Source organism: Ralstonia soli (assembly GCF_023955655.1).
Taxonomy (GTDB): Bacteria; Pseudomonadota; Gammaproteobacteria; order Burkholderiales; family Burkholderiaceae; genus Ralstonia; species Ralstonia soli.
In genome coordinates, this window is sequence record NZ_JAMXHT010000005.1 from 354,789 (window position 1) to 585,474 (window position 230,686).

The following is a 230,686-nucleotide window of genomic DNA, read 5'->3' on the forward strand; positions in this document are numbered from 1 at the left end:
GCGGCTCTTCACCAGGCCATACGGGTCGGGGATCTCGTGCACGGTGCCGCCACTCATGCCGAAGATGGTGCGGTAGAACAACACGAAGCTATCGAGACGGTGTGCGGGCAATGCCTGTGCAATGTGGTCGATCGACGTCAACCCCGTGGCTTCGCTGCCGATATCGGCAGCGGCATGCGGGTGCAGGACGAAATCGCTTTCGTAGATGCTGCGGTCGGCGTCGCGATCGTCGATCAGATAGAACAGCATGCCGTCGGGGGCGCGCAGCGCCGGAATGGTGCGCTCACGCGGGCCCACCGGGCTGCGCCACTCGTGGCAGTGCAGTGCGCGGGCGCGCTCCATTGCGCGGCTGGCGTCGTCCACCTTCAGCCCGATCGCGCACACCGATGGCCCGTGCAGCTGGAAATGCTCTGACGCGGCACTGTCCTGCTCCATGTTCAGGATCACGTTGACGTGGCCCTGCCGATAAAGATCGACGGCCTTGGAGCGGTGGTGCCCAGCGTAAGTAAAGCCGAGTGCACGCAGGCGCGTCTGCAACTCCTGCCCGGCCGCGGCATCCACGGCAAATTCCAGGAAGTCGACGCCTTCCAGGCTTGCGGGGGCGGGCAGTGCGGCGCCGCCGGCTTCGGATTCCAGCCAGATCAGCGAGCGGATGCCGTCCTGCGCCGTGAGGCGGGCCGGCGCCGAGCGGAATTCGTCATTGAAGACCTCGAGGGACAGCGGCCCGGTATAGCCCGCAGCCAGCAGGTCGCGCGCAAAGTCCACCACCGGCAGGTCGCCCTGGCCGGGGAAGTTGCGGTGGTGGCGGCTCCACGACAGCACGTCCATTGACAGCTTGGGTGCATCCGCGAACTGGACGAAGAAGAGTTTTTCTGCCGGGACCTCGCCGAGGCCTTCCAACGAGTCGCCCAGCGACAGCGTGTGAAAGCTGTCAAGGATCAGCCCGAGCGCGGGATGGTCCGCCTGCTTGACGATCTGCCAGGCCTGGCGCCAGTACCGCGTGTGCCGGGCCCAGGCAAGCGCCTCGTACCCCACGCGCAGGCCGCGCTGCCCCGCGGCCTCGGCCATCAACCGAAGATCGGCGGCCGCAAGCGACGGATCATCGATGGCGATGTCCTGCACGTTGCTGCAGACCAGGACGTTTTCCACGCCCAGTTCCGCCATGACGTCGAACTTGCGCTCAGCGCGGGCCAGGTTGCGGGCCAGCTGCTCGCGCGGCATCGCCTCGAAATCACGGAACGGCTGGTACAGCATGATCGCGAGCCCGAGGTCGGCCGCCATGCGGCGCACGCTGGCCGGCGAGCCGTCGAAATTCAGCAGGTCGTTCTCGAAGATCTCGATGCCGTCAAAGCCCGCCGCAGCGGCCGCTTCCAGCTTTTCCGGAAGCGTGCCGGACAGGCACACGGTGGCGATGCAGGTGGGGTGGCGTCGCAGGTTTGGCGAACTCATGATGGGGCGGCGGTCGGGAGATGGCCGAAGCGTAGGCGGACGCCCCTCACCCATACAAGCACCATTCGCGCACCTGCGTGCGATCAGCGTACAATCACGCGCACATATCGCTCGTACTTAGGGTTATCGCCATGACCGTGAAGAAGGAACCGTTGAGCCGGCGCGACTGGATTGCCGGTCTGGAAAAGGGGCTGGCCATCCTCGAGGCGTTCGACCATGAGCACCCGAGACTGACGCCCACGCAAGCCGCCGAGCTGACCGGCCTGACGCGCACGGCGGCGCGCCGCTACCTGCTGACGCTGGAGCACCTGGGGTACACCACGAGCGAAGGCACGCTGTTCAGCCTGACGCCGCGCGTGCTGAAGGTGGGCTGGTCGTATTTCGACTCCGCCCGCCTGCCGCGGACCGTGCAGCCGTTCCTGCAGCAGATCACGGCGGCAGTGGGCGAGGTGGCCTACCTGAGCGTGCTCGACGACTGGGAGTTGGTTTTCATCTCGCGCACCAGCACGAGCCGCGTCATGAGTACGGGCTTCGTGCTCGGCGCGCGCGTGCCGGCGCCGCTGGCCGCGGCCGGAGTGATGATGCTGGCCGCGGAGCCCGAGGAGAAAGTCCAGGCGTGGCTGGAAACCTGCGTGCTGACACCGTACACGCCGTACACGATCCTGCAGCGTGAGCGCCTGCTCGACGAGATTCGCAAGGCGGGCCGGCAGGACTACGCGGTGGTCGAGCAGCAGTTGCAGATCGGCGTGCGGGGTGTGGCGGTGCCGCTGCGCGATCGGCATGGCAACGTCGTCGCGGCGCTGAGCGTGAACATGCAGATCGGCGAGGAAAGCGCTGAACACGCCGTGCAGCGGGTGCTGCAGGCGCTGCAGGACACAGCGCTTTCAATCATGCGTGTGCTGTAGCCTGATGCGCACTTTCGCCAATCCCCCAGGAGCGCACCGACAGCGTGCCTGACTCGGAAAAACCCTTGGGTCGTGCGTTATTCGCACAATGCCGTGCGATGATCGTTCGTCGGCAGGCGTTGTTCGCTTGTGCCGGCTATCCCACCGGACTACGCTGCGTTCCGTGTTGAAGACGGCCAGCCGCCGCCACGCACAAAAAAATATTTGGAGACAACCATGACCGCAGCCAGTGCCCGCGAACCCCAGGGCAGTCACCAGTCGAAAAAAGCCGCTGCCAGCGGCTGGATCGGCTCGGCGCTCGAGTACTACGACTTTTTCATCTACGCCACCGCGGCGGCGCTGATCTTTCCGCAGATCTTCTTCCCGAAGGGCGATCCGAAGACAGCCATCATCGCGTCGCTCGCCACTTATGGCGTGGGTTACGTGGCCCGTCCCATCGGCGCGTTCGTGCTCGGCCACCTGGGCGACACGCACGGGCGCAAGAGCGTACTGCTGTGGTGCATGTTCCTGATGGGGTTTTCGACCATCGGCGTCGGCCTGCTGCCGACGTATGACCAGGTCGGGCTGCTGGCGCCGGCGCTGCTGGTCATCATGCGCCTGATCCAGGGCTTTGCCGTGGCCGGTGAGATCTCGGGCGCCAGCTCGATGATCCTGGAGCACGCGCCGTTTGGCCGACGCGGTTTCTTTGCCAGCTTTACGCTGCAGGGCGTGCAGGCCGGGCAGATCCTGGCGGCCGCCGTGTTCCTGCCGCTGGCGCACTACATGCCGGCCGAGCAGTTCAATAGCTGGGGCTGGCGCATTCCGTTCCTGGCGAGCTTCGTGGTCATCATCGCGGGCTACATCATCCGCAAGGAAGTGCACGAAACGCCGGCTTTCACGGAAGAAAAGCAAACCGAGCGTCCCCGCTCGCCGGTCGTTGACGCCTTCAAGTACAGCACGCCCGACATGCTGCGCGTGGTTTGCATGGCGCTGATGAACGTGATTCCCGTCGTGGCCACCATCTTCGGCGCGGCTTATGCCGTGCAGCCGGCCTATGGCATCGGTTTTGCCAAGGACGTGTATCTGTGGATCCCGGTGGTGGGCAACATCGTCGCCGTGCTGGTGATCCCGTATGTCGGTGACTTGTCCGACCGCATCGGCCGCAAGCCCCCCATCGTGATCGGCTCGCTGCTGGCCGGCTTGCTTGCCTTTGCCTATCTCTACGCCATCAGCATCAAGAACGTGCCGCTTGCGTTCGGTATGTCGGTGCTGATGTGGGGTGTGGTCTACCAGGGCTACAACGCGGTGTTCCCGAGCTTCTATCCGGAACTGTTCCCGACCCGCACGCGTGTTTCGGCCATGGCGATCTCGCAGAACGTCGGCACGGCCATCACGGCGATGCTGCCGGCCCTGTTCACGGCCGTGGCGCCCCCGGGTGCCGCCAACATCTGGCTGATCGTCGGTGCCATCGCCTTTGGTGTGACCGTGATTGCCGCCATCGCCGCACTCAGCGCCCGTGAGACGTATCGCATCCACATGGATGATCTGGGCCAGCCGAGTGCGCAACCGGTGGATAAGGCCGAGTACGCTCGCCAGCGCGCCGGCGCCCTGACCGCTTGACCCGAGTGACTGTTTGCAACGCACGCACCGTCTGACCATGATTTCAGGAAAGAGCACCCTCATCGCCCACATCGGCTACCCGACCGAGACGTTCAAGTCGCCGATGATCTACAACCCGTGGTTTGAGCAGAAGGGCATCGACGCCGTGGTGGTACCCATGGGCGTGAAGGCGGAAGACTACCTGCAGAGCTTCGCGTCGATCATGCGCTTCACCAATCTGCGCGGCGCCCTGATCACCATGCCGCATAAGGTGACGACGGTGGGCCTGGTCGACGAGGTGACGCCGGCCGTGCACATTGCCGGCGCGTGCAATGCGGTGCTCAAGCGCCCTGACGGTACGCTGCTGGGCGATCAGTTTGACGGTGCGGGCTTTGTGCGCGGCGTGCTGCGCAGGGGCCGGCAACTGAAAGGCGCGCGGGTGTTGATCTCCGGCGCGGGCGGCGTGGGCTCTGCGATTGCCGCCTCGCTGGCCGCAGCTGGCGTGGGCGAACTGGCGCTGTACGACACGCGTGCCGAATCGGCTGAATCCCTGGGCCGGCGTCTGCGCGAGCACTATCCGGCGCTGGTGGTGCGTACCGGTTCGAATGATCCGGACGGCTTCGATGTGGTTGTCAACGCAACGCCCATGGGCATGAAGGAAGACGACCCGCTACCGTTCGATGTGGCGCGCATCGCGCCCAGCTGCTTCGTCGGCGAGGTGGTCATGAAATCGGAATACACGCCCCTGCTACGCGCGGTGCGCGACAAGGGCTGTGAAGTCCAGGTGGGCACCGACATGCTGTTCGAGATGATTCCGGCTTACCTGGAGTTTTTCGGCTTCGGCCACGCCACGCCGGAAGAACTGCGGCTCACCGCTAAACTCGCGTATTGAGCTCGCTCACACGTATTTGATGCCGCCTCGAGCGGCTTTTTTTCGTTATCCACATGCTCCGTCGCCCTCTGAGTTTTGGCCTGCTGCTTCCGCTACTGCTGGCGGCACAACCGGTGGCGACCGACAGCTATCTCGCGGCGCTGCCCGCGATTGCCAAGGCGCTGGGGTCGGCCAGTACCAGCCTCACCGTATTTGCGCTGGCATTCGGCATCGGGCAGTTGCCGATGGGCAGCCTGGCCGACCGCTTCGGCCGCCGGCATGTGCTGCTCGCCGGGCTGGCCGGCTATGTCATTGCCGCGCTGGCGGGCGCCCTGGCGGTCAGCACGCTCATGCTCACCGCCGCGCGTGCCATGCAGGGTTTTTCGATGGCGGCGATCCTGGTTTGCGCGCGGGCAGCGGTGCGGGACTTGCACCCGGCCCGCGACGGCCCGCACGTGATGGCGCGCGGGCTCACGGGGCTTGGCATGGTCGCGCTGGTCTTGCCGATTCTGGGCGCCTTCATCACGCAGCACGCGGGATGGCGCTGGGTGTTGGTCGGAATGAGCCTGTACGCGCTGGTGCTGTGGGTCATGTGTTGGCGTGGTTTTGCCGAGACGAGGCAGGAAGCTCACCAACAGGCAGGCGGCGTGCGAGAGATCTTTGCAGACGCGGAGTTCCGCGGCTGGGCGATGCTGGCCGCCGCAACCTACGGCGGGATGTTCTGCTTCCTGCTGCTCTCGCCGATGGTCTATATCGCCTACATCGGGTTGTCGCCCGGGCTGTATGGCTGGATTCCCTCCGGCGGCACGCTGATCTACATCCTGAGCACCATCGGTTGCCGGCACCTGCTGCGTCGCCAGAGCATGGTGCGCACGGTGCAGCAAGGCGCGACGCTGAGCCTGGTCGGCGCCGGCATTCAAGGCCTGGGCTGCTGGCTGCTGCCCGGCCATGCGTGGCCGCTGCTGCTGGGGCACGGCATCTATTGCATGGGGCACGGCATTCACCAGCCGTGCGGCCAGGCGGGTGCGGTCGGCAATCTTCCGCATCTTGCGGGGCGCGCGGTGTCATGGTCCGGTTTCATCATGATGTTTGTCGCGTTCTGCCTGGGGCAGACCGCTGCGGCGTTCGACGACCCGTCTCATAGCCTGGGCGCGTGGCCCATGGTCGTGCCGATGATGCTTGCCGGGACCGTGTTGGCGTTGCTCGCGTTCATCTGGCTGCCCAGGTTGCGAACCGCGTCCTAGGTGCGGGCAGGGCGATGGTTGCTTTCGTTGCTTTCGTCAATTTCGCCGCTGTTGTCGCCTTCCGCGCGCGCCGTCCCCATTGTTCTGTCGCGCAACGCACCTTAAGCTGCACGGTTGAAGGGCGGCGCACCTGGCGAGACGCAAACGTATCGCCCCGCGCCGCTGATGGGTACGCTGCAGTGCCACGTTTTCTTGTCTAAGCCATAGGAGTTTGCTCATGGGCCGCGATGCCGACCTGCCATTCAAGACCGCCGGCCTGGAGTTCATCGAGTTCGCCACCCAAGATCCGGCCGCGCTCGGCCAGGTGTTCAACTCGCTGGGCTTCAAGGCCATTGCCCGGCATGTGAGCAAGGACGTCACGCTCTATCGGCAGGGCGACATGAACTTCCTCGTCAACGCAGAAGCCGATTCCTTTGCGCACCGCTGGGCCGAAGAGTACGGCGTGGGTATCTGCGCGATCGGCATCCGCGTGAACGATGCACAGCGGGCCTTCGATCGCGCTGTCGAGCTGGGCGCCTGGCCTGCCGAGGGCGAGCCGATCGGCCCGGCCGAACTGGTGATCCCGGCCATCCAGGGCGTGGGCGACACGCACCTGTACTTTGTTGACCGCTGGCGCGGCAAGCACGGCGCTCGGGGTGGGCTGGGCGATATCTCCATCTACGACATCGACTTCCGGCCGCTGGACCCGGCCACCGCGCATGATGACTGGCACCACGCGGGCGTTGGCCTGGCACGGGTTGACCACCTGACCCAGACCGTCGGACCCGGCCGCCTGCAGGATTGGATCGACTTTTACCGCAATCAGCTCGGCTTTCGGGAGATCCATGAACTGCATGCCAACTGGCATGTGGCGACGGACTCCCGTGTCATGGTGTCGTCATGCGGCACGATCCGGATTCCGCTGTATGAAGAAGGCACGCACCGTGCGCACCTGATGCACGCGTACCTGCCCGACCACCCCGGCGAAGGTGTGCAGCACATTGCGCTGTCCACCGATGACATCCTGCAAACGGCAGCGGCATTGGCTGCCAATGGCATCCGCTTCGTCGAACCGCCGCCGCACTATTACGACACCGTCGATGCGCGCTTGCCGGGCCACGGGCTGGATCTAGAGGCGCTGCGCCGCTACGGCATCCTGGTGGATGGAGAGGTCATCGACGGTGTGCCGAAGCTGTTCCTGCAGACGTTCATCAAGCGCCAGCCGGGGGAGATCTTCTTCGAGATCGTGCAGCGGCGTGGCCATCACGGGTTTGGCGAGGGCAACCTGCCAGTTCTGACAGCGCTGAAAACGGCGCCGTAGACGCACTATTGCCGCCCTTTGCCGATTACGCCGCGGCCGCAAGCCTCACGCGGTTGCGCCCGGCCTGCTTGGCTTCGTACATCAGCACATCGACGCGGCGCAGGATGCTTTCCTGGGATTCCCCGGCGAGCGCGTCCGTCACGCCAAAGCTCGCCGTAAGCCCAATGTTGATGTCGCCATGCCGCAGCGGCGAGCCTTCCAACGCCAGGCGGATGCGTTCGGCCACCTGCTCGGCGGTCGCGATGGTCGTGTTGGGCATCAGGATGACGAATTCTTCGCCGCCGTATCGGCCGAACTCATCTGTTTCGCGGATGCACGATCGCACCACGGAAGCCACGTGCGTCAGGGCAGCGTCGCCTACGTCGTGTCCGTATCGATCATTGATCTGCTTGAAATGGTCGAGATCGAACAAGGTGCACGACAGGCGCACCCGGTGGCGCTGAAGGTTGGCCAGGTGACCGCCCAATCTTTCTGCGATGACGCGCCGGTTCAGCCCGCCGGTCAGGTAATCGTTGGCCGCCAGGCCTCTCAAGCGATTGACGAGCCTGCCGACCACCACCCCGATGGCCGACATGTTGGCGATTACCAGAAACACCATGAAGCCCCACAGATAGGGGACGAAACTCAGGTGGAAGTCGCCGATGGGTTGGCTGCCCTGCACCAGCGCCACCAGGATCTGCGCCAGCCGCACGAAGAAGAGTGCCCCGACACACAGGAACGGCACCGCCAGCAGCGCCCGGCTGTAGTGTTTTGCCAGCCCCTTGAGGCACAGCACGCCGGTGAAAAGCGTGAGGAAGCCGTTGGCGGCGTTGAAGACGAGCGACCGGACCGGATAGGAGTTGTTGTCCGAAGGCAGGAATGCGGTGGCCACCATTTCCAGCAGCAGGGGCGCGAGCCAGACGGGGAGAAAGAGCCGGCCTGAGCGGCCGAAGGCGGCAACACCCCTGCAAAAGATCATCAGGCCGCCCACCACCAGCCAGTCCGCCACCTGAACGGTGAGGAAGTTCGACTGGAGCATGCGCTCTGAAGTCAGTGCCACGCCAACCCCGGTCGAGATGTTGGCGACAAAGAGCAGATTCCCCTGTCTGATCTCTTCGCGGAAGATCTGGCTCAGAACGGCCCACATCATCCCGCAAACCGCAAACAGGATCAGCATCACAACCCGCAGGATGCTTTCGCTCTGATCCATGATCTACGCTCCCCATTCACCGGATTCTTTCTTGATCCGGTTATTCGATAGCTAACGGCCAAGTTGAAGCGCGGTGAACCCCACTTTGGTCGGGGGCGATAAAAATTTATCGACCGTGTGTTTCACTAGCTAAACAAAGGCCAAAACGAGGCGCGGTGTCTCGTTGGAACGGTTCAGTTCCTGAGCTTGGCGAGCGCTGCGTCATGAAGATGCGGGCATGATCGAGTCAGGTTGAGCAGGATCCTCGGGCCCGGCTTTGTTCCCGTGGCAAGAGCACTTTTCCTCGGGCCGCAACACCCCATGCGCACGAATACGCAACCAAATTGCATCGGCATTGGCGCAAAATAGCGGTTTGGGCGTTTTTGCGCCCCCTCGCACCCCATGGAGACGGTATGAACAACGTTGTCGAATCGGCCCTTTCGATCGAGAAGAACCCGAACTGTGTTTCGGCGGACGCGCGCGCCAGCCTGCTGGAAAACCCCGCTTTCGGCCGCGTTTTCACCGACCACATGGCCACCATCCGCTACACCGAGGGCAAGGGCTGGCACGACGCCAAGATCGGTGCGCGCGGTGTTCTCCAGACGGATCCGGCCACGCAGGTGCTGCACTACGCGCAGGAAATTTTTGAGGGGATGAAGGCGTACCGCCTGCCGGATGGCGGCGGCGCACTGTTCCGCCCCGATGCCAACGCGCGCCGCTTCCAGAACTCCGCCAAGCGCCTGGCCATGCCCGCGCTGCCTGAAGACCTGTTCCTGCAATCCGTGCGCGAACTCGTGAAGCTCGACCGCGAATGGATTCCGTCGGGCGAGGGCTCAGCGCTGTATCTGCGTCCGTTCATGATTGCCACCGAGGTTGCGTTGGGCGTCAAGCCTGCGGCGGAATATCTGTATTGCGTGATCGCCTGCCCGGTTGGCGCGTACTTCAAGGGCGGCGCAACGGCTGCCGTCACGATCTGGGTGTCCGACACCTACACGCGCGCCGCGCCCGGCGGCACGGGCGATGCCAAGTGCGGCGGCAACTATGCGGCCAGCCTGATCGCCCAGGCCGAAGCCTCGCGCGAGGGCTGCGATCAGGTGGTGTTCCTGGATGCGGTGGAGCGCAAGTGGATTGAAGAACTCGGCGGCATGAACGTCTTCTTCGTCTTCGAAGACGGCTCGCTGCAGACGCCGCCGCTGACTGGCACGATCCTGCCGGGCATCACGCGCGATTCGCTGATCACCCTGGCGCGCGGCATGGGCCTGACCGTGCGGGAAGAGCCATACTCCATCGACCAGTGGCAAGCCGATGCCCAAAGCGGCCGCCTGCGCGAAGCCTTTGCCTGCGGCACGGCCGCCGTGGTCACGCCCATCGGCAAGGTCAAGGGCCACAAGCACAACTTCACCATCGGCAACGGCGGGGCAGGCGAGCTGACGACCAAGCTGAAGGCAGCGCTGGTCGAGTTGCAGAATGGCCGCGCGCCGGACCCGCACGGCTGGCTCGATCGCGTGTTCTGAGCACGGGATGGCCGAGTCGCTCTCCCAGCCGTCCGTTGAGGCCGCCGAGGCGTGGATCACCACGCCCGATGGCCGTCTCTATGCCAGGCAATGGGGCGGCCCTGTCAACGACGCCGCCCGGCCACCCATCGTGCTGCTGCACGATTCGCTCGGCTGCGTTGAGCTGTGGCGCGATTTTCCACAGCGCCTGGCGCAGTCGACTGGGCATGCGGTCATCGCCTACGACCGGCTCGGCTTCGGCAAGTCCGATGCCTACCCCGGCCAGTTGGGCCCGGACTTCATCCAGCAGGAGGCGCATGGCGGTTTTGCCGCACTGACCGATCAGCTTGGTGTCGACCGCTTCATCGTCTTCGGCCACAGCGTGGGCGGGGGCATGGCGGTGTCGATTGCGGCGGCGTATCCGGACCGCTGCGCGGGCTTGATCACGGAATCGGCACAGGCGTTTGTGGAAGAGCAGACGCGCGAGGGCATCCGCATGGCCAAGGCGCAGTTCGCCGCGCCTGATCAGATGGGCCGTCTGGAGCGGTACCACGGCAACAAGGCGCAATGGGTGCTGGACGCGTGGGTCAACACGTGGCTGTCGCCGGCCTTCGCGCAGTGGTGCCTGGATGATGCATTGCTGGCCGTGCGCTGCCCCGTCCTGGCGCTACATGGCACGGAAGACGAGTACGGCTCGAGCGCGCAGCCCGAGCGCATCGTCACGCTGGCCGGGGCGCCCGCCACGCTCAAACTGGTGCAGCGTTGTGGTCATGTGCCGCACCGGGAGCAGGAGACGGCTGTGCTCGACGCAGTCAACGCGTTCCTGGCCGCATCGGTGTGACCCTGCCTCTCTCCGTCGGCGTTGCCCTGACGCGGGCGCATGTGCTCTTCTCCGGGCCCGCGCTCAGTTGCGGCGCATCAAAACCGAACGACCGTTTTTAAATCGGCAGTTTCAATCACCATCGTTTTTCCCATCCACAGAGGGCTGCGCAGCGGCCGCTTTGTTTGGAAGTTCGCCCCTAGTTTCTGGTGTTGGACTCTTGTCCTGACGCGCCTATAAAGCAGGCGTCGGGCACGACCCCGGCGGCGTACGCATGTGCGCATACAAGCCAAGCCACCCAGCAGGGCAAACAGGAGGAAGACAATGGCAACACCCGGCATGGTCGCGTCCGTGGAGTGGACCGACGGCAAGCGCTATTTGTGGATGCTCGGCGCGCTGACCATCACGCTGCCCATCGTGGCGGCGGTTTCGGCGCTGGCCACAGGCTGGCATCCGTTGTGGTGGGCGGGGCCGTTCATCGTGTTCACCATCATCCCGCTGCTCGATTTCCTGATTGGTGACGACCCGGACAACCCCCCCGAGGAAGTCGTCCCGACGCTGGAGAAACAGCGCTACTACCGCCGCATCGTCTATCTGGCCACCACGGTGCTCTACGTGAGCTTTGCTGTGGCGATGTGGGTGCTGCGCACGTACGAGCTCGCCTGGTACGACTATGTGGCGTTTGCGTTTTCGGTGGGCGTGGTGACCGGTATCTCGATCAACACCGCGCACGAGCTGGGGCACAAGACCGACGGCTTCGAGCGCTGGCTGGCGAAGATCACGCTCGCGCCGGTGGCCTATGGTCACTTCTTTGTGGAGCACAACCGCGGCCACCACGTGCGTGTGGCCACCCCGGCCGACCCGGCTAGCGCGCGTTATGGCGAATCGTTCTGGGCGTTTCTGCCGCGTACGGTAATGGGCAGCATCAAGTCGGCGTGGGCGCTGGAGAAGCGGCGGCTGGAGCTGCACGGCCACTCGGTCTGGTCTTGGCGCAACGATGTGCTCAACGCCTGGGCGATGACAGTGGTGCTGTGGGGCGCGTGCATTGCGTTTGTCGGGCTCAAGGCGGTGCCGTTCCTGATCATCCAGGCCATCTATGGTGCCTCGCTGCTGGAGGTGGTGAACTATCTGGAGCACTACGGCCTGTGCCGCCAGCAACTGCCCAGCGGCCGCTACGAGCGCTGCACGCCGCAGCATTCGTGGAACAGCAACCACGTGGTGACGAACCTGTTCCTGTATCAGCTGCAGCGGCATGCCGATCATCACGCCAACCCGACGCGCTCGTTCCAGGCGTTGCGGCATTTCGAGCATTCTCCGCAGTTGCCCGCCGGGTATGCCGCGATGATCCTGGTGGCCTACGTGCCGCCGCTGTGGTTTCGCGTGATGAATCCGCGTGTGGTCGCGCACTACAAGGGCGACATGTCGCTGGCGAACATCAAGCCGTCGATTCGGGAAAAAGTGCTGGCGCAGTATCCGGCGCGCGCCTGAGGCGCGAACGCTATCGGCGGCCAACCAGGTACTGCACGCCCTGCGGGCCGTAGCGCTCGGTGTGCGGTGCGTTGGCAGCCAGGTGGAAGACGTCGCCGGGGCGGTATACGTGCTCGACGCCGCCCGTGCGAATGTGGATTTCCCCCGTCAGGATCAATGCCTTGGCTTCGAACGGGTGGGCGTGCTCTTCCAGCTCACCCGCGTCGCGCCTGACGAGGACGAATTCGGCAAAGCCCTCGGCGGTAAGCGCGCTGACAAATGCGTCGCGATCCATGGCGGGTCTCCCTCGTGGCGGCGCCAGAGCTTTACCTTAGACGCTGGGCGCCGGAAGACAAAGACGGCCGGAAGGTCTACGACTTCACCGTGCAGAGTCGCTGGCGAACGCCCATGAAAAAAGGGGCCGTAGCCCCTTTCTCCTTGCACTTGCTGACGCGTTAGCCGTTCAGGGCAGCGTCCTTGACCTTCTTCAGGGCGCGGACTTTCACGCGCACCGTTGCGGGCTTCGCTTCGAACCACTGGTCTACGCCGGTGAACGGGTTCTTGCCAAAGCGGCGCTTGGTTGCTGGCACCTTGACCGACGTCACCTTGAACAGGCCCGGCAGCGTGAATTCGCCGGCGCCCTTCTTGTGCAGGGCGGCCGTGATCGTGTTCTCCAGGTGGAGCAGCACGGCCTTCACTGCCTTGGCGTCAACCTGCGCCTGTTCGGCCAGATGGCTCACCAGGCTGGATTTGGTGAACGTGTCCTTCAACGGTTTGACCGACACCGTGGTGGCGGCAGGCTTTTTTGCCGGCGCGGCCTTCTTCGGGGTCGCCTTCTTTGCTGCTGTCTTAGCTTTGGTCGCCATGGGAGAAATCAGAGTTAGGTGAATGGGCCATCCAGGTTTGGCGCGCCGCCTGGGCAACGCGCTTCGCGCAAGAATAGCAAATCTGGCGCCAGCCCAACACCCGCGCCGACTTCCCTACCTCATCTTTCATTCTATTTGGTGTCCGGCGGCCGCAATTTCGTCGGCTGATCGACGCAAATCGTGCTTCAGCTCGCTCAACACCATGTGTCGGGCGGCATCGTCAAAGTCTTGCCCCCATTCCAGAAGCTGGCGATGGCCTTGGCTGAGCTGATCGGAGGGTAACGGGCGATTGCCGTTGCACGCGTCACCCAGCAGCGCTCGATATTGCTCCAGCACGTGCACGCCATGCGCCGTCAACGCGTACTCCGTTTCTTTTCCGACCCTGTGCTTCGAGAGGAGGGCCAGCTTTTCCAGCTTCTTGAGTGCGTAGGTCGCTAAGTGCGGGTCTGTCACGCACAGCTCAAAGCACAAGCGGGAGAACCGGACCGGCACCTCGTGCAGGCCGACCCTGACCAGCGCCTTTCTTTCGAGAGGCGACAGATGGCCGATGCCGGCCATCTGGGCACACCGGTGCATCCACTGGTCGACGGACCGCCTCAGCCTGTCGACGGCACTGATGAAGTCGAACACGTTATTCAAAGGCATGGCCGTCAGACCTCGCATCACGGGAGCGGGACGGGCACAGCGAAGCTCTCCATGAAGGACAGCGCCGGCTGTGCAGCCACCAGGCTTTCGATGCCCTGTTTCAAGGTGTCGACCGCGAGCCAGGGATAGTCCAGCGCCCCCTGAAGTGTGCCCAGCGATGCCGCACCCGCATCGGCCACCGAATCCATGCGCTCGATATGGATGTGCAGCGCCGCAACGCGGTACGTGCCGTCACCGCCCTTGGAAAAACGCCAGCGGTAGAAACCCTTGCCGGCGCGCATGGTGTGGGCGGCCGTCTCCCGCATGGCCACGAACCACGCGATCTCCAGCGTGTCGCCCGTGAATGCAAGCGCATCGACGAGGTAGTAAGTCCGGCAACGATCGAACACCTTGGCAAACTCCGAGACCAGGGTGGTGGCGATGCCGGCCGCACCCTCGGCCCGCAACGGGAAGTTGATGGTGTCGGTGTTGATCGAGAACGTCAGCAGGGCGTCCGGTGCAAATGCTTTGTGGATCAGTTCGGGGCGGTTGCCGTCCTTGGCTTGCACGTACTTTTCAAGCAGGGATCTGGCCGCTTGGAGCGGGATCGATTTCATGACGTTGAAGGGGAGATGGAGTTGTCGATTGCAAACGCGCTTCCGTGATGCAATGGCGCTGTCGGATGGCTCATTTGCTAAAATTTCATGCAAAGCTTGCTGAAAAAGCTAAGTGGAGCAGATCGCCAATGGCAACGAGTACTGAAAACAAAACCCTGACGGTCACCCACGCCGCATGCCTGGTCGACGGCTCGGACCGCGAATTCCGTCATCTGGTCAACGGGCTTCTGCCGTTTGCCGCACGGTTGCTTTCGGTGCGGGATGGTTTCGGCAACCTCGTTGGTTTGACGGGGGTGCAGTACTCGCTGATCCGCTCGATCGCGCACCTGTCGAAGCAGGATGAAGTGACGGTGAACCAGCTGGCGGACCACCTGCACCTGAGCGGGCCGTTCATCACCATCGAGACCAACAAGCTGAAGAAGCTCGGCCTGATCGACAAGAAGGCGAACCCCGAAGACAAGCGCAAGATGCGCCTGACGGTGACAGCCGCGGGCACCCGGCTCCTGAACGAACTGCTGCCGGTGCAGCAGCGCATCAACGACGTGCTGTTCGAGGGGATCACTCGCACCGAATTCAAGGTGCTGTGCTCCGTGGTCGACCGCCTTGTCGCCAATGGCGACCGTGCCGCGCTTGACCTGGGCCACCTGCTGGCGCGCCGGCAGGCCGACAAGCCCACGTCGGCACGCTAGCCTCGGCGCCGTCAGTGCGCAGCCCATTGGATGGTGCTGAGGTCGACGCCGTCCTGATGCATCTCCCATAGCGGACTGAGCGTTCGCAGGCGGGATACGGTGCCGCTCACTTGCCGGATGACTTCATCGACTTCGGCTTCGGTTGTGTAGCGGCCCAGCGTGAAACGGATGGAGCTGTGGGCCAACTCATCGCTGCGGCCCAGAGCGCGCAGTACGAATGAAGGCTCCAGCGAGGCCGACGTGCAGGCCGAACCAGACGACACGGCCACACCCTTGATCCCCATGATGAGCGACTCGCCTTCGACATAGTTGAAGCTGATGTTGAGGTTGTGCGGCACACGGTGTTCCAGGCTGCCGTTGACATACACCTCGTCCAGTTGCGCCAGTCCGGCCAGTAGCCTGTCTCGCAGGGCGCCGACGCGGCGCGCCTCACTCTCCAGCTCCAGCCTGGCCAGCCTGAACGCTTCGCCCATGCCGACGATCTGGTGCGTGGGCAGCGTTCCCGAGCGCATTCCGCGTTCATGACCGCCGCCGTGGATCTGCGCCTCCAGGCGGATCCGCGGCTTGCGGCGCACATACAGCGCGCCGATGCCCTTCGGGCCATAGACCTTGTGCGCAGTCACGGTCAGCAGGTCGATCTTGAGCGCTTCCAGATCGATGGGGATCTTGCCGGCAGCCTGCACGGCATCGCAGTGGAAGACGATGCCCGCCGCGCGGCACAGCTCGCCGATTTCGGCCACGGGCTGGATCACGCCAATCTCGTTGTTGACCATCATGACCGACACGAGAATGGTGTCCGGGCGTAAGGCGTTGCGCAGCGTGTCCAGCGCGATCAGCCCATCCTCGCCGACATCGAGATACGTGACATCGAACCCCTGGCGCTCCAACTCGCGACACGTATCGAGCACCGCCTTGTGCTCGGTCTTGACGGTAATGATGTGCTTGCCCTTGCCGCGATAGAAATGCGCGGCGCCCTTGATCGCAAGGTTGTTGCCTTCCGTCGCGCCGGACGTCCACACGATCTCTCGCGGGTCGGCGTTCAGGAGCGCGGCGACCTCAGCCCGCGCAGTTTCAACCGCTTGCTCGGCATCCCATCCATAGGCGTGACTGCGGGAAGCCGGGTTGCCGAAGCGCGTGTACAGGAACGGCACCATCTTCTCGACGACGCGAGGATCGACAGGCGTCGTCGCGCTGTAGTCCATGTAGATGGGGAAGGTGTTCGGTTCGATTTCCATGGGGGTTCCTTCTGTGCTGCGCAGGCGTTGAAGCGCGTCGGAATCGACGGCTTCGATGATCAAAAAGTGGGCCGAGTCTAGCACCGGGTACGCGCAATCTGTGCTCGCCCCATGCCGCCGGCAGGGTTGATTGACGATCTTCTGCGAGCTTCCTTTGCGTCTTTTCGCACCGGTTCCGGTGTGAATAAATCCTTAAATATCAATTAGTTAGGTTGGTTCTGGCCGCTCGCGTTGCTACGCGCAAGGATTGGCTTCAGGGTTTTCACTAGCTTGAATAGCGTTGTTTGCTAGCATTGAATAATACCTAAGTTATAAAGCTAAACGACAAAACAAAAACCCGACAACGTGCGTAGGAGTGGTGATGGCTGAGTCTTCTGTTGCTTGTGGTGCCGACGTGGATGCGCAGCGCCAATTCAGAAACACCCTGGCGATGTTCGCGACCGGCGTCGCCGTCATTACGGCGCCGCGGGAAGGTGGTGTGCCGGTGGGGATCACGGTTGCCTCGTTCAACGCGGTGTCGCTCGACCCGCCGCTGATCCTGTTCTCGGTGGACAAGCGCTGCCAGAGCCTGGGCGATCTCAGTGCAACACGCAGGTATGCCGTGAACGTGCTGGCCGAGGCGCAACAGGACGTCTCCAATCGGTTCGCCAAGGCGAATTCCGGCAAGTGGGACGGCATCCATTGCAGCCCGCAAGGCGAAGCGGGGCACGTGCTGCTGCCCGAAGCGCTCGCCACGTTCGAGTGCGAACCCTATGCGCAGCACGACGGCGGCGATCACGTGATCTTCATCGGACGGGTCACCCGTCACCAGGCACGCCCCGAAGGGCGGCCTCTGATTTTCTTTGGCGGTAAATACCGGGCGCTCGAAGACACGCCGGTCGCCGCCTGAACCAACAACACGCCGACAACACACCGACATGCAGGAGAGCAACATGATCAAGAACGGCAGCCAGCACATCGCCATGCTGCGCGATGGTCGCGAGGTCTATCTGGACGGCAAGCGCGTGACCGACGTCACGACGCACCCCGCGTTCCGCAACTCGATTCGCAGTTACGCCAATCTGTACGACTTCCAGGCGCGCCCGGAGAACGTGGACAAGATGACGTTCCAGCCAGCCGGCACCGACAAGCGCGTCAGCCGCATCTGGCAACTGCCGACCAGCTATGACGAACTGGTCGAGCGCCGCCACGCATTGGAAGCCTGGACCGAACTGCACTACGGCTTCATGGGGCGTTCTCCGGACCACGTGGCGTCGTGCATCTCCGGCATGGTCATGGGGATCGACGTGTTCGAGCAGTACGACCCGGCACGCGCCGGTGCGCTGCGCGACTACTACAAGTACGCCCGCGACAACGACCTGTTCCTGACCTACGTGATCGTCAACCCGCAGGCCAACCAGTCGAAGTCTGCGCATGAGCAGGAAGACAAGTATCTGGCGGTCGGCATTGTTGACCAGGATGCTGAGGGCATCACCGTGCGCGGCGCAAAGATGCTGGCCACCAGCGGCATCATGGCCAACGAAGTCTTCTGCAGCTGCATCCAGCCGCTGCGCGAAGGCGACGAGATGTATGCACTGTCGTTCGCGATCCCGATGAACACGAAGGGGCTGAAGGTGCTGTCGCGCAAGTCGTACGAGGCGAATGCCACGTCGATCTTCGACAACCCGCTCGCGAGCCGCTACGACGAGAACGACGCGGTGCTCTACTTCGACGACGTGAAGGTGCCCTGGGACCGCATCTTCGTGGCCGGCAACACGGCCATGTGCGCCAAGCAGTTCCACGCCACGCCGGCGCACAGCTATCAGAACTACCAGTGCCAGGTGCGGCTGATGGTGAAGCTGCGCTTCCTGATCGGCATCGCGCTCAAGATCACCGAGGTCAACGGCACGAACAGCTTCCCGCAAGTGCGCGAGATGCTCGGTCAGCTTGCCGCGGAGGCCGGCATGGTGGAGGCATGGGTGTACGGCATGGAAGCCAAGGGCCAGATGGTCAACGGCTACTACGTGCCCGACCGCAGCATGCTGTACGGCTCGCAGGTGGTGACCCAGCAGCTCTACGTGAAGGTGCTGAACACGCTGCGCGAACTGGCCGGTGGCGGAATGATCATGCTGCCCTCCAGCATCGAGGACTTTGCCAACCCCATGCTGGCCGAGATCATCGGGAAGACGCAGAAATCCCCGACCTGCAGCCCGGAAGAGCGCGTCAAGTTCTTCAAGCTCGCGTGGGATGCCGTCGGCTCCGAATTCGCATCGCGCCACAACCAGTACGAGATGTTCTACGCCGGCGCGTCGTTCGTCACGAAGGGCCATGCCTACCGCACCTACGACTGGAAGCGCGCCACCCAGCTGGTCGACAACATGCTCGGCGGCTATTCCCTGGAAGGCGAACTGGCGAGGGTCGCGCACGCTGCGTGAGCCTTCATCCATCCATCTCGTTCATCAAACTGGAGAAAGGAGAATCGTATGGCGATCAACAAGATCCACGACGAGTTTCACACGCTCGATATGCAAGAGGGCTGGCAACTGCCCGAAGGCTACGCGCCGGATTCCGGCGCACAGGAGTTGATCCTGTCCGGCGCGCTCGACACGGTCAACAAGAAGGGCAGCCGCACGCGCCTGCTGCGCCTGCCAGCCGGCATGTACACGACCAAGCCGTTCGTGCACGACTACTGGGAGGAGGTCTTCCTCGTTGAAGGCGACCTGACGGTCGGCAACGATGATCGTGGCCAAGGCGGTACGCCGTTCAAGGGCTACACCTACGCGGTGCGTCCGCCCGGCGCGTGGCACGGGCCGTTCAAATCGAACGACGGCTGCGTTCTGCTGGAAACCCACTACTACGACCCGGCCTGATCATGGTCCAGACCGTAGAAGCCGCACTGCGTGCGCTGTCGGGCGGCAGCGCAACGGCGGCCTCCCTGCTGGCAGCCTGCGTCGAGCGCATCTGCAATCGCGGTGGGGAGGGTGCCCGTGCCTTTCCGCATGGCGTGAGCATGGCCGCGCAGAAGCAGGCCGCCGCCGTCGACATGCTGCGTGATCAGGGCGTGGCGGGCCCGCTGGCTGGCCTGCCGATCTCGGTCAAGGATCTGTTTGACGTGCAAGGGGATGTGACGCGTGCCGGTGCCTCCTTTGTCCTGCCGGAGGTGCCGGCGCGCGCGGACGCCGTGGCCATCGCACGCCTGCGGGCTGCGGGGGCCGTCTTCGTCGGCCGCACCAACATGACGGAGTTCGCCTACTCGGGCGTCGGCATCAACCCGCACTACGGAACGCCCCGCAACCCGTATGACCGCGCGGTTGGCCGTATTCCTGGCGGGTCGTCGTCCGGCGCGGCAGTCAGCGTGACGGATGGCATGGCACTGGCTGCCATCGGTTCGGATACCGGTGGCTCGTGCCGGATTCCGGCCGCGCTGTGCGGCATCACCGGTTTCAAGCCGACTGCGAGCCGCATCCCTTTGCAGGGCGCAGTGCCGCTGTCGGCCAGTTACGACTCGGTCGGATGCCTGGCCAATACCGTGGCGTGCTGTGCCGCCATCGATGCCGTGATGGCTGGGGACGCGGCTAGCCCGGTCAAGCCGTTGCCGCTGGCTGGCGTGCGGCTGGCCGTGCCGACGCAACTCGTGCTCGACGGGATGGAAGACGTTGTCGCACGGGCTTATCAGCAAGCGCTCGGCGCGCTGTCGGCTGCGGGTGCGTTGCTGCAGGAAGTTTGCTTCGGCAGTTGGGAGCGCCTTGCTGACATCACAGCCCACGGTGGCCTGGTGGCGGCAGAGGCCAGCGCCTGGCATGGCGAGTTGCTCGCAGTGCATGCCGATCGCTACGACCCGCGCGTGCTGTCACGCATTCGCCTGGCCGACCAGCAACGCGCTGCCGATTACCTGCGCATGCATGCCCATCGCGCTGCCCTGTGCCGGCAGGCCGACGAAGAGTTGGCGCAATTCGATGCCGTCGTCCTGCCCACCGTTCCCATCATCGCGCCTCGCATCCAAGACCTGGAAGGCGACGAAGCTTTCTTCAACGCGAACCGGTTGCTGCTGCGCAACCCAGCCATCGCCAACATGCTCGATCTGTGCGCGCTGTCCGTCCCGTGCCACCAGCCGGGCGACGCGCCGGTCGGCTTGATGCTGTTCGGCCGTCACCAGACGGACCGCCATCTGCTTGCCCTGGGGCTGAGTGTGGAAGCCGCCCTGCAACGGTCAACACGCTGACCGATTCCACGCCGTCAGTGCCCCCCTGATTCCAATTACAACGGAGGAAACACATCATGTTTGGAATGCGTATCAACGCAGCTGTACTTGTAGGCGCCAGCCTCTGTGCGACGTCTGTCGCAGTTGCGCAGCCGGCGCGTATCAGCGACGGCGTCGTCAAGATCGGGGTGCTGACCGACATGTCGTCGATCTTTTCGGACATCGGCGGCAAGGGCTCGGTCGTGGCCGCACAGATGGCCGTGGATGACTTTGGGGGCAAGGTGCTGGGCGCGCCGATCCAGATCGTCAGCGCCGACCACCAGAACAAGACCGACGTGGCGGGCACCATCGCGCGCGGCTGGTTCGACAACCAGAAGGTCGACATCATCCAAGATGCACTGCCTTCCTCGGTGGCGCTGGCTGTTTCCAACCTGGGCAAGCTTAAGCACAAGATCGTGATCGCCAGCGGCGCCGGCACCACGCGCCTGAGCAACGAAGACTGCTCGCCCTATACGGTGCAGTACTCGTACGACACGTATGCGTTTGCAGCCAACACCGTCAAGGCGATGACAAATGGTGGTGAGAACAGCTGGTACTTCCTGACCGTTGACTACGCGCTCGGCGCCTCGCTCGAGAAGGATGCCACGGAGGCGTTGGCCGCTGTTGGTGGCAAGCTGGTTGGAAAAGCCAAGCATCCCATCAACTCCCCCGATCTCTCCTCGTACCTACTGCAAGCCCAATCGTCGGGGGCCAAGGTCATCGGCCTTGCCAATGCCGGTGCCGACACTGTCAACGCAATCAAGACGGCGCGGGACTTCGGCATCAATGCGCCAGGCAAACAGAAGCTCGCCGCGCTGCATATGTTCATCAGCGACATTCATAGCCTGGGGCTTCCGGCAGCGCAGGGGATGACGTTGACAACGGCGTTCTACTGGGACCGCGATGAAGAGACCCGCAAGTGGTCGAAACGCTTCTTTGAGAAGACCAAGCATATGCCGACACTGGTACATGCCGGTGTGTACTCGTCGACCGTGCATTACCTCAAGGCCGTCCAGGCCGCGCAGACCGATGACAGCGATGCGGTCATGGCCAAGATGCGCGAGATGCCGGTCAACGACTTCTTCGCCAAGAACGGCAAGATCCGCCCGGATGGCCTGATGGCACATGACATGTACCTCGTTGAGGTCAAGCGCCCGCAGGAATCCAAACAGCCGTGGGACTACTACAAGATCAAGAGCGTGATTCCGGCCAGCGAAGCGTTCCGCCCGCTGGGCGCCAGCACGTGTCCGCTGGTCAAGAAGTAAGCGCGTCCCTGATCCTCTCTGGAGACTGTTTGACCATGAAAACGATGACGTTTGAAGTGGATGGCGCACGCGGCAAGGCTTCGCGCGCGATCGCATTGCACCAACTGGTGGTGGCTGGTTGGACGGGGCGCGATGTTGCGGCCATGGAAGCCCATATCCGCGAGCTTGAAGAACTGGGCGTCAAGCGGCCGGCCTACACGCCGGTGTTCTATCGCGTCGCTGCGCAACGGCTGGATGCGCAGCCGGAGATTCAGGTGAGCGGCACGGCCAGCAGCGGCGAGGTGGAGTTCCTGCTGGTCAAGAATGCGGGCGAGATCCTGGTCGGCATCGCCTCCGATCACACCGACCGCGAAGTGGAAACCTATGGCATCACCGTGTCCAAGCAGATGTGCGAGAAGCCATGCGGTTCGGTGCTGTGGCGCCTGGCGGATGTGCAGGACCACTGGGACCGCCTCATCCTGCGCTCGTACGCCACGATCGGCGGCGAGCGCGTTCTATACCAGGAGGGCAATACCACCGCCATGCGCGCACCGGCCGACCTGCTTGCCAAATTTGCCGAACGCGGGGGCGAATTCACCGATGGCAGCGCGATGCTGTGCGGAACCTTGGCCGCCATCGGCGGAATCCGGCCGGCCCAGCGCTTCGAGATCGAACTGGAAGACCCGGTGCTCGGGCGCACCCTGCGGCATGCGTACTCGATCGAGACGTTGCCCATTCACGGGTGAGCGCAGCCATGCATCGAGATGAACTGATACTGGAAACCCGCAAGCTGGCGAAGTCGTTCCGCGGGTTCACCGCGGTCAATGACGTTGACCTGCGCGTGCGGCGCGGCTCCATCCACGCGCTGATCGGCCCCAACGGCGCGGGCAAGACAACCTGCTTCAACCTGCTGACCAAGTTCCTCGTGCCCACGGCGGGCACCATCCTCTTCAACGGTATCGACATCACGCACGAGCGGCCGGCGCAGATTGCGCGCCGTGGCGTGATCCGCTCGTTCCAGATTTCTGCTGTGTTTCCGCATCTGACCGTGCTGGAGAACGTGCGGATCGGGCTGCAGCGCCAGATGGGCAGCGCGTTCCGGTTCTGGCGCAGCGAGCGTTCGCTCGATGCGCTCAACGCGCGCGCGCTGGAACTGCTCGACCAGGTGGGGGTGGCGGATTTTGCCGACACCGTGACGGTCAACCTGTCCTACGGCCGTAAGCGTGCGCTGGAGATTGCCACCACGCTGGCCATGGAGCCCGAGCTGATGCTGCTCGACGAACCGACGCAAGGCATGGGCCACGAAGACGTGGACCGTGTCACACAACTGATCAAGAAGGTCTCGGCCGGACGCACCATCCTGATGGTCGAGCACAACATGAGCGTGGTGTCGTCCATTGCCGACAGGATCACCGTCTTGCAGCGCGGCGCGATTCTCTCGGAAGGCCCTTACGCGGAGGTCTCCACCGACCCGCGCGTGATGGAAGCCTACATGGGCACGACCGACGCCGAATTGCACGGCGCGCATTGAAGGAGCCGGCATATGCATTCCAAACAGCAGAGCGCTCCCGCGCTCGAGATCCAGGATCTGCACGTCTGGTACGGCGAGTCGCACATCCTTCATGGCGTCAACCTGACGGTCAACCGGGGCGAGGTGGTCACCCTGCTGGGCCGCAATGGCGCTGGCCGCACCACCACGCTGCGCGCCATCATGGGGTTGACCGGGGCACGCAAGGGCTCGATCCGTATTGACGGACACGAAACCATTGGCTTGCCGACGCACAAGATCGCCCATTTTGGCGTGGGCTATTGCCCGGAAGAACGCGGCATCTTCGCCAGCCTCTCATGCGAAGAAAACCTGATGCTGCCGCCGCACCTGAAAGGCCAGGGCGCGGGCATGAGCGTGGCCGAAATCTACGAAATGTTTCCCAACCTGCAAGAGCGCCGGCACAGCCAGGGCACCCGCATGTCGGGGGGCGAGCAACAGATGCTGGCAGTCGGGCGCATCTTGCGCACCGGCGCCAACCTGCTGCTGCTCGACGAGATCTCGGAAGGGCTGGCCCCGGTGATCGTGCAGGCGCTGGCACGCATGATCCTGACCCTCAAGAAGAAGGGCTACACGGTGGTGATGGTGGAACAGAACTTCCGCTTTGCCGCGCCGCTGGCCGATCGCTTCTACGTGATGGAGCACGGCCACATTGTCGAGACCTTCGCGTCGGCCGAGCTGGAGCACAAGATGCCGGTGCTGCACGAACTGCTGGGCGTATGAGGAACCTGTCATGACTGTATTCGCTATCCCGTTCCCAGCGCTGCTATCGCAGTTGATGCTGGGGCTCGTCAATGGCGCGTTCTACGCGATGCTGAGCTTGGGGCTGGCCGTGATCTTCGGCCTGCTCAATGTCATCAACTTCGCACACGGTGCGCTGTTCATGCTGGGCGCGCTGCTGGCCTGGGCCGGCATGGAGTACGCGGGCCTCAACTACTGGGTGATGCTGGCGCTGTCGCCGCTGATGGTGGCGGTGCTCGGTGTGGTCATCGAGAAGACGATGCTGCGCTGGATCTACAAGCTCGACCACATCTACGGTTTGCTGCTGACGCTGGGCATTACGCTGGTAATTGAAGGGGTGTTTCGCTCGGTCTATGGCGTGTCGGGTCTGCCGTACTCGCCGCCGGAAGCCCTTCAGGGGGCGGCCGATTTCGGCTTCATGCGCTTGCCCAACTATCGCATCTGGGTGGTGGCGGTATCGCTCGGCGTGTGCTTTGCCACGTGGTACGTCATCGAGAAGACCAAACTCGGCGCCTATCTGCGCGCTGGGACGGAGAACCCGAAAGTTGTCGAGGCGTTCGGCATCAACGTGCCACTGATGGTGACGCTCACCTACGGCTTTGGCGTGGCGCTGGCCGCCTTCGCGGGCGTGCTGGCGGCACCGGTCATGCAGGTCTCGCCGCTGATGGGGCAGAACCTGATCATCGTCGTGTTTGCCGTGGTGGTGATCGGCGGCATGGGGTCGATTACCGGCTCGATCTTCACCGGGCTCGCGCTCGGCGTGATCGAGGGGCTGACCAAGGTGTTCTATCCGGAGGCATCGTCGACCGTGGTGTTCGTCATCATGGTGATCGTGCTGCTACTGCGCCCGGCAGGGCTGTTCGGCAAGGAGAAGTGATGAACGGACAATCAATCGCTGTCACCAAGGTGCAGCAAGGCCCACTGAGCCGGAGCCTGTCGAAACGCGCCGTGGCCGGCCTGGTGCTGCTGGGCCTGCTGGCTGCGCCGGCACTGGGCGCCTACCCCGTTTTCATATTGAAGGTGCTGTGCTTCGCGCTGTTTGCGTGCGCCTTCAACCTGTTGATCGGCTACGCGGGCCTGCTGTCGTTCGGGCATGCGGCGTTCTTCGGCGGCGCCGGTTATGTTGCCGGCGAGGCCATGAAGGTCTGGGGTGTCACGCCGGAGGTCGGGCTCGTCATCGGTACGGCCAGCGGCGCGCTGCTCGGTTACGTGATGGGCGCGCTGGCCATCCGGCGGCAGGGCATCTACTTCTCGATGATCACGCTCGCGCTGGCGCAGATGCTCTACTTCTTCTGCCTGCAGGCGCCGTTCACGGGCGGCGAGGATGGCCTGCAGGGCATTCCGCGCGGCAGCCTGTTCGGCGTGTTGCCGCTGGATGCAGATACCACGCTGTACTACGTGGCGCTGGTCGTCATCGTGGCGGCATTCGCGCTGATTGTGCGGATCGTGCATTCTCCGTTCGGGCAGATCCTCAAGGCGATCAAGGAGAACGAGCCGCGCGCCATCTCCCTGGGCTATGACGTCGACCGCTTCAAGCTGATGGCGTTCGTGCTATCGGCGGCGCTGGCGGGGCTGGCCGGTTCGCTCAAGGCGCTGGTGCTGGGGTTCGAGACGCTGTCCGATGTGCACTGGTCGCTGTCGGGCATGGTCATCCTGATGACCCTCGTGGGTGGACTGGGCACGCTGTCCGGCCCCATCGTCGGTGCGCTGGTGGTGGTGGCGCTCGAGAACAAGCTCGGCGATCTGGGCAGCTACCTGAATGCCGTCACCGGCATCGAATGGTTCAACGTGCTGGGTGAATCCGTGCCGATGGTGATGGGGGCGATCTTCATCCTGTGCGTGCTGCTGTTCCGCAAGGGGATCGTCGGGCAGTTCGGCCGCCGACCTGAGCGATAGACGAACACGCTGCTGCGGTGGCAGGCGCGCAGCACTAGCGCGCCTGCACTGCCTCGGGTTGTGTGCGCTCAAGTGGCTTGGCATCCAGTCGGCGGAAGATGAAACCCGACAGCACCGTCACCAGGCCCATGGTGAGAAAGGCGAGCCGGTAAGCGGGCGCGGCCACACCGAGCTTGACCGAGAAGAGGCTGACCAGCCCACCGCCAATCGTGACGCCCAGGCCGATGGCCAGCATCTGCACCATCGAGAACAGGCTGTTGCCGCTGCCGGCATCCTCGTGCGACAGGCCCTTCAACGTGATGCTGTTCATGGCCGCGAACTGCATCGAGTTCGCCCATCCAAACACCGACAGCTGCACGATCGACAGCGCCAGCGGCCAGCCCGGCGACATGACCGCAAACGATGCAATCGACACGCCGACAATCCACGTGTTGATTTGCAGGAAGCCGTCGTATCCCAACCGGTTGACCAGCGGCACGACCCAGCGCTTGGCGAGCATGCCGGCAATGGCGATTGGCAACAGCAGCAAGCCCGAGTGAAACGGCGAATAGCCGAGCTGCAGCTGGAACAGCAGCGGAAGCAGGAAGGGCACGGCGCCCGAACCGATGCGGCAGAAGAGGTTGCCGGCCAGGCCCACGCTGAAGTTCGGTTCGCGGAACAGCGCCAGCCGGAACAACGGCGTCGCACGCCGCCTGGCATGCGGAATGTAGAGCAGCGCGCTGGCGACGCTTACGGCGACCAGCAACGCAGTCCACGGACTACTGACGCCATTTTCGAGCGCGAGCGAGAACGTCACCATGCACAGCGACAGCAGGCCGCATCCGACCCAGTCGAACGGAGCCACCACGCTCGCCGCGTCGTGCGGCAGATAGCGCCGGACCGCGAACAGGCCCACAGCACCCACCGGTACGTTGATCAGGAAGATCCAGTGCCACGAGGCGTTCTGCACAAGCCATCCGCCCAACGCCGGCCCCAACAGCGGGCCGACCTGGCCAGCCACCGACACGAAGGCCAGCGCCGCGATGTATTGCTCGCCTGGGATGTTGCGCAACACCGCCAATCGGCCGACCGGCAGCAGCATGGAGCCACCAATGCCTTGCAGCACGCGCGCGATGACGAGCTGCGGCAGCGTATGGGCCGTGGCGCAGAACATCGAGCCGAGCGTGAAGATCAGGATCGCGCTGAAATAGACGCGCCGTGTGCCGAACTTATCGGCCAGCCAGCCCGATGCCGGCGTCAGAAGCGCCATGGTCAGCGTGTAGGCCACCACCACCGATTTGAGGTCGAGCGGCTTTTCGCCGAGGCTGAGCGCCACCGACGGCAGCGCGGTGTTGACGATCGTCGTGTCCAGCGCCTGCATGAAGAAGCCGGCAAAGACGATCCAGAGCATGGCCTTCCGGCCGGCGCCCTGTTCAGCGGGGAAGGGGGAAGCGGTATGCATGGGCAATCCTGGTGATGCCTGTCCGGAGAGGGCCGGACATCCAGCCGTAATGTTACGCAGGCTTACCTAATCGGGAACCCCTCTGAGGTCGTTGACTGTTATCGGAAAATCCGATGACAATGCGGCATGCTCAATCCTGTTTGGATCCAGACTTTCGCCACCGTGGCCGCCGCGCATAGCTTTACCGAGGCGGGGCGCCAGCTTGGCCTGTCGCAGTCGTCGGTCAGCGATCACATTCGCCGCCTGGAGCAGAGCGTGAACCGCCGGCTGTTCGTGCGCGATACCCATTCGCTGTCGTTGACGCCCGATGGCGAGGCACTGCTTGTTCACGCAAAGCTGATCCTCGAATCGCTGGCGCGCGCGGAACTGCAGTTCAGCGCGCCGCGGCTGCAGGGGCGGGTGCGGCTGGGGTCTTCCGAGGACTTGGCGCAGGGGCCGCTGCCCAATCTGCTGGCGGCGTTTCGCGCCACGCACCCCGACGTTGAACTCGAGATCAAGCTGGGGATGACGCACAAGCTCTACGAGGGGATCGAAGACGGCACGCTCGACCTCATCGTCGGCAAGCGCCGCGAAGGCGAACGCCGGGGGGTGCCGCTGTTTCGCGGGCAGCTCGAATGGCTGGCGCGGCCCGGCACCGTGGTGAACGTGGGTCAGCCGCTGCCGCTCATCCTGGTCAACGAGCCGAGCGTGACGCGCTCGGTGGTGCTGGATGCGTTGGCTGCCGCGGGCTGGCTCTGGCGCGTGGTCTGCACCAGCAGCAGCCATTCCGGCTGCATTGCCGCGGCGCGTGGCGGGCTGGGCATTACCGTGCGCGCGCAGAACCTGGCCGGTGGCGGACTGGTGCCACCCATCAATGTCGATGCGTTGCCGCCCTTGCCGGCCATCGAATTCATCACGCTGTCGGCTCGCCGCTTGAGCCGCCCTGCAGAGACGCTCCTGCAACTCATCCGCAAGAGCGATCTGCGCGCCGGGCGCACCGACTGAGCGCAACGAGCTGCGCCGTCCATGCTCGCGGCGCACATGAAGTCGAGATAGCCGGCAACTGGTTGGCCCGCCGCTTTGCGCCTATCCTTCGCTGCATCGCTCTAGCCGGTGCCCCGTTTGGGCGAGGAGGCCTCTGTGACAATCTTCCCGCGTTGTCTTGTTCTGGTGCTGCTGCTGGCAGTGCCCGCCGCCCACGCCGAAGACGACCTGCAGAACCGCGGTCACGATCCCTTTTTCCAGATTTCGTCGGGCGTGGCCAACTGCCCGGAACCCGCCGGCCCGCGCATCACCGAAGCCGAATGGAAGCGCGACTCCCACCACCGCATCGAACACGGCAACCACTGCTGGGTCGAGGGTCGCTGTCGCCTGCCCAATGCGTTTGCCTACGACGACGAGATCGCCGAGACGGCGAAGCGGCGCCTGCAATGGATGGCCATCCACGTGCCCGGCTGGCGGCAGAACACCACGCTGTGGGTGACGGTGTGGCAGCGCTGGATGCTCGTGCAGGGCTGCGTGGCACCGGGCTATGCGTTTGCGCCGTTCATGACGGCGCTGCACGAGGTGCCCGATGTGGAGCGCTTCATCAACGAGACGACGGCGCACCCGGAGCAGGGTGTGCCGTATGCGCTGTTTCGCAAGGGGACGATTGCCAAGCCTTGAGGCGGCTGCGGCGCAGTCCAGTCTCTAGGGCTTGTGCTTCTGGTAGGTGCCGATGAGTTCGGCTTCCGCCAGCACATGGCCGCGCATGGCGCGTTCGAGTTCGGCCTTGGTGGGCGCACCCAGCTCGGGCAGTTCGACGTTCAGCGCGTAGAGCTTGTGGTAGTAGCGATGGCGCCCGGTGGGCGGGCACGGGCCGCCGTAAGCGGTGCGCTCCAGTCGTTGTTGCCGGGGCGTGCGCCGGGCGGCAGCCCCTTGCGGGCGGCATCTTCAGCCAGCGCCGTTGTGTTTGGCGGGATGTTGTAGAGCACCCAGTGGACCCACGTCATCTGCGGCGCCGCCGGGTCGGGGGCGTCCGGGTCGTCGACGATCAGCGCCAGGCTGCGTGTGCCGGCCGGAGCACCGGTCCATGCAAGCGGTGGCGATGTATCCGAGCCTTCGCATGTGAGCCGGGTGGGGATTTCGGCGCCAGCGACAAAGGCGGGGGAGGTCAAGGTGAGCGTCATGGCGTTCTTTACTTGAGCGGAGGCGGGAAGGCCGTCCAGAGCTGCCAGCAACAGCGTCAAAACACACGTTCGGCGGCGTATGGAGAGCACGTAAAGTCCTGTTCGGTGGGTTCGCACCCGGTGGATGCGGCCCTTCTGACTCCTTCAAGCTAGTGCGCGATGGCGGCGCAGACAAGCTTCGTCGCCATCGCCCGAACGGCTACCGCCACGTCGCGCCTTCAGGCGAACCACCCGAGCGCCAGCGCCACGACTGCCGGCACTGCCTGTACAAAGAGAATCCGCTTGCTGACCGTGATGGCCCCCCAGATGCCGGCCACCGCCACGCAGAGCAGCCCGAACAGCGCAAATGCAGCATTGATGGCCGGGTCCGGCGCCACCAGCCCGATCACCAGCGCCGCCACCAGGAAGCCGTTGTACAAGCCCTGGTTGGACGCCATGGCTGCGGTCTCGGCTGCCTTTTCGGGCGTGATCCGGAATACCTTGGGGCCGCGCGTTTTCCACAGCGCCATTTCAAGCACCACGATATAGACGTGGATCAACAGCACCAGCAGGTAGACGAGCAGGGCAAGGGTCTTGATCATGGCGGTTTGGCGGTCCAAACGAGAATGAAGGTGCGCACATGATAGAGCGTTCACATCGCGAACTTGTGCTGTGTAAATGGCGTTTGCCTGAAAACTTCATCGGCACGGGCTATGCTGTGCGCTTTCGTCTCACGTCGTGTCATAGAGGAGCCATCACATGACTGCAACCCACGGATCCATGATTTCGTTCAAACGCCCCGACGGGCAGGAACTCCAGGGCTACCTGGCCAAGCCGGCCAAGGCGGAGGGCGCGCCCGGGGTGGTGGTCATCCAGGAGTGGTGGGGCCTGAATGACCAGATCAAGGGCGTGGCCGACCGCCTCGCGCGCGCCGGCTATGTGGCACTGGTGCCCGACCTCTACCGCGGCACCATGACGGTGGAAGAGGAAGAGGCCCACCACCTGATGAGCAACCTGAACTTTGGCGATGCCGCCACGCAGGACATTCGCGGCGCCGTGCAATACCTCAAGCAGAATTGCGACCGCGTGGGGGTGACGGGCTACTGCATGGGCGGCGCGCTCACGCTGCTCGCCCTGTGTAACGTGCCGGAAGCGGCGGCCGGCGTGGTGTGGTACGGCTTCCCCCCGCTGGAATACATCGATGCCTCCAAGATCAAGGTGCCGGTGCAGGGCCACTGGGGCACGCAGGACACGGCCTTCAAGATCGAAACGGTAGATGCGCTCGAGAAGAAGCTGGTCGATGCCGGGGTCGATGTCGACTTCCACCGCTACCTCGCGTATCACGCCTTCGCCAACGAAACCGCCGTCGGCGAGAACCGCATCGCCATCACGCAGTACGACCCGGTGTGGGCCGAGCATGCGTGGGACCGCGCGCTGACGTTCTTCGGCCGCACGCTGTGGGCCAAGGCTTAACTCGACAGAATCGTCCGCGCCGCGCGGTCACCCCACCACGCGGCTTCTTCAAAGACCGAGTAGCCGGACAGGTCCGCATGCGCATGGTGGATCGGCCCGGCGCTCTCACGCAGGCAGGCAATGGCAGGCCGCGAGAGAAAGCCCGGCGTGGGAATCGACATGGCATGGCCGCGTAGTGTGAGATCGGCGCGCCGGACTTGCGTGCGCAGGCGGATGCCATACACCGTATCGAGATCGGCCAGCGCGCGATCGAGCAATGCTTGTGGCGATGCCCTCAACAGCCATTCGCGTGCTGCATGGGGCGTCATGTCTGACAGCGCCACATAGGCCGTAAACACGCTCTGTGCTGGCGGTCCGACGCGGATGTCCTGATGATTGGCCACTACATAGCCCAGTCCCGTGCCGCGATAGACCACGTTGTCCCACGCCAGCGGCGTGTCGTCGTGCTCCGGCGGAAAGCCCTCGATTAGCAGGTTGGCGAGCAACCACGGCGCGGCTTCGGGCAACTCGGCGGCGGGCACGTCAAAACCTTCGACGACGTGTTTGGCAACGTGCAGCGGCATCGCGCTGACCACGTGGTCGGCCAGCAATCGCACGACGCGGCCATCGGCCTGCAGCACATCGGCATAGACGCGGGCGCCGGCTTCGTTCGTGGTGCCGATGCGCGCGGCGCTGCCGGGCAGCAGACGGCCGGCCTCGTTCAATCCGGCGGCTTCGAACAGCCGCTCGGCCATCCAGTCCAGCCCTTCGGGCCACGTGAGCACGGTGCCCTGTTCGGCGTTGCTGGCCATGCCGCCGCGGCTGGCGAAGTAGGCGATGCCGGCCCAGGCGGAGACGCGGTCGGCGGTGGCGCCGTAATCGTCGCGGCAGCAGTAGTCGGCATACCAGTGCAGCGTGGCGGCGTGGTAGCCCTCGCGGTGCAGCCAGTCGCGGAAGGTGAGCGCATCGAGCGCGCGCCAGGTTGGGTCGTTGGAGGCAAGCGCGGTCGGGACGACGAAGATGCGCCGGCCATCGCGGCCGGTGGTCTGGCGCAGGCGTTCGATGTAGGCGAAGAAGCGGGTGTGCTCGGCGCGTTGTTCGGGCGTGATGCCTTCGTGTGGCACGAACCCGTCTTGCCAGCGGTTGCCGAGCCACAGGCGTTCATCCGGCGCATGCACGAGCACGCGTTCGTCGTAGGTGGGGCGCTGTGCAAACGGGTTGCGTTCGATCACGCCAAAGTCGGCCAGCATCTCGCGCACGTGCGTCGATTCCATCGACGGCAGCGGCAGGTAGTGCGCGCCGGTCGGAAAGCGTTGGCTGCCAAATGCACCGCCGGCGGCATTGCCGTAGCGCTCGGATCCTTCTACGACCACCACATCGCGCCGGCCGCCTTTTGCCAGCCGCCATGCGCAGCTCAATCCGCCGATGCCGCTGCCGCAGATCGCCACGTCCACGCGTCGCGTTTCCGATGGCGCGGGCAGCGCGCGCGGATCGCGCAGTTGATGGCCGGCGGCCTGGCCGGGCATGCGCACGTTGGGGGTGATCTCCGTGAAGGCACGAAAGCCCGCCCACGAAGCAGCACCTGCCGCGGCCACACCGGCTGCAGCGGTACCCACCAGGAAGCTGCGTCGCGTCGTCATCAGCGCAGCACGCCGTGCCAGTCTTCTTCGAAATACCGCACCAGCGATTGATTGTTCAGCCGGTTGGGCTCCACCTGCGGGCGGGGCATGTCGGGCGCGAAGCTGAACATCTGATGCGTGGTGTCGGCATCCAGGAAACGTGTTGGCACGCGGTATGACGTGGGCGGCTGGAAGTCAGCCCGGCCCGGTGCAGCCAGGATGAAACCCCATTCCCCAAAAGACGGCACCAGCGCGTGATACGGCCACGTGCGGTAGCCGGCTTCGTTCAGGGTCGCATCCACGCACCAGTACGAGCGCGGCGCGAAATACGGCGACGTGGCCTGAATGACCACCAGCCCGGTATCCGCCACATGCCGCGATAGCAGCCGATAGAACGGTACCGAATACAGCTTGCCGATGCTGAAGTTGGATGGGTCCGGAAAATCCACGATGGCCACGTCGAACATGTCGGTGGCAGTCTGTAGCCATTGCCCCGCATCGGCGTTGACCACCGTCACGCGCGGGTCGCTGAAGGCGTGCTGGTTGAGCGCGACCAGCGCTTCCGCATGTGAGAACAGGTTCGTCATGCGCGGGTCCAGATCGACCAGCGTGACGTGTTCAATCTGTGGGTACTTCAGGATCTGCCGCAGCGCGAGGCCGTCACCTCCGCCAAGCACCAGTACGCGGCGCGCACCGCGCACGGATTCCAGCGCGGGCAGCACCAATGCCTCGTGATAGCGGTATTCGTCGCGCGAGGAGAACTGCAGGTTGCCATTGATGTAGAGGCGCAGGTCATCCTTCCAGCGCGTGACCACCAGGCGCTGATACGGCGATGAAATCGCGTGGATGATCTCGTCGCCAAAGAGCGCACGCTCCGACCAATGCGTGAGCTTGTCCGATGCGCCAAAGCCCGCCAGCAGGGCTGCGGCCACCGCACCGGCGCGCCACGCCATGGCCGTGCGCATGCGGGCCGAGAGCGCCAATTCCGCACGGAAGTGCCACAGCGTCCACACCGCAATCGCCGTATTGAACAGGCCGAACAGGAAGCCGGTGCGCACCAGCCCCAGGCGCGGCGCCAGCACCAGCGGAAACAGCAGCGACACCGCCAGCGCGCCCAGGTAATCGAACGTCAGCACGCGGCTGACCAGATCCGAGAACTTGGCCTGCCGGCGATGCAGCATGCGCATCACCAGCGGAATCTCCATGCCCACCAGCACGCCGATCACCGTCACCAGCGCATACAGCACCAGCCGGAACGGTGCGGATTCCACCGCAAACAGCACAAACAGCGCCGCCGCCGACACGCCGCCAAACAGTCCCACCAGTAGCTCCAGATCGACAAAGCGCGCGAGCAACGCGTCGTCCGCCACGTAGCGCGAGAGCCACGAGCCGATGCCCATCGCAAACAGGTAGGCGCCGATGATGGAGGAGAACTGCAGGATGGAATCGCCCAGCAGGTACGAGGCCAATGCCCCGGCAATCAATTCGTACGCCAGCCCGCACGAGGCAACGACAAAGACAGCGAGGACCAGCAGGGCATTGCTGCGGCCTGCCGGCTGCGCGGGTTCGTACGTAGCGTCGGATTGCGGCGTCGGCATGCGGCGGAACAGGGAAAATAGTGCGGAAGATGAAGGCGCGTTAACACACGCCTTGCGCAAATGGCGAGCGCGATTGTGCCGCCTTTTTTCGCCGTCTGCGAGCCGGCTGTGCACGGCAGCATCGGGGGGTACGCAAGCGGCGCATCAGCCGCTATAGTGGCGCCACCTGTGCCCTGTCCAGCCTGTCTACGCTGCCATCCGCCATGCCCGACATGACCGCTTCCCTGATCGCCTACGTCTCCCACCTGCTGGCGGGTGCCGTGGTGTTCTCCGGCTTCTTCTTCGTCTACCTGCGCCTGACGCCGTATGACGAGTTCAAGCTGATCCGCGAGGGCAACATCGCGGCGGCGCTGTCGCTGGCCGGCGCACTGCTCGGTTTCGTGCTGACCATCGCGTCGAGCATCACGCACGCCGACGGCTTGGTACCGTTTCTGTTCTGGGCGGTGATGGCATCGGTCGTGCAACTGATCGTCTTTGTGGTGCTCACGCGGCTGATGCCCGACTACCGTCTGCAGATCGAGCACAACAACATCGCCGCCGGTATGCTGTTCGGCGTGAGCGCGCTGGCCGTGGGCGTGATCAACGCGGCCTGCCTGTCCTGACGTTCTGATTGTTCTGCCCCGCGAGCTTTCGCGAAGGAGTGTGCTGTGAGCCTGTCCAGTTTCATCAAGAAGCAGTTCATCGACATCCTGCAATGGACGGAGAGCGAAGACGGCGTGCTCGCCTGGCGCTACCCCATGCAGGACATGGAAATCCAGAACGGCGGCACCCTGGTCGTGCGCGACTCGCAGATGGCGATGTTCGTCAACGAAGGGCAGATCGCCGATGTGTTCAGCGCCGGCACCTTCAAGCTGACCACGCAGACGCTGCCGGTTCTCACGTACCTGAAGAACTGGGACAAGCTGTTCGAATCCCCCTTCAAGTCCGACGTTTACTTCTTCAGCACGCGCCAGCAGCTCGGCCGCCGCTGGGGCACGCCGCAGCCGGTGACGGTGCGCGACAAGGATTTCGGCATGGTGCGCCTGCGCGCCTTTGGCGTGTACGCCTACCACGTGGCCGACCCCAAGCTGTTCTACCAGCAGGTGAGCGGCACGCGCGATATCTACACCGTCGATGAGGTCGAGGCGCAACTCGCACCCGTCATCATGGGCGCGATGGCCACGGCGTTTGGCGAATCTGGCGTGCCGTTCCTGGACTTGGCTGCCAACCAGATGCTGATGTCAAACAAGGTGCGCGAAGCCTTGCTGCCGCAGTTCACGCAGTACGGTCTGGCGCTCGACAGCTTCCAGGTCTCCAGCGTCACGCTGCCGGATGAACTGCAGGCCGCGCTGGACCGCCGCATCAGCATGGACATGACCGGCGACATGCAGCGCTTCACGCAATACCAGACGGCCGAATCGCTGCCGCTGGCCGCGCGCAATGAAGGCGGCATTGCCGGCACGGGCGCAGGGCTGGCCGCCGGTTTGGCGATGGGCCAGGCGATGGCCGAGAGCCTGCGCACGACCGTGCAGGGTGCAGCCGCAGCGCAACCTGCCGCCGCGGCACCGGTTGCTCCGGCCGCTGACGACCCGACCGCACGCCTGGCCAAGCTCAAGGAACTGCTCGACAAGGGCCTCATCACGCAGGCCGACTTTGATGCCGGCAAGGCAGCCGTGCTCAAGGCGCTGACCGGGGGCTGAACCGTAGCCGCAGCTATCGGAGGATCGGGCGGTACGCACCGCCCGTTTTTTCTGCGCAATCGAACGACCTGACCATGTTTCATGCCAACTGCCCGGCGTGTGGCGCGCCGGTGGAACTGAAGTCTGCCGCGGCGGTGATGACGGTGTGCAGCTTCTGCAAAAGCACGCTGCTGCGCGACGGCCAGACGCTGTCCGACATCGGCAAGATGTCTGCCGTGCTGGAGGACTACGCACGCGTGCAGATCGGCACCACCGGGCGCTACAAAGCCAAGGCCTTCACCGTGGTCGGCCGCATCCAGTTGCGTTATGACGCGGGCTTCTGGAACGAGTGGTACGTGCTGTTCGATGACGGCACCGACGGCTGGCTGGCGGAAGCGTCCGGGCAAGTAACGATGACCCTGGCACATGGCACGCCGGCCAACGCGGTCGCATTCGAGACACTGCGCCCCGGCCAGCTGTACAACGCCGACGGCAAGCCGTTCACGCTGTCGGACGTGCGCGAGGCAGATTGCACCGGAGGCCAGGGTGAATTGCCCTTCCGCGTGGGCGCGGGCTGGCACGCACGCGTGGCCGACGGCCGCTGCGAAGACGCCTTCATGACGCTGGATTATTCGGACGGCACGGCGCCCACGCTCTACCTTGGCGAAGCCACCACGCTTGATGCGCTCAAGTGCCAGCTCCTGCGCACCGACGCCGAGATCATGGAAGCCGCCGGCCGTGTTCCCGGCAAGCTCACCAACCTTGATTGCCCACAGTGCGGCACATCGGTGCCGTTCAGCCCCGGCGTGACGGGCCACGTGCTGTGCCCCGGCTGCGGCGCCGCCATTGACGCGTCCACGCCGCGCGGTGACATCATCGCGCGCGCACGCTCGGTGCCGAAAGTCGTCACCACGCTGGAGCTTGGCGACAAGGCGCTCATCGACGGCCTGCAGTGGCAGGTGATCGGCGTGATGCGTCGTGCGGTGGTCAACGGCGAGGGTGAATGGTTCGAATACCTGCTGTACACGCCCAAGCGCGGTTTCATGTGGATGGTCGAAACCGATGACGGCTGGTTTCGCGCGAATGTGCTTGCGCTCTGGCCCACGCAGCCCGACAGCCGCAAGGCCCTGCATGGCGGCACGCAATTCATTCGCGATGAGGATTACGACGCGCGTGTCACCTACGCGGCCGGTGCGTTCAACTGGCGCGTGCAGACCGGCGACCAGACGCACGTGGTCGAATACAAAGCCGGTCAGGAAAGCCTCGCCGCCGAGAGCGATGCGCATGAGCTGACGTGGTCGAAGAGCACGCCGGTGAGCGCCGCACAGATCAAGGCGTGGTTCGGCAAGGTGGTGGCGGAGCCGGCCAAGGCATCGTCCTCAAACATCATGACGGTGGCGGTGGTGGCCTGCGTGCTGCTCGGCCTGCTGAACCTGGTGCCGTTCTTCATGGCGCCTGGCGCGGTGTTCAGCATCACGTTCTTCGCGGCGCTGTTGTTGATCGTGCCGGCCTGGCTGGTCGCCAAGATCGGGGGTGGAGAGTGAAGGGCTGGTTCGTTCTCTATGCCGTGGCCGTGGTGATCGGCGCGACGTACATGGATTGGAAGGCGGGCTTTGCCGCGCCACGCACGCCGTCGTACGGCAGCGGCACGGGGGGCTCGTCGTATTGGGGCGGGTCGTCGGGCGGCAGCGGTTATGGCGGCGGCTTCAGCGGGGGCCACAAGTGACGCGCACCGATGCGGGCCTGCCCCTGGCGGACGCGACCGTCGCCGTAGGCGAGCATCTGCTGCTCGACCTGTATGGCGTGGCGCCTGCATTGCTGCGCGATGCGCGCGCCCTGGAGACCGCATTGCGCGCGGCAGCCGATGCGCTTGGTGCGACCATTCTCCATGCGCATTTGCATCGCTTCGATACCGTGCGTACGGGCACCCCGGGCGGGGAGCAAGGCGGCGTGACCGGCGTGCTGCTGCTGGCTGAGTCGCACCTGTCGATTCATACCTGGCCCGAACATGGATTTGCCGCCATCGATGCCTTCATGTGCGGCACAGGCACGACGCATGCCGCGCGTGCGGTGTTCGAGCGAGCCCTGGCGCCGCAGCGCGTCGACCTGCGCATCGAACGGCGCGGCGGCGCGGGGCTCTAGTGCATTCGATTTAATCCGAAATCCTCGGGCGCCCGTCGCACACACCCCGGGGTCGCGCAAAAGCGGTGCGTGCGTTGCCATAGCGGTTGCCCGGCTGCGTCAACGCCAAGACTCGCGTGCACGCGCGTGCCATGATGGCGCCTTGGATTTGCATCCACGGTGGCTGATGCAAGGCCACCGGCGTTTGGTCTCTCCGCCACCGACCTGACGATGAGGCCTTCATGACCACCCTGCCCACGCACGTTCCCGCTTCTTTTATCCCCAGTCAGCCTTCGCCCGCCGCCCCGCCGCTGCCGGAATGGATTCTTGCCCGCATGCGGACGCATTTCGATGAGCGCATGGCCAAGCTCTGGGGAGGCGACCATCTTCTGCATGGCCGTATTCCGGGGCCGGATGCTCTATTCCTGAACAGTAACGACTACCTTTGCCTGCTTGGCGAGCGGCCTCTCGTGCGCGCGCAGGCCCGTTCGCTGCTGGGCCACTCGCCTGAGTTGCTCATGTCGGCCGTGTTTCAGCATGGCGATACGCCACAGCACCGTGTTGAGCATCGCCTGGCCACGCTCATGCGGGCGGAATCCGGGTTGATCACGCAATCGGGATGGGCAGCCAATGTCGGCTTGATCCAGTGCATCGCAGGCCCGGGCGTGCCGGTCTTCATCGACATGAACGCCCACGCCTCCTTGTGGGAGGGCATCAGCGCGGCCGGAGCGCAACCGGTTCCGTTCCGTCACAACGACGTCGATCACCTTGGGCGCCAGATCGAGCGCGCGGGGCCGGGCATCATCGTGGTGGATTCGGTATACAGCACCACCGGCAGCGTCGCGCCGCTGCGGGAACTCGTCGAACTGGCTGAGTCGAGCGGTTCCGGCATCGTCGTGGACGAGTCGCACTCGCTGGGGACGCATGGGCCGGGCGGGGCGGGTCTGGTGGTGCAGTTCGGACTGGAGCGGCGCGTGCATTTCCGGACCGCCTCCCTGGCGAAGGCCTTTGCCGGGCGTGCCGGGTTGATTGCCTGCGGTGGCCAGTTCAAGGAGTTTTTTGCGGTGGAGGCGCGTCCGGCCATTTTCAGTTCGGGCTTGTTGCGGCATGAGCTTGCCTGGTTCGAGGCCGCCGCCGACTTCATTGCTGCCGCCAACGAGCGGCGTGCGCGCCTGCATGCATTGACCCGCACCGTGCGTGCCGGCATTGCGGCGCTGGGCTACAACATCGGCGGCGGCACGGAGCAGATCATTGCGTTGGAGGCCGGCACGGAACCCCAGGTCAAGGTGCTTCGCGATGCCTTACAGAAGCGGGGCATTTTTGGGGCAGTATTTTGTGCCCCCGCCACGCCCAAGAATCGGGCGTTGATGCGGCTGACGCTGCATGCCAAACTTATCCCCGCGCAAATCGACCGCCTGCTGTGCACGCTGGCCGATATCCGCGATGAGGTGGGGCTGGAGAACTGGCCGTCTACGCGGCGCATGCGCCGTCCCGCGGCGGCCGATCAACACAATGCATGTCTGGCAGACTCATGACCGACACAGAGGGTGGAGTATTTGAAGGCAGCTTCGGCCGCTGGCCGCTGGGCGTGTGGCAGCGCGTCGTGGCGTCTTTGACGAGCGCGGCGCTGCTCGATGATGAAAGCGCAGCGCGGCTTCGACGCATCCGCTTTGTCGGCGCGCTTGGCGTGATCGGGCACCCGCTTTACTACGCAATCTGGTCTTACGTTTTTCCTCAGCCGTACGAAAACGTTTGGTTGCGGGCGCTCTGCACGCTGCTGTTCCTCCCCTTGCTGTTTGCCAACCGGTTGTCGCAGTACAAGTGGCTGCCGGCCTATGCGCTCTTCGCGATCACCGCGGGGTTGCCCTTCGCCTTTATCTTTTTCTACCTGGAAAACGCCGGCACCATGGTGTGGGCCGAATCCGTGGTGATTGCAGTGGTCATCCTCTTTCACTTCAGCACGGCGTTCGCGATGATTTCGCTGATCAGCGGCGCCGTGGTGGCCACCATGCTGTTTCTGGCGGTGGGGCATGCGGCTACCGCATTCCCATGGTATGCGCTGCTGGAACAGCTGCCCGTGCTCGGGTTTGTCGTTGCGGTGCTGGTCGTCATCAAGATCGACCGGCAGATCCTGGTCGAACAGAAGCAGCGAGGTGTGGCGCTGGCCCTTGGCACCGTCGCCCACGAACTGCGCACGCCACTGGCAAGCCTTGCGCTGACAGCACAAGGCATTCAACGACGCCTGCAGGGCGGGGTGCCGGCGGACTCGCCCGACTTGCCTGCCTTGCACCAAGCCATCGAGCGCATGCGCACCGACGTTGCTCGGGCCAACACCAGCATCGAATTGCTCCTGGCCAACTCAAAAGACCCGCAAACCGTGAGCACCGGATGGTTTGATCCGCACGACGCCATCTGTTCGGCCATTGCGGCGTTCCCGTTCGAGCCCGGCGGCCGTGAGCTCGTGCAGATTGCACCCAGCGCCGGTGTGCGGGTTCTGGGCAACGCCAAGCTCTTTGAGCATGTCATCACCAATCTGACGAAGAACGCGCTGGAGGCAATCCAGCGTGTCGGGAAGGGCGACATCCAGATTGGCTACGCACTGGCTCCGCAGACGGTGGAGGTGGTCGTGCGCGACACCGGCGCCGGCGTGTCGCCCACCGTGCTCAAGCGGATGTTTCAGCCATTTTTTTCCTACCCGGCGCATCGCGGTACGGGTATCGGGTTGATGTTCTGCAGCAAGGTCCTGCGCAGCTGGGGCGCGAGCATTTCGTGCCGATCGGTCGAGCACGAATACACCGAGTTCCGCATCCGTTTCCCACAGGCGCGCTGAATTGTCGGCCTATTTGCCGACCATGTTTTCCGGCTGCACCCACGCATCGAACTGCTCGGGCGTGACATAGCCCAGGGCCAGCGCGGCCTCGCGCAGGCTCGTGCCTTCCTTGTGCGCCTTCTTGGCGATCTGCGCCGATTTGTCGTAGCCGATGTGCGGGTTGAGCGCCGTCACCAGCATCAGCGAGCGCTGCACCAGCTCTTCGATACGCGCGCGGTTGGGCTCGATGCCCACGGCGCAGTGGTCGTTGAAGCTGCGCATGCCGTCGGCCAGCAGGCGCACGCTGTGCAGGAAGTTGTAGGCAATCATCGGTCGGAACACGTTCAGCTCGAAGTTGCCCGATGCGCCGCCCACGTTGACGGCGACATCGTTGCCGAACACCTGCGCACACAGCATCGTCACGGCCTCGCTCTGCGTGGGATTGACCTTGCCCGGCATGATGGAAGAGCCCGGCTCGTTTTCTGGGATGGAGATTTCACCCAGCCCGCTGCGCGGGCCGCTTGCCAGCCAGCGGATGTCGTTGGCGATTTTGGTGAGGCTGGCGGCCAGTGTCTTCAATGCACCATGCGCAAACACGAGGCCATCGGCCGATGCCATGGTCTCGAACTTGTTGGGTGAGGTGACGAAGGGCAGGCCGGTCAACTGCGCCAGCTCTGCTGCCACCTGCTCCGCATAGCCGGCCGGCGCGTTCAGACCGGTGCCGACGGCTGTGCCACCCAGCGCGAGCTCGCACAGGTGCGGCAGCACGGCGTTCAGGTGCGTCTCGTTGTGCTGCAGCTGGGCGACGTAGCCGGAGAACTCCTGGCCGAGCGTGAGCGGCGTGGCGTCCTGCAGATGCGTGCGACCGATCTTGATGATGTCGTCAAACTCGGCAGATTTTTTGGCGAGCGTGTTACGCAGGGCGCGCAGCGAGGGCAGCAAGTGGTGCGTGATGGCTGTCACGGCGGCCACGTGCATCGCCGTGGGGAACACGTCGTTGGATGACTGGCTGCGGTTGACGTCGTCGTTCGGGTGCACGAGGCGCGCTTCGCCGCGCTCGCCGCCGAGCAGTTCGCTGGCGCGGTTGGCCAGCACCTCGTTCATGTTCATGTTGGTCTGCGTGCCCGAGCCCGTTTGCCAGACCACCAGCGGGAATTCGTTCGGGTGCTTGCCGGCGATGACTTCGTCGGCGGCGGCGATGATGGCGTTGGCCTTGTCCGCAGGCAGCAGGCCGAGCCGCTCGTTGACGGCGGCACTGGCACGTTTGATGCGAGCGAGCGCGTCAATCAGCTCGCGCGGCATGCGGTCGCCGGCAATGTCGAAGTTCTGCAGCGAGCGTTGCGTCTGCGCGCCCCACAGATGGTCGGCAGGGACTTCAATGGGGCCAAAGGTGTCGCGTTCAAGGCGAGTGGCGGTGGGGGTGGTCATGGCGAGAGCGAGGGCACGAGGTGACGGGGACGAACGCTCCAGTATAGGCAGAGCCCAGTGCCCTTGTTGGGGGTAGGGCGGATGGCCAGTAGGGCCAGGCGGCGCCGTTTTGCCGGGTACACCGTTTGCGAGCCCGGGCGTGGCACGCCACAATGGCGGCTCCGCCGCACGCCCCACTGCCTCGCCATGTCTTCTTCCGCTTCTGTCGACAAATCTCTCAAACCGTTACTCTGGCTGGTGGCCATGGGTCTGTTCATGCAGACGCTGGATTCCACCATCGTCAACACGGCCTTGCCGGCCATGGCGCGCAGCCTGTCGGAAAGCCCGCTGAAGATGCAGTCGGTCATCATCGCGTACACGCTGACGACCGCCATGCTGATGCCGGCCTCCGGCTGGCTGGCCGATCGCTTTGGCACACGCAAAATGTTCTTCGCGGCCATCTTCCTGTTCACGCTCGGCTCGTTGCTGTGCGCCGAATCGCGCAGCCTGACCATGCTGATTGCCTCGCGCGTGGTGCAGGGCGTAGGTGGTGCACTGCTGATGCCCGTGGGGCGCCTGACCGTGCTGCGCGTGGTGCCGCGCGAGCAGTTCCTGCCGGCCATGAGCTTCGTCACCATTCCGGGGCTGATCGGCCCGCTGATCGGCCCGACGCTGGGCGGCTGGCTGGTGCAGGCGGTGTCGTGGCACTGGATCTTCCTCATCAACATTCCGGTGGGCGTGATCGGCGCGCTGGTCACGCTCAAGGTGATGCCCGATGTGCGTGCGGACGATGACACCCGCTTCGACTGGTCGGGCTATCTGATGCTGGCCTTCGGGATGGCGGCGGTGTCGTTCTCGCTCGATGGACTGTCCGAGCTGGGCTTCCAGCACGCCACAGTGCTGGTGCTGCTGATCCTCGGGCTGGCTGCGCTCACGGCGTATTGGCTGCATGCGGGGCGTGTGCCGGGGCCGCTGTTTCCGCGCACGCTGTTCGGCATTCCGAGTTTTTCCATCGGCGTGCTGGGCAACCTGTTTGCGCGTATCGGTAGCGGCGGCATGCCGTTCCTGATTCCGCTGCTGCTGCAGGTGAGCCTGGGGTACTCGCCCTTGCAGGCAGGGCTGATGATGGTGCCCGTGGCTGCTGCCGGCATGGCCGCCAAGCCGCTGGGCACCTGGGCCATCAAGCACTTCGGTTATCGCCGCATGCTGTTTGTGAACACGCTGATGGTCGGGCTGATGATGGCCAGCTTTGCGGTGATGACGCCCAACGTGCCGGTGTGGCTGCGCATCGTGCAACTGGCGGTGTTCGGCACGTTCAATTCGATGCAATTCACCGCGATGAACACGCTCACGCTCAAAGACCTGACCGGTCCGCTGGCCAGCGCGGGCAACAGCATGCTCTCCATGGTGATGATGCTGTCGATGAGTCTGGGCGTGGCCGCCGCCGGTGCGTTGCTCACGGGCTTTACCGATTTCACCGCCGGGCCGGAAGGGCGCGACACGCTGGCCGCGTTCCACAAGACCTTCGTCTGCGTGGGCATCATGACGGCGGCAGCGGCGTGGATCTTCGCGCAGCTCTCGCGCTACGAGTCAACCCAGGTGGTCAAGCGGCCCGAGATGGAAGTGCATTGACTGCGCGAACACGTTACTTCTTCCAATAGCCGCGCATCGTCTTGGTGAGGTCTACCTTGGCGGCGGCGCGCGCTTCCGCTGCCGGGTCCGCACCGGGCTCGGGTGCAGGCCATGCGCAGGCCTCGAACAGCGGCAGCAGCGCGGGCGGAATGAAGCGCGTGCGCGAGGCGTAGATGTGGCGGTCGCCGTTGGGCGTCTGCTGCGTGACATAGAAGCGCTGCGGCACCAGGATGTCGAGGTGCTCACGCGCGCGCGTCATCGCCACGTACAGCAGGCGGCGCTCCTCTTCCAGTTCCTCATGCGAACCGGCGCCCAGGTCGGCCGGCATGCAGCCGTCCACGGCGTTGAGCACGTACACCGCCTTCCACTCCTGGCCCTTCGATGAATGGATGGTCGAGAGGATCAGGTAATCCTCGTCGCGGTACGGGTCGCCGGATTCATCGCTGGTCAGCTCCGGCGGGTCGAGCGTCATCTCGGTGAGGAAGCGTTCGCGCGTGGCATAGGTGGCGGCCATGCGGGCGAGCTGGTCCAGATCGCCCTGCCGCACGGCGGCATCGTCGTGCAGGCGCTCCATGTGCGGCGTGTACCAGGCACCCACGGCTTCCAGTTCGCTGGCCCATGCGAGGCTGTCTTTCGGCGTGCGCAGGGTTTGCATCAGCGCCATCAGCGCGGCCCAGTCGCCGGCCAGGCGTGCGGGCGGTTCGTAGGCGAGCAGCGCAGCAATCGGGTCCACGGCCTCGGCCATGGCGTCGAGCACGCGTGCGGCCGTGGCAGGGCCGGCACCCGGCAGCAACTGGATCACACGAAACCCGGCGATGCGGTTGCGCGGGTTCTCGGCCCAGCGCAGTACCGAGAGCACGTCTTTCACATGCGCCGCTTCCAGAAACTTCAGGCCCCCGTATTTCACGAACGGGATGTTGCGGCGCGTGAGTTCGATTTCCAGCGGCGCGCTGTGGCTTGCGGTGCGGAACAGCACTGCCTGCGATTTCAGCGCGAGGCCGCCTTCACGCTGATGCAGCACCTGTTCGGCCACGCAGCGCGCCTGATCGGCCTCGTCGCGCACCGAGATCAGCCGCGGGCGATGTGTCGACGCGCGGTCCGTCCACAACGTCTTGGCGAAACGCTCGGTGGCAAAGCGCATGACGCCGTTGGAGGCATCGAGGATGGGCTGCGTCGAGCGGTAATTGCGCTCCAGCAGCACGGTGTGCGCCGGCCGCGAGAAGTGCCGCGGGAAGTCGAGGATGTTGCGCACCGTTGCCGCACGAAACGCATAGATCGATTGCGCATCGTCGCCCACCACCGTCACGCCGCGGCCATCGGGGCGCAGCGCACGCAGGATGGACGACTGCAGCCGGTTCGTATCTTGGTATTCGTCGACGAGGATGTGGTCGAAGCGCGCGCCGATTTCCGCCGCCAGTTCGGCATCGGACACCATCGCGTGCCAGTAGAGCAGCAGGTCGTCGTAGTCGAGCACGTGCTGGGCCTGCTTGGCCTCGACATACGCATCGAACAGCGTACGCAACTGTGCTTCCCACATCGTGCACCACGGGAAGTGGTGCTTGAGCACGGCGTTGAGCGGGCTCTCGGCGTTGATGGCGCGCGAGTAGATGGCCAGGCACGTCTGCTTGAGCGGGAAGCGGCGTTCCTTGGTCGACAGGTTCAGTTCGTGGCGCACGACGTTGAGCAGGTCTGCCGAGTCGCTGCGGTCGTGGATGGTGAAATCGGGCGCGAGGCCGACGCGATCAGCGTACTCGCGCAGCAGGCGCGCGCCAATGCCGTGGAAGGTGCCGGCCCAGGGGAGGGTGGTCTTGTACGACGTGCCGGCGGCGTTCAGTGCATTGTTTGTGCGTTCGCCCTGCATGGCGCGCGCCAGCAGGTGGCCAGCGCGGTTGGACAGCTCGCTCGCCGCGCGACGGGAGAATGTCAGCAGCAAGACGCGCTGCGGATCGGCCCCGTTGGCCACGAGGTGCGCCACACGCCAGCCCAGCGTGTGAGTCTTGCCCGAGCCGGCGCCCGCGAGCACCAGCAGCGGGCCGGTTTCCGCTGCATCTGCCCCCGAAATGCCGAACTCGACTGCCTTGCGCTGCTGGTCGTTCAGTTGGGCCAGGTAACCCGGGGTGACCGGGGTATGGGCAGTGTCAGGGGTGGGGGAGGCGGCAAGCACGGCGGGCGTCACAGAAAATAACTGTACAAATATACAGCACTGTGATGCCGGCGACGGCGGAAAACGGGTGGGGTCAGATACCGTCCCGCAGCTTCTTCGCAACGTCCTGGGGCGAGGTTCGCTGATTGACGGCGTCCACCAGGTCCGCCAGGAACCAGGGCAGGACGAGTTGCGTGTTCGGATCGCTCAGGCCGACGTGCAGCCTCTGCCGGGTTACCGGTTCGGTGCGTTTGGCGGATTGCGCGGGCTTGCTGTGCGCAAGCATGGCCTGCAGCTCCTGATCGCTGAAGGCGGCGGGCGACGTGGTCAGGGCGGAGGCCGCCGTAGTGACGAACATGAGCGTCGACGTTACGAGCAGATGTTTGAGGGTGGTGGCAGGCATCGGGGCCTCCAAAACGGTTGGATGAACGGGGCGGCAGGCAGCGATGATCCCGCATCGGCGCGTGGCCGCGCCTTACGGTTCCGTTGCAATCAGCAAAGCATCAGCCGGCCTGCGGCTGCAGGGCGATCACCGCCATCCCCACCAGTGCAATTGCTGCGCCGCCGATATCCCAGCGTGTGAGGGTGACGCCGTCGACCACGCGCAGCCACACCAGCGCCACGGCGATGTACACGCCGCCATATGCAGCATAGGTGCGGCCGGCAGCGATGGGGTGCAGCGTGAGCAGCCACGCGAACAGCGCGAGGGAGGCGGCTGCGGGCAGCAGCAACCAGAGGGACTTGCCCTGCCGCAATATCAGCCACGGCAGGTAGCAGCCGACGATTTCCGCCACGGCGGTGACGGCAAACAGCAAGGCAATCCGAAGCAGTTCCAACAGCGTGACTCCAGTTCAGTGTCAGTGCGAGGCGGGCAACACCGGTGTGACCGTAAAGCCGCGCGCTGCCAGCAGTGCTGGAATGCCCTTGGGCCCGATCATGTGCAGCGCGCCCACCGCGCCAAACACGCGCTGGCCGTTGGTATGCACACGCGCGATGTTCTCGGCCATGGCGCGGTTGCGATTCGTCACCAGGCGCTCGAAGGCGCGCTTGTCCGACGGTGTCTTCAGGCAATCGCACCATTGCGGATAGTGTTCGAGCGTGCTGAGGTCGCTCTCGGCCCAGGCGTTTGCGAGCGTGAGCGTCTGCGTGCGGGCCTCGCCCGATTCGATCGCGTCGAGCACGGTATCGAACTGCTGCGCGACTTCGTTTTTCGGCACGATTTCATTGAGCACGCGCACCTGCTCGGCCAGCGTTTCGAGCGGCACGATGGGCAGGTTCTGCCGCTTGGCGTAAGTGGTCAGGAACAGGTCGATGCCGAAATCGGGGTAGAGCCCGTCGGTGCGCGCGCCCAGCACCGCCAGCGAAGCGAGCTGCATGGTCGGTTCGAACTTGCGGATCTGCGTGAGCGCGGCGTCGGGCAGGCACGCCGCCGCGAGCAGCTTGTTGAAACGTGCACCGCGCTTGCCGGTCAGGAGCCGGCGGTCGTCGCGAGTGGGCAGCGGGGTGAGCGATGCGCGGTCGGCGTTTTTGTCGAGCAGGTCGAGTTCGAGCGCAATGGCGTCAACGTGCTGGAGTGCGTCGCGCACAGCGGGCCCGGGCAGCATCCAGTCGGCGCGCGCAACGTGGATCGTGCCGTAGAGCCATGAGATGCGGCCGTTTCTTTCAATGCGCCAGAGCACGCCGTGGTCTGTCGCGCGCTGGGCAGCGGCAGCCCAGCCGTCCTTGGGGGCAAAGCTTGCGGCAGGCGGCGGGCAGTTGGCGGGGGCTTGCACAGGTGCGTCTTGCGCGGCGGCCGCGCCGATGCCCGCCAGCAGGCACAGCGCCGCCGTCAATGTGCGCCACGTGGTGCGGTGGTGTGCCATGTGCCTCATCCCTCGGCAGTCCTGTGAATGCAATGCGCGCAGTGTAACGGCCGCCGGTGATGGCGCCATTACGTGCTCAGGCGCGGCGGTACGGCATGCGTGCCCCGCGTCTCACGAAACCACAGCGCCAGGCTTTCGTCTTCGAGCGCATAGGCGCCGCGCGATTCCTTCCAGATCAGGTTCTTGTCGCGCAGCGCATCGAGCGCAGCCTGCACCGTGGCCGTGGAGAACTCGCTGTGGCCGAGTTTTGCCGCATACGCCTTCATCGAGTCTTCCGAGAACGGCGAGTAGCCTTGCCCGCGCTCGATCAGCACCGCCAGCACGGCGCGCTGGATTTCGGTCAGCGCGGCGTAGTCGCTTTCGATTTCGCCCCAGATGCGGTCGCGGAAACCCTGCGCGCCGCGCTTGAGCAGTTCGCCCAGGCTGGCGGCTTCGCCGAGTTCCAGTGCGATCTCGCTGACGATCCCTTTGAGCATCTCTGGCCGGTGGCCGACCAACTGGAAGGCGGCGAACATGTCGTCTTCCTTGAACTGGTTGTTGGGCGCCAGGTGCTGGTTGACCCACGCCGTATACGCCGACACATACGGCCGCCCCAGCAGCGGAAAGTTGGTCACGCGCGAGCCGAAGAACGGTTGCGTGCGGTTGAGCAGCAGGTTGGCGAGCTTGTCGCGGTTCGACCCCGTGAAGACCAGGAACAGGCGGGGCTCTTCCACGCCCTGGTTCATCTGGTCGCGTGCGGCCTTGAGGGCGAACATGGCGTTCGTCCCCGCCTCGGTGGACAGCGCGTGCTGTGCCTCGTCGATGATCAGCACGACCGGCCGCTGGACGGCCTTGTAGAGCACATCCAGCGCATCGGCCAGCGTGATGCCCGGCGGCAGACCGATCTTGCCGAGGTTGAAGGTGAATGTGCGCAATACGTCCACTTTTTCCATGCCGGCCTGTTTGGCCAGCTTGGCGATCGGCCCGTCGAACTGGGCGAGCTTGGACTTGATGGCGTCGGCGATGAGGTGGCCGGGGTCGCGGGCGCGGTCGGCCCACAAATCCACGTAGATGGCGACCCATTTGCGGCGCTCGACCTCGGGCACCAGGTCTTCGCGCAGGAAGGTGCTTTTGCCGGTGCGCCGGGGTGCTGCCAGGAACAGGCCGGAGCGCGCGTCGGCCAAGCCCTTGCCCTCCAGGCTGTCGCACAGCGTGTTGGCGAGGTCCTGGCGGTGGAAGTTGAAGCGGCCGGTATCTGTATCGGAATCCATGAAAGCTCCGTTTTAGACCTGATTATTGGAATCGGTATAAATTATAGCCAATCCAATAATTAAGGCTAATTCTGCCCGAATCCGGCTTCACGCGGCACTGTGCCGCAGGCAAATCGAGGAACTGTGTGCAGCGCTATACTCCACACATTCTGACGTTGCACCCCTCATGCTCCATCGCCGCTGGCTCTTCCTCGTCTGGCTCGCGATCGTACTGAACGTACTGTCGCCGGTGCTCGCGTCTGCGCGCGCAGCGCAGACGGGCACGCTCGCCGTCGAGCTGTGCAGTGCCACGGCACGGCATGACGGAACAGCGGGCAGCACCGTCCAGATTGCCGTCGATCTGCAGGGCGATGGCTCCGCCGACGATTCGGCAGCCCACCACAGCGTGGCGCATTGCCTGTACTGCCCGGGGTTTGCCGCCGGGTTTGCGCTGGCATCCCCGCCGGCGCTGGATGTGCCCATCGCCCATTTCGCCTATCGCGTGCGGCAGCCGGCCAGCCCGGCACCGGTGTACGCGCGCAGCGCGCTGCGCGTGGCCGAGTCGCGCGCGCCTCCGGTTTCTCCGTCGTTGTCGATCTGACGCGCCTGCGGGGATTGAACTCCGTGGCGCCTTTGCGTTTGGCCTCCTGTTCGGCCAGCGCCATCGCAATCCGGAGACCATCCCGATGTCATCCCACAAGCGCACTGCGGCCGCCGGCCCCAGGCGCACGCTGGTGTGCCGAGCCGCGCTCGCGCTGAGCGCTGCGGCACCGCTGTCCGCCTTTGCTGCAGACGACGCGGCCCCCGCGCCCGTCACCCAGGAACTCGCGCCCACCGTGGTGCGTGCCAACACCACCCCCGCGCCGTTCGCCCGCAACACGCCGGCCGTCGTGCAGACCGTGACGGCTGACCAACTGGCCGACCGCAACGTCGTCACCACCGAAGATGCGGTCAAGTACCAGCCCAACGTGATGGTGCGCCGCCGCTTCATCGGCGACCGCAACTCCATCTTCGCCGGCCGCGATTTCAACGAGATTCAGAGCGCACGCGGCCTGCTGTACGCAGACGGCATCCTGCTCTCGAACCTGCTGGGTTCCAGCTACAGCTTTCCGCCGCGCTGGTCGATGGTCGGGCCGGATGATCTGGCGCGCGTCGACATCCTGTACGGGCCGTTCTCGGCACTGCTGCCGGGCAACTCGATGGGAACGACCATTTCGATGACGCTGCGCCGCCCCGAGACCTTCGAGGCCGCCGCGCAGACGCAGGTGATGAGCCAGCATTACAACGATGCGTACGGCTTCTCGCGCAACGTCACCGGCAATCATGAGAGCGCCTCGCTGGGCGATCGCATCGGCAAGTTCTGGTATGCGCTGTCGGTCGATCGGCTGGAGAACGACAGCCAGCCGATGCAGTACGCCACGCCCAACTCTAGGTTGACGGCGGGTGGCACGCCGGTGCCGGTGACGGGCGCCAGGCAAGACCTCGGCCCCAACGGTCAACCCCGCGTGATCCTGGGGCCGCAACTGTTGGAGCGCACGCAGCAACTGCAGGAAACGCTGCGATTGGGCTACGTTTTCAGCGATAGCTTGGAGGCATCGCTCACGCTGGGCCACTGGGAGAACCACTTCAACGATCAAGCCGTCAGCTTCCTCCGCGACGCTGCTGGCAACGTAGTCACTGGCGGCAATGTGCTGATCAACGGTACGCCGTACACGATTGCCCAGAACACCTTCGCCCCGCAGAACGGCGATCAGGAAAACTGGCTCTACGGCCTGGGCGTGAAGGGCAAACTCGGCGGCTGGAAGATCGACACCAACGCGTCCGCCTACAACGTGTCGCGCGACATCCTGCGTGCGTCCAACACGGCGGCCGGCAATGGCCCCGGCACGGTGTTTTACGGCGACGGCACGGGCTGGTCCAACTTCGACATCAAGGCGACGTCGCCCACGGTGTCGGGCCACACCTTCACGACGGGCTACCACGTCGACCAGTACCACCTGCGCAACCAGACCTTCAACGCAACCAACTGGTCGGCGGAAACGCTGTCCACGTTGAAATCCAGCTACCAGGGCGATACGCAAACGCAGGCCGTCTTCCTGCAGGATGCGTGGGCCTTTTCGCCGCGCTGGCTGGCCACGCTGGGTTTGCGCTATGAGAATTGGCGCGCCTACAACGGTCAGTTGGGTAACGGCGGTACGACGCTGGGCTACGCCAGCCGCACCGAAGATGCGTTCTCGCCCAAGGCGGCCATCCAATGGCAGGCCACGCAAGACACGCTGCTGCGGCTGTCGTATGGCCGTGCGGTGCGCTTCCCGACGGTGGCGGAACTGTTCCAGGGCACGATCAGTGGCAACACCATCGTCAATAACGACCCGAATCTCAAGCCCGAGCGCGCGAACGACTTTGACTTCACCGTCGAGCAGGCTGTGCCTTACGGTGTGCTGCGCACCAGCCTGTTCCAGAGCGACGTGCGCGACAGCATCTACACGCAGACCAACATCACCGTTACGCCCAACGTGACGAACGTGCAGAACGTCGATCGCGTGCGCACGCGCGGCATCGAGCTGGCGTACTCCGGGCATGACGTTTTGCAAGGCGCGGGCGTGCGCGGTGTGGATGTCGAGGCCAACGTCGCCTTCACGCAATCGAAGACGCTGGCCGATGCGGCCAACCCGACCTACGTCGACAAGACCTGGCCACGCATGCCGCGCATGCGCGCCAACCTGTTTGCCAGCTGGCACGCCACGGCGGATTGGACGGTGGGCGCAGGCGTGCGCTATTCCGGCCGCCAATACGGCACGCTCGACAACACCGACGTGCTGCCCAACGTCTACGGTGGCACCAGCAGCTTCTTTACGGTGGACCTCAAGGCCAGCTATCGCGTCGACAAGCATTTCACGCTGGCGCTGGGCGTCGACAACCTGACCGATCGGCGGTATTTCGTGTACCACCCGTATCCGTCTCGCACCTTCTATGGGCAACTGAAATGGCGTCTGTAATGAATTCGACTTCCCGGTGGATGGCAGGCCTGCTGCTGGCTTTGGCAACGACGGTTGCCTTTGCGCACGAAGGCCACGATCACGGCGCCATGGCCAGCACGGCTGCAGCCCAGCCACAACGCGCGCAGCTCGCCACCACGGCTGCGTTCGACAAGGCGGGCCGCCTGTGGGTGACGTGGGCGGAAGGGCCGCACGTCGTGGTGGCCTCGTCCGATGACTTCGGCAAGACGCTCTCCAGACCGCAGCGCGTGAACCCGCAGCCCGAGCCGATCTACACCGACGGCGAGAATCGCCCGAAAGTCATCGCCAGCCCGGACGGCGCGCTGTACGTGAGCTGGTCGCGTCCGCTCGATGAACCGTACACGGGCTTCGTGCGCTTCTCACGCTCGCTCGACGGCGGCAAGACATGGAGCGCGCCGGTGACGGTCCACCACGATCGTCAGCCGATCACGCACCGCTTCGATTCGATTGCCGTGGACAGCGCCGGCCGCATCTTCGTCACGTGGATCGACAAGCGCGACCTGCTGCGCGCGCAAGCCGCCAAACAACCGTACGACGGTGCGGCGGCGTACTACACCGTATCGACCGACCGTGGCGCCACCTTCGCCCCCGAGCGCAAGGTCATCGACCAGACGTGCGAGTGCTGCCGTATCGCGCTCGCGCCCGATGCCGACGGCCACATGGTCGCGCTGTGGCGCAACGTGTTTGCCGGGCAGATCCGCGATCACGCGTTGACCACGTTGCCGGTCGCGCTGTCAGCCGATCGCGCGCCGCTCGCCATCGCGCGCGCGACGTTTTCGGAATGGCGGGTCGATGCATGTCCGCACCACGGCCCGGCGCTCGCCATCACGGCCGATGGCGTACGGCACATGGCATGGTTCTCGGTCATGAACGACAAGCCTGGGCTGTTCTACAGCCGGCTCTCGGCCGACGGCAAGCCGATCGGCGGCGCATGGGCGTTTGCTGGTTCGGCGCAGGCGGGCGCGCAGGCATCGCACCCCGCACTGCTTGCGACGGACAGTGCGCTGTGGCTGGCGTGGAAGCAGTTTTCCGACGACCGCATGCAGATACTGCTGCGCAAATCGACGGACGGCGGCGCGCACTGGACGGCCCCCGCGAGCGTGGCGAACACCAATGGCGGCAATGACCATCCGCAACTGCTCGCGCGCGATGGCCATGTCTTTCTGTCATGGCGCACGCAGAGTGAGGGCTACCGCCTGATCGACGTGACCAGCGCCGTTACGGCCAACGCAACACTGGAGGCATCGCAATGAACATTCGATGGAAATCGCTGGCGATGGGCGTGGCGTTGTCTGCCGCTGCGTTTGCTGTGCACGCGGCCGGTGCGCTGCAATTTCAGCCGCTGCATGCACGCGATGTGCCTGCGTTGCTGCAGACGCCGCAGGCGCGCCCGCTCATCGTCGAGATCTGGTCGCTCGAATGCAGCTACTGCCGCGACAACATCGCGCGCATCGCGCAATGGCGGCGCACCGCCAAGCGGAACGTGGACGTGGTGATGGTGGCGATGGACGGCCCGGACCAGGCCGAGATGCTGAACCGCGCTCTGGCGCCGCTGGCCCGCGACAACAAGATCGGTCTTGCACGCGTGCCCCAGTACGCCAATGCCGAAGACATGCCGGAGCGCCTGCGTGCCGCGCTCGACCCCGGCTGGCAGGGCGAGATGCCGCGCACGATCATCCTGCGCCCCGATGGCAAGCGCCATGCGTCGAGCGGTTTGCTGACACCGCAGGCATTGGATGCCGCGCTCAGGGATTAGTCAGAAAGCGGCACAGACCCCCCTCGTTGTTGGGGTATGGCGGCGTACGTGCCCTTTTTTATAATGGCCCCGCTTTGTGAATTCCGGCGCATTGCTCGTTCACAAAGCACACCCGACCATCTTTCGTCGTCAAAGGCTAAAGGTGTTAAGCCCGCCCGCCCCCCGGCCCGCGGGCTTTTTCTTTGGTGATGTTCGCCAAAAGAAAACCCCGGAAGACGGGGATCTTCCGGGGTTGTTCCACCGTGGTGGGCGGATGCTATAAGCGCTCAGCGCCCATCCCACGCCGTGCGGGTCGCCGCCTTTTTGAACAGGCGGCGGTTGTCATCGGTGGGCGGCGGTTCGGAGTCGCCGAAGATCGCGGCCAGCCAGTGGCCATCGGTCGGGTTGGGGAACAGCACGAACTTGCGGCCGAACTGGTCGCGCTCGCTCTCCATCACCTTCATCCGCTCGTCGACATTCTTGACGTAGAACTTGCGGCGGAAATCGTTGAGGTTGTCGCCCAGGTACACCACGACGTCGAACTTCTTGGCGATCTCGTCCTGGCGCGGCTGCTTGTTGCTGGTGTCTCGCAGCACGGTCAGGTGATCCGTGTCGGCGTAGGGCGCGCCCAGCACCTTGAGGTGCTTCATGGCGTAGTCGTAGGTGTGCTCGTCCTGATCGCGGCTCGTTACGTAGAAGACCTCCACGCCGTTGTCCTTGCAGAACTGCAGGAAGGCCCGGGAGCCCGGCGACGGCACGATCTGGTCGCGCGGGATCCACTTGTCCCATTCAGGATCGTTGAAGAAATCCTGGTTCTGGTTGATCAGGTAACCCCAATAGGCCAGCGGCAGCAGGATCGTGTCATCCATGTCGGTAATGACCGCCAGCGGCTTGTCGCCCGGCTTGCGGTTCTTGACTGCCGCCTCGACGTGCATGCGCGCAATGTTGAATCCCTGGTAGTACAGCGCGCGGTATTCCGCCGCCGTTTGTTTCCACGCTACCGCGCCAATCAGCTGGTTGTTCAGCCCTTCGCCGGACGGCCCGAGCGTGTTGGGCTTGGCCGCGGCGGTCGGCACTGCAGCGGCGGGCTGGCTGGGCAAGTTGCCGGTCTGCGCGCAGGCGGTACTGAGTAGCCCTGCAACCACCAGGCTGGTCAGCGTCCGGATGCGATGGCCGCCGCGAACGGTTGAAAACATAGGCTGTCCCCTGTGAATGTTCGAAAAATAATGGTGAGAAAAACACGATCGCAAACTGCGCGACGGCAAAGTATTTCACAGGCGAACGGCAGTTCACACTGCAACATTCTTTGCGTATTGCACAGTCTTCTAGCGAAATGGCAGCGTGTGTGAGCAATCTGCAAGGTCTGCCCGTGACCGCCGGCTTTTAGGCAGACGCCAGCTTTTCTCCCTTCCCCAGCGGCGTGCGATAGGTCTCCAGGTGGATGCTGGTCTCGGTGTTGTGAATGCCCTTGATCAGGCGGACACGCTCAAGCACGTGGGCCAGTTCGGCAAGGCTGGTGACCTGCAACTCGGCCAGCAAGTCCCATTGTCCGTTGGTGCTGTGCAAGGACGACACGCCGGGCTCGCCCAGCAGCGAAGCAATGACGCGGCGGGCGTCGTTGCCCTCGATCGAGATGCTCATCCAGGCCATCAGGCCCGCGCTTTCGGCTTCGGGACGCAGACGCACGGTGTAGCCGACGATGAGGCCGCTGTCTTCGAGCTTGCGGATGCGGTTGGTTACGGTGCCGCGCGACACCCCCAGCCGCTTGGCCAGGGTGGCCACGCTGGCACGGGCGTTGTGCCGCAGTTGGGCAATGAGCTGCTGATCGATGTTGTCCATTTGCAAGATTCAACCATTCAATATGGCAACATATTGCCAATATGACTGCAGTTTTGTCGATATGATTTGAATCTTCGTTATGGGAAGCTCCTTGCCGATGCCTCAACTCCGATTTGCCAGACCCAGGAGCTGAGGCCAACAAGGAACTTGCCATGTCCCATACAACACCTACATCCCCCGTCATTTCCGCAGGCGTCCACACGGATTTCCTCAGCCATCGCAAGGCCGCAGAACTGGTTGCCCGCGTCGGCGTGATCGAGTGCCTGCGCGGCATGTCGCTCGCCATCGAGGCCGATTTCATGCGCTGGCAAGACTTCGACAAGTCGGCCCGCGTTGCCAACCACTCGCAGGATGGCGTGATCGAGCTGATGCCCGTGTCGGACCAGCAGGACTACGCCTTCAAATACGTCAACGGCCACCCCGTCAACACGCGTCATGGCTTGCCGACGGTGATGGCGTTTGGCGCGCTGGCCAGTGTTGCGACCGGCATGCCGGTCTTCCTGAGCGAGCTCACGCTGACCACCGCGCTGCGCACCGCGGCAACCTCGGCCATGGTGGCGCGCCGGCTCATGCGTCCCGGCAGCCGCACGATGGCGCTGATCGGCAACGGCTCGCAAAGCGAGTTTCAGGCGCTGGCCTTCCATGGGCTGCTGGGCATTCGCGAACTGCGGCTGTTCGACATTGACGCCGCCGCCACGCGCAAGCTGCAAGCCAATCTCGCACCGTACGACCTCGATGTCGTCTGCTGCGGCAGCGCCGCTGAGGCTGTGGAGGGCGCGGACATCGTGACCACCGTGACGGCCGACAAGGCCTACGCCACGATCCTGCACGCCGACATGGTCCGCCCCGGCATGCACATCAATGCGGTGGGGGGCGACTGCCCGGGCAAGACCGAACTGGCCGCCGAAGTGCTGCGGCGCGCCGACGTGTTCGTTGAGTTCGAGCCGCAGACACGCATCGAAGGCGACCTGCAGCAGATGCCCGCCGATTTTGCCGTTACCGAGTTCTGGCGCGTGCTCAGCGCAGACGCGCCCGGACGCACGTCGGATGCGCAGATCACCGTGTTTGATTCGGTCGGTTTTGCGCTGGAGGATTACTCGGCGCTACGGCACATGCGTGCGTTGGCCGCGTCTGCGGACATGCTGGAGCCGCTGGAGCTGATCCCGGCACTGGACGATCCCAAGAACCTGTTCGCGTTGCTCGGAGCGACCCAACACGGCAGCCGCGCTGCGGCGTCTTCCGCGCGCGCTGTCACCCCTCAGCCGGAGGTGGCTGCGCTGTGAATACGCGACTCTCACTCGACGTACCGCCGGTGCACACGCAGGTGCCGTTGCCCGTCACGTTGATCGGCGTACCAAGCGACGCTGGCGCCAGCAGGGTCGGCGCGTGCATGGGGCCCGATGCGCTGCGGGTGGCGCAGCTTGGGCCCGCGCTTGCGGCCCTCGGGTCAGACGTGCATGACTTGGGCAACCTCGCGGGTCCGCCCAACCCGCGCGGACCGCGCGACGACCGGTCCGGCTTGCGCAACCTGGAGGAGTGCGTGCAATGGAACCGCTCCGTCCATGACGCGGTGTTCGCGGAGCTGAGCCAGGGGCGCCTGCCCATCATGCTGGGCGGTGACCATCACTTGGCGATCGGCTCGATCAGTGCCGTCGCGCGCCACTGCCAGACACAGGGCAAGCGCCTGCGCGTGCTGTGGTTCGACGCGCATGCCGATTGCAATACCCCGGACATTTCGCCCACGGGAAACGTGCATGGCATTCCGGTCGCCAGCCTGTATGGCTTCGGGCCTGCCATCCTCGCAACACTGGGCGGGCTGCGCCCGGCGTTGCAACCGGGCGAGCTTCGGCAGATCGGCCTGCGCAGCGTTGACGACTCCGAAAAGCACATGATCCAGACCCTCGACATCGAGGCCTACGACATGCGCCGGATTGACGAGCTGGGCATGCGCGAGGTGATGCAGCGCGCCCTGCGCGATGTGTCTGACCCCGATGTGCATCTGCATGTGAGTTTCGATGTCGATTTCCTTGACCCGGAAATCGCTCCCGGCACGGGCACCACGGTGCGTGGGGGGCCGAACTACCGCGAAGCGCAGTTGTGCATGGAGATGATTGCCGACACCGGCAAGCTGCGCTCGCTCGATGTGGTCGAACTCAACCCCGCGCTCGACATGCGCAATCAGACGGCCGAACTGGTCGTCGATCTCATGGAAAGCCTCTTCGGCAAAAGCACGCTGATCCGGCCGGCACATGCGGAACTGACTTCAACCCATCTCGCTTCACCCTTGGCCTGAACCTCGCGCCGCCGGTAATCGATGCCGGTGGCGCGAGGCGTTTTGCACAACACATACCAATAAACGGAGACCCACGGCCATGCCCCAACAGCCGTCCACGCCGGCGCATCCTGCGCCCGATGCATCCCCACACCTGCAACGCAGGCTCGAAGCGCGGCACCTGACCATGATCGCCATTGGCGGTGCCATCGGCACGGGGCTGTTCGTCGCCTCCGGCTCGGCCATCGCCCAGGCGGGTCCAGGCGGCGCGGTACTGACCTACCTGACCATCGGCATCATGGTGTACTACCTGATGACCAGCCTGGGCGAGCTCGCCGCGTTCATGCCGGTGGCCGGGTCGTTCTCGACCTACGCGTCACGCTATGTCGATAAGGGTTTCGGTTTCGCGCTGGGGTGGAATTTCTGGTTCAGCTGGGCGGTGGTGGTTGCCGTCGATCTGGTGGCTTCTCAGTTGGTGATGGCGTACTGGTTTCCGAATGTGCCCGGCATTCTCTGGAGCGGCCTGTTCCTGCTGGTGATGGTGGGGCTCAATGCCTTTTCCGTGAAAGGCTTCGGCGAGGCCGAATACTGGTTCGCGTTGATCAAGGTGATTGCCGTCATTGGCTTCCTGGGGACAGGCGTCGCCATCCTGTTCGGCATCATCCACACCGGGCACGCTCCGGGCTTCTCGAACTGGACCGTGGGCGATGCGCCGTTCGTCGGCAACTTCGCCACACTGGTGGGCGTTGCCATGATCGTGGCGTATTCGTTTCAGGGCACGGAACTCGTCGGCATTGCGGCCGGTGAATCGGTGGACCCACGGCGCAATGTCCCGCGCGCGATCCGCCAGGTCTTCTGGCGCATCCTGCTGTTCTACGTCCTGTCGATCGTGGTGATCGGCTTCCTGATCCCGTACACCGATCCGCAGTTGCTGCGCAGCGAAGTCAGTGACATTGCGGTCAGCCCGTTCACGCTGGTGTTCAAGCATGCGGGGCTGCTGTCCGCCGCCACCGTCATGAACGCGGTGATCCTCACTTCCGTGCTTTCTGCCGGTAACTCGGGCATGTATGCCGCAACGCGCATGCTGTTCAACATGGCCACCGAAGGCCAGGCGCCGCGCGTCTTTGCACGGCTGACTCGCGCTGGCGTGCCGCTCATCGCTCTGCTGGGCACGACCGCGCTGGCGAGCCTGTGCCTGTTGAGTTCAATCTACAGCCCGCAAGCCGTTTATATCTGGTTGCTCAATCTGGCCGGTATGACGGAGTTCATCGTCTGGCTGAGCATTGCCGTCAGTCATTACCGCTTTCGCAAGGGCTATGTCATGCATGGGCATGATGTGAACGATCTGCCCTACAAGGCAGGCATGTTCCCGTTCGGCCCTGTGTTCGCATTCGTGCTGTGCCTGCTGATTACGCTCGGCCAGAACTACGAGGCCTTCCTGGCGGATCGGATCGACTGGATCGGTGCCATCGCCACCTATCTGGGCATCCCGCTGTTTCTGGCCACGTGGGCGGGTTACCGGCTGGTGTGCAAGTCGCGCTGGGTGCGCTATGAGGACATGCGCTTCGACGCCATCCCCATCGCCGATGTGCCCGAGGCGATCATCGAAGCGGAACCCAAGCCCACTGGCGTGGCGGGATACGGAGCCGCCTCCAACGGCTAGGCAGGCCCTTCAGCGGGCTGTTGCCTGCGAAGACGCGGGAGGCGGGTTCGGGGCGTTTGCGGTGTCGTCCGACATGGCGCCCATGCCAACCGCCACCGCAGCCAGCAAGACCGCCACGCCGCGCGCGACGTAGAAGACCGTTTGCGCGCAGACCATCTCCGGCTCGCGCGATGTGCTGCCGGCGGGGTACGCGTGCCACTTGCCGCGGCTGGCGTGGTACGACATGGGCGTCGGCATCGCATCGCGATGCGCGCGCGGGGGGCGTGTGTGGTGTGTCGGATGAGGCTGCATGTTCGGCATGGCGATTGTCCTCATACTCAAGCGTGAGCCCAGGCGCGCCAGAACAGCAGCGCCGTCATCGAAAACCCGAAGGTGGAAACCAGCGCCCGCACTACCGGCACCGGCAGGCGCTTGGCCGTGTGCGCGCCCAGATAACCGCCCAGTGCGGCGGCCACCAGCATCACCAGCGTCTGCGGCCACCACACCATCCTGGCCAGCGCAAAGCACAGCACGGCGACGAGGTTGGTAGCCCCCACCAGCAGCGTGCGCGAGGCATTCAGGGCTTTGATGTCGTCGTGGCCGAACAGTGCCCACACCGCCATCATCATGATCCCGACCGCGCCGCCAAAGTAGCCGCCATAGATGGCCAGCCCGCCTTGCGCGACCAGCAGCGTCGTCCGGCCGATGTGCACGCGCTGGCGCAGCCACGCCCCGGCCTGCCTGCCGAACGTGAACGCCAGGGAGCCGATCAGCAGCAGCCACGGCACGATGAAATCGAACGCGCGCGATGACGTGTTCATCAGCAGCAGCGCGCCGAGCAATCCACCCGCCAGGCTGATCCCTACCATGGCGCGCATCGAGACCTGCTCGAAGCCGCGGTAGTCGGATCGATACGCCCATGCGGACGTCGCCGCGCCCGGCAGCAGCGCCACCGTGCTCGACGCATTGGCAAACACCGACGGCACACCCGCAAACATGAGCGCGGGCAGGGTGACGAACGAGCCGCCGCCGGCCAGCGCATTCATCATGCCGGCGAGCAGGCCCGCGCCAAAAAGCAGCAGCGTGGCGGATTCCATTGGGGGCGAGAGTGGGATGTTGCGTTGGGAGGTGCCTCAGTTTCTGCCACTGGCCGCAACACCGCAATCTGCGATACATTGACCAAGCCTCAGGATGACACTGAGGCTGATGCCTTATTTGAGAGTCTTCGTGCGCTTTGACCTGACTGATCTGCGACTCTTCCTGTACACCGCCGAGGCCGGCAGCATCACTGCCGGGGCGGAGCGCTCGCACTTGACGCTGGCGTCGGCCAGCGCGCGCATCCGCGGCATGGAAGACACGCTGGGCGTGCCGCTGCTCACGCGCAATCGCCGGGGCGTGGAAACCACCGCCGCCGGCCGCACGCTTGTCCACCACGCACGCGTGGTGCTGCAGCAGATGGACCGCATGCGCGGTGAGCTGGGCGAATACGCGCGCGGCCTCAAGGGCTACGTGCGGTTGCTGTCCAACACCGCCGCCATGACGGAGTTCCTGCCCGAAACGCTCAGCGCCTTCCTGGCCGCGCATCCCGAAGTCGACATCGATCTGGAAGAGCTGGTCAGCCACGAGATTGTCGAAGCGATTGTGCAGGGGCGGGCGGACATCGGCATCGTCAACGACGCGGTGGATCTGTCGGGGCTGGAGACCTTCCCGTTCCGCCACGACCGCTTGGTGCTGGTGACCGCGCGCGACCACCCGTTGGCCGAGCGCCGCGAGCTGGCTTTTGTCGACACGCTGCAGGAAGACTTCGTCGGCCTGACGGGTGACAACGCCTTGCAGGCCTACCTGGCCGGGCATGCCGCGCGCGCCGGTTATCGGCTCAAGTACCGCGTGCGGCTGCGCAGCTTTGATGCGGTGTGCCGCATGGTGGAGCGCAACGTGGGCGTGGGGGTGATCCCCGAGCATGCGGCGATCCGCCTGCAGCGCTCCATGGCCATTCGCCGTGTGCGGCTGACCGATGCCTGGGCGACGCGCCTGCTGCGCATCTGTGTGCGCCGCTTTGACGACCTGCCGGTCTTCGCGCGCCAACTGATCGAGCATTTGCGCGAGGCCTGAGCGCTGCGCGCGTCCGTCATTCGGCGGAGAGAGGCTGTTTGAACTCGCTTGGGGGATATCGCATCGGTACACTGCAAGCAGTTGCGCTCCACCGCATGCCTCACCTGGTCGTTGTGGCGGCGCAGCAAAGCAGCATCGTCTGGCCGCATTCCGACCGCAGTCGTTCTGATGGAGCGCACGATGGCTTCCGCCGGTGTTCCCCCCGATGTTCCTCCGATCGGCTTGCTGCACGCCGCGCGTGCACTGCGCATCTATCGTCGCCACGAGATCAACGCGCTGGCGTGGATCGCGCTGGGTGTGTGCCTTCGCACGCCCGCGGCCATGGCGGCCATCAGTGTGGCGCTGCTCATCGTGTGCGCGTGGTCGCTCACGCGGCATATCCAATATCTCAAGCCGTTGTACGAACTGCCGGCGTTCAGCCGGCTGCTCACGCACAGCGGCATGGCCTTCGCGGCTGTCAATGCCGCGCTGCTGGCGGTGGAGCTGGCCACCGGCGCCGGACGCGGCGGATGGTTCGATGCCGACGGCTGGCTCGCGCCGGCGTGGCCGCAAATCCTGCCCGATATGGCAGGCACGATCGAGCTGATGCTGGTGTGCGCGCAGTGGATTGTCGTGCTGGGCGTTGTGGTTGCCGCAACGGCCTGGGCATGGCTGAGCCTGGGCGGCGGCCGGTCGCTGCGCTTTCCGCCGCGCTCGCAATGAGCGCATGCCCGGGGTGATTCCGGGCTGTTCCGGCGGCAGTTTTCCTTCTATAAGTGGGTGAGTCGGTTGCAGGTGCGTTTCCGTCGCGCCAGGACGAGGCGCGTGCAGTCCAACCCCAGGAGACAGGCATGACATCGCTGGACGCCTTCCTGCGGTGCCGCGACTTTCTGCTCGCGCATCGTGAAGACTACGACACCGCCGTGCGCGATTTTGCGTGGCCCGAGCTGGATCGCTTCAACTGGGCGCTCGATTATTTCGACACCATGGCGCGCGGCAACGACGCCATCGCGCTGTGGGTGCTCGACGACCAGGGCAACGAGACGCGCCTGTCCTTCGCGCAGATGGCCGAACGCTCGGCGCGCGTGGCCAACCACATGCGCGCGCTCGGCGTGCAGCGCGGGGACCGTATCCTGCTCATGCTCGGCAACGTGCCGGGGCTCTGGGATGTGATGCTCGCCAGCATCAAGATCGGCGCGGTCATCATTCCTGCCACCACGCTGCTTACGGCCGAAGACCTGCGCGAGCGCATTGCCATGGGCGAGGTGCGCCACGTGGTGGTGGGCGCGGCGGATTGCGCCAAGCTCGATGCCGTCTCAGGCACATTCACACGCATCGTGATTGGCGCGGACAAGGCGCCCGCCGGCTGGCACCGCTTTGAAGATGCGTATGCGGCATCCCCCGAATTCACACCCGATGGGCCCACGCAGGCCAGCGATCCGCTGCTGCTGTATTTCACCTCCGGCACCACGTCCAAGCCCAAGCTCGTGATGCACACGCATGCGAGCTACCCCGCCGGGCATCTGTCCACGCTGTACTGGATCGGCCTGGCGCCCGGCGATGTGCACTGGAACATCAGTTCGCCCGGCTGGGCCAAGCACGCGTGGAGCTGCTTCTTTGCGCCCTGGAATGCCGGCGCCACCATCTTCATCTACAACTACGCGCGCTTCGAACCCAAGGCCGCGCTCGACGTACTTTGCCGGGCCAAGGTGACCACGCTCTGCGCGCCGCCTACGGTGTGGCGCATGCTCATTCAGGAAGACCTGGCCGCCTGGAAGCCCGCCCTGCGCGAACTGGTGGGCGCCGGCGAGCCGCTCAACCCGGAAGTGATCGAACGCGTCCGCATCGCCTGGGGCATCACCATCCGCGACGGCTATGGCCAGACTGAAACCACCTGCCAGATCGGCAACAGCCCGGGGCAGCCGGTCAAGCCGGGTTCGATGGGCCGGCCGCTGCCGGGCTACCGCATCACGCTGCGCGACCCGGATGGCAACGAAGCCGAGGAAGGCGAGATCTGCATCGAATTGAATTCACGCCCCACGGGGCTGATGGAAGGCTACGCTGGCAACGCCAGCAAAACCGCCGAAGCGATGCGCGGCGGCGTGTACCACACCTCCGACATTGCCGCGCGCGACGCGAGCGGCTACCTGACCTACGTCGGCCGCGCCGATGACGTGTTCAAGGCGTCGGACTATCGCGTCAGCCCGTTCGAGCTGGAGAGCGTGCTGATCGAACACCCCGCCATTGCCGAAGCCGCAGTCGTGCCGAGCCCCGACCCCGTGCGCCTGGCCGTGCCGAAGGCCTTCCTGGTACTGCGCGCGGGGCACGAAGCCGGCCCCGAACTGGCGCGCGACATCCTGGCGTTCTGCCGCAACCGGCTGGCGTCGTACAAGCGCGTGCGCCGCATCGAGTTTGCCGATCTGCCCAAGACCATCTCGGGCAAGATCCGGCGTGTCGAATTGCGCATGCGTGAAGCGGCGCGCAGCGAAAGCGCCGCGGGCGTTCGCAACGTGCAGGAATACTGGGAAGAGGATTTCCCGGCCGATTGACCTCGTGCCGCGCTTGGGCACCGAACGGAACGCGCGGCCCCCGACCGCACGTTCCGCTGCGCCCGCGCCGATGCGATATCAGCGCGATGAACGCGGGACCAGGCGCAACTGGCGCGCGCGGTCCAGATCGTAGGCCGGCACACCGCCATGCGGCAGCGAGGCACGGGAAGCGGCCAGGTCACGGCCGCGCACGATCACCGGGGCGAGCGTGCCTGCGCGGATCAGGTCCGACGCAGCCAGCTCGATCCAATCGCGGTAGTTGCGATAGACCTCTTCGGCCGTGGCTTTCTGATGCGCGCAGTCGCAGAGCGACAGGGCTTCGGACGTGACGAAACAACTCACAACCTTGCCGTCGACGATGGCTTGGAAGAACAGGTCGCCTACGGACCTGAAAGTCTTGCCGGTGAACGAGATGTTCATGATGCTCCCCCATTGATCGGGCGCGCCGCGTTTACGGCGTGCCCCACATGCCGCTTTCGCGGCGCTGCGATCACATGCGGGAGCGCAGGTTCCGAATGGAGGGATGACGATGCTCCGGATGTGAAATCCATCCGGATGCGGTTGACCCAGTGAAGCGGGTCGGACTATCCCTCGGTGCCGTTATACGGTCTGTCAATTCGGTAGTTGACTGCGGGTTCACTCTCGCGCTGCGACCTTCCCCGTACAAATCATGTTCGATATCGTTTTCGTTACCACAAGCGGTTCAACACCCCGACGCCTACGGCAATCGAGATGGCCAGCAGCCAGAACACAACGGTTGGAACGCGCGTCGCCGGAAGACGTGTTTGAAACAGGCGCCGCCGCGTCGGAATGAACTGCCAATCGGCAGTGTGACGTTCCCACCCCAAGCGAGCCGTCAAGCCCGCAGTTCCCCGTTTGGTGATTCCCATGGCTTGCTCCCGAAAGCCCACTGCTGCGTATTTAATATTATTTAATTCTGCTGTTCTTCGGTTGCATTCTAGGACACTCCACGCGGAGCGCTAGTGCGCCTTGGCATGATTCTTCTCGTCCATTTGGTTCATAAACGGGAGGTCTAGGACATATTGGGGGGGAAATATGAACTGGTTTTCCAATCACATTGAGCCAATTCACCGATACGCAAACGCTTACGTTTCAAACGGGTGCTTTAGAGGCTGCAAAAGGTCCTGCAAGGTTGCGCAGCTACAGTCACGGGTTTCTTGCGGGGCGCGGTCTGCAGCGGCGCTCAGAGGGCAAAACGCCGAACTGGCGCGCGTCCTGAGGTACAGTGCGACCGGCAGCACGGTAGGGCAACAATGAGCGGGACATCAACATGACGCAGGCAAGGCGCGCCCCAAAAGCGTGGGCGTTCGCGGGGTTCGGAATACGGCTGGCGGCCGTATTCGGGGTATGTGGGGCGGGAATGGCAATGGCGCACGCCGAGGCGCCGAGTCTGGCGGTGCGTCGCGCGGCCGTGGAGTCGACGTTGGCCCATGCTGGCAGTTGCCAGCGCCTGGGCGACTATTACTGGGAAATCGGCGATGCCAAGGGCGTGCTGATGCGTGGTCAGCATGGCCAGCGCATCAGTGCCAACAAAACGGTGCGGCTGGCGTCGGCTTCCAAATGGGTCTTTGGCGCCTATGTGGCGGAACGCACGCACGGCAAGCCCACACCCGCCGAGATTGATGCGCTGACCATGCGCTCCGGCTACGACGGACTCAACCCGCTGCTGTGCAATCGCAACGACACCGTGCAGAGCTGCTTCGAGCGTGGCCGCAACAGCACCTTCACTCCGGGCCATGTCGGGCGATTCAGTTACAACGGCGGCCACGACCAGAAGCTGCTGATCAATCTTGGTTTTGGCGGCGCCGATGCCGACACGCTCAGCAACGAGCTCGATCGCCAGCTTGCCAACACGCCCGGCCTGCGCGACGCCGACAAGCCGCTCGGCATCCGTTACCTGGCCCCCGAGCCCGGCGGCGGGATGATCGCTACGCCCAGCACCTACGGTCAGTTCTTGCGCCGCCTGATGCGCGGTGAATACGAGCTCGGCAAGATGCTCGGCCAGCATGCCGTCTGCACTGAGCCCGGCACGTGCGCGAATGCTGTCAGCACGCCGGCCGCGCTGCCGTGGCACTACGCGCTCAACTATTGGATTGAAGACCACCCTGGCGGTGACGGCGCTTTCAGCTCGCCGGGCGCGTTCGGCTTCTATCCGTGGATCACTGCCGACAAACGCTACTACGGCATGCTCGTGCGCGAGACGCTTGCGCCGCGCGCGTACGTGCGCAGCGCAGCGTGCGGGGCCCTGATCCGCCGCGCCTTTGCCGAAGGGCTGGCGCAGCACCCTGCGGAATCCGCCGGTACGCCCGATTTTGCGGACTGACTTAACCGAGCCAACCGGCGCTCAGGAATTGAGCGGCGGGCATGCCGGCCCCGCCGCTGATCAATAACCGCGGTAATACGGGTGATAGTGCGGACGGTCGTAGTAGCCGCCCGCCGGCACCACCACACATGCGCTCAGCGCGGAAGCGGCGGCAGCGGCCAGGATGAGCAGGGCGAGGGTGCGTTTCATGGTGAGGCTCCGTGGTTGTCGTTGGACTTGGCCTCACTGTATGGAAACGTCTCGCAACCGCGCTTTACCGTTTGTAAGCAAAACTGCGGCGTCCGGACCGGTCATCCACGGCTGTTGCCGCGTTGGCAGCCGGTGCGCCACTGCGGCCGTAATTTGCCGTTACCTTTGCGGTCAGACTGTGGAGACGCTGGGCGTGCACGCTCTTGTCGGTGTCGCGCCACAATGTTCCACAAACTTATCGCCACACTATTGACAGTTCGTCGAGATAAGCGGGAAATAGAACAAACGGCAAACGTTGGGCTTCAAGTTTGAGCGCCCGGCGCCGATAGCCGTTCATAGAGACGTCAGGGCGTTTCGGCTAACCGCCGGAACAACAATGCCCTGCGGGGACTAGACGATGCGCAATGCCCAACCGTGCGCATCGGCAACATGTGTCGGGGGGAACGCATCATGACGAATTTTCTGGAGTCCACCATTGCCTGGGCCGTGCCGTGCCTGATTGCCACCGCGATTGTGGCGCCGGTCATGTGGCGCAAGCTGCGTACGCGCCGTCTGCTCGAAGCCATGCATGAGGCGCGCGAATACCGCGATGAATGAACTGGGGATCGGCGAGCCGCGCTGATCTCTCCAGGCTGTTACGCCAATCAGAAACGGGCGCCGCATTGCTGCAGGCGCCCGTTTTGCATTTTGCGATGCCGATTGCGGCGCGCATCCTGCCGCGCCGCTTCCTGTGCGCTCAGGCAGCCACGGCTTGGCTGACGACGTCGCGCATGGCGGCGTGTGCGGCTTCCAGGGCTTGCGTGCGGGCGTCCGGGCCCATCGCCAGGCGTTCAGCGCGCACGAACTGCACGTCGGTGATGCCGAAGAAACCGAACACCGTCTTCAGGTAGGCCTCCTGGAAGTCCATGGCGGCTGCCGGGCCGGCCGAATACATGCCGCCACGCGTGGAGGCAACGATCACCTTCTTGCCGCCAGCCAGGCCGACCGGGCCGTTTTCCGTGTACTTGAACGTGCGGCCGGCTTGCGCCACGCGGTCGATCCAGGCCTTGAGCTGGCTCGGCACCGAGAAGTTGTACATCGGTGCGCCGACCACGATGACATCGCTGGCGAGCAGTTCGCCCACGAGTGCATCCGAGCGGGCATGCTCGGCGCGGGTGGCGTCATCGAAATCATCGGTGCCCGTGGCGCGGAAGCCGGCGGCAATGGCGCCGTCCAGGTGGGGAATGGCTTCCACGGCCAGGTCGCGGTGGACGACGGTGGCGCTGGGGTTTTCGCGGCGCAGTTCCTCGACGATGGCGGCGGTCAGCAGGCGCGAGGCCGACGCGTCACCGAGGATGCTGGAATCAATGTGAAGGACTTGCATGATGTCTCTCCAAGAAAAGGTGGGTTGACGTAACGATAGTGCGGTGCAGCGAGTTCCAGTAGTGGGTCGAATCGACACACATCGTTCTATGAGTGAGACAATCCTCGCGACCCTCGGAGAACGGCCATGCAAGACCTGAACGACCTCGTCCTGTTTGCCAGTGTGGTGACGCACGGCAGTTTTTCCGGCGCCGCGCGGGCGCTGGGGATCCCCAAGTCGCGTGTAAGCCGTCGGGTGGCCGAACTGGAGGCGCGCCTCGGTGTACGGCTGCTGCAGCGATCCACGCGGGCGGTGCACGTGACGGACGTCGGCTCGGCGTTCTACACGCATTGCGAATCGATGACGCGGGCCGCCCGCGCCGCCTTCGAGGTGGCCGAGCATGCCGGCGAGAAGCCCGCCGGCCGCCTGCGCGTGAGCTGCCCGGTGGGCGTGGCGCACGTGTTCCTGGGGCCGGTGGTGCCGCGCTTCCTGCGCGAGCACCCCGACGTGCGCCTGGAGCTGGATGTCACCAACCGCCGCGTCGACGTCATCGGTGAGGGTTACGACGTGGCGCTGCGCGTGCGTTCGACGCTGGATGATTCCAACCTCGTGGTGCGCACCTTCGGCGTGAGCAATCAGGTCATGGTGGCGAGCCCGGAATTCGTGGCCGCGCACGGGCCGTTCGATACGCCGGCATCGTTGCAGGGCGTGGCGGCGCTCTGGCTCGGTTCCTCCGCGGGCGAGCGCACGCGCTGGCGCCTGACCGGGCCGGATGGGGCCGCGGTCGACATCGAGTGCCAGCCGGTGTTGGCCACCGATGACCTTTATCTGCTGGTGTTGAGCGCCATTGCCGGCGTGGGGGTGGGGCAACTGCCAGTCAACCTGTGCGAGGAGGGGCTGCGTGATGGCCGGCTCGTCCCCTTGTTGATCGACCACAAGCTGCCGACGCACCAGTTCCACGCGGTGTTTCCGTCCCGGCGGGGGCTGGTGCCGGCGGTACGCGCCTTCATTGAATTTCTGGCCGCCGAACTGCCAGCCATGACGCTGAAGACAGCGAAAGGCTGTTACGAAGACATCCTGCAGCCGCCAGATCGTTGACTCTGCAACGAATGTCAATCGGCAGTATCATCGAGAGCTTCGCTTCAGCCATTGGTGTGAGTGGTTTTTTACGGCACTTGCGCACATTCCCATGTCCTCCCGCCCCAGCATTGAATCGCCACAGTCAGACTCGCCCGTCGCAGCATTGACAGACCCATTGGGTAAGCCGCCGGTGGCCGACATCCCGGTGATGGTGGTCATGGGCGGGCTGATGCTCGCCATTCTGCTGGGCGCGCTGGAGCAAACGATCGTGGCGGTGGCGCTACCCGTCATCGCGGGGGAGTTCAACGGCTTTGCGTTGATGGCCTGGCTGGTGTCGGCCTATCTGGTGGCCTCCACCGTCGTCACGCCCATCTACGGAAAACTGAGCGACCTGTACGGCCGGCGCGCCATGCTGACGACGGCGATCACACTGTTTGTGCTGGCGTCGGTGGTCTGTGCGCTGGCGACCAGCATGCCGATGCTGCTGTTTGCACGTGTGCTGCAGGGGCTGGGCGGGGGCGGGCTGATCTCGGTGGCGCAGGCCACGATTGCTGACGTGGTGCCGCTGCGCGAGCGCGGCCGCTACCAGGGTTATGTGAGCGGCATGTGGGCCATGGCCAGCCTGGCCGGCCCGGTGATCGGCGGTTACCTGACGCACTACCTGTCGTGGCGCTGGATCTTCTGGATCAACCTGCCGCTGGGCATTGTCGCGTTGGTGGTGGTGCGGCGCGCGCTACGGCATTTGCCGGTGGCGCATCAGCGTCGCCCGATCGACGTGCCGGGGGTGGTGCTCTTTGCGCTGGGGCTGACAGCGCTGCTGGTCATGATTACCCGTGTGGGCCAGGGGGTGCCGCTCATGCAGCCCGACAACCTTGGTTTGCTGGTCGGGGCTGTGGTGGTGCTGGGCGCCTTCGTGTGGCAGGAGAACCGCGCGGCTGAGCCGATCATTCCCCTGTCGATGTTCCGTGTGCGCACGGTCACGATCTGCTGTCTGGCGTTGTTCCTGTGCTTCTTCCAGTTGATTGCCACGTCGGTGCTGATGCCGTTGCGCTTCCAGATGGTCGCGGGTGCCAGCCCCGATGCCGCCGCGCTGCGCCTGGTGCCGCTCACCCTGTCGATTCCGCTTGGGGCCTTCCTTGCCGGCAAGTGGATGACACACAGCGGCCGCTACAAGCCGCTCATGCTGAGCGGCGCGTGCGTAGTGCCGTTTGCGGTGGCTTCGCTGGGTCTGCTGGATCCGCACAACGTCCTGGCGCTCACGCTGGCGATGGTGGTGCTGGGCCTGGCGATTGGCGTGCAGTTTCCGACGGGCCTGGTGGCCACGCAGAACGCAGTGCCGCCGCAGACGGTGGGCCTGGCGACGGCGCTCACGGCCTTCTCGCGTCTGCTGGGTGGCGCGGTGGGCGTGGCCGTGCTGACGTCGGTGCTGATTGCGCTGCTGCGCCAGGCTGCGCCGCAAGCGCAGGTGGCCGCGGGCGGCGACGTGCTGATGGACCTCTTCCATGCGGCGCTCGCCAGCAGCGGTGCCGATGCACAAGCTCTGCAGCGTGCAGGCGAGACCGCGTTCCGCCATCTGTTCTTCTTTGCTGCTGCGGTGTCGGTGGTCTCGCCGCTGCTGATTGTGCGGCTGGAAGAAAAGGCGCTGCGCGGCAAGGTGTCGATCGCAGAAGCCATCGAGTAAGCAGGACAGCGCTAGCTCGGGGCGGGCGCCAGCGCGCGCCGTCGAGCGCGGCGTGCGACGCTGCCTTCGTATAGCGCCCAGCGCAGCGTCGGGGCCACGGTGCGCATGGCAGCCGATGCAAACGCGGCCTGCAACGGCGGCCGCTTGAGATCGAGCATCTGGATGGCCCACGGCGGCAGCAACTGGATGCCGGCATCCAGAAACAAGCGCACCGCTGGCCGCAACCCGGGGCGCGGTGCCTGCCACGTCATCAACACCTCCACCACCGTGCGTGTGCGATCGCTGGCCACCAGTTCAGCGCGCATGCCATGCAGATACGCCTGGATGGCTGCGCGCGATTTCGGCACATCCCGCGCGCCAAGCAACTCGGCAATGAGTGCCGTCTCTTCAAAATAACGATCCTGCTGGGCGCCGCTCAGGCCGCCATCCACGTAGCGCAGATAGCCGGCCAGGAAGCTCGACATCTCGGCGACGTGCACCCAGGTGAGCAGGTCCGGATCGTTGGCTGAATAGGGCCGGCCATCGGGGGCGATGCCCTGCACGCGGTTGTGGATCGTCTTGACGCGTTCGATGAGCGCCAGCGCATCGTGCCGGCTTCCGTAGGTGGTGCCCGCCACGAACTGCGCGGTGCGGCCCAGGCGACCCTGCAGGTCTTCGCGAAAGTTGGAGTGGTCCCACACGCCGGCCAGGGCGCGCGGGTGCAGCGCTTGCAGCAGCAACGCGCTGACGCCGCCGGCCATCATCGCCGGGAAATCCGCGTGGACCTTCCAGCAGACCGCATCGGGGCCGAACAGGCCGGGGTCGCCGGGCGGCGAGGCGATATCGAGCGTGAGGCTGCCGGTGGCACGCGTGAGGCCGCGGACCTGGTTGGCAATGCGCTCGCGAAGCGCAACGAGTGGTGAGGGCATGGTGCCGAAGGTGCGGTGCGGGCACGAGGCGGGGAAGCCTCCATTTTACCGAGCCGCTTCCGCCGTGCCGTGATGACGCAACGCCGCATGGCGTATGCATTGGCAGGCCCATTTGTTGCGAGCCTGTGGGCGATAGCGCCTCCTAGAATGAAGAACAATTCCATGAGAACGCCACATGCCTATGCTTCCCCACCGATATGTTGCCCGGTTCGGCCTGATTGTCCTGATGGCGGGCCTCTGCCTGAGCCCTGCGTTGCGCGCTGCCGACAACGCACAAGCCTTGCGCGATAAATACCAGAGCGTTGCGCAGCAATTGGCCGACAACCCATTCCACCGCCCGTTGGTGCTGGAATCCAACGAGACGCCCGACCGGCTCAAGAGTGATATCTACAGCGTGCTCGATTACCCGTTCGCCACCGTCAAGGGCGCGCTGAACGACCCGGCGCACGGCGCTGCCAACTGGTGTGACGTGCTGATCCTGCATCTGAACATCAAGTACTGCCACGCAACGCAGGGGGCGGGCGGCAGCGTGCTCAACGTCAACCTGGGGCGCAAGGTGGAAGACTCGCTGTCCACGACCTATCCGCTCGAATTCAGTTATCACCCGGCCGCCAGCAGCGCCGACTACTTCCGGGTAGAGCTCAACGCGGCTTCGGGGCCGCTCAGCACGCGTGATTACCACATCATGCTGGAGGCCGTTCCCGCGCCGGGCAGCGGTAACCATACGTTCCTGCATCTCACCTATGCCTACGGTTACGGCACCGCCGGCCGCCTGGCGATGCGCACGTATCTCGCCACCGTGGGCAGCGGCAAGGTGGGCTTCACCAGGGAGGCGGAGTCATCGAGCGCGGAGCCGGGATACGTGGGCGGTGTGCGCGGCTTGCTGGAGCGCAACACGATGCGCTACTACCTTGCCATCGACGCCTACTTGAAATCGCTTGCCGCGCCGCCGGACAAGCGCCTGCAGCAGCGCCTGATCACGTGGTTCAACGCGACCGAGCAGTACCCGCGCCAACTGCACGAAGTGGAGCGGCAGGACTACCTCGAGATGAAGCGCCACGAAATCGAGCGCCAGCAGACGCCTCAGTGATGGCGCTTGCGCTTCAAGCGTGGGTGTAAGGCCGATAGACCTTGGCGAAGCGCTGCGCCTGCACGACGCCATAGTCGCCGGGGGCGTATTGCAGGACCCAGTCGCCGGCTTGGCCGTGCAGCACGTCGCCGGCTTCGGAACGCGCCATCGAGAATGCTTCGCCCATCTGCTTGGCAAGCACCACGCTCGGGCGGTTGCGATAGGCGCCCGCCTGACCGTGCGCGACCGATGCATCCGCGCTGACGTACTTCGCATCGAAGCGCTCACGCGAGACCACCCAGCGGTCGCCCGTCGAACCGGTGATGAGTGCATCGCCGGGGGCGTAGCGGTTCGGGCCTTCCAGGCTCATCAACTCACCGGGGGCGGTGGCAAAGTCGACGTGGACGGTCTCGTCCTTGACGAAGGGGCGGGCGGCAGGGTCCGTGCGCAGATCGACGTGTTGCAGGGTCGGCATAGGGTGACGCAAAGGCGATGAAGGCGATGAAGGCGAGACGAGGCGGAAGGCCGTAAGCGTAGCGCAAACGGCGTGCCGAAGGTTCGTTAGAGTGGGGGCGGAATTATTGATATCTCAACCCGAGGATTCCACCGTGAACGCACGTGAACCCCATTCGCCATCCCCGCTGACCGAACGCGACATGGCGCTGTTGCGCCAGGCGATTGCGCTGGCCGACGATGCGCGCAAGCGCGGCCGCCACCCGTTCGGCGCACTGGTGGCCGACGAACACGGCAACGTGATTGCCACGGCCGGCAACAACTCGATGCCGCCTGAAGGCGACCCCACTCAGCATGCGGAACTGGCGGCCGCTGCGGCGGCAGCCAAGGTGCTGTCCCCCGAGCAGCTTGAGCGCTGCACGCTGTACACCAGCGCCGAGCCCTGCTGCATGTGCTCGGGCGCCATCTACTGGTGCAACATCGGTCGCGTGGTCTATGCGCTTTCGGAGCACCACCTGCTGACGCTCACGGGCGACCACCCCGAGAACCCCACGTTCTCATTGCCGTGCCGCGAGGTGTTCGTACGCGGGCAGCGCCGCATCGAGGTGCACGGCCCGTTGATCGAAGAGGAAGCCGCGCACTCGCACGTCGGCTTCTGGGGGTGAGCGCCATGCCGGGGATCTCGATCCACGTGGTGGATGTGTCGCGCGGCGTGGTCGCACAGGGGCTGGCGGTGCGCATCGAACGGCTGGTGGGCGGCGAGCGTTTGCTGCTGGCGGCGGGGCGCATCGGCTCCACCGGTACGCTGCGCGAGTTGGATGCACTGGCGGCGCACTGTGTGGCCGGCGTGTACGAGGCCACCTTCGAGGTGGGCGAGTACTACCGGCAGGCCGGCATCGCGTTGCCTGCCACGCCGTTCCTCGAAACGGTGCCCTACCGGTTCGGGCTGGATGATGTAGCGCAGCACTATCACCTGCCGTTCAAGATGACGCCGTGGGGGTACTCCTGCTTTCGGGGTGGGGCGTAGTGTGTTGCGTTCGTCCTCTGCCAGTCGTGATCCGGAGAAGCTGCGCCGCCTCCGGGGGTCTCGGCACCGGCTTGAGAGGGGCGGTACCGACGCATTTGTAAGCCCCCCGCCCCCATGCCAGGCATCATTCATTTGGATGACGCCCGCATCAAACGAACGATGCCGTAGCGCAAATGCCCGTGCTACGTTATGCGCACATAACAAGCCCGCCACCACCATCGGGGTGAGTCCGGCGGGCACCAGCGCAGACAGCCATCCTTCGGGGGAGGGAAGCTTGCTCAAAGATCAGTTGATTGGCGATCTGTACGAAGCGGCAGTGACGCAGGATGGTTTCCTGGAGGCCTTCCAGCAGGTGACCGAATCGCTCGGCGCTGACATGTTTCACATGTTCAGCTGGGACGCCGTGCGCAATGCCCCGCAACTCTCCGTCTACTCACCAAAGAGAGAGATCGACGACACCATCCGCCTGTATGACCAATACTACGGTGCGCTGGACCCGCGCCGCGGTTTTGTCGAGCGAGCCAACGTGCGCGAGTTCGCCTTCTGCCAGGACCACCTTTCCGACGTCTATGTCGAGCGCAGCGAATTCTTCCAGGACTATCAGATTCCGGCGGGCTTCCGCTACTTGATGGGTGTACGCCTGGAGCGTCCGGGCAGCAGCGACATCCTGCTCGGCATGCTTCGAGCGCACGGCCGAACACCGTATTCCGAAGAGAATCGCTTCAACGCCGCAGGCATGGCCGGCCACCTGCAGCGCACGATCAACCTATGGCGTGATACACGCGTGCTCCACCGCGATGCGGCCATTGGCGCAGAACTGATGGAGCAGCTTGGCCTGGCCGTGTTCGCCCTCGGACGCGATCAGCGCGTGCTGTTTGCCAACGCCCAGGCCGAGGCGCTGCTGCGTGCTTCGACGTGTCTGCGTCTCGAACACGGGCGCCTGTGCGCCACGTTTGCGGCCGACAACGACGGTCTCCAGGCTGCGTTGGCGCGCGTGGCAAAAACCCGCAAGGGCGAGAGCGTTACGGTGCGGCCGAGGCTGGGCGCGCCGCACGAAATCTTCCTCGGGATATCACAGTTGCCCGCTCACGCTGCGCATGCTGCGTTTGGCGATGCCGCCATGCTGATCACGGCGCGCCGCCGCGGTGATGCAGCGCCCGTCACGGCGATGCAGTTGCGTCAGGCCTTCGGCCTGTCGGCCGCAGAAGCCGCGGTGGGCGAGGCGCTGATTGCCGGCAAGACCCCCGACGAATACGCCGCCAGCGCTGGCGTGGCCATGTCGACGGTGCGCTCGCAATTGCGCGCCATCTATGAGAAGACCTGCACGCGCTCGCAGACGGAAGCCGTCGGGACGATGCTGTGGGTGCTGTCGCAGCGCAAGCCGCAGGGCTAGTACCGCGCTTGCCGCTTGCCGGATAGCAATCCGGTCGATCATCACGCACGAAAACATCCGGGCTACCGCCTGCGTCCATGGTTGTGAAAAATTCTCATGAGCAAACGTGTGCTGATGCGCAACAAAGGTAGGGTGTGTCTTCGAAACGCCGGGAATTAACGCAAATGAGTAATTATCAAGCGTGGGCTATTTAGATAATCCGATTTTCCCGCATATGGCCTATGCGCCAGTGTCCAGATATGCCGCCTGCTATCAGGCGTTCACGTGAATGGGCGCCGCTTCCATTTAGGTCTTTCCTTTCTATGAGGTTGGCGGCCACGGCAATGATTTTCCTGCGAAGGTGGGGTTATTGGGGACTCAATAAATCCCGAATCGTGCCGAAAAGCTTCTTGCAAATCGAATCAACAAAGGAGAAGCCCCCGCCATGCGTGTCAACGAACCGGTTACCCAGCGTGAATATGAGTTCCCCGACAACGCGACGCTGATGTCGACCACCGATACACAGAGCTATATCGCCTATGCGAATGCCGCGTTTATCGAAGTCAGCGGTTTTACTCGGGAGGAGATCGAGGGCCAGCCGCATAACCTCGTGCGCCATCCCGACATGCCGCCCGAAGCGTTTGGCGACATGTGGGCCACGCTCAAGGCCGGGCAGCCCTGGACGGCGCTGGTGAAGAACCGTCGGAAGAACGGCGACCACTACTGGGTGCGCGCCAACGCCACGCCGGTGGTGCGCAATGGCCAGGCCACCGGCTACATGTCGGTGCGCACCAAGCCCTCGCGCGAAGAGATCGCCGCGGCCGAGGCGCTGTACAAGGATTTCCGCAGCGGTCACGCGGGCAGCCGCAAATTCCACAAGGGCTTGATCGTGCGGACGGGCTTGATGGCCTGGCGCTCGGTGTTCCAGGTGATGCCGGTGCGCTGGCGCATCCGCCTGACGTTCCTGTCGCTGCTTCCGCCCCTGATTGCCGTGGCATGGGCCTTCGGTCTGTCCGGCGCGGCGCTCGGCGGCTTTGCGGCTTCGATGTTGGTGGCGCTGGCGCTCGCGTCGTGGTCATTGAAGGTGCAGATCGCCACGCCGCTCGAAAAGCTCCAGGAACTGGCCCTGAACGTGGCTTCGGGCGAGAGCCGCAAAGTCGCCATCGCAGACCGCGTGGATGAGATCGGCATGACGCTGCGCTCCATCAGCCAGCTTGGATTGATGTTCCGCTGGCTGATCGACGACGTGGCCGAGCAGGTGGTCAACGTGCAGTCGGCCAGCCATGAAATCGCCAAGGGCAATGGCGACATCAACATCCGCACCGAACAGGCCGCCGCCAGCCTGGAGCAAACCTCCAGCTCGATGACGGAGATGACCGCCACGGTGGCCAGCAACGCAGAAACGGCCGGGCAGGCCAATACGCTGTCTGGCTCCGCCACGCAGGCCGCGCTCAACGGTGGTCGCGCCATGGAAGAGGTGGTGAGCACGATGAGTGCCATCTCGCAGAGTGCCAAGCAGATCGCCGACATCATCGGCGTGATCGACAGCATTGCGTTCCAGACCAACATCCTGGCGCTCAATGCCGCCGTGGAGGCCGCGCGCGCCGGTGAGCAGGGCCGTGGCTTTGCCGTGGTGGCGGGCGAGGTGCGTGCGCTCGCGCAGCGCAGCGCCGGGGCGGCCAAGGAGATCAAGGAGCTGATCGGCACCAGCGTGGACAAGGTGGAGTCGGGTTCGCGGCTGGTCGACCAGGCCGGCAAGACCATGGACGACATCGTCGATCAGGTCAAAAAGGTCTCCTCCATGATCGCGGACATCAGCCTGGCCACCGCGCAGCAGACGGAGGGCATCACGCAGGTGAGTCAGGCGGTCAATCACCTGGATCAGGTCACGCAGGAAAACGCCACGCTGATCGGGCAAAGTGCGGCCGCAGCGGAGGGGCTGCGTCATCAGGCCACGCGCCTGGTGGAGGCGGTGAACGTGTTCCGCTAAGCGGCTCGCGCGTGCGTGCGAGGGATGTGGCTGGCCATCGGCAATTGCAAAAACCACGAAGCCGCCACATGGCGGTGGTGTGGTCTTCGCCTACTATGCCTATGCAACAACATCCCTCACTACGCACATTCTTTGGAGCGCAAAAAACATGGCCTCACACGGTTTGATTGCTTGGCTGATCATCGGTGCAGTGGCGGGTTGGCTGGCCGGCATTCTGGTCAAGGGCGGCGGTTTCGGCATCTTCGTCGACATCGTGGTCGGCATCGTGGGCGCGTTCATTGGCGGGTGGCTGGCTGGTGTGCTGCACATCTCGCTGGGCAGCGGCTGGATCGGTTCGATCATCACGGCGGTGATCGGTGCGGTGATCCTGCTGTTCATCATCCGGCTGATCAAACGCGGATAGCGCGCCATCGCGGCGGTGGGTGACGATGTCGTCCACCGCCAGATTCCACTCTTCAATGCATCACCTAGACTGGTTGGTACAAGGACGACCACGCCGCGCCACAAGCGTCGGTGCGGCAGGTACACGCTATACCCATGCGAGGCCACCATGTCTGATCAGCTCACCGCGCCCCTCGAGCTCTACGAAGGGTTCGAGATCCACGTCGTGCCGGCTCCCACGCGCACCAACTCCGCCCGCTACACCTACACCGGCTACGTGTGCCACCCTGGCGCCGATCCGCACCTGACGGGCCACGTCGTCCCCTTTCATGCAGACGGCGACGATAGCTTCCGCAGCCCCGAAGAGGCCATCGAGGAAGCCGTGCACGTGGCGCGTAGCATCGTCGACGGCACCCACCCGGATCTGTCCGTGCTGTCGATCGTGACGCACGGCTACTGACCGCTCAACGCGGGCATCACACACCGGCACGCGCACCACGTGCCGACGTCTTCCGTTTGGCCGCAGCAGCATTTGCTGTGCCGCACCATACCGAACCGAACCTGCACCGAAACCGTGCGGCGCAGCGCCCATGCTTGAGGCACGTTGCGGGTGCGTGGGCGTCGCTTTGCACGGCAAACCGCGATAGATCAAGGCTTTGCGGCCTTGGCATACCTGTTGCGTAGCACCAGTGCGCGAGTCAACGGCGATTCGCGCTCTTCGTGGTGACGGCCCTGGTGCTCAGGGCTCTTGGACAACGGCGTCCCAGAACCTGGCCTAGTGCCCGGTTCTCGGACGCCTTTCTTTTTTTTGGAAGCGGGACTCGACATGAACGGCAAAGCCACCCGAATCGACTTGTTCAGCCTGCGCACGCCGCAGATGCGCGCCTTCCACCTGACGTGGCTGGCGTTCTTTGTGTGCTTTTATGCGTGGTTCGCCTGCGCGCCGCTCATGCCGGTGCTCAAGGGCGAGTTCCACCTCACGCCAGGGCAGATCGCCAACATCAACATCGCTGCGGTGGCGGTGACGATCCTGGTGCGGCTGCTGGTCGGCCCGCTGTGCGACCGCTTCGGTCCGCGCAAGACGTACACCGGCCTGCTGGTGTTGGGTGCCATTCCTGTGCTGGGGGTGGCGCTGGCGCAGAGCTATGAGGCGTTCCTCTTCTTCCGCCTGGCGATTGGCGCGATTGGCGCGAGCTTCGTCATCACGCAGTACCACACGTCGGTCATGTTCGCGCCCAACGTAGTCGGTACGGCCAACGCAGCGGCCGCCGGCTGGGGTAACGCGGGCGGTGGCGTAGCGCAAGGCACGATGCCGCTGCTGCTGACCGCCATTGTGATGATGGGCGTGACGCAGAGCCTGGGGTGGCGCCTGGCCATGGTGGTGCCGGGTGTGGCGATGTTGATCGTCGCGGCGCTCTACTGGCGCTATACGCAGGACTGCCCGGAAGGCAACTACGCAGAACTGCGCGCCGCCGGCAAGACCATCGAAGGCGGCAAGAAAGGCGGCTGGGGCAGCTTTGTGGCCGCGGCCGGCAACTACCGCGTGTGGCTGCTGTTCATCACCTACGGCGCGTGCTTTGGCGTGGAGATCTTCATCCACAACATCGCAGCCACGTATTACGTTGATCACTTCGGCCTGTCGCTGTCCGCGGCCGGCATGGCTGCGGCGAGCTTCGGCCTGTTGGCGCTGTTTGCGCGTGCGCTGGGCGGCATCGTGTCGGACCGCGTGGCGGCCAAGCGCGGGTTGGACGCCCGTACTCAACTGCTGTGCGTGCTGATGCTGGGCGAGGGCCTGGGCCTGTTCGGTTTTGCCCATGCCGGCAGCGTGACGGTGGCGGTGGTGGCCATGCTCGGTTTCGGCCTGTTCACCCACATGGCTTGCGGCGCCACGTATGCGCTGGTGCCCTTCATTGATCGCCGCGCGCTGGGCGGTGTGGCCGGCATCATCGGCGCGGGCGGCAACGCTGGTGCGGTGGCTGCGGGTTTCCTGCTCAAGGGCATGGCCGATACGCAGGCCACGCTGTCCATCCTCGGCGTGCTGGTGGCGCTGTCGGCCGTCTGCGCCATCGCGGTGCGCTTCTCGGCAGAACACAAGGCGCGTGAACAAGCGCTGTACGACAACACGCTGGCCGCTGCCGGCGGCGCCTGAGGAGAACATCACCATGACCATGAAGATCGTCGTCATCGGCCACGGAATGGTGGGCCACAAGTTTCTGGAAAGCCTGCTGCATGCGCCGGGCCATCACCTGCAAGTGACGGTGCTGTGCGAAGAGCCGCGCCCCGCGTACGACCGCGTGCACCTGTCGGAATTCTTCACGGGCAAGACGGCGGAAGACCTCTCGCTCGTTACGCCAGGTTTCTTCGACCGTGACGACGTGGTGCTCAAGCTCAATGCCCGCGCCACTGCCATCGACACCACCGCCAAGACGGTGACGGCCTCCACCGGGGAGGTGCTGCCGTACGACAAGCTCGTGATCGCCTCCGGCTCGTCGCCCTTTGTGCCGCCCGTGCCGGGCAAGGACCGCAAGGACTGCTTCGTCTACCGCACCATCGAAGACCTGGAGGCGATGGCCGAATGCGGCCAGCGCGCCAAGACCGGCGTGGTGATCGGCGGCGGCCTGCTGGGCCTGGAGTGCGCCAAGGCCCTGCGCGATATGCACCTGCAAACGCACGTGGTTGAATTTGCCGGCCGTCTGATGGCGATGCAGGTGGACGACGGCGGCGGCCGCATGCTGCGCCGGAAGATCGAAGACCTGGGCGTGACGGTGCACACGCAAAAGAACACGGTGGAGATCGTCGATGGGGTGGACGGTACCCACCGCCTGAACTTTGCCGACGGCACGCATCTGGATGCTGACATGGTCGTCTTCTCCGCCGGCATCCGCCCGCGTGATGAGCTGGCGCGTGCCTGCGGCCTGCAAGTGGGCGAGCGCGGCGGCATCGTGATCGACTCCGAATGCCGCACCTCTGCGCCGGACGTGTACGCCATTGGCGAGTGCGCACTATGGGGCGGCAAGGTGTACGGCCTAGTGGCGCCCGGCTACGAAATGGCGCGCATCACCGCCAAGCAGATCCTGGCCGACGACGACGCTACCGAGTTCAGCGGTGCCGACATGAGCACCAAGCTCAAGCTGATGGGCGTGGACGTTGCCAGCCTGGGCGATGCGCAAGGCACCACGCCGGGCAGCCGCAGCGTGCAGTTCACCGATGAGCGCAAGCAGATCTACAAGAAGCTGGTGGTGTCGGAAGACGGCAAGTACCTGCTGGGCGGCGTGCTGGTGGGCGATGCGGCTGAATACGGCACGCTGCTGCAGATGATGCTCAACCGCATCGAACTGCCCGAGGCGCCGGAATTCCTGATCCTGCCGCAGGCCGATGGCAATGCGCGCCCAGCGCTGGGTGTGGATGCGCTGCCCGACAGCGCACAGATCTGCTCGTGCAACGATGTGTCGAAGGGCGCGTTGTGCCAGGCCGTGTGCGCCGGTGCCACCGCCGTGGGTGCGTTGAAGGATGCAACGAAGGCCGGCACCTCGTGCGGCGGCTGCGTGCCGCTCATGACGCAGGTGATGAAGGCCGAGATGAAGAAGCAGGGCCTGGCCGTCAACAACCACCTCTGCGAACACTTCCCGTATTCGCGTCAGGAGCTGTATCACCTGGTGCGCGTGGGCCGTATCCAGTCATTCGACGCGCTGCTGCAAGCGCATGGCCACGGCATGGGTTGCGACATCTGCAAGCCGGTGGTGGCAAGCATCCTCGCTTCGTGCTGGAACGACTTCGTGCTCAAGAAAGAGCACGCCAGCCTGCAGGATTCCAACGACTACTTCCTTGCCAACATCCAGAAGGACGGCACGTATTCGGTCGTGCCGCGCATGCCGGGCGGCGAGGTGACGGCGGACGGCCTGATTGCCGTCGGCCAGGTCGCCAAGAAGTACGGCCTGTACACCAAGATCACCGGCGGCCAGCGCGTGGACCTGTTTGGCGCCCGCCTGGAGCAACTGCCGCTGATCTGGGAAGAGCTGATCGCGGCAGGCTTTGAGTCGGGCCACGCGTATGGCAAGTCGCTGCGTACGGTGAAGTCGTGCGTGGGCTCCACGTGGTGCCGTTATGGCGTGGGTGATTCGGTAGGCTTTGCGATTGCGCTGGAGAACCGCTACAAGGGCCTGCGCTCGCCGCACAAGCTGAAGTTTGGCGTGTCGGGCTGCACGCGCGAATGCGCGGAAGCGCAAGGCAAGGATGTTGGCATCATCGCCACGGAGAAGGGCTGGAACCTGTACGTGTGCGGCAACGGCGGCATGAAACCCCGCCATGCCGAACTGCTGGCTGCGGACCTCGACCAGGACACGCTCATCAAGTACGTCGACCGCTTCCTGATGTTCTACGTGCGCACCGCCGACCGCCTGCAACGCACCAGCACGTGGCGCGACAACCTCGAAGGCGGCCTCGACTACCTGAAGGACGTGGTCATCAACGACAAGCTGGGCATCGTGGCTGAACTGGAAGCCGAGATGCAGCACGTGGTCGATACCTACCAGGACGAGTGGAAGACCGCCGTGACCAACCCCGAGGTGCGCAAGCGTTTCCGCCACTTCGTGAACAGCGACGCGAAGGACGCCAACGTCGTCTTCGTGGCAGAGCGCGGGCAGATCCGCCCGGCTACGGCGGAGGAGCGCGCAAAGACACGCCCGGTGCGCATTCCCGTTGTTGCTGAAGCCGCTTGAGAGAGGAACCCATCATGCAAGCATCCCGCTGGACCCCTGTTTGCTCGCTGGACGACATCGTGCCCAACACCGGCGTGTGCGCGCTGGTGGATGGCGAGCAAGTCGCCGTGTTCCACGTCGCCGGCAGTGCACCGCAGCCGGTCTATGCCATCGGCAACTACGACCCGAACGCCGATGCGGCTGTGCTCTCGCGCGGGCTGGTCGGCAACCTGGGAGATCGCATCGTCGTGGCATCGCCGATCTACAAGCAGCACTTTGACCTGGCGACGGGGGAGTGCCTGGAGGCGCCGGCCAACTCGGTGCACGCGTACGCGACGAAGGTGGAAGACGGACGTATCTGGGTGGCCGTATGAATGCCCGGACCGTGCGCCCCAAGCTGGTCGTCATCGGCAACGGCATGGCCGGTATGCGCACGGTCGAAGAGTTGCTCAAGCTGGCGCCGGACCTGTACGACATCACCGTGTTCGGCGAAGAGCCGCATGGCAACTACAACCGCATCCTGCTATCGCCCGTGCTGGCGGGCGAGAAGCAGGTGGACGACATCATGCTCAACACGCGTGAGTGGTACGCGCAAAACCACATCACGCTGCACGCGGGCGACCCGGTGGTGAGTATCGATCGCCCGCGCCGCACGCTCCGCTCGCGCGACGGCGTGGAAATGCAGTACGACCGCTTGCTCATCGCCACCGGCTCGCGGCCGTTCATCCTGCCGGTGCCGGGGCATCTGCTGCCGGGCGTAATCGCCTTCCGCGACATTCAGGACGTGGAGACGATGCTGGAGGCCGCGCGCAACCATCGGCATGCGGTCGTCATCGGCGGCGGCTTGCTCGGATTGGAAGCCGCCAACGGCCTGATGCGCCAAGGCATGGACGTGACCGTCGTGCACCTGCCCGACACGTTGATGGAGCGCCAGCTCGACAAGCCCGCCGCGCAGTTGCTGCAGAAAGCGCTGGAAGCCAAGGGCCTGCGCTTCCTGCTCGGCGCGCATACGGCGGAACTGCTCGCTAATTTTCCACCCCATGATCGCGTGACCGCCGTGCGCTTCAAGGACGGCACGCAAATCCCCGCGGACCTCGTCGTCATGACCGCCGGCGTGCGCCCGAACATTGAGCTGGCCAAGGCCGCCGGCCTGCATTGCGAACGCGCCATCATCGTCGACGACACGCTGCAAACGTACGACCCCCGCATCTACGCCGTGGGCGAATGCGTGCAGCACCGCAGCGCCACCTTCGGCCTCGTTGCACCCATCTGGGACCAGGCCCGCGTCTGCGCCGCACACCTGGCCTGCGCCGGCCACCGCCGCTACATCCAGCAGGCCACAGCGACCAAGCTGAAGGTGACGGGCGTCGACCTGTATTCCGCCGGCGATTTCATCGGCGGTGACGGCACCGAAGACATCGTGCTGCGCGACCCGCGCCGCGGCGTCTACAAGCGCCTCGTGCTGAAGGACGATCGCGTCGTAGGCGCAGTGCTATACGGCGACGTGGCCGACGGCCCCTGGTACTTCGACCTGATCCAGCGCCACACCCCCATCACGTCCATCCGCCAGCGCCTGCTATTCGGCCGCGCGCTATGCGAAGCGGAGGCCGCGTGATGGACCAGCATGCAACTCGGCGCCAACACACGCGTCCAGATGGTGTGGCCGTGCCTGCCCTAGATGGCGCCTTGAGTTTGTGTAAGCGGGCGGAAAAAGGAAGGAGGCTTGTCTGAGCGCAGCGAGTTTGCCTCCTTCCCCGCCCGGTTACAGAAATTCAAGGGGAAGTCGCCATCTCGGGCGCGCCTTTCTTTGCTTACTTTCTTTGGCAAGACAAAGAAAGTGAGTCAGCCCCGGCAGGGGATGAAACAAGGGATGCACCAACAACGCATAGCAATGCACGAGACCGCGAGCAAGTCATGACGATGACAACCATCCCCATCCTTCCGGCCACCAACGCGGTGCGCACCACCTGCCCATACTGCGGCGTAGGCTGCGGCGTACTAGCGACCCCGCAGGCGGATGGCACCGTCGACATCAAAGGCGATCCCACGCATCCCGCCAACGCAGGCCGCCTGTGCGTAAAGGGCTCCGCGCTGGGGGAAACCGTCAGCCTGGAAGGCCGCCTGCTCCACCCAGCCATGCGCGAGCGCTCGCACGACGTGGATGCACCCATTGCGCCACTGCAGCGCACATCGTGGGACACCGCACTCGACACCGTCGCGCAAGGCTTCCGCCGCATCATCGACGAACACGGCCCCGATGCAGTCGCGCTCTACGTCTCCGGCCAGTTGCTGACCGAGGACTACTACGTCGCCAACAAGCTGATGAAGGGTTTCATCGGCACCGCCAACATCGACACCAACTCGCGCCTGTGCATGTCGTCCGCCGTGGCGGGGCACAAGCGTGCGTTTGGCGAAGACCTCGTGCCCGTCTGCTACGACGATCTGGAAGCGGCAGACCTGATCGTGCTGGTCGGCTCCAACACCGCGTGGTGCCACCCGATCCTGTTCCAGCGCATCGTGCGCGCCAAGGAAGCGCGACCGGAGATGAAGGTGGTGGTGGTCGATCCGCGCCACACTGCCACGTGCGAACTGGCTGACCTGCATCTGCCCATCAAGCCCGGTACCGATGTATGGCTGTTCAACGGACTGCTGTCGTTCCTCTTGCGGCGCGGCGTGGTGGACCGCAACTTCGTCACGCTGCATACCAACGGCCCCGACGCCGCACTGCAAGCCGCCGGCACCGAGAGCGAAGACGTTGAGACCGTCGCCAAGGCCTGCAAACTGAAGCTCGACGACCTCCTCACGTTCTACAACTGGTTTGCCGAGACCGAGCGCACCATCACCGCGTTCTCGATGGGCGTCAACCAATCGACGGCGGGTACCGACAAGGTCAACAGCATCATCAACTGCCACCTGCTCACGGGCCGTATCGGGCGCGCGGGCATGGGGCCGTTTTCCATCACCGGCCAACCGAATGCGATGGGCGGACGCGAAGTGGGCGGCCTTGCCAACATGCTGGCCGCGCACATGGAGCTGACCGAGCCTGCGCATCGTGACTTGGTGCAGACGTTCTGGAACGCGCCCCGCATGGCCGACAAGGTGGGGCTGAAGGCGGTGGACCTGTTCAACGCCATTGAAGACGGGCGCGTGAAGGCCGTGTGGATCATCGGTACCAACCCCGTGGTGAGCCTGCCCGACGCCGACCAGGCGCGGCGGGCGCTGGCCAAGTGCGAGCTGGTCGTTGCCAGCGATATTGTGGAGGCCACCGACACCACGGTGTTGGCCGACATCGTGCTGCCCGCGCTCGGGTGGGGCGAGAAAGACGGCACGGTGACGAACTCCGAGCGCCGCATCTCGCGCCAGCGCGCGTTTCTGCCCGCACCCGGCGAGGCCCGGCCCGACTGGGACATCATCGCCGACGTGGCCCGCCGCATGGGCTACGACGGTTTCGATTTCAAGAGCCCGCGCGATGTGTTTGACGAACACGCACGCCTGTCCGCCTACGCCAACGATGCGCACGGCGTGCCCAGGGCCTTCCACCTTGGCGGGCTGACGGGGATGGGTGCCGACGCGTATGACGGCATGTCGCCCGTGCAATGGCCTGTCACGCTGGCCAGCAACAGCGAGGCGCGTCTCTTTAGCGACGGCCGTTTCGCTTACGCCGATGGCCGCGCGCGCTTCGTGCCCACGTCGGCGCGCGCCCCCGCGCATGCGGCCGATGGCGAGTATCCGCTCATCCTCAACACCGGCCGCGTGCGCGACCAATGGCACACCATGACGCGCACCGGCCGTGCGCCCAAGCTGGCGGATCACGTGCCCGAACCGTTTGTCGATCTGCACCCGCACGATGCGCTGCTGGCCGGCGTGCGTGAAGGCAACCTGGCGCGCGTGTCGTCGCGCTGGGGCAGTGTGGTGGCGCGCGTGCGCATGACGGGTGGCATCGCGCGCGGCAGCGTGTTTGTGCCGATCCACTGGAACGGGCAGTTTGCTTCGGATGCGCGTGTCGGCGCGGTGGTCAATCCAGTGGTCGACCCCGTCTCTGGCGAGCCCGAGTTCAAGCACACGCCGGTGATGGTCGAGCCGTTTGATGTGGCGTGGCACGGCTTCGTACTCGCGCGCCGCGCGCTGGATACGGACGACGCAACGTGGTGGACGCGTATCCAGGGCAAGCAGTTCTTGCGCTATGAACTGGCCGGGCGGCAACAGCCCTGTTCGGTACACGACTGGGCGCGCAAGCTGCTTGGCGTGACCGACCCGCATGCCGACTGGCTCGAATACGAAGACACCACCGCGCGCGTCTACCGCGCCGTGCACGTGGTGGACGACCGCATCGAGGCTTGCGTGTTTCTCTCGCCGCGCCCGGACCTGCCGTCGCGCAACTGGCTGGCGGGCCTGTTCGCGCAGGATCGGCTGGAAGACCTCGACCGCGCGGGTGTGCTGCTTGGCCAGCCGATCGAGGCGGGGGCGGATGTGGGCCCGACCGTATGCTCGTGCTTCGGCGTCGGCCGCAACACCATTTGCGACGCCATCCGCACGAAGGGGCTGCAATCCACCGGCGAGATCACGGCCTGCCTGAAGGCCGGCGGCAATTGCGGCTCGTGCGTGCCGGAACTCAAGCGGCTGCTGGTGGAGGCGCGGGTGCAGCAGGCTGCATGATCTTCTTCCTCTTGTTGCTGCGACGCCCCTCGCAACCTATTTTTACCCGGAATATATTGACGTCAAATTAAACCCGGGTAGAATGCATTCCTGTCGAAAATTTCTGCAGGAATGCTTCTCATGGATGCCGCAGCAATCCCCATGTGCACGGCGTTTGCCGGCACCCGGCGCTTGGCCGGCGGGCCCGTCCGCGACGTGGCCCAGGCCGTCAAAACCCACCTCGACGCCCACCCCGAATCCCAGGTCCTGGTGTTCGACAACACGAGCGCGCAGCCCGTGGAGTTCGACGTGCGCGGCTCGATTGACGATGTGCTCGCGCGCCTCGATCGCACTGCGCCGCCCGCCGCTGAACCGGTCGAATCCGAAAGCCGCCCGCGCGGCCCCGGCCGCCCCAAGCTGGGCGTTGTCGCCCGTGAGGTGACCCTGTTGCCGCGCCACTGGGACTGGCTGGCCGCGCAGCCCGGTGGGGCGTCGGTCACGCTGCGCAAGCTGGTGGAAGACGCACGCCGCGCCGCGGAAGGCGCCGACCGCCGCCGTGCCGCGCAAGAGGCGGCCTACCGCTTCATGTCGGCCATGGCCGGCAACGCGCCGGGCTTTGAAGAGGCCGCGCGCGCATTGTTCGCCGCTGACGCCGAGCGCTTCCAATCCCTCACCGAACCGTGGCCCGCCGACGTGCGCGATTTTGCGCGCGAGCTGGGGCGCGCCGCGTTCTCTACGCAAGACCAAGAGGAGGTCGCATGACGGCACCACCTGTCGCAACACCGCATACCCGCCCGCTGTGGCGGACGTTCGTTGCATTCCTCGGCCCGCTGATCCTGGCCAACATCCTGCAATCGTTGTCGGGCACGCTCAACAACGTCTATGTGGGGCACATGCTGGGCGTGAAGGCGCTGGGTGCGGTGTCGGCGTTCTTCCCGATCCTGTTCTTCTTCATCGCCTTCATCATCGGGCTGGGCTCCGGTGCGGCGGTGTTGATCGGTCAGGCGTGGGGCGCCAAGAAGCCCGAAGCGGTGAAGACCGTGGCGGGCACGACGCTGTCGGTCGGCTTCATGGTGGGCCTGGCGGTGGCGCTGCTGGGCGGGCCATTCGCGCAGGCGCTGTTGCGCTGGCTCGGCACGCCGGCCGATATCCTGCAAGACGCCACGCTCTATGCCAGCGTCATGCTCTACGCCATGCCGGGGCTATTCGTCTACCTGCTCGCCACGGCGATGATGCGCGGCGTGGGCGACACGCGCACGCCGCTGCGCACGCTCGCGCTGTCCACGTCGATCGGGCTGGTGCTGACGCCAACGTTTATCCGCGGCTGGTTCGGCTTGCCGCAACTGGGCGTGGCAAGCGGTGCGGTGGCCACCATCATCTCGTTCACGATCGCGCTGGTGTGGCTGGCGTTCTTCCTGCGCGCCCGCAACCATCCACTCGCGCCCGATGCGGTGCTGGCCCGGCACCTGTGGGTGGATTTCGGCATCCTCAAGACGGTGCTGAAGATCGGTGTGCCGACCGGTGTGCAGCTGGTGGTGATCTCCATCGCGGAACTGGCGCTGCTGTCGTTCGTCAACGGCTTCGGGTCGGACGCCACCGCAGCGTATGGCGCCGGTACGCAGATCATCAGCTACGTGCAGTTCCCGGCCATGTCGATCGCCATTACGGCATCGATCCTGGGTGCGCAGGCCATCGGCGCAGGCAACACCGAGCGGCTCGACGCCATCACGCGCACCGGCCTGTGGCTCAACGTGGTGATCACGGGGGTGCTGGTGGTGATGGCGCTGCTGTTCTCGCGTGCCGTGATCGGCTGGTTTACCACCAACACGGAAGTGATGAACCTTGCGCAGAGCCTGCTGCATATCTCGCTGTGGAGCTCGGTCATCTTTGGCATGGCGAGCGTGTTCTCGGGCGTGATGCGCGCCAGCGGCACGGTGATGGCGCCCACCGCCATCTCCATCCTCGCCATCGCAGCGGTGGAAGTGCCGGTGGCCTGGATGCTGAGCCGGCATATCGGCACGGACGGCATCTGGGCGGCGTACCCGGCGGCGTTCATCGCCATGTTCGTGATGCAGGGAACGTACTACGGCCTGGTGTGGCGCCGCCGCGCGCAACGTTTTGGCATCCGCCGCATGGTGTGAGCGTGCGGCGGTGCCTGGGCTGCGTGGCTACGCCGTCCGCCCACGCAGGACTTTCTTGTCGATCTTGCCGACGCTGGTTTTCGGAATCTCGGCCACGAACGCGATCCGATCCAGCTCCGGCACGGCGTACTTGCTGATGCGCTTGCCTTCGACATGCGCAAGCAGGCGCTCGCGGATGGTCTCTGCCTTCAGGCGGCTGCCGGCCTTGCTCACGATGAAAGCCATGGGGCGCTCGCCCCACTTGGCATCCGGCACGCCGATCACCGCGCTTTCCAGCACGCCCGGCACTTCGGCAATCAAGCGTTCCACCTCGATGGACGACACCCACTCGCCGCCGGTCTTGATCACATCCTTGATGCGATCGACGATCTGAACGAAACCGTCTCGGCCCATCACCGCCACGTCCTGGGTATGCAGGTAGCCACCGGCCCAGAGTTCCTCCGATGCCGTTGGCTTCTTGAAGTACCCCTTGGTGAGGAACGGGGCGCGCAGGACGATCTCTCCTTGCGCCTTGCCGTCGTGCGGAAGGTCATGCAATTGGTCGTCGACGATGCGCAGGTCGACCATCGGCACGGGGCGGCCCGTGGCGCAACGCATACGCACTTCTTCTTGCAGGTTCGCGGGCTTGTATCCGGGCGGCAGCTGCGCCAGCGCGACCACGGGGCCGGTTTCTGACATGCCGTATCCGGCAAACACGTCGATGCCGCGTGCAAGCGCCGCCTCGCACAGCGCGGGCGAAAGGGCCGAACCGCCGATGATGATCTTCCAACCCGAGAGGTCATGCATGCCGCCTTCCGAGGCTTGCAGCAGCATCTGCAGCAGCGTCGGCACGCAGTGCGAGAACGTGACCCGTTCCGTGTCGTGCAGCTTGAGCAGCAGATCGGGTGCGTACCGACCCGGCATGACGATCTTCAGCCCCAGTGTGACGGCAATGTAGGGCATGCCCCAGGCCAGCACGTGGAACATCGGCGTGATGGGCATATAGACGTCTTCCCGGTGCAGCCGCTGTCCGTCGCGTTGCGCGCTCAGGGCCATGGTCGTGGTCAGCGTGTGCAGGACGATATCGCGGTGGCTGTAGCTCACGCCTTTCGGGTCGCCGGTGGTGCCGGTGGTGTAGAACGTGGCGGCGCGCGTGTGCTCGTCGAAGTCCGCAAACGCAAAATCGGGCGAGGCCGCGCTCAACAGCGCTTCATACTCGCCCGCCACCGGCAGGCTGGTTTGCGGCGTCCCCTGTCCGTCTTCGATGACGACCACTTGGCGCACGCATTGCAGCTCGGTCTGGATCTCTTCCAGCAGCGGAAGGAAGTCGGCGTGCACCAGTACGACTTCGGCGCCGGCATCGTTGAGCGTGTAGAGAATCTGCTGCGCTGACAGGCGCACGTTCACGGTAAACAGCGTGGCGCCCATCATCGGAATGCCGAAGTAGCTTTCCAGATAGCGATGGCTATCCCAGTCCATGACGGCCACGGTGCTGCCGTGCCGAACGCCGAGCGAAGCCAGGGCCGAAGCCAGTCGCCCGATGCGTTGGCGGAACGTGCGGTAGCTGTAGCGCAATTCGCCCCGGTAGGTGATCTGCTGCTCGCCGTAGAGGTGTTGCGAGTTGCTCAGTAACTGCTTGACGAGCAGCGGATAGGTGTAAGCCGATGGCGTTGGGGTGATGAGGTTGTCTTGCATGATGGTTGCGTGCGTCGCCAAGAAAATTCGCGCGGAGGGCGTGCGGTGAACTAGGCCATGTCCGGCAGTTCGAGGACGATGTCTTCTTCGATCACGTGCACGGGGAACGTCTTCAGGCAGAGGCCGGCGCCCGCTGGCATACAGCCGGTGGCGAGATCAAAACGCAGGCCGTGCGCGGGGCATTGCAGCACGGTGCCGTTGAGCTGGCCCCCGGCCAGCGAGGCACCGTTATGCGGGCAGCTGTTGTCGATGGCATGGAGCGCGCCTTCGATGTTGAACAACGCGACGCTGCGGCCATCAATGAAGACGAGCTTGCGTTGACCGGGGGAGAGCTCGCTGATGCGGGCGACAGGGAGGTTGCGTGGCATGCCGATACGCACCGATAAGATGGATTACGGAGAGGGTGAAGCGCTCGCCTGCATGGCGTGCTCCATGGCTTGGAGCAGCGACTCCGGCGGGTGTGCGCCGGATACCGCGAACGCGGCATTGAAGACGAAGTAGGGCACGCCCGAGATGGCGATCTGCCCGGGCTCCGGTTCCGCGGCTGCGGGTGCGCATGCGGCGATTGCCGGTCCTTGCGCGCTGTCAAATTCGGCTTCCAGATGCCGCAGTACGTCTTCGTTGCCGATATCGGCGCCTTCCACAAAATAGGCCTGGAACACGCGTTCAATACGCTGCGCCAGCGCTTCACCGGAATCGGGGCGTCGGTACTTGTCGATCAGGCTGTGTGCGCGCTGCGTATTCGGCATGACGCCGATGCGTTCGAAGTTGAACGCGACACCGGCGGCAAGCCCCGCGTGCCGGACTTGCGCACGCCGGGCGGAAACGGCCTCTGCGCTGCCCAGTCGGCGCACATAAAACGGCTGGTAGGGCACGCCTTCGGCAGGGATCTCTGGCAAGAGCCGATACGCATGCCACCGCACGTTCGGCTTCACGTCAGGGTGCCGAGCCGTGAAGGTACTGAGCGCATGCTTGAGATGGCGCGAGCCAATCCAGCACCACGGACAAATGAAGTCGAAGAAGACGTCGATGGTCAGCGTGGCGTGTTGGACGTCCGAACCGGCATGGCGGTCGGGCAGCGGCAGGTCAGACGAGCTCATGGATCAGCGATTCCGCCATGGGCCAGGGGCCGAATCCCGATGCCGGGTTCAGGTGTCCGACGTCTCCCAGGTCGACCACGCGGCTGCCCCAGTCTGCTGCCATGCCGAGGACCCGCTCGTAGGACGCCAGCGGATCGTTGCGGCTGGCGGCAACGATGCTCGGAAACGGCAGCGGCCGGCGCGGGCATGGCAGCCAGCCGTTCTTCTGCAGCGCGTCCAGCGTGGGATAGCCCGAGGGCAATGGCGTTTCAAAATCCGGCGGCGCCGCCAGCAGCGCGCCGTGAATCTTACGGGCATGTCGTCGTGCCCAATGCACGGTGATCATCACGCCCGCGCTGTGGGCGACCAGGATTACCGGCCCCTCGATGGCTGAGACTGCCTTGTCCAACGCGGCCACGCGCGCGGCGCAGCTCAGTTTGTCGATCTCCAGCGGCGGCACCGAGTCTGCCTTGGGCAGCTTCGCCTGGAGCAGTGTTTGCCAATGCTCGGGCACGTGGTCGCGCAGGCCGGGCACCATGAGGATCGTTGGGGAAATCTTGCTCATCGTCGTGGATCAGGCTGGGGAGAAAAAAAAGCGAGGAGGTCGCCCTCCTCGAATGCCGACCGGGGAGACGGCGGAGTCCGCCTCCCGTGGTGCTTTGGTATCGGCCGCTCAGAACTTGTGGCGGATACCCGCTGCGACGCCGACCATGCTCGTCTTGCCCGCCGCCAGGCCGTAGCCGGTGGCATTGAGGTCGACCGTGGCCTGGTCCAGTGCCAGGCCCGCGTTGCGCGCGTAGGCGGTCGACAGATACAGGTCGGTGCGCTTGGAGAGGGTGTAGTCCGCAATGAAGGCGATCTGCCACGGGTTGGGCTGGGTGGAGGGCGCACTGTTGATCGTCTTGATCTTCTGATACGAATACTCGAGCGAGAGCATTACCGCATTCGTCGCCTGGTAGTTCATGCCGGCCCAGTAGTAGTCGTCACGCAGCGCCACCGAGCCGTTGACGTTCTTGTTCTGTCCCCAGCGATAGCCGCCCATGACCTTGACCCTGTCGCCGAGCAGATAGCTGCCGGCCAGGGCCGCCTTGCGCACCGTGCCCGAGCTGAAGGCGCCGCCGCCCAGTGCTGCGCTGGGGTTGTACTGGTCATACGCGAGCGTGGCGCCGAGCGGGCCGGCTGCATAGGCAACGCCTGCGCCGTAACCGCTGTCGCGCCGAGCCTGGCCCGGTACTTCACCGTTGCCGCCGCCGGTCGGGTTGGCGCTCGGTGCGCCGGTGCCGAACGACCAATGTGCCTGCGCCGTGACTGGCCCGAACGTGCCCGTATACATTGCCGTGTTGTCGGAGCGGAAGTTGACGCCGGTCTGCACTGCAGCGGGTTCGTATTGGGTGGAATACGCCATCGGCTCGAAGTTGGCCAGCATCTGGAACAGCGTCGTGTACTGGCGGCCGAAGGTGAGTTGGCCCATCGTGCTGCTCTTCAGGCCCACATAGGCCTGGCGCCCGAACAGGCGCCCGCCTTGCTGCGATTGCCCGGTGTCGCTGGCAAAGCCGCTTTCCAGCACGAAGAGCGCGCTCAGGCCGCCACCCAGGTCTTCCACGCCGCGCAAGCCCCAGCGCGAGCCGGACAGGCCGCCGCTCTGCATGGACACACGGTTGCCTGAACTGCCCGGCGTGGCGCCCGGCAGGTTGGTGGCGTATTCAATGTTGGTATCCACCACGCCGTACAGCGTCACGTTCGATTGCGCGCAGGCCGCGCCGGCGCAGGCCAGCAGTGCGATCGGCGCAATGGGGGCGATGTGCTTGCTCTTCATGTTGCAGGTCTCCTCTTGGTGTTGTTGCCGCGGGATCGATGTGTCCCGACGATCGTTAAAACGGCTTGCTGCCGATGATGCCGGCGCGCTCCATCTTGCGATGGCAGGGCGCGTAGTCCATGACCGCGTAGTGCTGCGTGGCGGTGTTGTCCCAGATGGCCACGCTATTCGGCTTCCAGCGCCAGCGCACCTGGTATTCAGGAATGTACGCTTGGCTGATCAGGTAGCGCAGCAGGTCCGCTGCGCCGCCCGTAGCGTCTTGACCGTAGCGCACGCGTGCGGGCGTGTGGTAGTTCGTGAAGTGCGTGGTGAAGCCGTTCACGTACAGCACCTTCTCGCCGGTCTCGGGGTGGGTGCGCACCACGGGGTGTTCGGGGTCGGGGTATTGCGCCTTGAGCGCGAGACGCTTCTCGATCGGCATCGCGGCGCCGAAGCTCGATTCGATGCTGTGGCGCGCGCGCAGGTCGGCAATCTCGTGCTTCACGTCGTCGGGCAGCTTTTCGTAGGCGAGGGCCATGTTGGCCCACATGGTGTCGCCGCCCACGGACGGGCATTCCACGCAGCGCAGCACGGCGCCGAACTGCGGCGCTTCGCGCCACGTGGTGTCGGAGTGCCAGCAGTTTTCGTAGCGGTCGTTCGGCTGTTCAGGCGTCTTGTAGATGCGCACGAGGCCGGGGTGCTCGGGGTCGCTGCCGGCCACGGGGTGGTCTTCCAGATCGCCAAAGCGGCGGGCGAAGGCGACATGCTGCGCACGGCTCAATTCCTGATCGCGCAAGAAGACCACGCGATGCTTGAGCAGCGCGGCGCGGATCTCCGCAAACAGGTCGTCGCTCTGCACCGCGTCGGCCAGTTGCACGCCGATCAGCTCTGCACCGAGTGCGTTGGTCAGTGGTTCGATACGCATGGCGGTGCCTCAGATGACGAAGACGGACGAGCCCGTCGTCTTGCGCGATTCCAGATCGCGGTGCGCCTGCACGGCCTCTTCGAGTGCGTAGCGCTGGTGGATCTCGATCCGGATGCGGCCTGCTGCGACGTGGTCGAACAGCTCGCCGGCAAGTTCTGCCTTCTCAGCCGGATCGGCGATGTAGTCCGCCAGGGCAGGGCGCGTCAAATAGAGCGAGCCCTTGCGCGCCAGCAGTTGCGGATCGAACGGCGGGATCGGGCCCGAGGCCGTGCCCACGCACACCATCAGCCCGCGCCGCTTGAGCGAATCCAGCGAGGCGTCGAAGGTGCTCTTGCCCACGCTGTCGAACACCACGTTCACGCCCACGCCGTCGGTCAGCTCGCGCACGCGCTTTGCGACGTCTTCCTGCGCGTAGTTGATGACGTGGTCGCAGCCATGCGCGCGGGCGATGTCCGCCTTGGCTTCGCTCGATACGGTGCCGATCACCGTCAGGCCGAGCAGCTTGGCCCACTGCGAGACGATGAGCCCCACGCCGCCCGCCGCTGCGTGCAGCAGCACCGTGTCGCCCTTGGCAAACGGATAGATGCGGCGCAGCAGGTAGGCCGAGGTCAGGCCGCGCATGGTCATGGCGGCTGCGGTTTCGCAGGCAATGGCATCCGGCAGCTTGATGAGCGGGGCGGCGGGAATCAGCCGCTCGGTGCTGTACGCACCCAGCGTGTTGATGAAGCCGGTGTAGGTGACGCGGTCCCCTTCGGCGACATTGGTGACGCCATCGCCCACGGCCTCGACGATGCCGGCGGCTTCAACGCCCATGCCAGCGGGCAGCGGCACAGGATACAAGCCGGAGCGGAAGTACGTATCGGCAAAGTTCAGGCCCACGGCCTCGTGGCGCAAGCGGACCTGGCCGGGGCCCGGTCGTCCGACTTCAACGGTCTCGCAACGCAAGACTTCGGGGCCGCCGGTTTCGTGAAAGCGGACTGCGGTTGCCATGTGTGTCTCCAGTGTCAGCAATGTTTTGGGGTGCGCGCCGCCTGCGTGGCCACAAGGTGAGCCACGTTCAAAGCGGAGAGGGAGGGGTGCCTTGGACGGCGGCGCGCGGTTAAGCGGAATCAGGCGGTCATGCAGAGGCCACGGCAGGCGGTGTGCCGGTGGGCGCTGCATCCAGCGACACGTCGGCGACGCGCTTGAGCTCGGTTTCATAGCTGCGTGCCGCCAGCAGCATGCAGGCCGCCGCGGCCACGCCAAAGAGCGGCATCACCGCCAGCGCGGTCTGCAGGCCCCACGCGTCGGACAGTGCTCCGCCCACGAACGGACCGATGGCCAGCCCGAAGAGGTTCTGGAACAGCGACAGCACTGCGGCTCCGGTCGAGCGCACGCCCGGGTGGATCACGTCAAACACCACGCTCGATGCCGGTGCCACCGTGCACGTCATCAGAAAGCCGCCAAAGGCGATCAGCAGGAACTGTTGATTGGCCGGCATGGTGGTGCCGAAGGCCGTCATGAACACAAGCAGCGTGACGATGGTCAGCGCCGCCACCACGAGCAGCCGGTTGCGTTGACGGCGCGCGGCCACCACGTCTGCCACCACGCCCCACACGAAGGCGCCGAGCGCGCCGCACAGCACCACCAGTGCTGCCTGCATGGCTGCACGGTCCGGGGGCGTGCCGTGATAGCGGTTCAGATAACTCGGCAGCCACGACCAGATGGTCGACACGACGATCAACTGGAACGCCGCGCCCAGGCACGTCCACCACAGCGTGCGGGAGCCGGTGAGCGCCGTCACCACGCGCTGCAGGGCCGAGCCCGCCGTCTGGCGAGCCTGCTCGTATGGCGCCATCGCCACGGTCTTGTAGTCCGGCACGAACACGTAGAGCAGCGCCAGCACCAGCCCCGGCACGCCCACCACACCAAAGGCTGCCTGCCAGCCCCAATGCGAGGCAATCACGCCGCCGAGCAGCACGCCCAGCACCGCCCCGACCGAACCGGCCGCAAAGAACGCGCCCATCAACGTGGCACGCAGGCGCTTGGGGAAAAGACTGGCGATGAGCGCCGCACCCACGGAGCCATAGCCGGTTTCACCCACGCCAACGATGGCACGCGCCGTGAACAGTTGCGCGTAATTGCGCGTGAACATGCACGAGATGGTGGCCAGGCTCCACACCGTCGCCATGACGACGATGCTCTTGACGCGGCTGAAGCGGTCGGCCAGCAGCGCCACCGGCAAGCCGCCCACCGCCACCACAATCGAGATGACGGAGACCAGCGCGCCCAGCTGCTTGTCCGACAGCGCCCAGGCCGCTTTCAGATGCGGGAACAGCGACACGATGACTTGCCGATCGATGTAGTCGAACAGCATCAGCGCAAAGGTCATCGCAAACGCAAACCACGCCTGGGGTCGGCTGACGAGGTAGCCGTCGTGGTGGTCTGCGCGCAGGTCGGCAGCATGCAGATTCATGGTTGTCTCCGAGTGGCGGCGCTTGCGTTGAGCGCCGCCTGTGTTGGGCCCGGTGAAGCTCGCTTGTAGTTTAGGCGGCGCGCAGCGGCAGGTTCTTCACGTTAGGCGCGCGGTTGGGCGACATGCCGTTCTTCGCCAGCGTCTCTTCCACGCTGTCGTACTGCACGCCAATGCGATAGATCGCCCGTGCTTCCTTGCCGCTGGCAATCTCGCGGCCCAGCTCTTTCGCCACGCGCACACATTGCTCGATCTGCTGCACCGAGGTCATGCGGTTGCCGTGCTGATCAATGATGGTGTCTTCAATGCCGCAACGCGGATGCAGGCCCATTGCCATGGCCATCATGTTGAACGGCAGCACGTTCTTGAGCAGCGACTCCGCCGTCAGCGTGCAGCCATCCGGCGCGCGGTGGATGAAGTTGAAGAAGTTGAACGGGTTGGGGCCGTCAAAGCCGCCGCCAATGCCGATCCACGTGAGGTTCAGCGGGCCCTTGTAGACGCCCTTGCGCACCAGGCGTTCGAGCGTTTCCAGTGCATGGATGCCCGTGAGCTGGAAGTGCGGCTGCACGCCCGAGGCTTGCAGGCGGCGCAGGTGCTCTTCCAGCCAGGCGGGGCCGGCAGGTACGGTCATCTCGGAATAGGCCGCCGCCAGCGCCGGGTTGGCCAGCGAGGTGCCTTCCAGATACGCCGGGTACAGCAGCTCCATGATGTTCATCTGCGTGGTGTTGACTGCCACCGTTACCTGATCAGGCGTGGGGGTCAGGTCAGCCAGCATGTGGCGCGTGTCGTCTGACAGCCACTTCGCGGCCTGGCCTTCGTCTTCCGGCGCAAACGAGATCGAGCCGCCCACCTGGATGATCATGTCGGGCACCGCGGCGCGCACGCCGGCAATCAGCTCGTTGAACTTCGACAGCCGCTTGGAGCCCTTGCCATCCAGTTCGCGCACGTGCAGGTGCAGCACGGTGGCGCCGGCGTTGTAGCAGTCCACGGCCTTTTGCACCTGTTCTTCCATCGTGACCGGGATGTCTTCCGGAAAATCTTCCGGCGCCCATTCCGGGCCGTACGGCGCAACGGTAATGACGACTTTGTCCTGGTTCTCGGGGTGCAGCGAATCATCGAGGAATTGCATGGTTGGCTCCGGTAGGGGAAGTCTCGGCTGGACTCCACTATAGGGAAGCGGTACGGTTCAATTTCTCATTTGGCGCCAAGTTTTTCTCTTTGCGCGCCATTCCGTGTAAACACCAAGACGACCGGAACCCGGCAGACAACCCGATGGAAACGATGGTGCGCGCCCGATCGCTCAACGGCTACTTTCAGGTCGTGCGGCGGCTCGGCTTCAACCCGCAGGAGGCCTTGCGGCAGGTCGGCCTGGACCCGGCCAAGCTGGCCGATGCGGAGCAACTCGTGCCGGTGGTGGCGACGTGCCAGTTGATGGAGCTCACTGCCGCCAGCGCACCGTGCCCCACGCTCGGCCTGCAGATGGCCGAGGCGCGGCAGGAGCTGGACTTCGGGGTGCTCGGGCTGTTGCTGGGGCACAAGCGTACGTTGCGCGAGGCGCTGCAGGCCATCATCCAGTACCGCCATCTGTTGAACGAGGCATTGGCGATCTATCTGGAATCCGACGGCGATATGGTCGTCATTCGCGAAGAGGTGATCGCCGAGATACCGGTGCCGCTACGCCAAGTCAACGAACTGGCAGTCGGCGTGCTGGCCCGCACATGCAGCGCGCTGCTGGGGGTGCACTGGAAACCGCGCGCCATCCATTTCACGCATGCAGCGCCGGCCGATGTCAGCATGCACCGCCGCATGTTCGGTTGTCCGCTCGTGTTTGACAGCGATTTCAACGGCATCGTCTGCGCCGCGGCCGATCTGGAAACCCCCAACCCTGCCGCCGATCCGGCCCTGGTGCGGTATGCGGAAAGCCTGGCCCAGCCGCTCAACGTATCGGGGCCGGACGCGATGGTGCAGGAGGTGCGGCGCGCGGTGTACCTGCTGCTGCCGCTGGAGCGCGCTTCGGTTGAACAGGTGGCAGAGCATCTGCACCTGAGCGTGCGTACGTTGCAGCGGCAACTGGATGCAGCTGGCGCGACGTTCTCCGAGCTGGTGGAGGAGGTGCGCCACAACCTCGCCATCCGCTACATGGCCAATCCGAGCTACCGGATCGGACGCGTGGCGGCGTTGCTGGGCTATACGCGGCAGGCGTCATTCACGCGCTGGTTCATCGCCCATTTTGGGATGACGCCGCGCGCGTGGCGCGATGCGCAGACTCAGCCGCAGAACCAACCGCAGACCCAACCGCAGCCTCAATAGGCTTGGGCCGGATTGAACGCGGCATCAGCGTCGTCCGCTTCCGGTTGACGCATCAGCCGCACCGCGGGCGATTGCAGGATGCACAGCAGCTGCAGCGCAAAACCGGCCAGCGCCACCAACAGGCAAGCCCCCACGCCAGCTTGCGCAGCAAGCCACGCAGCCAGCGCCGCCCCCACGGGCCGTGCGCCATACGACATCACGTTCACCGCCGACACGCGCGCGAGCAGCGCGGGTGGCGTTACTGTCTGCCGCAGCGTCGTCGTGGAGACCACCCACAGGATCGGCCCGCAGCCCAGCAGGAAGAACCCCGCATGGGCAAGCGCCGGCCAGGGTTGCCACAGCGTCGCTGCAAGCAACGCGCCGCCAGCCAACCCGCACACCGGGCCCGTCGCGACGACATATCCAAAGCGCCAGCGCGCCAGAATGCGTGCCGCCAGCAGCGCGCCGATCACCATGCCCGCGCCGTACATTCCCAAAGCCAGCCCGATGGCTTGCGCAGACAGGCCGAGTCGATGCGCCGCGTACGGAACAAAGATGGCGAACACCATGAAGATGGCTGCGGTGAAGATGAACTGCGTGGCGAATACCGGCCGCAGCAGCGGATGTTGAAACACGAAGCGCGCGCCTTCCGCAATGTCGCGCAGCGCATGCGCCGTGCGCCGTCTCGCCGGGAGAGGGGAAGCCACGCCCGCCAGCAGCGCGGCCGCCGCAGCCGACAGCGCCGCCGCCAGCACGAACGCCGCCATGGCCCCTGTCCAGCCGATCAACGCACCGCCAATGGCGGGGCCACAGGCAAACGCCACCGTGCGTGCCAGCTCGATGCGGCCGTTGGCCCGCGAGAGCATTGCCGCCGGCACCAGCGCTGGCACCAGCGCTGGCACCAGCGCCGGCGCTGCCACGCTGAACACCACGGTACCGCATACGGCCACAAAGCCCAGTACGCCCAGCGCTGCCAGATTCAGGTGCCCGGTCACCAGCAAGCCGGCCACCACGAACAGCGCCGCCGCGCGCGCGGCTTCCGCACCTGCCATCAGCGTGCGCTTGGGCCAGCGGTCCGCCAGCATGCCGATGGGAATGGCAAACAGCACGAACGGCAGCGTCAGCGCCACCTGCAGCCAGCTTGCGGTGCTGGCGTCCGCATGCAGTGTCAGAACGGCTACCATGGGCATGGCCGCCAGCGCGATCTGCTCAGCCGACTGCGCGGCAAGGTTGGAGCCCGCGAGCCGGTTAAAGCCGGCCGGCAGGCGGTCGATGGAGGGGGCAAGGGGACAGTGCATCGCGCATCTCCTGAAGGCGTTGGCTTCAGGTTAGGGATGGCGACGTGTGGACGCGCTCCGCTTCTTGCGGGCGAATTCGAAGCGCGGATTACAGGATCGGCGCGAACAGCTTGGCCACGTGCATGATCACGCGGCGCAGCGGGTGGGCGTGCTCGTACTCGTCGCGGCCGACGCGGGTGGCTTCGGCAAAGTCGGCTTCGAGCATCTGCGTGACGTCGTTGGCGAATCGCTCGTCGGCCGTCACGATCATCAGCTCGAAGTTCAGGCGGAACGAGCGGTTATCGAGATTGGCGCTGCCCACAGCGGCGGCATCGTCGTCGATCAGCACAACCTTCTGGTGCAGGAAACCCGGCAGATAGCGGTAGATCTTCACGCCCGCGCGGATGGCCTGGTACGCATACAGGGTCGAGGCCAGGAACACGACGCGGTGGTCGGGTCGCGACGGGATCAGGATGCGCACGTCCACGCCGCGCAGCACGGCCAGGCGCAGCGCGGCAAACACGGCTTCATCGGGGATGAAGTAGGGTGTGGTGATCCACAGCCGCTTGCGTGCGGATTGGATGGCTTCCATGAAGAACAGCGAGCAGGTCTCCTGCTTGTCGGCCGGGCCGCTGGCCACCACTTGGCAGACCATGTCTTCTTCGGGACGCAGCTCGGGCACGATCAGCTGCGGTACCTCGTGCGCGGCCCAGTACCAGTCTTCGGCAAAGGTGAGCTGCAAATCCATCACCGCCGCGCCGACGATTTCGATATGCGTGTCGCGCCACGGTGCGAGCGGCGGGTTCTCACCCAGGTATTCGTTGCCGACGTTGTGGCCGCCCACGAAGGCGCGCTCGCCGTCCACCACCACGAGCTTGCGGTGGTTGCGGAAGTTGAGCTGGAATCGGTTGACGAAACCGGCGTGCGTGGAGAACGGCTTGGCCTGTATGCCGCCGTCGGTCAGGCGCTGCACGTAGTGGCGCGGCAGGGCATGGCAGCCGATGCTGTCGAAGAGGAAATACACCCGCACCCCGGCGCGGGCCCGTTCGAGCATGAGCTCGGCCAGGCGGCGGCCGAGCGAATCGTCATGCACGATGAAGAACTGCACGATCAGCACGCGTTGCGCCTGGGCAATGGCCGCGAAGATGGCATCAAAGGTTTCCGCGCCGTTGACCAGCAGCCGCACGCGGTTGCGCGCCAGACACGGCATGCCCGTGAGCCGCGGTAACGCTTGCATGCAAGCGTGCTGCGGCACGACCACGCAGGACTCATGGTCGCGCAGGCGGCGCCAGTCGTCGGATAGGGTGATCTCGCGCATGCGCGCGTTGTTGAAGCGCCGCGCATCCACATAGCCGGCAAAGGTGCTGCGCCCGAAGATCAGGTACGGGATCAGCGTGAACTCCGGCAGCGTGACCAGCGAGATGGCCCACGCAATGGCGCCCTGCGAGGTCCGCACGGTCAGCACGGCATGCATGGCCGCGAGCACGCCCACGCAGTGCACAACGAAGAGGAATGCGGCAAATACCGTGGTATTGGTCAGCATGGGAGCAGCAGAGAAGAGCACGCGTTGGGCATTTTGACATGCCCCGGGTGGCGTCGGACAAACACGGATATTGACCCGGCTGGCATTTGACGTAGTCTGGCCGCCAAGTCGGTGCAGGCACGCCGCATGCTGATGTGCAGTTGAAGTCCTGTCAGCCCCCCGGTAGCAAAACACGACATAGAACATGCAAGGACACCGGAAGATTCCTCCCTCTGCGCTTCTGCGCGCGTGGCTTGCCTGCTTGGCCGCCACGCTGTTGACTGCGTGCGCCAGCCTGCCCGAGAACGTGGAGCGGCCTGCCACGACCGCGCTGCCCAAGGCGGAATCCACCACCGCGCTGGGGCGACTGGTGCAGGCGAGCGCGCCGTCGCCCGAGGTGTCTGGCTTCCGGCTGATCCCGTCGGGCGAGGAAGCCTATGCAACCTTGCTCACGCTGGCTGATCGCGCCGAGCGCACGCTTGACTTGCAGTACTTCATCATCGAGAGCGACAACAGCGTGCGCGAGCTGATGCGCCACGTGCTGGCCGCTGCCGAGCGCGGCGTGCGCGTGCGCGTGCTGGTCGATGATCTGCACAGCGACGGGCGCGATCTGGCCTTCCTGAAGTTCGCCTCGCACAAGAACATCGACGTGCGGCTGTTCAACCCGTTTCCGGGCGGGCGCATGTCGAATTTCACACGCTACCTGAGCGGCGCGGCCGAGTTCCGCCGCGTCAACCGGCGCATGCACAACAAGGCCTTCATTGCCGACAACGCCTTGGCCGTCACGGGCGGGCGCAACCTGGGGGCGGAGTACTTCACCCAGGACAAGACCACCAATTTCGTCGATCTGGATGTGCTGGTTGCAGGGCTGGCGGTGCGGCAGTTGTCGGCGGCGTTTGATACGTACTGGAACAGCGAGTTTGCCTATCCGGTGCAGGCCTTGGTGCCCGAACGCAGCGAGGCGCATCCGCCGGAACAGAAGGAGGGCAACTATCCGCCGCCGGTCTCGGTGCCCCGCAGGCCGGAAGGGCCGCTGCCGCATATCGACGTGCCGACGTCTCCGATCGATCTTGGCTCGGGCTCCGGCTCCGGGCCGCAGGAATCCACCCGGTACATCACCGATCCTGAGCAGCGGCGCCTGCGCAACCAGACCGATCTGGCCAACCCGACGCCCACGGATCCGTTACCGCTCAGGCCGGCTCTGCGCGACTGGTTCCTCGCTGACCAGATTGCCCGCAACCGTCTGCGGCTGGAGTGGGCGCCCGCGCAGGTGATCGTCGATCGCCCGGCCAAGGTATCCGGTGACGAGGTCGAGCCCGGCGGCGAGCGTCTCGCCCAGACGCTGCTGCGCCTGATTGACGAAGCCCGGCGGGAGGTCGTGTTGATCTCGCCGTACTTCGTGCCAGGCAAGCGCGGTGTGGACGTGGCCAAGCGCCTGCAGGAGCGTGGGGTGCGGCTGCGCGTGCTGACCAACTCGCTGGCCGCCACCGATGCGCCCATCGTGCACGTCGGGTATGCCAAATACCGCGGCGCGCTCGTCGACGACGGTGTCGAACTGTACGAACTGCGCTCCACGCTGGGCGATCGCCCGAAGGTGGTCGGCTCGTTCCGTTCGGCGCAGGCAAGCCTGCATGTGAAGTCGATCGTGGTGGACCGCAGCACGCTATTCGTCGGTTCGATGAACATTGACCCGCGCTCCATCGGCCTGAATACCGAGACCGGCCTCATTATCCGCAGCCCGGTGCTGGCGCAGGCGGTGGCCAAGCTCTTCGATGATGCGGTGGGGAGCAGCGCCTACCGCGTGACCAAGGTGGATGGACAGCTGCGCTGGACCGCGCATCAGGACGGCAAGGAGATCGTGGTCGATCACGAGCCCGACGTGGGCCTGGGCCGCCGGGCGTGGATCCAGATGCTGGCGCCGTTTACTCCGGAGGAGCTGCTCTAGCGCGGCGCCCAAAAAGAAAAAACGCCGCGGTGTGCGGCGTTTTTTTCAACTCAGGCTAGGCAATCTGCCGGGCCTTCGCGGCATTACATCTTCTGCTTGGTGTTGTCGGCGGCGTTTTCCAGCTTCTGGCCACCCGTCTGGATGTCCTTGCCCATGCCTGCCATCGTGTTGCAGCCAGCCAGCACGACGCAGCCCAGGGCCAGCAGTGCAATCAGTTTCTTCATCTTGATCCCCTTATGAGCAGTGCGGTAACCCGCACGATTTCGCGTGATTGCCACCCAGGCGGTGGCGCAAGCCGCATTTTAAAACCAGCCCGCAGCGCAGGGTGCGCCTGAGGCATCTTTTTTACACTCTTAGACATCACTTGCGGCGCATTCCGGACATTTGCGCAGGTGCCCTCTACTTCTGCCCGCCCTTGCCGTTAGGACATTTCGGGAGTGAACCGGGTGCCGGAACCAGCGGCGCGTCCAAGGCGGCATAAGACAGCGCGCCAGACGGCCCAACCATGCAAGGAAGAAAACATGTGGAAGTGGATAGATACGAGCATTCGCACGCGGCTGACGATGTTGGTGGCCGTGTTCGCGGTAATGATTGCAGTGGTGGGGGTGGCGGGCATCACCACGGGCCGGGCCACCAACGCGGATCTGCGCGCGGTATATCTCGAGGATGCCAAGGGCCTGGACCTGTTGGCCAAGGACACCATCAACCTGTTGTGGGCACGCATTCACCTGACCAACTTTGATTCGGTCTCGTCGCCCGAAGAACTCAAGAAGCTGCTGACCGACGCGCACACGATGGTCAATTCGGCCAACGATGCGTGGGCGCAGTTCATGAAGCTGCCGGTTCCAGACGCAGACCGCGCCCAGTTGCAGGCCGCCGATGCCGCGCGCACCAAGTTCGTCAAGACGGCACTGGAGCCCGCTATCGCAGCGCTCGAACGCAGTGACCTCACGACGTATCGTGACCTCAACACGACGCAGGTGCCCAAACTCTTCGTTGAGTACGACACGGCGCTCGGGCCGCTCGTTGGGGCGCGCTTCAAGTACGGTCAGGCGCGTTTCGACAACTCGCAGTCGCGCTACGCCATGAGCATCTGGATCTCGGGCGGGCTGCTGGTGGCGGCGCTGGTGCTGTCGGTGGTGGCGCGCGGCGTGCTCGGCCGCACGGTGGTGCGTCCGCTGGAGCGTGCCATCCAGGTGTTCGAGCGCATGGCATCGGGCGATCTCGCCACGCGCATGGAAGGCCAGACCGCTGCCGGCCGTCGCGATGAAACCGCGCGCCTCATGCACGCGGTCTCGTCGATGCAGACGAGCCTGCAGCAGATCATCGGCCAGGTGCGAACGGGGTCGGACTCGATCGCCAGCGCCACCAAGCAGATCGCCGCCGGCAATGCCGACCTGTCGCAACGCACGGAGCAGCAGGCTTCGTCGCTGGAAGAAACGGCATCGAGCATGGAAGAGCTCACCAGCATCGTGAAGCAGAACGCCGACAACGCACGTCAGGCCAGCACGCTGGCGGTCAATGCATCGGACATCGCCGTCAAGGGCGGGGAAGTCGTGGGCCGCGTGGTCGAGACCATGGCCGGCATCAACGAGAGCAGCCGCAAGATTGCCGACATCATCGGCGTGATCGAGGGCATTGCGTTCCAGACCAACATCCTCGCCCTGAACGCTGCGGTGGAAGCCGCGCGCGCGGGCGAGCAGGGCCGTGGCTTTGCCGTGGTGGCCGGCGAGGTGCGCAGCCTCGCGCAGCGCAGCGCCACGGCGGCCAAGGAAATCAAGGCGTTGATCGGCGACTCGGTGGGCCGCGTGCAGAACGGCTCGACGCTCGTGGCCGAAGCCGGTACGGTGATCGACGAAGTGGTGGTGGCCGTCAAGCGCGTGACCGACATCATGGGCGAGATCAGCGCGGCGTCGGAAGAGCAGAGCAGCGGCATCGAGCAGGTCAACCAAGCCGTCACGCAGATGGACCAGGTCACACAGCAGAACGCCGCGCTGGTGGAGCAGGCGGCCGCGGCCGCGGAATCGCTGGAGGAACAGGCGGAGGCGCTGCGCAGCGCGGTGTCCGTCTTCCGCGTCGAGCGCGCATAAGCGGCGCCGCTCACCATTCGCAGGCAACAACGCCCTTCCATTGCGGGAGGGCGTTGTGCTTTACGGCATCAGATCGCGTGCGCGTTCGGCAATCACGTCTTGTGTGTCGTCGATCCAGCGGGCAGGGAAGGGCTGCGACAGCAGGTAGCCCTGGATGACGTCACACCGGCAGGCGCGCAACGCGTGCAGCTGTGCGGCGGTTTCCACGCGCGTGGCCGTAACGGGCACGCCGGCGGTGTGCGCGGCGGTCACCAGGCGCTGCAGCGCACCGTGTTCATGCGGATCGGCAATCGCGCTGACGATGGCCTGATCGAGCTTGACTTGATCCGGGCGGAAGGTTGCGAGGCAATCGAGGCTGTGCGCGGTGGCACCGAAGTCTTCCACGGCCACGCGTGCGCCGCAAGCGTGCAGGGCGTCTACGGCCTGGCGCGCTGCGCCGTCGGCACGTTGCAGCGTGTGCTCCGACACCTCGAACACCAGCCGCGCCGTGGGCACGGCGTGGCGTGCGGCAATGTCGCGGACAACGTCGCTGAGCTGCGGGTCGAGCAGCTCAGCGACCGACAGATTGACGGCTGCATGCACGCCCGGCTGATGCCGTGTGCTGTTGCGCCCCGCACGCTGGGATTCTTCTCGCAGCAACCCGGCCAGCATCTGTGCGGCGTTGTCGAGCACCCAGCGGCCCACCTCGTGGATGTCGCCCGTCTGCTCCAGGATCGGCAGGAAATCGGCCGGTGCCACGCCGCCCAGTTCCGGCGAGATCCACCGCAGCAGGAATTCGTAACCGACGATCCGCCCGTCGGCCAGGCTCAACTGCGGCTGCAGGTTCAGGCTGAACTGCCGGCGCGCGAGCGCATGGCGCAGCTGCGCGGCCAGGCGCGGGTGTTTGGCAACGGCGTCGTGTTCATCGGCAGTGGCGTGGGTGCCGCCCGGCGGTGTGCCCGCCGGGGCATACAGCGCCGGGCTCGGTTGGGCACCGTGCTGGGCGCCATACAGCGCACGGTCGGCCTGCTCGATCAGCCGCGCGGCGTCGGCGGGCGTGCTCTCGAACAGCGTCATGCCGATGCTGCACGAGCACACCAGCTCGTAGCCGTGCGTGATGAAGGGCCGCGTGAGGGTCGCAGAGATCCGTCGTGCAAGGTCGTGCACATCCTGCGCCGAGGCGAAGTCCGCGCAGGCAACGGCAAAGGTTTCGGGGCCGACCCGTCCGACGATGGGCGCTCTGCCGTCTCCCGCCGCCGCGCACAGCGATTCAAGCCGCCCCGCACATTCAACGATGACCGCGTGCGTGGCCAGTGGCCCGAGCGTGGTGGTCGCCTCGGCAAAATGATCGAAGCCAATCAGCAGCAGTGCGCCGATGGCGCCTTGCCGAGCGGGTTGCGGCATCGTTGCCAACAGCTGGACGAATCGTCCGTGGTCCGGCAATCCGGAAATGGGATCCAGACCCGTTGGCGCGGCAGGCCTAGCGCGACTCATAAATGGGGCGTCCTGCAAATACCTTTAAAACGGAACTGCGTGCGTCTGATGCGCGTCAAGTCGTGACTTCATCACAAAAAGTCTGTGCGCATCATAAGCTGAAAGCCAGCCATCTTGATCGGTTTATGGCGGCTTTGGGTGGGAATCCGGCTCGCTTTTTTAACGTTTAACGGCAATGAATTCTGGTAACAGCGTTTTGCACATCTACCTCGCTGCACGTTACACCATGCGTTGGCCGCCCCAAAGCAACTGTTCATAGATAAAGCATTGCAACAGCATTTTTTGCGCCGCGACCAATTCGATGAATTCGACGCCGTATTGATAGATGTTAGGCAGATCCGCAGGCTTCTCACTGCGAATGAGCGCGGCGGCCACGAGTTCGGAATGGTAGTCACGCGTTTTCACCCGAAAGCGCAGGCGTGCCGGCGCACCGCTGACTTCCAGCCGATGCGCGGAGCGGAACGACGCGCCCGTCGTGCTGATGTCGGAGATATGGATCATGCGCGGCTGCTCGCCGCTCACCAGCATCTTGCCGACCACGTTGGCGCGTACACGCAGCGATTTGCGCAACGTGCGGTTCTTGATTCGGCGCGGCTGCGACAGCACCACGTATTCGAACGGCACGCGGCACACCGCCATCACCACGCATTCAAAGCTGGCAATGCCTTCGCCCGAGAAGGCGTGGACTTCCACCAGTTCATCCTTGACCGGCATGACAGTGCGGCCGCTGTCGGTGGGCATGGTGATGAGCAGGTGGCGCTGCGGGCTGTAGCCCATTACGCGTGCGGCACCCTTGGTCTGGCCGGCGCCGGCGGTCAGGCGCACGGTCAGCATGCCGCCTGGGCGCAGGCCCAGGAGCTCCATGGCGATCGTGCGCTCTCCGTCCAGGTCGTCGCCCATGTCGGGAAACAGCGTGTTCGGGAACGGCGTGTTGGCGAACGCGGGTGCGGGCGCGGGAGGGCCATCCGCCTGACGGTGCGGGCGGTGCAGCGTGAACAGCAGGTCGATCTCCTCTGGCGAGTGGATGACGTCGCCCTTGGGCACGAGCAGTTGCCCGTCGGCGTCAAGCATCGGCCACGGCAGGGGGATCGCAAGCGGAATGTCGAGAGGTTGAAGTTCGAGCATGGCAATGAGGCGCCCGCAGCCGCGCGGGCCCCACGCTTCTATACGGCCAAATCTTGCACAACTTTAAGCGCACTGATCTGAAGCGCACGGACGGTGGCACGCGAGTTGCGGCCCGGCTGCCATGATCGAGCACAATGCAGGTTCCAAGGTGGACGGGGCGGGCGCGGCCATGGCTTCTCGGCGGCATTTCTGGGCAGCGGTGGTGCAGTTTGCGCGCTATGTCGTGATCGGCGGCGGTGCAACGCTAGCGCACTACGTGGTGTTGTTCGGGTTGGTGCAGGTGGGTGTGTCGCCGTGGCGGGCGTCGGTGGCCGGCAGCGTGATCGGAGCCACGCTCAATTACTTCATCAGCCGGCAAGCCGTGTTCAACAGCACGCGCGGACACATCGGCGCAATGGTGCGGTTCGGCCTGGTGGCCTTTCTGGCGCTGGGGTGCAATGCCACCATCATGGCCATCGGGCTGGGGCTCGGGTTGTACTACCTGATTGCGCAGATGTTCGCCTCGGCCATCACGGCGGTCTTCAACTTTCTGGTGCACCGGTACTGGACGTTCCGCGATGCCGCCGCCGTGGGCGCGCTGACCGAGCCGCAACCGGCCATCGTGCCGGAGCGGCCCACCCGCAACAGGTCCGGGCAGCCTTAGTGATGGCTCACCACGCCGCGCAGGCGCGAGGGCGTCTCGGCCACGAACGTGACCTCGCCAATGCCGTCAGCCGGCGGCGCGGGGCCGTCGTCGAGCAGGCGTTCGACCACGAGGTGCACGTCGATCACGTCGGCCACGCCCGATGCCTCGAGTGAGACCAACGCCGCCAGCTGCGCGATCGCAAACGTATCCGCGAGCAGCGGGGTGTCGTCGTGGAGATCGCCGGTGATACGGGCAGGTGAGCGGCCCTCTGCGGCGCGGCTGGGATGGTGTGCTGCGTCACGTGCCCGATACGCGAGGTAGGCGTCGGCAAAGTGCACGCGATGGGCCTCGAACACGCGCACGGCGGCGGTGAGGGCATCGTCAATCCATGCCGGGTCGACCGGTTGGTTGCCCTCGGACAAGCCCGCCAGCTTCAGGGCATAGCGGTGCGTGTGCGTGCCGGGGGCGATAAAACTCAATTCCATACGACCTCCCACAACCGCGACTGTGCGCCGCGGCTCGCCGTGTTTGATTTCGCCCCCCGATAGCGATACTCCAGAATAGTAACGGAGCCGCCCTTCTGCGCATTTCGTTCTTCCGGATGAATTTTGCGGCTTTGTTTTCACCTTGAGACATTTGCAATGTGGAGATTGCGGCGCATCGAACTGACGGCCGGCCGCCGCGGCGCCCCTGCCGGCCGGCACGACCTAGCCGAATGGCTAGCTGTCCGGAAAGGGGTGCGGGTGTACAGTCGATCGTTGGTCTGGCGGCGCCAGACAGGCGTTGATATGTGACGCCAGCAAACGCAGACGGGAATGACGCGGGGCGCGTTTCCTTCGCGTCGTTCCGCGCAAGGGGGGCAACCGATCGGCCCGTGTCCCCTCGCGGGAAGGGATTGCCCCGTTAACCCGCGGCTTCTATAGTCCGCCTCGATTCGTGCGCTTGCAACGCACCCGGTCTGTCGGCTGGCCCGTTGGTCAACTGGGCCACACAGACCACGAGACCGGTTACGGGGATCCACGCCGACCGCCAGCGCACCGCCCAACGCAGACCCTTGCGTCATGGCGCCTTTGCGGCGGGATGGCCATTACATCATCCATGCCCCCGGGACTGCCGCATTCGCGAAACTGCATCGCCATGCTTGAGGACCACCACTTGTACAAGGCTGCGATCGAACATTCGCCGATAGGGATTGGCCTGTGCGCGCCGGAGGGTCGCTTCCTCGACGTGAACCGTGCGCTGTGCGCGCTGACCGGCCACCAGGCCCAGGCGCTGCGCACGCGCGACCTGTTTGACCTGTGCCACCCGGATCATGCGGAGCGCGCGCGGCATGACGTGAAGGCGCTGTTGGCGGGCCAGCGCGATGCGCTGTCGATGGAAACGCGGCTGGTGCGCGAAGATGGCACCACCGTCTGGGTGCAGACCGATGTGGCCGTGGCGCGCGATGACGGCAATGAGACCCGGCACCTGGTCGTGCAGATGCAGGACGTGACGGCGCGGCGCCTGGCGCTGGAATCGTTGCGTGCGTCGGAACAACGTTTGGCCTACGTGCTCGACGGCGCGGGGCTGGGTACGTTCGATTGGTCGATGCGTGCGCGGCACGTGTCGTTCAACCGCCGCACGGCCGACATGCTGGGCTACGAGCCCGCCGAGTTGCCCAACGACCCCGATGCATGGTTTGCCATGGTGCACCCGCAGGATGCGGCGTTGAGCGCGCGACGCATCTATCGCCACATGCGCGGCGATGCCGACAGTTTTGAAGTGGAGCAGCGCATGCGGGCCGGCCACGGACAGTGGATCTGGGTGGCTGCGCGCGGCCGCGTCACCGAGCGCGATGCCCGCGGCATGGCCACGCGCGTGAGCGGTACGTTGCTCGACGTCACCCAGCGCCGCACCGCGCTCGACCAGGCCCATCATCTTGCGCTGCATGACCCGCTGACCGATCTGCCAAACGCGCGCCTGCTGCGCGATCGGCTGTTCGTGGCCATTCAGGCGGCGCGTCGGGCGCGTAGCCAAGTGGCGGTCGTGTTCATCGATCTCGATCGATTCAAACCTGTTAACGACGAGTATGGCCACGGCGTGGGCGATCTCGTCCTCAAGGCCACCGCGGTGCGGCTGCGCAGCGGCCTGCGCGCGTCGGACACGGTCGCGCGCCTGGGCGGCGATGAGTTTGTCGCCATCCTCACCCACTGCGCCACGCGCGACGATGTGACGCAAACCGTCGAGCGCCTGGTCGAGCAGCTGCAGGCGCCGTTCCGTGTGGAGGGTCATGTGCTGTCGATGGGCGTGAGTGCCGGCGTGGCGCTGTACCCGGCTGACGGGCGCGATGCCGCCACGCTCATCCGCAATGCAGATGCCGCCATGTATGAAGTCAAGCGTGCCGGCGGCAACGGCTTCGGCTTCCATGCCTCGCTCAACTACGAGCGTTTGATGGGCATGCGATCGCGCGACCGCGATCATGACCTTGATGGCGAGGCCGACGCGCACTAGGCCTCGGCTGAGGTAGTAGGTACGGCAGCGCAATGCGTGCCCGCCACTAGGCGTCCAGACGGGGCCTTGGGGGCGATGCGAGCGATGGCGACATCGCTCGCGCCGCAGAACCGGATTCAGGTTCCCGTCTTCTCGGGTATCTCCGTGGTTTCATTGGCCATCATGGTCAGCACGGCATCGCGCTTGTCCAGCAGATGCTTGCGCAGAATGGCTGCGAGCCGCTTGCCGTCACGCGCTTCGAGCGCCACGAGCATGTCTTCATGGTCGTGAACCGCGTTGTCCCATTTTGTCGTCTGGTAGTTCGACCGGAAGCGCAGCGCCTGCAGCCGCCGGTTGACGGCCAGGTACGTCTGCCGCAAGGCGGCATTGCGCGCCGCCTCATTGATACGGTCGTGGATCTGCCGGTTGAGGCTGTAGTAGCCGGGCAGGTCGTTCTGCGCGCGGCAGGCCAGCATGGCGTAGTGCAGCGCTTTGATCTCTGCGAGCTCGACGGCGGTGATGCGCTCGCACGCCAGTTCCCCTGAAAACGCTTCCAGGCCACTCATCAACTCGAAGGTGTCGCGCACCTCGGTGGGCGAGAGGCTGGACACCGTTGCCCCACGGTTGGGCGAGATATCGATCAATCCTTCTGCCGCCAGCACCTTCAGCGCTTCGCGCAAGGGGGTGCGCGAGATTCCCAGTGTCTCGCACAGCTCACGCTCGTTGAGCTTCATGCCGGCCTTCAGCACACCCTCCACGATGAAATTCCGCAGGTGATCGACCACGGTGTCGTGCAGGCGCTGCCGTTCAAGCCTTGGCAGCGCGGCAACGGCCGAATGTTGGCCCGGAATTGTTGGATCTTGCATACAAAGTCCAGAAAAACGTTCTGTTATCCATTCTAGCAGACGCGGATGTGACTCAAAGACAGGGCTCGAACTCCGTAAAGACTCGGGTAAACACGGGCCATTTTGGGTGGGCGGCGCCCTATCGCGATGCGGTATGCACTGATAAAGTATTTTGCATGCAAAATTCAACAGGAGGGCAAATGCAGAAACTCGACTTCCACCCCGCAGGCCGTCACTTCCTTCAGATCCCCGGGCCGAGCCCCGTTCCTGATCGCATCCTGAGGGCCATGAGCTATCCGACGATCGACCATCGCGGTCCGGAATTCGGGGCACTGGGGCTGAAGGTGCTGGCCGGTATCAAGAAGATTTTCAAGACCGAGCAGCCGGTCATCATCTATCCGGCATCCGGCACGGGAGCTTGGGAGGCTGCGCTGTCGAACACCCTGAGCCCGGGCGACACGGTGTTGATGTTTGAAACCGGCCACTTCGCCACGCTATGGAAAAAGATGGCCGAGAGCCTGGGCCTGCGCCCCGAGTTCCTGGGGCTGCCGGGCATCGAGGGATGGCGCCGTGGCGTGCAGCCCGACATGATCGAGGCCCGCTTGCGCGCCGATACCGCCCACACCATCAAGGCGGTCTGCGTGGTGCACAACGAGACGTCGACCGGCGTCACTTCCGACATCGCGGCGGTGCGGCGCGCGATTGACGCGGCAGGCCACCCGGCGCTGCTGCTGGTCGACACGATCTCTGGGCTCGCATCGGCTGACTACCGCCATGACGAGTGGGGCGTGGACGTGACCGTTTCGGGCTCGCAGAAGGGGCTCATGCTGCCGCCCGGCATCAGCTTCAACGCGGTCTCGCAGAAGGCGATCGAGGCCTCCAGGAGCGCGAAGCTGCCACGCGCCTTCTGGGGCTGGGACGAGATCATCGAGATGAATCGCTCCGGCTACTGGCCGTACACGCCGAACACGAATCTGCTCTATGGCTTGTCGGAAGCGCTGGACATGATTCTCGACGAGGGGCTCGACAACGTCTTTGCGCGCCACCAGCGGCTTGCCGAGGCATGCCGCCGCGCCGTACGCGCCTGGGGGCTGGAGATCCAGTGTGCCGACCCGTCCGTCTACAGCCCGGTGCTGACCGGCGTGATGATGCCTGAGGGCGTCGACGCGGATGCCGTGCGTCGCACCATCTACGACCGCTTCAACATGTCGCTGGGCACTGGTTTGGGGAAGGTGCGCGGCCGCATGTTCCGCATTGGCCATCTGGGTGACTGCAATGACTTGACGCTGATGGCTGCGCTCACAGGCTGCGAGATGGGGCTGAAGCTCTCAGGCGTTTCCGTGGCGGCAAGCGGGGTGGTCGCTGCCATGGAGTATCTGGCGGCCCACGCCACACCGTTGTCGCTCAAGGCGGCAGCCTGAAAGGGCGGCGATGCCATCTTCGTCGATGGCATGAATGCTGCATCGCTGCGGCAGCCTGTACGCTGCCCGGCCGCAATCGGAAGCACGCGCCGAAAAAGAGCGCGGATCGGGGGCAGGAGCGGGAATCGCCCTGACCCCCGAACAACCAAGGAGGAAGACTGTGGACACTACCCTGCAGGCGGGTGCGAAGGTAAGGTCGTACGAAGACGCGGTGTATCGCAAGGTCACCTGGCGGCTCGTTCCGTTTCTCATGATCTGCTTCCTGATCGCGTACCTTGATCGGGTCAATGTCGGTTTTGCGAAGCTGCAGATGTCTCAGGATCTGGGCTTCAGTGAAACCGTGTACGGCTTGGGTGCCGGCATCTTCTTCATCGGCTATTTTCTCTTCGAGGTGCCGAGCAACCTGGCGCTGCATCGGTTCGGGGCCAAGATCTGGATCGGCCGGATCATGGTGACGTGGGGCCTGCTGTCTGCGTGCTTCGTGTTCGTGAAGACGCCGACCGCGTTCTACATCCTGCGCTTCCTCCTGGGCTTGGCCGAGGCTGGCTTTACGCCTGGGATCGTCTACTTCCTCACCTGCTGGTATCCGTCGCAACGGCGCGCCAAGATCATGGCGCTCTACTGCATGGGTTCGCCGCTGTCGGGCATCATCGGCAACCCGCTGTCGGGCTATCTGATGGGCAGCATGGCTGGCGTTGGCGGCTGGGCAGGGTGGCAGTGGATGTTCCTCATCGAAGCCGTGCCGGCCGTGCTGCTGGGGCTGTTCTGCTTCTACTACCTGGACAGCTCCATCGCCAAGGCCAAGTGGCTCAGCGCGGATGAAAAGCGCGTGCTCGAACTGGCCAAGGCCGAAGAGAACAAGACGACCGAGCAGCGCCACGCACCTGTCGGCAAGGTGTTCACCGACCCGCGTGTCTGGCTCATCAGCGCAATCTGCTTCTGCTACGTCACGGGCCAGTACGGTCTGACGTTGTGGATGCCGACGTTCATCAAGTCGACCGGCGTGTCCGATCCGCTGCAGATCGGCCTGCTGAGCGCGATTCCGTACGTGGCCGCCATCGTCGCCATGTACCTGTTCGGGCGCAGCGCCGACAAGCACCAGGAGCGCCGCTGGCACCTGATCATCCCGTGCATGATGGGTGCAGTGGGTTTTGTCGCGCTGCCGTGGATCATGCACAGCACGGCGTTGTCGCTGGTGTTCCTGTCGATCGCGGCTGCCGGCATTCTGACCTGCTCGCCACTGTTCTGGTCGTTGCCGACGGCGTTCCTCAGCGGTGCAGCGGCAGCCACGGCCATTGCCATGAGCAACTCGATCGGCAACCTGGCCGGGTTCACCAGCGGCTACATGATCGGCTACCTGCGCGATGTCACGCAGAGCGGCAACAGCGCCTATTTCATGATCGCCGGGATGCTGACGCTGGGCGCCTTCCTGATCTGGACCTTGCCCGCCAAGCTGATCAATCGATAACCCGTCACCGGCCAACGGCGAGCCGCGCCTGCGCACGGCTTGCCGGTACGCCCAAAGACCCACGCCGCCATGCGCGGCGCACGGAACACACTGATGGACGCAGCATTGAAATCCACCGCCTCCGCACAGCCTGACCGAGCGCAGTTCGATGTGACGGACGCCACCGTCTCGGCCATTCATGCCGCGCTGCGCAGCGGCACGCTGACGGTGCAACAACTGGTGCACGGGTACGTGGACCGCATCTCCGCATTGGACCGTGATGGCCCGCGCATCAACAGCATTCTCGCGCTCAACCCGCATGCACTGACCGAGGCAGCGCTTGCCGATGCATGGCTGGCTGCCAAGCCCACCTATCCACTGCCGCCGCTGTTCGGCGTTCCCGTGCTGGTGAAGGACAACATCGAGTGCGCGGGCATGGAAGCGACCGCGGGGTCGGTCTGCCTGAAAGGCAACCTCGCCACAGACGACGCCTTCGTCGTGCGCCGCCTGCGCGAGGCCGGCGCCATCGTGCTGGCCAAGACCAACCTGCACGAGCTGGCCTCCGGCGGCGAGACGGTCAGCTCAATCCAGGGCCAGACCCTGAACCCCTACGATCTGACGCGAACGCCCGGAGGCTCCAGCGGAGGCACTGCCGCCGGCATCGCTGCCAACTTCGGCCTGCTCGGCGTGGGGACAGACGGCATCAACTCGATCCGCTCGCCGGCTTCGGCCAACAACCTGGTGGGCCTGCGCCCGAGCATGGGGTTGATCAGCCGGGCAGGGCTCATCCCGTGCGGGCTGACGCAAGACACCATCGGGCCGATCACGCGCACGGTGGCCGATGCCGCCGTCATGCTCGACGTGATGGCGGGCCATGACTCGGCCGATCCCATCACCAGCCAAGGCGCCTCGCATCTTCCAACGAGCTACACCCAGGCGCTCGATGCCGATGGGCTCAACGGTGCGCGCATCGGCGTGCTGCGCTCCTTCTTCGGCAGCGCGGACGTGCATGCGCCCGTCAACGATGTCATGCGGCAGGCGCTGGCTGTGATCGAAGCGCAAGGCGCAGCGCTGATCGACATCGACGACCCCATCGACCCCGACGTGCTGATCGCCGAGGTGCTGGCGCATCACTACGAAATGCAGCGCGATCTCGATGCGTATCTGGCGCGTTGTCCGTCCACCGTGGCGGTGCGTTCCATGGCAGACATCATCGCCCACGGCAACGCCCACCCGAGCGTGGCCGGCACGCTGAAGACCGCCGTGGCACTGGCCCACGACGAAGCTGCCTACCGCGAGCGCTTGCAACGCCAGGAAGCCCTGCGACAACGGCTGCTGGGATTGATGGCCGCGCATCGGCTTGATGCGCTGGTCTACCCACACCAGCGTCGCCTGGTCGCGCGCATCGGCGAGCCGCAGTCCGAGCGCAACGGCGTGCTCGCTTCTGCCACCGGCTTCCCGGCCATCGTGATTCCGGCGGGCTTCTCCTCGCCCGATGACGATGCGCCCCTGGGCGTGCCGGTCGGGCTGGAACTCTTTGGCCGTCCATTTTCTGAGCCCATGCTGCTGCGGTTTGCCTATGCAGCCGAGCAGGCGCTGCAAGCGCGCCGGCCGCCTCGCGCGACCGTGGCGGCATAGCGCTGGCCCGCGGGGGAGGGGTACGGCGCGGTTCACGGTTCACGGTTTTCGAAGTCAGGTTTGCGGGTACATCACAACGACAGCAAGTGCGGAGGAACGCAAATGGGTGCAGAAGCTGCAGTTCAGTCGTCGAGCTCACCTGGGCAGCATGAGCTGGATCGGGCTTTGGACGAGATTGGCGTAACGGCCTCTCACAAGAAGATCATCTTCCTGATCATGCTGGGGGTGATGTTCGATGTGTTCGAGCAGAATGCCGTCGGCCTGGTCGGCCCGCTCCTGCGGCAGCAGTGGGGCATTTCGGTGCCGCAGATCGCCTTCCTGAATACGCTGACCTTCAGTGCCGCAGCGCTCGGCCGTATCGGCTCGGGTTGGATCGCCGATCACTACGGCCGGCGCACGATGCTCAACGCCAATCTGCTGCTGTTCACGCTGGGCGCCATCATCTGCGCGCTGGCGCCCAACTATGGGGTCCTGGCAACGGGCCGGTTCATTGTGGGCATCGGTCTGGGCGGCGAGATCTCCATTGCCGTCACGATGCTCGCCGAGTTGTGCTCAACCCGGTTCCGCGGCACCGCGGTTGGGCTGGTAAGCGTCGGCAGCGGCGGGTTCGGCAACATGCTCGCCCCCGCATTCGGCCTGGCGGTGTTCGCCATGTTCCCTGGCCCCGACAACTGGCGCTGGCTGTTCGGCTGCCTGGTGGCGCCGGCAGTGTTTGTCGTCTTCTATCGCCGGTTCATTCCGGAGACGCCGCGGTTCCTGCTCTCCAAGGGCCGCGTGGATGACGCAAACGACGTCCTCAACTCGCTGGCGTCGGGACGGCTCGGCAAACACGCGGGTCCGGCCAAGCAGTACGTCAAGACATCGCTGCGCACAGAGGCGCATCGCCCCGCAGTGCGCTTGCGCGATGTCTTTCGCGGGCGGTTGGGCCGACGCACCGCTGCGCTCGGGGTGGCGGTCTGGATGACCTACGGCGCGCAGATCTCGGTGCTGACGCTGATGCCGACCATCCTGACGTCGCAGGGGTACACCATTTCCAAAAGCCTGCTGTTCACCATGGTGATGCAAAGCGGTAGCCTCTTCGGCGCCATCGCCGCGTCGTATTGCGGCTTCCACTTTCCCCGCAAACGCGTGTTGACGCTCGGTGCCGTGCTGGCCTGTGCGGCAGGCCTGAGCTTCGGCTTTCTGACGTACAACGTGGGGCTGGTGCTGCTGTTTGGCGCGTGCTTCACGTTCTGTGTCGTGCTGCTCAATACCTCGATCTGGATCTTCGCACCCGAGCAATATCCAACGGACGTGCGCGCGTTTGGCACATCTCTGATCCTGGCGCTGGGCACGCTGGCTGGTGCGCTCACACCGCTGGTCAGCGGACGCGTGTTCGAGACCTACGGCGTGGGCGGCATGTTCAGCATGCTGGCTGCGATGTACGCGGTCTTTGCGCTGGCCGTGCAGTTCGCGCCGGAGACGTTCGGCCGACCCATGGGCGAGACGGCGGATGACGACCGGCCAGAGGTGGCTGCCGACCGTCAGGCCGTTGGTGTAAGCGGCTCCTGATCTGGTTTTTACAGAACACCCTGTCCTCTTGGTTCACCATAACAAGCCGCAGTCGACCGTCCGTAGGGCGGTCGACATTGCGCCTGCTTTGACTCTGATTGCATCATCCCAACCCGTTTTCAAGGAGCCGTATCCGCATGAGCGCGAACCCGATTGAATCGGTAGCACAGGCGTTGATCCGCGCACGGCGCGAGCATGCATGCGCCGACGCGCAAGCCTTTGCCGACACGCTCGTCACGCAGGAAGACGCCTATGCCGTGCAGGCGGCTGTTGCCAAGCAACTGGGCTGGCAGGCGCCGGGCGTCAGTTACTGGAAATCCGGCGGGCCGTCGCGGCAAGCCACGCCAACCCACGCGGAACTGCCACTCGCCGGCGTGTGGAGCAGCCCGGCGCACGCGCAGGATTGGCTCTTCACGTGGCGGGGCATCGAAGCCGAGATCGCGCTGCGGCTCGGTGATTCCGTCGATGCCGCACAGGCGGCTGCGCTGGATGGCCCTGGGGCAACGGCGCTCGTCGACGCGATGGCGGTGTCCATCGAGGTGGTCGATTCGCGCTGGCAGCAATACGTCGATGCGCCCAACCTGCTCAAGCTTGCCGATCTGCAATCGCACGGCGCGCTCGTGCTTGGCGCCTGGTGCCCGTTTGAAGCGCGGGATTGGGATGCACAATCCTGCCGCGTCACGATCGGGGGTGAGCGCATCGAGCGCCGCGGAACCCATGCACTGGGCGACCCCGCCTACGGACTCGTCGCCTGGCTCAGGCACGCAACGCGTGGTGGCCGCCGTATTGAAGCGGGCAGTGTGGTCACGACCGGCACGTGGGTGGGGATTCTCCCCGCGTCAGCCGGTGACCTTGTGACCGTGGAGTTTGAAGGCATCGGACATGCATCGATCCAGTTCTGAGCTGCCGTAGGCTCGCGCCACAGCTAGCCCGGTGCGCCATCCCAGCGCAGCAGCGCATCCCGGAATAACGCGGCCAGTTGCGTTGCCGCGAGCGACAGCGGATTGTCGCGCAGCGTGACGATGCCCAGCGTCAGCGGTGGTAACGGGAGTTCGTGCCTCGCGGCCAACATCGTGGTGACGGTGATCCTGAACCAGCTGCTTGCGCAGAAGGAGTTGCGCAGCGCTCTGGCGCCCTAGGCGCTGTGGGGTTGGCGGCTTCGCTTTCGGATTTTTCCAGGCGGAGCCGCGACGAGAAGCGGCGAGCGCTGGGCAGCAGAAAAGACAAAGGGCCGGCAAGTTTCTGGCGTCAGCAGCGCATCCTCGCCCGTACTGCGGCTGAAGGCGTTTCACCGAAGAGCTTCTTGTAGTCGCAGGAGAACTGGCTGAAGTTGACGAAGCCCCAGGCCGCCGCAATGTCGCCGATGGCTCGCCTGCCGTTGCCTTCGCATAGCGCGCGCCGCACGCCGTTCAGGCGCAGCGCGCGCAGGTACGCCATGGGGCTGATGCCCAGCACATCTTCGAAGCAGTATTGCAGCGTGCGTCGGCTGACATGTACGGCTTCGCACAGCATCGGCACAGTGACCGGGCATTGCTGCTGTGCCATCGCATACTCACACGCGTCGTTGACGATGCGGACCCGGCGCTGGAAGTTGGCGCTGGCCTCGGCTTCGATCTCGCTGCTGTCCAGCAGCGCCAGCAGCGACACCAGCACCGCTTCCTGGCGCAACTGCAGCGCCGCGTTGCCCGGGATGTCCTGCATGTCGCCGGCCAACTGCAGCAGGTCGCCGATATGGCGGCGGCAGGTGTCCAATGCATCGTGTTCGACATTCAGCAATTCGGCCTGGCCGAGTTTGCTCCAATCCACTTCGCAACCCAGACGGGTGGCGGTAGCCAACAGCGCGTCGCGCTGCACAACGATGCCGTAGATCTGGTGCCGGTCGGGCGTGACCAGTTCGAACTCGCCGCCACCCGGACGCGTCATCACCGCATCGGCGCCCACTTGGCGACCGTTGATGCGCATGCCCGCCGCGTAGGCTTCGATGCCGAACCAGAGTGCGTCGGACCATACCCGGCAGGACTGGCGGATGGCGCGGCTGGTGCTTTCACGGAAGATCTGCACGCCCGCGCTCTGCCATTCGTCCAGCACGCCTTCAAAGGCGCCGCAGGCAATCTGGTCGTAGCGCTGCTCCCAGTTGGTCAGGTTGTGGGCGTGTTCATCAACATCGTGCGCGACGACGGTGCGCAGTGCCCGTTTTGTGTGCGGCTGTGCCAGGTTTGCGCGCGCGGGGGAGCGGGCTGTTGCGGTTTGGAGCAGTTGGGCCTCGGACATGTGAGTGACTCCCGGTGATGCGCTGCGGCTGGGCCCATGACAGGTTTGCCGAATTTCAATAACGCCGCCAAGACCACGGTGCTTATATTTGTGCCGATGGCGCGGCGCTTGTCTCTTCTCATGCAAGCGCTATGCCCGCAGGCTTTGAACCTGCGTTCAGGCCATCAGCGCCGCAGCGTGCGGCACATGCATATCGCGCCAATAGGAGAGCCCCATGGATGCCAGCTCATCCGGCCATGACCACGTCTTGAAGCCGGTTTTGAATACCCTGCAGCTTTGGGGAATCGCAGTGGGCCTGGTGATTTCGGGCGAATACTTCGGCTGGAGTTACGGCTGGGCCAGCGCCGGTACGCTCGGCTTCACGGTCACCGCGTTGTTCATCGCGGCGATGTACACCACGTTCATCTTCAGCTTCACGGAACTGACGACCTCCATTCCGCATGCAGGCGGCCCGTTCGCCTACAGCAAGCGCGCGTTCGGCCCGGTGGGCGGCTATCTCGCCGGCGCGGCCACGCTGATCGAGTTCGTGTTTGCGCCCCCGGCGATTGCGCTGGCCATCGGCGCCTACCTCAACGTGCAGTTTCCCGCCCTCGATCTCAAACTGGCCGCGCTGGGCGCCTACCTGGTGTTCATGACGCTCAACATTGTTGGCGTGCAGATCGCCGCCACGTTCGAGCTGTGCGTGACACTGCTGGCGATCTTCGAGCTGCTGGTGTTCATGGGTGTGGTCTCGCCCGGCTTCTCGCTGGCGAATTTCACCAAGGGCGGCTGGTCGGGCAGCGACAGCTTCAGCCTGGCGGCGGTGCCCGGCATGTTCGCCGCGATCCCGTTCGCGATCTGGTTCTTTCTCGCCATCGAAGGTGTGGCGATGGCGGCGGAGGAGGCGAAGGATCCGAAGCGGTCGATTCCTGTCGCTTACATCACCGGCATTCTGACGTTGGTCGTGCTGGCCGTCGGCGTGATGCTGTTTGCCGGCGGCGCGGGCGACTGGACCAAACTGTCCAACATCAACGACCCGCTGCCGCAGGCCATGAAGCTGATCGTCGGCGCCAATAGCAACTGGCTCCACATGCTGGTGTGGCTGGGTCTGTTCGGGCTGGTGGCGTCCTTTCACGGCATCATCCTCGGCTACTCGCGCCAGATCTTCGCCCTGGCCCGGGAAGGCTATCTGCCGACGTATTTTGCTCGGGTCCATCCGCGTTTCAAGACGCCACACCGCGCCATCATTGCCGGCGGCATTGTCGGTATCGCCGCCATCTACAGCGACGAGCTGATCACCATCGGCGGCCAGACGCTGACGGCCAACATCGTCACCATGTCGGTGTTCGGCGCCATTCTGATGTACATCCTCTCGATGCTGAGCCTGTTCAAGCTGCGCCGTGCCGAGGCCGGTCTGGCGCGTCCGTTCCGTGCGCCGCTGTACCCGTACTTCCCGGCCTTCGCGCTGTTCGGGGCGTTGGTGTGCATGGCCACGATGATCTACTACAACCCGCTGATCTTCGGCATCTTCCTGGCCTTGCTGGCGCTGGGTTATGCCTGGTTCCTGGCGACCGCGCGCCGCCGCGCCGAGAGCGATGCGGCGGTGGGCGCGGTCTCCGGCCGCTGAATGGTTTCTTTCCCAACTGACGCAATCCACCCACGCAACGAGAGCGATCATCATGAACAACAGCGACAAGATGCCTGCCGTGCAGGACATTCACGACATGCCGCAAGCCGGTGCCGGTGGAGTGGCGCGCCGGGGCTTTCTGGGCGGGCTGCTCGCGGCCGCAGCCGGTGGTGCGCTGGCACCCGCAATGGGCCATGCCGCCGCAAAGAACGCGACCGTCGATACAGCCATCGGCCTGGACCGTGCCAAGTGGGCGCCGCGCAATCACCAGATGGTGGCGCAGATGATCGCCGCGCATGGCAACACAGCGCCTGGCTACAAGGCGGGCAAGCGCCCCTACGCCGTGTTCGACTGGGACAACACCAGCATCATGAACGACTGCGAGGAGGCGTTGTTGATGTATCAGATCAACACGCTGTCCTTCAAGCTCACGCCGCCCGAGTTCTCCGCCATCATCCGCCAGAACGTGCCGCCGGGCCCGTTCAGCAAGGACTTCAAGAACGCCGCCGGCAACGTGGTCGACCTTGATTCGATCTGCGCCGACCTGGATGCCGACTACGCCTTCCTGCACGCCAACTACAAGGGCATGGCCGGCAGCAAGCCGCTGGAGCAGATCACCGCCACGGTTGAGTTCCAGGACTTCCGCGCCAAGCTCTACTACCTGTATGAGGCGGTCAACGACACCCACGGCGTGAATGTCGGCTACCCCTGGGTGATCTACTTCTTCGCCAACATGAGCGAGGCTGAGGTCAGCGCGTTGGCCGAGGCCTCGAACGATGCTGCACTGGGCGCGGCGCTGAACAAGGTCAAATACACCAGCCCGGCCGACTGTCCGGGCAAGGCCGGAGTGGTCAGCGTCACACATTTCCATGGCATCCGGCTGTGCACGGAGATCGGTGGCATGATGGATACGCTGCGCAGCAACGGCATCGACGTCTATGTCTGCACCGCGTCACTGGAAGATGTAGTGGCGGTGTTCGCCACCCATCCCAAGTATGGCTACAACGTGACGCGCGAGAACATCATCGGCCTGCGCCTGGAGCGCAACGGCGGGGTCTACCGCAACGCCTACTTGAAGGACTGGCCGCTGACCTGGGGCCCAGGCAAGTCGGTCGCAATCAAGCAGGAACTTGTGGCGAAGAAGGGCTATGGCCCGCTGTTCGTGGCTGGCGACAGCGACGGCGATTACGACATGCTGCGCGACTTCCCAGAGACGCAGTACGGTTTGATCGTCAATCGCATGAAGAGCGGCAAGATCGGCGAGCTGTCCAAACTGGCGGCTGAGCAGATCCCTTCGTCCAAGCCGCGCTTCCTGTTGCAGGGGCGCCAGGAGTCGACCGGCAACTGGTTGCCGGTGGAGACCAGCATCAAGTACGGAAAGACGGCACCGCAATTGCTGACCACCTGAGGGTGCACGGTCCGGCGGCCAGCCTGCCGGACCGCGTTGAAGACGACGGAGAACGAGCATGCCGGGACACAGGTTCAAGCACCGCGTTGGCAGCGCCAGCTACGCTTTTCGCGACCTGAAGGAGCTGATGGCCAAAGCGTCGCCGGCGCGTTCGGGCGACATGCTGGCTGGCGTGGCCGCGGTCAACGCGGAAGAGCGTGCGGTGGCACAGATGGCGCTGGCCGAGTTGCCGCTGAAGACCTTCATCGAGGAGCCGCTGGTTCCCTATGAAGACGACGAGATCACGCGCCTCATCATCGACACCCATGACCGCGCCGCCTTCGCGTCCATCTCGCACCTGACGGTCGGTGACTTTCGCAACTGGCTGCTGGCCGACGATACCGATAGTGCAGTGCTGGCTGCCGTCGCGCCGGGCATCACGCCGGAGATGGCGGCGGCCGTCTCCAAGATCATGCGCAACCAAGACCTGATCCTGGTGGGCAAGAAATGCCGCGTGGTCAGCGCGTTCCGGAACACCATCGGCTTGCCGGGGCGGCTGTCCACGCGATTGCAGCCCAACCACCCGACCGACGACGCCAGCGGCATCGCCGCCAGCATGCTCGATGGCCTTCTGTACGGCAACGGCGATGCGGTCATCGGCATCAATCCGGCCACCGACAACGTGCCGCAGGTGATGAAGCTGGTGAGCATGATGGCCGATGTCATCGCCCGCTACGAGATTCCCACGCAGTCGTGCGTGCTGACCCACGTCACCAATACCATCGCCGCCATCGAGCGCGGCGCACCGGTGGATTTGGTCTTCCAATCCATCGCCGGTACCGAGGCCGCCAACCGCGGCTTCGGCATCGACCTCGCCATTCTGGGTGAGGCGCGCGAGGCGGCGCTGTCGCTCAAGCGTGGCACCGTCGGCGACAACGTCATGTACTTCGAAACGGGCCAGGGCAGCGCACTGTCGGCCAACGCCCACCATGGCATGGACCAGCAGACCTGCGAGGCACGCGCCTACGCGGTGGCGCGGCAGTTCAAGCCCTTGCTGGTGAACACCGTGGTCGGCTTCATTGGCCCCGAATACCTCTACGACGGCAAGCAGATCATCCGCGCCGGGCTGGAAGACCATTTCTGCGCCAAGCTGCTGGGCCTGCCCATGGGCTGCGACGTCTGCTACACCAACCACGCAGAGGCCGACCAGAACGACATGGACGTGTTGCTGACCTTGCTGGGCGTGGCCGGCTGTACCTTCGTCATGGGCATCCCGGGCTCAGACGACATCATGCTCAACTACCAGACCACGTCCTTTCACGATGCGCTGTATGCGCGCCGTGTACTGGGCTCGCGCCCGGCGCCGGAGTTCGAGACGTGGCTGCGCAACATGCAGATCTTCAACACTGTCGGGGGGGAGGGGCAGTTCCGCCTGCATGCCAGCACACCGCCCGGTTTTCGCGACGCGTTGCTGCGGTTGCACTGAGTCATGGACAGGATAAAAAAGCGCGAAAAGGGCGACAAGGCGGGCCGGCCCGGCCAAGCCGCCAACCCGGTGACCGACAATCCGTGGGAGGCGCTGCGCCGCTTTACCGCCGCGCGCATCGCCTTGGGGCGTGCCGGAGTGAGCTTGCCCACGCAGCCGCAACTGGCCTTCCAGCTCGCGCACGCACAGGCGCGCGACGCCGTGCATCTTGCCCTGGATGTTGAGGGTCTGAAGCTGCAGTTGCAGGAGCATGGCATCTGCACGGCGGATGCGGTGATGCAGGTGCACAGCGCCGCGCCAGACCGGCTCACCTACCTGCAGAGGCCCGATCTTGGGCGGCGCCTGTCCGACGAATCGCGCGCGCAGATGCTCGCCGCGCCATTCGCAGCTGCAGCGCAGGCACGCCCCTATGACGTCGCCTTCGTCATCGCAGATGGCCTGTCGTCATTGGCAGTGGGGCAAAACGCGGCGCCTTTTCTCGCCGAGGTCGAGCGGCGCATCGCCCCGGAAGGCTGGAAGATCGCGCCGCCAGTCATCGTGCGCCAGGGGCGCGTGGCGGTGGCCGACGAAGTGGGCGAGCTGCTGGGCGCGAAGCTGGTGGTGATTCTGATCGGTGAGCGTCCCGGCCTGAGCTCGCCCGACAGCATGGGGCTGTATCTGACGTGGATGCCTGCGCGCGGCCTGACCGATGCCAGCCGCAACTGCATCTCGAATGTCCGTCCGCAAGGCTTGCGCTATGAGGAGGCCGCTTACAAGCTGCACTACCTGATGTCCGAGGCGCATCGCCGCGGTTTGTCGGGTGTGGCGCTGAAGGATGAGACGCAGAGCGAAAGCGGGGAGCAGCTCGATCTGCGCGGGAATTTTCTCCTCGGGAACGACTGAGCACGGCGCATCCCGCCGCGGTTCAAGCCCGGTCGTATCGGAGATGGTTGCCGGCGTCGGGCGTGGCTTGGCTCACGTTCTCCAACCAGTCCGGCAATCCAATAAGCCTACACGAGGCGCGCAATGGCTCAGAACGTGTACCGCAGGTACAGCTCGTTCAGATCCGTCCCGGGGTTCGGGCGCTTGATCGACGCGTTCGACAGGTGCTCGAAGCGATAGCCGACCTGGAACTGCTGCTTGCTGCCAAAGGCCACGCCCACGCCGACCATGTCGGAGAATTGGAAGGCAGTGCTGAAGTTGTGCTCATCCGACGTGCGGGTGTGCGACAGCAGGCGCGGCCCGATGCCCACTTCCACGAACGGGACCCACGAGCTGCCGCGCTTTTCAATGCGGAACAGCGGCGTCACGCCGAACTCGGTCAGGTTCTGGCGGTTGGTGCCCTTCGTCGAGCGCCATTGGCCGAGCGCGAGCTCCCAGTCCAGGTTGACGAACCAGCCTTCCGGGTTGCCCCAGTGGTAGCCCGAGTCGAAATCCAGGTCGACGCCGTATTTCTCGATGCCGTGTTTGTTGTCCTTGCCGTAGATGGCGCGCACGGACGGGTCAGCCTGCGCGGGCAGGGCGGCGAACAGCGTGGCGGCGCCCAGGGCGGTGGCCAGCAGCTTGGCGGAGCGGGGAAGCGCGGATCGGGTCATCAGAGCGGAAGCAGAATCAGTTGAGCGGCGCGCGTGCATCACGGCAACAGCATCGGCCAACCACGCGCGCGGCGGAACATGGCGGCAGGCAAACAGACGGTCGGGATGGCACCGGGGCGGCTTGCAGGGCATCGGGTGACGCAATTTACGCGCCTGCCGCTGCGCAGCCTGCCGGGGTGATCGGGGCAGCCTGAAACAAATTCTGACGATTATAGGGTGAACTACCCGACTGCGTGCGCGCTTACGGACAAGGGGATATTGCCGATGGCGAAACGTATTCGGCCATCGGCAACGGAGGAGAAAACTACTGCGCGGCAGGTGCGGACGCCGGCTGCAGCGCGGCCTTGCCGACCACCGGCACCTCGCCGTGCCAGCCGCCGCCGAGCGCCTTGACCAGCAGGACCGCCGCAGAGTACTGCTTGCCCTGCAGCGTGAGCAGCGTGCGTTCGGCGTTGTAGGCGGTAGCCTGTGCGGTGATGACTTCCAGGAAGCTTACCGTGCCGGCGCGGTAGCGGTTCAGGTCGAGTTGTGCGGCCTCTTGCGCAGCCTTCACGGCATCGGCCTGCACTTCAAACTCCTGGCTCTGCCAGCGCACGGCGGCCAAGTTGTCTTCAACGTCCTGGAAGGCACCGAGCACGGTTTGCCGGTACGTGGCCACCGACGCATCGTAGGCGGCGCCGGCCTTATCGACCGCGGCTGCACGGGCGCCACCGTCAAACAGCGTCGCGGCCAGCGTCGGGCCGATCGACCAGACCCGGCTTGGCAGCGTCGCCAGGCGCGAGAGCGTGTTGGCAGCCAGCCCGGCCGACGCCCCCAGCGTGAGCGTCGGGAAGTACGCAGCCTTGGCCACGCCGATCTGCGCATTGGCAGCGGCCATGCGGCGCTCGGCAGCGGCAATGTCGGGGCGGCGCTCCAGCACGGCCGAGGGCACTTGCAGCGGAATGGCGGGCAGGGCCGGCAATTCATCTACGTTCGACGCGCCGGAGGCTGCCAGCGAGAACTCCGACGGCGGCTTGCCGATCAGCACCGCAATCGCGTGTTCCAACTGCGCGCGCGTGACTTCGGTATCCAGCAGCAGCGCTTGCGATTGCCTGAGCTGCGTCTGCGCGGTCAGCACGTCGGAGCGCTGTGCCACGCCCACGGCGTACTGGTTTTGCGTGAGTTTCAGGAAGCGCTCGTAGTTGTCGACGGTGCGCTGCAGTACGGCCTTCTGGGTATCCGTGACACGCAATTGAAAATAATTCTGCGCCAGCGTCGCCTGTGCCGAGAGCAGGGCAGAGGCCAGATCGCCGGCGCTGGCTTGCGCACTGGCCTGGTTGGACTCCACCGATCGGCGGATGCGGCCCCACAGGTCCAGCTCCCAGCTCGCATCGAGCGATAGGTTCTGCGAGTTGAGCAGGCTCGGGTTGCCGGTCGACAGGCTGCCGTCCGGGTTCACCGTGGTGCGCACCGAGCGGCTGCGCGTGGCCGACGCATTGGCACCCAGCGTCGGGAAGAACGCTGCCCGCGCCGATTGCACCAGCGCCTGTGCCTGGCGGTACTGCGCCTCGGCTACCAGGATGTTCTGGTTGGCAGCGGCCACCTGTTCTTCCAGTGCGTTCAACTGCGGGTCGTTGAAGATCTCCCACCACTTGCCGCGGGAGATGGCGTCGTTGGGGTTGGCGACCTTCCAGTCGCCGGCTTCCTTGTATTGCTGCGGCACCGCTGCGTCGGGGCGCTTGTAGTCGGGGCCGACCGCACACGCGGTGACGAGCGCGCATGCAGCCAGCGCGAGCAACGAGGTACGGAGGGCTTGAGTGCCTCTTGTCATGTTCAGCTTCCTTGCGAATCCAATGCGGGCAACGGTGTGTCCTTGGTGCGCCCGGCGCGGCGCAGGCGCAGCCGGTCGAGCGCCAGGTAGACCACCGGCGTGGTGTAGAGCGTGAGGATCTGGCTGACCAGCAATCCACCAACGATTGAAATGCCCAGCGGCGTGCGCAGCTCGGCGCCGTCGCCGCGGCCGAGCGCCAGGGGCAGGGCGCCCAGCAGTGCCGCCATCGTCGTCATCAGGATCGGCCGGAAGCGCAGCACGCAGGCGTGAAAGATCGCATCCGCCGGGCTCATGCCCTGGCTGCGCTCCGCCTCCAGCGCGAAGTCGATCATCATGATCGCGTTCTTCTTGACGATGCCGATCAGCAGGATCACGCCGATCAGCGCGATGATCGAGAAATCCGTATCCGTGATGATCAGCGCCAGCAGCGCGCCCACACCGGCAGACGGCAGCGTCGAAAGAATCGTGATCGGGTGCACGTAGCTCTCGTACAGCACGCCGAGCACGATGTAGATGGTGATGAGCGCGAACAGGATCAGCACCGGCTGGCTGGAGAGCGAATCCTGGAACGCCTTGGCGGTGCCCTGGAAACTGCCGTGCACGGTGGACGGCACGCCAATGCGGTTCATCGTGTCCTGGATGTCCTGCGTGGCGCCCGACAGCGACGCCCCCGGCGCCAGGTTGAACGAGATCGTGCTCGCCGCGAACTGCCCCTGGTGGTTGACCGCCAGCGCTGTGTTGGTCGGCTCGTAGTGCGAGAAGGTCGACAGCGGCACCTGCGCACCCGTGGAGGTGATGAGGTAGATGTCGCGCAGGCCTTCGGGGTTCTGCCAGTACTGCGGCGCGGCTTCCATCACCACGCGATACTGGTTGAGCGGGTTGTAGATGGTCGACACTTGGCGCTGGCCGAACGCGTTGTTCAGCGCGTTGTCGACGTCGCTCGGGTTGATGCCCAGTGACTTGGCCTTGTCGCGGTCGATCACGAGCGAGGTCTGCAGGCCCTTGTCCTGCGCGTCGGTGTTGACGTCCGTCAGCGACTTCACCTGGGTGAGCGCTTGCTTGATCTTCGGATCCCAGGCGCGCAGTTCTTCGAGATTATCGGCCTGCAGCGTGTACTGGTACTGCGCATTGCTGGCGCGGCCGCCCACGCGGATGTCCTGCACTGCTTGCAGGAAGAGGTTGGCCCCCGGCTCACGCGCCAGCTTGCCGCGCAGCCGGTTGATGACTTGATCGGCGGAGAGCTTGCGTTCGGACAGCGGCTTGAGCTGGATGAACATCTGCCCGCTGTTGCGTTGGCTGCCGCCCGTGAAGCCCACCACGTTCTCCACCGCCGGGTCTTGCCGCACGATGGTGATGAAGTCTGTCAGCTTGGTGCGCATCGCCTGGAACGAGATCGCCTGGTCCGCCTGGATGAAGCCGATCACGCGGCCGGTGTCCTGCTGCGGGAAGAATCCTTTGGGCACGATGACGTACAGGTAGCCGTTGAGGACGATCGTCAGGCCCAGGATCAGCAGCGTAAGCCAACTGTGGCGCAGCGCCCAGGCCAGCGAGTAGCGATAGCCATCGAGCAGCCAGGTGAAGAAGCCTTCAGTCTTGCGGTGGAACCAGCCATGCTCGTCTTCGTTGGCGGGCTTCAGCAGCCGCGCGCACATCATCGGCGTGGTGGTGAGCGACACCACCAGCGACACCAGGATCGCCACCGACAGCGTCACCGCAAACTCGCGGAACAGCCGCCCGACGATGCCGCCCATCATCAGCAGCGGAATGAACACGGCAATCAGGGAGAGGCTCATCGACACCACGGTAAAGCCCACCTCGCGCGCGCCCTTGAGCGCCGCCTGCATGGGCCGCATGCCGTTCTCGATATGGCGCGAGACGTTCTCCAGCACCACGATGGCATCGTCGACCACGAAGCCGGTCGCCACCGTCAGCGCCATCAGCGAGAGGTTGTCGAGGCTGTAGCCGCACAGGTACATCACCCCGAACGTGCCGATGAGCGAGACCGGCACCGCCACGCTCGGAATGAGCGTTGCCCGCACGTTGCGCAGGAATAGGAACACCACCATGATCACCAGCGCGATCGACAGCACCAGCGTGCGCTCCACATCCTTGAGCGAGGCGCGGATGGTGGGCGTGCGGTCCATCATCACATCGAGGTTGATCTGCGCGGGAATGGTGTTGCGCAGGTAGGGCAGGGTGTCGTTGATGGCATCGACGGTGCTGATGATGTTGGCGCCCGGCTGCCGGCTGATGATCAGCAGCACCGAGGCCTTGCCATTGGCCGAGCCGTAGTTGCGGATGTCCTGCACGCCGTCCGTCACTTCGGCCACATCGGACAGCCGCACCGGCGATCCATTGCGCCAGGCGACGATGAGCGACTGGTATTCGACGGCCTTCTTGGCCTGGTCGTTGGCGTAGATCGTCCAGACGCGCTCGCCGGATTCCAGCATGCCCTTGGGCTTGTTGGCGTTGGTGGCGGTGATCACGCCCCGCACGGTCTCCATCGAGATGCCGTACTTGTTGAGCGCGGTGGGGTTCAGCTCCACGCGCACCGCCGGCAGCGACGCCCCGCCGATCGTGACCTGCCCCACGCCGGTGACCTGCGACAGCTTCTGCGCAAGGATGGTCGACGCCGCGTCGTAAAGCTCGCCGCGCGACATGGTGTCGGACGTGAGCCCCAGGATCATGATTGGCGCATCGGCCGGATTGACCTTGCGGTATGTCGGATTGCTCGGCAGGCCCGAGGGCAGCAGGCTGCGCGAGGCGTTGATGGCGGCCTGCACGTCACGCGCCGCACCGTCGATGTCGCGCGACAGATCGAACTGCAGTGTGATGCGCGACGAGCCCAGCGAACTGGAGGACGTCATCTCCGTAATGCCCGCGATGCGGCCGAGCGATCGCTCCAGTGGCGTGGCCACGGTGGCGGCCATTGTTTCGGGGCTGGCGCCGGGCAGCGAAGCGCTGACCGAGATGGTCGGAAAATCCACCTGCGGCAGCGGCGACACCGGCAGCAGGCGGAACGCCGCCATGCCTGCCAGCGCCACACCAATGGTCAGCAGCGCCGTGGCAACCGGCCGCGCGATGAAAGTGGCGGACAGGTTCATCGCGGCCCGCCGGATTGATTGGCGCCCGGGGTGCCGTGGCGACGCGCTGCACGGCGCGCACGCCAGTCACGCAGGCGTAGGCCCAAATTGTCGAAGGCCAGATAGATGACCGGCGTGGTGAACAGCGTCAGCACCTGGCTGACCAGCAGGCCGCCCACCATCGTGATCCCCAGCGGTTGGCGCAGCTCGGAGCCGACACCATTGCCCAGCATCAGGGGCAACGCGCCCAGCAGTGCCGCCATGGTCGTCATCAGGATCGGGCGGAAGCGCAGCAGACACGCCTGGTAGATGGCGTCGCGCGGCGTCATGCCTTGCTCGCGCTCGGCCTCCAGCGCGAAGTCGATCATCATGATCGCGTTCTTCTTGACGATACCGATCAGCAGGATGATCCCGATGATGGCGATGATGCCCATGTCTTTGCCCGCAATCAGCAGCGACAGCAGCGCGCCCACCCCCGCCGAGGGCAGCGTCGACAGGATCGTCACCGGGTGGATGGTGCTCTCGTACAGCACGCCCAGCACGATATACATCGTGATGACGGCCGCGAGGATCAGCCACAGCTCGTTGGCGAGCGACGCGCGGAAGGCAAGGGCGGCACCCTGGAAGCTGGTCTGCATGCTCGGCGGCAGGCCGATCTCCTGTTCGGCGGCTTCAATGGCGTCAACGGCGGCGCCCAGCGATGCGCGGGGCGCGAGGTTGAACGAGATCGTGGCCGACGGGAACTGCCCCTGGTGGTTCACCACCAGCGAGCCTGGGCGCTCCACCACCGTGGCAAATGCGCCCAGCGGGATCTGCTGGCCGCCGCTGGATGCCACATGCAGGTCGTACAGCGACTGCGGCCCGAGCTGCATCTTCGGGTCGGTTTCCAGCACCACGCGGTACTGGTTCGACTGCGTGAAGATGGTCGACACCAGGCGCTGGCCGTATGCGCTGTACAGCGCGCTGTCGACGGCGGCCATCGTGATGCCATAGACGGCGGCCTTGTCGCGGTCCACCTGCACATAGGCGCGCAGGCCGTTGTCTTGCAGGTCGCTTGCGACGTCGCGCAGCTCGTGGGTCTGCTGCAGGCGTTCCACCAGCTTCGGCACCCATTTCGACAGGTTGTTCGGGTCCGGGTCTTCCACCGTGAACTGGTACTGCGTGCGGCTGACGCGGTCTTCAATTGTCAGATCCTGCACCGGCTGCATGTACAGCTGGATGCCCGCCACCTTGGCCAGTTGGGGCTGCAGGCGCTGGATGATCTCGGTGGCATTGGCGTCGCGTTCATCCTTCGGCTTCAGGTTGATCAGCATGCGGCCGCTGTTGAGCGTGGTGTTTACGCCGTCCACGCCGATGAACGACGACAGGCTCTCCACCGCCGGGTCTTTGAGCACCACCTCGGCCAGCTTCTGCTGCCGCCCGGCCATGGCCGAGAACGAGATCGATTGCGAGGCATCCGAAATGCCCTGGATCACGCCCGTGTCCTGCACCGGGAAGAAGCCCTTGGGCACCGCCACGTACAGCAGACCCGTCAGCACGAGCGTGCCGATGGCCACCAGCAGCGTGCTCTTCTGGTGGTTGAGCACCCACTGCAGCATGCGGCCATAGCGCGCGATGACGCGGTCGAAGAACGCGCCGGCCGCGTGGTAGAAGCGCGATTGCTCCGCTTCGGGAATGTGCTTGAGCAAACGCGCGCACATCATCGGCGTGAGCGTGAGCGACACGACCGCAGAGATCAAGATCGACACCGCCAGCGTGATCGCAAATTCGCGGAACAGCCGCCCCACCACGTCGCCCATGAACAGCAGCGGAATCAGCACGGCAATGAGCGAGAACGTGAGCGAGATGATGGTGAAGCCGATCTGCTTGGCCCCCTTGAGTGCGGCTTCCATGGGCGGATCGCCGTCTTCGATGTAGCGCGCGATGTTCTCGATCATGACGATGGCGTCGTCCACCACGAAGCCGGTGGCAATGGTCAGCGCCATCAGCGTCAGGTTGTTGATCGAGAAGCCGGCCATGTACATCACGCCGAACGTGCCCACCAACGACAGCGGCACCGCTACCGCCGGAATGATGGTGGCCGGCACGTTGCGCAGGAACAGGAAGATCACCATCACCACCAGCGCCACGGCCAGCATCAGCTCGAACTGCACGTCTGATACCGACGCCCGGATGGTGGTGGTGCGGTCCGTCAGCAGCGACACCTCCACGTTGCCGGGCAGCGTGTCCTTGAGTTGCGGCAGCAGTGCCTTGGCGCGGTTCACCACCTCGATCACGTTGGCACCGGGCTGGCGCTGCACGTTCAGGATGATGGCGGGCGTGGCGTTGGCCCACGCGGCGAGCTTGCTGTTTTCTGCGCCGTCCACGATCTGCGCTACGTCTGTCAGGCGGATGGGCGCGCCGTTCTTGTAGGCGACGATCATCTTGCCGTACTCGGCGGCCGAGCGGAGTTGGTCGTTGGCGTCGATGGTGGAGGCGCGCATCGGGCCGTCGAAGCTGCCCTTGGCGCCGTTCACGTTGGCCGTGCCGATGGCGGTGCGAATGTCGTCGATCGACAACCCGAGCGCCGCCAGCGCCGACGTATTGGCCTGGATGCGCACGGCCGGCCGCTGCCCGCCGCTGATGCTCACCAGGCCGATACCCGGCAACTGCGAAAGCTTCTGCGCGATGCGCGTGTCGACCAGGTCTTCCAGCTTGGGCAACGGCATCGTCTTGGAGGTGATCGCCAGTGTCAGGATCGGTGCATCGGCCGGATTGACCTTGCTGTAGATCGGCGGCATCGGCAGGTCGGTCGGCAGCAGGTTGCCGGCCGCATTGATGGCCGCCTGCACTTCCTGCTCGGCAATGTCGAGCGACAGCGACAGATCGAACTGCAGCGTGATCACCGAGGCGCCGCCCGAGCTGGACGACGTCATCTGCGTCAACCCGGGCATCTGGCCGAACTGCCGCTCCAGCGGCGCGGTGATGGACGACGTCATCACATCCGGATTGGCACCCGGATACAGCGTCGTCACCTGAATGGTCGGGTAATCGACCTCCGGCAGCGCGGAAATCGGGAGCATCCGATACGCCACCAGGCCCGAGAGCAGGATGGCGATCATCAGCAGCGTGGTCGCCACGGGCCGGAGGATAAATATGCGAGAGGGATTCATGCCGGCTCGGAGCAGAAGACTTCGTCAGGCGAGTGCATGCGGTGCAGACTCACGGCTTACGGCTTGGCGGCCGGAGCGCTTGCGGCCGGTGCGGAAGCGCCGCCCTGTCCACGGCGGTGACGGCGACCCTGTTGGCCGTCCTGGCCGGCTGCCGGTGCGCTGGCAGGCGAGGCGCCCGGCTGGATCACTTCCACCGGCGAGCCATCGCGCAGCTTGTCGGCACCGTCGATGACCACGCGCTCGCCCGGCTGCAGGCCTTGCGCCACCGACACGCGCTCACCTTCGGTCACGCCCAGCTTCACCACACGCAGCGCCACCTTGCTGTCTTCGCCCACCACGTAGACGAAGGTGCCTTGCGTGCCGCGCTGAATGGCCGCGCCCGGCACGATCACCACGTCGCGCAGCGTGTCGACACGCATGCGCACGTTCACGAACTGGTTGGGGAACAGCATGGCGTTCTGGTTCGGGAACTGCGCACGCAGCTTGACGGTGCCGGTCGTGTTATCGATGGTGTTGTCCACCGTCATGAGCTGTCCGTGGGCGAGCACCGTGGTCTGTGCGCGGTCCCACGCTTGCACCGGGAGTTTGTCGCCGGATTGCAGGCGCGGCATGACCTTCGGCAGGTTGTCTTCGGGAATCGAGTAGAGGACGGTGATCGGATCCATCTGCGTGATCACGACGATGCCGTTGGTATCCGACGCATGCACGATGTTGCCCGGGTCCACTTGGCGCAAACCAACCCGGCCCGCCACCGGCGCGGTGATGCGCGTATAGGACAGCTGCACGCGGGCGTTATCGACATTGCCCTGGTCCAGCTTGACCGTGCCTTCGTACTGGCGCACCAGCGCGGCCTGCGTATCGACCTGCTGCTTGGAGATCGAATCCTGTGACAGCAGCGTCTGGTAGCGCTGCAGGTCGAGCCTGGCGTTCTGCAGCAGCGCCGTGTCGCGCGCCAACTGGCCTTCGGCCTGCGCAAGCTGCGCCTGGTAGGTGCGCGGGTCGATCTCCGCCAGCAGGTCACCGGCCTTGACGGTCTGGCCTTCGGTAAACGCCAGGCGCACGAGTTGGCCATCGACACGTGTCTTGACGGTCACGTTGTTGACCGGTGTGACATTGCCCAGCGCGGACAGCACCACGTTGATGTCGCCCTTGGCGGCGGTCGCCACCATCACGGGCATCGGCTTGTTGGCCATGGCCGCACCGCGTCCGCCGCTGCGCCCGCCGCCCGTACCGGGCCCGCCGCTGTTGCGGTGCATCGCGTGGTAGACCGCATAGCCGATCAACGCCAGGATGACGATCACCACCCAGATGCCCCAGCGGCGGCGTTTGCTACCTTCACGCGGCGGCGGCAGCAGCGTCGGAGACACTTCATGCGGCGTCTCTTTCCCGTCGTCTGTGCGGCGACCGGCTTCGAATTGGCCGGGGTTCTGGTCCTTGGGATCGGACATATTGGCGTTCCTGTTCTTAGCAATATGGGGACGAGCGCACATGATACCGGGCGCCCATGCCGAGTCAGACCGCAGCTTAAAGGCATCGCCTTTGCGCAGAATTAGTCGCGCGAGGGGTTGTATTACGCCGGATTACAAACCCATTCCCGTGTTACCGCGAGAAACAATATGGCGAGCGTGCGCCGCTTTCGTGAGGGCCGCAGTCGCTATCATGAGCACACCTTTCCGCGTCCACCAGACACTCCACCAGACAGATGAGCGGCACCAAGATCCTGGTCGTCGATGACGACGTCGAACTGCGCGACCTGCTGCGCGAATACTTGACCCAGCAGGGCTTTGCCGTGTCCGTGCTGCACGACGGCGACGGGCTGGCCGCTCGGCTCGAGCGCGAGCGCCCCGCACTGGTGGTGCTCGATCTGATGATGCCCAAGGTGGACGGCCTGTCGGCCCTGCGCGACCTGCGTGCCCGCAACGACGACGTGCCGGTCATCCTGCTCACCGCCCGCAGCGACGAGATCGACCGCATCATCGGCCTGGAGATCGGCGCCGACGACTACCTTGGCAAGCCGTTCTCGCCGCGCGAGCTGCTCGCCCGCATCAATGCCGTGCTGCGCCGCCGCCAGGCGGTGCCGGCCTCCGCACCCGAAGACCGCGACAGCTTCAGCTTCGGCCCGTTCAAGCTCAACTTCCGCATGCGCACGCTGTTTCGCGGTGATCACGCACTGTCCATCAGCGATACCGAATTCGCGCTGCTCAAGCTGCTGATCGCGCATGCCATGCAGGTGCTCACGCGCGAGCACATCGTCGAGTTGATGTACGGCCCGGGCAGCGGCGTGTCCGACCGCGGCATCGACGTGCAGATCTGGCGCCTGCGCCGCGTGCTGGACGAAGACGCCCAGCGCCCACGCTACATCCAGACGGTGCGCGGCCGTGGTTACACCTTCGTGCCGGACGAGCGGGAAGAGGGCCATGAAGTTCAAGACTAGATTCGACACGCTGTTCGGCCGCCTGGCCGTGCTGATCGTGGTGGTGCTGGTGCTGAGCCATTTCTCATGGCTGGGCGTGCTGCGCAGCGAGCGGCGCGAGCGGCAGTTCCAGGCATCGGTCGATCAGATGGCTTTCCAGTTGCAGGCCTTCCAGGCCGTGGTGGACGGCCGCCTGCACGTGACGCTGCCCGACCTCGTGACCGAAACCACGGAGCCGCCCGCCGGCGATGCGCTGTCGGCCTCGGACAAGTCTGCCGAGCTTGCGCGTCAACTCGCGCGCCGCCTGCCGGCCGGCACCGAGGTGCGGCTCGAAGCCGCCGCCACCCCGCGTGTGTTTGTACGCTTTCCGCAGCGCAATAAATGGATCGCCATGCCGCTGGTGTGGGTGCATGCGCCGCCGACCATCTCGGCCGTGGTGCCGGGGGTGATGGTGGTGCTGGCGATTGCCATTGCGTTTTCGCTGTTCGCGGCGTGGCAGATCCAGCGGCCGGTGCGTGCGCTGGCCGATGCGGCCGGCGCCTTGGCCCGGCGCCGCTATGTCGCGCCGCTCAAGGAGCGCGGCCCGTACGAGCTGCGCCAGCTGACCGACCAGTTCAACCACATGGCCGCCGACCTCTCGGCCACCGATGAAGAGCGCAATACCATGCTGGCCGGCATCGCGCACGACTTGAAGACGCCGCTGTCGCGCCTGCGCCTGCGCGCCGAAATGTTGGCCGACCCAAAGGCGGGAGCCGGCATCGAGCGCGATGTCGAATCCATGTCGGCCATCGTCGAACAGTTTCTCGCCTATGCGCAAAGCGGTGACAGCGAGGCGCGCGAGGTGTCGGTCGATCGCCATCTGCGCGGCCTGGTGCAGCCGTTTGCGGAGCAGGGCAAACACGTCGCGCTGGACTTGGACGCGGGGGACCGCTTCCGCCTCAAGCCGACCCACCTGGAGCGCATCGTCGTCAACCTGCTGGACAACGCCTTCGCGTACGGCGCCGAGCCCGTCAACGTGCGCACGGCCGCCGACGAGAGCGGTTATACGTTGACGGTGGAAGACTGCGGAGCGGGCATACCGGCCGGGGATTTCGAGCGCGTCATGCGGCCCTTTGTCCGCCTCGATCCGGCGCGCGGCGGCAATGCGCACTGCGGGCTGGGCCTGGCGATCGTCGATCGGCTGGTGCGGCACCTGGGCGGCGATCTGTCGGTTGGGCCGGCTGCGGCCGATGCGCCGTCGCCGGGGTTCCGCGTGACCATGCGGTTTCCAGTGGCAGCTGCGGCCGCGTGAGACATCGGCGAGCACACGGACAAGCGTTTTCGTAAGCTATCCTAGGCATGGCAAGCACGTTTATTGCGTGGCGTTGCCAGAACTCCCGGGAGGAAAACGCATGGATCGCGCTGTCTGTCTCGTCAAGGATGCTGGTTGGGGTCGCAGGGCCGCCGCCGTTGCCGCCTGTGCGCTGGCGATGGGCCTGGCGGCGTGCTCGTCGCCGATGCCTCCGTGGGAGCTGCCGCGCACGATCATCGAGCCGGCACCGCCGCCGGCTTCCGCTACCATGCTGCCGCCTGCGCCGCTGGCGCAACCGATACCGGCCCCGCCGCGTTCGATCCAGTCCGCCACACCGCCTGCTTACGCCTCTTCCCCCGATGCCGCCACGGAGCCGCCGCAGGCGCGGCCGGGCATGCCGAATCCCGCATCGACGTATTGCCTGCAGCGCGGCGGGCAGCTCGAGTTTTCCACGCGCGCCAACGGCGCCGAAGTCGGGACGTGCGTCAGCCCCGGCGGGGATGAGTGCGAGGAGTGGGCATTCCTGCGTGGCAGTTGCACGTGGTGAGCATTGCGCTCAGCTGGGCGAAAAAAAAGGGCCGCATTTCACGCGGCCCTTTTGCTTGGCGGCATTGCGATTCGGTCGCTGTGCGATGTCCGTGCGAGTGCCTCGGGGGCGGTCTGCCATCCTTATCGCCGCGCCACCACCACCTTGTCTGCGGATTCCGCCACCAGCCGCATCGGCACGCCGGCTGCCTGCAGCTTCTGCCATGTCGTGCGGCGCATGAAGGCGTAGGCCTGCTGCGACCCTTGCTGGCCCTCGGTCCAGCGCTGGATCCATTCGTCAGTGGTGGCCACCACCTTGTTCGGCTCCAGGCCCGCGCCCATTTCGAGCTCATCGAAGCCGGCGACCAGCGTCATCGGGCGGCCGAGGTAGTAGATGGCGGTCTGGTCCAGCCACTCCACCGAGTAGAACGGCGTCTCGGCGGGGATCGGGCCTGTCGCGTTCAACGTTTTCTCGATCACGTCGCGGGCTGATAGCGCATCGCGGAAGATCTCGCTGGCGTTCAGCACCCGATCCCAGCACACCAGGGCGGAGAGCGACAGCACGATCACCGCCAGCGTGCGTCGCTGCCAGCGCAGCGCCAGCAGCGCGATCATCGTGCCGACAGCCAGCATTACCATCACCGTACGCAGTGCGGGCATGGCCACGGCGACCTGCTCGGCCGGCATCTTGGCGCCAGCCTTGGCACCAATGACAGGCACCGCAAACCACAGGCCGATGGCAATCAACAGATTGACGCCCAGCGCCCACGCAACCGCGCGCGTCGGCATCTTCTCCAGCGCAAGCGCCAGTACGATCGCCAGCGCGGGGAAGGCCGGAACGATATAGCCCGGCAGCTTCGAGCTCGATGCCGAGAAGAACAGGAAGATCATCACCGCCCAGGCGATCGACCACCGCATCAGGTCGAACTCACGCGTGCCGGTGAATAGATCCGAGACACGGCTGATGCGACGGCCGATGGCGGTCAACAGCAGTGGCGTCCACGGCAATAGCCCGGCCGCACCCACTGCAATGAAGTACCACCACTTGCCGGTGCGATGGTGCTCGTTGGTCAGGAAACGCTGGAAGTGCTCGTGGATAAAGAAGAAGTTGAAGAACTCCGGATTGCGCTGCTGCACGATCACGAACCACGGCACCGTGGCGATCAGGTACAGCGCCAGGCCCGGTAGCCAGTGCATGCGGCGGATCAGCGCCCAGTCGCGCGTCATCAGCAGATACGCCACGCCGATCAGCCCCGGCACCACCAGCCCGATCAATCCCTTGGTGAGCGTGGCGCCGGCCAGCGCCAGCCACACCACCAGCATCCAGCCCAGACGGCCGCTGCGCGATGCGCCTAGCCGTTGCGCCAGCGCAAAGCCGCACGCGCCTACGGTCAGGAAGAAGCCCACGCCCATGTCCAGCGTGATGACTTGGCCGAACAGCAGGTACAGCAGCGACGAGGCGAGAATGGCGGCACCCGTGGCCGCCGTGCGCCCACCGCGATAGACCGCCAGCGTCCATGCCGTCATCAGGATGCCGCCCAGACCGAACAGCACCGGCCACAGGCGCGCGCCCCAGGCGCTCACGCCAAACGCCTCGAATGTGGCGGCCGTCGTCCAGTACTGCAGGGGCGGCTTCTCGAAGTACTTGAGATCGTTCAGGCGCGGCGTCACCCAATCGCCGGAGACCACCATCTCGCGCGGAATCTCCGCATAGCGGCCCTCATCGGGGCGGAACAGGGTGGAGCGCTGGAACAGGTCGTCCGTCCACAGCGCAAGGAATACGGCGATGAGCGCAACGACGAGCAACGTCATCCAGGGGGAACGACGTCGGGAGAGAGCAATGCGGGATTCCATGCAGTGGTGAACTTCGCGGGCACGGTCGAAAGGCTAGGATTCTAGTCCATGCCGGGTTAGCTCACGGTTAGTGGGCCACGCCGACGCCCGAGAAAGGCTGGCCGCGCGTGCCTCACTTTGTCCGCCTCGTCAGTAGGGTCGAACCATTGCAACGAGTTGCGGTAGGATGGCGCCTGCCGGCAATCCTGCCGGTTCAGTACGTCTTCAGGGCGGGGTGGAATTCCCCACCGGCGGTATGCGGGCAATGTGTGTTGCGCCCGCGAGCCCGCGAGCGCCTCGCATGTGCCTGCATGCAAGGGTCAGCAGATCCGGTGAGATGCCGGGGCCGACGGTCAGAGTCCGGATGGAAGAAGATGTGCGGAACACTCGCTCCCGCTGCTGGGGCGCGCCTGGCCATGTCTTGACGTGCGCCCCGGGTGTGCCGTTGCATGGGCGTGTTTTTCTGCTTGCCCTGGAACGTCTTGTCGCCAATCTCGCGAGGAGCGTTTCCGTGTTGTCCACTCAGCAAACCCCTGCAGTTCACCCGCCCGCATTGCCCGCAAGCAGTGTGATTCTTGACGCCATCGAAGCCCGCTTTGATCCGGCTGACATGCCCGCGCGCATGGCTGCCGCGCTTGATGCGGTGCGGCTTGGCGTGCCCGTCGTCGTGCTCGACGATGCGGACCGCGAGAACGAGGCCGACCTCATCGTCGCCGCTGACAAGCTCACGCAGGCCAGCATGGCGATGCTCATTCGCGAATGCAGCGGCATCGTCTGCCTGTGCCTGACGGCGGAGAAGGCGGCCACACTGGGCCTGCGCCCGATGGTGGAAGACAACCGCAGCCAGTACGGCACGGCGTTCACGGTATCGATCGAAGCGCGCACGGGAGTGAGTACCGGGGTGTCGGCGGCCGATCGCATCACGACCATTCGCGCGGCGATTGCGCCGGATGCGGACACGCAATCGGTCGTGAGCCCCGGGCATGTGTTCCCGCTGGTGGCGAAGGAGGGAGGGGTGCTGACGCGGCGCGGTCATACCGAAGGGTCGGTCGACCTGGCTAGCCTGGCGGGCCTGCCGCCGGCTGCGGTGCTATGCGAACTGATGTTGCCCGACGGCACCATGGCGCGCCGTGACGACGCGGTGCGCTTTGCTGATCAACACAACCTGCCGGTGCTGACCATTGAAGACATCGTCCAGTATCGGGAGCAGATGGAGCGCGCGGTCAGCTTCGTCTGACGAAAAAGCGGCCGCGCGCGAGTGAAGCGATTTACCGCTTGAGCGCGGCCGCTTCCTTGGCCAGCGCCGTGATGCCGGCCCAGTCGCCGGCAGCGACCTTGTCCTTGGGCACCATCCACGAGCCTCCCACGCACACCACGTTGGGCAGGGCCAGGTAGTCGGGTGCGCTTTGCGGCGTGATGCCGCCGGTCGGGCAGAAACGCACGTCGCCGAACGGGCCGTAGATCGACTTGAGCATCGGGATGCCACCCGCCGCTTCGGCCGGGAAGAACTTCAGCGTGGTCAGGCCGAATTCCAGCGCCAGGATCAGCTCCGACGGCGTGGCGATGCCCGGCAGCCATTCCAGGCCGGATTTGGCTTGCGCCGCCGCCAGCGCGGGCGTGATACCGGGCGACACGGCAAACACCGCGCCTGCGTCTTTCGCCTGTTGGAAATGCTCCGGCCGCGTGAGCGTGCCGGCACCGACGATGGCATCGCTGCCGAGGTCCTTCACCACCGCGCGGATCACATCCAGCGCCACGGGCGTGCGCATCGTGATCTCGAACGTGCGGATACCGCCCTCGTACAGCGCGCGGCACACCTTGACGCCTTCATCGACGGATTGGAACTGCAGCACCGGGATGACCGGGCCGGCCTTGACGACGGAATCGATACCCACAACGTTCTCCTAGATCAGTGTTGACAGAACAACTTAAACGACGAGCGACAGCGCCAGGGTCAGCAGCAGCGCCACGATGGAGATGATGGTTTCCAGCACCGTCCACGTCTTGAAGGTTTCTGGCACGGTCAGGTTGAAGTATTCCTTCACCAGCCAGAAGCCGCCGTCGTTCACGTGCGAGAGGATCAGCGAGCCGGCACCGGTGGCGAGCACCATCAGCTCCGGCCGGACGGCCGCGCCCGACGCCGCAGCGATGGGGGCGACGATGCCGCAGGCGGTGGTCATGGCCACGGTGGCCGAACCGGTCGCAATGCGGATCATCACGGCCACCACCCAGCCCAGCAGCAGCGGCGACAGGTGCGCATCCGTGGCCACACCCACGATGGCCTTCGACACGCCGGAGTCACGCAGGATCTGGCCGAAGCCACCGCCTGCGCCCACCACCAGCGTGATCGTGGCGATTGGCGCCAGGCACTCGTTGGTGAACTTGAGGATGGTCTCGCGGTTGAAGCCGCGTGCCTTGCCGAAGGTGTAGAAGCTCACCAGCGCAGCGATCAGCAGCGCCATCACCGAGTTGCCGGCCAGCTTCAGGATGTCATTGGCGAGCGTCTTGGGTGTCGCGATCAGATCGGCCCAGCTGCCGATCAGCATCAGCACCACCGGCAGCAGGATCGTGAACAGCGTCACGCCAAAGGCCGGCAGTTCGCGCGTCTGATCGGCTTCAACGAATTGCGCGGCCAGGGGGTTGTCCTCAACCGGCTTGACGTAGCGCGAGATCAACATCGCAAACAGCGGACCAGCCAGGATGGCCGTCGGCACGCCGACGATCAGGGCGTACATGATGGTCTTGCCGATGTCCGCCTGGTAGGCCGTCACGGCCAGCAGCGCGGCCGGGTGCGGCGGGATCAGGCCGTGCACCACCGACAGGCCCGCCACCATCGGCAGGCCGACCATCAGGATCGGTGTGCCCGTGCGCTTGGCCACGTTGAAGGCAATCGGGATCAGCAGCACGAAACCGACTTCAAAAAACACCGGCAAGCCGATGATGAAGGCAATCACCATCATTGCCCAGTGCGCGTTCTTCTCGCCAAAAGCGTTGATGAGCGTTTTGGCGATGCGCTCCGCGCCGCCTGATTCGGCCATCATCTTGCCGAGCATCGTACCCAGGCCTACCACCAGCGCAATGTGGCCAAGCGTGTTGCCCACGCCGGTTTCGAACGCCTTGACGATGCCGGCCATCGGCATGCCCACCACCACGCCCAGCGCCAGCGAGACGACGATCAGCGTAACGAACGGGTTCAGTTTCTGGACGGCGATCAGGTAGATCAGCGCGACCACCGCCAATGCGGCGGTTAGCAATAGCGAGTTGCCTTGCATCGGGACCATCGGGTTTTCTCCTCAGTGGGTCTTCACGGCTCTTGTTGTCGTAGACGCCCCGTTGTGCAGGGCGCCTCGTCTTGAAATACGGATTACGGCTTCTTGTAGGCCACGCAATCGACTTCGACCTTGCAGTCGATCACCATGCTCGACACCACGCACGCGCGTGCAGGCGGGTTGGCGCCGAAGTATTCCTTGAACACCTTGTTGAACGACTGGAAGTCGCGCGGATCATCCAGCCACACGCCGCAGCGCACAACGTGCTCGGGGCCGTAGCCCGCTTCGGCCAGGATGGCCAGCACGTTCTTGATGGTCTGGTGCGACTGTTCGACGATGCCGCTGCCGACCACCTCGCCGTTCACCATGGGCGTCTGGCCCGAGACGAACAGCCAGCCATCCGCGCCGGCCGCGCGGGCAAAGGGGAGATGCTGGCCACCGGTGCCGGTGCCGCCTTCAACGCCAATTCGGGTAATCGTCATCGTTACGTTCCTTCTTTCAAACACATGCTGAGATTCAGTGGGTTTCAGTGGTGGCCGCTGCCTGTGCACGCGGCCCGCGCTTGAGGAAGCGCCCCGCGCGGTGAGGCTGGACGGCGCCGTCCTGATATGAGAGGTGGCCGTTGACCCACACTGCGGCAATGCCTGCCGCTGGTTGCTGCGGGTCGCTAAAGGTCGCGACGTCGCGCACCGTCTCAGGGTCGAACAGCACGAGGTCCGCCCAGTAGCCTTCGCGCACCAGGCCGCGTTCGGTCAGGCCGAAGCGCTCGGCGGACTGGCCGGTCATCTTGCGGATGGCTGCCGACAGCGACAGTAGCTTGCGCTCGCGGCTGTAGTAGCCCAGCACGCGCGGGAAGGCGCCCCACAAGCGCGGGTGCGGTTTCGGATCGTTCGGCAGGCCATCGGAGCCGATCACCGTGGCGGGGTGCGTGATGATGCGGTCCAGGTCTTGCGGCGACATGTTGTGGTACACGGCCCCGGCCGGCTGCAAGCGGCGCGCAGCGTCCATCAGATCGGTACCCCAGGCGGCCGCGATCTCCTTGAGCGTCTGCCCGGCCATGCCAGGATGCGGCTCCGACCACGTGATGAAGATGTCGAATTCGTCCGTCACCTGCTTCAAGTCGAGCGTGGACGAGCTGGCGGTGTATGGGTAGCAGTCGCAGCCCACCGGCTGGTAGCGCTGCGCGTTCTCAATCGATTCCAGCACCTCGCCCGCGCGGCCCCAGTTGGCGGCGCCCGCACATTTCAGGTGCGAGATCACGATGGGCACGCGCGCGTGCTTGCCGACGCGGTAGGCCTCGTCCATTGCGTCGAGAATCGCAGCGAATTCGGTACGCAGGTGCGTGGTGTAGATGGCGCCGGCTTCGGCCAGCGGCTCGGCCAGGCCCATCACCTCTTCGGTGGTGGAGGCGAACGCGTTGGCATAGGCCAGGCCGGTGGACAGCCCCAGCGCGCCGTTGTCGAGCGCCTCGCGCAACTGCATGCGCATGCCTTCCACCTCATTGGCGGTGGCCGGGCGATCGAGGCGGTCCAGATGGTTGTTGCGCAGCGCCGTATGGCCGATCAGCGCCGCCACGTTCACGGCCGGCTGCGCGCGTTCTACCGCTTCCACGTAAGACGCGAAGGTCGGATACGCAAACGCGCCGGCGGGCCCAAGCAGGTTCATCGGGTCCGGCGGATCACCCTTGAGCGTGGCCGGCGACGCGCTGATCCCGCAGTTGCCGACGATGACCGTGGTGATGCCCTGCGACACCTTGGGCAGCATGTCCGGCGTGCGGATGACGTTGGTGTCGTCGTGCGTGTGCACGTCGATGAAGCCGGGGGCGAGCACGCGGCCCTCGCCGGCGATTTCCTCGTCGCCCAGCCACGCGGTGGAATCCGACGTGGCGATGGCGGCGATGCGCCCATCGGTGATGGCCACGTCGAACAGCGTGGCCTCGGGCTCGTGGCCGCTGCCATCGACGATGCGGACCTGGCGGATGACGGTGTCGTACTGCTGCATATCAGTCTCCCAGCGGCTGGCGGTTACCCCCGCCGCGATGCGCATCGAGCACGTACTTGATGCGCCGTAAGAGCTCCTTGCTGCGATCGGCCTGCTGCAGCGCAACTTCGGTCGCCAGCAGGTCGATCATCATCATCATCGCGTAGCGCGATGATGACGGCTTGAAGATGAAATCAGTCTCCATGGCCTGGATCGGCAGCAAGACATCGGCCAGCCCGGCCAGCGGCGAGCCGATGGCGGTGATGGCGATGATCTTTGCGCCGTATTCGCGCGCGATGGTCACGCTGTCGATCACCTCCGGCACATGGCCGGTTACGGAGAACACGACCACCACATCGTCCGGGCTGAGCGTGGCCGCGACCATCCGCTGCAGCATCGAATCATGATAGGTGGTGACGGGCCGTCCGAGACGCGCGAGGCGGTAGCGCATTTCGTCGGCCATGGTGGTCGAGCCGCCGCCCATGCCGAACACGGCGATCATGCGCGCGGCCGCCAGCGCAATTGCCGCATTGCGGAACGCCTCGGGCCGCACCAGCGCGCGATTGGCTTCCAGCACGTTGCTGATGTCGGCCAGGATGCCGTCGGCGCTGGAGGGCGGGCGATCGGCGCCCCCATCCAGAAAACGCTGGCCGACTGCCGCTGCCTGCGCTAGCTTGAGCTTGAGTTCGCGAACGTCGCGACAGCCCATTGCCTTGGCGAATCGGGTGACGCTTGCCTCACTCACGCCTGCGCGTTCGGCCAGCGTTTGGATGCTCCCCGCCGCCGCTTCTGCAATGTCGGCCAGGACCGTCTGGGCGACCTTCTGCTCGGCGGGGCGCAGTTCAGCGGCACGCTGGGAGAGGCGGGTGACGATGTCCATCGGTTCGCGCATAGGGTCACGCATTCTGGGCTCCCGGTAGTTGTCCGGATAGCGTCTGACAGGGCGGTTTGGTACTTTGTAACAGGTTGGCCCGGAGAATAGTTTCGCCGCTATCATCATGTCAACTCGATATTTACCCGCACTGGAATCCGAGACTATTCCCATGAGTGATACAAAGTACCAAGGAGACAACGCCACCCCGGTTTACCCGCTCGACAAAGGGTTGGGTGCGCTGAGCGCCGCTTGTGCGCCGGAGCAAGTGGCGGCTCAGGGCTGGAACGTCCTGAACGAAGACCTGAATCTGCCGGCAGCCGTCCTGTCGCAATCCCGCCTGGAGCACAACCTGGCCTGGATGCAGCGTTTTGTGGGTGAATACGGCGCCAAGCTCGCGCCGCACGGCAAGACGACGATGGCACCGCGCCTGTTTCAGCAGCAACTGGCGGGCGGTGCATGGGGCATCACGCTGGCAACGGCGCACCAGACACGCGTGGCTTATGCCCATGGCGTGCGCCGCGTGCTGATGGCCAACCAGCTGGTCGGCAAACGCAACATGGCGATCGTGGCCGAGCTGCTGGCCGATCCGTCATTCGAGTTCTTCTGCCTGGTGGATGCAGCGGATCAGGTCGACCAGCTCGCTGCCTTCTTTGGCAAGGCCGGCCGCCCGATCCAGGTGCTGATCGAACTGGGCGTGCAGGGCGGCCGCACCGGCGTGCGCGACGATGCGCAACTGCAATCGGTGCTCGACGCGCTCACGCGGGCCAACGGCGCCGTGAAGTTGGCAGGCGTGGAAGTCTACGAAGGCGTAATCAAGGAAGAGGCGGACATTCGCGCCTTCCTCCAGCGTGCCGTCAAGACCATCGGTGATCTCGCCAAGGCAGGCCGCCTGCAACGCACGCCGGCCGTGCTCACGGGTGCCGGTTCGGCCTGGTATGACGTGGTGGCCGAGGAATTCGCCAAGGCCAACATCGGCCAGCCGCTGGACGTGGTGCTGCGCCCGGGTTGCTACCTCACGCATGACGTGGGCATCTACAAGGCCGCGCAGGCCCGTATCGACGCCAACAATCCGATCGCACACAAGATGCGCTCGAGCCTGCTGCCCGCGCTGCAACTGTGGGCCTATGTGCAATCGGTGCCGGAAGCCGACCGCGCCATCATTGCGATGGGCAAGCGCGATGCCGCGTTCGACGCGGGCCTGCCGCTGCCCGTGCAGCGCTTCCGGCCAGGCGACAAAGCACCATCCGCCACGCCCGCGCACTGGGAAGTCACCGGCATGATGGATCAGCACGCCTACCTGAAGATCGCCCCGGGCGACGACATCAAGGTTGGCGACATGATCGCCTTCGACATCTCGCACCCGTGCCTGACGTTCGACAAGTGGCGCCAGATCTCGGTGATCGACGATGCGTACAACGTCGTCGACGTGGTGCAGACGTACTTCTGATTCGGACGCGGACATGGCAGACATCCTCGCTTACGGCGAAGCGCTGATCGAGTTCAACCAGGCGGATTCCGGCAGCACGTCGTGGAATTTCGGCTTTGGCGGCGATACGTCCAACTTCTGCATTGCCGCGGCGCGGCAGGGCGCGCGCACCGGCTATATCAGCGCGGTCGGTGCCGACCGTTTCGGCCAAGCGCTGCGCGCGCTGTGGCAGGACGAAGGCGTGGACCACACCTACGTGCACACCGATACGCAGGCGCCCACGGGGCTGTATTTCGTCTCGCACGACGCGCGCGGCCATCATTTCGATTACCTGCGGGCGGGGTCTGCTGCCAGCCGGTTCCAGACTACGCAGTTGCCGCTGCAGGCGATTGCGGCGGCCAAGGCTTTCCACCTGTCGGGTATCAGCCTGGCAATCAGCGACTCGGCTTGCGATGCCGGGCTGGCGGCGATGGCGCATGCGCGGGCTTCGGGTGTGATGGTGTCGTTCGATACCAACCTGCGCCTGCGTCTGTGGCCGCTGGCGCGCGCCCGTGCGGTGATGCAGGAAGCTATGCGCACGTGCGATCTCTGCCTGCCCAGCTGGGATGACGTGACGGTGCTGCTCGATTGTCATGACCGCGACGGTATCGTCGATACGCTGCTCGACTGGGGTGTGAGGCTGGTGGCGCTCAAGATGGGTGCGGAAGGCTGCTATGTGGCCACGCCAGAGTCGCGCACGCAGGTGCGGCGTCATACGGTGAATGCCGTTGATGCGACCGGTGCGGGGGATTGCTTTGGCGGCGCCTTCGTTGCGCGGATTGTGGCCGGTGATTCGCCGGTGGAGGCTGCGCGGTATGCCAACGTGGCGGCGGCGATTTCCACGACTGGGTATAGCGCCGTTGCGCCGATTCCGCGGGCGGAGGTTGTGCGGGCGGCGTTGGCTCAAGTTCCGGCTGGTTAGGCCTGGTTGGTCCATCCTGCGTTTCGTCCCGTGCCGGGGCCGACTCACTGTCTTTGTCTTGCCAAAGAAAGTAAGCAAAGAAAGGCGCGCCCGATGCGGCGACCCCCTCCTTGAATTTCTGTCGCGAGGAGGGAGAGGAGGCCAACTCGCTGCGCTCAGACAGCCTCCTCTCTTTTTCCTCCTCGCAACAGAAATTCAAGGCGCCGCATAGAGCAGGGTACGGCCACACCGTGGGTGTGCACGGGCTGGCTTCAGGGTGTACTTCGGCCGATAAAAAACGCCACCGCGTTGTATTGCGGTGGCGTTTTTCTTGGTGCGTGTTTGCGTGTTATTTGGCGGGCACCAGGTGCACACGCGATTCCGTAGCGGCTTCTACGGCCTTGCGCGAATACAGCAGCGGGAAGTACTCGCCCTTGAGCCACAGCGGCGCGAGGTCGCGATAGTGCGGGCTGTCGGGGTTGCCGGACTGGCCTGGCAGGTTGACGGCACGCGAGTTGTCCCAGTTGCCGACATCCACGACTGTGCGGAACGACGGGCCGTTGGTCTGCAGGAAATCGCTCGCGCGGTACGTCGACTGATTCGGCGTGTAGGGGCTGCCGCCTTCCGGTGTCGGGCCGACGTTGAGCTTGGCGCGCGTGGCTTCGTCGACGATGGCGGCGAACGGGTGGGCGTTCAGGTTGTGATGCAGCTGTCCCCAGTTCCAGGCCTGCGGGTTCGCGCCCTGGCGCTTGACCATGTCGGCCCACGCATCCTTCAGGCTCGCGAGCAGCACGGTGTCGCGCTTGACGGCGGCTTGCTGCGGGTCTTCGCCAAACTTACGTTCGCTGCCTTGGGGGTGTTCCAGCGTATCGAGCATCACCGCCGTATCGGGGGCGCCCATGGCTTCGGCGCCGGCCTTGTCGAGCACCGCATTCTTGAACGCGCGGCCCAGGTGGTGCGTGAACCAGACTTCGTGCAGCGCGGCCTGCGGAGAATCCGCCAGCATGGTCGCGTTCCAGCCCTTGAACAGGTTGAGCGCGGCCTGCGTGTCCGCGTCATCGGACGAGAGCGGCGCGAGCAGCGCCACCAGCCGCCGCGCCGGGATCGACACCATGTCGTTCTGCAGGCGCATCGAATCTTCGATCGACACCTTGTCGAGCTTGGCCAGCACTTCGTCAATGCGTGCGTGGCGCGAGCCGTTGGTCCACTCGAAGCCGAGTTTGCGCTCGCGGTACGGATAGTCCGCCGGCAGGTTCATCTCGTTGGATGAGGTGAAGTAGCCCGACTTCGGGTTGTAGGTGCTGGGCAACTGGTCGCCGCGCCAGAAGCCGGCCCATTCGTAGCGGCCATCGCCGGGTACGGGCAGCAGGCCGTCCCAGTTCGGGCGGATGGGGGCGAGACCGCCCGGCACCCAGCCGATGTTGCCCTGGGTATCGGCGTAGACCTGGTTCTCGGTGGGGGCGCCCCAGTTCATCATCGATTGCTTGAACTGCGCGAACGTGCGCGCGCGCATGTAGCCGACCGAACCGAAATACGGCGACATGCCCGGCGACAGCCACGCCGAGCGCACCGCATATGCGCGATGTTTTTCGGCATCGATGTAGATGACGGGGCCGTGGCGCGTGAACGTCAGATCCACGGGGCGGCGGGTTGTGTCGCCCGTGCCGCCGCGCACCTTCACGGTTTCGTGCAGCACGGTGAACGGCTCCCAGCCGTCCTTGTAGCGGTATTCGTTGTTGTTGGCCGGGTTGAGTTCGTAAACGTAAAGGTCTTCCTGGTCGATGTTGAAGATGGTCAGGCCGAAGGCGACGTGGCCGTTATGCCCGATCGACACGGCCGGCAGCGACGGCTCCCCCGCGCCGATGATGTCGAGCGTGGGCGTGCTGACGTGGGCGATGTAGCGCAGGCTCGGTGCAGAGTATGCGCGGTGCGGGTCGTTGGCCATCACGGCGCGGCCGGTGGCGGATTTGTCCGGTGCGATCACCCAGTTGTTGCTGCCTTCCATGGTCTCTTCGAGGTTGGTGGCCGCCGCAACACGCACGCTGTCGATGTCGACGCCCTTGAGCGATTCCGGCGTGACGCGCACCCCTTGCGTGGCGAGTGTGAAGACCTTGAGCAGATCCTTCGGCAGGCACGGGTCCAGGCCCTCGGGCACCTGGGTTTGCCAGGCGGGTTGCAGGCCGAAGCGAATGGTGTCGTCGGCCAGGTTGGCTTTGCACGCCACGTTGGCACGCGCCACTTCCGATTGCAGATTGCGCGTGAGGCCATGGCTGCGAATGCGGACCACGTCTTCCGGCGCCCAGTGCGCAGGCGCGTAGTTGAGTTTGCGGAACTCGAACGGCATCTGCTCGGGGTGTTTGACCAGCCAATCGACATAGGCATTGATACCGGCGACGAAGCGCGTGGCAATGCGCTGTGCATCGGGGCTGTAGTGGTTCCACTCGACCTGCATGTCGCCGCGATAGAGGAACAGCCGCGTAGCGCGATCCTGCTCCACATAAGACGGGCCGAACACTTCCGACAATTGCCCCAGGCCGCGGCGGCGCCACAAGTCGATCTGGAACAGGCGGTCGCGCGCGGCATTGAAGCCCTGCGCGAAGAAACCATCGTCTTCGCTCTTCGCATAGATGTGCGGCACGCCCCAGCGATCGATCAGGATATCGGCAGGTTTGGACAGGCCCGGCACGGCGATCGTTTGCGAAACGGAGGCCTTGGGGGCGTCCTTGGCGATCGCCTGCGTGGCTACGCCCAGTGCAAGGGCAGACAGCAGAACGGGAAGGGAACGGAAGGGCATGGCGATGCAGTCTCCTCTCTGAGCCCGAAATGCCAATGCAACCCGGGACGGGCTACAGGATTCAGGCGTTCTTTTTGGGTACGGCAGACAGCCGCGAGCGCGACTGATGGGAAGGGCAAGCTGGCCGATCGAGTGGGCGGGTGCTGGGCACTGCTAGGGGAGAGATGCCCACCGATCGGCACAGATCGACAAGTATGCGGATGCGCCACCGTGCGCGCCAATGACTTTTGTTTGGGCAACCATTCCGTCAGGGCATGGATGGCACGGCGCATGGCAGCCTTACGGCAGCGGTTCAGGCCCCGCCTTGCGGTGCACGTTGGCAGCGAGCACATGGCCGAGTTCGCCAGGAAAGATCGGCTTGGTGATGACCGATTGATAGCCCGCTTCCTTGGCCGCCTTCAGCCGGATCGGGTCGGCAAACGCGGTGACGGCAATGGCCGGCAGGTCGACCATGCCGCGCGCACGCACGGCCTGCACGAGCTGCATGCCGTCCATGCCCGGCATGGCGAGGTCGCTGACCAGTGCATCGAATGGGTGGGCGTTGGACGCCGCGTGCTCCAGCGCATCGAGCGCAGCCGCACCGCTCGAGACGGTGACCACCTCGGCGCCGTAGCGCTCGAGCATCAACGCAATCACGCCAAGCGATTCGGGATTGTCGTCCACCGCCAGCACACGGATGCCGTCCAGTGTCGGCATGCCGGTTCCAGCGACGAGGCCAGGTGTGCGATTGGCCTGCTCTCCCACCGGGGCCTGCAGCGGCAGCGAAACCGCCATGGTTGTCCCGCGATCCGGCCCGCTGCTGGCCGCGGTGATGCGGCCGTGGTGCAACTCGACCAGTTGCTTGGCAATCGCCAGTCCGAGCCCCAGCCCGCCGTGACGGCGCGTGCTCGAAAGGTCCGCCTGCTGGAAGCGGTCGAAGATGTGCGGCAGGAACGCCGGCTCGATGCCGATGCCCGTGTCGCGTACGGTGGCAACCACGCCTTCGGGCGACGGGTGGACCGAGAGCCGGATATGCCCGTTCTCGGGCGTGAACTTCACGGCATTGGCCAGCAGGTTCCAGAACACCTGCTTCAGGCGTCCGGCGTCGCCCTGCAGCATGGGCACCGGCAGGTACTCGGTATCGACGGTGATCTGCTTCTGGCGTGCCATCGGCTCGATGGTCTCTCGCGCGCGCTCCAGCACGTCGGCCAGGTCCACCGGCCCGATTTCCAACGGCACCTTGCCCGAGAGAATGGCCGACATGTCGAGCAGATCGTCGATCAGGTGGACCTGCGTGCGGGCGCTGCGCTCGATGGCTTCAATGCCGCGCTTGAACATCGCCTCGTCGTAAGCGCGCATGTTCAGCAGTTGCGCCCAGCCGAGCACCGCGTTCAGCGGCGTGCGCAGTTCGTGGCTGACGGTGGCGAGGAAGTCGTCTTTCAGGCGGCTGGCGCGCTCGGCTTCTTCGCGCGCGCGGGATTCCGCCTCGAGCAGTTGCGCACGGCGCGCTTCGGCCTGGCGGCGCTCGCTGATGTCGATCACGGCATTGGTCAGCCCGATGATCTCGCCGGTGTCATTGCGCAGCGGCATGACCACCACGTCGTAGACGACGCGCTGCGTATGCCGCCGGCGGAAGGCAAATTCCACGCGCGTGGGCGTGCCGGTGGCAATCACGTGTTGGCCGGCTTCGGTCAGGCGCGCTGCGGCACGGCGGCCGAACACTTCGCGCACGGTCCGTCCCAGCAGTTCTTGCGGCTGCAGGCCGAACACCGGGTTGTGCACCCACGTGAAGTGCATCGTGTTGTCGACGTCGTAGAGCGAGATGGGCGATGCCTGCAGCGCGGCCAGCAGCCGTTGCTGAGACAGCCGTTGCTGGGTTTCGGCCAACGCGCGGCGCTCCGCCCCGGCGCGTGCGCGCCGCAACTGCTCGCACAATCCGCAGATCAGGACGGCGCCCACCGCAAACACCGTCAACTGGACGGGCGTCAGCGGGATTTCCGCAGGCCAGCTTTGCAACGCAGCCAGCGCCATGAACAGCCCGGCGTAGCAAACGATGGCCAGCATGCCCGGCCAGAAGCCGCCATACCAAGCCGCAATCGTGACCACTGGAAACGCCAGATAGAACGGCAGGCGGATGCCCCCGGCTGATTCCAGCAAGAGCCTCCCTACCGTGCCGACGGCGGCCGCAACCATTGCCACCAGCCACGCCGATGGGCGAATGGCTGGCGCAACGCTCAGCCCCGTGCCGCTGAAGGGCCCGGGGTCGGCCGGCCGCGCCGGATCGGCAGTGCGCGGGTCCGGCGGACGGGACGAAGGAGGCGGGATGGACGTCACAATCGAGCGCAATACCGGACGTAAGACGAAGCAGCTAAAGGTGACTCAGGATACGAACTGGCCGTTGCCACTGCCATCGGGGTTTCGCTGACACGCGTGCAAGACGGCCCCCGATTCTTGCTCAGGCCAGCAGCGGCGCGGGCCCGCGGGCTTATCCCCCTGGCGAGGGGTGCCCGGGGTGCGGATCGCGCATGCGGTCGCGGTGCGTCAGCGCCGGGAACAGCCGCATCCACAGCGCCACCACGACAAGCGTGCCCAAGCCACCGATGACCACCGAGGCCACCGGACCCAGCAGCCCGGCCACCATGCCCGATTCGAATTCGCCCAGTTGGTTGGATGCGCCCACGAACACGGAATTGACCGCGCTCACGCGCCCGCGCATGGCATCGGGTGTGTCGAGCTGCACCAGCGAGGTGCGGATCACGACGCTGATCATGTCCGATGCGCCCAGCAGCACCAGCGCCAGCATCGACAGCGGCAGCCAGCGCGACACTCCGAACACCAGCGTTGCCAACCCGAACACCGCGACGGCCGCAAACATCACGCGGCCCACGTGCCGATCCAGCGGACGGTGTGCCAGGAACAGCGCCATGCCAAGCGCCCCCACGGCCGGTGCCGAACGCAGCAGCCCCAGTCCCCAAGCACCGGTCCCGAGGATGTCGCGCGCGTAGATCGGCAGCAGCGCCGTCGCGCCGCCGAGCAGCACGGCAAACAGGTCCAGCGAGATGGCGCCCAGCACCACCGGCCGTCCCTTGATGAACACGATGCCCGCAAACAGCGACTCCAGGCTCACCGGCGTGCTGACGGGCGCTACGCGCTCCATGCGCAGCACGGCCAGCAGCACGTGCGCCAGCACGAACAGGCCCGCTGCCGACGCATACACAACCGGCGCACCGGCCACATACAGAAACCCGCCCACGGCAGGCCCGAGGATGATGCCCGTCTGGCCTGCCGAGCTGGACAGCGCCACCGCGCGCGGCAGCACCTCCAGCGGCACCAGCGAGGGCAGCAGCGCCTGCAGCGTGGGCGTCTCGAAGGCGCGCATTGCGCCGATCACTACCACGCACAGGAAGATCGGCTGGACGCTGGCATGCCCCATCGACGTGATGACGGCCAGCGACAGCGCCACCAGCGCCTCGATCGCCTGACAGGCGCGCACCACGCGGCGCCGGTCGTAGCGGTCGGCAATGTGGCCCGAGGCCAGCACCAGCACGACCGACGGCAGGAATTGTGCAAGTCCGACCAGGCCAAGCACATAGGCACTGCGGGTCAGGTCGTAGATCTGCCAGCCGACGGCTACGCCGAACATCTGATAGGCGAACGTGGTGGATAGCTTGGCGAACCAGAACAGCCGGAACGCTGGGTAGGAGAACGGCGCATGCGAAGCCGTTGGCACAGGCGCGGAAGCCGCGGAAGAAGGGGCGGAGGAAAGACCGGCGTCGCCAGACACGTTGATTGCACGCCGGAGCTCGGCGGTAAATGAAGGAGGTGGAAAAACGCAGCAAAACGTCCGTCATCGTAACGGAAGTCGAGCGTTTGCAGCCGCTTGCACGGGTACGAGGCTTGCGGGAACGCGGGTATCGCATTACGGGAGATTTCACCATGGCTACACGCCACACCACTTCGCACCCCAGATCGAAAACCGCGCGGGCCAAGCCGGCAGCCCATCGTTGGTCACACCGCGTGATGGAAACCAGCGACGCGCTGGACCTCGAACCCGACATCTTCAAGGCGCGCAGCCCCGCGCGCATCGCGGCCTCGCTCAAGGCCTCGGCCGAGCACAGCCGGCGGCGCAAGGGGACGGCATTCCAGTCGGCCATGTCGATGCTGACGTTCTATATCAATCGGGCGGGGCACAACCTCAGCACCGGGCGGCGCCAGATTCTGGAGCGAGCGAAGGACAGCCTGCGGGCGGAATTCGGTCGACCGGTGCGCGGCGCGCGCGCCGTCAAAGCCCGGCATTGAGCCGGATGAAGCCCGAACCAGGGGCTCAGATGGTCAGCATCACGCAGAGCAGCTGACGCGCGACGGCTTTGTGGTCGCCCTGGGGCGAATAGGTGGACAGCGTCTTGTCCCGATACTTGACGGTCACGATGTCGTTGCGCGCCGAATAGGTGGCCTCGATCCGGCGGCCGCAGCACTCCATCTCAAGCGGAACGGTATTGGCCAGCAGGCGTGCCGTGTCGGATGGCATGTCGGCCGGGGCCGACGTGTGCGGGCTTGGCGCGGCAGTTTGGGCGGGGTCACGCATGGCGCGGTCTTTGGGAAAGGGGATATCACCGTCGAGGCATGTTTTGTGCCAGCGGCGGAGCGCTTGTCTGCGGGCAAAACGCGCGCAGCACACGTACGAAATGTGACAACTCGGAGGCTGGCTGCCATGGGTTTGACACGATGCGTCGCTCGCAGCTGACAACGTTTGTCAACTTTGTAAACGCAATTAACCGCCAGGATTTTTCAGCCCCGTGCAAATCCGGGCTATCAGAGGGCGGAGTCAGGTGCCATTCTGTAAGTGCCATGACCTGCGCACCGCGGGCGCGCAGCCCGGGCACCGCCGACGTTCCAATCATGCCAACAAGGAGGCGATATGGGTTCCCATACCTACAAGATGATCGAGCTGGTCGGTTCTTCTCCCGACTCCAGTGACGCAGCCATCCGTAACGCGGTCGCCCGAGCGGGCGAGACGCTCAAGTATCTGGACTGGTTTGAAGTGCTGGAAACGCGCGGCCATCTTGTTGACGGCCGGATCGCTCACTGGCAGGTGACGATCAAGGTGGGGATGCGGCTCGAAACGCTGGAGAGCGAAAAGCCCGCCGGCAAGAAGAAGGGCAAATAGCGCGCAATGAAAAAAGGCGGCCAGGATGGCTCCGGGCCGCCTTCTTTATCACGATTGCGCCGCAGCGTTACTGCACCTGCGAGAAGTCCAGCGCGTTGGTCAGGTCACCCATCGGCTTGTTGCCGTTGGTGACGAGGGCGTCGTCGCGCTGCTTCAGGCCAGCCAGCGTCGGCAGAGCGAAGCGGTGCGTGATCAGGCGCAGCACCGAAGCCGTGTCGTACTGGGTGTGGTCAACGAAGCCCTTCTTCGCGAACGGCGAGACGATGATCGCCGGAATACGCGTGCCCGGCCCCCAGCGGTCGGCCTTCGGCACGGTGGCGTGGTCGTAGAAACCGCCGTTTTCGTCATACGTCACGACGATCACCATGTTCTTCCACTGCGGGCTGTTCTGCAGCTGGGCGATCACCTTGGCGATGTGGGCGTCGCCGTCGGCCACGTTGGCGTAGCCGGGGTGCTGGTTCAGGTTGCCTTGCGGCTTGTAGAACGTCACGGGCGGCAGCTTGCCGGCGGCAGCATCCTGCAGGAAGGCGGCGTCGTAGTCCTTCAGGTGGGCTGCGCGCTCGGTGGCGCCGTTCGTGGTGGCCGGGTCAAAGCGGCTGTAGTAGTTGAACGGCTGGTGGTGCGGCTGGAACTGAACCGTGCCCGAGTAGATCACGCTGCGCGTGGTGTTGGGCGCGTCGGCCAGGGCCGAGTTCCAGGCGCCGGCGTACCAGGCCCAGTTCACGCCCTTGGCCGTGAGCAGGTCGCCGATGTTCGTGGTCGACTGCGTCGGCATGGTCGTGGCCTTGGACGGGTCGGCATAGGCCGGGTTGCTGCTGGCCACGGCGTTGCCCGACGGCTGGTACGGCGGCTGCATCGTGTTGACGGCGTAGAACACGCCCGAGCCGTCGTCGGCCGTGAGCGTGCTGTCCTTGGCATACACCGGTGCGCCCGACAGGGCTGAAGTCGGGGCGCCCGTGCCCGCATCCAGCACCGGAATGCCATCCGCATTGACCGTGACCTTCGAGATGCTGTTGGCTGCCGGCGAGCTCTTGGCGTTCGGGTAGACCGGCGCGCAGGCGCAGATCAGGTACTGGTGGTTCAGGAACGAACCGCCGAACGCGCCCATGAAGAAGTTGTCGGCCAGTGTGTACTGCTTGGCGATGTTCCACATCGACATCTTGCTGCCGTCGTAGTAGCCCATCGACAAGCCGCCGGCGTCGGAGTAGGCGGCAAACTTGTCGTTCTTGCCGCCATTGATCTGCATCTGGTTGTTATAGAAACGGTGCACCAGGTCGCGCGTGGTTACGCTTTGCGGCACCACCACGCCCGTGCCGTTCACGCCGGCAGGGTTGTCGATCTGGTAGGGCTTGTTGGCCCAGCCGGTGGTCTGTGCCTGCGTGACGGTCACGCTCTGGCCGGCGGCGGTCAGGCCACCCCAGGTCGGCGGCAGCGTCGGCAGCACGGAGCCGTCGAAGTCCTTCTGCGCGACGGCGGTACCGGTGGAGGTGGGGTTCACGCCGGGGATGCCGTTGGCGCCCGGGAACAGACCGTACATGTTGTCGAAGCCGCGGTTTTCCGCGTAGATCACGACGATCGTCTTGACGTTGTCGACCAGCGCCATGCGCTTGCTCACGCTGTCACGCACCGCTTTGCCGACATCGCCGCCACTGGACACGGCATCGGCGATCAGGTCGATGGCCTGGTCGATCTCGGCCTGCAGTGCAGCCTTGGTCGTGGCGTCGGTTTCCTTGTTGTGGTCTTCCAGCAGCTTGTCGACCGTCACGCCCAGACGCGCGGCGAGGGCCGTCTTGGCGGCGTTGATGTCGCCACCGTTGGTGTCCATCAGCGTGGCCAGTTCGGTGGAGATCGCGCTGACGATGGCGTTGGCGCCGGCCGGTGCACGGAACACCAGCGGACGCGTGATGGCCGTGTGCGCGCCGGTGGCCGGATCGTTGCGGAAGGCGTCGGTGCCGATCTCCACGGTGATGGCGCCCGAGCCCGGCAGCGTGTACGCGCCGTTGGCATCGGTATAGGTGCTGGCTTCACCCGAATCGCACTTGCCGTTGTTATTGGAGTCGATGCAGACCTTGGCATGTTCGAAGTAGCTGCCGGTCACGACGCCCGAGGTGGACGCGGAGGCGTTGCTGTTCGAATCGCTGCCGCCACAGGCAGACATGCTGGCCGCGACCAATGCGGTCAGCGGCAGAAGACGAAACGCTCGGCTCATGATTTCCCTGGATTGTTGTGTGGGGGACGAAAGCGAGCCGGAGTCTGTGCTTCGTGTGTGACAAGTTGATGATGCAAACGCTGGCGTGGAGCCCCGCAGTGGGCTGAACTCACCCCAGTTCAGCATGAACACCACCATCAGGAGGAGCAGGGGCACCATCGAACGTTTGAAGACATTTGCCACCATGGGAACTCTCCAAGGGCTGACGTGACATCGGTTTGACGACATCAAAGTGTCATGGGCGCCATGCTAAGTTGCAAGGCTTCCATCATTGCGCTCACCGTCGATGCCTCATCTTCTGCCGCTGTCCACTGTTCGCATGCTTGGCGCTTCTGCGCTCGTGCTGGGGTTGGCCGCCGGGTTGAGCGGATGCGGGCGGGCTGAACCGGTGGCGCACGCCGCAACCGCACCGGCACTCGCGTCGGCCCCCGCAGCCAAGCCCGCTGCAACGGTGGCCCCGGCAGCCGCGCCGGCCTACGAAAAGGCCTTCTACACGATGATGGCAACGCGCCGACCCTCGGTGCCCGCCATGACGGCACTCGGCAAGGCGCTGTTCTTCGATCCCGCACTGTCTGCCTCCGGCAAGCTGGCCTGCGCGAGCTGCCACAGCCCCACGCACGCCTATGGCCCGCCGAACGATCTTTCGGTGCAGCTCGGCGGCGCGGGCATGAACAACACAGGCGTGCGTGCCGCGCCGTCGTTGCGCTATCTGCAGAATGTGCCGCCGTTCTCTGAGCACTTTTTTGAGAACGACGGCAACGATGCCGAAGATCAGGGCCCCACCGGCGGCTACACGTGGGACGGCCGCGTGTCGTCCACGCACGACCAGGCACGCATTCCGCTGCTGTCGGCGCACGAAATGGCCAACGGCACGGCGGCCAGCGTGGTAGCCAAGCTACGCGCGGGCCGTCATGCGCAGACCTTCCGCCAGGTGTTCGGCAACGACATTCTCGACAACGAAGACACCGCCTTCCGCGCGGCGCTCATGGCGCTCGAAGTCTTCCAGCAGACGCCCGGCGAGTTCTACCCGTACGACAGCAAGTACGACGCGTATTTGCGCAAACAGGTCAAGCTGTCGCCGCAGGAAATGCGTGGCCTGCAGGCGTTTGCCGATCCGGCCAAGGGCAACTGCGCCTCGTGCCACGTGAGCGCCATCAAGCAGGACGGCGCGTTTCCGGCCTTTACCGATTTCGGCCACATTGCCGTGGGCGTGCCGCGCAACCGCACACTGGCGGGCAATGCCGATCCGGCGTTCTTCGACCTCGGCCTGTGCGGCCCCGACCGGACCGACCTGAAAGGCCACGCCGACTACTGCGGCCGCTTCCGCACGCCGTCCTTGCGCAACGTTGCACTGCGCAAGACGTTCTTCCACAACGGTGCCATCCATTCGCTGGAAGATGCGGTGCGTTTCTATGCGCAGCGCGACACGCAGCCGCAGAAGTGGTATCCGCGCCGCGCCGACGGCACCGTCGACAAGTTCGACGACCTGCCGTCGCAGTACCGCGCCAACGTCAACATGGAGCCCCCGTTTGGCGGCAAGCCCGGCGACAAGCCTGCGCTGTCCGAGGCCGACGTGCGCGACATCGTTGCCTTCCTCAAGACGCTGACCGACGGCTACCGCCCCGCGCGCGCGATGCAATCCGCTCAGGGCGGCAGCCGCGTCGCACAACGCTAGATCTTCGGCTGAACCCCGCCGCGGCCCGTTTGTTGCAACACTTCACGCGGGATTCGCCGGGGGCCGTGTATGCGCTGCGGTTATCATCGGCGGATTGTCTTTCTGCGGCTTTTGTATTCCCACTATGACCTGGCTTGCTGACCCGTCCATCTGGATCGGCCTGTTCACCCTGGTGGTGCTCGAGATCGTTCTCGGCATCGACAACCTCGTCTTCATCGCCATCCTGGTCAACAAGCTGCCGCCGGCGCTGCGCGACCGCGCCCGGATGATCGGGCTGGGCCTGGCCCTGGTGATGCGCATGGTGCTGCTGGCGACCATGTCGTGGCTGATCGGGCTGACCAAGCCGCTGCTCACGCTCGGGCCCGTGGAGTTGTCCGGCCGCTCGATCATCCTGCTGCTCGGTGGCTTCTTCCTGCTGTTCAAGGCGACGTCCGAGCTGCACGAGCGCCTGGACGGCGAACCGCAGGACGAGAGCCACGGCACCGGCCACGGCAAGTTCTGGAACGTGATCGCGCAGGTGGTGATCCTGGATGCGGTGTTCTCCATCGACTCCGTCATCACGGCCGTGGGCATGGTCAACGATCTGCCGGTGATGATGACGGCCGTGGTGATCGCCATGGGCGCCATGCTGTTTGCGTCGCGCCCGCTTACGGCGTTCGTCAATGCGCACCGCACGGTGGTGGTGCTGTGCCTGAGCTTCCTGCTGATGATCGGCTTCTCGCTGGTGGCGGAGGGTCTGGGCTTCCATATTCCGAAGGGCTATCTGTACGCGGCCATCGGCTTCTCGATCCTGATCGAGTTCTTCAACCAGGTGGCCCAGCGCAACACCGTGCGCTACGAACGCCGCCGCCCGCTGCGCGAGCGCACGGCCGATGCGGTACTCAGCCTGCTGGGCGATCGCCGTGGCGCACAAGCGGAAGCCGAGCCGCATGAAGCGGCCGCCCACGAGGCGGGCCAGCACGCGCCGGAGACCGTGTTCCGCCCCGAAGAGCGCAGCATGGTCAGCGGCGTGCTGGATCTGGCCGAACGCTCGGTGCGCTCGATCATGACGCCGCGCCACGATATTTCGTGGGTGGATCTGGATGCCGATGCGGCGGTCACCCGCAAGCTGCTGCTGGCCGTGCCGCACAACCAGTTTCCGGTGTGCCGCGGCGGGCTCGATGACCTGGTGGGCGTGGCGCGCGCTAAAGACCTGATGGGCGATCTCGACACGCGCGGCGCCATCGACGTGAACCGCAGCGTCAAGCCCGCGCTCAAGGTGTCGGACAACATCGGCATCCTGCGCCTGATGGATAAGCTCAAGCGCGCACGCGGACGCATGATGGTGGTGACAGATTCGCTCGACGTGATCCAGGGCGTGGTCACCCCCATCGACGTGCTCGAAGCCATCGCAGGCGAATTCCCCGATGAAGACGAGCGCCCCGGCGTGGTTGAAGTCAGCGACGGCTGCTGGGAAGTGGCCGGCGAAGCCGACCTGCGCCAGCTCGAAGACGTGCTGCACGTCGACTGGCTCCTCGACGAGGGCGGCGGCGCCACGAGCCTGGGCGGCTACCTGTTCAACCAATGGGACCGCCTGCCCGAAGTGGGCGACACGCTGGTGCGCCACGACCTGCGTTTCGTCATCCTCGAAGCCGGCAGCCGCCGCATCGTGCGTGTGCGCATCGAGCGCATGGAAGACGTGACGGCGCCCGAGGCCGAAGCCTAGGGCGTCGACGAAGCGGGCGCTGATGCACGCGCCAGCCCGAGGCTGAGCACCGCGGCCAGCACGCACGCAATGCCGCCCGCCTGGCGTGCGCTGACGGACTCGCCCAGCAGCGTTGCCGCAAACACCACCGCCGCCACCGGCGCCAGCGCCGTGAACAGCGCGGCTTCGGCACCGCTCACGCGCGCCGCGCCCGCATACCAGAGCACAAATCCGCCGACCGTCGGCACGATCGCGTAGTACGCCACGGCGGCCAGCGCATGCGTTGCTTCAGTGGAGGCGTGCAACTGCCATGGCGCTTCCCACAGCGTGGGCAGCAACGCCGTCAACAAACCGAATGCACTCATCAACGCCGACAGCGCCAGCGGCGGCACTGGTGTGCGCAGCCGCTTGTTGAGCAGGATGAAGAGCCCCTCGCACACCACTGCGCCCATCACAAGCAGGTTGCCCAGCAGCGGGTGCGTTGCATCGCCGCGCGGTTGCAGCGCAATAGCCAGCACACCCGCCGTGGCCAGCGCAATTGCGCCGAGCGTGGTGCGGCCCGGCCGCTCGCCTAGCAGCACGATGGCAATGAGCGCCGACATGACGGGCAGCGTGCCGATGATGACGCCTGCATCCGCCGCCGATGTGTGCCGCAACCCCGAAATCAGCAGCGTCGTATACCCCACGCTGCCGGCCGCCGCCTGCAGGAACAGCAGCGCCCAATCGCGACGCGCGAGCACCGGCCAGCGCGCGCCCGTTGCACGCAGGATGACGAGGAACAGCGGCAGCGCCATCGCAAAGCGCAACGCCGTCGCCGTAAACGGCGGCAAGCCCGCCGCGATGATCTTGCTGGCCGCCACCGTGCTGCCCACCAGCACCATCGCCAGCGCCAGGTAGACGCAACCTTCGAGTCGTTTGGACATATCGCACCCCGCGCGTGAGAAAGCCGCAGGATGGGCGCACGCGATACGCGCGTCTTGAACGAAATTGCAGTGCCGCGGATTCCGCTAGCGCGCCGCCGCCACCATGCCCGGTGACACACCGTATTTGCGTACGAACTGCCGCGTCATGTGGCTCTGGTCGGCAAAGCCGCAGGCGGCGGCCACGTCTGCCAGCGGCAGGCCCTGGCCGATCAGCCGGCGCGCGAGGGCCACGCGACGTTGCACCTGGTAGGCGTGGGGCGTAAGGCCAACCACGCGGGCAAAGCCGCGCAGCACTTGGAAGCGGCTCAGGCCGGTCTCGTGCGCCAAGTCCAGCAGGGAGACGGCAGCAGCTGGGTCGTCGTCGATGCGGGTGTGGGCGAGCCGGATGGCATCAGGGGCATCGTCGGCGGATGGGGTGGGGGCATGCAGCGCATTCGCCAATACGGAGAGCAGCAGTTGCTCGCGCAGCAACGCATCGTGTTGCGCGGCGGTCACCGTCATCTGCGCGAACAACAGGCGCACGCTGCGGCCCAGGTGCGCATCATGGATGACGGGGCGATCAAACTCAGCGTCGCGGTGGTGGCCGGTGTGCAGGTCGTGCGCCAGTTCGGCGACGACGTCGGGGTCGAGGTAAAGCATGCGCCACGCGCGGCCGGCATCGCCGATGGGTGTGCCGTCGTGCACTTCAAACGGGTTGACCGTGATGACGTCGCCCGCGCCGGCTTGGACCATGCCGCGTCCGCTGAATGACTTCTGTGCCCCGCGATCGATGATGCCGATGCCGAACTGGCCGTGCGTATGGCGCGGGAAGGTGTGGCCGGAATCGGCCGCGACGGCCTGCACGCCGCGCATGGCGCAGCGGTGCATCGAAAACGCGGGGTTGGCCGGCCGACTGGGCAAGGGAGGGCTCCTTGGGGCGGAAGCAATGATGCAGCGTGGCAGCAGCATACGCTTTCTTCGCATTTCGCTCATTTTCTGCCCGCATGCGGTTGGTATGCTGGGGCGCTCTGCCCGCAGCACGCCCGGTAAGATGCGGCCGTACCTGCTGCCGGGCCGTGCGGGAACCACTCCCGCCGGCGGCCTGCCAGGCCACCCTGACTGTTTCATGCGCCCGTCTTTCGGTATCACCTCCAAGCTGTTCGTCGCGCTGTTCATGCTGAGCATCGTTGTTGCGCTCGCGATGGGTGTGGCGGTGCGCTGGCGCTTCGACGCCAACTTTCTCGACTACGTGAACGCACGCGAGGCCGAGCGCATGGCCGTGCTCGCGCAAGGCGTGGAGACCGCCTACACGCAGCACGGCAACTGGGATTTCCTCCGTGAGGATCGCGCGGCGTGGTTCCGCCTGCTGCGCCGCGAGGGCGCGCGTGCCCGTGCCAGCGGCATGGGCGGGGAGCATTTGGAACCGCCGGCCGGCCGCCGCTTTGAACCGTTCCCGCTCGGCGCACCACGCACGGACAGCCAGCCGCCACTTGCGCCGGGCGAAGCACCACCGATGCCGCGTTCGCCGGTCTGGCTGCTCGACGCCCAGCGCAACGTCATCATCGGCGACGGGCCGCCGCTCGGGCCCAACGCGCGATGGCACGAACTGCACCACAACGGCCAGACCGTCGGCTGGCTGGCCATGCCGCCGCGCGTGCGCGTCCCCGAGGGTGCTGACCAGGCCTTCCAGGCGCAGCAGTTGCGCGCCACGTGGATCATCGCAGGGCTGTCGGTCCTGCTGGCTGCGCTCGTGGCGGTGCTGCTCGCCCGCGGCTTGCTTGCCCCGATGCGCCGGATGACCGATGCCGCGCGCCGCATGGCCGACGGCGATTACGCCGCCCGCGTGGACGTGCATTCGCGCGATGAGCTCGGCGGCCTGGCGGCGGATTTCAACCACCTCGCCGCGTCGCTGGAGGCCAACCAGAAGATGCGCCGCCAGCTCACCGCCGATATCTCGCACGAGCTGCGCACACCGCTGGCCGTGTTGCGCGGCGAGCTGGAAGCGTTGGAGGATGGCGTGCGCCCGCTGACGGCCACCTCGCTCGCCTCATTGCAGGCAGAGGTGTCGACGCTCAGCAAGCTGATCGATGACCTGTATGAGCTCTCGCTGGCCGACGTGGGCGCGCTAGCCTTCCACATGGAGCCATTGGACCTGGCCGATGCCGTTTGCAGCGCCGTACAGGGCTTTACGCCTCGTTTGATGGAAAAGGGCATTGCGCTGCAGCTGGATGTGCCGGCCGGACCTTCGTACGCCCACCTGATCAATGGTGACCCGCAGCGCTTGCGCCAGGTCATGCACAACCTGCTGGAAAACACGCTGCGCTATACCGATGCCGGTGGCACGTTGCGTGTGCGCGTCCACCAAGACGGCGACTGGCAGCGGATCGATGTGCAGGACAGCGCGCCGGGTGTGCTCGAAGCGGCGCTGCCGCGCCTCTTCGACCGCCTGTTCCGCGTCGACGCCTCGCGCAGCCGTGCGCAGGGCGGAGCCGGGCTGGGCCTGAGCCTGTGCCAGACCATCGTTGCCGCCCATGGCGGCACCATTGAGGCCAAATCTTCGCCACTGGGCGGGCTGTGGATTGCCATTCGCTTGCCTGTTCTTCATTCTCTTGCTGCCCGTGATTGACCATGATTCTGATCATTGAAGACGAACCCAAGCTGGCCGCATTGATGATCGACTACTTGCGTGCCGCACACTATGAAACCGAGTGGCTGGCCGATGGCTCGAACGCCGTGCAGCGCATCCGTGAAGCCGCGCCCGAACTCGTGCTGCTCGACCTCATGCTGCCCGGCAAGGACGGCCTGGAGATCTGCCGCGAGGTGCGTGCCTTCAGCGAGGTGCCGATCGTCATGGTCACGGCGCGCGTGGAAGAGATCGACCGCCTGCTCGGCCTGGAACTCGGTGCCGATGACTATGTCTGCAAGCCCTTCAGCCCACGCGAGTTGGTGGCGCGCATCAAGACGATCCTGCGCCGCGTGCAGCGCGGCGGCGGTACGCCTGAAAGCGCGTTGCTGATCGATGCCGCTGGCTATGCCGCCACGCTGCGTGGCCAGCGTCTGGACCTCACGCCCGTGGAGTTTCGGCTGTTGGCCGCGCTGGCCGGCGCGCCGGGCCGCATCCTCTCACGCGCCAATCTGCTCGAGCAGATCTACGACGACCACCGCATCGTGACCGACCGCACGGTCGACACGCATGTCAAGAACCTGCGCCGCAAGATGGAGCAGGCGAGCCCGGGAACGGACATGATCCACTCCGTCTACGGCGTGGGCTATCGGCTCGACGCCTAGGCGGCACGTCAACGGAGCGTCAAGAAAACTCCACCGTTTGCCCACCTTTGACGCGGGGCCGATGGCTACAGTGAGCGTATGGCTGGCATGTCCGGCCGACGATCTCATCAGGAGCCTCATCATGATCGCTGTGACTTCCCCCCGCCTGGTTGCCGTTGCTGCCGGGCTTCTGCTTTCGTGCGCCGCGCTGGCGCAGACCGCCGCGCCTGGCGCTGCGCCGCTGTCGCCCATGCTGCCGCATGGTCCGGAGATTATGGGGCGGGGCCCGGGCCCTGGCTTTGGTGCGGGCGGCGCGCATGGCATGGGTCGCCATCACGGCGGTGAGTTTTTCCTGCGCGGCCTGAAATTGACTGAAGAACAGCGCGACAAGATCTTCGCGATCCAGTATGCGCAGATGCCGCAGGAGCGCGAGCAGCGCAAGGCCATCGCGCATGCGAGCCGCGACCTGCATCAGATGGTCGCATCAGGCCAATATGACGAAGCACGTGCTCGCGCGCTGACCGAAGCGCTTGGCCGCGCTGTTGCCAAGTCGGCGCAACTGCGCGCGCAAGCCGGCGCCAAGGTCATGGAGGTGCTTACGCCCGCGCAGCGCAAGGAGATCAGCGATCGTGAGGCCCGACGCGTGGCCGAACGCGAACTGGAGCACGATGAAGGTGCTCCGATGCAGGAACTGGCGGCAATGTAATCGGCGCGGCGTTTAACGGTAGACCACCACCGGCACGTGCGCGTAGGTCAGCACCTTGCGCGTTTCGTTGCCGATCAGCAATCGTCCCATCAGGCTGCGGTGCCCGTGCGAAGCCATGAAGATGACGTCGCACGCGTGCCGCTTCGCCGCATCGAGGATGCCAAGGTAGGGCTCCGCAAACTGCGACACGTCGCTGTCGAACGTCACGCCTTCTTCCTTCGCGCGTTCTGCAATGCGGTCAATGCAGTCCTTGGCGTAGCCCTGCACCTGCTCCATGTAGTGCGCATGCGGACACTCGCCCACGCCGGCCGAATAGGCCATGTTGGGGAATTCTTCGATGCACGTGTAGGCCGTGAGCCGGCACCCGGTAGCGCGGGCGAGCTTGAGTGCGCCGTCGATGGCCTTGCGGCATTGCTCGGAGCCGTCGGTCGGCAGGAGGATATGGGTAAACATGGTCAGTCTCCATGGGGAACCCGCCTCCACGTTACTGCGATGACCCATGTGCCTCTATCGTGGAAAACGCTATGCTGGCGCAGCTTTTCGGCCGATGGCGAAGTACGGTCGTTCGTTTATTGACGCGGCAGGCTGAGGCTCATGCGCGTTGCCAGGCCTGCCGGTAGCGTGACGGCGATGCGCCCAGTTGCATGGTGAAGCGCCGGCTGAAATGGCTGGCGCTGGCAAAGCCGCAGCGCTCGGCAATGGTGGCGAGTGGCAGAGTGGTGGTGCGCAGCAGTGTCTGCGCGCGTGTCATGCGTTGCTGCATCACCCACGTGTGCGGCGCGGCCCCGAACGACGCGTGAAACATCCGCGCGAAATGGAATTCGGACAGGTTCGCTTCTGCCGCCAGTTGCCCGAGCGAGAGCGGCAGATGCAGCTCGGCATCGATGCGTGCGGCGATGCGGCGGCACACGTGCGGCGCCAGCCCGCCGCGCACCGCCAGCGCACGCGTGCGGCCTTGCGTCTGCACCAGATACGACAGCGTGTCGTTGGCCAGCGCATTGGCGCGCATGCGGTCATCGAGGTCGTTCCAGTCAAGCCGGGCGATGTTCGCGCAGGCCTGTGCAAGCTGCGCGTCTTCGATGAAGGTGCGGTCGTGCAGCGTGAACAGCCGGGGCTCGGCGTCGAGCAGGCGCACCGCGTGCCCGGCCAGTGCATCGGGCGCGAAGTACAGGTGCACAAAGCGCATCGGCTGCTCGATCACCCACGCCGACTGGTGGTCGGCGGGCAGCATGCATACGCGCCCCGGTGCACCGAACAGGTGCGGCAAGTCTTGCCGGTGCGTGGTGTAGCCGCCTTGCAGATAGACCGACAGTGTGTGGTGGCCGGGCTGGGTGTAGCGCGCCTCGTCGTGCTCGTTGCGCCAGATGGCGGCGGTCACGCCGTCGCCCAGGTTGGCCACGCGCTCCAGCGATGCGCGCGAGCCGCGTGCGAGCGTGCCGAAAACGCTGGCATCCGCCGTTACACGCGGGTCAGGCGACGGGGGTGAAGCGGGCGAAGGGGACAGGGAGGCGGGGCGCACGCGGCGATGTTACCAACGATGGCGCCGCCGCGTGAGTCCAGGGCGCGGAGGGTGGTGCTGCTATCCGCTGCAGAGCTGGTGCGCCACCGCGCCGGCCAGGCCGACGCCGTCCACGCGCTGCCAGCCGGCATCGTTGCCGAGCTGCTTTTCGGCGACCGTCATGGCGCCCTGGTACAGCTTGGCGCGCGAGACCGAGAATTGCTGGCTGCGGCAGTCGACGGTGTACTGAAAATCAGCCATGTCACCGCGAAATGCGCCGAACATGCGCTGTAACGCCCGCATGCCTGCGCGGTTGGCCGCTTCCACGCGCACCCATGCGCTCACCGGGCCGCTGGGCATGCGCTGGATGCTGCCAACGTCGAGCGAGGCGTAGCTGTCGGGTTGGTCGGGCAGTGCAATCCAGTGTTCTGCACCCGTGGCTGCAGCGGACAGCATGGCCAGCGCCGCGAGCGTGCCGACGGCAGTGCGGTAAGCGATGGCGAAGCCTGTCATCGGGGCTTGCCGCCCGGTACGGGAATGGCAATCGAGTCGGAATGGCTGCAAGCCATCGTCACGCCGGCCTTGTCGACATCGATCATCACTGCGCCGGGCTTGTCGGCTGTGCTGGGCGTGGCCGCCAGGCTGCCCGACAGACGCTGCATGATGGCCTGGCACGTGGGGCCGCTCGCAACGGTGGTGCGCTTGGGGGCCTTCGGCGCGGGGGCGGGGGTGGGCGCTTCTGGTGTGCTGGTGAGGGGTGGCGCGGAGTGCGGCGTGGCCGCATGCGCGCGCGGCAGCGCAACCAGGGCGGCCAGCACGCTCACGGCAATCAGCAACCGCATGCTGCGCCGCGAAAGCGTTCGGGTGGGGGGAGATAGCGACGGCATGGGGAGTCCAGACACGGGGGCATCCAAATTGCGCCTGCAGGATCACGGGGCAAGCGCGCTCTTCCGTCCCATAACGGCAGCGCAAGGCCAAACTTGACGCCGTGATCTGCCGCATGGGTCACTCGGGCGTGATTTTATCTGCGCAAATGTTTCATCGGATCGACATAATCGACTGCAGCGGAACATTCTCGGCCATCGGCCGACCAATCAATATGCCGGGGAGATTTTTTCTCGATGTCGTCGGCATCGTGAAACGGGCGGCAAACAAGGCCTGCGCACGCAGACGGGACAAGCAGCAACGGGGTTCAAGCAGTGCCAGAAAAACGGGTCGGCGGAAAATCAAAATGGGGTGGAAACCCCGGTCTTTTCCGTCCTTTGTTTTTTTAAGGGGGCCACTATGATTCACTGCATGGAAGCGATGCGATGCAACACTGCGTCGATCGCCTCATGGGACGGTTCTCCTCTCTGGAACAGATCGACACGGTCCAGAGATTTCAACCCGCGCCTCGTCAACTGAGCGCGGGTTTTTTCTTGGGGCACCCCGACGAGGGGTTGCCGATGCACGCATGCCGGGGGTATTGCATGCGTCGCTCTTCAGTTTTCCGCCGGTGCGCCGTTGTTGGATAGGGTCGAGACTTCGGTTTTGTCTACCTGCCGGGTCTGTCGTGTTCCTGTTGCCGTTGCTGTTCCAGCTACCGTATTGCCCATGACCCAGTACCTTCCGGTCCAGACCGGAGCCTCTTCTGTTGACGTTGCGCCGAGCCCCGAGGCTGCGCCGCGTCCGGTGGCGGCCGCAGCCGGGGCTGTGACGGTGGGGCGCGGCACCGATTTCGATGCGCTGTCCCGGCTGTCGTCCGATGCCGTCCTGCTGACGGTGGAAGGGCGTGTGGTGCGAGCCAACCCGGCCGCCGCGCGCCTGATGGGCGCCCAGGATGTGGCGCAACTGGCAGGCGCGCAGCTCGCCGGCCTGATCCACCCCGATGACGTTGCCCAGGTGGTCCCGCGCCTGGCCGGCATGGTGAGCAGCGGCACCGCCGCCCAGCCGGTCGAGCACCGCCTGGTGCGCGCCGACTACACCCATGTGCTGGTCGAAAGCGTCGCCACCGCGTGCGAGCACGACGGCCAGCCTGCTGTCATGCTGGTGCTGCGCGAGGCTGGCTCCCGCCATGCGCTGGAGCGCCATGCCGTGCAGGCACGCGCTGAAGCGCTGCATGCGCGACGCCTGCTCGCCTCGGAGAACGCCGTGCTTGCGCAACTCGCCTCCAATGCGACGCTGTCGACCGTGCTGCGCCACCTGTGCCTGTATGTGGAGCAGGTCTATCCGAATGCGATGTCGGCCGTGCTGCTGCTTGATCCGGCCACCCAGCGCCTGCGGGTGGCCGCCGCGCCAACGCTGCCTGCGCCCTATACCGCCACGCTGGAGAACACGCCCGTCGGTCCGGATGCCGGCGCATGTGGCTGCGCCGTGTACCTGGGCGATACCGTACTGATCGACAACATTGCGGCCGACCCACGCTGGCAGCACGAGCGCACGGCGGCTCTGGCGGCCGGCTTTGCTGCGGCATGGGCGTTCCCGATCCGTTCGTCGCGCGGCGACAAGCTCGGCGTGCTGACGCTGTTCTATCGCCAGTCCTGCCTGCCGGTCGACGAGGAGCAACAGTTGCTGGACGATGTCACGCACCTGGCGGGCGTCGCCATCCAGAAAGACACCATCGAGCGTGGCCTGGCTGAGAGCGAAGAGCGCTATCGCCTGGCCATCTCGCACCTGAACGAGGGCGTGCTGATCCAGTCTCTGGACGGCGTGGTGCTTGCTGCCAACGCCAGCGCCGAGCGCATCCTGCGTGTGCGGCCCGGCCAGCTGGTCGGCCGCAACCGGCTGGACCCGCTACAACGGGTGGTGGACGAAGACGGCCGCGAGGTGGCGCGTGATGTGTTGCCATCGCAGCTCGTCAAGCGTAGCGGCGAACCCATCCTGGGGCGGGTCTATGGCCTGCTGCTCAAGACCGGCGAGCTGGTCTGGATTCGCGAGAACATCATCCCGATCCGCCGCCACGGCGAGCCGGTGCCCAGCAGCATCATGCTGTCGTTTGCCGACATCACCGACATCAAGCGCGCCGAGCAGCGGCTGCGTCACCTCGCCGCGCACGATGCGCTCACGGGGCTGACCAACCGCAGCTTCTTCATCGCGCATCTGGAAGGTGCCATCGACGGTGCGCGCGACGAGAGCCGCGAACTTGCGCTGTTCTTTCTCGATCTCGACCGCTTCAAGAGCGTGAACGACACCGCCGGCCATGCCTGCGGCGACACGCTGCTGCAAAGCGCCGCCGCGCGCCTGACCGACAGCATCGGCCCCGGCGACGTGATCGCGCGCCTGGGCGGCGACGAGTTCGTCATCCTGATCGACCAGCGGGTCGAGGGCAAACGCATCGCGCTGCTGGCCGAACGGCTGCTGCAGGCAATGCGGGAGCCGTTCGACACGGTGAATGGGCGCTATTACCTAGGCGTGTCGATTGGCGTGGCGCTGTATCCGCACGACGGCCTCACGGGCTCCGACCTGCTGCGCTCGGCCGACGCCGCCATGTACCGCGCCAAGCAGAACGGCCGCAACCGCGCGCAGTTCTACACGGCGGAGCTCAACGCCCGCCTGCAGCGCCGCTACCTGCTGGAAAACGCCCTGCGCGATGCCCGCGAGAACGACGAACTGCAACTCGTCTACCAGCCCAAGTACGACCTGGCCAGCCACCGCATCGTCGGCGCCGAGGCGCTGCTGCGCTGGAACAGTGCCAAGCTCGGGGCAATCTCGCCGGTGGAGTTCATCCCGGTGGCGGAAGAGACCGGGCTGATCGTGCCGATCGGCGCTTGGGTATTGCGCCGCGCCTGCGAACAGGCGGTGACGTGGTACCAGGCGCTTGGTTATGACTTCCGCATGGCGGTCAACCTCTCGGCGCGCCAGTTCCAGGCCGGCGACGTGGTGCCGATGATCGAGCAGGTGCTGGCCGACACCGGCCTGCCGCCCACCGCGCTGGAAGTGGAAATTACCGAAAGCCTGCTGATGGGCGGCGCGGATGAAGTCCGCCCGATGTTCGATGCGCTCACTGCGCAGGGCATTCGCATTTCCATCGACGATTTCGGCACCGGATATTCGTCGCTGTCGTATCTGCAGCGCTTCCCGATCAGCAACGTCAAGATCGACCGCTCGTTCATCACCGGCATTCCGGGCGACCCCGATTCCGTGGCGCTGACCGAGGCCATCGTCGCCATGGCGCGTGCGCTGGGCATGACTGTCACCGCTGAAGGCGTGGAAGATGCCGACCAGGTGGAATTCCTGGCCAAGGCGGGCTGCCAGGAAATCCAGGGCTACTACATCGGCAAGCCGGTTACCGCGGAAGGTTTCGACCGCCTGCTGCGGGCGCACTTGTCCGTGGTGGACGCAGGTGTGCGTGCCGCGCTTGGATGACTGAGTCGGCTGACTGCATCGGCTGACCGAGCCGTTCACGCCGGCGTTTCTGCCGTTCGTCGCAATCCGCTCCCGCGTGCCGCAACCGGCACCCAAGCTGGCGTCATTCCAACAGGGAGACCGCCATGCTCGAATCCATCAGCGCCATCGTGTCGCATACGCCCGCCTGGGTGTTCGTGGTGTTTGCCGTGCTGATCGCTATCGGGGTGCGCCAGATGCAGCCGCGTGTCGTGTCACGTCGCCGCTTGGTCATGCTGCCGCTGGTGGTGGCCGCGTACTCGCTCTACGGCGTGTCGATGGCGAGCCATGGCAGCCCGCTTGCGCTCACGATGTGGCTGGTGGCCGTCCTGGTGGCGTTCCTGCTCACATATATGTCGCCGCCCAACGGGGCGGTGTCGGAGACAGCCGGCACCGTGCGCGTGCCCGGCAGCTGGGTGCCGATGGTGGTGATCGTGGGCCTGTTCGGCGCCCGCTACGCCTACAACGTGATGCTGGCGATGCACCCGGAAGTCTCGCACTCGGCCAGCTTCATGACGCTGTTCAGTGCGCTGTTCGGCTTCCTCGGCGGGTTGCTGCTCTCGCGCTCGGTGCTGCTGCACGTGCGTACGCCGCGCCTGATGGCGGCTTGATCCTGTCCCACCCCGGGATGCGCTGATCCCGCCCCCGATCGGCGTGTCAGCGTTAACATCTGCATGTTGCAATCTCCATCCAACACGAGACGACATGCTGGAACTCGACGGCACCATCTGGCTGCGCGCCGGTGAAGACAATTGGGGCGGTCACGGCCGCATCGAACTGCTGGCTGCCATCGGCCAGACGGGCTCCATCACTGCGGGTGCCAAGGCCGTGGGGCTGTCCTACAAGGCTGCGTGGGACGCCATCGACACCATGAACAACCTGGCCGGCGAGCCGCTGGTGGTGCGCACCACGGGCGGCAAGGGCGGTGGCGGCAGTGTGCTGACGCCGCGCGCGCAGCGGCTGATCGAGAGCTTCCGTGTGCTGGAAGCCGAGCACCGCCGATTTGTCGAATGCCTGGACGCCGCCGCGCGAGCCGCGAGTGAAGATGCCCACCTGCTGCGACGCCTGATGCTGCGCACGAGCGCGCGCAATGCGCTATTCGGCACGGTGGAATCGGTGGCATCGGGCGCCGTCAACGATGTGGTGTCGCTGCGCCTGCCGGGCGGCCAGGCCGTGGCCGCCACCATCACGCAGGAAAGCACGCATGCGCTGGGGCTGGCACCGGGCGTGCAGGCCGTCGCGCTCATCAAGGCGCCCGCCGTGATGCTGCTGCGCAGTATGGGCGACGGCGTGGGCGAGTGGCGCGTGTCGGCAGAAAACCAGTTGCCATGCGTGGTGACGGAAATTCGCGATGGCGCGGTACAGGCCGAAGTGCGCCTGCGTTTGCTGGATGCGCATGCCGCATCGGCGGGTGAAACCGTGCTGGTGGCCATGCTCTCGCGCACGGCGGTCGAGACGCTGGGCTTGGCCGAGGGTGTGGAGGCCGTGGCCGTGTTCGAGGCGTCGAGCGTGATTCTCGGGTTGGCGTAGGCGCCATGGCTGCAGCCAAAACGCTGCTGATCGTCTATCACTCGATGACGGGCGGCACGCGCCAGATGGCCGAGGCTGCGCAGGCGGGCGCCGTTGCGGAAGGCAGCGTGGTCGTGCGCTTGCTCCACGCGGCGCAGGCAGGGCCCGACGATGTGCTCGCGGCGGACGGCTACGTCTTTGCCACACCAGAGAACCTCGCCGCCATCAGCGGGCAGCTCAAGGATTTTTTTGACCGCTGCTACTACCCCGCACTGGACCGCATCAACGGCCGTCCTTACGCATGCCTCATCTGCGCGGGCAGCGACGGCCAGAACGCCGTGCGGCAGATCGACCGCATCGCCACCGGCTGGCGGCTCAAGCCCGTGGCCGAGCCCATCATCGTGTGTACACATGCGCAAACGCCCGAGGCCATCCTGGCCTCCAAGCACATCGGCGCAGAAGCGCTAGAACGTTGCCATGCCCTGGGCGAGGCGTTGGCAACCGGGTTGGCGTTGGGCGTGTTTTAGGTCCGGACCCTAGCGGTTCACCACCGCCGTCAGATGCGGATAGGGCGACAGCGGGGGCGCATCCGGCGAGCGCACCGCATCGGCCACCACGCGGCCATCGCGCAGCTCGAACACGTGGTCACCGAAAATCTCCACATCGGCTGGGTCATGCGTGATCATCAGCATCGGCACCTGCAGCCGCGCTTGCAGGGCAGACAGCTCCGAGCGCATGCGTGTGCGCAGCGCCGGGTCCAGCGCGGCAAAAGGCTCGTCGAGCAGCAGCATGGAGGGTTCGGCGATCAGCGCACGGGCCAGTGCCACCCGCTGGCGCTGGCCTCCCGAGATCTGCGCAGGGTAGTTGGCGGCCACGGCGCCCAGTTCGAACGTGTCGATCCACGGCTGTACGCGCGGGTCATGCCGACGACGGGGCGGGTTGAACCACCCGCGCTTGAGCCCGAACGCGATGTTCTGCGCCACCGTCAGGTGGTTGAAGAGCGCGTAATCCTGGAAGAGATAACCGACGCGGCGCTCCTGCACGCTGAGGCTGACCCCCTCGGTGTGGTGGAACAGCGTGCGGCCGTTCAGCACGATATGGCCGCGGTCGGGCGTCATCAGGCCGGCGATGGCACGCAGCGTGAGGCTCTTGCCTGCACCGGACGGCCCGTACAGCACCACGCGATGGCTGTCAGAACGCACGGCAATGTCGAGCGAGAACACACGTGCCGCGCTCGCCAGCGTCTTCTGCACGACGAGGTCGATCATGCCGGCTGCTCCTGCAGGCTGGGTGCTCGCCCTTGCAGCAGGCGGCTGGCCACCACCAGCACCACGATGCAGGTGAGCGAGGTGATCAGCACCAGCGTGTTGGCGGTGGCATCGTCGCCGGCCTGCACGGCTTCGTAGATGGCGACGGAGAGCGTCTGCGTGCGGCCGGGCAGGTTGCCGGCAATCATCAGCGTCGCGCCAAACTCGCCCAGCGCACGTGCAAACGCCAGCAGCACCCCGGCGGCAATGCCGCGCGCGGCCAGCGGCAGCGTCACGCGAAAGAACACAGCCGCTTCCGGCAGGCCCAGCACGCGGGCGGCGTTTTCCAACTGGTGGTCTACCCCCTCAAACGCGGCGCGTGCCGACTTCATGACCAGCGGAAACGCCACCACCGTGGAGGCGATCACCGCGCCCTGCCACGTAAAGACGAGCTGGATGCCCATGCTGTCGAGCCATCCGCCGATTGGGCCGCGCCGGCCCAGCAGCACGAGCAGGTAATAGCCGAGCACGGTCGGCGGCAGCACCAGCGGCAGCGTGAGCACCGAATCGATGACGTCACGCAGGCCGCTGCGCATGCGCGCCAGTGCGTAGGCGGCGGCGACGCCCAGGACGAGGTTGAGGGCGGTCGCCCAGCCGGCCACCTTGAGGGAGAGCAGCAGGGGCGTCCAGGTCGAAGCGGACATGTCGCGGGTAAAAGCGGTGAGACGGCGGCTGAATGGAGTGTCGTAAGCGCAATATAGGGTCGGTGATAACGGTGGTCAATGCACAGTGCCTGATTCCGCATATGGGAACAGCGAAATAACGCCTGGCGACGTGACAGCGGAGGCGGGAGCCATGGCGTGCCTTGGTCGCAGCCATGATGAAGTGGCATATCCGGACGCCGCCGATACCTGCGCATCGCCGCTTCTCGATGCCTGTGTGCAGACAAAAGGAGACACCCCGGGGGATGGGCGGGAATGCCGTCGCGCGTTTGCACCTGTATTGGCGTTGCCTCTTCACCGGTACGCGAATGCAAGGCCGATCGCCTCCTGATTGCCGGTTCCGCAGCGGAAAATAACGCGTTCAGGCAATGAAATGGCTGTATCGCAAGTCCGGAAGCGGCTGTGCGCCTGGCGAACGATTCTTGCAATAGGTGCGCTTTGCCATTAAGTTTCCGCCGGATTTGCCGTTTATCATTCGAGCCCCCGAAAAAGGGGGTAATGCCAGTCAGCCATTCTGTTTAAAAAAACGTGGGGTGGCGGCGAAGGTCTGTTCATTGAGAAAATCGCGGCCTGCACGACGCCCGATTTCCACGCCCACAGTCGCAGGAGAGCAGAGGTGGCGTCCACCGATTTTCCGCCTCGTCAGTCCTGTATGCGCATGCGTCGTGCATGCCGTGCCCTTTCTATCCGGTTATGAAAATTCTCTCCGTCTTCGGTACGCGCCCCGAAGCGATCAAGATGGCGCCGCTCGTCAAGGTCCTAGCTGAGCAGTCCGCCATGGAATCGGTCGTGTGCGTGACGGGGCAGCACAAGCAGATGCTGCAGCAGGTGCTGGACCTGTTCGACATCGTTCCGCAGTACGACCTGGAACTGATGACGCAGAACCAGACACTGAACGGACTCAGCGCGCGCCTGCTGACAGCTTTTGACGACGTGCTGGAGACGGTGCGTCCCGACCGCATCCTCGTGCATGGCGATACCACCACGGCCATGATGTCGGCGCTGGCGGCATTCCATCGCCGCATTCCCATCGGCCACGTGGAAGCCGGCCTGCGCACGGGCGACTTGTACCAGCCGTGGCCAGAAGAGATGAACCGCCGCACCATCGACGTCTGCGCCGACCTGTTGTTTGCGCCCACCGAATCGTCGCGCCGCAACCTGCTGGCTGAGAACCTGGGCGGGCGCATCCTGGTGACGGGCAACACCGTGATCGACGCGCTGCTGCAGACCACGCAACGCATCCTGAAGGACGACGCCTTCCGCGCCGAACTGGATGCGCACTTCCCGTTCCTGCAGGACGATCGCAAGGTGCTGCTGGTGACGGGCCACCGCCGCGAGAACTTTGGCCCCGGCTTCGCCAACATCTGCGAGGCACTGGCCGCGCTGGCACGCCGCGACGACATCCAGATCGTCTACCCGATCCACCTGAACCCGAACGTGCGCGGCCCGGTGCAGACGGCGCTGGCGGGCCTGCCCAACGTGCACCTGATCGAACCGCTGGATTACGCGCGCTTCGTGCGGCTGATGCAACGCGCCCACGTGATCCTGACGGACTCGGGTGGCGTGCAGGAAGAGGCGCCGTCGCTGGGCAAGCCGGTGCTCGTGATGCGCAACGTAACGGAGCGCCCCGAGGCCGTGCAGGCCGGCACTGTGCGCCTGGTCGGTACGGAGGTGGACAGCATCGTGGGTGCCGTCAACCACCTGTACGACAACGACGACGCATGGCGCGCGTTCTCGCAGCACCTGAACCCGTATGGCGATGGGCTGGCTTCGCAGCGCATCGTGTCCGCCCTGGGGGGCGGGTTCGTCCAGGAGTTCCTGGGCGACATGGGCGGCATGGACGACGAGCGCGAAGCCGCCTGACCGAAAGGCGATCACGATCATGTCTGCCCTTGCGATCGATATCCTGCAGGTTCTTCTGCTCTGCATCGTCATGCTGCTGGTGATCTACACCGCGCGGCATTACCTGTTCACGCTGAACCGACTGTTTGGCCGCCAGCGCCAGCCGTATCTCGATATCGAGCAGGGGCTGTGGCCGAGCGTGGTCGTCTGCGTGGCCGCGCACAATGAAGAGCGCGTGATTGCCGACTGCCTCAATGCGCTGCTGCAGGTGGACTACCCGCAGGACAAACTGACCATCATGCCGGTCAATGACCGCTCGAAAGACCGCACGCGCGAGATCATCGACGAGATCGCGGCGCGCAATCCGGGCCGTTTTCAACGGTTCCACCGCACCGAAGGCCGGCCCGGCAAGGCGGCCGCGCTGCGCGATGCGACGCAGCTGATCGATGCCGAGATCATGATCGTGTTCGACGCCGACTACCTGCCGGCGCGCGGCCTGATCAAGCAGCTCGTGGCACCGTTTTTCGACCCCGAAGTCGGCGCCATCATGGGCCGCGTGGTGCCCGTGAATGCCGGGGCCAACCTGCTGACGCGCCTGCTCGACCTGGAGCGCTCCGGCGGCTATCAGGTGGACCAGACCGCCCGCATGAACCTGGGCCTGGTGCCCCAATACGGCGGCACCGTGGGGGGCGTGCGCCGTCGCGCGTTGGACGATATCGGCGGCTGGAACATCGACACGCTGGCCGAAGACACCGACGTGACGTTCCGCCTGCTGCAGCACGGCTGGAAGACGGTCTACCAGAACCGCTCCGAGTGCTACGAGGAAGTGCCCGAAGTCTGGCCCGTGCGTCTCAAGCAGATCAGCCGGTGGTCGCGCGGCCACAACCAGGTGATGGTCAACAACATCCGCAAGCTGCTCGCCAACGATCGGATCGGCAAGCTGGAGCGGCTCGACGGCGCGTTGCTGCTGCTCATCTTCATCATGCCGATGGTGCAGCTGCTTGGCTGGGTGGTGGCGGTCGTCCTGTTCTACGTGGCGGCGCAGTCCATGGTCTCGGGCTGGGTGCTGCTGGCCGCGCTGATGTGCTACGGCGGGTTGGGCACCAATGCCGCGTTCTTCGAGATTGCGGCGGCCACGTACCTCGACGGGCATCGCAACCGCATCCGCCTGCTGCCGCTGAATCTGTTCGGCTTCCTGGTCAGCATGATGACGATCTCGCGCGCCGGGGTGACGCAGATGATCGACGCCTGGAAGAAGCGCGAACTGGTGTGGGACAAGACCGAGCGCTTTCGCACCGAAACCTCCGACGTGGTGAGCATCATGGACGGCGAAGGCCCCATCGGCCGCGCCCGCACCGGTTCGGAGCGCACATGATCGGAAACCTTCTGCTGCTGGGCGGTTCTGTGGCGGGCCTGCTGGTTCTGCCGTTCCTGCCGGCATTGTCGGAGTGGCTGCGCCCGACGGATTCCGCGCCGCTGCCAATGCGGCGTGACCAGCCGAACAATCTCACGTTCTTCGCCAACAGCTTTCGTCGCCGGCTGCAGGATCAGTATGGCGTCGACGTTGATGCAATGCGCACCGCGGGCACTGCATACCAGGTGCCCGTCAGCGCGGAACTCAGTGTCGGCCGGGATCCGCGTGGCTTGGCCCCGGACGAGCAGGCGGCGTTGAAGCGGGCACTGGGCAAGGGCAACCACATCGTGGTCTTTCGCGGCAATGCGTGGCTGGGTTCGCGCAGCCGTGTGCGCGCCGATCTGTATGTCGAGCAGGATGTGGCCGTCGAGCGCGACACCCGCCTGCGCGCCTGCCTGGCCGAGGGCGATATCGAACTCGGCGAAAACGTGGTGGTGCAGCGCTGGGTGCATGGCCGCAATGTCCGCTTCTCGCCCAATGTGCGCATCGAGGGCCGCGTCACGGCGCAGGAACACATCGTGATGGCTGCCCCCGCGCATTTCGAACGTGCCAGCGCCAGTGATGTGATGTTTGGCGATACCCGCGGCGCTGCGCACCCGGTGGACTTGCCCAAGCCGGCAACCGAGCGTCGCGTACTGGACGGCGAAGCCACCTTGTCCACGGACAATGCCACCGATGGCGATTACGTCGTGCGCGGCGATTGCCGTGTCTCGGGCGGTACGGTGCTCGAAGGCAGCATCAAGACGCACGGACACTTGCGCACGGGTGAGGGCGTGCGCATTGCCGGAACGCTTTCGGCACGCAAGAATCTCGAGATCGGCGCGGGCAGCGCTGTACTCGGCCCGTTGATCGGCTTTGAAGATATCGTGCTTGGCCCGAACTGCCGCATCGGCCGTCCGGATGCGCCCACCACGCTCGTGTGCAACCGCTTGTTCGTCTCGCCGGGTTGTGTCGTGCATGGCGTGATCACCGCGCACGAGTTTGCCCGAGTGCAAGGGTAAGGAGGTTCGCATGGTCGCCTTCTGGAACCGCTGTGTCCGCCACTGGAGCGCTGTGTTAGCAGGTTTGGTCCTGTGGACGGCTACCGCTCAGGGGGCGACGATGTTTGAAGACTTCATCACGCCCGATGGAGCGATGACCGTATTCGCCCAAGGCGATTACGTGGAGCCCTACGTCGCCATCGAGGCGTTGCTGGTGGCCCATCGCCTGGGTGTTGATGTGCAGGCGCCTGCCGTGGGGTTGGCTAACTGGCTGCTGCCGTATCAACAGGCCAACGGCGCATTCCCGCGCATCTGCCGCAGCGGCACAAACGGTACGAGCGCTACAAGTGGCGCAAACGGCTGGACGGTCTGCGGCCAAGCCGATGCGGACGACTCGCAGGCTGCGTTCTGGTGCCTGCTCGTCAACGAGATCCTGCACGGCCCACCGCAACTGCTGGCGAGTTGCAGCCGCTCGCTGCTGCACCTGACCGCGCTGTGGGACCCGACGCGCACCACCTTCCAGGCGTTCGCCGATGGGCCGGCAGCCTACTTTGCCGACAACGTGGAAGTGATCGGCTCGCTCAATTGGCTGCGTGCCGATCCCAGGGCGTCGCTGCAATACGCGCTGGAGCTAGCTTTGCTGCCGTCGAACAAGCAACTGATGGACGGCCTGGCAAAGGCCTACGGCTATCAGTTGAATGGCGCGCTCGATCCCGCACGCGTCAGTCTGCCGCCTGTGCCGTACGGGTTCTATCCAACGGCGGTGGCGCCGGTCTACCCGTGGGTTCATGGCCTGGAGGCCATCCCCACCGCGCAGCGCAAATGGGCGGTGTGGAAGGTCCGTTACGGGCAGGCATGGCTGTCCGGCCAGGCAGACCCTTTCCCGTGGGGCATGATCGCGTGGGCCGCCTACAAGCTGGGTGATGCGCAGACTGCGCTCAAGTGGCTTCAGGCCGCGCCGCAATGGCGTGCGGCAGGCCGCTGGAATTTGATGGAAGAGGGCGCGCTTGTCGGGCTCTCGCATGCACTGGCTGTTTCCCAATGAACATGACTTCCAAGACGACCTGGGGCAAGCGCCTGGCTGGTCTGCTGATCCTGGTTGCCTTCGTGGCGTGCGCGTTGCTGCTGGCGCGTAATCTCAGTGCCGGCCCCGGCCGGCCGCAGTCCGATGACATCGTGCTGGTGGTGCCCGACAACGTGGGTAAGGACAACCGCGTCTATGTCCAGGCTTGGGAGGACGCCGCACTGGAAGAGGGCGTACGCCTGCGCACGATGTCGGCGTCGGAGTTCGTGCGCCATGGGTTGAACGGTGAGCGCACGTTCGCGGGCGTGATCCTGCCTGACACCGTGCACCGTTCGATGACCACCGCGCTCATCAACCAGATCAGCCAGTTTGTGCAGAACGGCGGCGCGCTGATGCAGGTCTATGACGCGGGCATCCTCAACGAGAAGGGCTTTTACGAAGACGGCGCCTCGCGCATGTCGACGCTGGCCGGCGTGCAGTACGGTTTCTATTCAGCCCTGCGCGCAAAGATGGAGGCCCAGGCGACTGTCTACGGCGATCCCGATGTGATGGCCGATCTGCACATCCCGCCGGGCCGGTGGATCGTCGCCGATGGGCGTGCCGTGCTGTCGGGCTACGGGCGGGACATGCTGCAGTATCCGACCCTGCAGACACGTGGCGACTATGCCGGCACGGTGCTGCTGCGCTCGGAGGACAACTCCGTCATCGCGGGCGAGCGCGCGGTGGGCAAGGGCGCCGTGCTGTTTGTCAACCTGCCGCTGACGTATCTCAAACTGCGGACCGACGGCGTGCTGATGCACGGTTTCCTGAGCTACTTTGCCGGCCACATGCTGGAGCAGCCGCGCCTGTCACCGGCACCGCAGGGTGTGGGCGGCCTGGTGCTGAACTGGCACTGCGATGCGCGCATCTGTATCGACGCGACCGATAAGCTGATCAAAGACGGCGTCTTCAAGCGCGGCCCGTTCAGCTTCCACATTACCGCAGGCCCCGACCAGCGCCAGTTTGGCGACGGCCTGGGCGTGGACCTCGCCAACAACCCCGAGTTTGCAGATGTGGTGCATGGCCTGATGCAGCAGGGCCACGAGGTGGGCAGCCATGGCGGCTGGATTCACGACTGGTTCGGCCTGACCGTGAATGAAGACAACCAGGCCAGCATGGAGACCTATCTGCAGAAGAACGCAGACGCCATTCAGGCGCTGACCGGCAAGCCGCAGACCGAGTATTCCGCGCCTACCGGCAATCAACCCGAATGGGCGACACGCTGGCTGGACGAGCACAACGTCAAGGGCTACTACTTCACGGGCAACATTGGCCAGGGCCCTACGCGCACGTATCGCAACGGCCGGCGAGACGAGCACATCTGGTCGTTCCCGGTCCAGACATATGGCCAGTACTCGACCATTGAAGAAGCGTATATGTCGAGCATCCCCGAGCCGGAGATTGCGGCGTGGCTCACGTCGCTGGTGAAGTTCACCACCGACACGGGCGAGGTCCGCCTGATCTATTTCCACCCGCCGGGCGCGGTGCGCTACCTGCATGCTATCGACGCGCTGATGGACGCAGCCGATGCGCAAGAGGCGCGCAAGCGGTTCCGCTGGCACACCATCACGCAGATGGCCGAGTTTGCCGAGCGGCGGGAGAAGACCGTATGGCAGGTAACATCGGCGCGCGGTGATCTGCGCCTGAACGCAGAGAACCCGCAAACATTGAACGAGTTGACCTGGTTGTTTCCGGTGGATCGCTATGACGAGCCACGCGTGGAGGATGGGCAGGCCAGTGTGAACCGGGAAGGCGACAATTGGCGCGTGGTGGCGGGGGCCGGTAACAAGCTTGCCGTTGCAGCAAGGCTGAAGACGGGCAGCTAGCCGCCAGCTGTCGACCAGACGGAGCAGTCAGATTGGACAGGGCCGCGGCTATGCATTCAAAAAGGCGGGCGCCCACATTGATAACAGACGGGGAATACCAGCGTGGATCGAACTTCAATCGCGTGGATGGTCGCTGCAGCCATGAGCGGCATGACGGCGCCCACCGCATGGGCGCAAGCGGGCCAAGAACAGCAGACACAGCGGGCAGAGGCTCAGCCGGGGCAACCGGCCGCGCAGGAGGGCGCCGCCGCCTCGGCTGGTGCAACGGCCGTCGCCGTGACGCCTGTGCCCGCGCCAGGCGCCGACGCCGCCACCGTGCCGCAGCCGTTGCCTGCTCCCTATGCACCCGAGCGGGCCGCTATTGAAGTCGTGCTCGACAACGGTCGCATGACCGACGGTAACGGCGGCGCCACCGCGCTGGCCGTGCGCGGCATGATGGTCACGCCGTACGGCATCTGGCAGGCAGAGCTGGATCGCCAGAGCCGCTTCGGCTTTGCCGGGCAGTACGGCGCGTTGTCGCTCACCCGCGATCTTTCGGACGACTATTACGTCACCGTCGGTGCCGGCACGGGCAACAGCGAGCTGTTCTCCAAGTGGCGCGTTGACGTAGCCGGTTATCGCAAGTTTGGCCCTGACCGCCGCTTCGTCGCAGGCATTGGCGCCTACTACGCGCAAGGACAGGACAGCGACCGCTCCGACCAGGGCCTGGTGCTGAGCACGCTGGCGTACTTCCAATCGGTGGTGCTCGAAGGCGGACTGCGCTTCAATCGGGCCAATCCAGGCATGGTGTTCGGCCCCAGCCAGTACATCGCAGCCACAATCGGCAATGACGAGAAGCGCGCCCTGATCTTGCGCGTGGAGCACGCCCGCGAGGCGTATCAGGTGTTGTCCACCGGCAGCGAACGTGCGGACTACAACAGCATGAGCTACGGCGTGCAGTGGCGCGAGCGCGTCTCGCGCGACCTGCTTCTGCTGATCGGTGCGCAGTACTACCACAACCCCTTCTACAACCGCACGTACGGTGAAATCGGTTTCCGCTGGAGCTTCCGATGAGCGCCAAGCCGTTGCCTGATGAGGCCTCGGCAGGCGCACCGCCTGACAAGCGCCGCGTGCGCGGGCATCAACCCAAGCGCGTGATCGGTTACCGCGGCGACCGCATCCTCATGCACCGTGCAATGCGGCGCTTGGCGTTTCCGTTGTCGCGCTGGGTCGACGTGCTAGGCATTCCGTTGGCCCTGACTATTGGCTACTGCGCGATATGGCCGATGGTGGCAGCGCTGTGGCAACGCATCATCGGCTTCTGGAACGTGGCGCTGGAAGGGCAGGTTCGCCTGGCAGCCGTCAAGGCGCTGGTGCCGGGGTTCGGCTCGATCCCGTATCCGCACAGCGATGCCGCACTGCCCACGTCCGTGCAATGGCTGGTCGGCATGATCGTGACGCTGGTGCTGCTGTTCGGTACGCGATTCATCAGTGGCCGTGCGCTGCCGCTGGCGTACTGGCTGCGCTTCATTGGCGTGGTGCAGGCCAGCGCCCAGTTCTACTTCTTCATCTGGCCGGCGAGCTTTCCGTATGACGGCGGCGGGTCGATCGGCTCGCTCATGCAGGCGTCAGTGGTGGTGGTGCTGATCACGCCGTGGCTCTATGCGCTGATCTATAACGTGCTGGACTTCGGCTTCGTGCGCAAGCTCGTGCTGTCGGTCATGGGCATGGCGTATCTGACGGTGTTCATCCCGTTCCAGTACACGCTGGCATCGGTGGTGCTGCTCAAAGGGTCGATGCTCTGGTATCCGCAGATCTTCCTGCTGTGGGCCGTGTTCCTGCAGTTCGGCATGCTGGTCGGCTTCTATGCGTGGGCGATGAGCTGGAAGGCACGCGGCGCGAAAAACGCGACCTGACCTGACGCCGTCCCTCAAAAGAAACGCGGCCGAAGCCGCGCTGAATCTCGCTTTCCAGAGAGAGGGAGCCATCCTTACGTTTACTGCTGCGCCACCGTTGCGGGCTTGGCTTGGTCCGGTGGCGGCAAGTCACCCCAACCGCCGCCCAGCGCCTTGATCAGCCCCACCGTGGCATTCACCCGGCTGCCCGCGAGCTGTACGCCGATGCGCTCGGCGGACAGCATATTGCGCTCGGCATCGATCACATCCAGGTAGTTGACCGAACCCGCGTTGTACCGCGTGCGCGAAAGCTGCGCGGCACGCGACGAGGCACGCACCGCATCGTCCTGGGCCCTGGATTGATCGGCCAGCAGGCGCAGGTCTGACAGGTTGTCTTCCACCTCGCGGAAGGCCACCAGCACGCTCTCGCGGTAATTGGCGACATTCTCTTCGTATGCGGCACGCGCTTGCTTCACGCCGGCGCTGCGTGCGCCGCCGTCAAAGATCGGCAACGACAGCGCGGTGCCGACCAGGGGCCCGAGAATCCACGTACGGCTGCCCCACTTGAGCAGGTCGCCGATGTCGTGCGATTCATAGCCGAAGCCGCCCGTGAGCTGCAGTTGCGGGAAGAATGCTGCGCGCGCCACGCCAATGCGCGCATTGGCCGCAGCCATCGACCGCTCTGCCGCAGCCACGTCTGGACGGCGTTCCAGCAGGGCGGAGGGAAGGCCGGCCGGCACGCGCACATCCATGGTGTCCAGCGGCTGGGTCGTCATGCTGAAGTCGGCCGGAGCCTTGCCCAGCAGCGTGGCCAGCGCGTGTTCGAGCACGGCGCGACGGCGCTGCACGCCAATGCGGTCGGAACGTGCCGTGGCCAGTTCAGCATCGGCGCGGGCCACATCCAGCTCGCCGATGTCGCCGGTGTTGAAGCGGCGCTGCACGAGCTTGAGTGCCTCTTCACGGCCGACCAGCGTGCGGGCGAGCAACGCCTCTTCCGCGTCGAGCGTGCGCAGGCTGAAGTACGTCTGCGCGACGTCGGCCTGCAGCGACAGGCGGGCCGCGCGGTACAGCGCCTCGACACGCTCTGCATCGGCATCGGCGGCACTCACGCTATTGTGTACGCGGCCGAACAGGTCAGCCTCATACGCCACGGTGGCCTGTGCGCGCCAGTAGGTCTGCGGCTGCACCGGTGCGCCGACCGGCAGGCCCGCCGATGCGGCCGAACCCCGCTGGCGCGTGGGGCCGAAACCCGCATCCAGTTCCGGGAACAGCGATGCCCGGTTGGCCTGCACGAAGGCGCGGGCCTGAGTTACACGCGCGGCAGCGGCGGCCAGCGTGGGGCTGGCTTCCGCGGCCTGCGCTTCGAGCTTGTCGAGCGTCGGGTCGTTGAAGATCTTCCACCATGCGCCATCGGCGGGCAGGGCGGGCTCGGCGGTCTTCCACTTGCCTTGCTCGCTGGCGGCCAGCGGTGCGTCTGCTGGCTGGGCCGCCTCCTTGAAGGCGTTGGGCGTACCGACGTCTGGCTTCTCGTACGTTGGGGCCAGCGAGCAGGCCGCGAGGAACAGCGCGGCGGCCAGCGCCAATGGCGTCCAGCGGCCCGGCCTCATTTGTTGTTTGAACGCGTTCATAGCGATGTCTTGATTAGTGTTGACCCGACGGCACAGGCAGTGCGCCATCTAGGTCCAGATCACGGTCCGAAGCATCCTCCGAGCGCTGGCCGCGGCGTGCGGCCAGCGTGCGCAGCAGCACGTAGAACACCGGCGTGAGGAACAGGCCGAACAGCGTCACACCCAGCATCCCCGCGAACACGGCCACGCCCATGGCATGGCGCATTTCCGCGCCGGCACCGGTCGACACCACCAAAGGCACCACGCCCATGATGAAAGCGATCGACGTCATCAGGATCGGGCGCAGACGCAGGCGGCAGGCCTCGATGGCGGCTTCCACGATGGAGCGTCCTTGCAGCTCAAGCTCCCGTGCAAACTCCACGATCAGGATCGCGTTCTTGCACGCCAGCCCCACCAGCACCACCAGACCGATCTGCGTGAAGATGTTGTTGTCTCCATGCGAGACCCACACGCCCAGCATGGCGGCAAACAGGCTCATCGGCACGATCAGGATCACAGCGAGCGGCAGCGTCAGGCTTTCGTACTGCGCAGCCAGCACCAGGAACACCAGCAGCACGCAGATCGGGAAGATCCACACCGCCGAGTTGCCAGCCAGGATTTGCTGATACGTCAGGTCGGTCCACTCGAAGCGCACGCCCTTGGGCAGCGTTTCATGCGCGATGCGTTCCACTGCGGCCTGTGCCTGGCCCGACGAGAAGCCCGGCGCCGGGCCACCGTTGATGTCGGCAGCGGTGTAGCCGTTGTAGCGCACCACCATGTCCGGCCCGAAGCCCTGCGACACGCGCAGCAGCGATGACAGCGGCACCATGTCACCCGCCTGGTTGCGCGTCTTCAGTTGCAGGATGTCTTCGGCATGGGCGCGGAACGGCGCGTCTGCCTGCACCTTCACCTGGTACGTGCGGCCGAAGCGGTTGAAGTCGTTCACGTACAGCGAGCCCAGATACACCTGCATGGTGTCGAACACATCCGTGACCGGCACGCCCAACTGCTTGGCCTTTACGCGGTCCAGATCGGCATTCAACTGCGGCACGTTGATCTGGTAGCTGGAGAACGACGGCCCCAGTTCCGGCGCCTTGCGTGCCTTTGCCATGAAGGCCTGCGTGGCGGCAAAGAGCTGCTCGTAGCCGACTGAACCCCGGTCTTCGATCTGCATCTTGAAGCCGCCCACCGTGCCGAGACCCTGCACCGGCGGCGGCGGGAATACCGCGATGAACGCGTCCTTGATGGCGCCGTATTGCTTGTTCAACTGGCCCGCAATCGCACCGCCCGACAGGTCGGCGCTCTTGCGCTGGTCAAACGGCTTGAGCGTGACGAACACGATGCCGGCGCTCGGGCTGTTGGTGAAGCCGTTGATCGACAGGCCCGGGAAGGCCACGGCGCTTTCCACGCCGGGGTGCTTCAGGGCGATGTCCGACATGCGGCGGATCACGTCTTCCGTGCGGTCCAGCGAGGCACCGTCCGGCAGTTGCGCGAAGCTCACCAGATATTGCTTGTCCTGCATCGGCACGAAGCCGCCCGGCACCTTGTTGAACAGCAGTGCGGTCGCGCCGATCAGTGCGAGGTAGATGCCAAGCATCACCGCCTTGCGACCGATCACGCGCGAGGTGCTGCGGCCATACGATTCCGAAGCCGCACCAAACACACGGTTGAACGGACGGAAGATCCAGCCCAGGCCCTTGTCCATCGCACGCGCCAGCCAATCCTTGGGCGCGTCATGGCTCTTGAGTAACAGTGCTGCGAGCGCCGGCGACAGCGTGAGCGAGTTGAACGCTGAGATCACGGTCGAAATTGAGATCGTCAGCGCGAACTGCTTGTAGAACTGACCGGTCAGGCCCGTCATGAAGGCCAGCGGCACGAACACGGCAATCAGCGTCAGCGCAATGGCGATGATCGGGCCGCTCACCTCGCGCATGGCCTTGTACGTCGCCTCGCGTGGTGATAACCCTTCGGCGATGTTCCGCTCGACGTTTTCCACCACCACGATGGCATCGTCCACCACGATCCCGATCGCCAACACCAGCCCGAACAGCGACAGCGCGTTGATCGAGAAGCCGAACATCAGCATCAGACCGAACGTACCGATGATCGACACCGGCACCGCCAGCAGCGGAATGATCGACGCGCGCCACGTCTGCAGGAACAAGATCACCACGAGCACCACAAGCGCCACCGCTTCCAGCAGCGTGTGCGTGACGGCTTCGATACTCGATCGGACGAACTGCGTCGGGTCATAAACGATGCGGTAGTCGACACCTTCGGGAAAGTCCTGCTTCAGTTCCTCCATCGTCTTGCGCACGTCATCCGAAATCTGCAGGGCGTTGGACCCCGGCGCCTGGAAGATCGGAACGGCCACTGCCTGCTTGTTGTCCAGCAGCGAGCGCAGGCCGTATTCCGATGCGGCCAGCTCGATGCGGGCCACGTCGCGCAGGTACGTCACCGCGCCGTTGGGCGAGCTCTTGAGGATGATGTCGCCGAATTCCTGCTCGGTCTTCAGGCGCCCTTGCGCGTTGACGGACAGCTGCAAGTCCGTGCCCGGCACCGACGGCGAACCGCCGATTACACCGGCCGCCACCTGCACGTTCTGGTCGCGGATGGCCTTGACGACTTCGTTGGCCGTCAGACCGCGCTCGGCGACCTTGTTCGGGTCAAGCCACACGCGCATCGAGTAGTCACCCGAGCCAAACAGCTGCACCTGGCCTACACCGGCGATACGCGCAAGGCGATCCTTGACGTTGAGCACCGCGTAGTTGCGCAGGTACGTCATGTCGTAGCGGTCGTTGGGCGACAGCAAGTGCACCACCATCGTCAGGTCGGGGCTGCTCTTGATGGTGGTCACGCCCAGGCGTTGCACCACATCTGGCAGGCGCGGCAGCGCTTGCGAGACGCGGTTCTGCACCAGCTGCTGTGCCTTGTCGGGGTCGGTGCCCAGCTTGAAGGTGACCGTCGTGGTCATGTTGCCGTCGCTGTTGGCCTGCGACTGCATGTACAGCATGTTCTCGACGCCGTTGATCTGCTCTTCGAGCGGCGAGGCGACGGTCTCGGCAATCACCTTCGGGTTGGCGCCCGGAAACTGCGCACGCACCACCACCGAAGGCGGCACGACCTCGGGGTACTCCGAGATCGGCAATCGCCAGATCGAGATGATCCCGATCAGCAGGATCAGCGTGGAGAGCACGCCCGCAAAGATGGGGCGGTCCACGAAAAATTTAGAGAAGTTCATGGCTGTGAGCGATGAGGTTCAGGCGCAAATCAAGCGCGGTCGGCCGGCAGGCGTTGCGCGGTAGCGGCGGTCTTGGCGTTGGCCGGCTTGGCCTCGGCCTTTGCGGTGGGGGCAGCAGGGGTGTCGGCTTTGGCCTCGGCGGGCGTAGCGGGCGCTTCAGGTTGTGCACCCGGCAGCACGACACGCTTGGTGACGAGGCTGTCCATGGTCACCGTGTTGGGTGCCACAGCGTCGCCAGGGCGCACGCGCTGGATGCCGTTGACGACGATGCGGTCTCCCGCCTTCAGGCCCGACTTCACCACGCGCAGGCCGTCGATGGACGCACCCAGCACAACCGGGCGATAGCTCGTCTTGTTGGCCGCATCCACCACCAGCACGAATTTCTTGTCCTGGTCCGTGCCGATGGCCTTGTCGCTGATGAGGATGGCGTCGTGCGGTGCACCGCTGCTCATCCGCACGCGGGCGTACAGGCCCGGCGTGAGGCGGCCGTCGGCGTTGTCCAGCGTGGCGCGCACGCGGATCGTCCCCGAGCGCACATCCAGCCGGTTGTCGACGGATTGGATCGCGCCTTCGCGCGTGTAGCCGTCTTCATTGGCCAGGCCGATGTAGACCGGGGTCTTGGCGCCCTGGGCGGCCTTGGCCGAGTAGCGCAGATAGCTTTGTTCGTCGGCATCGAACGCCACGTACATCGGCGACACCGACACCAGCGTCGTCAGCACAGGCGCGGCGCCGCCGGCGGATACCACGTTGCCCACCGTGATCTCTGCGCGCGATACGCGGCCCGACACCGGCGCCACGATGCGCGTGTACTCCAGATTCAGTTTGGCGGCATCCAGTGCGGCGGCGGCGCCTTGCAGGTTGGCTTGCGCCTCGCGTGCGGCGTTTTCCTTCTCCTCAAACTCGCGGCGCGCGATGGCGTTGTCGGCCACCAGCTTCTGTGCGCGGTCGAGTTCGGACGTGGTGTACGCCACGCGCGACTTGGCTGCTGTCAGCGCGGCTTGCGTGCGGGCAACTTCTGCCGCATAGGGGCGCGGGTCGATGGTGAACAGCGGGTCGCCCTTCTTGACGATGCTGCCGTCCTTGAAGTGGACCGCCGTGACGGTTCCGCCCACCAGCGGGCGGACTTCCACGCGCTCGACGGCTTCGATGCGGCCGGAAAATTCATCCCATTCCGCCACGTTGCGCGCGACGACGGGTGCCACATCCACCGGCGTGGCAGCCGGTGCGGCGGCCGGCTGCTGCGAGGCGCCGGCACTGGAAACCAGACCGTAGGTACTGACGGCTGCAATGCCAACCACTGCTGCAACCGAAATGGCGATGGTGCGTTTGGACAGGCTCATGATGTCTCTCGATTTCGTTGGGATCAGCAAAGAGGAAAGTTAGGAAAACGTTTGGGCCGCAGCGTAGAAACACGCGCGCGGCCTCGCACTCCGTTTCTTGTTGTTGTGGGTTCAGCCGGGTGTTTCCCCGTTTGGCTCGGGCGGCGTGCGGTCCTTGCGGTCAGCACGTGCACGACGCTTGCGCGGTGTGGCTGCGTCGCGGGTCATGCCCAGGTGCCAGCGCAGGAAGCACGTCATCTCGTCTTGCGCGACGGCGCTCATGGCAATCGACTCATGACAGACCTCGCTTACCCGCACGACCTGCGTGACGACGCCCGCTTCGATGAGCGCGGCGGCATAGCGCTCGGCTTCGGTGCGCAGCAGGTCTTGCGGGGCGGTCAGCAGCAGGGCGGGCGGCAGGCCATGCAGACGGCGCGACTCCACCGGCGCGGCATACGGGTGCACGCGCTCGGTCGGGCGGGGCAGATACTGGCGATAGCACTCCGCGCACGCCTCCGCCGCGTTTTTGCCAGTGGCGTCGGCATCGGCCAGCCGGTCGGGGCGCACGCGGGCCATGGTCGGGTCCAGCATGGGCGCGATCAGCACCTGCGCGCGCAGGTTCGGGCCGCCACGGTCGCGGGCGATCATCGTCAGCGCCGCCGACAGATTGCCGCCGGCGTCATGCCCAGCCACGGCAATGCGGCGACGATCAATCCCCCATGCGGCGGCATGGTCGGCCATGCAGCACAGCGCGGCGTACACGTCCTCGGGCGCGGCGGGAAAGGGCGCGGCCGGCGCCAGCGAATAACCAACCGTCACCACCACCGCAGGCAGCGTGGCCGCCAAATAGCGGGCCGGCGCATCCGCATCGTCGATCGAACCGCGCACGAAGCCGCCGCCATGCAGGTACAGCACGGCCGCGTTGCGCAAAGACGCTGCAGCGTCGTCAGCCTGCATTTGCGGCCGGAAGACACGCAGGCGGATGCGGCTGGCGTAGCCCTGGGTCCAGTAGTCGTCGACGGCAACTTCCCGAGGCAGTGGCCCCGCGTCGGCCGTTTCCTTGCTTGATGGAATTTGCCCAGGCAGTTTTGATGCTGCGCCGCGCAAATTGTTATTCAGTGCAACGTTTGAGGCGTCGGCCCTTGCGTACGGTTGCACCGGGCGAACAGCGGCCGATGCGGCATCGCTGGCGAACGTGCGTTCCGAAACAACCAGGCGCGGTGGAGAAGAACCCATGATGTCAGGCGGGGCTTACCTTTGCGGATCACCCGGATATCGATGGGCTGAATGATGGTGATTAGACGAACGGGGATAAATGCCTATAATCAGACATCACTATTAGTTGCAGCCGAACAATCAGAATTTACGGTTGTGCTACAAAGTGTCATTGCTCGAGGCCGATCTTGTTGCGCTGCGGAAATTCGTTCCTCCGCCAATGCGCTGCCCTCCTGATCGCGCCGACCGGGTGCACCCCTCAGATTTCACAGGTCCAGCGCATTGCCGTTCTGATTTCGGCAGTGCGCCCGCCCCGTGGAATCCGACCCTCAGGAGCCGCAGATGGATCGATTGCAGGCCATGCAGGTTTTCACGCGCGTCGTGGAAGCCAGCAGTTTCACCAAGGCTGCCGATAGCCTTCAGTTACCCCGCGCCACGGTGACGAACCTGGTGCAAAGCCTCGAAGCGCATCTTGGCGTGCGCCTGCTGCACCGAACCACCCGCCGCGTCAACGTGACCGCCGATGGCGCCGCGTATTACGAGCGCTGCGTGCGGCTGCTCGGCGACCTGGAAGAGACCGAAGCCGCTTTTTCGCAAAGCGCGACCGGCGCGCGGGGCACCTTGCGCATCGACGTTCCTGCCTCGATAGGCAAACGGTTGCTTGTGCCGCGTATCCGCGATTTTCATGAGGCGTACCCCGATCTTCAGCTCGAGATCGGCATGAGTGATCGCACGGTCGACCTCGTGCAGGAGGGCGTGGATTGCGCAGTGCGCGGCGGCGAGCTGCAGGATTCGAGCCTCGTTGCGCGCCGCATCGGCCAGTTGTCGATGGTCAATTGCGCCTCGCCCGATTACCTTGCGCGCTATGGCACGCCCCAAACACTGGAAGACCTGCAGGATCACGTGGCGGTGAACTATTTTTCTGCGCGCAACGGCCGGCGCATGGATTGGGATTTCGTGATCGACGGCCAGAAGCAGATCCACAAGGTGCGCGGCATGGTGTCGGTCAACGACGGCGAATCGGCGGCAGCTTGCGCGCTGCATGGCCTTGGCTTGCTGCAGACCGCGCGTTTCCTGGTGTACGAGCACCTGCAGTCGGGCGCGCTGGTGGAGGTGCTGCCGGAATATGTCTCGGAATCGGTGCCGGTGTCGGTGGTCTACCCGCACAACCGCCATCTGTCGCCCAAGGTGCGGGTGTTTGTGGATTGGGTGGCGACGCTGTTTGCCGACCATCCGTGCCTGCAACTCAAGGAAAATCCACGGCTGCACATTGTTAGCGCAGCTTGAACAGTTTTTTCCTGAAAGTCGCATTTATCAGACGGGAGCAACGATCTATTCTGGGTTCCAAGCGCAACAACGAGCGCAACCGAACAAGGAAACGATCATGAACTCCCGCCTCTTCTCCGCCTTCTCCCGCCGCGCTCTCCTGGCCATGGTGGCCACCGTGTCGGCTTCTGCCGCACTGCTGTCGGCACAGCCCGCAGCGGCTTCGATCCAGCCCAACTTCAGCGCACCGGCGGCTACGCAGGCCGGCCGCTTTGATCCGTACACGCAAGGCGCCGACCGCCAGGCCGACACGTACGGCTATCTGTCCCGCGCTGGCGACCGCTTCGACCCGTACAGCCAAGGCGCCGACCGCCAGGCCGACACGTACGGCTATCTGTCTCGCGCCGGTGACCGCTTCGACCCGTACACCCAAGGCGCCGACCGCCAGGCCGATACGTATGGCTACCTGTCGTGGAACGGCGACGTGAGCTATCCGAACGGCAGCAGCGCATCGCGCGCTTAAACCGCGCTTCTGATTTCTCCTCCCTTGTTGCGGCGTGACTGAGCAGGTCACGCCGTTTTTTATTTGCCGAGCCCCCAGATCAGAACTCCAATCGCCGAGCAAAAAGTTCGGAGTGCCGAGTTCAGAACTCCAATTGCGGAAAAAAAATGCTCGGAGCGCCGAGTTCGGAACTCCAATCGCCGAGCAAAAAGCTCGGGGCGCCGAGTTCGGAATTCCAATCGCGGAGAAAAAAGCTCGGAGCACGGAGCTCAGAACTCCACTCTCGCCGAGAAAAAAAGTTCGGGGCGCCGAGCTCAGGACGCCGAACTCAGCCGCGTGGTTGGAACGCTGATGCTGGGTTGGGAGTATCGTGGCAGGCATGCCACTCGTCTCTCTCTCGTTCGATGCCGACCTGACGCCGCTTCTGCCGCTGGCCTTGCGCGGGCATCCTGTTGTGCGGGGGTGGGCAGCAGGCGCCACGTTCAAGCATGCAATCGAGGCGCTGGGCGTGCCGCATACCGAGGTGGGGCGCGTATTGGCCGATGGCGAGCCGGTCGTGTTGGAGGCCATGTTGCCGGCAAGCGGCCACGTTGCCGTGTCGGGCGTGCAACCCACATTGCCGGCCGTACCGCTGCGTTTTCTGTGTGACGCGCACCTAGGTGCCACCGCGCGTCTGCTGCGCATGGCCGGCTTCGATACCGCTTACGACAACAACTACGCCGACGCCGCCATCGAAGTGCTCGCCCTGGAGGAGGACTGGATCGTGCTGTCGCGCGACCGCGAGTTGCTCAAGCGGCGCGGCATCGGCCGGGGCGCATTCATCCGCGCGCGCGAACCGCAGGCACAGATGCGTGAGATCGTGACGCGCTTTCGCCTGGCCGATGTGGCCAAGCCGTTCTCTCGCTGCCTGGAATGCAATGTGCCGCTGCGCATGCTGAGCCCAGAAGAGGCCGCTGCCAGCGTGCCCCCGCGCGTGCGCGAGCGGCAGCGCCTGTTCAGCACCTGCGATGTCTGCCGGCGTGTCTACTGGCCCGGTTCGCACTGGGCACGCATGAGCGCCGTGCTGGCCGGCATGCTGAGCCCGCCGGACGACGAGGGGCCAGAGCGCGCCGCGCCCATCCTGCGCAGTGGCAGCGCGGGCGCCTGAACAAAAAACGCCCGCCGTGATTCCACACCGGCGGGCGCTTGCCTGACTCGCTGTCGCTCAAGTCATCAGACCAGACGCAGGCGCACGTCGATGTTGCCGCGCGTGGCGTTCGAGTATGGGCAGACGATGTGGGCGCGTTCGATCAGCGTTTGGGCTTGCTCGCGGTCCAGGCCGGGCAGGCTGATTGCCAGTTCCACTTCAATGCCAAAACCGTTGGGGATCGGGCCGATGCCCACGGTACCTTGCACGCTGGCATCTGCGGGGATACGCAGCTTGTCGCGTGCGGCGACGAACTTCATCGCGCCGATGAAGCAGGCGCTGTAGCCGGCGGCAAACAGCTGTTCGGGGTTGGTGCCCTCACCGCCGGCGCCGCCGAGTTCACGAGGCGTGGACAGGCTCAGATCCAGGCGGCCGTCGGCAGTGGTGGCTCGGCCATCACGACCCCCGGTGACGTTGGCTTGGGCGCGATACAGGACGTTTTCAATCGACATGGCAGTTCTCCTGATGAAAGTTGGGAGCGAAGTGCAACGACCGTCGAAGTCGAGGCACTGGAGTGAAATTGTTTGCTATTAAATAGTGTGCTATGTATTTATCTCAAAAAAAAGCGGACGCGCTGCGGCGCCCGCAGGGTATGGCTTTCGTTTCAGGCGGCGTGCTTGAAAAGCCGCTCGCGCAGCTCATTCAATTGGGACCGCAATGACGCAATTTCCTCGGGTGCGCATTCCGCCGCGGCACCGATGCAGGTCGGAACGTCCTTGGCACGATGCTGCAACGCCCGGCCCTCGTTCGTGAGCGAGATGATCACCTGACGCTCATCCGTTTCCGAACGCTGACGTTCGATCAGGCCCGCTGCCTCCAACCGCTTGAGCATAGGAGTCAGCGTGGCCGAATCGAGAAACAGCCGCTCGCCAATGGCCGACACCGTCTGGGCGTCCTGTTCCCATAGCACCAGCATGACGAGGTATTGCGGATACGTCAGGCCGAGGGGCTTGAGTAGCGTCCGATACACCTTGTTCAAACCGATCATGGTCGAGTACAGCGCAAAGCACAGCTGCACATCGAGTGTGAGGTTCGGGTACGGAGAGTGGGGCTTGCGTTCGTCCATGACGTGCATATTAGATAGCGTACGATCTAATAGCAAGCGAAATTTGTGTAACCAAGCCCAGAGCCGTCGCGAGCCTATCGTTCCGGCGCGTTGCGGAGGTCGGCCACGAACCGCTCCCGCCAGATGGTCAGGTTCGCCGCGCGCAGCCGATCCATCATATGGGCGTAGCGCGCCTTGCGTTCTTCCAGCGGCATCGTCAGTGCGCGGTTCAGTGCCTCGGCCATGCCGCGCGTGTCATACGGGTTGACGATGAGCGCCGCATCCAGCTCGCGCGCGGCACCGGCAAAGCGGGAGAGTACCAGCACACCCGGGTCTTCCGGATCCTGCGCGGCCACGTATTCCTTGGCGACGAGGTTCATGCCGTCGCGCAGCGGCGTGACGTAGCCGATCTGCGCGCTGCGGAACAAGGCCATCAGCACGCGCCGCTCGTACTGCTTGTTGATGTAGCGGATGGGTGTCCAGTCCAGCTCCGAATGCTTGCCGTTGATGCGGCCCGACTCTGCCTCCAGCCGCTGGCGGATCTGCTGATAGGTCTGCACATCCTGGCGCGACGTCGGCGCGATCTGGATGAACGTCACGTGCCGGCGGTGGTTCGGAAAATCGTCCAGCAACTGCTCGAACGCGCGGAAGCGCTCGGGCAGGCCCTTGGAATAGTCGAGCCGGTCCACGCTCATGATCAGCTTCGTCGGTTGGCCCACGCCCTGGCTGCCCGCGCGCTCGCCGCGCAGGTTCGCATGCCGCGTGAACGGGTTGCGCCGCGCCAGGGATGACTTCGCCTGCTGCGCGATCTCGTCCGGGTGTACGCCGATCGGGTAGACCTCCGCGCGCAGGGTGTGGCCGTAGGCGTGCACGGGGCCGTTCTGCTCCTTCTGCTCGATGTAGCCGCGTGCCTCGCGCTCGATGTAGTCGTAGAAGGCCACGCGATCGGTCTCGGTCTGGAAGCCGACCAGGTCGTACGCGCACAGCGCACGCATCAGGTCTTCATGCGGCGGGATTGTCGTCAGGATTTCGGGCGCCGGAAACGGAATGTGCAGAAAGAATCCGATGCGGTTGGTGAGCCCCAGTGCGCGGCACTCCGCGGCAAACGGGATCAGGTGGTAGTCGTGCACCCAGAGGATGTCGTCGGGTTGCACCAGCGCCTTGAGCTGATGCGCGAACTGCGCGTTGACGCGTCGGTAGCCGTGGTACTCGTGGCGCTCGTAGCGCGAGAGGTCGACGCGGTAGTGGAAGATCGGCCAGAGCGTGGCATTGGCAAAACCGCGGTAGTACTGGTCGTAGTCCTTGCGGTTCAGGCTGACAGTGGCATAAGTGATGTTGCCCTTGGTGACGATGCTGGGCTCGTGTGACACAGTGGCCGCGGTTTCGCCGCTCCAGCCGAACCAGATGCCGCCGGTTTCGCGCAGCGCATCGAACACCCCCACCGCCAGGCCGCCTGCCGTGCCCTGGCCCTCGGTGACGGGCGCGACGCGGTTGGAGATGACGACGAGCCGGCTCATGCAGCACCTCGCTTGGCCGCGGCGGCGAGCGCAGCCAGCCACGCGCGCAGGGCGGCGGGGTCCGGCACGCGCCAGCGCGCCTGGCTTGGGCCGGTGCCCACCTTGACGGACCAGCCATCAAGCGCGTTGACGGCATCGAAGGCGCTTTCATCGGTGAGGTCGTCGCCGGCGAACATCACGGTGCGGCCCATGAAGGGCGGCTCGGTCATCAGCGTATGCACCACGTCGCCCTTGCTGGCGCCGCGCGGCTTGAGTTCGACGACCATCTTGCCGGCCTGCAGCCGTACGTGGTCGGCATAGCGCCGCGCGAGCCCGTCTGCCGCGGTGAGCACGGCGTTTTCGGCTTCAGGTGCGTGGCGGTAATGCAGCGCGAAGGCGATGCCCTTGCTCTCCAGCATCACGCCGGGAAACTGCCTGGACAGTTGCGTGAGCTCCGCGCGCAACTCGCGCTCCAGTCTTGCGAGCGCATCGGCATCGGCATTCAGGCGGACGAAGTTACCGTCTGCATAGCGGCGTTCGGCACCATGCACCCCGGCGATGACGAGGCCGGGCAGCGACAGGCGCGACTCCACGTCATGCACCGTGCGCCCGCTGATGATGGCCAACGCGCCGCCGCTGGCGGCATGCAGCGCGGCCAGCGTTTCCCGCAAGGGCGGGCAGACGTGGACGGCATCGGGGTGCGGTGCGATATCGACCAGCGTGCCGTCAAAATCGAGCAAAAGCGCCGTTCGCGCGAGATCGAGTGAAGGCATCGGTGCCGCGTTGGCAGAAGACTGGGGAGCGACGTTCTTGGACAAACCGGTTCTGGTGAATGTGCGTGATGCGCCTTTTCACGCAAGAACCGGGCCGACCGCGCAGAGCGTTGTCATTTCGCCATTTGCGGCCGGTCGAAAGCGGGGTGGGCATGTAAAAAGGAACGCGTGGTGCAAATCCTTCACATCGCACGCGGCCCCTTTACGTCACGGCGGTCACAGCGGTCACAGCGTGATCAGAGCGATGCCGCCAAGCGTGTGCCCTGATCGATCGCGCGCTTGGCATCGAGTTCGCGCGCCTCATCCGCACCGCCAATGATGTGTACCTTGGCGCCGCCGGCTTGCAGCGGCTCGACCAGTTCGCGCAGCGGCTCTTGCCCCGCGCACAGCACGATGGAATCGACCGGCAACCATTCGGCGGCTTCGCGTTTTTCGCCGTAGCTCACCAGCAGCCCTTCGTCGCCGATGCGCTCGTAATTGACGCCGCCCACCATGCGCACGCCAAGGTTCTTCAAGCTCGTGCGGTGGATCCAGCCGGTGGTCTTGCCCAGGCTCGCGCCGAGTTTGCCGGCGCGCCGCTGCAGCAGCATGATCTCGCGCGCGGGCGCCTGTGGCTGGGGGCGGACGCCATCGACACCTCCGCGCACCTGCGTCGGGTCACCCACGCCCCATTCGGCGCGCCACGTGGGCAGGTCCAGCGTGGGCGAATGGCCGTCGAGCGCGAGGAACTCCGCCACGTCGAAGCCGATGCCGCCCGCGCCCACAATCGCCACGCGTTTGCCCACCGGCTTGCGATGGCGCAGCACGTCGATGTACGACAGCACGCTCGGGTGCTCCTGCCCCGGAATCTTCGGGTTGCGCGGCGACACACCGGTCGCGACGATGACGCCGTCGTATTGGCCTGTCAGCAACTGCTGCGCATCCACGCGCGCGCCCAGATGCACCGTCACGCCGGTGGTCTGCACGCGGCGCGTGAAGTAGCGCAGCATCTCGTGAAATTCTTCCTTGCCGGGAATCGTCTTGGCCATGTTCAACTGGCCACCGAGTTCTGGCGCGGCGTCGTACAGGTCCACCGCGTGCCCGCGCTCGGCCAGCGTGATGGAGGCCGACAACCCTGCTGGCCCGGCCCCCACCACCGCATAGCGCCGCCTGGCGGGCGTCGGTCGGATGATGATCTCGGTTTCGTGGCACGCCCGCGGGTTGACGAGGCAGCTTGCCGTCTTGGCCTTGAATGCGTGGTCCAGGCATGCCTGGTTGCAGGCGATGCAGGTGTTGATGTCCTGCGCGCGGTTTGCAGCCGCCTTGCGCACGAAATCCGGATCGGCCAGCAGCGGGCGCGCCATCGAGACCATATCGGCGCAGCCATCGGCCAGTACGGCCTCCGCTACCTCCGGCGTGTTGATGCGGTTGGACGTGACCAGCGGAATGCCGACCTCGCCTTTCATCTTCTGCGTTACCCACGCGAAGGCGGCGCGCGGCACGCTCGTCGCAATGGTGGGGATGCGCGCCTCATGCCAGCCGATGCCGGTGTTGATGATGGTCGCGCCCGCGCGCTCCACCGCCTTGGCCAGCTGCACGACTTCTTCCCATGAGCTGCCGTCGGGGATCAGGTCGATCATCGAGAGGCGGTAGATGATGATGAAGTCGCGCCCGACCGCCTCGCGCGTGCGCTGGACAATCTCCACAGGCAGGCGCATGCGGTTCGCATAGCTGCCGCCCCAATCGTCGGTGCGCTTGTTGGTGTGGGTGACGAGGAACTGGTTGATGAAGTAGCCCTCGGAACCCATGATCTCCACGCCGTCGTAGCCGGCTTCACGGGCCAGTTGGGCGCAGCGCACGAAGGCGCGGATCTGGCGTTCGATGCCACGCGCCGACAGCTCGCGCGGCGTGAACGGGCTGATGGGCGAGCGCAATGCCGTGGGCGCCACCGCAAACGGGTGATAACCATAGCGGCCGGTGTGCAGGATCTGCAGCGCGATCTTGCCGCCTTCCTCATGCACGGCGTTGGTCACGGCGCGGTGGCGGCGCGCTGCGCCGTGCGTGGCGAGGCGCCCGGCAAACGGTTTGGTCCACCCGGCAATGTTGGGTGCAAAGCCGCCTGTGACCATCAGGCCGACATCGCCGCGTGCGCGCTCGGCAAAGTACGCGGCCAGACGATCGAAGTGGTTGCCGTCTTCCAGCCCGGTGTGCATCGAACCCATCAGCACGCGGTTCTTGAGCGTGGTGAAACCCAGGTCGAGGGGGCTGAGCAGGTGGGGGTACGGCGAGGCGGGGGAGGAGGGCGTGGAGGAGGACATGTCCGGCGCGGAAGCGGTCACCGCAGTGATGTGGAAACGCGCCGGACGGTAGCACCCAAGCGCCCGTTGGAACAACAGGGCGGGGCTCTAGATGTGCGAGGGGCGCGTCAGGACTTCTTGGCGTCGTCTTCGGCGGGCTTGCCCAGCAGCGCCTTGAGCAATTTGTTCTGCGGAATCGGCTTGCCGGCGCCCTGGCCGGGCTTGCCGGCGCGTTGGCTGTCGCGCTTGAGGTTGTTGGCGATCTTGAGGCCCTTGAGTTTTTCGAGGTCGGTTTTCTTCACGATGGGGTCCGCAATGGGATAGATGAGCTGCGTGTTACGCTCGGCAGGATACGCGAATTGCCAAACACCCGGCTCCTTACGCCCGCTTTTCTGCATGTCTGCCGCTTTCACGCCGCCTGCCACGCCTGTTCCCGACCTGTTTCAGCCCAGCCTGCAGGACTGGGCCGAGCAACCCGCGCAAGCCTTCGAGCACTGGCTGGCGGCGCGCGGTTATCGCGAATCGTCAGCGACGGTGTACCGCGCGATGTGGCGCAAATGGCTGCGTTGGACGGAGTCGCACCACCGTGTGCTGGCCGATTGGAGCGCGGGCGACATCGCCGCCTTCCTCGATGAGTCGGGCCTCACCAAGCTGCACCGCTATCGCTATGCACGCCTGATCGAGCGCGTCTTCCATCAACTCGAACTGCTGCGTACGGGCACGCACAATCCGGCCAGCGCCGCTGTGCAGCAGAAGCTGGCCGAAGGCGAGAACGATCCGACCACGTTCCTCTCATTGGCCGAGCGTGCCGCCATTGAAGCCTCGCTGGAGGTGGAGGCGAGTGGCGGGGCGGCAGCCAACGCCAGCGCCTTCAAGCTGGCGCGCGACCGCGCCCTGGTGGCGGTCTGCCATGGGGCGGGGCTGAAGGTGGCGCAGGTGCAGGCGCTGCTGCTCCGTCAGGTGGATGCGGGGCTTGAGGCCATCACGATCGAGCGGCCGCGCGGGCCGTCGTACCAGGCGCCGATGCTGGAGGCGGCCCGGCCGGCCTTGGCTGCGTGGCTGGCGGTGCGTGGTCATGCTGAGGTGCCGGGCGAGCGCGTCTTTGTGGCAGACGCTGGCGGGCGTGTCATGCATGCTGCCTCGGTGTACAGGCGTGTGGAGGCCTGGCTGACGGCACTGCCAGAATTGATGCACCGCAGCGAACGGCTGTCGCCGCAAACGCTACGCAACGGGTATACCGCCGCGCTGTTCGACGCCGGAGCGACTCCCGCCGAAGTGGGGAGCGCGCTGGGCCTGCGTGACCAGACCTCGGCATGGCGGTTGCGTGCAACCTATGTCGAATGGCAGGCTGCAGCCCATCCGGACGGCCGCGCGTAGTACCGCTTTTTGTGCAAAACAGGCGGTATACCGCCCGCAAACCGTTCGTGCCCTTTGCTATGATCGCGCTGTCTCGCGCGCCGTCGGCCATGCCGGCGCAGCGTAGAACGACGATGCCGGCCCGAACCGGCACGCTATCTCTCTCTTCTCGATACCTCGCACCCCATGACAGAAACCATTCTGCTGACCGGCGCCACCGGCTACATCGCCTCGCACACCTGGGTTGAGCTGCTGGATGCGGGTTATCAGGTGATCGGTCTCGACAACCTGTGCAACAGCAGCTCGGCTGTGCTCTCGCGTATCGAGCAGATCACTGCCAAGACGCCGAAGTTCGTCCAGGGCGATGTGCGTGACCGCCGCCTGCTCGACGACCTGTTTGCCAGCACGCGCATCTCTGGGGTCATCCACTTTGCTGCGCTCAAGTCGGTGGGTGAATCGGTGCAGAAGCCGCTGGCGTACTACGACAACAACATCGGCGGGCTGGTGACGCTGTGCGCGGCCATGGCACATGCCAACGTGCGCCAGTTCGTCTTCAGCTCGTCGGCAACGGTGTACGGCAACCCGCATACGGTGCCGATCACCGAGTCGTTTCCGCTGTCGGCCACCAACCCGTATGGTCAGACCAAGTTGATGGGCGAACAGGTGCTGCGCGACCTGGAGATTTCCAACCCCGCCTGGCAGATCGCTTATCTGCGGTATTTCAATCCGGTGGGCGCGCATATCAGCGGCCTGATCGGCGAAGACCCGCGCGGCATTCCCAACAACCTGATGCCGTACGTCGCCCAGGTGGCAGTGGGCAAGCGCGAGAAGCTGTCGGTCTATGGCGGTGATTGGCCCACCCCCGACGGCACCGGCGTGCGGGACTACATCCACGTGGTGGACCTGGCGCGCGGGCATCTGTCGGCGCTCGACACCCTGCGCCGCGATGGCCGCGGCTTTACCGTCAACCTCGGCACGGGGCGCGGGTATTCCGTGCTGGAAGTCGTGGAGGCGTACAAGCGCGTCAGCGGCAAGCCTGTGCCGTATCAGATCGTCGATCGCCGCCCCGGTGACATTGCCGCGTGCTATGCCGATCCGGCGCTTGCCGCATCGCTGCTGGGCTGGCGCGCGCAATACGGCATCGAGCGCATGTGCGAAGACTCGTGGCGCTGGCAAAGCATGAATCCGGACGGTTTCCAGAGCCGGAGCTGAATCACGGCTGCCAGACGTTGCCATGGTTTGAACCAACAGGAGACGCTCGGTCGTGGATGAGGCGTTTGCCGCCCACCTGATCAACACGCTGGCGCGCACGTTGCTGCCTGCGGTGCTGCCATTCGTCGTGGCATGCGGCGCGGGTAGCCTGTTGTTGCGCCTGCTGGACGACCTGCGCAGCGCGGCCGCCTCGCGCGCGCGCCTGCCGCTGCTCGTGTTGGCGCTGTTTGCCGCGATAGCGCTGTGGGTCGTACCGCTGCTGCCGCTGCTCGCGCGCTGGCCGTCGCTCGAAGATGCGTACTTGCTGCCGACGATGCTGGCGTCGTTCTGCTGGAGCCTGGCCGTCGCCGCGTTGTGGTGCGTGCTGGGCGCGCGTGCCGGCGCCGTGCGTGCCGTGTTGCTGGGTGTACTGCTCAGCGTCAGCGGCCCGGTGGCGGTGTTGCTGCTCGCCGGGGTGACGGGCTTTGGCGGTGCCGCCTGGGAGGATGCCGGGCTGCTCGGTATCGTGCTGGTGCTGTCGGCCGCGGGCTGTGCGGCGGCGCTGCGGTTTGCGCTCTCGGCCCGATCGGGTGCCAACGGTGTGGCTGTGCGCCGGCCCGTCGTCAGCTTGTTCGTGAGCACGCTGTTCGGGGTCGCGCTGACGGTGGATGCGGTGTGTGCGGCGTCATTGGCGGGTGCGTTTTCGGCGTCGTCTGCCAGCGCACCGGCGTGGCTGACTGTGCTGCTCGTCATGGGCGCGGCTGCGGCAGTGCTTGCCGTTTTCCTGCTGGGCTACCGAGACCGCACGCTGGGCGACACCGCCGCTGCCATTGCCGGCCGGGAGATCCGCCTGCGCAAGGAAACCATGCAGGCGCTCAATGATCTGGAGCAGAGCTACCGCCAGCGCGAAGCCGAACTGACGACACGCCACCAACTGTTGCTCGACGGTGCCGACGTCGGCTTGTGGGAGTTTGACCTGATCACCCGCGCGGCACAGTTTTCGCCGCGCTTTGCCGCCATGCTCGGCTACGCGCTCAAGGAGATCGGGCCCAGCACCAGCGAATATCTGCGCCTGGTGCACCCCGACGATCTGCCGATGGTGCTCAATCGCATCCAGGCGCACGTCGATGGCAGCACGCCGGCATACGCGGCGGAATTCCGCATGCGGCACAAGAACGGCGGCTATCGCCAGATCGTTGCGCACGGTGTGGCATGGCGGGATGCCGGCGGGCGCGCCATGCGCATGGCCGGATCGCACGTTGAAGCGGCCGCAACAACCGCCTCACCCGATTTCACCGCACCAAACCTGGAAACAGCGGCCCAGGTGCCGGGCGCGCAGCAGGCGTTTGCGCGCCACGGGCTGTGGGAATCCTGGTCGCCTGCAGACCATTCCGCCGATTCCGCTGTTCGGGCCATCGCGGCGCCACCCGCATCGACATCGGACCCTGCGATCACGGGGGCCACCCTGCCCAGCATCAATCCTGACGCGTTGCGTTGAGGCCGCTTCCTCCACCTGGGTGAACTTGGGTATTTGCCCTAATCAAGTTTTCTTCATGCGTACCCGATAGCTCAAGCAGAGCGCGTGCAATCGCGCCGGGGAGCGCTGCGGGCCGTATGCGTCCGCAGACAAAAGAAACGCTTGGAGGATGGAAGATGAATCGACTCACGCTTCGTCAGAAGCTGTGGCTGCCGCTCGTCCTGAGTTGGCTGTGTCTGCTGTTGATCACGGTATGGAGCGCCTGGGAGACCCGCACCCTGCGCCTGGAAGAGCGCCAGCGCGACTTGCAGAACATCAGTGAAGCCGCGTTCAGCGTCATCAAGGATTACGGCCAGATGGCGCAGGAAGGCAAGCTCACCGCCGACGAGGCCCGCGCCCAGTCGCTCGCGCGCATCAAGACGATGCGCTACGGCAAGGATGGCTACTTCAGCATCAACCAGACCAATTCGGTCATGGTGATGCACCCGATCAAGCCGGAAATGAACGGCAAGGACATGTCGGGCTTTACGGATCCGGCCGGGACGCACCTGTTTGAGGAAATCTCCCGCGTGGGCAAGAACGGCGGCGGCTTCGTCGATTATCTGTGGCCCAAGCCAGGCGCCGAAGCACCGCAGCCGAAGAAGAGCTACGTGCTGTATTACCAGCCGTGGGATTGGTGCCTGGTCACGGGCACTTACATGGATGACATCGCCACCGCATTCCGCGCTTCGTTGATCAAGGCGTTGGCTCTGCTGTTCGGCATCGGCTTGCTGATGACGGCGGTGGTGGTGGCGGTCACGCGCAGCCTCCAACGCCAGTTGGGTGGCGAGCCGGCCTACGCCGCCAGCATTGCCGGCCGCATCGCCGCCGGTGATCTGGCCGTGCAAGTGCAGACCCGTTCGGGCGACCGGGACAGCATGCTCTTCGCCATGGCGCAGATGCAGCGCGAGCTGACGGGCACCATCGGCAACATCAAAAGCTCGGCCGACTCCATCGCCAGTGCCACCAAGCAGATCGCGGCCGGTAATGCCGACCTGTCGCAGCGCACGGAGCAGCAGGCGTCGTCGCTGGAAGAAACCGCGTCGAGCATGGAAGAGCTGACCTCCATCGTGAAGCAGAACGCCGACAACGCACGCCAGGCCAGCACACTGGCGGTCAACGCCTCGGACATCGCGGTCAAGGGCGGCGAGGTGGTGGGACGCGTGGTCGAGACCATGTCGGGCATCAACGAGAGCAGCAAGAAGATCGCTGACATCATCGGCGTGATCGAAGGCATCGCTTTCCAAACCAACATCCTGGCGCTGAACGCCGCCGTGGAGGCCGCGCGCGCCGGCGAGCAGGGGCGTGGCTTTGCCGTGGTGGCCGGTGAGGTGCGCAGCCTGGCCCAGCGCTCGGCCAGTGCGGCCAAGGAGATCAAGGAGCTGATCGGCGATTCGGTGGGCCGCGTGCAGAATGGCTCCGCCCTGGTGGAAGAGGCTGGTGTGGTGATCGGGGAAGTGGTGACGGCCGTCAAGCGCGTGACGGACATCATGGGTGAGATTTCCGCGGCATCGGACGAGCAGAGCAGCGGCATCGAGCAAGTCAACCAGGCCGTCAACCAGATGGACGAGGCGACGCAGCAGAACGCCGCACTCGTGGAGCAGGCGGCCGCGGCGGCGCTATCGCTGGAAGAGCAGGCGCAATTGCTGCGGTCGGCGGTGGGGCGCTTCCAGGTGTAATGGCATGGCGCCCAAAACGCGCCGCTGAGGAGCAAAGAAAAAGGCCGGCGAATTTGCCGGCCTCTTTCTTGTGTGGTTTCCGGCGCGCCTCTTTGTGCGGGCTCGGATGGTTGCGCAAAAAAGCGCAGGTCAGGCGATCAGAAAATCCTCCATCTTGCGGCCCGACGACAACTCCTTGACCAGCCAGCCCGGACGTTTGCCACGGCCCGTCCAGGTATTGCCGTTGTTGTCGCGGTAGCGCACGGGCACCTTGCGGCCGGCCTTCTTCGAGGCTACGGCACCCTTGGCGCCAAAACCGAGGTCATCGGCGGTCAGGCCGTATTCCACGATCTTCTGCTTGATTTCAGCGATCACCGTCGCCTGCTCATTCGCCCGGAGTTCATCGGCCTGGCGTTGTAGTTCAGAGATCTTCTGAACGATTTCCTTGTAAGTCGGCATTATGGATTCCTCAACATTGCAATTGAAACAATGGGCACGCTCCCCGTAGCCCACGGCATTATAACGAGTCTGCAGGTGAGAAATGAATTTCGTTAAGACCTTGTGTCAACATGCGGATTTCTTGTGCCGATGTACTTTGCACAAACCCGCTTCACGTGGGCGTTTACGCAATGTGGTGCAGTCGTGAACATATGAAGCAAATCAAAGGCGGTTGTGTTCTACGGCAATCGATGTGGCGCACCAGGGCTGACACAATCTGTACACATTTCTTCTTTTTATGTGATTGCTTCATTGCTTAGGAAAGCGCGTGGCGACTCAGCTCATATTTATCCGTTCCAGGGTTGAAAGGTTCCTGAAAGGAAAATATTTCATGCCTCAAAATGGCGCATTTTCACACTGGGGTTTCAAGCGTACTCGAATCCGAGTAGGCGTTGAAAATCCGTAGCGGGCAGGGGGCGTGCCAGCAGGTAGCCTTGCACCTGATCGCATTGCAGATTCACCAGGGCCTCCATTTGTGCCTCGGTTTCTACACCTTCAGCCACCACGGTCATATCGAGCGAATGTGCCATCGCGCAGACGGCGCGAATGATGGCCGCCGCTTCGGCCGGGTTATCGTCGAGCGCGGAGACAAACGCGCGATCGATCTTGATCTGCTGAGCGCGAAAGCGCTGCAGATAACTGAGGCTGGAATAACCGGTGCCGAAATCGTCGATGGCCACTTCAAAACCGAGCGACTGGATCTGGCGGATCGTCGCAATGCTCTGACCGGCATCGCGCATGGCGGCAGTCTCGGTGATCTCGAACATCAACCGGTGCGCCGACACCTGGTAGCGATGCAGGATCTGCGACAGGCGTTGCACAAGATCGGGCTGCTGGAACTGCCGCGGCGACAAGTTGACGGCAATGCGTTGCGGCACCATGCCGAGGGCGTCCCATTGCATGATCTGGCGGCAGACTTCCTCGACCACCCAATCGCCCAGCTCGACGATGGTGCCGGTGCGCTCGGCCAACGGGATGAACTCCGCCGGCGACACGGGCCCGAGTTCCGGGTGATTCCACCGCAGCAATGCCTCCGCGCCCGTCATGGCCTGCGTGCGCGCGTCGAACTTCGGCTGGTAGTACACCGACAACTGCCCATTGAGCGCGGCATGCGAGAGCGCGCGCTGAATCTGGAGCACACGGTGCGCCGTAGTGTTCAGGCGCGGCTCGAAGAAGCGGTAGGCATTGCCGGTGGACTGCTTGCAATCGAACATGGCGGTGTCGGCATGCTCGAGCAGCGCGTCGGCCGTCGCACCGTTGTGCGGATGAACGACCACGCCGATGCTTGCTGTCGCGCGCAGGCGGCGGCCATTCACCTCCACGGATTCGCGCAGGCGGAACAGCAGCTTGTCGCCGATGGTGGCGGCGGCCTCGGGTAGCGCCAGGCCTTCGACGAGGATGCCGAACTCATCGCCACCCAGGCGCGCCACGGTGTCTTCGCCGCGGATGGCTTGGCGCAGTCGCTCAGCAATGATCTGCAGCACGCGATCGCCGGCGTTGCGGCCGTGCTGGTCGTTGATCTGGCCGAAGTTGTCGAGATCCAGGTAGAACAGCGCGAACGGGCGCCCGCGGCGCGTGGACGAGAGGATTGCGGCCTCCAGCGCTTCACGCAGGTGCAGGCGGTTGGGCAGGCCGGTGAGCGCGTCGTGGTGTTGGGGTGCGGGCATCTGGCTGGTCACGCGCGCCAGCGATGCGGCCAGATGCGCATGTGCCGAATCGACGCGGGTCTCCAGCATGATCAGCATGGCGTGCAGACCCAGCGCCAGGAGCACGCCACCGGCGCTCAGCATGATGACGGGCACGATATGCATCGTGGATTCGTCGGCAGGCCAGGCGGCCGTTGACGGCCACAAGACAAGCGAAAGCACGGTGGTCGTTGCCAGCACTGCCGCGGCACGTGCGCGCACGCCGACTGCGGAGCGGCGAAGTGTCGGTGGCGCATGGAATGCCATGCTCATCGCCAGGCAAACCCCTGCGCCGAGCGCGAGCGTGCTGCCGCCCCAGCCGAGCAGGGCGCCGCGCAATGGCAGTGCGTTGGCCTGGGCCCACGGACGCGCCAGATACAGCTCCATCGCCATCAGCCCGATGCCGAGCGCCACGGCGCCCATGGCGATGTTGCGTCGCTGCGGTGTTTGCGCGCCGCTGGCCGGCGATGTGTGTGGCAGCACCATGGAGAATGCCGCCAGCGACGCGGCCAGCGCAGTCATCAGTGTTGCCGTGATGGGCGCAGAGACGGGTGTGCCCACCTGCCGATGCAAGCCAAGCTGGCCAAGCCAGAGCCCCGACCACAACCCAATGCCGAGAATCGCCGCGCAGGCGATGCGCCAGTTACGGCGTTTTGCGACCGTCGAGCCCCCCGGCAGACGTGTCGCAGCGTCCAGTGCAGCAAACGTGGTCAAGCCAGTGCTGACCCACGCAAACAGCAGCAGCGCGATATGGAAATCGTTATGCATGCGAGCGCATCCGGCGCGGTCTCCCCGATCTACAACCGCGCCTAGTTTGAGTTTTGCGGCGAGGATAGCGCAAAAGCCCACCGTTTCAGGCCGCGAAAAAGAGCGTTTGTTGCGCGCTATTCACAGGATGTGGTGGGATTCTTGGCCGTGGCCATGCCACATCAAGCGAGCATGGCGGCGCCACGCCTGTCTTGATGCATCGGCAAAAAACGGCAGAAGGTGACCCGCGGGTATACGCGGATGGCCGGACGCCCGCCATTGGGCGTCGGAAGTGATGGCGCCGGAAGTTATGCGTTCAAGCGACCACGCCGACGCGTCGCTGGTGTGGCGGCACCGGCGCGCTCCAGGTCGACGCTGGGCAGCAGATGCAGCAGCCGCACCAGCTCGGACTGGCGGTGCGTGCCGGTCTTGCGCAGGATGTCGCGGATATGGACGCGCACCGTATGCAGCGAGAGGAATTCGCGCTCGGCGATCTCCTGCAGCGTTTCGCCGGCAGCCAGCCGCGCGGCGACGATGCACTCCTTGTTGGTCAGCCCGAATAGCGAGGCCAGTACACCGGCGTCCATGACCGAGCGCGCTTCGGAGTTGCCGACCAACACCAGCGCCAAGGGGGTGGCCCATGCAGAGCGCATGGCGTCGGAAGGCGCAAGCGGCGTGGCAATGAACGGCACTGGTCGCCCATCACGCGCCAGATACATCCACGAGCCGGCCGCGCCTTGCACGCCCATCGAGCCCGTTGCGTGTTCGATCAGATTGCGCAGGGCGCCGTCGTGTGTATGGTCTGCGGAGCGCAACATGCCGTCATCGAGTGACAACCGGTCGTCTTCTGTGGCCATTGTGCGGGCCCACGCATTGGCATACTTCACGCGCATCGTGCGCTCGATCACCATCACGCCAAAGTCGAGCGTGTCCAGCCCAGCCATGCCGAGCGCGGCGAGTTCGTTCAACTCCAGATTGCGCTGCTGCATGCGCGCAGCGCGCTGCAGGTGCGGCAGCACACGCTGCAGGCGTGCCTCGCGTTCGGCGGCGTTGACTTCTGATGCGCCATCGCCGGTGCGCAGCTGCATCGTGACCCGCATGTCGGGCGTGTCGATGAGCGTGACGGCGTCGGCGGGGGCCGCTTCGAGGTGCTCGGCGCTGAGCAACTCCGGGTCCTTGCAGAAGGCATTGCAGTGGCCCGGTTGCGGGCAGTGCTGGCACCAGCCCGAAGAAGCGCCATGGCGCGGCGTATCGGTGTGCTTGTCCCAGACGAAATAGTGGGCGCTTTCGGCGCCTGCGTAGACAGAGAGCAGGGCCAGCGCGATCGGCATTTGCGCAGGCTCGAGTACCGCCTCGTAGATGGTATCGACGAGTCGATGGAACTCTGCGTCATCCGATAGACGTTGCAGCATGATGGCCCCCGGTGCGTATTGCGACAGTCAAGGGTTGCGCCCCGTGCTGTCGATGTTGCGGCGTGATGCCGCGGTCGCTGTGGTGATTGTTGTTCTTCTGCGCGACTTCTTTGGTAATCGGCAACGCTTTGGAAAAACTTAACGTTCCGCGTTTCATGCTCCCAAATTCCTGTGGCACTGTATCCCCCCCCTAAGAGGGGAGTATGGGCGACTTTCAGCGCTGAAATAATAAAAAATATAAAAAACTCCTGCACATGTTCACGATCGGGCGCGTGCAGTTCCGCCTCAGTTGAACTGATAGGTGTAGGCCGCTGTGAATCGCAGGCTGCGCGAGCTCGAATTGATCGGTTTGTCGCCCACCGGGCGCGCGATGGCCAGATCCAGCGTGTAGTACTTGCGATCGGAGAAGCGCACGCCCAGCGCGATCGAACCCAACTGGTCATGGACCAGTGTGTCTGCGTTGGAATACACCTTGGCCGTGTCGTACAGCACATAGGGCTGCACGGTCTTCAGGTAGTCCATCGACACTGTAAAGAGCCGATTGAGTTCGAACGACGCGCCCCAGCCGCGGTCGCCGGCCACTTCGCCGGCCGGATACGCGAGGCCGAAGAAGCGCCCGCCAAAGCTGATCTGCTCGGACGAGGGCAGCTTCGCGCCGCTGTATTGCGCGCCGGCGGACACCACCATGCCAAAGCCGAAGGGCAGGTCGTGCGCCTCGCTTGCGGTGATGCGCGTGCGCAGAAAGCTCAGGTCGACGTTGTTGTTGGCATTGGCAGAAGCAGCCTTGCCGGCACCGAGGCTATTGATGCCCTGATACAAACCGAGCGACGCGCGCCGTGTCTCCCCCGGATTGACTTCGGTATACAGCACTTCGGCGCCCGCAACGCGCACCTTGGTATCGAGCTCGGTCTGCGCGAGTGCGGTGTCCTGCGGTGTGTAGCGCTGCTTGTCGTCGTTGCCGTAGAAGGTGCCCGTCACCGTCAGGTTGCGCGTATTCGACAACAGCACCGGATAGCTTAGCGACAGCCCCAGCCGTTGCGTATCGGTCAGGTAGCGCGATTGGTAGCCCAGTTGTTCGAGCGGCAGGTTCTCGGGCATGCCGCGATAGTGTGACCACGACAGCTTGGCCAGCAGCCCATCCGTGCCGATCGGCTGGGCCCAGGTGGCCGAGTAGAACGTCTCGTGTTCGGGCCCGCGCGGCTGCAGCGTCGACACGGTGATCTGCTCGCCAAGCGGCGTCACGCTGTTGAGCGTGCCCGTGATGATGGCGCGCACACCCGGGGAGCGGTATTCGACGCCAGTGCCGATGGTGTACGGTTGGCGCTTGACGTTGAGGACCAGTTCGCTTGCGCCATCGGTGGTGGTGGGCGGCTGCACAGTCGCGGTGATCTGCACGCCGGGCTGCTGCGCGAGCACGCCCGTCACGCGCTCGAAGGTCTCCTTGCGCAGCGGACGCTCATCCATCATGCGTTGCGAGATCTCGCGCAGGCGTTTCTCCAGCGGCCCCGGTGTGCCCTCGATGCGCATGCGCGCGACATAGCCTTCCACCACCGTGACGCGCACCACACCGCCTTCAAACGTTTGTGCGGGAACAAAGGCAAATGAAAGGGGAAAGCCGCGATCGGCATACAGCTTGGTCACGTCGTTCGCCGTCTGCAGCAGTTGCGCGACGGTGATGTCGTGCCCGGCCAGCGGCGCGAAATGCGCGGCGATCTCGGGAAACGGCAGCGTCTTCACGCCTTCGATCTGGAACTTGGTGGGCGTGAGGTGCGTGGCGAGCAGGTTCTCCAGGGCCGGGTTCGGCCGTTGGACTTCCACCTGGATCTTCTGCTGGGGCGGGCGGGAGGTATCGACCTTGGGCAACGTGTCGATCGGGTTGCCCTGGGTGGGGCTGCTCTGGGCCCAGCTCAATGCCGGGCCGGTCAGTGCAACGCCTGTGGCCAGGGCCAACCGCATGGTGGTGGTCCGCACGCCTGTCTCCTCCGTGATATTCGTTTGTGATGTCGCGAAGCTGTGTAGCCGCGCGCTGCATCAAACGATAACCGCGAGACATGGTGCTTTACAACAAGACACATAGAGGGAGCGTTCACCCGACGCAACGGCCCACGTAGACAGGGGCGCGGCGTAGGGGGATGTCTGCAATCCCAATGACGATGCCGCATTACGCGGCATCGATGCGTTTGAAACGCGACAGCGGCGGACCAGCGTGGTAGCTGGTCCGCCTGCCCAGGTGGGTTAGCGATGCGTGCCGCCCAGCGCGGTGCCAACCGTACCGAGCAGGCCGCCCACGACACTGGTGACCGGCGACAGCGGCGTGGTCCCGCCTGTCGACGTCAGGGTGGTGCCCACCGTGTTGACCACGGTACCGACCGGCGCCGTGACAGCGCTGACGGGCCCAAGTGGATTGCTCGTGCCGCCAGCCGTGCCACCCAGGCCACCGAGCGCGCCGGTGACCGGCGCGAGCGAGCTGCCGCCGCCCGTGGCGCCACCCACGCTACCCAATGCGCCCGTGAGCGAGCCCAGCGGGTTGCCGCCTGCGCCACTGGTCAGACCGCCCAACGCGTTCGTGATGGGCGCCAATGGGCTGCCACCCGTGCCACCGCCCAAGCCGCCCAACGCGTTGGTGATCGGCGCCAACGGGCCGCCGCCGGTGCCGCCACCCAAGCCGCCGAGGGCGCCGGTGATGGGCGCGAGCGGGCTGCCGCCGCCAGTGCCACCGCCCAAGCCGCCCAGCAGACCCGTGATCGGCGCGAGCGGATTGCCCCCCGATGCTGTCGGCGAATACACGACGCCACCCAGCGCTGCCACCGTGTTACCCGTTGCCGTCACCACGCCGCCCAGGCCGCTGACGACCGGAACATTGGCCGCGGTGAGCGTGGTACCGCCTTGCGCCACTGCGCCGCCAAGCGTGCCCAGCAGCGTGTTCACCGGCGAGCCCAGGCCGGAAGCCGCGCCCAGCGTTTGCGTGCCGCTGGTGATCTGCGACGTCAGCGGCACGATGGCCGTGCTCAGTTGCTGCGTGAGCTGCTCGACCGGTCCGGTCGACAGGGCCGTGCCCAGCGTGCCGCCACCGTTGGCCACCGCCTGGCCGACTTGCGTCACCACGCCGGCCAGCGGCGTCGTCACGGGGGCCAGCGGCGCCAGTTGGCCGGTACCCAGGTTGTTGACCAGCGTGCCGGCGCTCGTGACCGTATTGCCGGCCCCCGTCACCACGTTACCCAGGCTCGAGACCGTCGTGCCGACTGGGTTCGGATTGCGGCCGATGCTGCCCAGTCCATCCTGCACGCCCGTACCCAGCGCCGAGACCGTGGCGCCTGCGTTTTCCACGACACCACCCAGACCGCTTTGCACGCCGCTCAGTTGCGAGGGCAAGGGCGCGGTGGCGATGGTCGAGCCGAGGCCGCTCACGGTCGAGCCGGCGGCTTTGACAATGTCGCTGGCCTTATTGAATACCGCGCCGGTCGGCGTCAGAGGGGCGGGGGCCGGAGCCGGCGAGGGGGACGGCGACGGCGAAGGAGAGGGCGACGGTGAAGGAGAGGGGGAAGGCGACGGCGACGGTGCGGGCGAGGGCGTTGGCGTTGACCCGCCACCGTTGTTGTTCGAACTGCCGCCGTTTGAGCCGCCCAGCGAGCCGCCCATGTCGCCCGAGCCGGAACTGGCGCAACCGCCCAGCACCAGCAGGCTTGCCATGGTTGCCGCCAGGCACTTGATGTTCTTGTTCATGGTGGATCTCCCGTTTTAAAAGTCCGCTTTTTTGAGCTGGAAAATGTCCCAATGTCGATCTGGGGTGGCCGGACTCTGCAAACGGTGTGCCATGGCAACATTATTACGCGATGCGTAATTTATTATCACAATGCGATATATTCGGCATCGAAATATGTAGAAATGATCAAAATATCCCCCTAATGAGGGGGTTATGTCGGTTTTCAATGTGTTCCGTGTCACGTTACGTCGTAACGCTCGGAACATGGATTTGGGAGGGTTAACGCACACCTTTCGGATTAGGGTAATGCCGGATGTGTTGCCCGCGGACCCAACCCCCGTGCCGGTCCTGATGATTTGAGTATTGGTTCTAATGTCCCTGGCATGGCATTTGCAGAATGTGGGTCGCAGTACGCAGTTCCGAGCTCAGACATCAGGACACATCATTCCAAAAAAGGACGAACCATGACTCAGATTCGCCACTCCATTCGCGTTGCGCCACTGGCCTGCGCTGTTGCCGCGCTCATGCTGGCGGCTTGTTCTTCGGGAGGTTCGGGCTCGGGAAGCTCGCCCAATAACCCCAGCCCGAGCGATACGACGGGCGTGACGCCCATCGGCAAGGTGGCCAACGGCGGCGGCAACACGGTTGTGGCCACGGGCCAGGCGGTCAGCAGCTTGGGCGCCACGCTGCAGAACGCGAATATTCCGGGCCTGTCCGACCAAGCCAAGGCTGGCCTCGGCGGTACGGTCGATAACACAGGCAAGGCTGTCAGCGATCTGGGCCTGGGCGTCCAGACTGGTCTGGGCAAGATGGGCAAGAACCCCAACCCGATCGGCACGACCGTGGCCAGTACGGGCAACGTTGTGACCGACCTGGGCCAAGCAACGGTGAGCGCCGGTTCGCTGGTGCAAGGTCTGGGACAAGGCTCGGGCGCGCCGCTGGCGCCGATTACCCAGCCGGTGGGTGGTGGTGTGCAGCAGGTCGGCCAAGCGCTGATCGGTGGCGGCACGATGCTGGGTAGTGCGTTGTCTTCGGGCGCGGTTCAACAGGTGACGCAGCAGCTGAGCACGGCCATCGTGCCCGTGACGACGCAGATTACTAATGGGACGCAATCCGGTGGCGACATGACCGGCCTGGGCGCCCCGTTCAACTCGCTACTGGGCACGATTGGCGGTGGCGTGGCCGGTGCCGGCAACACCATCACCGGGACGGGTGTGCCGGTGGTGTCGAACCTTGGCCCCGTGGTGACGTCGGTCGGGACGACCGTAGCGGCCCTTGGCGGCGTTGCCACGACGGGCGGCTCGTCCGGCAGCAACCCTCTGGGCGGCTTGCTGGGCGGCGTGGGTGGTGCTGGCGGGGGCTCTAACCCGTTGGCCCCCGTGACCGGCGCGCTGGGTGGTGCAACTGGTGGCAGCAACCCCTTGGCACCTGTGACAAATCTGCTGGGCGGCGCGACCGGCGGGGCATCGGGCGGCAATCCGCTGGCCCCTGTTACGAACTTGCTGGGCGGCGTGGGCAGCCTGGCGCACTGAGCAGTACCTGTCTGTGCTCTTGAAGGTGCGCGGGCGTGTTCCCGTCGCTCGCGCATCCTTTTTTTGTCTAGACAGAGATGGGGAGCGTTCGAGAGAACCCCTCTGATTAATGGAAAGCCCGTCCTAAAATGAGTTTAATCTGGTCATCATTAAGGGATTTCCATTAGCTTTCAGAGGGTTGGAACGATTTCAGAAAAATTAAATAGAGAATTCACTCTAATTGAGTGCAAGTACCTCAACTGAGTTATTTTGTTTGCGGCGCCGCACGCCTATAAAACCGTTACGGGGTGTTACGTGACATACGTGACATCCCAGAAAAATAGGTTCACGGGGTTGGGCGTGTGGTGGTCATTGGACGTTTCTGTGGGACCAGGAGCGTCTGATGCGGTCATCTTCGTTTCGTTGGCGGAACGATCATGAAAGCAGCGAAGATTTTTCTTTCGCTCGCGTCATCGCTCTAAATCCCCAGGCGTTTTATCCGTTATTACACACATGAACTGGCCGCGACTGGAGCGCCGCAGGCTGGTCGATATCAACAACATCCGCGGGCGAGTGCAAACAGGAGAGAGAGCATGAAAAACGCCATTCTGAAGTTCCTTCGCGACGAACAAGGCGCTACGGCCATCGAGTACGGGCTGATTGCCGGGTTGATCGCTGCCGTCATCGTGACGACTGTTGGTCAACTTGGCGGCCTGATCGAGACCAACTTCAAGGCCATCTGTAACGGCATCAAGGCTGGCACGTGCCCCTGAACCGCCTTGATTAGCCAAACAGAAATCATTGGCTGGACGAGCGTAGCGCTACTCGCACTCATCACCATCACATACGACTTTCGCTCGCGGCGCGTGCCTAACTGGCTCGTCGCCGCTGGGCTGGTGCTGTCTGTCGTGCTCGTGACATGCGGGCCGATCTGGGCACTGGCTTACGACTGGCGTGACGTCTTGCTGGGCGGGGCGATTGCGTTTGCGAGCTTCCTGCCGCTCTATGCCATGGGTTGGATGGGCGCGGGCGACGTCAAGTTCTTCACGGTGGCGGGCATGCTGGCGGGCTGGCATGGCCTGATAGCGGTCTGGCTGGTCGCCAGCCTGCTGTCCGGGGTCCATGCGCTGGCGATCATGCTGCTGCGCCGGATGGACGCGTCTGAACCGGCTGCCTGGATGGTCATGCGCGTAGTGCCGGGTCTGGCGCGCTGGCAGACAACAGAAGTCGGACGGCGCGGCATTCCTTATGCGGCGTACATGGCGGTGGGTCTGTTGTGCCTGCAGTGGGTGCCATCCGAGATGCGCGTGCCTTGGCTGCCGGGCATGTAGTACTGGGGCGCGTAAGCGCCGCAGTGGACGACAAGATCCGCTTAAGCGGACTGTTCGGGCCTTAAATGGAAGGAGTCGGCTATGCCGGCATTAGAACGGGACAGTGTGCGTCGCTTGACGCACGGGGGCAGGTCGTGCCTCCTCAGTCAAGGGCGCAGCCGCGGAGGTGCGGCATCCGTTGAATTTGCGGTGGCGTTGCCGGTGCTGTTGCTGATGATGCTCGGCATCACCTACTACGGGCTGATTTTCGCCGTGCAGCAGGCATTGACGCTGGCCGCTGAAGAGGGCGCCCGAGCCGCACTGCGCTATCAACCGTCCAATACGCAGCGTGTGGCCGCCGCTTTTACGGCCGCCAGTGCCACGCTGCCGTCCTTCATCAGTTCCCAGGTCACCACAAACCAGAGTGGTACGCCACTGGTGACATGCCCGAGCATGACCGGCATGCAGTGCCTGAGCGTGGTACTCACGCTGCCGGTCACCACGGGTTCCAGTCCGTTTCTGCCTGCCATTCCGCTGCTGCCGGTGCCGGACACGCTGACGGGTTCGGCCGTCGTGCAGCTCGTGCAGGGGTCGTGATGCGTCTCGACCCGTTGGCTCTTCTTGTTGAATGCATGGATAGACCGTCCAGATGACCAGCAAACACCTCCAGATGTTCGCCGCTGCGTTGCTGCTGCTTGCCGCCATCCTGGGTGCGATCGCTTGGCGCACCGCGCACAAGCCGGCTGCGCCTGTCGCGGTGCGTGAAAACGGCAAGACGCTGTATCCCGTGGTCGTGACGACCAAGGCGCTGGAAGCAGGCAAGCCGATCGGTGCCGATGCCGTGGCCGTCGAGATGTTGCCAATCAACCCGGACGATGGGTTTTCCGATGTGGGCAAGGTGCTTGGCCGCGAGCCGATCGTGGCGCTTGGCGTTGGCGTCCCCCTCATCGGCTCGCAACTGTCGTCGGGCCTGGCGCTGCAGGTTGTCCCCGGCCAGCGCGCTGTGGCTGTCATGGTGGACGAGGTGATTGGCGTGGGCAACCGGGTGCAGCCGGGCGACTACGTTGACGTTTTCCTGGTCATGCGCAAGGACGGCCAGGAGGTCGATGGCAGCCAGGCCAAATTGCTGTTGCCGCATCTGCGCGTGCTGGCTTTCGGCGCGGTGGCGGTGAGCGAGAGCCCGCAGAAGGCGCAGGACGGCGGCGTGTCACGCAAGGCGGAGCCGGCCCGCACAGCCGTGCTTTCGGTGCCGGTGGAGGCCGTCAGCCGGTTGGCGATGGCGCATCAATCGGGCCGCCTGCTGCTGGCGTTGCGCAACCCCGCCGACGAGGCCGAACCGACCGTCAAGCCACAGGACGCAGCCCTGCTAGCTACCGCCAACCGTAATCCGATGGATGTGGCGCAGGCGGGTGTGTCGCTCAGCAGCCTGACCGGCAATTCAGACGAACGGCGTCGCCCCGCGTCGCACACGCAACCGGTGCCTTTGCCTTTGCCCCTGCCCACAGCCGCACGCAGCGCCGGATACAGCAGCAACGCCGGCAGTGGTGTCGAGATCATCCGCGCAGGTAAACGTGAGGAGCAACATGACTGATGCCGCCGTGAATCGTGGCTGGGTGGGCGGTTGGATGGGCGCGTGTGCACTGGCGACCCTCGGATCTGCGGCCTTCGTATCGACGGCGTTTGCCGAAACGGCGCCGACCGGGCAGACACTGCATATGCTGACCGGTAGCCAGCGCGAGATCCGCTTGGGCAAGCCGCTCGAGCGGATCGCCATCGGCAACCCGGAGATTGCGGATGCACTGCTCCTGAAGGGGCGTGGCACCGCCAACAGCCTGCTGATCATCGCCAAGAAGCCGGGGGCGGCCAGCGTCATGGTGTGGGCGCAAGGCGGGACGGCCATCACCTACAACGTGCAGGTGGATGCCGGGGTGCCCATCCCTGGTGACCCGGCGGTCAACGTGCAAGGCGATACCGCAGTGGTATCCGGCCAGCCCAAGGATGTCTACGCTCTGGCGCGTGCGCGCCGTGCGGGCGGTGCTGCCACGGGCGCGGAAAAACCCAAGGGCGGCAACGTGGTCGACACCACGACCCTGGGGATACCGGGCACGGTACAGGTTGACGTGCGCGTGGTGGAGTTCAGCAAGACGGTGCTCAAGGAGGTCGGCTTCTCGTTGAATTCGGGCTTTACGTTTGGACGCACCACTGGCGGCATTTCCTCTGGCGGCACGGGCAATCCGGTGAGCGCAGCGTTCAGCCTCCTGGCCAACTGGAACCACAGCTGGGCGCACTGGAACCTGGGCGCCACGCTCGGCCTGATGCAGTCGAACGGTTTGGCGCGCGTGCTGGCGGAGCCCAGCCTTGTCGCGCTGTCAGGCCAGAGCGCCAACTTCCTGGCCGGGGGCGAGATCCCGATCCCCGTACCGCAGGCGTTGGGCACGACCACGATCGAGTACAAGCCGTTCGGGATCGGGCTGACGGTGTCGCCCACCATCCTGTCCGAAAACCGCATCGCCCTGAAAGTCGCCCCGGAGGCGAGCGATCTGGACTTCAGCCGCGGTATCACGCTCAACGGTGCAACCGTGCCGGCCATCGTCACGCGCCGCGCCGATACCACCGTCGAGTTGGGGGACGGTGAAAGCTTCATCATCGGCGGGCTGGTCAGCCGCTCCACACAGTCCAACCTCAGCAAGGTGCCCTTCCTGGGCGATCTGCCGATCATCGGGACGTTCTTCAAGCAGCTGAACTACAACCAGGACGAGCGAGAGCTGGTGATCATCGTCACGCCGCACCTGGTCAGGCCGATGGCGCGCAACGCGCCGATCGACAAGATGCTGCCGGGACAGGCCAACGGACGGGACCTCGATCGGCCGGATGCACCGGTGTGGCAACCATTTGCGCTGGGCGTTGCCGATCCGGCTGCCATGCCGGGCTTCTCGCGGTAAGGCGGAGGGCGGGCATGGACTACTTTCTTTTACACAGCAGCGGGCACGGCGATGCGCAGTCGGCCGCGGTACACCGCTGGCTGGCGGGTGCGATCCGTGAGCTGGGGGTGCTGGTGGCACAAGCCGCCGGCCACGATGCCTTCATCGAACAGATCGGCGCGGTGCACCCCGAGGTGGTGTTCGTGCACTTCGCATCGTCGCCCACGTTGATCGACGTGCCCGATCATGACCAAAAGCTGGGCGAGCACACCGACGCCATCGGCGAGGCCACGCAGTTGATCGCAGAGCTCTCGCGGCTGTTTCCCGGGTTGCCGCTGGTTGCGGTGGGCTCGGCCGGAGACGGCCGCGCGATGCTGGCTGCGCTGCGTGCCGGCGTGCAGGACTTCGTGGATGTGGACGGTGCTCCTGCCGAAGCCGTGCGCGTGGTGCGCCGCCTGCTGGCCGAGCGCGCCTCGACCGAGCCGACGCGCCGTGGCCGTGTGCTGGCCGTCCTGGGGGCGCGCCCGGGCGTGGGCGCCACCACGTTCGCCACGAACCTGGCGACGCTGGTGCGCCGCACGTCTGCCAGCGACGTCATGTTGCTGGATCTCGGTCAGCCGCTGCGCGATGGTGCGCTGTACATGAACGTGCAGGCCAACTTCCATTTTGTGGAAGCCGTGCGCAACCTGCGCCGCTTCGACCAGGTGTTCGTGCAGACCGCGCTGTCGCGCCACGCCAACGGGCTGGCGGTGCTGCCGTTGCCGATCTCGTTGGCGGAGATGCGCGACATTTCGTTCTCCGAGGCGCTGGGTCTGCTCAACCGGCTGCGGACCTTCTTCGATCTGCAGGTGGTGGACCTGGGCGGCTTCAGCAACATCGACTTCATTGCCCAGCTGGTCAAGGCCGCTGACGACGTGATGCTCGTGACGGAGCAAAGCGTGGGGGCCATCGTCTCGGCTGCCGAGCTGATGCAGGAACTGAAGAAGCGCGAGATCGACCGCGACCACCTGCACCTGGTTATCTCGAAGTTCGACACGCGCTTGTCGCTGGACGCAGCGCAGATTGCCGAACGGTTGGAGATTGCATCGGTCATGACGGTACCGAACCGCCGCCAGGCACTGGTGGTGGCCTCCAACCAGGGCGCGATGCTGGCGGAGACCCACCCGACCGAGCCCTACGTGCGCGCACTGGCGCAGATTGCTCAGACGCTGCGTTACGCCCAGCTTGGTGAGCGTGCCTCGGGTGTATCGACCTGGCTGGCGGATGCGCGTGCGCGCTTCGGTGGGCGATTCGCCGCACGCCTCAAACGTAAATCGGCAGACGCAGCCGAGCTTGACCTCGGTACTACCGAACGGAACGCGACATGACACAACCCATCGAGTTCTCCAACCAGGCGGATGCGGGCAGCAACGGTGCGTTCGCCGTCTCGCAGGCCTTCCACGACATCAAGGAAGCCGCGCACGAACACCTGCTCACGCGCATCGAAGAGCTGGGCGCCGAGTTTGGCCGCTGGTCGCGCACGGCCATCCAGCGCTTTGTCGATCTGGAGGTCGAAGGCTTTACGCGCATGCGCCGCATTCCCGTCAACGAAACGGAAGTGCGGCAGATTGCCGAGGCCCTGACCAAGGAGCTGGCCGGTTTCGGCCCGCTCGAAGATCTGCTGGGCGACCCGGCGGTGGAAGACATCCTGGTCAACGGGCATCTGGATGTGTATGTGTCGCGGCACGGCATGCTGGAGCGCATTCCGGTGCGCTTTTCCGACGGCAACCACCTGCTGCGCATTGTGCGCCGTATCCTCGCGCCGATCGGCCGCCGGCTGGATGAATCGAACCCGATGGTCGATGCGCGCCTGCCCGATGGCGGCCGCATCAACGTGGTCATTCCGCCGCTGGCCCTGGAAGGGCCGGTGGTGTCGATCCGCAAGTTCCGCAAGGACCCGCTCAAGCCCGAAGACCTGCTCAACCTCGGCACCATGAACGAGGAGATCGGTGCGCTGCTGCATGCGGCCGTGCAGGCGCGCTGCAACATCCTGGTGAGCGGCGGCACGAGCTCGGGCAAGACGTCGCTGCTCAATGCGATGGCGTATCACATTCCAATCACCGAGCGCGTCATCACCATTGAAGACACGGCCGAGCTGTCGCTCAACCATCCGCACGTGGTGCGCCTGGAGAGCCGCCCGGGCGGCTTCGAGGGCTCCGGCGTGGTCACCATCCGCGACCTGCTGCGCAACAGCCTGCGTATGCGGCCAGATCGCATCATCGTGGGCGAAGTGCGTGGCGGTGAGGTGCTCGAAATGCTGCAGGCCATGGGCACCGGCCATGATGGCTCGATGGGCACCATCCATGCGAGCAGCCCGCGCGAATGCCTGTACCGGCTGGAAATGCTGGCGGGTTTTGCGGGCTTCCAGGGCAGCGAAGTGAGCCTGCGCCGGCAGATCACCAACGCGATCGATTTCATCGTGCAGATCGGGCGGCTGTCCAACGGCAAGCGGCGCATCCTGTCGGTCACGGAAATCACCGGCATGGGCGACAACATCATCTCGACGCAGGAGCTGTATCGCTACGAGCCCTATATCGGGCCCGACGGCGAGGAGATGGATCGCTGGACGGCACTCGGCCTGCAACCGCATTCACCCAAGCTGGCACGCATGCGCAACGCCGGGTTGGAAGGCGGCATGGGTGGCGGTATGGGCGCAGGCATGGGTGGCGGATTCGGCGGCGGAGGCCGGTTCCATGTCTAGTGCAGCGCTCTGGCTCGGCTGCCTGGCGCTGCTGCTGCTCGGCGGCGCGCTGATGCTGTGGTCGGAGGCCGTGCGCCGCCGCGAGCGGGAGGCTTCGCGCTCGTTCGTGCGCGCGCAGACGGACCAGATCAACGCACGCTACCAGTCCAATGTAGAGGCCGTGCCCGCGAGCGCTCCTCACACCATCACCCGCGCGTGGAACGATGCGCTGCGTCGTGCGGACATCGAGCCCGGCCGCCGCTTCTATACGTGGGCGATTGCGCCCCTCGTGCTGATCGCGCTGCTGGCATGGGCAGTGTCGGGGTTGTTCCCGGCCGTGGTTGCGGTGGGGCTGTATGTGGTGGTCGGCGTCTTCCTGTTCTGGAACCGGACCCGCCGCATCAACGAGCGCCTGCTGCGGCAGCTACCTGGGTTCCTGGATGGCGTGGTGCGGCTGATGACCATCGGCAGCGCGGTGCCTGCAGCGTTCCAGGCAGCCAGCGCCAATACCGAACCGCCGCTGCGCAATTGCCTGTTGGCCACTGCGCAGATACAGCGCGCAGGCAAGGACTTGGACGCGGCGGTGCTGGCCGTCGGGCAGCAATACCGTGTGAACGAGCTGATCCTGGTGGCGTCCGTGCTCAGGTTGTCGCTGCGGTATGGCGGGCGGGCCGACATTGTGATGGAGCGCACCGCCGCCTTCATGCGGGATCGCCAGCAGGCCCAGAGTGAACTGCTGGCACTGTCGGCCGAGACCCGGCTGTCCGCATGGATTCTTGGGTTGTTGCCGGTGGTGGTGGGTGGGCTGATCATCATGTCCAACCCGAAGTACGTGATGTCGATGTGGCACGACCCGTTTGGCAAGACGCTGATGATGGCGGCGTTCGGGTTGGAGGTCATCGGCGCGCTGGCGTTGTCCAAGCTGGCGAAGTCGATCTAGGGAGCGCGCATGGAAGACGTATTGCTTCCCCTCAGCTTGACCGCTGCCGCCGCCGGTGTGCTGTTGTTCGGCGGTATTGCCGTGCGCGCCGTACTGATGCGTCGACGCAGCGTGCGCAAGCTTGATACGGCACTGTCCGACTTGCGCGCGACAGCGTCCGGCACATCGGTGGCCGCGGCGGTGCCGCCCGTCAAGCCGCGCGCGCACGGCCTGCGCGAGGCGCAGCAACTGCAGAAGCAGATCGCCAAGGTGGGCGAGCGCTGGATCGACACGTCGCTGGGCCAGCGCATCGTGACTGAAGATGATCGCAGGCTACTGGAAGAGTGCGGCTTCTACGGCGAGTATGTCCGTACGCTCTTTGGTGGCGTGCGCATGGTGCTGCCGCCCGCGCTGGCGCTGGTGGGCTTTCTGCTGGCACCTACCGTGGCCAAGGGATTGCTCTGGGCGTTCATGGGCTTTGCGCTCGGCTACCTCATACCCAAGTGGGCGCTGAAACAACGCGCACAAGACCGTCGTCGCCGCGTCGACGACGAGCTGCCGGCGATGGTCGACATGCTGCGGCTGCTGCAGGGCGTGGGTTTATCGATCGACCAAAGCCTGCAAGTCATCGCCGGCGAATTCGAGAGCATGCTGCCCGTGCTGGCTGGCGAGTTCGGCCGCGCGAACCAGCAGTTTGCATCGGGCCGGCCGCGCGAGCAGACGCTGTTGCGCATCTCGCTGTTGTTTGAAAACGAAGATTTGAAAGGTCTTATCACGCTGCTCACACAGGTCGACCGTTTTGGCGGCGCCGTGCAAGAGCCGTTGCGCCAGTTCGGGTTGCGCTTGCAGGAGAACCGCCGCGCACGCATGAAAGAGCGTATCGGCAAGCTGACCGTCAAGATGACCGTGGTGATGGTGCTCACGCTGTTGCCTGCACTGCTGATCATCACCGCAGGGCCCGGTTTCATGGGCGTGATGCGTGGCCTGAGAAATGTTGGAGCAGGGGGGTGAGGTGAGAACTATCCAGATCGTCATGCATGCAGGTGCCGCCTGTGCAGTGGCTGCGCTGTCGGTGTTGACCGGATGCGGTTCAATGGCCGGCTCCGATATGAGCCGGCGCGCCGAGGCCGATATCGAGATGGCCCGCCAGCGGCAGACCGAAGAGAAGGCCGAGATCGCCAGCCCGGCCACTTACGTGTCGCTGATCCGCAAGATGCAGGAGCAGGGGCTGTACTACGCATCGCTGGCGCATATCGATGCGTATGAGCAGCGCTATGGCCGCGCGCCTGAAGTTTTGCTGATGCGCGCCGACGCCTTGCGCGAGACCGACCAGCCCGCTGCAGCCGAAGCCGGTTACCGCGCAGTCATTGCCGCCACGTCTACCATGGGCGCGGGCACACAGGGTGCGTTGCTCAACGCGGGAGCATGGCGCGGCCTGGGGATCAACGCAGGGCGGCAGGGTAACTTCGCCGAAGCCTCGCGCTGTTTGCACGTAGCCGCGCAGGGCAACCCGACCGACGCCAACACCGCCAGCGATCTCGGCTATGCCCTGATGCGCGCCGGCGAGGTTGAACAAGCCCGGGTGCCGTTGATGCAGGCACAGCAAATGGCCGCGGCGAGCCCCAAGATTGCGGGCAACCTGGCGATCTGGCTCGCGGTGAATGATCGTAAGGCCGATGCCGACTCGCTGGCCGCGCAAGCGCAATTGTCCGCATCGGCCCGCAAGGCGGTCGACGAAGATGTCGCACGCGTGCGCAGCGCCTGGCGCGATCGCCGCCTCGCCCGCGAGACCGCGACGGCCGCACCACGAGCTGTCGCAGTGTCAACCGCAGCCGGTACATCGGTTGTGGCTGCGGCTGGCGCTACGAGTACTCCCGCCCGCCCGCTGGCGCTGCAGCGCGGCCGCCTGCTTGACACCCTGGAGGCTGCACAATGATCGATCGCATTCTGGTGGCTGCCAGCATGGCGGCATGGCTCGCATGCGGCCCAGCCGGGGCACAGGGTTTTTCGGGTGGCGAGCAGCAGAGCGCCGCGTCGACGCCGCCGAGCGTGGGCTCCAACGTCAACGATGCCACGCGCGCGCTGCTCAAGGCGCAGCGGGACGGAACCTATGCCGGCGAGCCGGCCCCCTTGCGTGGTGAAGAGGCGGCACTGGCGTATCAGCGCTATCTCGATACGTTCAGCAGGCCGATGCCCGGCATGACGCAAACGCAGTCCAGTGGGCGGTCTTCCGGCAACGCGCCGCAGTCTTCCGCCCGCTGAGCGCGCATCGTGAACTGCCCCGCGCCCCGCCTTCGTCATACGGCCGCCTTGCGCCGCCGCGCACGCGGTGCCGTCAGCGTGCTCACGGCAGTCTTTGCGGCGACGATCGGGTTGGCAGTGCTGATATCGGTGGACATCGGGAATCTGTTTTATTCGCAGCGCGCATTGCAGCGTACTGCGGATCTTGCTGCCGCGGCGGCAGTGCAGCGGCTCGATCTGGCTAGTGCCACACCGTCTCCTGCGCAGCTTTCGGTGCAGCAAAACGGGCTGACGGTCGATGGCACGAACGTCACGCTGGCGGTGGTGCCAGGCGTGTGGGATTTCAGCACCGGCACAGCCCCCACGTACTTCACTCCGCAAGCCGCCGTGGATGGCAACACCAATGCCGCGCAAGTAACCGTCACGCAGAACGTGCCGTATTTCTTCATGGTCGGAAGTCGGCAACTGCAGGCGACGGCAATTGCAAAGAACATACCGGTCCTGTCGTTTTCGCTTGGCTCGGGGCTGGTCGGGGTGAATGGCGGTGTGCTCAACCAACTGCTGGGTCCATTGCTCGGCAACTCGGGGCCGCTGAACCTGAGTCTGGTGTCGTATCAAGGATTGGCCAGCGCAAATATCACGGTCGGGCAGTTGATGGCTCAACTAGGCGTCGGCACGGTGCAGGAGCTGCTGAGCACACAGATTTCGGTGGGCCGGTTTTACACCGCTGTGCTTACAGCGGCAGGCCAGCAGAGCTTGATCACCGCCATGCCGCTCGGGGCAACGGTGTCAGGCACCACCATTTCGGTGGGCGATAACAGTTCCACGGGCGGCGCATCGGGTGTACTGGCCTTGCTTGCAGCAATCGGCAATGACCCAGCCGCAGTCAATGCCCAACTCAATGCGCTCGACTTGCTCACCACCGCAGCACAGATCGCGAACAGCAAGAATGCCGCGCAAATATCGGTTCCACTGAGTATTCCGGGGCTCACTTCAGTCACGCTCAACATGAGTATCATCCAGCCGCCTGTAATTGCCATCGGGCAGCCTGGCAAGAACGCGCAAGGTCAGTGGCGTACCCAAGCGCATACTGCACAAATCCGCTTGGGGCTGAATGTCAGTTTGGCAGGTGTGACGTTGGCAAACAGTGGCTTGCTGGGCGCGATTATAGGGCCCCTCAGTGTGCCGATTGGCGTGTCGGTTGCAGGCGCCAACGCGCATGCGGTTGACGCCTCCTGCACCATACCGCGGGCCAACGCATCCGCTGATCTCTCGGGTAGCATCTCGCCGCTATCCACCTGCATTGCCAACGGCGCGGATTCAATATCCGGGCCCCTGAGTTGCGGCTCGCCGGCTACGGTCGCCAGCGTGCTGGGGTTGGTCAACGTTACGCTCTACGAGCCGCTGTCGCCTACGGCGGCGGTGCCGTTCGGCAGTGATACGCCCTTTAGCGGATTGACGATGAGCGCGGGACAAACGCAGCGGGTAACGGCCACGGGCGGCATCTTTACCGCGCTATTGTCCAGTACCAACCTGCAAGTCGGGACGTCGTTGCTCGGGATCGGCGTCAGCTTGAATGTAGGTGCCATCACTTCAGCGCTTGGGACCATCGGCAACATTCTGGATTCGGTCTTGGCTCCCGCACTCGAAGCCCTCGGCATCCAAATCGGCTATGCCGACATCAAACTCCTTTCGCTCGACTGCGACGCCGTCGAGCTGGTCTACTGACATGGAAGCGACGACATGAAAACCGATCGCTGGGCGTACGAAGCGCTTGAAATATTCGTCTGGGAAGGCCGCCACGACATTGCCGACCGCGTGGCGCGGTTCATGGCGCCGTTCGGGGCGGAGGTGATCCGCGCGGGCGGCATCGACTTCCAGCCGGCCGAACCGCGCCTGAAGCCGGCGGTGGCTGTCATCAGTGCATCGGTGGTGGAAAGCGGCGGCTTTACGGTGCTCGACTGGCAGGCCGCGCAGGGCATGCCCGTGATCTGGGTGGCGGCCGATACGCAGCACGATTCGAGCCGTTTCCCGCCCGAGTACACGCACGTGCTGGGCCCCGACTTTGGCGCCACCGAACTGCGTGCGCAGATCTCCAAGGTCTTGCCCGCGATGTCGTCGGCGCAAGACCAAGCGCACGACCAGAGCGACCTCGTGGCCGCCTCGCCCGCCATGCAGGGGCTGCTGGAGCACGTCGACACCTTTGCCGATTGCGACAGCAACGTCATGCTCTACGGCGAAACCGGCGCCGGCAAGGAGCGCATCGCCCGCCTGCTGCACGACAAGAACAGCGTCTACGGCAAGGGCCCCTTCGTGGCCGTGAACTGCGGGGCCATTCCTGACGGCTTGTTCGAGTCGCAGTTTTTCGGCCACGCCAAGGGGGCGTTCACTGGGGCCATGTACGCGCACCGGGGCTACTTTGAGCAGGCCAACGGCGGCACGCTTTTCCTCGATGAACTGGGCGATCTGCCGCTGTATCAGCAGGTCAAGCTGCTGCGCGTGCTGGAAGACAGCGAATGCACGCGGCTGGGTTCGACCGTGCCCGTCAAGCTGGATTTCCGCCTG

The 230,686-nt window shown here is 65.2% G+C and carries 201 protein-coding genes, 1 pseudogene and 1 riboswitch (2 of these 203 only partly in view); of the genes and pseudogenes, 117 read left to right on the forward strand and 85 right to left on the reverse strand.

Features of this window, described 5'->3' with window-relative positions:
- A protein-coding gene (locus NG900_RS14780) for a bifunctional sugar phosphate isomerase/epimerase/4-hydroxyphenylpyruvate dioxygenase family protein (protein WP_252681652.1) crosses the window boundary here: on the reverse strand, window positions 1-1,449 show its 5' portion. 447 nt of this gene lie to the left of the window's left edge; 1,449 of the gene's 1,896 nt are visible here — the first part of the coding sequence; its start codon is at window positions 1,447-1,449; its stop codon lies beyond the left edge, outside the window.
- A gap of 137 nt (window positions 1,450-1,586) precedes the next feature.
- Here NG900_RS14780 and NG900_RS14785 point away from each other — a divergent pair, with 137 nt between their 5' ends.
- From NG900_RS14785 to NG900_RS14805, 5 genes are all read left to right on the forward strand, one after another.
- A complete protein-coding gene (locus NG900_RS14785; RefSeq protein ID WP_252682167.1) occupies window positions 1,587-2,354 on the forward strand; it encodes an IclR family transcriptional regulator domain-containing protein in 768 nt (255 codons plus the stop codon).
- Window positions 2,355-2,570: 216 nt separating this feature from the next.
- Window positions 2,571-3,953, forward strand: coding sequence for an MFS transporter (locus NG900_RS14790; RefSeq protein WP_252681655.1), 1,383 nt, complete (start codon window positions 2,571-2,573; stop codon window positions 3,951-3,953).
- Window positions 3,954-3,990: 37 nt separating this feature from the next.
- On the forward strand, window positions 3,991-4,824 hold the full coding sequence (locus NG900_RS14795; protein ID WP_252681658.1) for a shikimate dehydrogenase family protein: 834 nt from the start codon (window positions 3,991-3,993) through the stop codon (window positions 4,822-4,824).
- 53 nt (window positions 4,825-4,877) lie between these two features.
- Window positions 4,878-6,047 carry an MFS transporter gene (locus tag NG900_RS14800; RefSeq protein WP_252681661.1) on the forward strand — a complete coding sequence of 390 codons (1,170 nt, stop codon included), beginning with the start codon at window positions 4,878-4,880 and terminating at the stop codon, window positions 6,045-6,047.
- Between the two features lie 217 nt (window positions 6,048-6,264).
- Complete coding sequence (locus NG900_RS14805; RefSeq protein ID WP_252681662.1) at window positions 6,265-7,347, forward strand: 4-hydroxyphenylpyruvate dioxygenase family protein; 1,083 nt, start codon at window positions 6,265-6,267, stop codon at window positions 7,345-7,347.
- Between the two features lie 25 nt (window positions 7,348-7,372).
- Here the strand turns inward: NG900_RS14805 and NG900_RS14810 are convergent, their stop codons facing one another.
- Window positions 7,373-8,503, reverse strand: a complete 1,131-nt coding sequence (locus NG900_RS14810) for a GGDEF domain-containing protein (protein WP_252681665.1) — start codon at window positions 8,501-8,503, stop codon at window positions 7,373-7,375.
- A 425-nt stretch (window positions 8,504-8,928) separates the two neighbouring features.
- Between NG900_RS14810 and NG900_RS14815 the strand changes: the two genes are divergently transcribed.
- From NG900_RS14815 to NG900_RS14825, 3 genes are all read left to right on the forward strand, one after another.
- Window positions 8,929-10,029, forward strand: a complete 1,101-nt coding sequence (locus NG900_RS14815; protein ID WP_252681668.1) for a branched-chain amino acid aminotransferase — start codon at window positions 8,929-8,931, stop codon at window positions 10,027-10,029.
- A 7-nt stretch (window positions 10,030-10,036) separates the two neighbouring features.
- Complete coding sequence (locus tag NG900_RS14820) at window positions 10,037-10,849, forward strand: alpha/beta fold hydrolase (RefSeq protein WP_252681671.1); 813 nt, start codon at window positions 10,037-10,039, stop codon at window positions 10,847-10,849.
- 303 nt (window positions 10,850-11,152) lie between these two features.
- Complete coding sequence (locus NG900_RS14825) at window positions 11,153-12,316, forward strand: alkane 1-monooxygenase (protein ID WP_252681673.1); 1,164 nt, start codon at window positions 11,153-11,155, stop codon at window positions 12,314-12,316.
- Between the two features lie 10 nt (window positions 12,317-12,326).
- Here the strand turns inward: NG900_RS14825 and NG900_RS14830 are convergent, their stop codons facing one another.
- The 4 genes from NG900_RS14830 to NG900_RS14845 form a co-directional block, all read right to left on the reverse strand.
- Window positions 12,327-12,590, reverse strand: coding sequence for a cupin domain-containing protein (locus tag NG900_RS14830; protein WP_252681676.1), 264 nt, complete (start codon window positions 12,588-12,590; stop codon window positions 12,327-12,329).
- A gap of 160 nt (window positions 12,591-12,750) precedes the next feature.
- The gene (locus NG900_RS14835; protein WP_252681678.1) at window positions 12,751-13,161 is read right to left on the reverse strand and encodes an HU family DNA-binding protein; all 411 of its coding nucleotides are present in this window, start codon (window positions 13,159-13,161) and stop codon (window positions 12,751-12,753) included.
- Window positions 13,162-13,287: 126 nt separating this feature from the next.
- The gene (locus NG900_RS14840) at window positions 13,288-13,806 is read right to left on the reverse strand and encodes a winged helix DNA-binding protein (protein WP_252681680.1); all 519 of its coding nucleotides are present in this window, start codon (window positions 13,804-13,806) and stop codon (window positions 13,288-13,290) included.
- A 17-nt stretch (window positions 13,807-13,823) separates the two neighbouring features.
- Window positions 13,824-14,402, reverse strand: a complete 579-nt coding sequence (locus tag NG900_RS14845; protein WP_289813810.1) for a nuclear transport factor 2 family protein — start codon at window positions 14,400-14,402, stop codon at window positions 13,824-13,826.
- A 128-nt stretch (window positions 14,403-14,530) separates the two neighbouring features.
- Here NG900_RS14845 and NG900_RS14850 point away from each other — a divergent pair, with 128 nt between their 5' ends.
- Window positions 14,531-15,091, forward strand: a complete 561-nt coding sequence (locus NG900_RS14850; protein ID WP_252681684.1) for a MarR family winged helix-turn-helix transcriptional regulator — start codon at window positions 14,531-14,533, stop codon at window positions 15,089-15,091.
- Window positions 15,092-15,102: 11 nt separating this feature from the next.
- On the opposite strand, the gene NG900_RS14855 is transcribed toward NG900_RS14850, so the two are convergent.
- Window positions 15,103-16,326 (reverse strand): IscS subfamily cysteine desulfurase, encoded by a 1,224-nt coding sequence (locus NG900_RS14855; protein WP_252681686.1) that lies wholly within the window; start codon window positions 16,324-16,326, stop codon window positions 15,103-15,105.
- A 361-nt stretch (window positions 16,327-16,687) separates the two neighbouring features.
- On the opposite strand from NG900_RS14855, the gene NG900_RS14860 reads away from it, so the two are divergent.
- From NG900_RS14860 to NG900_RS14905, 10 genes are read left to right on the forward strand one after another with little or no spacing between them, the layout of a single operon-like run.
- Window positions 16,688-17,215 (forward strand): flavin reductase family protein, encoded by a 528-nt coding sequence (locus NG900_RS14860; RefSeq protein ID WP_252682169.1) that lies wholly within the window; start codon window positions 16,688-16,690, stop codon window positions 17,213-17,215.
- A gap of 43 nt (window positions 17,216-17,258) precedes the next feature.
- Window positions 17,259-18,740, forward strand: coding sequence for a 4-hydroxyphenylacetate 3-hydroxylase family protein (locus NG900_RS14865; RefSeq protein ID WP_252681688.1), 1,482 nt, complete (start codon window positions 17,259-17,261; stop codon window positions 18,738-18,740).
- A gap of 48 nt (window positions 18,741-18,788) precedes the next feature.
- Window positions 18,789-19,175: a cupin domain-containing protein gene (locus tag NG900_RS14870; protein ID WP_252681690.1), complete on the forward strand. Its 387-nt coding sequence runs from the start codon at window positions 18,789-18,791 to the stop codon at window positions 19,173-19,175.
- Between the two features lie 2 nt (window positions 19,176-19,177).
- Complete coding sequence (locus tag NG900_RS14875) at window positions 19,178-20,527, forward strand: amidase (protein WP_252681693.1); 1,350 nt, start codon at window positions 19,178-19,180, stop codon at window positions 20,525-20,527.
- Window positions 20,528-20,583: 56 nt separating this feature from the next.
- On the forward strand, window positions 20,584-21,810 hold the full coding sequence (locus NG900_RS14880) for an ABC transporter substrate-binding protein (protein ID WP_252681696.1): 1,227 nt from the start codon (window positions 20,584-20,586) through the stop codon (window positions 21,808-21,810).
- Between the two features lie 35 nt (window positions 21,811-21,845).
- The gene (locus NG900_RS14885; protein WP_252681698.1) at window positions 21,846-22,535 is read left to right on the forward strand and encodes a DUF2848 domain-containing protein; all 690 of its coding nucleotides are present in this window, start codon (window positions 21,846-21,848) and stop codon (window positions 22,533-22,535) included.
- 8 nt (window positions 22,536-22,543) lie between these two features.
- On the forward strand, window positions 22,544-23,320 hold the full coding sequence (locus NG900_RS14890) for an ABC transporter ATP-binding protein (RefSeq protein WP_252681700.1): 777 nt from the start codon (window positions 22,544-22,546) through the stop codon (window positions 23,318-23,320).
- Window positions 23,321-23,332: 12 nt separating this feature from the next.
- Complete coding sequence (locus tag NG900_RS14895; protein ID WP_252681702.1) at window positions 23,333-24,058, forward strand: ABC transporter ATP-binding protein; 726 nt, start codon at window positions 23,333-23,335, stop codon at window positions 24,056-24,058.
- 10 nt (window positions 24,059-24,068) lie between these two features.
- Window positions 24,069-24,953, forward strand: coding sequence for a branched-chain amino acid ABC transporter permease (locus NG900_RS14900; protein ID WP_252681704.1), 885 nt, complete (start codon window positions 24,069-24,071; stop codon window positions 24,951-24,953).
- A complete protein-coding gene (locus NG900_RS14905) occupies window positions 24,953-25,972 on the forward strand; it encodes a branched-chain amino acid ABC transporter permease (protein WP_252681706.1) in 1,020 nt (339 codons plus the stop codon). The genes NG900_RS14900 and NG900_RS14905 overlap by 1 nt, the downstream gene beginning before the upstream one ends.
- A 34-nt stretch (window positions 25,973-26,006) precedes the next feature.
- Here NG900_RS14905 and mdtD (NG900_RS14910) read toward each other — a convergent pair whose 3' ends face one another.
- On the reverse strand, window positions 26,007-27,413 hold the full coding sequence (mdtD, locus tag NG900_RS14910; RefSeq protein ID WP_252681708.1) for a multidrug transporter subunit MdtD: 1,407 nt from the start codon (window positions 27,411-27,413) through the stop codon (window positions 26,007-26,009).
- A gap of 126 nt (window positions 27,414-27,539) precedes the next feature.
- Between mdtD (NG900_RS14910) and NG900_RS14915 the strand changes: the two genes are divergently transcribed.
- Together NG900_RS14915 and NG900_RS14920 are read left to right on the forward strand one after the other, a co-directional pair.
- On the forward strand, window positions 27,540-28,397 hold the full coding sequence (locus NG900_RS14915; RefSeq protein ID WP_252681711.1) for a LysR family transcriptional regulator: 858 nt from the start codon (window positions 27,540-27,542) through the stop codon (window positions 28,395-28,397).
- A gap of 135 nt (window positions 28,398-28,532) precedes the next feature.
- Entirely contained in the window at window positions 28,533-29,057 is a 525-nt protein-coding gene (locus NG900_RS14920; RefSeq protein ID WP_252681714.1) for a BON domain-containing protein, read from the forward strand.
- A gap of 24 nt (window positions 29,058-29,081) precedes the next feature.
- Here the strand turns inward: NG900_RS14920 and NG900_RS14925 are convergent.
- Both NG900_RS14925 and NG900_RS14930 read right to left on the reverse strand, forming a co-directional pair.
- Window positions 29,082-29,560: pseudogene (locus tag NG900_RS14925) on the reverse strand (YbhB/YbcL family Raf kinase inhibitor-like protein).
- Between the two features lie 218 nt (window positions 29,561-29,778).
- Window positions 29,779-30,141, reverse strand: coding sequence for a DUF1304 domain-containing protein (locus tag NG900_RS14930; RefSeq protein WP_252681716.1), 363 nt, complete (start codon window positions 30,139-30,141; stop codon window positions 29,779-29,781).
- Window positions 30,142-30,298: 157 nt separating this feature from the next.
- Here NG900_RS14930 and NG900_RS14935 point away from each other — a divergent pair, with 157 nt between their 5' ends.
- Window positions 30,299-31,012: a dienelactone hydrolase family protein gene (locus NG900_RS14935; protein WP_252681719.1), complete on the forward strand. Its 714-nt coding sequence runs from the start codon at window positions 30,299-30,301 to the stop codon at window positions 31,010-31,012.
- Here NG900_RS14935 and NG900_RS14940 read toward each other — a convergent pair.
- Both NG900_RS14940 and NG900_RS14945 read right to left on the reverse strand, forming a co-directional pair.
- Entirely contained in the window at window positions 31,009-32,631 is a 1,623-nt protein-coding gene (locus tag NG900_RS14940) for an NAD(P)-binding protein (RefSeq protein WP_252681720.1), read from the reverse strand. The two genes, NG900_RS14935 and NG900_RS14940, sit on opposite strands and share 4 nt — an antisense overlap.
- Window positions 32,631-34,208 carry a polyamine aminopropyltransferase gene (locus NG900_RS14945; RefSeq protein WP_252681723.1) on the reverse strand — a complete coding sequence of 526 codons (1,578 nt, stop codon included), beginning with the start codon at window positions 34,206-34,208 and terminating at the stop codon, window positions 32,631-32,633. The genes NG900_RS14940 and NG900_RS14945 overlap by 1 nt, the downstream gene beginning before the upstream one ends.
- 203 nt (window positions 34,209-34,411) lie before the next feature.
- Here NG900_RS14945 and NG900_RS14950 point away from each other — a divergent pair, with 203 nt between their 5' ends.
- The 7 genes from NG900_RS14950 to NG900_RS14980 all read left to right on the forward strand — a co-directional run bounded on the left by NG900_RS14950 (window position 34,412) and on the right by NG900_RS14980 (window position 40,817).
- Complete coding sequence (locus tag NG900_RS14950) at window positions 34,412-34,810, forward strand: DUF350 domain-containing protein (protein WP_252681724.1); 399 nt, start codon at window positions 34,412-34,414, stop codon at window positions 34,808-34,810.
- A 45-nt stretch (window positions 34,811-34,855) separates the two neighbouring features.
- The gene (locus NG900_RS14955) at window positions 34,856-35,887 is read left to right on the forward strand and encodes an SPFH domain-containing protein (RefSeq protein ID WP_252681727.1); all 1,032 of its coding nucleotides are present in this window, start codon (window positions 34,856-34,858) and stop codon (window positions 35,885-35,887) included.
- A gap of 74 nt (window positions 35,888-35,961) precedes the next feature.
- Window positions 35,962-37,410 (forward strand): DUF4178 domain-containing protein, encoded by a 1,449-nt coding sequence (locus NG900_RS14960; protein WP_252681730.1) that lies wholly within the window; start codon window positions 35,962-35,964, stop codon window positions 37,408-37,410.
- Window positions 37,407-37,592 (forward strand): hypothetical protein, encoded by a 186-nt coding sequence (locus NG900_RS14965; RefSeq protein ID WP_252681733.1) that lies wholly within the window; start codon window positions 37,407-37,409, stop codon window positions 37,590-37,592. The genes NG900_RS14960 and NG900_RS14965 overlap by 4 nt, the downstream gene beginning before the upstream one ends.
- Entirely contained in the window at window positions 37,589-38,008 is a 420-nt protein-coding gene (gene speD / locus NG900_RS14970; RefSeq protein WP_252681736.1) for an adenosylmethionine decarboxylase, read from the forward strand. Before NG900_RS14965 ends, speD begins: the two co-directional genes overlap by 4 nt.
- A 221-nt stretch (window positions 38,009-38,229) precedes the next feature.
- Window positions 38,230-39,522: an alpha-hydroxyketone-type quorum-sensing autoinducer synthase gene (gene cqsA, locus NG900_RS14975; RefSeq protein ID WP_252681738.1), complete on the forward strand. Its 1,293-nt coding sequence runs from the start codon at window positions 38,230-38,232 to the stop codon at window positions 39,520-39,522.
- Window positions 39,519-40,817: a sensor histidine kinase gene (locus NG900_RS14980; protein ID WP_252681740.1), complete on the forward strand. Its 1,299-nt coding sequence runs from the start codon at window positions 39,519-39,521 to the stop codon at window positions 40,815-40,817. Before cqsA ends, NG900_RS14980 begins: the two co-directional genes overlap by 4 nt.
- Before the next feature lie 9 nt (window positions 40,818-40,826).
- Here NG900_RS14980 and fumC read toward each other — a convergent pair whose 3' ends face one another.
- Entirely contained in the window at window positions 40,827-42,224 is a 1,398-nt protein-coding gene (fumC, locus tag NG900_RS14985; protein ID WP_252681742.1) for a class II fumarate hydratase, read from the reverse strand.
- Window positions 42,225-42,410: 186 nt separating this feature from the next.
- Here fumC and mdtD (NG900_RS14990) point away from each other — a divergent pair, with 186 nt between their 5' ends.
- The gene (mdtD, locus tag NG900_RS14990; protein WP_252681745.1) at window positions 42,411-43,835 is read left to right on the forward strand and encodes a multidrug transporter subunit MdtD; all 1,425 of its coding nucleotides are present in this window, start codon (window positions 42,411-42,413) and stop codon (window positions 43,833-43,835) included.
- Window positions 43,836-43,848: 13 nt separating this feature from the next.
- Here mdtD (NG900_RS14990) and NG900_RS14995 read toward each other — a convergent pair whose 3' ends face one another.
- The 5 genes from NG900_RS14995 to NG900_RS15015 all read right to left on the reverse strand — a co-directional run bounded on the left by NG900_RS14995 (window position 43,849) and on the right by NG900_RS15015 (window position 49,090).
- Window positions 43,849-45,999 (reverse strand): ATP-dependent helicase, encoded by a 2,151-nt coding sequence (locus tag NG900_RS14995; protein ID WP_252681747.1) that lies wholly within the window; start codon window positions 45,997-45,999, stop codon window positions 43,849-43,851.
- A 73-nt stretch (window positions 46,000-46,072) separates the two neighbouring features.
- On the reverse strand, window positions 46,073-46,381 hold the full coding sequence (locus NG900_RS15000; RefSeq protein ID WP_252681749.1) for a hypothetical protein: 309 nt from the start codon (window positions 46,379-46,381) through the stop codon (window positions 46,073-46,075).
- 100 nt (window positions 46,382-46,481) lie between these two features.
- Window positions 46,482-46,814, reverse strand: a complete 333-nt coding sequence (locus NG900_RS15005; protein ID WP_252681751.1) for a YnfA family protein — start codon at window positions 46,812-46,814, stop codon at window positions 46,482-46,484.
- Window positions 46,815-46,835: 21 nt separating this feature from the next.
- The gene (locus NG900_RS15010; protein WP_252681753.1) at window positions 46,836-47,840 is read right to left on the reverse strand and encodes a TraB/GumN family protein; all 1,005 of its coding nucleotides are present in this window, start codon (window positions 47,838-47,840) and stop codon (window positions 46,836-46,838) included.
- A 68-nt stretch (window positions 47,841-47,908) separates the two neighbouring features.
- Complete coding sequence (locus NG900_RS15015) at window positions 47,909-49,090, reverse strand: ATP-binding protein (protein ID WP_252681756.1); 1,182 nt, start codon at window positions 49,088-49,090, stop codon at window positions 47,909-47,911.
- A gap of 166 nt (window positions 49,091-49,256) precedes the next feature.
- On the opposite strand from NG900_RS15015, the gene NG900_RS15020 reads away from it, so the two are divergent.
- The 4 genes from NG900_RS15020 (at window position 49,257) to NG900_RS15035 (ending at window position 53,845) form a co-directional block, all read left to right on the forward strand.
- Window positions 49,257-49,670 (forward strand): DUF2946 domain-containing protein, encoded by a 414-nt coding sequence (locus NG900_RS15020; protein ID WP_252681758.1) that lies wholly within the window; start codon window positions 49,257-49,259, stop codon window positions 49,668-49,670.
- 85 nt (window positions 49,671-49,755) lie between these two features.
- The gene (locus NG900_RS15025; RefSeq protein WP_252681760.1) at window positions 49,756-52,068 is read left to right on the forward strand and encodes a TonB-dependent receptor; all 2,313 of its coding nucleotides are present in this window, start codon (window positions 49,756-49,758) and stop codon (window positions 52,066-52,068) included.
- A gap of 20 nt (window positions 52,069-52,088) precedes the next feature.
- Entirely contained in the window at window positions 52,089-53,342 is a 1,254-nt protein-coding gene (locus tag NG900_RS15030; RefSeq protein WP_420804159.1) for a sialidase family protein, read from the forward strand.
- The gene (locus NG900_RS15035) at window positions 53,339-53,845 is read left to right on the forward strand and encodes a thioredoxin domain-containing protein (protein ID WP_252681764.1); all 507 of its coding nucleotides are present in this window, start codon (window positions 53,339-53,341) and stop codon (window positions 53,843-53,845) included. Before NG900_RS15030 ends, NG900_RS15035 begins: the two co-directional genes overlap by 4 nt.
- A gap of 266 nt (window positions 53,846-54,111) precedes the next feature.
- On the opposite strand, the gene NG900_RS15040 is transcribed toward NG900_RS15035, so the two are convergent.
- Window positions 54,112-55,020: a 5'-nucleotidase, lipoprotein e(P4) family gene (locus tag NG900_RS15040; protein ID WP_252681766.1), complete on the reverse strand. Its 909-nt coding sequence runs from the start codon at window positions 55,018-55,020 to the stop codon at window positions 54,112-54,114.
- A gap of 187 nt (window positions 55,021-55,207) precedes the next feature.
- Complete coding sequence (locus NG900_RS15045; protein WP_252681768.1) at window positions 55,208-55,663, reverse strand: Lrp/AsnC family transcriptional regulator; 456 nt, start codon at window positions 55,661-55,663, stop codon at window positions 55,208-55,210.
- Between the two features lie 152 nt (window positions 55,664-55,815).
- Here NG900_RS15045 and NG900_RS15050 point away from each other — a divergent pair, with 152 nt between their 5' ends.
- The 3 genes from NG900_RS15050 to NG900_RS15060 all read left to right on the forward strand — a co-directional run bounded on the left by NG900_RS15050 (window position 55,816) and on the right by NG900_RS15060 (window position 59,598).
- Window positions 55,816-56,946, forward strand: a complete 1,131-nt coding sequence (locus NG900_RS15050; protein ID WP_252681770.1) for an ornithine cyclodeaminase — start codon at window positions 55,816-55,818, stop codon at window positions 56,944-56,946.
- Window positions 56,943-57,956 carry an arginase gene (rocF, locus tag NG900_RS15055; protein ID WP_252681773.1) on the forward strand — a complete coding sequence of 338 codons (1,014 nt, stop codon included), beginning with the start codon at window positions 56,943-56,945 and terminating at the stop codon, window positions 57,954-57,956. Before NG900_RS15050 ends, rocF begins: the two co-directional genes overlap by 4 nt.
- A 79-nt stretch (window positions 57,957-58,035) precedes the next feature.
- The gene (locus NG900_RS15060) at window positions 58,036-59,598 is read left to right on the forward strand and encodes an amino acid permease (protein WP_252681776.1); all 1,563 of its coding nucleotides are present in this window, start codon (window positions 58,036-58,038) and stop codon (window positions 59,596-59,598) included.
- A gap of 9 nt (window positions 59,599-59,607) precedes the next feature.
- On the opposite strand, the gene NG900_RS15065 is transcribed toward NG900_RS15060, so the two are convergent.
- Together NG900_RS15065 and NG900_RS15070 are read right to left on the reverse strand one after the other, a co-directional pair.
- On the reverse strand, window positions 59,608-59,898 hold the full coding sequence (locus NG900_RS15065) for a hypothetical protein (RefSeq protein ID WP_252681778.1): 291 nt from the start codon (window positions 59,896-59,898) through the stop codon (window positions 59,608-59,610).
- A 17-nt stretch (window positions 59,899-59,915) separates the two neighbouring features.
- Window positions 59,916-60,674 carry a sulfite exporter TauE/SafE family protein gene (locus NG900_RS15070; RefSeq protein WP_252681781.1) on the reverse strand — a complete coding sequence of 253 codons (759 nt, stop codon included), beginning with the start codon at window positions 60,672-60,674 and terminating at the stop codon, window positions 59,916-59,918.
- A gap of 130 nt (window positions 60,675-60,804) precedes the next feature.
- On the opposite strand from NG900_RS15070, the gene NG900_RS15075 reads away from it, so the two are divergent.
- The 3 genes from NG900_RS15075 (at window position 60,805) to NG900_RS15085 (ending at window position 64,217) form a co-directional block, all read left to right on the forward strand.
- Window positions 60,805-61,689 (forward strand): LysR substrate-binding domain-containing protein, encoded by an 885-nt coding sequence (locus tag NG900_RS15075; RefSeq protein WP_252682171.1) that lies wholly within the window; start codon window positions 60,805-60,807, stop codon window positions 61,687-61,689.
- A 180-nt stretch (window positions 61,690-61,869) separates the two neighbouring features.
- Window positions 61,870-62,391 carry a hypothetical protein gene (locus NG900_RS15080; RefSeq protein WP_252681784.1) on the forward strand — a complete coding sequence of 174 codons (522 nt, stop codon included), beginning with the start codon at window positions 61,870-61,872 and terminating at the stop codon, window positions 62,389-62,391.
- Window positions 62,392-62,519: 128 nt separating this feature from the next.
- Window positions 62,520-64,217: an AMP-binding protein gene (locus NG900_RS15085; RefSeq protein ID WP_252681787.1), complete on the forward strand. Its 1,698-nt coding sequence runs from the start codon at window positions 62,520-62,522 to the stop codon at window positions 64,215-64,217.
- Between the two features lie 78 nt (window positions 64,218-64,295).
- Here the strand turns inward: NG900_RS15085 and NG900_RS15090 are convergent, their stop codons facing one another.
- The gene (locus NG900_RS15090) at window positions 64,296-64,637 is read right to left on the reverse strand and encodes a DUF1488 family protein (RefSeq protein ID WP_252681789.1); all 342 of its coding nucleotides are present in this window, start codon (window positions 64,635-64,637) and stop codon (window positions 64,296-64,298) included.
- A gap of 871 nt (window positions 64,638-65,508) precedes the next feature.
- On the opposite strand from NG900_RS15090, the gene NG900_RS15095 reads away from it, so the two are divergent.
- Window positions 65,509-66,561: a serine hydrolase family protein gene (locus tag NG900_RS15095; protein ID WP_252681792.1), complete on the forward strand. Its 1,053-nt coding sequence runs from the start codon at window positions 65,509-65,511 to the stop codon at window positions 66,559-66,561.
- A 60-nt stretch (window positions 66,562-66,621) separates the two neighbouring features.
- On the opposite strand, the gene NG900_RS26625 is transcribed toward NG900_RS15095, so the two are convergent.
- Entirely contained in the window at window positions 66,622-66,750 is a 129-nt protein-coding gene (locus tag NG900_RS26625) for a hypothetical protein (protein WP_289813812.1), read from the reverse strand.
- Window positions 66,751-67,200: 450 nt separating this feature from the next.
- On the opposite strand from NG900_RS26625, the gene NG900_RS15100 reads away from it, so the two are divergent.
- Window positions 67,201-67,347, forward strand: coding sequence for a hypothetical protein (locus tag NG900_RS15100; protein ID WP_252681795.1), 147 nt, complete (start codon window positions 67,201-67,203; stop codon window positions 67,345-67,347).
- Window positions 67,348-67,486: 139 nt separating this feature from the next.
- Here the strand turns inward: NG900_RS15100 and NG900_RS15105 are convergent, their stop codons facing one another.
- Complete coding sequence (locus NG900_RS15105) at window positions 67,487-68,113, reverse strand: FMN-dependent NADH-azoreductase (protein WP_252681797.1); 627 nt, start codon at window positions 68,111-68,113, stop codon at window positions 67,487-67,489.
- Between the two features lie 126 nt (window positions 68,114-68,239).
- Between NG900_RS15105 and NG900_RS15110 the strand changes: the two genes are divergently transcribed.
- Both NG900_RS15110 and NG900_RS15115 read left to right on the forward strand, forming a co-directional pair.
- A complete protein-coding gene (locus tag NG900_RS15110) occupies window positions 68,240-69,190 on the forward strand; it encodes a LysR family transcriptional regulator (protein WP_252681800.1) in 951 nt (316 codons plus the stop codon).
- 91 nt (window positions 69,191-69,281) lie between these two features.
- Window positions 69,282-70,853 carry an MDR family MFS transporter gene (locus tag NG900_RS15115; protein WP_252681803.1) on the forward strand — a complete coding sequence of 524 codons (1,572 nt, stop codon included), beginning with the start codon at window positions 69,282-69,284 and terminating at the stop codon, window positions 70,851-70,853.
- 11 nt (window positions 70,854-70,864) lie between these two features.
- Here NG900_RS15115 and NG900_RS15120 read toward each other — a convergent pair whose 3' ends face one another.
- The gene (locus NG900_RS15120) at window positions 70,865-71,761 is read right to left on the reverse strand and encodes an oxygenase MpaB family protein (RefSeq protein WP_252681806.1); all 897 of its coding nucleotides are present in this window, start codon (window positions 71,759-71,761) and stop codon (window positions 70,865-70,867) included.
- Between the two features lie 175 nt (window positions 71,762-71,936).
- On the opposite strand from NG900_RS15120, the gene NG900_RS15125 reads away from it, so the two are divergent.
- Window positions 71,937-72,851 carry a hypothetical protein gene (locus tag NG900_RS15125; RefSeq protein ID WP_252681809.1) on the forward strand — a complete coding sequence of 305 codons (915 nt, stop codon included), beginning with the start codon at window positions 71,937-71,939 and terminating at the stop codon, window positions 72,849-72,851.
- A 13-nt stretch (window positions 72,852-72,864) separates the two neighbouring features.
- Here the strand turns inward: NG900_RS15125 and NG900_RS15130 are convergent, their stop codons facing one another.
- Window positions 72,865-73,305 carry a PGDYG domain-containing protein gene (locus tag NG900_RS15130; protein ID WP_252681811.1) on the reverse strand — a complete coding sequence of 147 codons (441 nt, stop codon included), beginning with the start codon at window positions 73,303-73,305 and terminating at the stop codon, window positions 72,865-72,867.
- 181 nt (window positions 73,306-73,486) lie between these two features.
- On the opposite strand from NG900_RS15130, the gene NG900_RS15135 reads away from it, so the two are divergent.
- The 13 genes from NG900_RS15135 to NG900_RS15195 all read left to right on the forward strand — a co-directional run bounded on the left by NG900_RS15135 (window position 73,487) and on the right by NG900_RS15195 (window position 89,526).
- On the forward strand, window positions 73,487-73,948 hold the full coding sequence (locus NG900_RS15135) for a nucleoside deaminase (protein WP_252682173.1): 462 nt from the start codon (window positions 73,487-73,489) through the stop codon (window positions 73,946-73,948).
- A gap of 5 nt (window positions 73,949-73,953) precedes the next feature.
- On the forward strand, window positions 73,954-74,310 hold the full coding sequence (locus NG900_RS15140) for a hydroxyisourate hydrolase (protein WP_252681813.1): 357 nt from the start codon (window positions 73,954-73,956) through the stop codon (window positions 74,308-74,310).
- Window positions 74,311-74,584: 274 nt separating this feature from the next.
- A complete protein-coding gene (locus NG900_RS15145; RefSeq protein ID WP_252681815.1) occupies window positions 74,585-75,703 on the forward strand; it encodes a helix-turn-helix transcriptional regulator in 1,119 nt (372 codons plus the stop codon).
- A 424-nt stretch (window positions 75,704-76,127) separates the two neighbouring features.
- Window positions 76,128-77,672: a methyl-accepting chemotaxis protein gene (locus NG900_RS15150; RefSeq protein ID WP_252681817.1), complete on the forward strand. Its 1,545-nt coding sequence runs from the start codon at window positions 76,128-76,130 to the stop codon at window positions 77,670-77,672.
- 148 nt (window positions 77,673-77,820) lie between these two features.
- Window positions 77,821-78,075 carry a GlsB/YeaQ/YmgE family stress response membrane protein gene (locus tag NG900_RS15155; RefSeq protein ID WP_252681819.1) on the forward strand — a complete coding sequence of 85 codons (255 nt, stop codon included), beginning with the start codon at window positions 77,821-77,823 and terminating at the stop codon, window positions 78,073-78,075.
- A 147-nt stretch (window positions 78,076-78,222) separates the two neighbouring features.
- A complete protein-coding gene (locus NG900_RS15160; protein ID WP_252681822.1) occupies window positions 78,223-78,513 on the forward strand; it encodes a hypothetical protein in 291 nt (96 codons plus the stop codon).
- 366 nt (window positions 78,514-78,879) lie between these two features.
- The gene (locus NG900_RS15165) at window positions 78,880-80,202 is read left to right on the forward strand and encodes an MFS transporter (protein ID WP_252681825.1); all 1,323 of its coding nucleotides are present in this window, start codon (window positions 78,880-78,882) and stop codon (window positions 80,200-80,202) included.
- A 13-nt stretch (window positions 80,203-80,215) separates the two neighbouring features.
- Entirely contained in the window at window positions 80,216-82,771 is a 2,556-nt protein-coding gene (gene nirB / locus NG900_RS15170) for a nitrite reductase large subunit NirB (RefSeq protein ID WP_252681828.1), read from the forward strand.
- A gap of 14 nt (window positions 82,772-82,785) precedes the next feature.
- The gene (gene nirD / locus NG900_RS15175) at window positions 82,786-83,124 is read left to right on the forward strand and encodes a nitrite reductase small subunit NirD (RefSeq protein ID WP_252681830.1); all 339 of its coding nucleotides are present in this window, start codon (window positions 82,786-82,788) and stop codon (window positions 83,122-83,124) included.
- On the forward strand, window positions 83,121-84,365 hold the full coding sequence (locus tag NG900_RS15180; RefSeq protein WP_252681831.1) for an NAD(P)/FAD-dependent oxidoreductase: 1,245 nt from the start codon (window positions 83,121-83,123) through the stop codon (window positions 84,363-84,365). The genes nirD and NG900_RS15180 overlap by 4 nt, the downstream gene beginning before the upstream one ends.
- A 299-nt stretch (window positions 84,366-84,664) precedes the next feature.
- On the forward strand, window positions 84,665-87,406 hold the full coding sequence (locus NG900_RS15185; RefSeq protein WP_252681833.1) for a nitrate reductase: 2,742 nt from the start codon (window positions 84,665-84,667) through the stop codon (window positions 87,404-87,406).
- A gap of 120 nt (window positions 87,407-87,526) precedes the next feature.
- Window positions 87,527-88,147 (forward strand): DUF2239 family protein, encoded by a 621-nt coding sequence (locus tag NG900_RS15190; RefSeq protein WP_252681835.1) that lies wholly within the window; start codon window positions 87,527-87,529, stop codon window positions 88,145-88,147.
- On the forward strand, window positions 88,144-89,526 hold the full coding sequence (locus tag NG900_RS15195; RefSeq protein ID WP_252681837.1) for an MATE family efflux transporter: 1,383 nt from the start codon (window positions 88,144-88,146) through the stop codon (window positions 89,524-89,526). Before NG900_RS15190 ends, NG900_RS15195 begins: the two co-directional genes overlap by 4 nt.
- Window positions 89,527-89,553: 27 nt before the next feature.
- Here the strand turns inward: NG900_RS15195 and NG900_RS15200 are convergent, their stop codons facing one another.
- The 9 genes from NG900_RS15200 to NG900_RS15240 form a co-directional block, all read right to left on the reverse strand.
- On the reverse strand, window positions 89,554-91,200 hold the full coding sequence (locus NG900_RS15200; protein ID WP_252681839.1) for a fatty acid--CoA ligase: 1,647 nt from the start codon (window positions 91,198-91,200) through the stop codon (window positions 89,554-89,556).
- 50 nt (window positions 91,201-91,250) lie between these two features.
- Window positions 91,251-91,568, reverse strand: a complete 318-nt coding sequence (locus NG900_RS15205; protein ID WP_252681843.1) for a Rieske (2Fe-2S) protein — start codon at window positions 91,566-91,568, stop codon at window positions 91,251-91,253.
- A 24-nt stretch (window positions 91,569-91,592) separates the two neighbouring features.
- Window positions 91,593-92,300, reverse strand: a complete 708-nt coding sequence (locus NG900_RS15210) for a DsbA family oxidoreductase (RefSeq protein ID WP_252681846.1) — start codon at window positions 92,298-92,300, stop codon at window positions 91,593-91,595.
- Window positions 92,287-92,844, reverse strand: coding sequence for an RBBP9/YdeN family alpha/beta hydrolase (locus tag NG900_RS15215; RefSeq protein WP_252681850.1), 558 nt, complete (start codon window positions 92,842-92,844; stop codon window positions 92,287-92,289). Before NG900_RS15215 ends, NG900_RS15210 begins: the two co-directional genes overlap by 14 nt.
- A 108-nt stretch (window positions 92,845-92,952) precedes the next feature.
- Window positions 92,953-94,095, reverse strand: coding sequence for a porin (locus NG900_RS15220; RefSeq protein WP_252681852.1), 1,143 nt, complete (start codon window positions 94,093-94,095; stop codon window positions 92,953-92,955).
- A 55-nt stretch (window positions 94,096-94,150) separates the two neighbouring features.
- Entirely contained in the window at window positions 94,151-94,999 is an 849-nt protein-coding gene (locus NG900_RS15225; RefSeq protein WP_252681854.1) for a TauD/TfdA dioxygenase family protein, read from the reverse strand.
- 9 nt (window positions 95,000-95,008) lie between these two features.
- Complete coding sequence (locus tag NG900_RS15230) at window positions 95,009-95,989, reverse strand: quinone oxidoreductase family protein (RefSeq protein WP_252681856.1); 981 nt, start codon at window positions 95,987-95,989, stop codon at window positions 95,009-95,011.
- A 127-nt stretch (window positions 95,990-96,116) separates the two neighbouring features.
- Entirely contained in the window at window positions 96,117-97,454 is a 1,338-nt protein-coding gene (locus NG900_RS15235; RefSeq protein WP_252681858.1) for an MFS transporter, read from the reverse strand.
- A 70-nt stretch (window positions 97,455-97,524) separates the two neighbouring features.
- On the reverse strand, window positions 97,525-98,580 hold the full coding sequence (locus NG900_RS15240) for a beta-keto acid cleavage family enzyme (RefSeq protein ID WP_252681860.1): 1,056 nt from the start codon (window positions 98,578-98,580) through the stop codon (window positions 97,525-97,527).
- Between the two features lie 143 nt (window positions 98,581-98,723).
- Between NG900_RS15240 and NG900_RS15245 the strand changes: the two genes are divergently transcribed.
- A complete protein-coding gene (locus NG900_RS15245) occupies window positions 98,724-99,761 on the forward strand; it encodes an AraC family transcriptional regulator (protein ID WP_252681862.1) in 1,038 nt (345 codons plus the stop codon).
- Here NG900_RS15245 and NG900_RS15250 read toward each other — a convergent pair.
- Complete coding sequence (locus NG900_RS15250) at window positions 99,755-101,038, reverse strand: MFS transporter (RefSeq protein WP_252681864.1); 1,284 nt, start codon at window positions 101,036-101,038, stop codon at window positions 99,755-99,757. The genes NG900_RS15245 and NG900_RS15250 overlap by 7 nt on opposite strands.
- 88 nt (window positions 101,039-101,126) lie before the next feature.
- Window positions 101,127-102,560 carry a cardiolipin synthase gene (cls, locus tag NG900_RS15255; RefSeq protein ID WP_252681866.1) on the reverse strand — a complete coding sequence of 478 codons (1,434 nt, stop codon included), beginning with the start codon at window positions 102,558-102,560 and terminating at the stop codon, window positions 101,127-101,129.
- A gap of 184 nt (window positions 102,561-102,744) precedes the next feature.
- Between cls and NG900_RS15260 the strand changes: the two genes are divergently transcribed.
- Complete coding sequence (locus NG900_RS15260; protein WP_252681868.1) at window positions 102,745-104,484, forward strand: phospholipase D family protein; 1,740 nt, start codon at window positions 102,745-102,747, stop codon at window positions 104,482-104,484.
- An 83-nt stretch (window positions 104,485-104,567) separates the two neighbouring features.
- On the opposite strand, the gene NG900_RS15265 is transcribed toward NG900_RS15260, so the two are convergent.
- Complete coding sequence (locus tag NG900_RS15265) at window positions 104,568-104,708, reverse strand: entericidin A/B family lipoprotein (RefSeq protein WP_024978581.1); 141 nt, start codon at window positions 104,706-104,708, stop codon at window positions 104,568-104,570.
- A gap of 297 nt (window positions 104,709-105,005) precedes the next feature.
- Here NG900_RS15265 and NG900_RS15270 point away from each other — a divergent pair, with 297 nt between their 5' ends.
- Complete coding sequence (locus tag NG900_RS15270; protein WP_252681870.1) at window positions 105,006-106,574, forward strand: methyl-accepting chemotaxis protein; 1,569 nt, start codon at window positions 105,006-105,008, stop codon at window positions 106,572-106,574.
- 60 nt (window positions 106,575-106,634) lie between these two features.
- On the opposite strand, the gene NG900_RS15275 is transcribed toward NG900_RS15270, so the two are convergent.
- Together NG900_RS15275 and NG900_RS15280 are read right to left on the reverse strand one after the other, a co-directional pair.
- A complete protein-coding gene (locus NG900_RS15275) occupies window positions 106,635-108,047 on the reverse strand; it encodes a bifunctional diguanylate cyclase/phosphodiesterase (RefSeq protein WP_252681872.1) in 1,413 nt (470 codons plus the stop codon).
- Window positions 108,048-108,266: 219 nt separating this feature from the next.
- A complete protein-coding gene (locus NG900_RS15280; RefSeq protein WP_252681874.1) occupies window positions 108,267-109,172 on the reverse strand; it encodes a flagellar brake protein in 906 nt (301 codons plus the stop codon).
- A gap of 121 nt (window positions 109,173-109,293) precedes the next feature.
- Here NG900_RS15280 and NG900_RS15285 point away from each other — a divergent pair, with 121 nt between their 5' ends.
- The gene (locus NG900_RS15285) at window positions 109,294-109,815 is read left to right on the forward strand and encodes a GtrA family protein (protein ID WP_252681875.1); all 522 of its coding nucleotides are present in this window, start codon (window positions 109,294-109,296) and stop codon (window positions 109,813-109,815) included.
- On the opposite strand, the gene NG900_RS15290 is transcribed toward NG900_RS15285, so the two are convergent.
- Entirely contained in the window at window positions 109,812-110,282 is a 471-nt protein-coding gene (locus NG900_RS15290) for a hypothetical protein (protein WP_252681877.1), read from the reverse strand. The two genes, NG900_RS15285 and NG900_RS15290, sit on opposite strands and share 4 nt — an antisense overlap.
- 652 nt (window positions 110,283-110,934) lie before the next feature.
- Between NG900_RS15290 and NG900_RS15295 the strand changes: the two genes are divergently transcribed.
- Window positions 110,935-112,287 (forward strand): diguanylate cyclase domain-containing protein, encoded by a 1,353-nt coding sequence (locus NG900_RS15295; protein WP_252681880.1) that lies wholly within the window; start codon window positions 110,935-110,937, stop codon window positions 112,285-112,287.
- 116 nt (window positions 112,288-112,403) lie between these two features.
- On the opposite strand, the gene NG900_RS15300 is transcribed toward NG900_RS15295, so the two are convergent.
- A complete protein-coding gene (locus NG900_RS15300) occupies window positions 112,404-113,132 on the reverse strand; it encodes a GntR family transcriptional regulator (protein ID WP_252681882.1) in 729 nt (242 codons plus the stop codon).
- Between the two features lie 179 nt (window positions 113,133-113,311).
- Here NG900_RS15300 and NG900_RS15305 point away from each other — a divergent pair, with 179 nt between their 5' ends.
- From NG900_RS15305 to NG900_RS15325, 5 genes are all read left to right on the forward strand, one after another.
- Window positions 113,312-114,532, forward strand: coding sequence for a pyridoxal-phosphate-dependent aminotransferase family protein (locus tag NG900_RS15305; protein ID WP_252681884.1), 1,221 nt, complete (start codon window positions 113,312-113,314; stop codon window positions 114,530-114,532).
- 160 nt (window positions 114,533-114,692) lie between these two features.
- Complete coding sequence (locus NG900_RS15310; protein WP_252681886.1) at window positions 114,693-116,000, forward strand: MFS transporter; 1,308 nt, start codon at window positions 114,693-114,695, stop codon at window positions 115,998-116,000.
- Between the two features lie 93 nt (window positions 116,001-116,093).
- Window positions 116,094-117,617: an amidase family protein gene (locus NG900_RS15315; protein ID WP_252681888.1), complete on the forward strand. Its 1,524-nt coding sequence runs from the start codon at window positions 116,094-116,096 to the stop codon at window positions 117,615-117,617.
- Window positions 117,618-117,719: 102 nt separating this feature from the next.
- Window positions 117,720-119,168 (forward strand): MFS transporter, encoded by a 1,449-nt coding sequence (locus tag NG900_RS15320; protein ID WP_252681890.1) that lies wholly within the window; start codon window positions 117,720-117,722, stop codon window positions 119,166-119,168.
- Window positions 119,169-119,305: 137 nt separating this feature from the next.
- Complete coding sequence (locus NG900_RS15325) at window positions 119,306-120,070, forward strand: fumarylacetoacetate hydrolase family protein (RefSeq protein WP_252681892.1); 765 nt, start codon at window positions 119,306-119,308, stop codon at window positions 120,068-120,070.
- A gap of 23 nt (window positions 120,071-120,093) precedes the next feature.
- Here the strand turns inward: NG900_RS15325 and NG900_RS15330 are convergent, their stop codons facing one another.
- The gene (locus NG900_RS15330) at window positions 120,094-120,240 is read right to left on the reverse strand and encodes a hypothetical protein (protein ID WP_252681894.1); all 147 of its coding nucleotides are present in this window, start codon (window positions 120,238-120,240) and stop codon (window positions 120,094-120,096) included.
- A 176-nt stretch (window positions 120,241-120,416) separates the two neighbouring features.
- The gene (locus NG900_RS15335) at window positions 120,417-121,439 is read right to left on the reverse strand and encodes a helix-turn-helix domain-containing protein (protein WP_252681897.1); all 1,023 of its coding nucleotides are present in this window, start codon (window positions 121,437-121,439) and stop codon (window positions 120,417-120,419) included.
- 214 nt (window positions 121,440-121,653) lie between these two features.
- Here NG900_RS15335 and eat point away from each other — a divergent pair, with 214 nt between their 5' ends.
- The 4 genes from eat to eutC all read left to right on the forward strand — a co-directional run bounded on the left by eat (window position 121,654) and on the right by eutC (window position 126,800).
- Window positions 121,654-123,045 carry an ethanolamine permease gene (gene eat, locus NG900_RS15340; protein ID WP_252681899.1) on the forward strand — a complete coding sequence of 464 codons (1,392 nt, stop codon included), beginning with the start codon at window positions 121,654-121,656 and terminating at the stop codon, window positions 123,043-123,045.
- 97 nt (window positions 123,046-123,142) lie between these two features.
- Window positions 123,143-124,453 (forward strand): HAD family hydrolase, encoded by a 1,311-nt coding sequence (locus NG900_RS15345; RefSeq protein WP_252682175.1) that lies wholly within the window; start codon window positions 123,143-123,145, stop codon window positions 124,451-124,453.
- Window positions 124,454-124,511: 58 nt separating this feature from the next.
- On the forward strand, window positions 124,512-125,918 hold the full coding sequence (locus NG900_RS15350) for an ethanolamine ammonia-lyase subunit EutB (RefSeq protein ID WP_252681901.1): 1,407 nt from the start codon (window positions 124,512-124,514) through the stop codon (window positions 125,916-125,918).
- 3 nt (window positions 125,919-125,921) lie between these two features.
- A complete protein-coding gene (eutC, locus tag NG900_RS15355; protein ID WP_252681903.1) occupies window positions 125,922-126,800 on the forward strand; it encodes an ethanolamine ammonia-lyase subunit EutC in 879 nt (292 codons plus the stop codon).
- 128 nt (window positions 126,801-126,928) lie between these two features.
- Here eutC and NG900_RS15360 read toward each other — a convergent pair whose 3' ends face one another.
- The 5 genes from NG900_RS15360 to NG900_RS15380 all read right to left on the reverse strand — a co-directional run bounded on the left by NG900_RS15360 (window position 126,929) and on the right by NG900_RS15380 (window position 136,985).
- The gene (locus NG900_RS15360) at window positions 126,929-127,492 is read right to left on the reverse strand and encodes an acyloxyacyl hydrolase (RefSeq protein WP_252681905.1); all 564 of its coding nucleotides are present in this window, start codon (window positions 127,490-127,492) and stop codon (window positions 126,929-126,931) included.
- 304 nt (window positions 127,493-127,796) lie between these two features.
- A complete protein-coding gene (locus NG900_RS15365; RefSeq protein ID WP_252681907.1) occupies window positions 127,797-129,302 on the reverse strand; it encodes an efflux transporter outer membrane subunit in 1,506 nt (501 codons plus the stop codon).
- Between the two features lie 2 nt (window positions 129,303-129,304).
- Entirely contained in the window at window positions 129,305-132,406 is a 3,102-nt protein-coding gene (locus NG900_RS15370) for a multidrug efflux RND transporter permease subunit (protein ID WP_252681909.1), read from the reverse strand.
- On the reverse strand, window positions 132,403-135,537 hold the full coding sequence (locus tag NG900_RS15375; RefSeq protein WP_252681911.1) for an MdtB/MuxB family multidrug efflux RND transporter permease subunit: 3,135 nt from the start codon (window positions 135,535-135,537) through the stop codon (window positions 132,403-132,405). The genes NG900_RS15370 and NG900_RS15375 overlap by 4 nt, the downstream gene beginning before the upstream one ends.
- A 56-nt stretch (window positions 135,538-135,593) precedes the next feature.
- Window positions 135,594-136,985, reverse strand: a complete 1,392-nt coding sequence (locus NG900_RS15380) for an MdtA/MuxA family multidrug efflux RND transporter periplasmic adaptor subunit (protein ID WP_252681913.1) — start codon at window positions 136,983-136,985, stop codon at window positions 135,594-135,596.
- A 254-nt stretch (window positions 136,986-137,239) separates the two neighbouring features.
- On the opposite strand from NG900_RS15380, the gene NG900_RS15385 reads away from it, so the two are divergent.
- From NG900_RS15385 to NG900_RS15395, 3 genes are all read left to right on the forward strand, one after another.
- Window positions 137,240-137,971: a response regulator gene (locus NG900_RS15385; protein ID WP_252681915.1), complete on the forward strand. Its 732-nt coding sequence runs from the start codon at window positions 137,240-137,242 to the stop codon at window positions 137,969-137,971.
- Window positions 137,955-139,241: an ATP-binding protein gene (locus NG900_RS15390; protein WP_252681917.1), complete on the forward strand. Its 1,287-nt coding sequence runs from the start codon at window positions 137,955-137,957 to the stop codon at window positions 139,239-139,241. The genes NG900_RS15385 and NG900_RS15390 overlap by 17 nt, the downstream gene beginning before the upstream one ends.
- Window positions 139,242-139,341: 100 nt before the next feature.
- Window positions 139,342-139,788 carry a putative hemolysin gene (locus tag NG900_RS15395; protein ID WP_252681919.1) on the forward strand — a complete coding sequence of 149 codons (447 nt, stop codon included), beginning with the start codon at window positions 139,342-139,344 and terminating at the stop codon, window positions 139,786-139,788.
- Window positions 139,789-139,910: 122 nt separating this feature from the next.
- Here NG900_RS15395 and NG900_RS15400 read toward each other — a convergent pair whose 3' ends face one another.
- On the reverse strand, window positions 139,911-141,578 hold the full coding sequence (locus NG900_RS15400; protein ID WP_252681922.1) for a glycosyltransferase family 39 protein: 1,668 nt from the start codon (window positions 141,576-141,578) through the stop codon (window positions 139,911-139,913).
- Window positions 141,579-141,816: 238 nt separating this feature from the next.
- Window positions 141,817-141,979, forward strand: a riboswitch (FMN riboswitch).
- 131 nt (window positions 141,980-142,110) lie between these two features.
- Here NG900_RS15400 and ribB point away from each other — a divergent pair.
- Window positions 142,111-142,836 (forward strand): 3,4-dihydroxy-2-butanone-4-phosphate synthase, encoded by a 726-nt coding sequence (gene ribB, locus NG900_RS15405; protein ID WP_252681924.1) that lies wholly within the window; start codon window positions 142,111-142,113, stop codon window positions 142,834-142,836.
- A gap of 31 nt (window positions 142,837-142,867) precedes the next feature.
- On the opposite strand, the gene NG900_RS15410 is transcribed toward ribB, so the two are convergent.
- From NG900_RS15410 to NG900_RS15430, 5 genes are all read right to left on the reverse strand, one after another.
- On the reverse strand, window positions 142,868-143,494 hold the full coding sequence (locus NG900_RS15410; RefSeq protein WP_252681926.1) for a bifunctional 4-hydroxy-2-oxoglutarate aldolase/2-dehydro-3-deoxy-phosphogluconate aldolase: 627 nt from the start codon (window positions 143,492-143,494) through the stop codon (window positions 142,868-142,870).
- A gap of 33 nt (window positions 143,495-143,527) precedes the next feature.
- A complete protein-coding gene (locus tag NG900_RS15415; RefSeq protein WP_252681928.1) occupies window positions 143,528-144,880 on the reverse strand; it encodes a GntT/GntP/DsdX family permease in 1,353 nt (450 codons plus the stop codon).
- 83 nt (window positions 144,881-144,963) lie between these two features.
- Window positions 144,964-145,350: a RidA family protein gene (locus NG900_RS15420; RefSeq protein WP_024978601.1), complete on the reverse strand. Its 387-nt coding sequence runs from the start codon at window positions 145,348-145,350 to the stop codon at window positions 144,964-144,966.
- 34 nt (window positions 145,351-145,384) lie between these two features.
- Entirely contained in the window at window positions 145,385-146,869 is a 1,485-nt protein-coding gene (locus NG900_RS15425) for an N-acyl-D-amino-acid deacylase family protein (RefSeq protein WP_252681930.1), read from the reverse strand.
- A 1-nt stretch (window position 146,870) separates the two neighbouring features.
- Window positions 146,871-147,740 carry a MurR/RpiR family transcriptional regulator gene (locus NG900_RS15430; RefSeq protein WP_252682177.1) on the reverse strand — a complete coding sequence of 290 codons (870 nt, stop codon included), beginning with the start codon at window positions 147,738-147,740 and terminating at the stop codon, window positions 146,871-146,873.
- 151 nt (window positions 147,741-147,891) lie between these two features.
- Here NG900_RS15430 and NG900_RS15435 point away from each other — a divergent pair, with 151 nt between their 5' ends.
- Window positions 147,892-149,169 carry an amino acid deaminase gene (locus tag NG900_RS15435; protein WP_252681932.1) on the forward strand — a complete coding sequence of 426 codons (1,278 nt, stop codon included), beginning with the start codon at window positions 147,892-147,894 and terminating at the stop codon, window positions 149,167-149,169.
- Window positions 149,170-149,182: 13 nt separating this feature from the next.
- A complete protein-coding gene (locus NG900_RS15440) occupies window positions 149,183-150,109 on the forward strand; it encodes a sugar kinase (RefSeq protein WP_252681934.1) in 927 nt (308 codons plus the stop codon).
- Window positions 150,110-150,437: 328 nt separating this feature from the next.
- Here NG900_RS15440 and NG900_RS15445 read toward each other — a convergent pair whose 3' ends face one another.
- The 3 genes from NG900_RS15445 to NG900_RS15455 all read right to left on the reverse strand — a co-directional run bounded on the left by NG900_RS15445 (window position 150,438) and on the right by NG900_RS15455 (window position 156,645).
- Entirely contained in the window at window positions 150,438-152,882 is a 2,445-nt protein-coding gene (locus tag NG900_RS15445; RefSeq protein WP_252681936.1) for a penicillin acylase family protein, read from the reverse strand.
- Window positions 152,883-153,161: 279 nt separating this feature from the next.
- Window positions 153,162-155,054, reverse strand: coding sequence for an ATP-binding protein (locus NG900_RS15450; protein WP_252682179.1), 1,893 nt, complete (start codon window positions 155,052-155,054; stop codon window positions 153,162-153,164).
- Window positions 155,055-155,346: 292 nt separating this feature from the next.
- On the reverse strand, window positions 155,347-156,645 hold the full coding sequence (locus tag NG900_RS15455) for an MFS transporter (protein WP_252681938.1): 1,299 nt from the start codon (window positions 156,643-156,645) through the stop codon (window positions 155,347-155,349).
- A gap of 152 nt (window positions 156,646-156,797) precedes the next feature.
- Between NG900_RS15455 and NG900_RS15460 the strand changes: the two genes are divergently transcribed.
- A complete protein-coding gene (locus tag NG900_RS15460; RefSeq protein ID WP_252682181.1) occupies window positions 156,798-157,160 on the forward strand; it encodes a DUF3175 domain-containing protein in 363 nt (120 codons plus the stop codon).
- Window positions 157,161-157,185: 25 nt separating this feature from the next.
- On the opposite strand, the gene NG900_RS15465 is transcribed toward NG900_RS15460, so the two are convergent.
- Window positions 157,186-157,446, reverse strand: coding sequence for a hypothetical protein (locus NG900_RS15465; RefSeq protein ID WP_252681940.1), 261 nt, complete (start codon window positions 157,444-157,446; stop codon window positions 157,186-157,188).
- A gap of 333 nt (window positions 157,447-157,779) precedes the next feature.
- On the opposite strand from NG900_RS15465, the gene NG900_RS15470 reads away from it, so the two are divergent.
- Window positions 157,780-158,028, forward strand: a complete 249-nt coding sequence (locus NG900_RS15470) for a dodecin (RefSeq protein WP_252681942.1) — start codon at window positions 157,780-157,782, stop codon at window positions 158,026-158,028.
- A 67-nt stretch (window positions 158,029-158,095) separates the two neighbouring features.
- Here NG900_RS15470 and acpA read toward each other — a convergent pair whose 3' ends face one another.
- Window positions 158,096-160,237, reverse strand: a complete 2,142-nt coding sequence (gene acpA, locus NG900_RS15475) for an acid phosphatase (protein ID WP_252681944.1) — start codon at window positions 160,235-160,237, stop codon at window positions 158,096-158,098.
- A 319-nt stretch (window positions 160,238-160,556) separates the two neighbouring features.
- On the opposite strand from acpA, the gene NG900_RS15480 reads away from it, so the two are divergent.
- Together NG900_RS15480 and NG900_RS15485 are read left to right on the forward strand one after the other, a co-directional pair.
- Window positions 160,557-161,912: a cytochrome-c peroxidase gene (locus NG900_RS15480; protein WP_420804155.1), complete on the forward strand. Its 1,356-nt coding sequence runs from the start codon at window positions 160,557-160,559 to the stop codon at window positions 161,910-161,912.
- Between the two features lie 124 nt (window positions 161,913-162,036).
- On the forward strand, window positions 162,037-163,617 hold the full coding sequence (locus NG900_RS15485; RefSeq protein WP_252681948.1) for a TerC family protein: 1,581 nt from the start codon (window positions 162,037-162,039) through the stop codon (window positions 163,615-163,617).
- Here NG900_RS15485 and NG900_RS15490 read toward each other — a convergent pair.
- Together NG900_RS15490 and NG900_RS15495 are read right to left on the reverse strand one after the other, a co-directional pair.
- A complete protein-coding gene (locus NG900_RS15490) occupies window positions 163,614-164,519 on the reverse strand; it encodes a DMT family transporter (protein ID WP_252681950.1) in 906 nt (301 codons plus the stop codon). The genes NG900_RS15485 and NG900_RS15490 overlap by 4 nt on opposite strands.
- Window positions 164,520-164,603: 84 nt before the next feature.
- Window positions 164,604-165,371, reverse strand: coding sequence for an AraC family transcriptional regulator (locus NG900_RS15495; protein WP_252682183.1), 768 nt, complete (start codon window positions 165,369-165,371; stop codon window positions 164,604-164,606).
- A 253-nt stretch (window positions 165,372-165,624) separates the two neighbouring features.
- Between NG900_RS15495 and NG900_RS15500 the strand changes: the two genes are divergently transcribed.
- The 3 genes from NG900_RS15500 to NG900_RS15510 all read left to right on the forward strand — a co-directional run bounded on the left by NG900_RS15500 (window position 165,625) and on the right by NG900_RS15510 (window position 168,471).
- Entirely contained in the window at window positions 165,625-167,124 is a 1,500-nt protein-coding gene (locus NG900_RS15500; RefSeq protein ID WP_252681952.1) for an ATP-binding protein, read from the forward strand.
- 2 nt (window positions 167,125-167,126) lie between these two features.
- Entirely contained in the window at window positions 167,127-167,786 is a 660-nt protein-coding gene (locus tag NG900_RS15505; protein ID WP_252681954.1) for a response regulator, read from the forward strand.
- 121 nt (window positions 167,787-167,907) lie between these two features.
- Entirely contained in the window at window positions 167,908-168,471 is a 564-nt protein-coding gene (locus NG900_RS15510; RefSeq protein WP_252681956.1) for a Spy/CpxP family protein refolding chaperone, read from the forward strand.
- A gap of 12 nt (window positions 168,472-168,483) precedes the next feature.
- Here the strand turns inward: NG900_RS15510 and NG900_RS15515 are convergent, their stop codons facing one another.
- The 4 genes from NG900_RS15515 to NG900_RS15530 all read right to left on the reverse strand — a co-directional run bounded on the left by NG900_RS15515 (window position 168,484) and on the right by NG900_RS15530 (window position 170,856).
- Window positions 168,484-168,924 carry a universal stress protein gene (locus tag NG900_RS15515; RefSeq protein ID WP_252681958.1) on the reverse strand — a complete coding sequence of 147 codons (441 nt, stop codon included), beginning with the start codon at window positions 168,922-168,924 and terminating at the stop codon, window positions 168,484-168,486.
- Between the two features lie 139 nt (window positions 168,925-169,063).
- Window positions 169,064-169,975, reverse strand: a complete 912-nt coding sequence (locus tag NG900_RS15520) for a helix-turn-helix transcriptional regulator (protein ID WP_252682185.1) — start codon at window positions 169,973-169,975, stop codon at window positions 169,064-169,066.
- Window positions 169,976-170,050: 75 nt separating this feature from the next.
- Complete coding sequence (locus tag NG900_RS15525; protein ID WP_252681960.1) at window positions 170,051-170,482, reverse strand: hypothetical protein; 432 nt, start codon at window positions 170,480-170,482, stop codon at window positions 170,051-170,053.
- Window positions 170,479-170,856: a glycoprotein gene (locus tag NG900_RS15530; protein ID WP_252682187.1), complete on the reverse strand. Its 378-nt coding sequence runs from the start codon at window positions 170,854-170,856 to the stop codon at window positions 170,479-170,481. The genes NG900_RS15525 and NG900_RS15530 overlap by 4 nt, the downstream gene beginning before the upstream one ends.
- A gap of 706 nt (window positions 170,857-171,562) precedes the next feature.
- Here NG900_RS15530 and NG900_RS15535 point away from each other — a divergent pair.
- The 4 genes from NG900_RS15535 (at window position 171,563) to NG900_RS15550 (ending at window position 176,367) form a co-directional block, all read left to right on the forward strand.
- Complete coding sequence (locus tag NG900_RS15535; protein WP_252681961.1) at window positions 171,563-174,313, forward strand: sensor domain-containing protein; 2,751 nt, start codon at window positions 171,563-171,565, stop codon at window positions 174,311-174,313.
- Window positions 174,314-174,438: 125 nt separating this feature from the next.
- The gene (locus NG900_RS15540; RefSeq protein WP_252681963.1) at window positions 174,439-174,942 is read left to right on the forward strand and encodes a DUF6622 family protein; all 504 of its coding nucleotides are present in this window, start codon (window positions 174,439-174,441) and stop codon (window positions 174,940-174,942) included.
- Window positions 174,943-175,036: 94 nt separating this feature from the next.
- Window positions 175,037-175,861 carry a TOBE domain-containing protein gene (locus tag NG900_RS15545; protein WP_252681965.1) on the forward strand — a complete coding sequence of 275 codons (825 nt, stop codon included), beginning with the start codon at window positions 175,037-175,039 and terminating at the stop codon, window positions 175,859-175,861.
- A 5-nt stretch (window positions 175,862-175,866) separates the two neighbouring features.
- A complete protein-coding gene (locus tag NG900_RS15550; RefSeq protein WP_252681967.1) occupies window positions 175,867-176,367 on the forward strand; it encodes a flavodoxin family protein in 501 nt (166 codons plus the stop codon).
- 9 nt (window positions 176,368-176,376) lie between these two features.
- On the opposite strand, the gene NG900_RS15555 is transcribed toward NG900_RS15550, so the two are convergent.
- Complete coding sequence (locus NG900_RS15555; protein ID WP_252681969.1) at window positions 176,377-177,108, reverse strand: ABC transporter ATP-binding protein; 732 nt, start codon at window positions 177,106-177,108, stop codon at window positions 176,377-176,379.
- Window positions 177,105-177,791 carry a molybdate ABC transporter permease subunit gene (gene modB, locus NG900_RS15560; protein WP_252681972.1) on the reverse strand — a complete coding sequence of 229 codons (687 nt, stop codon included), beginning with the start codon at window positions 177,789-177,791 and terminating at the stop codon, window positions 177,105-177,107. Before modB ends, NG900_RS15555 begins: the two co-directional genes overlap by 4 nt.
- A gap of 711 nt (window positions 177,792-178,502) precedes the next feature.
- On the opposite strand from modB, the gene wecB reads away from it, so the two are divergent.
- The 7 genes from wecB (at window position 178,503) to NG900_RS15595 (ending at window position 186,829) form a co-directional block, all read left to right on the forward strand.
- Window positions 178,503-179,672, forward strand: a complete 1,170-nt coding sequence (gene wecB / locus NG900_RS15565) for a non-hydrolyzing UDP-N-acetylglucosamine 2-epimerase (RefSeq protein ID WP_252681974.1) — start codon at window positions 178,503-178,505, stop codon at window positions 179,670-179,672.
- Between the two features lie 19 nt (window positions 179,673-179,691).
- Window positions 179,692-181,026 (forward strand): glycosyltransferase family 2 protein, encoded by a 1,335-nt coding sequence (locus tag NG900_RS15570; protein WP_252681976.1) that lies wholly within the window; start codon window positions 179,692-179,694, stop codon window positions 181,024-181,026.
- Window positions 181,023-182,066: a hypothetical protein gene (locus NG900_RS15575; protein ID WP_252681978.1), complete on the forward strand. Its 1,044-nt coding sequence runs from the start codon at window positions 181,023-181,025 to the stop codon at window positions 182,064-182,066. Before NG900_RS15570 ends, NG900_RS15575 begins: the two co-directional genes overlap by 4 nt.
- 100 nt (window positions 182,067-182,166) lie before the next feature.
- Window positions 182,167-183,090 (forward strand): hypothetical protein, encoded by a 924-nt coding sequence (locus NG900_RS15580; protein WP_252681980.1) that lies wholly within the window; start codon window positions 182,167-182,169, stop codon window positions 183,088-183,090.
- 2 nt (window positions 183,091-183,092) lie between these two features.
- The gene (locus NG900_RS15585; protein ID WP_252681982.1) at window positions 183,093-184,934 is read left to right on the forward strand and encodes a polysaccharide deacetylase family protein; all 1,842 of its coding nucleotides are present in this window, start codon (window positions 183,093-183,095) and stop codon (window positions 184,932-184,934) included.
- A gap of 102 nt (window positions 184,935-185,036) precedes the next feature.
- Window positions 185,037-185,987: a YaiO family outer membrane beta-barrel protein gene (locus NG900_RS15590; protein WP_252681984.1), complete on the forward strand. Its 951-nt coding sequence runs from the start codon at window positions 185,037-185,039 to the stop codon at window positions 185,985-185,987.
- Window positions 185,984-186,829 carry a hypothetical protein gene (locus NG900_RS15595; RefSeq protein ID WP_252681987.1) on the forward strand — a complete coding sequence of 282 codons (846 nt, stop codon included), beginning with the start codon at window positions 185,984-185,986 and terminating at the stop codon, window positions 186,827-186,829. Before NG900_RS15590 ends, NG900_RS15595 begins: the two co-directional genes overlap by 4 nt.
- Before the next feature lie 80 nt (window positions 186,830-186,909).
- Here NG900_RS15595 and NG900_RS15600 read toward each other — a convergent pair whose 3' ends face one another.
- From NG900_RS15600 to NG900_RS15615, 4 genes are all read right to left on the reverse strand, one after another.
- Window positions 186,910-188,436 (reverse strand): efflux transporter outer membrane subunit, encoded by a 1,527-nt coding sequence (locus NG900_RS15600; protein WP_420804156.1) that lies wholly within the window; start codon window positions 188,434-188,436, stop codon window positions 186,910-186,912.
- 13 nt (window positions 188,437-188,449) lie between these two features.
- Window positions 188,450-191,656 carry an efflux RND transporter permease subunit gene (locus NG900_RS15605; RefSeq protein ID WP_252681989.1) on the reverse strand — a complete coding sequence of 1,069 codons (3,207 nt, stop codon included), beginning with the start codon at window positions 191,654-191,656 and terminating at the stop codon, window positions 188,450-188,452.
- A 29-nt stretch (window positions 191,657-191,685) separates the two neighbouring features.
- Window positions 191,686-192,996 (reverse strand): efflux RND transporter periplasmic adaptor subunit, encoded by a 1,311-nt coding sequence (locus NG900_RS15610; protein WP_252681991.1) that lies wholly within the window; start codon window positions 192,994-192,996, stop codon window positions 191,686-191,688.
- Between the two features lie 111 nt (window positions 192,997-193,107).
- Entirely contained in the window at window positions 193,108-194,211 is a 1,104-nt protein-coding gene (locus NG900_RS15615; RefSeq protein ID WP_252681993.1) for an alpha/beta hydrolase, read from the reverse strand.
- A 321-nt stretch (window positions 194,212-194,532) separates the two neighbouring features.
- Here NG900_RS15615 and NG900_RS15620 point away from each other — a divergent pair, with 321 nt between their 5' ends.
- The 3 genes from NG900_RS15620 (at window position 194,533) to NG900_RS15630 (ending at window position 197,105) form a co-directional block, all read left to right on the forward strand.
- Window positions 194,533-195,477 carry a LysR family transcriptional regulator gene (locus tag NG900_RS15620; protein WP_252681995.1) on the forward strand — a complete coding sequence of 315 codons (945 nt, stop codon included), beginning with the start codon at window positions 194,533-194,535 and terminating at the stop codon, window positions 195,475-195,477.
- A 97-nt stretch (window positions 195,478-195,574) separates the two neighbouring features.
- Window positions 195,575-195,979, forward strand: a complete 405-nt coding sequence (locus tag NG900_RS15625; RefSeq protein WP_252681997.1) for a hypothetical protein — start codon at window positions 195,575-195,577, stop codon at window positions 195,977-195,979.
- A 358-nt stretch (window positions 195,980-196,337) separates the two neighbouring features.
- A complete protein-coding gene (locus NG900_RS15630; RefSeq protein WP_252681999.1) occupies window positions 196,338-197,105 on the forward strand; it encodes a Mut7-C ubiquitin/RNAse domain-containing protein in 768 nt (255 codons plus the stop codon).
- A 65-nt stretch (window positions 197,106-197,170) separates the two neighbouring features.
- Here the strand turns inward: NG900_RS15630 and NG900_RS15635 are convergent, their stop codons facing one another.
- The 6 genes from NG900_RS15635 to NG900_RS15660 all read right to left on the reverse strand — a co-directional run bounded on the left by NG900_RS15635 (window position 197,171) and on the right by NG900_RS15660 (window position 203,036).
- A complete protein-coding gene (locus NG900_RS15635; protein WP_252682001.1) occupies window positions 197,171-197,596 on the reverse strand; it encodes an organic hydroperoxide resistance protein in 426 nt (141 codons plus the stop codon).
- Window positions 197,597-197,748: 152 nt separating this feature from the next.
- Window positions 197,749-198,210, reverse strand: coding sequence for a MarR family winged helix-turn-helix transcriptional regulator (locus tag NG900_RS15640; protein WP_252682003.1), 462 nt, complete (start codon window positions 198,208-198,210; stop codon window positions 197,749-197,751).
- A gap of 74 nt (window positions 198,211-198,284) precedes the next feature.
- The gene (gene otsA, locus NG900_RS15645; RefSeq protein WP_252682005.1) at window positions 198,285-199,706 is read right to left on the reverse strand and encodes an alpha,alpha-trehalose-phosphate synthase (UDP-forming); all 1,422 of its coding nucleotides are present in this window, start codon (window positions 199,704-199,706) and stop codon (window positions 198,285-198,287) included.
- Window positions 199,703-200,503: a trehalose-phosphatase gene (gene otsB, locus NG900_RS15650; protein ID WP_315862374.1), complete on the reverse strand. Its 801-nt coding sequence runs from the start codon at window positions 200,501-200,503 to the stop codon at window positions 199,703-199,705. The genes otsA and otsB overlap by 4 nt, the downstream gene beginning before the upstream one ends.
- A 191-nt stretch (window positions 200,504-200,694) precedes the next feature.
- Window positions 200,695-202,755 carry an NADPH-dependent 2,4-dienoyl-CoA reductase gene (locus NG900_RS15655; RefSeq protein ID WP_252682009.1) on the reverse strand — a complete coding sequence of 687 codons (2,061 nt, stop codon included), beginning with the start codon at window positions 202,753-202,755 and terminating at the stop codon, window positions 200,695-200,697.
- 107 nt (window positions 202,756-202,862) lie between these two features.
- Window positions 202,863-203,036: a hypothetical protein gene (locus NG900_RS15660; RefSeq protein WP_252682012.1), complete on the reverse strand. Its 174-nt coding sequence runs from the start codon at window positions 203,034-203,036 to the stop codon at window positions 202,863-202,865.
- A 94-nt stretch (window positions 203,037-203,130) separates the two neighbouring features.
- Between NG900_RS15660 and NG900_RS15665 the strand changes: the two genes are divergently transcribed.
- The 4 genes from NG900_RS15665 to NG900_RS15680 all read left to right on the forward strand — a co-directional run bounded on the left by NG900_RS15665 (window position 203,131) and on the right by NG900_RS15680 (window position 208,476).
- Window positions 203,131-204,111: a tyrosine-type recombinase/integrase gene (locus NG900_RS15665; RefSeq protein ID WP_252682014.1), complete on the forward strand. Its 981-nt coding sequence runs from the start codon at window positions 203,131-203,133 to the stop codon at window positions 204,109-204,111.
- Between the two features lie 165 nt (window positions 204,112-204,276).
- The gene (galE, locus tag NG900_RS15670; protein WP_252682016.1) at window positions 204,277-205,302 is read left to right on the forward strand and encodes a UDP-glucose 4-epimerase GalE; all 1,026 of its coding nucleotides are present in this window, start codon (window positions 204,277-204,279) and stop codon (window positions 205,300-205,302) included.
- Window positions 205,303-205,354: 52 nt separating this feature from the next.
- Entirely contained in the window at window positions 205,355-206,779 is a 1,425-nt protein-coding gene (locus NG900_RS15675) for a PAS domain-containing protein (RefSeq protein WP_252682018.1), read from the forward strand.
- Window positions 206,780-206,934: 155 nt separating this feature from the next.
- Window positions 206,935-208,476 carry a methyl-accepting chemotaxis protein gene (locus tag NG900_RS15680; RefSeq protein WP_252682020.1) on the forward strand — a complete coding sequence of 514 codons (1,542 nt, stop codon included), beginning with the start codon at window positions 206,935-206,937 and terminating at the stop codon, window positions 208,474-208,476.
- A gap of 129 nt (window positions 208,477-208,605) precedes the next feature.
- Here the strand turns inward: NG900_RS15680 and NG900_RS15685 are convergent, their stop codons facing one another.
- From NG900_RS15685 to NG900_RS15710, 6 genes are all read right to left on the reverse strand, one after another.
- The gene (locus NG900_RS15685; RefSeq protein WP_252682022.1) at window positions 208,606-208,914 is read right to left on the reverse strand and encodes an H-NS histone family protein; all 309 of its coding nucleotides are present in this window, start codon (window positions 208,912-208,914) and stop codon (window positions 208,606-208,608) included.
- 404 nt (window positions 208,915-209,318) lie between these two features.
- Window positions 209,319-211,406: a putative bifunctional diguanylate cyclase/phosphodiesterase gene (locus NG900_RS15690; protein WP_252682024.1), complete on the reverse strand. Its 2,088-nt coding sequence runs from the start codon at window positions 211,404-211,406 to the stop codon at window positions 209,319-209,321.
- A 287-nt stretch (window positions 211,407-211,693) separates the two neighbouring features.
- Entirely contained in the window at window positions 211,694-212,797 is a 1,104-nt protein-coding gene (locus NG900_RS15695; RefSeq protein ID WP_252682026.1) for a helix-turn-helix transcriptional regulator, read from the reverse strand.
- A complete protein-coding gene (locus NG900_RS15700; protein ID WP_252682029.1) occupies window positions 212,775-212,954 on the reverse strand; it encodes a hypothetical protein in 180 nt (59 codons plus the stop codon). The genes NG900_RS15695 and NG900_RS15700 overlap by 23 nt, the downstream gene beginning before the upstream one ends.
- Window positions 212,955-213,082: 128 nt before the next feature.
- On the reverse strand, window positions 213,083-214,768 hold the full coding sequence (locus NG900_RS15705) for a ShlB/FhaC/HecB family hemolysin secretion/activation protein (protein ID WP_252682031.1): 1,686 nt from the start codon (window positions 214,766-214,768) through the stop codon (window positions 213,083-213,085).
- A gap of 264 nt (window positions 214,769-215,032) precedes the next feature.
- Complete coding sequence (locus NG900_RS15710; RefSeq protein WP_252682033.1) at window positions 215,033-216,520, reverse strand: collagen-like triple helix repeat-containing protein; 1,488 nt, start codon at window positions 216,518-216,520, stop codon at window positions 215,033-215,035.
- 444 nt (window positions 216,521-216,964) lie between these two features.
- Between NG900_RS15710 and NG900_RS15715 the strand changes: the two genes are divergently transcribed.
- The 14 genes from NG900_RS15715 to NG900_RS15780 form a co-directional block, all read left to right on the forward strand.
- On the forward strand, window positions 216,965-218,032 hold the full coding sequence (locus tag NG900_RS15715) for a collagen-like triple helix repeat-containing protein (protein ID WP_252682035.1): 1,068 nt from the start codon (window positions 216,965-216,967) through the stop codon (window positions 218,030-218,032).
- 572 nt (window positions 218,033-218,604) lie between these two features.
- On the forward strand, window positions 218,605-218,784 hold the full coding sequence (locus NG900_RS15720; protein ID WP_252682037.1) for a Flp family type IVb pilin: 180 nt from the start codon (window positions 218,605-218,607) through the stop codon (window positions 218,782-218,784).
- A 93-nt stretch (window positions 218,785-218,877) separates the two neighbouring features.
- Complete coding sequence (locus tag NG900_RS15725; protein ID WP_420804160.1) at window positions 218,878-219,342, forward strand: A24 family peptidase; 465 nt, start codon at window positions 218,878-218,880, stop codon at window positions 219,340-219,342.
- Window positions 219,343-219,423: 81 nt separating this feature from the next.
- The gene (locus NG900_RS15730; protein ID WP_289813816.1) at window positions 219,424-219,918 is read left to right on the forward strand and encodes a TadE/TadG family type IV pilus assembly protein; all 495 of its coding nucleotides are present in this window, start codon (window positions 219,424-219,426) and stop codon (window positions 219,916-219,918) included.
- A 52-nt stretch (window positions 219,919-219,970) separates the two neighbouring features.
- On the forward strand, window positions 219,971-220,912 hold the full coding sequence (gene cpaB, locus NG900_RS15735; RefSeq protein WP_252682041.1) for a Flp pilus assembly protein CpaB: 942 nt from the start codon (window positions 219,971-219,973) through the stop codon (window positions 220,910-220,912).
- Entirely contained in the window at window positions 220,905-222,263 is a 1,359-nt protein-coding gene (locus tag NG900_RS15740; RefSeq protein ID WP_252682043.1) for a type II and III secretion system protein family protein, read from the forward strand. The genes cpaB and NG900_RS15740 overlap by 8 nt, the downstream gene beginning before the upstream one ends.
- A gap of 14 nt (window positions 222,264-222,277) precedes the next feature.
- Window positions 222,278-223,609: a CpaE/TadZ family protein gene (locus tag NG900_RS15745; RefSeq protein ID WP_252682045.1), complete on the forward strand. Its 1,332-nt coding sequence runs from the start codon at window positions 222,278-222,280 to the stop codon at window positions 223,607-223,609.
- Complete coding sequence (locus tag NG900_RS15750; protein ID WP_252682047.1) at window positions 223,606-224,982, forward strand: TadA family conjugal transfer-associated ATPase; 1,377 nt, start codon at window positions 223,606-223,608, stop codon at window positions 224,980-224,982. Before NG900_RS15745 ends, NG900_RS15750 begins: the two co-directional genes overlap by 4 nt.
- Window positions 224,975-225,901, forward strand: coding sequence for a type II secretion system F family protein (locus NG900_RS15755; protein WP_252682049.1), 927 nt, complete (start codon window positions 224,975-224,977; stop codon window positions 225,899-225,901). The genes NG900_RS15750 and NG900_RS15755 overlap by 8 nt, the downstream gene beginning before the upstream one ends.
- 9 nt (window positions 225,902-225,910) lie before the next feature.
- Entirely contained in the window at window positions 225,911-226,891 is a 981-nt protein-coding gene (locus NG900_RS15760; RefSeq protein WP_252682050.1) for a type II secretion system F family protein, read from the forward strand.
- A 22-nt stretch (window positions 226,892-226,913) separates the two neighbouring features.
- Window positions 226,914-227,816, forward strand: a complete 903-nt coding sequence (locus tag NG900_RS15765; RefSeq protein WP_252682051.1) for a tetratricopeptide repeat protein — start codon at window positions 226,914-226,916, stop codon at window positions 227,814-227,816.
- Window positions 227,813-228,142, forward strand: a complete 330-nt coding sequence (locus NG900_RS15770) for a DUF3613 domain-containing protein (RefSeq protein WP_252682053.1) — start codon at window positions 227,813-227,815, stop codon at window positions 228,140-228,142. Before NG900_RS15765 ends, NG900_RS15770 begins: the two co-directional genes overlap by 4 nt.
- Before the next feature lie 9 nt (window positions 228,143-228,151).
- Complete coding sequence (locus tag NG900_RS15775) at window positions 228,152-229,849, forward strand: TadG family pilus assembly protein (RefSeq protein ID WP_252682055.1); 1,698 nt, start codon at window positions 228,152-228,154, stop codon at window positions 229,847-229,849.
- 15 nt (window positions 229,850-229,864) lie between these two features.
- Window positions 229,865-230,686: the 5' portion of a sigma 54-interacting transcriptional regulator gene (locus NG900_RS15780; protein WP_252682057.1), read on the forward strand. Its footprint extends 597 nt past the window's final position; 822 of the gene's 1,419 nt are visible here — the first part of the coding sequence; it begins with the start codon at window positions 229,865-229,867; its stop codon lies off the right edge, out of view.

Coding starts and splice junctions, on each gene's coding strand:
- NG900_RS14790 (WP_252681655.1), top strand. CDS start 2,571: ATGACCGCAGCCAGTGCCCGCGAACCCCAGGGCAGTCACCAGTCGAAA.
- NG900_RS14795 (WP_252681658.1), top strand. CDS start 3,991: ATGATTTCAGGAAAGAGCACCCTCATCGCCCACATCGGCTACCCGACC.
- NG900_RS14800 (WP_252681661.1), top strand. CDS start 4,878: ATGCTCCGTCGCCCTCTGAGTTTTGGCCTGCTGCTTCCGCTACTGCTG.
- NG900_RS14805 (WP_252681662.1), top strand. CDS start 6,265: ATGGGCCGCGATGCCGACCTGCCATTCAAGACCGCCGGCCTGGAGTTC.
- NG900_RS14810 (WP_252681665.1), bottom strand. CDS start 8,503: ATGCTGATCCTGTTTGCGGTTTGCGGGATGATGTGGGCCGTTCTGAGC.
- NG900_RS14815 (WP_252681668.1), top strand. CDS start 8,929: ATGAACAACGTTGTCGAATCGGCCCTTTCGATCGAGAAGAACCCGAAC.
- NG900_RS14820 (WP_252681671.1), top strand. CDS start 10,037: ATGGCCGAGTCGCTCTCCCAGCCGTCCGTTGAGGCCGCCGAGGCGTGG.
- NG900_RS14825 (WP_252681673.1), top strand. CDS start 11,153: ATGGCAACACCCGGCATGGTCGCGTCCGTGGAGTGGACCGACGGCAAG.
- NG900_RS14830 (WP_252681676.1), bottom strand. CDS start 12,590: ATGGATCGCGACGCATTTGTCAGCGCGCTTACCGCCGAGGGCTTTGCC.
- NG900_RS14835 (WP_252681678.1), bottom strand. CDS start 13,161: ATGGCGACCAAAGCTAAGACAGCAGCAAAGAAGGCGACCCCGAAGAAG.
- NG900_RS14840 (WP_252681680.1), bottom strand. CDS start 13,806: ATGCCTTTGAATAACGTGTTCGACTTCATCAGTGCCGTCGACAGGCTG.
- NG900_RS14845 (WP_289813810.1), bottom strand. CDS start 14,402: ATGAAATCGATCCCGCTCCAAGCGGCCAGATCCCTGCTTGAAAAGTAC.
- NG900_RS14850 (WP_252681684.1), top strand. CDS start 14,531: ATGGCAACGAGTACTGAAAACAAAACCCTGACGGTCACCCACGCCGCA.
- NG900_RS14855 (WP_252681686.1), bottom strand. CDS start 16,326: ATGGAAATCGAACCGAACACCTTCCCCATCTACATGGACTACAGCGCG.
- NG900_RS14860 (WP_252682169.1), top strand. CDS start 16,688: ATGGCTGAGTCTTCTGTTGCTTGTGGTGCCGACGTGGATGCGCAGCGC.
- NG900_RS14865 (WP_252681688.1), top strand. CDS start 17,259: ATGATCAAGAACGGCAGCCAGCACATCGCCATGCTGCGCGATGGTCGC.
- NG900_RS14870 (WP_252681690.1), top strand. CDS start 18,789: ATGGCGATCAACAAGATCCACGACGAGTTTCACACGCTCGATATGCAA.
- NG900_RS14875 (WP_252681693.1), top strand. CDS start 19,178: ATGGTCCAGACCGTAGAAGCCGCACTGCGTGCGCTGTCGGGCGGCAGC.
- NG900_RS14880 (WP_252681696.1), top strand. CDS start 20,584: ATGTTTGGAATGCGTATCAACGCAGCTGTACTTGTAGGCGCCAGCCTC.
- NG900_RS14885 (WP_252681698.1), top strand. CDS start 21,846: ATGAAAACGATGACGTTTGAAGTGGATGGCGCACGCGGCAAGGCTTCG.
- NG900_RS14890 (WP_252681700.1), top strand. CDS start 22,544: ATGCATCGAGATGAACTGATACTGGAAACCCGCAAGCTGGCGAAGTCG.
- NG900_RS14895 (WP_252681702.1), top strand. CDS start 23,333: ATGCATTCCAAACAGCAGAGCGCTCCCGCGCTCGAGATCCAGGATCTG.
- NG900_RS14900 (WP_252681704.1), top strand. CDS start 24,069: ATGACTGTATTCGCTATCCCGTTCCCAGCGCTGCTATCGCAGTTGATG.
- NG900_RS14905 (WP_252681706.1), top strand. CDS start 24,953: ATGAACGGACAATCAATCGCTGTCACCAAGGTGCAGCAAGGCCCACTG.
- mdtD (WP_252681708.1), bottom strand. CDS start 27,413: ATGCATACCGCTTCCCCCTTCCCCGCTGAACAGGGCGCCGGCCGGAAG.
- NG900_RS14915 (WP_252681711.1), top strand. CDS start 27,540: ATGCTCAATCCTGTTTGGATCCAGACTTTCGCCACCGTGGCCGCCGCG.
- NG900_RS14930 (WP_252681716.1), bottom strand. CDS start 30,141: ATGATCAAGACCCTTGCCCTGCTCGTCTACCTGCTGGTGCTGTTGATC.
- NG900_RS14935 (WP_252681719.1), top strand. CDS start 30,299: ATGACTGCAACCCACGGATCCATGATTTCGTTCAAACGCCCCGACGGG.
- NG900_RS14940 (WP_252681720.1), bottom strand. CDS start 32,631: ATGACGACGCGACGCAGCTTCCTGGTGGGTACCGCTGCAGCCGGTGTG.
- NG900_RS14945 (WP_252681723.1), bottom strand. CDS start 34,208: ATGCCGACGCCGCAATCCGACGCTACGTACGAACCCGCGCAGCCGGCA.
- NG900_RS14950 (WP_252681724.1), top strand. CDS start 34,412: ATGCCCGACATGACCGCTTCCCTGATCGCCTACGTCTCCCACCTGCTG.
- NG900_RS14960 (WP_252681730.1), top strand. CDS start 35,962: ATGTTTCATGCCAACTGCCCGGCGTGTGGCGCGCCGGTGGAACTGAAG.
- cqsA (WP_252681738.1), top strand. CDS start 38,230: ATGACCACCCTGCCCACGCACGTTCCCGCTTCTTTTATCCCCAGTCAG.
- NG900_RS14980 (WP_252681740.1), top strand. CDS start 39,519: ATGACCGACACAGAGGGTGGAGTATTTGAAGGCAGCTTCGGCCGCTGG.
- fumC (WP_252681742.1), bottom strand. CDS start 42,224: ATGACCACCCCCACCGCCACTCGCCTTGAACGCGACACCTTTGGCCCC.
- mdtD (WP_252681745.1), top strand. CDS start 42,411: ATGTCTTCTTCCGCTTCTGTCGACAAATCTCTCAAACCGTTACTCTGG.
- NG900_RS15000 (WP_252681749.1), bottom strand. CDS start 46,381: ATGCCTGCCACCACCCTCAAACATCTGCTCGTAACGTCGACGCTCATG.
- NG900_RS15010 (WP_252681753.1), bottom strand. CDS start 47,840: ATGGCACACCACCGCACCACGTGGCGCACATTGACGGCGGCGCTGTGC.
- NG900_RS15015 (WP_252681756.1), bottom strand. CDS start 49,090: ATGGATTCCGATACAGATACCGGCCGCTTCAACTTCCACCGCCAGGAC.
- NG900_RS15020 (WP_252681758.1), top strand. CDS start 49,257: ATGCTCCATCGCCGCTGGCTCTTCCTCGTCTGGCTCGCGATCGTACTG.
- NG900_RS15025 (WP_252681760.1), top strand. CDS start 49,756: ATGTCATCCCACAAGCGCACTGCGGCCGCCGGCCCCAGGCGCACGCTG.
- NG900_RS15030 (WP_420804159.1), top strand. CDS start 52,089: ATGGCAGGCCTGCTGCTGGCTTTGGCAACGACGGTTGCCTTTGCGCAC.
- NG900_RS15035 (WP_252681764.1), top strand. CDS start 53,339: ATGAACATTCGATGGAAATCGCTGGCGATGGGCGTGGCGTTGTCTGCC.
- NG900_RS15040 (WP_252681766.1), bottom strand. CDS start 55,020: ATGTTTTCAACCGTTCGCGGCGGCCATCGCATCCGGACGCTGACCAGC.
- NG900_RS15045 (WP_252681768.1), bottom strand. CDS start 55,663: ATGGACAACATCGATCAGCAGCTCATTGCCCAACTGCGGCACAACGCC.
- NG900_RS15050 (WP_252681770.1), top strand. CDS start 55,816: ATGTCCCATACAACACCTACATCCCCCGTCATTTCCGCAGGCGTCCAC.
- NG900_RS15060 (WP_252681776.1), top strand. CDS start 58,036: ATGCCCCAACAGCCGTCCACGCCGGCGCATCCTGCGCCCGATGCATCC.
- NG900_RS15065 (WP_252681778.1), bottom strand. CDS start 59,898: ATGCCGAACATGCAGCCTCATCCGACACACCACACACGCCCCCCGCGC.
- NG900_RS15070 (WP_252681781.1), bottom strand. CDS start 60,674: ATGGAATCCGCCACGCTGCTGCTTTTTGGCGCGGGCCTGCTCGCCGGC.
- NG900_RS15080 (WP_252681784.1), top strand. CDS start 61,870: ATGGCTTCCGCCGGTGTTCCCCCCGATGTTCCTCCGATCGGCTTGCTG.
- NG900_RS15085 (WP_252681787.1), top strand. CDS start 62,520: ATGACATCGCTGGACGCCTTCCTGCGGTGCCGCGACTTTCTGCTCGCG.
- NG900_RS15090 (WP_252681789.1), bottom strand. CDS start 64,637: ATGAACATCTCGTTCACCGGCAAGACTTTCAGGTCCGTAGGCGACCTG.
- NG900_RS15095 (WP_252681792.1), top strand. CDS start 65,509: ATGACGCAGGCAAGGCGCGCCCCAAAAGCGTGGGCGTTCGCGGGGTTC.
- NG900_RS26625 (WP_289813812.1), bottom strand. CDS start 66,750: ATGAAACGCACCCTCGCCCTGCTCATCCTGGCCGCTGCCGCCGCTTCC.
- NG900_RS15100 (WP_252681795.1), top strand. CDS start 67,201: ATGACGAATTTTCTGGAGTCCACCATTGCCTGGGCCGTGCCGTGCCTG.
- NG900_RS15105 (WP_252681797.1), bottom strand. CDS start 68,113: ATGCAAGTCCTTCACATTGATTCCAGCATCCTCGGTGACGCGTCGGCC.
- NG900_RS15110 (WP_252681800.1), top strand. CDS start 68,240: ATGCAAGACCTGAACGACCTCGTCCTGTTTGCCAGTGTGGTGACGCAC.
- NG900_RS15115 (WP_252681803.1), top strand. CDS start 69,282: ATGTCCTCCCGCCCCAGCATTGAATCGCCACAGTCAGACTCGCCCGTC.
- NG900_RS15120 (WP_252681806.1), bottom strand. CDS start 71,761: ATGCCCTCACCACTCGTTGCGCTTCGCGAGCGCATTGCCAACCAGGTC.
- NG900_RS15125 (WP_252681809.1), top strand. CDS start 71,937: ATGCCTATGCTTCCCCACCGATATGTTGCCCGGTTCGGCCTGATTGTC.
- NG900_RS15130 (WP_252681811.1), bottom strand. CDS start 73,305: ATGCCGACCCTGCAACACGTCGATCTGCGCACGGACCCTGCCGCCCGC.
- NG900_RS15135 (WP_252682173.1), top strand. CDS start 73,487: ATGGCGCTGTTGCGCCAGGCGATTGCGCTGGCCGACGATGCGCGCAAG.
- NG900_RS15140 (WP_252681813.1), top strand. CDS start 73,954: ATGCCGGGGATCTCGATCCACGTGGTGGATGTGTCGCGCGGCGTGGTC.
- NG900_RS15150 (WP_252681817.1), top strand. CDS start 76,128: ATGCGTGTCAACGAACCGGTTACCCAGCGTGAATATGAGTTCCCCGAC.
- NG900_RS15155 (WP_252681819.1), top strand. CDS start 77,821: ATGGCCTCACACGGTTTGATTGCTTGGCTGATCATCGGTGCAGTGGCG.
- NG900_RS15160 (WP_252681822.1), top strand. CDS start 78,223: ATGTCTGATCAGCTCACCGCGCCCCTCGAGCTCTACGAAGGGTTCGAG.
- NG900_RS15165 (WP_252681825.1), top strand. CDS start 78,880: ATGAACGGCAAAGCCACCCGAATCGACTTGTTCAGCCTGCGCACGCCG.
- nirB (WP_252681828.1), top strand. CDS start 80,216: ATGACCATGAAGATCGTCGTCATCGGCCACGGAATGGTGGGCCACAAG.
- nirD (WP_252681830.1), top strand. CDS start 82,786: ATGCAAGCATCCCGCTGGACCCCTGTTTGCTCGCTGGACGACATCGTG.
- NG900_RS15180 (WP_252681831.1), top strand. CDS start 83,121: ATGAATGCCCGGACCGTGCGCCCCAAGCTGGTCGTCATCGGCAACGGC.
- NG900_RS15185 (WP_252681833.1), top strand. CDS start 84,665: ATGACGATGACAACCATCCCCATCCTTCCGGCCACCAACGCGGTGCGC.
- NG900_RS15190 (WP_252681835.1), top strand. CDS start 87,527: ATGGATGCCGCAGCAATCCCCATGTGCACGGCGTTTGCCGGCACCCGG.
- NG900_RS15195 (WP_252681837.1), top strand. CDS start 88,144: ATGACGGCACCACCTGTCGCAACACCGCATACCCGCCCGCTGTGGCGG.
- NG900_RS15200 (WP_252681839.1), bottom strand. CDS start 91,200: ATGCAAGACAACCTCATCACCCCAACGCCATCGGCTTACACCTATCCG.
- NG900_RS15205 (WP_252681843.1), bottom strand. CDS start 91,568: ATGCCACGCAACCTCCCTGTCGCCCGCATCAGCGAGCTCTCCCCCGGT.
- NG900_RS15210 (WP_252681846.1), bottom strand. CDS start 92,300: ATGAGCTCGTCTGACCTGCCGCTGCCCGACCGCCATGCCGGTTCGGAC.
- NG900_RS15215 (WP_252681850.1), bottom strand. CDS start 92,844: ATGAGCAAGATTTCCCCAACGATCCTCATGGTGCCCGGCCTGCGCGAC.
- NG900_RS15220 (WP_252681852.1), bottom strand. CDS start 94,095: ATGAAGAGCAAGCACATCGCCCCCATTGCGCCGATCGCACTGCTGGCC.
- NG900_RS15225 (WP_252681854.1), bottom strand. CDS start 94,999: ATGCGTATCGAACCACTGACCAACGCACTCGGTGCAGAGCTGATCGGC.
- NG900_RS15230 (WP_252681856.1), bottom strand. CDS start 95,989: ATGGCAACCGCAGTCCGCTTTCACGAAACCGGCGGCCCCGAAGTCTTG.
- NG900_RS15235 (WP_252681858.1), bottom strand. CDS start 97,454: ATGAATCTGCATGCTGCCGACCTGCGCGCAGACCACCACGACGGCTAC.
- NG900_RS15240 (WP_252681860.1), bottom strand. CDS start 98,580: ATGCAATTCCTCGATGATTCGCTGCACCCCGAGAACCAGGACAAAGTC.
- NG900_RS15245 (WP_252681862.1), top strand. CDS start 98,724: ATGGAAACGATGGTGCGCGCCCGATCGCTCAACGGCTACTTTCAGGTC.
- NG900_RS15250 (WP_252681864.1), bottom strand. CDS start 101,038: ATGCACTGTCCCCTTGCCCCCTCCATCGACCGCCTGCCGGCCGGCTTT.
- cls (WP_252681866.1), bottom strand. CDS start 102,560: ATGCTGACCAATACCACGGTATTTGCCGCATTCCTCTTCGTTGTGCAC.
- NG900_RS15260 (WP_252681868.1), top strand. CDS start 102,745: ATGCAAGGACACCGGAAGATTCCTCCCTCTGCGCTTCTGCGCGCGTGG.
- NG900_RS15265 (WP_024978581.1), bottom strand. CDS start 104,708: ATGAAGAAACTGATTGCACTGCTGGCCCTGGGCTGCGTCGTGCTGGCT.
- NG900_RS15270 (WP_252681870.1), top strand. CDS start 105,006: ATGTGGAAGTGGATAGATACGAGCATTCGCACGCGGCTGACGATGTTG.
- NG900_RS15275 (WP_252681872.1), bottom strand. CDS start 108,047: ATGAGTCGCGCTAGGCCTGCCGCGCCAACGGGTCTGGATCCCATTTCC.
- NG900_RS15280 (WP_252681874.1), bottom strand. CDS start 109,172: ATGCTCGAACTTCAACCTCTCGACATTCCGCTTGCGATCCCCCTGCCG.
- NG900_RS15285 (WP_252681875.1), top strand. CDS start 109,294: ATGATCGAGCACAATGCAGGTTCCAAGGTGGACGGGGCGGGCGCGGCC.
- NG900_RS15290 (WP_252681877.1), bottom strand. CDS start 110,282: ATGGAATTGAGTTTTATCGCCCCCGGCACGCACACGCACCGCTATGCC.
- NG900_RS15295 (WP_252681880.1), top strand. CDS start 110,935: ATGCTTGAGGACCACCACTTGTACAAGGCTGCGATCGAACATTCGCCG.
- NG900_RS15300 (WP_252681882.1), bottom strand. CDS start 113,132: ATGCAAGATCCAACAATTCCGGGCCAACATTCGGCCGTTGCCGCGCTG.
- NG900_RS15305 (WP_252681884.1), top strand. CDS start 113,312: ATGCAGAAACTCGACTTCCACCCCGCAGGCCGTCACTTCCTTCAGATC.
- NG900_RS15315 (WP_252681888.1), top strand. CDS start 116,094: ATGGACGCAGCATTGAAATCCACCGCCTCCGCACAGCCTGACCGAGCG.
- NG900_RS15320 (WP_252681890.1), top strand. CDS start 117,720: ATGGGTGCAGAAGCTGCAGTTCAGTCGTCGAGCTCACCTGGGCAGCAT.
- NG900_RS15325 (WP_252681892.1), top strand. CDS start 119,306: ATGAGCGCGAACCCGATTGAATCGGTAGCACAGGCGTTGATCCGCGCA.
- NG900_RS15330 (WP_252681894.1), bottom strand. CDS start 120,240: ATGTTGGCCGCGAGGCACGAACTCCCGTTACCACCGCTGACGCTGGGC.
- NG900_RS15335 (WP_252681897.1), bottom strand. CDS start 121,439: ATGTCCGAGGCCCAACTGCTCCAAACCGCAACAGCCCGCTCCCCCGCG.
- eat (WP_252681899.1), top strand. CDS start 121,654: ATGGATGCCAGCTCATCCGGCCATGACCACGTCTTGAAGCCGGTTTTG.
- NG900_RS15345 (WP_252682175.1), top strand. CDS start 123,143: ATGCCGCAAGCCGGTGCCGGTGGAGTGGCGCGCCGGGGCTTTCTGGGC.
- NG900_RS15350 (WP_252681901.1), top strand. CDS start 124,512: ATGCCGGGACACAGGTTCAAGCACCGCGTTGGCAGCGCCAGCTACGCT.
- eutC (WP_252681903.1), top strand. CDS start 125,922: ATGGACAGGATAAAAAAGCGCGAAAAGGGCGACAAGGCGGGCCGGCCC.
- NG900_RS15360 (WP_252681905.1), bottom strand. CDS start 127,492: ATGACCCGATCCGCGCTTCCCCGCTCCGCCAAGCTGCTGGCCACCGCC.
- NG900_RS15365 (WP_252681907.1), bottom strand. CDS start 129,302: ATGACAAGAGGCACTCAAGCCCTCCGTACCTCGTTGCTCGCGCTGGCT.
- NG900_RS15370 (WP_252681909.1), bottom strand. CDS start 132,406: ATGAACCTGTCCGCCACTTTCATCGCGCGGCCGGTTGCCACGGCGCTG.
- NG900_RS15375 (WP_252681911.1), bottom strand. CDS start 135,537: ATGAATCCCTCTCGCATATTTATCCTCCGGCCCGTGGCGACCACGCTG.
- NG900_RS15380 (WP_252681913.1), bottom strand. CDS start 136,985: ATGTCCGATCCCAAGGACCAGAACCCCGGCCAATTCGAAGCCGGTCGC.
- NG900_RS15385 (WP_252681915.1), top strand. CDS start 137,240: ATGAGCGGCACCAAGATCCTGGTCGTCGATGACGACGTCGAACTGCGC.
- NG900_RS15390 (WP_252681917.1), top strand. CDS start 137,955: ATGAAGTTCAAGACTAGATTCGACACGCTGTTCGGCCGCCTGGCCGTG.
- NG900_RS15395 (WP_252681919.1), top strand. CDS start 139,342: ATGGATCGCGCTGTCTGTCTCGTCAAGGATGCTGGTTGGGGTCGCAGG.
- NG900_RS15400 (WP_252681922.1), bottom strand. CDS start 141,578: ATGACGTTGCTCGTCGTTGCGCTCATCGCCGTATTCCTTGCGCTGTGG.
- NG900_RS15415 (WP_252681928.1), bottom strand. CDS start 144,880: ATGGTCCCGATGCAAGGCAACTCGCTATTGCTAACCGCCGCATTGGCG.
- NG900_RS15420 (WP_024978601.1), bottom strand. CDS start 145,350: ATGACGATTACCCGAATTGGCGTTGAAGGCGGCACCGGCACCGGTGGC.
- NG900_RS15425 (WP_252681930.1), bottom strand. CDS start 146,869: ATGCAGCAGTACGACACCGTCATCCGCCAGGTCCGCATCGTCGATGGC.
- NG900_RS15430 (WP_252682177.1), bottom strand. CDS start 147,740: ATGCGCGAACCGATGGACATCGTCACCCGCCTCTCCCAGCGTGCCGCT.
- NG900_RS15435 (WP_252681932.1), top strand. CDS start 147,892: ATGAGTGATACAAAGTACCAAGGAGACAACGCCACCCCGGTTTACCCG.
- NG900_RS15440 (WP_252681934.1), top strand. CDS start 149,183: ATGGCAGACATCCTCGCTTACGGCGAAGCGCTGATCGAGTTCAACCAG.
- NG900_RS15445 (WP_252681936.1), bottom strand. CDS start 152,882: ATGCCCTTCCGTTCCCTTCCCGTTCTGCTGTCTGCCCTTGCACTGGGC.
- NG900_RS15450 (WP_252682179.1), bottom strand. CDS start 155,054: ATGGTTGCGGCCGCCGTCGGCACGGTAGGGAGGCTCTTGCTGGAATCA.
- NG900_RS15460 (WP_252682181.1), top strand. CDS start 156,798: ATGGCTACACGCCACACCACTTCGCACCCCAGATCGAAAACCGCGCGG.
- NG900_RS15465 (WP_252681940.1), bottom strand. CDS start 157,446: ATGCGTGACCCCGCCCAAACTGCCGCGCCAAGCCCGCACACGTCGGCC.
- NG900_RS15470 (WP_252681942.1), top strand. CDS start 157,780: ATGGGTTCCCATACCTACAAGATGATCGAGCTGGTCGGTTCTTCTCCC.
- acpA (WP_252681944.1), bottom strand. CDS start 160,237: ATGAGCCGAGCGTTTCGTCTTCTGCCGCTGACCGCATTGGTCGCGGCC.
- NG900_RS15480 (WP_420804155.1), top strand. CDS start 160,557: ATGCTTGGCGCTTCTGCGCTCGTGCTGGGGTTGGCCGCCGGGTTGAGC.
- NG900_RS15485 (WP_252681948.1), top strand. CDS start 162,037: ATGACCTGGCTTGCTGACCCGTCCATCTGGATCGGCCTGTTCACCCTG.
- NG900_RS15490 (WP_252681950.1), bottom strand. CDS start 164,519: ATGTCCAAACGACTCGAAGGTTGCGTCTACCTGGCGCTGGCGATGGTG.
- NG900_RS15495 (WP_252682183.1), bottom strand. CDS start 165,371: ATGCGCGGCGTGCAGGCCGTCGCGGCCGATTCCGGCCACACCTTCCCG.
- NG900_RS15500 (WP_252681952.1), top strand. CDS start 165,625: ATGCGCCCGTCTTTCGGTATCACCTCCAAGCTGTTCGTCGCGCTGTTC.
- NG900_RS15505 (WP_252681954.1), top strand. CDS start 167,127: ATGATTCTGATCATTGAAGACGAACCCAAGCTGGCCGCATTGATGATC.
- NG900_RS15510 (WP_252681956.1), top strand. CDS start 167,908: ATGATCGCTGTGACTTCCCCCCGCCTGGTTGCCGTTGCTGCCGGGCTT.
- NG900_RS15515 (WP_252681958.1), bottom strand. CDS start 168,924: ATGTTTACCCATATCCTCCTGCCGACCGACGGCTCCGAGCAATGCCGC.
- NG900_RS15525 (WP_252681960.1), bottom strand. CDS start 170,482: ATGACAGGCTTCGCCATCGCTTACCGCACTGCCGTCGGCACGCTCGCG.
- NG900_RS15530 (WP_252682187.1), bottom strand. CDS start 170,856: ATGCCGTCGCTATCTCCCCCCACCCGAACGCTTTCGCGGCGCAGCATG.
- NG900_RS15535 (WP_252681961.1), top strand. CDS start 171,563: ATGACCCAGTACCTTCCGGTCCAGACCGGAGCCTCTTCTGTTGACGTT.
- NG900_RS15540 (WP_252681963.1), top strand. CDS start 174,439: ATGCTCGAATCCATCAGCGCCATCGTGTCGCATACGCCCGCCTGGGTG.
- NG900_RS15545 (WP_252681965.1), top strand. CDS start 175,037: ATGCTGGAACTCGACGGCACCATCTGGCTGCGCGCCGGTGAAGACAAT.
- NG900_RS15550 (WP_252681967.1), top strand. CDS start 175,867: ATGGCTGCAGCCAAAACGCTGCTGATCGTCTATCACTCGATGACGGGC.
- NG900_RS15555 (WP_252681969.1), bottom strand. CDS start 177,108: ATGATCGACCTCGTCGTGCAGAAGACGCTGGCGAGCGCGGCACGTGTG.
- modB (WP_252681972.1), bottom strand. CDS start 177,791: ATGTCCGCTTCGACCTGGACGCCCCTGCTGCTCTCCCTCAAGGTGGCC.
- wecB (WP_252681974.1), top strand. CDS start 178,503: ATGAAAATTCTCTCCGTCTTCGGTACGCGCCCCGAAGCGATCAAGATG.
- NG900_RS15570 (WP_252681976.1), top strand. CDS start 179,692: ATGTCTGCCCTTGCGATCGATATCCTGCAGGTTCTTCTGCTCTGCATC.
- NG900_RS15575 (WP_252681978.1), top strand. CDS start 181,023: ATGATCGGAAACCTTCTGCTGCTGGGCGGTTCTGTGGCGGGCCTGCTG.
- NG900_RS15580 (WP_252681980.1), top strand. CDS start 182,167: ATGTTTGAAGACTTCATCACGCCCGATGGAGCGATGACCGTATTCGCC.
- NG900_RS15585 (WP_252681982.1), top strand. CDS start 183,093: ATGACTTCCAAGACGACCTGGGGCAAGCGCCTGGCTGGTCTGCTGATC.
- NG900_RS15595 (WP_252681987.1), top strand. CDS start 185,984: ATGAGCGCCAAGCCGTTGCCTGATGAGGCCTCGGCAGGCGCACCGCCT.
- NG900_RS15600 (WP_420804156.1), bottom strand. CDS start 188,436: ATGAACGCGTTCAAACAACAAATGAGGCCGGGCCGCTGGACGCCATTG.
- NG900_RS15605 (WP_252681989.1), bottom strand. CDS start 191,656: ATGAACTTCTCTAAATTTTTCGTGGACCGCCCCATCTTTGCGGGCGTG.
- NG900_RS15610 (WP_252681991.1), bottom strand. CDS start 192,996: ATGAGCCTGTCCAAACGCACCATCGCCATTTCGGTTGCAGCAGTGGTT.
- NG900_RS15615 (WP_252681993.1), bottom strand. CDS start 194,211: ATGGGTTCTTCTCCACCGCGCCTGGTTGTTTCGGAACGCACGTTCGCC.
- NG900_RS15620 (WP_252681995.1), top strand. CDS start 194,533: ATGGATCGATTGCAGGCCATGCAGGTTTTCACGCGCGTCGTGGAAGCC.
- NG900_RS15625 (WP_252681997.1), top strand. CDS start 195,575: ATGAACTCCCGCCTCTTCTCCGCCTTCTCCCGCCGCGCTCTCCTGGCC.
- NG900_RS15630 (WP_252681999.1), top strand. CDS start 196,338: ATGCCACTCGTCTCTCTCTCGTTCGATGCCGACCTGACGCCGCTTCTG.
- NG900_RS15635 (WP_252682001.1), bottom strand. CDS start 197,596: ATGTCGATTGAAAACGTCCTGTATCGCGCCCAAGCCAACGTCACCGGG.
- NG900_RS15640 (WP_252682003.1), bottom strand. CDS start 198,210: ATGGACGAACGCAAGCCCCACTCTCCGTACCCGAACCTCACACTCGAT.
- otsA (WP_252682005.1), bottom strand. CDS start 199,706: ATGAGCCGGCTCGTCGTCATCTCCAACCGCGTCGCGCCCGTCACCGAG.
- NG900_RS15655 (WP_252682009.1), bottom strand. CDS start 202,755: ATGTCCTCCTCCACGCCCTCCTCCCCCGCCTCGCCGTACCCCCACCTG.
- NG900_RS15665 (WP_252682014.1), top strand. CDS start 203,131: ATGTCTGCCGCTTTCACGCCGCCTGCCACGCCTGTTCCCGACCTGTTT.
- galE (WP_252682016.1), top strand. CDS start 204,277: ATGACAGAAACCATTCTGCTGACCGGCGCCACCGGCTACATCGCCTCG.
- NG900_RS15680 (WP_252682020.1), top strand. CDS start 206,935: ATGAATCGACTCACGCTTCGTCAGAAGCTGTGGCTGCCGCTCGTCCTG.
- NG900_RS15685 (WP_252682022.1), bottom strand. CDS start 208,914: ATGCCGACTTACAAGGAAATCGTTCAGAAGATCTCTGAACTACAACGC.
- NG900_RS15690 (WP_252682024.1), bottom strand. CDS start 211,406: ATGCATAACGATTTCCATATCGCGCTGCTGCTGTTTGCGTGGGTCAGC.
- NG900_RS15695 (WP_252682026.1), bottom strand. CDS start 212,797: ATGCTGCAACGTCTATCGGATGACGCAGAGTTCCATCGACTCGTCGAT.
- NG900_RS15700 (WP_252682029.1), bottom strand. CDS start 212,954: ATGAAACGCGGAACGTTAAGTTTTTCCAAAGCGTTGCCGATTACCAAA.
- NG900_RS15710 (WP_252682033.1), bottom strand. CDS start 216,520: ATGAACAAGAACATCAAGTGCCTGGCGGCAACCATGGCAAGCCTGCTG.
- NG900_RS15715 (WP_252682035.1), top strand. CDS start 216,965: ATGACTCAGATTCGCCACTCCATTCGCGTTGCGCCACTGGCCTGCGCT.
- NG900_RS15720 (WP_252682037.1), top strand. CDS start 218,605: ATGAAAAACGCCATTCTGAAGTTCCTTCGCGACGAACAAGGCGCTACG.
- NG900_RS15730 (WP_289813816.1), top strand. CDS start 219,424: ATGCCGGCATTAGAACGGGACAGTGTGCGTCGCTTGACGCACGGGGGC.
- cpaB (WP_252682041.1), top strand. CDS start 219,971: ATGACCAGCAAACACCTCCAGATGTTCGCCGCTGCGTTGCTGCTGCTT.
- NG900_RS15740 (WP_252682043.1), top strand. CDS start 220,905: ATGACTGATGCCGCCGTGAATCGTGGCTGGGTGGGCGGTTGGATGGGC.
- NG900_RS15745 (WP_252682045.1), top strand. CDS start 222,278: ATGGACTACTTTCTTTTACACAGCAGCGGGCACGGCGATGCGCAGTCG.
- NG900_RS15750 (WP_252682047.1), top strand. CDS start 223,606: ATGACACAACCCATCGAGTTCTCCAACCAGGCGGATGCGGGCAGCAAC.
- NG900_RS15755 (WP_252682049.1), top strand. CDS start 224,975: ATGTCTAGTGCAGCGCTCTGGCTCGGCTGCCTGGCGCTGCTGCTGCTC.
- NG900_RS15760 (WP_252682050.1), top strand. CDS start 225,911: ATGGAAGACGTATTGCTTCCCCTCAGCTTGACCGCTGCCGCCGCCGGT.
- NG900_RS15765 (WP_252682051.1), top strand. CDS start 226,914: ATGCATGCAGGTGCCGCCTGTGCAGTGGCTGCGCTGTCGGTGTTGACC.
- NG900_RS15770 (WP_252682053.1), top strand. CDS start 227,813: ATGATCGATCGCATTCTGGTGGCTGCCAGCATGGCGGCATGGCTCGCA.